Below are 230686 nucleotides of genomic sequence, written 5' to 3' on the forward strand. Positions count from 1 at the left end.
GAGCTTTATTTCACAAAATGCCTCCTCATGATTATTTGAGGAGGCTTTTGTTATTCCACAAACCTATTCATACAACTAGCTTCTAATTGCGATGATATCGACATTGGTGGGGAGACACAATCTTTAGTTTTATTACTCCCATCAGTCACAGGCTCAAAATATAGAGCTTTTGTGAATAATTATAGTACTTGAAATCATCGCAAAATCGCGCTAGTCAATAGAATTTTTGGGCTAACGATGCCGAACGTGAGTGCGTCTCCTTAGCGCAGCCTTTCGTAGAGAAGAGTTGGCGGGCTACGCCTACGCTTCGCACATTTAAAAGCATCATTCATTCTTGCTCAAAATCCAGTAAAAAAATTAATTTGCTACTCACTATTTCAGCAAACTTTCAGCATGATTACTAATTGACAAAAGTTATTTTTTTATCTTAACCTTTCACAAATGAGCCTACACTGACCTGACGGCACAGTGTAGGTAGTTAATATCATGTCAGATTAATTAAAACAAGTCTAAATCTGTCACAGCACCAATACTGCTAGAAGATACCAAAAAGGCATATTTCGCCAACACGCCTTTAGTGTAACGTGGAGTGGGAGGTTGCCAGTTGGCACGACGACGGGCCAATTCTTCCTCGGATATATTTAATTGCAATAAACGAGCGGGTGCATCAATAGTAATACTATCGCCTTCTTCTACAAGAGCGATCGCACCACCAACTGCGGCTTCTGGAGCAACATGACCAACCACCATGCCGTAAGTACCGCCAGAAAAACGCCCGTCGGTAATTAATCCCACTGCATCACCCAAACCAGCACCGATAATTGCTGAGGTTGGAGCCAACATTTCTCGCATCCCAGGGCCGCCCTTAGGCCCTTCGTAGCGGATGACTAAAATATCACCAGGTTGAATCTTCCCCGCCAGAATTGCATCTAAAGAGGCTTCTTCCGATTCAAATACCCGTGCAGGCCCAGTAATTACTGGCTTTTTCACCCCAGTAATTTTGGCGACAGCCCCTTCCATTGCCAGATTACCTCTAAGGATAGCTAAATGTCCTTGGGGATACATCGGGTTATTCCAAGGACGAATTATATCTTGGTTGGCAGATGGTTCTTCTGATATGTCTGCTAATATCTCTGCAATTGTTTGACCAGTAATAGTAATGCTATCCGCATGTAGTAAATTATGTACAAGTAGGATCTTCATTACTTGGGGAATACCACCAGCTTTGTGTAAATCTGTAGCTACATATTTACCACTTGGTTTTAAATCACACAAAACGGGAACACGGGCGCGGATAGTTTCAAAATCATCTAGAGTTAACTCTACATCAGCAGCGCGGGCGATCGCTAATAAATGCAACACTGCATTCGTCGAACCACCCACCGCCATAATCACAGAAATGGCATTCTCTATAGATTTGCGGGTGATAATTTGGCGGGGTAAGATTTGTTTGCGAATAGCTTCGACTAACACAAATGCCGATTTTTCCGCGCTGTCGGCTTTTTCGGCATCTTCCGCCGCCATTGTTGAGGAATAGGGCAAACTCATCCCCAGCGCTTCAAATGCTGAAGACATGGTGTTAGCCGTAAACATTCCCCCACAGGAACCAGCGCCAGGACAAGCCCGACTTTCAACTTCTAATAATTCCTTTTCATCAATTTTTCCAGCACTGTATTGACCAACAGCTTCAAAAGAACTGACAACAGTTAAATCACGTCCGTTGTAGTGACCGGGTTTTATTGTGCCACCGTAAACAAAGATAGCAGGAATATTCATCCGCGCGATCGCCAGCATTGCCCCTGGCATATTTTTATCACAACCGCCAATAGCCAGCACACCATCCATGCTTTGTCCAGTACAGGCAGTTTCAATAGAATCGGCAATGACTTCCCGCGACACTAGGGAATATTTCATCCCTTCAGTTCCCATCGAAATCCCGTCACTAATGGTAATCGTGCCGAACACTTGCGGCATCGCCCCAGCGGTTTTAATTCCAACCTCTGCCCTTTGCGCCAGTTGATTTATCCCCATATTACAGGGAGTGATCGTACTGTAACCATTGGCAATACCGACAATGGCTTTATTAAAATCTTCATCTTTAAAACCAACTGCACGCAGCATAGCTCGATTAGGCGATCGCTGTACCCCTTGCGTCACAATTTGACTTCTTAAGTTCTCCGACATCTTTTTTCCTTCCGTGGCATCATCGCAACAGTTGCGATTGTATTACCTGATTTTCTCATGCATACGCGGCGCGATCGAACAACATAAAAGAGAGAAGTAAGTTTAACTTACCTCTACTTGCGACTATTCAATGTCAGAATTCTGCCTCCTGGCTTATTTTCAAAGCAGGTCTATTAAATTAAAGGATAATGTCGCTTGCCACTAGTTGTGCTGCTCCTGCAAGCTGAATTTCAAACTCAGCTAACAGATCCCCATCAGTGCTACCTTGAAGAATACCTCCTGAATAACGGATCTGACCGATTGCAGAGAATGCACGACTCCCAATGAAAGTGAAGGCTTGGTTGCCCCCTATGGTGGAGTTAGCGTCAATGGTAGATAGATCGATTTGATCACCTGCAAAGATACCGTTTCCAACAAAGTCAGTGACCACATCCCGTAACAAACCAGGTTGACTCTCAGAAACGAATCGCACCAATTCCCAAAATCGATATTAAAGAAAAGGTAGCCATTGTTAGAGTGAGGAGCATTGTAGGCGATTTTGGCAGAAGTAGCAGTGTGGAGAATATCAGGGACGATCGCAGTCTACCACACCCCCAATGAAAGCGAAGGAATATCTAACACCTGTAGCCATCGTATAATAAAAATACTAAAAAGCTTTTGTCAACTTCTCAATCAGAAAAACGATGAATTCACAAGATAAAAACTGGGAAAATTTATTTGGATATATCACGACAGAAGGTAGTGCTTGGCACGGAATATGGACGATGTATTCTCTAGATAAAAAAGTTCTGAATTCATTTAAAGCTGTCAGAAAAGTTCAAGCTAATGAAGAGAAAACATTGATCACTCAAACTAATAAATACAGCTATTCTGATGAAACGGAATCAGAAAAAACCTGGCAGATTGAAAAGCAAACTTGTAGTCAACCTGATGGAGTCATGTACCCAACATTTTTATCGATGAGGGCAGTGTCCTTTGGTGAGGGTAAGAATGCCTGGGTATCAAAAAAACTGGAAGCTGGAAAAAAATTTGCCACAGAGTTATTGTTCCGATATCAAGATTGGCGAACTAGTGTAGCTAGTGTCCATGCTGAGAGTGGCAATTTAGAGAGAATTACGATAATTAACGAGCATCTAAATAGCTTTTCCAATAGACCAACCAAAGCCGAAATAGAAAACTTTTCTGGAAAGTGGAGCGGACAAAAAGAGTATATGAATAGTGATTTGCAAATATCGGCTTCAGCAGAAAATAAAGAGCTTGTGTTAGAGCCAACAGAACAAAAAAATAAGACGATATTTTTTCCAGATGATATTGCTGTTAATGTACCTGAAAAGGTGAATATTGGAGAAGAATTTGAGATAGTAGGTGGTAAACTGGTTACGAAAAATGAGTATAGAAGACTGACAGCTAAATATGATAATTCGGGAGCATTCACCATGTTGATTTCTGAAGTTTTTAGGTTACAAGAACAATAAAACCAAACAAGAGGCTTTTCCTTAACAGGAATTAGACATTTTTTGTGGTCAAAAAAGCCTCAAACCTATACACCCCAATTATTTAACCTTGATTTAGCTTTTTTCTTGATATATATGGGTTTGGCCGATTTTTTGGGGTTTGAGGTATATCCCTTACCCTAAATGAATTTGAGGCTTTTTTCTCGTTGTTTTTTGTCTAAGTCTCGCTAAGTATTTTTAACATTTCATGGACACATCGAAAACCACGATAGTGAGCCTTAAGATCAATAATGCCAGAGTCGGGATTAAGGAGACGAAAATCAGAAAGAAGATGATGGGACAAATTGATCATAAAAAATCAGAGATTAGCAGCATTAGTTACAGCAGTTTGGCTGGAATTCATAAAATTTTTACTACCCCAAAATTGTTTGGCATTACGAAAATTCAACTCGATTTGAAAGCGCAGTTTGTAGTAGTCGATTATTTTATTGAATGACAACTTCAGGTCGTTAGAAAATAGAACCACATGGCTGCGAACATTAGTTTTCAGATTAGTTTTGACTAGAATAACTACATTCAGAGCTTGGGCAAATTCTTTTTGCATAATAATCACTATAAAAGAGAGAGGCAAGCTTAGTTTACCTCTCCCCACGATTGTTCAATTATCAGAATTCTGCCTTCTGCCTTATTTTCAAGACAGGTTTATGAAATTAAAGGATAATGTCGCTTGCTACTAATTGTGGTGCTCCTATAAGCCGAACCTCAAAGTCAGCCGACGGATTTTTATCAGTGTTAGCTTGGAGAATACCTCCTGAATAACGGATCTGACCAGGTGCGGAGAATGCGCTAGCCCCAATGAAAGTGAAGGCTTGGTTGCCCCCGATAGTGGAGTTGGCGTCGATGGTATATAGATCGATTCGGTCACCTGCAAACTTACCGTTTCCATTAAAGTCAGTGATCAGATCCCGTCCAACAGGACGACTATCTGAAACTGAGCTGAACTTGAAAACATCGTTACCTGCTCCTCCAGTGAGAATATCAGTCCCGGCACCACCAGCGAGTGTGTCGTTGCCAGTACCGCCATTGAGGATATCGTTGTCACCACCACCGTTAAGGACATCGTTGCCATTACCGCCAACGAGGCTATCTCTGCCATTGCCGCCGTTAAGGACATCGTTACCATTACCACCGTCAAGAGTATTGTTGCCATTGCCACCGTTAAGGACATCGTTGCCATCACCGCCAATGAGCTTATCGTTGCCACTGCCGCCGTTAAGGACATCGTTGCCATTACCACCGTCAAGAGTATTGTTGCCACCGCCGCCGTTAAGGACATCGTTGCCATTACCGCCAATGAGCTTATCGTTGCCATTACCAGTGTTTATCACATCGTCGCCATTACTACCGTAAATGGTTTGGTTACCACTACCACCAGCGTTCACGATTTTGCCGCCGCCACTAGAAATCACGATACTGCCGGAGCCACTTTGGTTTCCACTACCACCGGTTATGATGCCACTAGAAATCACGATATTGCCGGAGCCACTATTCACAAAACCAGGTAAACCAGGTAAACCTACCATTAATGAGCTTCTCCTAAACTTAGAGAGTAAAAAAATTACCTCGTCACTTCCCCATCAAAAAACGGCGTTGCTGATTAAGAGTATGAATTTAGTTTCCTTCAAAAGCGCAAAGGAACCAGTTTCAAACATTAAACTTTTGAATTTCACACTTTTATTCAGCAACGCCGAGAAAACAAGATGGACAAATAACGAGTGGGAAGATATAACTGAACTAGACCTGATTGGAACAGGTCTTTGCTGTTAAGTCTGAAAACTTGAGAAGATTTGAGAAGCACTGGATGTCTTTATGATATTGGCATCAAAATTGTTGCCAAGAATCATGTTATATCCTTGTGCCTTATGTATTCATTGGTTCCAGTACTAGGCTGCTAAGGAACAAACAGACTTTCTCGTACGGAATTGCATACGTTTTAGGACGTTTTTTTTGTATTCAGAATATTACAAGACTATGATATAACGCTCAAGCGTACTTTTTTCTATCTATAAGAAAGAGTAATTAACCATAAAATTTTACTCTGTCCAGATTAAAATCTTAAACCCTTGATTTTGATAGAGTTTTTTAATCTCTATCGGAATAACAAGGTGATGATAGTAAGTAACTTGGCGGGAAAAAACTAAACCATGTAAAGGTATTTAAACGAGCAAATAAGCTGGATTCAAAGATACTTCAGAATTTTGATAAAACTTTACATAGTTTATTTTAATAGCACCAACCTACTTCCTCTGAGGGGTAGTTTGTTTTATTTATACAAAAAAGTGGCATTCATTTGTAAAGGCTGAATACCACTTTGTATTTTCTCAAAATTCCTGATGACAGAGATATTTTACCCAGGTAGAGTTATCCCAGTGACAGCGATCGCACCACCAATTGCACTGGCACAAAGGGAAGTGAAAGCTGTCCCAAATATCCACCAAGCAGCATTTGCAACGGTTTTTTTGCTTTCTTCAGCTTGCTTTTGGATCACTTTCAGGCGTTTTTGGGTTTCTTTCTGGATGCGTTCGGCTCGTTGCAGTACGCCATCCTGCGCCGCTTCTATTTGATCGATGATCCGGAGCAACTAGGGTGTCACGATCAAATTCACTGAGGCGATCGCACAGTGCTTCAAATCCAGCTTGTGGATCATCGAACACCTTAGCAAAGTCCTGCTTAATCCCTTCATAGTTAAGTTCTAAACGATCCAGCGAGTTGAGATAGTTGCGAACTTTGGCAAAAACCCCATCCACCACTGATTGCACCTTTTGCTGAATCTGCTGGAATTGTTCGACAATCGAGGTGCGAACCGACTCAATTTGATCTACAATTCGGTTAGCTTCCTCTTCTGAGATAATCTTCGCGTTGAGATAACAGCGCCACAATTGTCGAACGGTCAAATTTCGAGGCGCGATCACTTAAATTCCCAATTCCAGCGCGGGGAGAAGACAGCAGCAATTGCAAATCGCGTTTAATTGCTTCTGGGTTAAGTTCTTCTTTGTTGGTATTACGCAGATATTCTTCGAGATTGGCTTCAAAATCTAGAGCTACTTGAGTGGTACGTTTTGCTAAACGTCGTGGCGCTCTAACTATACTAGCAATCGCATCTTGGGCGCGATCAATGATTTGATTAACCTGTTATTGGCTTAAGTCTCCCCGCTGACTTAGGAGTTTAACCAAGGTTTCTCAATCAACCTGAGACAAGCGATCGCGTAATGCTAAAGCTCCGGCTTTGGGATCATCGAGTAATTTTTCCAAATCGTTCTTGATACCTTCTGGATTAAGTTCTTCCAAGTTGGTATTGCGGAGATATTCAGCGATCGCTTTTGTAGTTTTTTCGTACTGTTCTTTCGCCTGCTGCGGTGCTTGCAAAATACTATCTCAGACTGCTTCGAGCTGATTGAGAGTTTGGTTTACCTGTTCTTCGCTCAAATCTTGACGCTGACTGAGCAATTGTACGAGTGTATCGCGGTCAAATTGCGATAAGCGCGAAGTCAATTGGCTAATTCCGGCTTGCGGATCGTCTAGTAAGACTTTAAACTCACGTTTGATACCTTCGGGATTGAGTTCGTCTTTGTTAGTATTGCACAGATAGTCTTCAATTCTTTGGCGCAGTTCATCAGCTTTCGCTTTTGCTTGTTCTTGTACTTCTTTAGCACGATTCAAGATATGATCGCGGGTGCTTTCAATTTGACTAACAATATTATTAGCTTCCTCTTGGCTGATAATCTTGACGCTGCTGGAGCAATTGTACAAAAGTATCGCGGTCAAATTGTCCAAGGTGGCTACTTAAATCTTTAAAGCCAGCTTCTGGATCTTCCACCAACTTAGCAAAGTCTTGTTCAATACCTTCAGGGTTAAGTTATTCTTTCCCCGTCGAATGCAGATAATCTTCAATCCATCTGCGGAGATATTGCCCTTTTTCTCGCCCTTTTACCTGTTTTACAGTTTCTAAAACTTCCAGGCGATCGCTTTCCATTTGTTCAGCAATTTCTTTCACTCTAGCTTCACTAATATCACCTCGCTGCTTTAGCAAGTTGCTAAAATGTTCTTGATTGAGTTCTTCCAACTCCTGTCTCACAGTTGTCAGATCTGCATTCACGTCATAGATGACTTCTGTAAATTCATCTACTACGGTAATTCAGTTAAAATGCCAAGGAAACGAATTCAATATGTAGTCTTCATGGGTGAGGTAGAGTGCGAGACGGTAGGAAACAATGTTTATTGGTGTTAACTTAAGGTAAAAACCTGGGCTGGCAAGTATTCTCTAGTTTCCCTCACCCTCTATCAACATTGGGTAAGGCCAAAACTAAACCTCGAAATCAAGCAGATTTCACCTGAAGTTTAAACTGATATATAGCTGTGTATTTCTACTAAGGATTACATCTAATAGATAGTTTTTTGCAGAAATTGAGTTAATTTTGAAACTAAAATTATAGATAAATTTTTGACAAATAAAATAGTTAATTTCTAATTTTTATAAAACATAATTTATTTAACAACTATGAACTTTTACTAACCTACTTTAGATAAAAACACCTATATCTAATGATAGAGATAGAAATTCTTCCAAACGATTGATGAAAAATAAACATAAACATGTATAAATAATGGTGATTACAAGCTATAAATATAGTGCATAATTGAATTAATTTTTGCTGAGGAGAAAAAATAATGGTTGTAGGTGTACATAAACGTGGTGTTGGTGTATTTTCTAATCGTCGAGATGTTGAACATGCCCTACATGAATTGAAAAACACCGGCTTTGACATGGACAAAGTGTCTGTCATTACGCAGGATGGAGACAAAGAAGATATTGCTGGAGCTGATGTGCGCGATCGCGTCGGTGATAAATCTGACGAAGGCGCTAAAGTTGGGGCAGTTACAGGCACTGCTTTAGGCGGATTGACTGGCTTATTAGTTGGTCTTGGGACTTTGGCAATTCCTGGAGTGGGGCCAATTATGCTGGCTGGAGCCGCAGCAACCACCCTAGCTACCACCCTGACTGGAGCTGGTATTGGTGCAGTAGCTGGTGGTTTGCTTGGTGGATTGATTGGTTTAGGAATTCCCGAAGAACGAGCCAAAGTTTATGACGACCGCGTAAAGCGAGGACACTATTTAGTCATCCTAGATGGCACAGATACAGAAATTCTCAGAGCAGAAGCAATTCTACGTCAGCAGGGTGTGGAAGAGTTTGGTATTTACGATAATCCAGATGCTAAAAATGCAACCACTGGTTATGTGACTCCAACTCCTACTGGCACTGATTATGTGACTCCAACTCCTACTGCGGCTCATAGTGGTGTTGCTAGACGGGCAATTGGGGTGTTTTCTCATCGTCGAGATGCAGAAGCAGCACTTACAGAATTACGAGATGCAGGTTTTCCCTTAAATACAGTCTCTATCATTGCCAAGGATACAAACGGTCAAGAGATCGCTGGTGTAGATGTAGACAGAAACGTTGCTACAGGTAATAAAGCAGACGAGGGTGTAAAAACTGGAGCAGCTACAGGCGGTGTTCTAGGCGGTTTGACTGGCTTATTAGTTGGTCTTGGGACTTTAGCGATTCCTGGAATTGGGCCTGTGATTGCAGGTGGCGCAGTAGCAACAGCTTTGGCGACAACAGCGGCTGGGGGTGCGATCGGTGCAGCAGCTGGGGGTATTGTTGGCGGACTCGCTGGCTTAGGAATTCCTGAAGACAGGGCGCGAGTTTATGGCGATCGCTTCCAAAGAGGCGACTACTTAGTAATTATCGATGGTACCGAAGGTGAAATCCGCCAAGCTGAAGCGATTCTCAAACGTCGAGGTATTGAAGAATTTGCTATCTATGATGGCACTGATTTAAGCGCACATCGCCCAGGTTTTGACCGAGTGACGAATCAGAACACACCAGTTATTAATAGCGATCGCACCAATTACTCAACAGATCCTCTTAGAGATGATCCTGCCGTAGTCATTGTTGACCGTCGTGATGAAACACTCTAAGCTAAAGTAGTTCTTACTCACACTAATTCCACAAAATTGCAGGAGCAAGAAGTTGAAAAATTTGCTCCTGACTAAAAAACTTGCTTCTCACTTCTGCCGTAAATATCAACAAATTTTACTTTTCGATTCCGAATTCAACATATGCAAAAGCTAACTCCTTTGTTAATTAGTGGCCTTTTAGTTTTTGGTGTTGCTGCTTGTGATAACGCTTCTAAAACAAGTGAATCTGCACCCAATAATCCTAATGAAGCTCCCCAAACACCAAGTGCAAAAACAACACAAGCTGCTCAAGAAGATGCACAAAGTGATGTCCGCAGAAGACAACTAAATGAGGATATTCGTGCCCGCGAACAGCGCAATAATACCACTGGTGGGGATACACAAAGAGCTTCAGGTGACCTAAAAAGTGAAGTTCGCTCTAAGTTAGAGGCAAACATACCCAAAGGTCAACTAACAGTTGATGCCGCAGATAATGGGACTGTCACTATCGGAGGAACTGTGAACAATCAGAAGGAGTTGGCTAAAATTGAACCTTTAGCTAAACAAATTAAAGGCGTCAAAAGTGTAGTTGTTAAAGCAACTGTTGCCCCACCAAAAAAATAAGGTAACTAACAACAAATCCAACTGAGTAGGTAGGCAAAAATAAATTTAGATGCTCTTGCTCAGTCTTAGTGGTCAGTTATACTTATTACTAACCACTAAGAATTAACAACTGATAACCTTAATAATTATATTTATTGATGCTCAGTTTAGTTATACAAGCTTTTGTAGTCGCCGAAAATAAAAACTATGGAAACCGATCAACAGCAACGTGAATCTATCAATGCTTCCTTATCACAAGGTACGCTAGCACTTGAAGGTACAGATACTGCAAACTTGCCAAAATTACTACCAGCACCTGAACCTGAATCTCAATGGCAGCAAATTAGCAGACAAGTTTCTCACTTTTTAGAGCAACTGCCCCAATACTTAAGTGGCTTTTTTAAAGACTACAAGCAGCCTCTAATAACCGTTGCTTTAATTTTAGGAGCGATTGTTACAGCTAAGGTAGTATTAGCATTACTAAATGCAATCAATAATATTCCACTATTATCACCACTTTTTGAGTTAGTTGGAATTGGTTACGCCAGTTGGTTTATTTTCCGTTATCTACTGAAGGCTTCAAATCGGCAAGAATTAGCTGATGAGATTCAATTATTGAAGAACCAATTTGTGGGCGAATAAATTTCCCAACCATTAAACTAGCCTCAGCCCAGTAGTCAGTATTGTTTGCTAATTAAAGATATACAATCCAAAGGTTCACATTCCCGACTTATCTAAAAAGTCGGGAATTTTATAATTATCCTAATTTTGGATGAAAAACGTAGTCTGGGCATAATAATGTTCATTGGTGTCAGTGTCAACTTTCAGCCAAAACCCTTGTTTTACGTAATGAACGGAAATTATAAGTATTTAACCGGACTTAATATTAGTCTTTTGGATACACCAAAAGATAGAGGACATAACATTATATTTAATTCTAAATCACTTCTAAAGATAGTAGAGCTAAGATGAAAAACAGCCTAATCTAGTTTTTGAAGTTATTTAATACATTCTTTAACGAGGACATAATTTATGGCTAATCAAGAAGTTAACAAAGGTATAGATTCATCTGATAGAGCTGAAGTAGATACATATGATCGCGGGATTATCCCAGCCGAAACTGCTGCTCGAATGAAAAGAGAAGGAGATGAGTACAAAACATTCCCTACAGAAGAAAAAGAGGCAGATGCATCTACCGATGATCAAACTGATCCAGAAAGTATACGCACCACTGACGGCTATACCGTAGACAGAGAAGGTTTATCTAACAACTATGCAGTTGAACCAGAAATGTACTACGAAGTACCGGGTGATGCACGCCAACAAGCAGCAGAAGAAAAGGCAGCACGTGCTGAAGAACTTGCAGAAATTAGTCAAGACGATGAGGAAGGCAAGTTGACAGAAAAAGGTGATAGCCGAGGTAGAGGGCCAGGAATAATTTAATTAACAACTATGCTTTTGCTGGGTGCAATTACACGTAATAAGGCAAAATAGGTAGTTTGTAGAGACGCAATGATTGCGTCTCTACTTATATCGGGTGGCATTTTCCAAGGGGAATAAGTTACAATTTCGCCGTCCGGCATAATAGTATCTTCCAAGACAGCATCCTTGATAGCATCATCCACAATAGCTCCCCTGAGATTAGCAGCTTGGAAGTCAGTATTTTCCAAGATACTATCTCTAAGATCGGCTTCAGTAAGGTCGGCATCAAGCAAACCAGATTGATACAAATTAACCCCTCGCAAATTTGCTCTTCGGAGCTTGATCCCGACCAAATTCGATTGGCTCAAATCGGCATTAGTAAAGTTAATCTTACTCAGGTCGAGACCACTCAAGTTAACCCCAATCAAATTAACACCGCTAAAATCCCGCTCACCAGCAGCATAGCGCTGGAGCAATTCTTCAACATCCATAACTCAGGTACTACATACAATTCATTTTGGGAAGTATTGATGTGACGATGGGGTAGGTGAATCGTTAAATAATCAACGGCTCAAGTTCACGATTATGCCATTGCCTTTGATACCATTCGGCAACCAAAGGACGGACAATAAACTTAGGCTGTCCATCGCCTTTAACGTCAATACGTAAACCTGAGTAAGGTCGTCGCTTCTGAAAACCTTGACCGTTACGACCAATGAAGAGATGCGATCGCGCCACTAATCTCTTTTCATTTCCAAAATTCTCCATCAAATCTGATCCCTCAATCCGCTGGCGTCGCAAACTAAACCCGCTACCACCACAAATAATCCAGTGGATATGAGAATCAGCGTGTCCCGTATCCATTGTTTCCAGGTGTTCCAAGCAGTGTGCATGACCGTTTAATACCAAATCAACCAAAGGACGCCCCTGAGTTAGGGAACCTATTTCTTTAGCTACCGCATCCAGCACACCACGGAGGCGATCGCGAATTATTAGAGTTTGTGCTTGTTGCCACTTTGTCGCCTCAGTTACATAGGGAGGATGATGGAAATAAATCACCCTTCCCCGAACTTCAGAATTATTCCAAGATTCAATTAATCTTTGCTTAAGCCACTCTAGTTGTTCAGTATCAGTCAGCAGTATTTTATCAGTAGCTAGTTGCTTATCGATATCAACAATAATTTCTTCAATTTGCGACAGCTTGGCGTGCAAGTCATCTAATTGGTCGGCTTCAGTGGGGTTTTCTGGACGAAGCTTGGCTGAGGTTTCAACGATTTGCAGCTTTTCTTGCTCTAAATCTTCACGGCGTTTTTCTAAGACTTTGCGATCGGCGTCACCTTTTTTTGTTTTAGGTAGCGGTGGTGGATCGTTAAATGTATTAGAATCCAAGGCAAAGAAATCTATACCGCCATAGCGAAAAGTGTAGTAGCGATTGGGAAGGCGGGTAAAGTGCCCAGGTTCATAGCTAAGACAACGACCTGTATCTGTCTTGGCTGTGTAGTACTGATCTAAATGATGATTTAACTCTCCTGGAAGCTGAAATGCCTTAAGATAGTCCAGAAATGCCCGTGCGTAAGCGTCACCGGTTCCTGAGCCATGCAAGCCCACATCTAGGTCTAACCGCGATCGCAACAAGCCACGAATCGGTAATGTTGTTAGAGACGCCAAGCTCAATAAAATCGGCAAGTTATAGTAATCATGATTTCCTGGTACAGGTAAAATGGGCAGCTTAAAAATCATCTGGTCATAGGCAATCCGTCTGGGATGCTCTCCACCCAAGATAAACTCTCGGTAAGGCTGGATGAAGTTCTGGTGGTAGTATTCACTCGACCCCACTAAATAGATCACATCCCCCATGTGCAGCATAAAACGGGATTCGTTGTGATGGGGCAGCATCAGTTCAGCTACCTGTCGCTGGGGATTGTGTCCCCGGTGCTGGCCGGAACCACTATCACCTATAACTAAAAATGAAAACTCAGAATTGTCTGTTTGACCATCTTCCAACACCAGCCGAGTTTGGTCGATGTTCCGTTCCACAATTAACGGATCTTGCCACCGTACCCGCTGATTCATTTTACTAATTTTGTTAGCGATCGCTGGATCAGATACAAGTTTCAATGCAACCTACTCCTGAATTTTCAATTAGGAATCGGGCAAGAGTAATTTGTCACTTGTTATTTTCCCCTACCTCCCTTGCCTTCTCTGCCTCCCCTGCCCCCATCTCCCTCACTCCCCCGTTGTGTCTTTCATCTCAATAGTCAGGTTGGGGAGTCCCTCTAGTTTTTCGGTAGGCTCAACTTCTTCTACTAATGGCACAAAAATTCTCAAGCCTGCTGGAACACACTTAATTTCTACTGGTGTTGTGCCCACTATTTCACCATCTAGAACAACCTTTTGTGGTGGGTTAGTCGTAATTTTAAATTGTTTGGCTCGCAGGAAGCCAATATCATCCCGTTCTACGGCGTTACCTGTAGAGGCCGTTTGAAATAGATGGAATGTAGCGGCGATCGCTCCTGCCTTATTAACTGAAGCTACAATCGTTAAATCTAGTAGCCCATCATCATAAATCAGACCTGCTGGGCCCTGAGCTAAGACTGAAGTGGCAGGTGCAGCATTTGCGACTGTTACTGCACAGGCACTAGTTTTAATGATCTTGTCCTCAGTTTCAATTTCAACATCAAAGTTTTTTAAGTTTCTCAGTTGCTGAATTCCAGCCAAAACGTAGGCCATCATCCCAAAGCGATTTTTGGCGTCTCGGTCTGCCAATTCTACAGTTTCAGCCTCAAAGCCAATACCTGCTAAGAGTACCATTGGCTGATCGTTGCAATAGGCTACGTCTACACTGCGAGTTCCTCCCTGTAAAATTGTCTGACACGCAGCTGCGATCGTGTCAGGAATTCCTAAAGCTGTGGCAAAAGCGTTTGCTGTTCCTCGAGAAATGATCCCAAATGGAATCTCAGTACCCACTAAAGCCGCTGCCGCCGCTGAGAGAGTGCCATCTCCTCCTGAAGCAATAATTGCATCTACACCCCTCCCGACTGCTGCATAGGCCAGTTCGTCAGCGTCGATTTCTTCAGTTGTGAGATAAATATCTAGGTCAATATCTGGCTCTAATATTGTCCGAATCTCTGCTAGTTCTAAATCTGGGTCACCCTGACCCGCAACTGGATTGAAAATGAGGCAGGCGGAACGATTCATAAAATATAAAAGCTAAACTTTAGATTACTAAAATACCAAATTATTTCTAGCATTGTTGTGAAATTTCGACTTCCATCTGGCGGCTGGTTTAATTTTTTGTAAAAAGTTCAGAAGTATTCTACATTGGAACATACCAATGCTGATGCGTATTTTGGTATCTTTTGTTTATACTTAAACAATAAAAATTTTGCCATGGGTCAATTATTGCTAGTTTTGGCAAGTATTCTAACTCTCAGCAGTTTAAATACCCGCACTATGACAATAGCAGGCACAACGCCTGATTTACCAGAGATGCGTTTAGTTCAAAAGCTCAACTGCAATAATCCTCAAGCTCAAGCAGCAATTAATGAATGCACGAAGTTATTTTATCAGAATGCAGATAAAAAACTGAATCGAGTTTATCAACAATTGCTATCTACGTTAGAAAGCTCTAGGAAACAGAAATTGATTGCTGCACAGGTAGTATGGATCAAGTTTAGAGATACCAATTGTGAGTTTGAAAGAAGTAGATATGAGGGAGGAAGTATTGCCGCAACCATTTATTTTGGTTGTCTGGAAAATTCCACAAAATTGCGTACTCAACAATTACAGGAATATCTCAAAGCCAACCCTTAATTCGATAAAACTTGTTGATTTTTTTGATATTTACCAATTTTTCTGCATCCATTACGATGTGAGGTAAAATATGATAAAAAAGTGTTTCTATGACCGTAACTACAGCGAAGTGGACAATAGATGAATATCACCGCATGATTGCGGCAGGTATCCTAGATGATCGGCGCATGGAACTCCTAAAGGGAGAAATAGTAGAAATGTCACCAGAAGGAGAACTTCATGCCTACTTCAGCAGTGAAGCCGGGGAGTACCTGATTAAACTTTTAGGCAATCGCGCTACAGTTCGCCCCAGTAAACCGATTACACTTCCTAACTAACTCTGAACCTGAGCCTGATATTGCTGTTGTCAAAAGATTGGGACATGAATATTTAGAACATCATCCCTACCCTGAAAATATCTTCTGGTTGATCGAATATTCTGATTCTAGCTTAGATAAGGACTTACAAATAAAAACCAAAGTCTATGCTGAAGTAGATATTCCTGAATATTGGGTAGTTAATCTTAAAAAGCGACAAGTTGTAGTATTTCGAGATCCTCAAGATGGAGAGTATGCCTCAAAAATAACATTAACTACAGGTACAATTTACCCACAAGCATTTCCAGATTTGGCTATATCAGTAAGCTCAATTGTTAACATTTAGGAATAGAAACTAAAAAATCTATTAATCCGATTATTTACAGAGAATTTTAACAAGGCTTGCTCACTCTGCTTTCATCTTTAACCAGCCAAATACCTGTTCTACTGTCAGTTCTAAATCAATACCATCTAAAACAGGCAAGGTATCTTCTCTATGACAAAATTCTGGTTGTTGATGTGGTTTAAATACCAGAACTGAGCGGTCATCAGGATCAATCAACCATCCAAGCTGACAACCATATTTTAGGCAGTGCAAGATATTGCTTGTAACTCGATTGGAACTCTGATCTGGAGAGAGAATTTCAATTGTCCAGTTTGGAGCAATTAGCACATCATCTATAGGTTCTCCGTTATCGTCAAACTCAATTTGTTGCCAACGAATAACCGCCACATCTGGAACAATTGACCGACCACCAAAAGTACAACGTAACTCTGGAAAAGCATAAGCAATTTGCTTCTCTTCTGTAACTTCATTAATCCCATTAATCAACTTAGCCTGAAGTCGGGAGTGGCGGGTTGTCAGCATTGGTTTCTGGCTAATTTCACCATCAATATAAATACTTGCAGGCTTGGTTTCTGGTAACTTCAGAAACTCCTCTAGGGTTAGGGATGCAGATTTTGCAACACTCATGACTTCTGCTATTCCGAAAGTCCTGCATCTAGTTTATCAACCTTTGCCACTGGGTGGATGCAACAAGGCGATCGCCTATACATAGCACTAACTCAAAAGCACTCCACCAATAACTTCAAAGTACTGCTTTTGCAACAACCGCGCAGTAACTTGATGTTGAACACATTGATGTACTATCTCTAACGATAAATGCAATGACATGATGATGAAGTTGAGTGATGCCAGTAAGCTTTGAATGCCCTACCAAGATATTGCGACCATCCGCTACATTTGATTTATCGAGTCGCCCTTCATCAAACATCTAAAATTCTCGCTTGATTATTTGAAACAATAAGAAAAGCTCCTCTAAGCTTCTGCTGCATTCCTAATGAATCAATTGACCAAGCCAAAGCGTAACTCATATCGCCATTGATTTTTGGTACAGCTATTTGAAAGTGAGGATCACAAATTTTAAATCTGACTCCTTGCCAAACAGGCATAGCTCCAGGTACTGAATAGTTTCTAGAATACGAATTTGCAATAAATGCCATATCACCTATCTGTAAAGTTTGCTCTGAATTGAATCCAAAACCACCGCTGTTGAGAACTGTAAGCTGTTTATCAAAGAATAAACGCACTATGTAGAACATCGCTGGAGCTATAGATTCATTTGTTATAAGCGCATTCAAGATAATTGGCTTTGAGAATTCTTTATCTTCTTCAAATTCAATATCAACTGCATTACTTTCAAGGAAAAATTGAAGTGATAAGTCAGGAGCATCAGCACGATTCCCAATATCTCGAACTTCATACTCCTCCATTGGAATTGACTGATAGTTGAACCTCTTGTAGAAAATATGATCTTCTGCCATATGAGGGGCACGTTTACTTTGTGGAATACTTACTACATAGATAACACGCCCAGAGTTACTCTTCTTAAGCTCAATTTGTTTGATTTTGACATCATCAATACGACGTTGGATAGTTGAATTAATAACCTGTTCAAGCCATTCTCTTGTTATATCTTTGGGATCATAACCACTATCAATCCCTGTCGGAAGGTGATTAATCTCAATCACGCCATATACAATTACGCCCCCAGCCGAGTTTGCAAACGCTGAAACATCTTTACTCAAATCTTTTTTGCGATTAGGGTTGCGTTTATCTAAGGATTCACATCTTTTATAGTCTAGGGTAAGGCTTTCTTGCACCCCGGTTTGGATAAGTAATTCAATATCCTCTTCTTCCCAATCCCAAGCATCTTTCATACTAAATACTTTTGTAAGGATTAAAATTCACTTTAGCAGCCTGATTGCGCGAGCAGCCCAACTAAATAGCAAAACACCTACTTTTACCCCTGTATCTTTGGGACTTATTGATTGCTCATCAGTACGATCGCACCCGCATATGGAAATCTGGGGAAGTTCAGTTGATGAAGCAACTTGCAACCCAGGTTGCGATCGCCATCCAACACTCAGAACTTTACAAATAGCTCCAAACACTCAACGCTGAATTAGAACACCCCATTCAACAGCGGATTCAAGAATTCGTTTTTAATGTCAAAAGACGCATTGGCATTGTTGGCGGATGCATTGGCATTGTCATCGACGCATTGGCATTGTCAGCAGACGCGTTGGCATTATCAGCAGACACGTTGGCATTGTCAGCAAACGCATTAGCATTGTCAGCAGACGCCTTGGCATTGTCAACGGACGCATTGGCATTGGAGGGTATTACCAAATTTAATTCGCTACAAATATTAACGAAATGCTGTACCAAGTAGTAGTGTTGGAGATTTCTCAAACCAGCCTTTGGTAAAGAATTGTAATCCAAAATCCCAAATCTAAAACCCAAAATTGGTATGTGTCCCTGACTACGGTAGTCTAGATGAAAGTGAATTAATCGCTTACTGATATATTGTTTTATGACTTCAGTTGTTTCTAGTCCCCCACGCACTATTCGGATTGGTTCACGCAAAAGCCAACTTGCTCTGGTTCAAACCTACTGGGTACAAGAGCAACTAGAGAATTGCTTTCCTGATATCACTTTTGAAGTCCACACCATGTCTACCCAAGGCGATAAAATCTTGGATGTAGCATTAGCTAAGATTGGCGATAAAGGACTTTTTACTAAAGAACTTGAAGTCGGAATGCTCAATCAGGAGATTGACTTTGCGGTTCATTCCCTCAAGGATCTGCCAACTCACTTACCAGAAGGGCTAACACTGGCAGCAATTACTGAACGGGAAAATCCAGCAGATGCATTAGTGGTGCATGAAAAGCACAAAGATAAACAAATCGATACTTTACCTGAAGGTGCTGTAATTGGGACATCTTCGCTGCGGCGGTTAGCACAGTTACGCCACCATTTCCCCCACTTTACATTTAAAGATGTGCGGGGAAACTTGATTACACGGTTGGCAAAACTAGATGCAGGCGAATACGATGCCCTAATTTTGGCAACAGCAGGGTTAGAGAGATTAGGAATGGGCGATCGCGTTCATCAAATTCTCCCCGCAAATATCTCTCTCCACGCGGTAGGACAAGGAGCCTTGGGTATAGAATGCCGGACTGATGATAGTGAATTGCTATCTCTACTCAAAGCGATCGAACATCCCCAAACCCGCGATCGCTGTCTCGCCGAACGCTCTTTTTTACGTTCTTTAGAGGGCGGCTGTCAAGTACCTATTGGTGTAAATACAGAAATATCTGGTGAAAATTTGACCTTAACAGGGATAGTCGCCAGTGTAGATGGTCAAAAGTTCGTAAAAGATACCGTCACAGGCATTGCCAATAATGCCGAAGCGCTAGGTATAGAACTAGCAGAACAGTTACGGCAACAGGGAGCGCAAGAAATTTTGTCAGAAATTTTTGCGGTGATTCAACGCGGTTCCTAAGCAATTAGGCAAGCCGATGTGATTAGATAAGAATTGATCGCCGTTGCACTCTCATACGTGCCAGACGCGACATATCGCGTTGGTCGGGATCATAGAGTTAATTTGACAATCTCAGGGAAGCAAAAATTACCATGCGGATTCTATTTGTTGCAGCAGAGGCAGCACCCATTGCGAAAGTAGGAGGAATGGGTGATGTTGTCGGGGCATTACCCAAAGTCCTGAGAGAAATGGGGCATGATGTGCGGATATTCTTGCCTTACTACGGCTTCCTGCCAGACAAAATGGAAATTCCCTATGAACCCATCTGGTGGGGAGATGCCATGTTCCAGCACTTTGCAGTATACGAAAGTGTTCTGCCTGGTACTGATGTTCCTTTGTATTTATTCGGACATCCTGCCTTCATGCCCCGCCGTATTTATTCTGGAGATGATGAAGATTGGCGGTTCACTTTGTTTGCTAATGGTGCAGCCGAGTTTGCCTGGAATTACTGGAAGCCAGAAATTATCCATTGCCACGATTGGCACACGGGGATGATTCCCGTGTGGATGCACCAAGATCCTGATATCAACACGGTGTTTACCATTCATAATCTGGCTTATCAAGGGCCGTGGCGTTGGTATTTAGAGAGAATTACTTGGTGTCCCTGGTATATGCAAGGACACAACGTAATGGCAGCGGCGGTGCAATTTGCCGATAAGGTAAATACAGTTTCGCCCACCTATGCTGAACAAATTAAGACACCTACTTACGGTGAAACATTAGAAGGTTTGCTGTCCTTTATTAGTGGGAAATTATCTGGAATTATCAACGGTATTGATACTGAAGTTTATAATCCAGAAAATGACAAATATATTACTCACACCTTCACTGCTGATACTTTAGATAAACGCAAGGCCAACAAAATTGCTTTACAAGAAGAACTAGGGTTAGAAGTCAACTCCAAAGCCTTTTTTATTGGGATTGTGACGCGATTAGTAGAACAAAAAGGCATTGATTTGATATTACAAATCCTCGATCGCTTCCTATCTTATACAGATGCACAGTTTGTGCTGTTAGGGACAGGCGATCGCTACTATGAAACTCAGATGTGGCAATTAGCATCCCGCTTTCCCGGACGCATGGCAACTTACTTACTGTATAACGATGCTCTGTCTCGTCGCATCTACGCTGGCACCGACGCCTTCTTAATGCCTAGTCGTTTTGAACCTTGTGGTATCAGCCAAATGATGGCTTTGCGCTACGGTTCTGTACCCATTGTCCGCCGCACAGGTGGATTAGTTGACACCGTAACCCATCACGATCCTGAGAATGCCGCAGGCACCGGTTATTGCTTTGATCGCTATGAACCGCTAGACCTTTTCACCTGTATGATCCGGGCTTGGGAAGGCTTCCGTTTCAAACCACAATGGCAAGAACTACAAAAACGGGGCATGAGTGAAAATTTTAGTTGGCATCAATCTGCCAAGCAGTACGTAACGTTGTACAGGTCAATTTACGGTTTGCCAGAAGAAGAAGAGAAGACACCAGAACTAGAGTTAGTTTTAAACGAAGCAGTCACCAGTAGCAAGTCTTGAACCGCCAGTAGAGGCGTATATCTGTACGCCTCTACTCCCAACTCCTAATATCATGTCCACTTGATTATTTATTAAACCCGAAGAACTCCATCCCTTAATCCTACGTAAGTTTGACAAACCTCTCCCTGCTTTGAACTTTAGTTCAAGTCTGTCCCTCTCTGAGTCAGAGAAGTACAGGTTTTGTTTAGTAAAACCAGGCAGAAGTCTTTTGATTTTACTATTAGGCGGACGCTATCTGACCCGTCAAACTCACGTTAATGTTAATCCCTTAAAAGCTTACAAAGCTACGGTGTACAACACAAGTATCTTGACCTGCAATACCATTGCATCGGCTGACAATGCTATTGCATCAACTTACAATGCCATTGCATCGGCTGACAATACTATTGCATCAACTTACAATGCCAATGTATCGGCTGACAATGCCAAAACATCGACAATTATCTGGACTTGATAAACTCCTAACTTTTAACTCCTAATTATTGAATACTCGTCGCTTTCGCCTTAATTAACCAGTCACCATCGCGATCGCAAATTTCTCGACCAGACGAGTCTCCTAAGCGCTCTAACGCCAATAAACAAGCGTATTTCAAGTCCCAAATCGGTGTATTTAGGCAAGTTTTGAGTTCAGGAATTGCTCGTGAATCACCCAATTCACCAAGAGCGATCGCACAAGCCGCACGAGATTTCTGAAACTGGGGTTCGCGATTGTATAGGTTTTCTACTAACAAATCATAGGCGGGAGCATATTTCAGCCAGCCGAAAAGTTTCATCACATGATAATGAGCGCCATAATCGTTATATGCTTTGTCCGAATAAGTTGCTAAAAGCGCTGCTGGTGCTTCTTGTGGATAGATATCCAGTAAGGTTTTTGTCGCTAAATAGCAGCGTCCAAAATCAGTTTCGTAGAGTTCATTAATGACAAAATCTAGTACAGGGGTAAGGTCATACTCATGTACTAAATCAAGGTCGTTGGGATGATCGTAGAGTATTTGCTCTAGGTAAGGTTGAATTTCTGTGAAAGTAATTTCACCACTGGGGACGCCTGCATCCAAGAGCATCCGCAATCCTCGTAAGCGAAACACCAGAGATACAGGACAACGGGCAATTTCTGGGATGGCTTTGTAGTAGCGTGAATCAATCAGGTCTTGAATGCAACCGCGCCGTGCATTGACGCTGGAACTTTGCAACAGTGCTATCACCTCACTAATTTGGGAGTAGTCACCTGTGAAACGACAAACTGTAGCGATCGCTGCACTACGGGTAGGTTCATCCTCAGCTTGGGTAAATTTCCGAACTCGTTCTAAGGACGCCTGATAGTTAGCGTTAGCTAGGGTGTGAATAATTACTCGGTAGATTTGACCTGGTTTATCGAGTAGTTGCGCTACTTCTTCGAGGATTTCTGGATCTTTAGTGCCGATTTCCCCAATCGCCCACACAGTATTTTCAACAGTATAAATATCATCATCTTTAAGGCACTGCCGAATTACAGGTAAAGCTGATTCGACCTGCAATCGCCCCAGACTTTCCACAGCTTTGCGGCGGACAATCCGGTGGTCTAACTCATCAGGGTTACTGCTTTCAATCGCCCGTACCAAAGCTGCGATCGATTGCTCAGTGGGATAATTAATTAGATGGGAAACAGCAATATACTTATCAGAAGCGTCTTCGAGTTGTTCTAATGGTGTATCGATAATTGCGATCGCTTGTTCTTCTGTTAGCCCAAACATTTTAAAAAAACGTTTATCCATTGATCTATAAAATGGCTCTTGGATAATTGCTCAGAGGTCACTTTTACTATCGTACTAGGGACTGGGTACTGAGCATTGGGCATTGGATTACCAAATTTTTGAAGATTTACGTTAAAAAGCTTTACCAGTGGTAACGCGATCTGAGAAGATCGGAATATATGCATTTGTCAGCGATTAGTTTAGTTGCCTCTTGCCAATTGTTCAGTTGTATGTAACAGCTAAGTGCTGGTCTTTCGTGAGTAACCAAACACAAACGATAGTCGAACACTGATTACACATCATTATTTATATAAACACGGATTTAGGAAACAAAAGTTATGGATGAAACCTCAGAACTCACAACAACCGATAACGTAACCACTCAAGATGTTGCAGAAGTTATTGCAGAACTTGAGCAGTATCGGGAACGTCTAGTCCAAGAAACTATGGAAACCGCAAAACGGGCTAAGTTGATGAGAGTAAATGTTATGGCAAAACTAGAGCCTGAGCTTGCCAAGATTGATTCTGCCCTCCAGGAACTCCGTAATCAGCAAGCTGCCCTGAACCTCAGTAACTAGTAATCCATCTTGATAATTTAGCTATAAGTCATATGCTCAACTCCAAAACTCAATCCGGGGAGGATTCGTTAAATCTGTCTCAGGCAGAAACTGATGCTTTATTTGCAGCGGTGAGTGAGCAATTAGGCTTAAACACCTTCAACCCTGATGATCAAGACCTACTCAAGCAGATGATTGAGAGTATGGGAGACTCACGGGGGATGGTTAGGTTGAGTTTTGCAGAGGCATTGGGAAAAATCGGTAAACCAGCGACCCCTTTATTGATGGAAGCTGTAGCAAATCACCCAAACCCAGTTGTACGCAGAGCTAGCACCAAAACCCTGACACTGATCGCTGATCCGATCGCAATTCCAACCTTGGTCAAGGCTCTGTTAAATGATGAAGATACAGTGGTCAAAGCCTCGTCGGTAGGAGCGCTCGCCAAGATAGGTAAGCCTGCTGTGCCAGCATTACTAAAAATCTTAGCGTCAAGCGAGTATCCAGAAAGTGCCAAAGGATATGCAGTATGGGCGTTGGGATTTATTGGAGCAGAGGCGAAGGAATATTTATATCAAGAGATTAACTCTGACTCGGCTGAGGTTCGCGCTGCGGTGGTGGGAGCGATCGCTAAAATAGCTGAAGAAGGTACTGAAAAAGGAGCATTTAATATTTTAGTTAATGCCCTCATCGATCCATCAGCAATTGTGCGGTGTGAAGCAGCAGCAGCTTTGGGCAGCCTGACCTATCGACCAGCAATTCCTAACCTCGTTGAATTATTGCACCATCCCGATTGGGAAACTCGAAAAGCGGCAGCCCTGGCATTGATGAAAATTGGCGATCGCACTTCCTTAGAACCCCTGCAAGCCGCATTAACCAAGGAAGGGGAAGCGGGAGTTCAGGCAGTGTTCAAGTTGGCGATTTCTCAAATTGAGAGACAGTTAGAGGAAGATACTTGGGAATAGAGCGATGCACATTTACTATCACTAATTTTTGGACTGATTCCTCTAAAATTATTGCTAATTAATAGCATTAATCCGATGATCAGTTGCCAACTATGACTATTTCCCTGGCATTAAAAGATGATTTAGAACTGTAGACAGAAATTGTTGATTAGGGTTCCAACTTGAGATCACTCAGTTAAGTTTGCTGTTCTCCTTTCTGGCTCCATAGAAGATAGTCAGAGACAATATTTTAGTGAAAGTTACACATTGATTTATGGTAGTGGTGTGCAACGCTTATGGACAATAAAATTTCAAAAAAACGACAGAATTTTGGGATTGAACATCTAAATCTCTCCTGATTTGTAAGCAAGGTTTTTTCTAAGAACAGATGAAGCTATGAAGCCAGATTTAAGTTTTTTAGTCAAGGGCAATGATTGGTAGACTCTGCTTTATTTAGAAATCAACCCAGTATTGCAGTTAGTGGTAAGACAATTATCATCAAATGTCCTAATCAAGGCACTACAAAGCAAATTATTTGCAGAGCAAAGCAATTAAATTAATTAAATTGCAACTAGCACCCATTTTGGCAGAACAAAGTAACTTGCAGCGATCGCTAAACTGAAAACTTCAAGCATTAATTGAATTCATTAAGCTAGAGAAATTTTAGAGTCTTGTTAAAAAAATCCGCCGTTATCACTGGAGTTAGCACACATGTAGGGGTGAGCGATGTCTTCTCTTGTAGACACGCTACCGCGTAGCTAGCTTCCCAGTAGGGGTACGACAAGCCGCTTCTTTACCAGAGGCTACACCAACGCGTCTATGCACTCTGCAACACGGATTTGGAAAACTTTTTGGTACAACTGTATTTGGCTATCTTACCAGCAAATGCATGAAATGGGCAGAACAGCTATTTAAACTATTATATATTAATTCACTTTGTCCATAATATCTGATAATTACTTGCAATTGCTGAGTCATCTACTGTAAGATTTATTCTCAAATAGCTGATTAATAATCTCAATAAAAAAACAGCAAATAGCCGGTTTTTGAGAGTAATGCTCAGTGGGGATGTAGGTGTTAGGGTGTAGGGGTGAAAAATGGTATTGAAGCAAATATTAAAGATTATTTTGGTCACAAGCTCTATTTGGTTCGGCCTTACAATCAGTGCAACTGCTCAATAAGTACAAGATAAATCTGCGATCACTATACTACTGACAGATTCAGAGCCGCAATCAATTTCAAGAATTTATTTGACACCACATATTACGAAGGCGTACAGAACAGATTCCAAGTCTATCCTGGTGCGCCCTTTACAGTGCAGGGAACGATTTCTTGGCAATTCTGACCCCACTCTTCACAGCTGAATTTCCCTCTGGCTTGGCAAACAAAAATATTTTAAGGAACCTGCTATGAACTCTAAAAAACTACGCGACTTGGTATTTACCCTACACCGCTACATTGGTTTAGCAGTGGGACTGATTGCAATTATTGTCGGCTTAACCGGTACTTTATTAGTCTTCCAGTCCGAAATTAGCACCATTGATCAGCAGCGCCGAATTGGCACAATCACTCCTCAAGGTAAACCCCTGCCTGTTGAGATTGTTCTCAACACTGTTAAAAAAACCTATGCCGATCAACCAGACGCACTAGTGCAAAGGATTTACCTGCCTTCAAAACCAAATGAGCCGATGAATGTTATTCTCAAAACCAAACAAAAGGAATGGACAGAAAACTACGTTAACCCTTACACAGGAAAGATTCTTGGCAATAACTTGAAATCAACCTTCATCCAAAAGTTTTATGAAATCGTCTACCCACTCCACTATGAGCTTTTAAGCGGTAATATTGGCAATAAGTTTGTGGGCATTATTGGTTTACTGATGTCGTTTATGAGTATTACAGGTATTATCCTTTGGCCTGGTTGGCGCAAGTTAATATCTGGCTTCAAAATCAAGTGGAATGCTCATATCAAACGAGTGAACTTTGATGTTCACAAAGTTGCTGGTGTTATTGCAGCAGTATTTCTGATATTTACATTTTTCACGGGATTTTGCTGGAACTTCTCTGATGTAGCCAACCCGATGATCTACACACTCACCTTCTCCAAGCAACAAGCAGATCCTGTTTCTGTTGTCGTTGCTGGTAAGTCTCCACTCGGACTAAAAGAACAATTAAAAACGGCTCAAACTACTTTACCAGATGGAACACTCAAGAGGATTTATTTTCCAACTAAACCAGAAGAAGCTTTAACAGTTAGTTTTAAACTTCCCCAAGAAACTGACGACTATGGTCAAAGCAGTGTTTATCTTGACCAATATAGTGGTAAGGTTTTGCAAGTCGATAATTCTTTGAAGCAGTCATTGGGCGATCGCATCCTCAATTCTTTTAGTCCTCTACACTATGGTACATTTGGTGGCTTGCCTACTCGCATCTTTTACCTATTTGTTGGACTTGCACCGTTAATTTTATCTGTTACTGGCTTTGTCATGTGGTGGTATCGTTACAAAAGAAAAAATCGCCAACAGCAGACTATCGAAATGGTTAAGTTTTCAGCAAAGAATTAGATTCTCAATTAGCAATTTCACCATGTCCCCAATCTGTTTGATTTGGTGAAATTGAGCGATCGCGTTGCTCCCGTCAAAGCGCAACCTGTAATGTTTGATTTAACCAAAGTTGATCAGAGCAATTATGGCTGGAGTAAATTGAAAATAACTATCATTAATAGGTTGAAACTTTGAAGATAGCTTTTAATTAACTTAGTTGCTCAAGTGACAAAATACTGTATTTCAATTAGAAACCTATTATATTAATCTCAACAATTAACAGTTATTGGCTGCAATGTTTAGAGAAAGTGGTAAGTGGAGAGTAAGTGTAGGGGTGCCAGCATTTTTTACAAGAGAAATAACTGGCGGGCAGGAATTAATTTCAAAAATATTTTCAATGTGGACTACATTGAAAATACCTACAGCAGAGAACAAATCACTCCTGTCGCTCCTTTTACTGTTTTGGGGACATTTTTAATTGAATTTTGATTTTCCTGACTAGAAATCCATTACTTTAAGGTGACATCCAGTCTGTTCATTTAATATATCTGCCGATCCTTACCTTCTCTTATAATTAATCACCTGATCTAATCGGGGCAAGGCACTCACTGCTGACTCTCGAACATATGGATCGGCAGATTCATCATTAGTCAATGCCGTCAGCACTTCCACTCCCCGGATATCACCCATCGAACCGAGTGCATTGACAATCGCCACAGCCACCGCAACATTATCCGTTGTTTTCAGAGTTTCAGTTAAAATTTCAAAGGCAGGGGAACCAATCTCACCCAGAGCCATCACAGATGCAATATAAACAACACCATTTGGGTCATTGAGCGCTGTTTTTAATCCCTGTAAGCCCTCAGGTGGGAAGGGTACGTCTGGATGGTTGGCGGCAACTTGTGCCAGGGACTTAGCACAACTGCCGCGAATGGTCGCATTATCGCTGTTCAGTAATGACTCTACTAATGACGGTACAGCATCTGTCCCAATGGCACCTAGTGCCTTTACCGCAGCTCGACGGTAGGTTACATCTTCTTCATCCAAAATACTCATCAGCCGAGGAATAGTATTTTCATCACGGACATCAGCTAGTTCCCACATAGCTCGTTCCCGCAGATTGGGGTTGGGGTGTTTCAATTGTTCAAATAGAGAATCTATTGTCATAAAATAAAATTTTCCTGTTTAAATTCCCCAAGTTCAATCCTTGTCATTACTCACATTTTTGTAACATTATAAATAGTTGCCAAACCCATAGTTCGCCTAAAATTCAAATCTAGGAATGCATAGCAAACGTCAGTTAAAACTTACTCCAATTAGTCCGTTGAAACGGACTTGAGTTATTAGCTTTAGAATTTATTCCTAAGAAGGATAGCAATGAAGCCAGAGATTGAAAAGATGTGGGTAATGACAATGAGTTCAATACATGAGAATTAACTGAAATAAATGTTAACTGATAACTGTTCACTGTTAATCACAACTGAGGGACTCCGAGTCGATTACTCAACCTAATTTAGGCAAAGCAACAGACTAAGAGCCCCTAGTTCTAGAGTATGACAATTGCTCGTCTAAGTCTAGTCAATCCGTGTCACTATGACAGGGAGTTGATTACGTAGTCGAGGAGATTGCGGAACTCAACCAACGCTTGAGGAGACAAATCACGAGGAGCGCAAGCGCGATCGCGAGTGTAAGTCATTGCAGTAACGTAGGGAGCAGTAGGCAGATTCAAAGAGCGATATGTTTCACGAGCACCTGCAATACCCCATTCATCCAAAGGTCCAGTACCACCCACAACTAAGCTGTAGTTGATTAGGCGCAGGTAGTGCTTGATGTCGCGGAGGCACTTATCTTTCTTACCTTGCGTGTCGCCAGCTTCACCATCTTGGTTCAAGTAAGGATATTTCTTGAAGGCAGCATCATAACCTTCTTTAGCTACAGCATCGATCCCAGAAGCCAGCTTTTCAGCAGCTTCTAGACGAGCGTTAGCACGTTGAATACTACCTTGGACGGATTCTAGGTCAGAGGTGGATGGGAAACGACCTGCTGCATCAGCAGATGTAATAACTGTGGTGATAACTGATTTCATTATTTTTTATACTCCAAATGGGATTTGATCGGGTTTGAATTTCAGTTCGTTTGGCTAATAGCCGTTAGCCATAAGCTATTAGCTCAGAGCAGAAATAATGCGATCAAAGTAGCTAGCAGCTTCAGCAGCTAGAGCAGAGCAGTCGCCTTGAATTACTTCTTGCTTGCGGAACCTTTTACCAGCGTTAGCTTCAGTGTTGGTGTTGGTGATGTGAGCGACGCTGATAGCTTTCAGGAGCTGTACAGCACGTACAGAAGAGCCGGTGGGGACGCCTAAAGCTGTGTAGGTTTCTTTCAGCCCATTCAGAGCACGATCATCCAAAACAGAAGAATCACCAGCCAATAGCGCATAGGTCACGTAGCGCAGCATGATTTCGGCATCACGTAGGCAAGCAGCATGGCGACGAGTTGGGTACAGGTTACCACCAGCTTGAATTAAACCTTGGTTTTCACAGGCAATCCCAGCAATGGCATCAGAAACGGCGCAGCTAGAGTTGCTAGCGATCGCGTTTACAGCATCAAGGCGCTTGTTGCCATCAGAAATGAAAGACTTAAGGGCTGCTAAATCAGCACCACCTATAGGAGCAGTTTTGGCGTCTGCTGTAATTACAGCTTTAGAAAAAGCATCAAGAACCATGAGTTATCCTTAATATTCACAAATGGCGGATATTATTTCTGGCCTGTTCTCGATCAGATTAACTGCGAGTAGCCAATGAAAAACATAGGGGATCAATAGTACCCTAGTCTTTACTATGAGAGACAAAGTAATAATCTGTAATATTTACCTGTAATTTGGCTAGTCTGACAAAAAAATCAAATTTAGCCTAAATGGGCATTGGGCACTTGTACTGAGCTTGTCGCGTAGCCGACTTGTGCCGAGCGTACGCCTCCGGGGAAGCAAGCTACGCGCAGCGTCTCTAAGAGTTGCCGAGGTAAGGGCGTTGCCTCTCCTTGGCGCAGCCTCTCGTAGAGAAGAGTTGTATTGGGCAAAAAAATAAGACTTACGCGTTTCAATGGAACTCTGCCACTGCGTAAGTCTTAAGGAAAAAATCTTGTTTTTTACTTGATCAAGCTTGTTTTAGCAGATGTTTGACCAAATTATCTTTCACCATCATCTGCCGTAAAACTTCTAACAAAAATTCCTGAGCCTCTTGTTGATTCAAATTTTTTATCTGGTCTTTCAAATTTTGTAAGCGAAACTGTTGCTCTAAGGTTAATTCGACTGGTAAGTCCATGAGCCACTCCTCTGATTGACTGAATCGAAGGGTATTTGTTGTTACTGCTAGTGTGAACGCGTAGGCGTAGCCCATCGTCAACATCGCTTTCCACTATTTTAGCACTGAGATATTAAATTTTCTACTTTGTCAAGCTATATAAAATCATTATAATAAAAATTTACATTTTTTGAAAAACACATCTGCTTTTCCCTTTGTCAGGAGTTTATTGAAGCTGATCACTAATCGCTGTAATGTTTAGAATGTTTATATAGCAACAACTCTAAAAAGAAAGAACCCGTAAAACATCATCCGCAGGAGTAATAGGTAGGAGTCAGAAGATTGATAGACGCAATGGAATTTTTTCAGCTAAGTGCTGGTAAGTGGCGATCGCAACGTGCAACTCATCATCTAGCCTTCAAGCGCTCAGAGACGGGAGAATCGGATATACAGGTAGAAACTCTGGATGCCGATCATCCGGAAATCATAGAACTGTGCCAGTATCATCAGATTGACCCCAGCCTTTCAGTAGGAGGGTCGCGTGTACGTTGGCTAGGCACAATGGCTTGGGATAGAGAGGGTGAGGAAAACCATCAGGGGAAAACCATATTTGCGATCGTGCCTGATGGCGATAACCCAAGGGTTGGCAAATTACTCCGTGAAAGAGGCTACGCCGAAATTATGCCTGTAGTCGGTCTTTTTCACATGGATGATGAAGATGGACTAGTGTTGACAACCGAATACGAAACAATGAGTTCCATTGAGCGATTCTGGTTTGCCAGCCCAAATATGCGACTGCGAACTAGTACAGTCAAACGGTTTGGCGGCTTCAGCACTGCATCATTTTGTACCGAAACCCGCATTGAGACTTCTGTTGAGGTTTCCAGCACAGGAGAAGTAATAGAAAGACTTGGGCAGGATGTTCTGGAAAAAAGACAGTTTTATTCCGTTTTGGGCTGGTGAATTATCTCAAGCAGAGCGATGCTTTTACTCGTGGGCGAGATTATCTGCATCTGGTGCAGGGACTTGCCCTAGAACCGGGTATGGTGAATGTGTTTGATAACCTGCGCGATCGCATCCCCATTTACACTTGGATCGGCGAGAATATTAACACTGTTAACGCTCAGATCAACGCCTATCTAGAAGTTTGTCATGAGTGCTTTCATCCCCAAGAACGACGCCACATCCAAATTTTTGCAGTCCCTATAGCTCAATCCTTTGGCATAGACGGTCTGTGTAACATTCTCACAAACCCAATCACCATTTTGGTAGATGTTGGTCGAGTTGCACCTAGAGACTGGTTTGGTGTAGTCGTCCATGAATACGCCCATGCTCATCTAGGAGACTTTGGTCACAATCAGCAGTATGCTAGCATCCTATCTCATCTATGCTTAGGACTGGGATTGGAACCACCCTACTGGGAGGCAGGGATGGAAGCAACTTTGCGTAGCTGGCCTTACTGTAAGTCAACCATAGATCCCCTGGAATTTTGGATAGGTCGCTGAAGGGGGCAGGGGGAAATAACCAATGTCTATGCCCCATTAATTTTTTTTGTTAAATATTAAAAATTATTGCTTCAGATCCAAAAGGTGAAACTGAATCTTCTAATCTGAAATATGTGAATAAAGTTTTTAGTAATTTACGTAGTTCATTAAGCTGGAAGCCCCACTCCCTTTATTAATTAGCTATGGGTTGAATCTAGAGGGCTAATCGTTTTTCCTCCGAATACTGAAATCACTCTTAGTTAAGTTTCGTGAAATTTTATCATAACCTCAGATTCTGAGCCAACTACTCCCTTAATATATGATTTAAAGTTGTTAACTTTAATTAAGAATACGGAGGCCTAAGAGTGGCAATTCCTCTATTAACATATGACCCTTCAAGCCAAAACCAGCGTGTAGCTGCATATGAAGTACCGGGTGATGAACAGCCCAGGATTTTTACTACAGACAATATACTGTCCCCATCAGATTTAGGTGATCTGATTGAAGCAGCATATCGTCAACTTTTCTTTTATGCTTTTGCTGCCGATCGCGAAACATATTTAGAGTCCCAACTCCGTAATGGACAAATTACAGTGCGGGACTTTATTCGTGGGTTAGTGCTTTCCAATACCTTTAAGAAAAGCTTCTACGACCTCAACAATAATTATCGCTTTGTTGAGCAAGTAATCCAGCGGGTTCTAGGACGCGATCCATACAACGAACGGGAAAAAATCGCCTGGTCAATTGTAGTCGCTACCAAGGGTATTAGAGGCTTTATTGATGAAGTTCTGAATACTGAAGAGTACCTGAGCAATTTTGGATACTCCACAGTCCCCTATCAGCGCCGTCGGATACTGCCATCCCAGTCTGAAGGTGAGTTGCCATTCAACATCAAATCTCCGCGATACGAAGATTACCACCGTGCCAAACTGGGCTTCCCCCAAATCATTTGGCAGGTAGAAGTACGCAGATTTCTCCCACAAGAGCAAAAGGTCAAGGCTGGAGATCCATCTCTCTTCTTAGGTATGGCACAAAGTATCAATGCAACTGGCAATGCGCCACAAAGGATCTCGCCATACAACATCGATATCGAAAAGTCTGTACCTTATCGGCAACTATCAGGAATTAAATAACGATTTTTGGTCGGCGGCTGGCTAGTACATCCCTTTGATCATTTTATAGCGTGCATAAGTCCTGGGTTATGTAGGAGTTTCATTTAGGTATAACTAATGAAACAGACTCTATCCCATGTCTAATGCACGCTAGTCGTTTATTTAGATGCATGTCTTAGAGGTTGTTTGAAAAGTGTTTCGCTGTGACTTTAGGCACTTTACCTAACTTCCTTACCCAGTTGTGGCTTAGTAGATTTCAAACTAAGTAAAGTCAGATTTGAGTAGAATCAAATAGCACCAGGGGTTTATCATGCTGTGGCTGAATGGGAAAAATGGCTAAGGATCACATAGAAATTAGAAGGAAGAGGTATTTCAAGCTCAGTTCACAAATCGCTCAGTTGGATAATGCACAATTGCGTTCTCTGTTTGACAATAGTTAGTCGAATCAGTCAAGTACGGGTTGGGGGATGAATCACGCCATCGTCCTTGAGAAATCCAAGGTCTTTGTGAAGCGTGTTCCGGTTACAAACATCGAATTTGAAAACCTGTTCTCCACCAGAAACCTCTATGACCTGCCAACTTACTGTAATTACGGCTTCGGTTCCACTGGTTTTGGGGTCTTCCGGGAACTTGTAACCCATATCAAGACGACCAACTGGGTATTGTGCGGCGCAATTGCTAGCTTCCCACTGATGTATCATTATCGGATTATTCCCTTGTCCATGCGGGGTGCAGATGTGGATAAGTCGCGTCTAAAAGCTTATGTGGAGTACTGGGGCAATAGTACGAACGCCGGGAATTATCTGTTAGATAGAGCGAACGCCAAGTATGAGTTAGTTCTATTTCTAGAGTACATACCGCATGTTCTGGAAACATGGCTGCTCTTAAACCCCAACAAACTTCAGAAACCCCTGGATGACTTACGCACGACGATTACCTTTTTGAGGACGAAGGGAATCATCCACTTCGACGCACATTTTCGCAACATCCTCACCGACGGCAAGCAAATATATTTGACCGATTTCGGTTTGGTACTTGACAAGAGTTTTACGTTGACGAAAGATGAAGAATCTTTCTTTAAGCAGAACACATTTTACGACTATGGTGAAGTCCTGCGGAATCTTAGTCACCTGATTCGATCGCCGTATGATTTATGTTCGGAGAACGATAAACGCAGGATGATGGAAAAATATAGCATAAAAGAAGGCTTAAAACCTTATGAACTGAGGTCTATATTACTCAACAACATCGAGCAGATACATTCTGATGGGGTTATGAAGTTAGATAAGTTCTATGTTGCCAGCATCGTCAAATACCGCAGCATCATTGCACTGATGCAAGACTTCTTTGCTGATATGTGGGAAAATAAGAAGAAGGACACGAAACTTCGTCACGCAGAACTACGGCTGCTACTCAAAGAGACGGGGTTTCTTCCTAGTGTTGGAATCGACGGCGGACATGAGTGAAACATTAAGGTAATTGCACTTTCGTCAAGAGGGTGCTTTCCTCTAAGAAAAATTGTTAGTTAACGCCGTGTGCGACTTTCTCTCAGACCTAACCCCCAACCCCTTCCCTACAAGGGAAGGGGAGCAAAAATCAAAGCCTCTCTCCGTTTCGGGGAGAGGTTTGGAGAGGGGTTTCAAGAATAAGTCGCACATCGCGTTAGTTAAATGCTTGAGCGCTATACTTACGGTGAGCTACGCTAACGCACTTCAGAACAAAAACCCCGGCGTTAAGTACCGAGGTGAGGGCGAGGGCGATCGCTCCTCAAATCTCCTACAAAAGTGCGATCGCCTTTAAATAAAATAAGGTTAAGATGCAATTCGTCTTTTTAGCATCTCCAAAAGTTTTGTAAATTGGGTAGGAGGGGTAGCTGTCACCTCAATCATCTCGCCAGATAGGGGATGCTGTAATTTTAGTCGCCAGGCGTGGAGTGCTTGACCAGGCAAATTTACGCCCACTGAATGACCAGAACTATAAACTGGATCGCCGATAATCGGATGACCCATTTTGGCGCTATGGACACGAATTTGATGGGTGCGTCCGGTTTCTAGTTGGAAGTGAATTAATGTATAGTTACCGAGGCGTTCTAGTACTTGCCAATGAGTGACGGCGGATCGTCCACCTTGTTCAACACACATAATAGCCATTTTCTTGCGGTCTTGGGGATGGCGACCAATGGGCATGTCAATTGTGCCACTTTCAACTTTCGGCGCACCGTAAACCACGCCCAAGTATTCTCGCCGTGCAGTTTTTGCTTTGAGTTGTGCTTGTAGATGATGATGGGCAATATCTGTTTTAGCGATCGCGATCGCCCCCGTTGTATCCTTATCCAATCGATGGACGATTCCCGGACGTTGGACTCCGCCAATTCCTGGTAAATTGGGACAGTGAGCTAACAGAGCATTTACCAAAGTGCCATCTGGATGACCGGGCGCAGGATGGACAACTAAGCCTGCGGGTTTATTGAGAATAAGTAACTGATCGTCTTCGTAGAGGATATCTAAGGGGATATCTTCTGCTTTTAGTTCTAAAGGTTGCGCTTCTGGTATTTCGAGAGTGATGCGATCGCCTACCTTGACATTGATCTTCTTAGATGTGCAAACTTTGTCGTTAAGCTGGACGTTACCCTGTTCGATTAACTGTTGGATACGGGAACGGGATAAATCTGGTAATTCTTGGGAAAGGTAACGGTCAAGGCGATCGCTTTTAGTGTTGACACAGTGTATCGTACTCCTAAGGGGAAGCAAGCTAGGTAAAGCATCCTCTATATAAGAAGACAAGCGTTCGCTATTTTCTTGGATTTGTAAATTAAATTCGGTCACAATTGCTCTAAATTAATTCCCCATTATTTAAGTAAAGCGCGGAATGCTTTTAGTTGGGCTTCTGAACTTGGCTAAGTCGATTAATCCAGTAGAATTCAGGAGTCAGGAGTCAAACAGGCTTTATATCTGACTTTGATACCTAGTTTGTGGTACTGAACCAAGCTGAAATCTACTGGAAACTTTACACTCCCCTGTCTTGTATTTGTTCTTTTACCCATTGTCGAAACGTTCTAAGTGCTGAACTCGTTCCTGTGGTTCGCGCCATTTCCACAAACCGGGGAATGAGTTCCGTGATAGAAAAAGTAGGAAATGTGGGGCTGATGAGAGACTTTAGATATTGCTCACCTTGCAGCAAGCTAATTTCTAGGTTTTTGCTTTCATATCGCCAGATTTCAGGTACTCTCAACGCCTCATAGGCACTAATTTGAGTGTTTAGAGGTGACATCAATTTCAATCGCCAAATCAGGAGGAGGATCAACAGTTAAGTCGATCCTGTCTTTCCCAATCATTAGCTTATAGTTTTGAATATAAAAACAATCATCGGGTTCAATACCTGCACTTATATCTTTTCGCTTAAAGGTGGTTGAACCTAAAGACTCCCAATTGAGATCGAGTTCATCTAGCAAAGCTTTCACCAAGTCTGTGATGATTACCTTAGCTCGCTCATGTTCTGGTAATGGAGCCATAATTTCTAACGTTCCTTGGCTGTATGCTACTCGACTCCCACGATGCTCCCCTAACTCGTTGAGAATTGCTTCAAATACTTGCCAACTCACATCTTCCAGGATTATTCTTTGCCCTGGCGGAACTCGAATTTGTCTGAGTTGAAGAGTAACCATAGGATGTTAGTTGTTAAATAATTTAATTTTTACTCAAATTTGAGATGAGCGAAAAGGGAATTTTTTAGAATTGGATGTAACAAACACTCTAGCCAAAAAGCGATCGCTTTAATTTTCTCAAAACTTCCCACCACTCCATCCCGATATTCATCTCTTAACTGTAAATCCAACAATAACGCCATTTGCTCAACATACTCATCCATAACCCCTGACTTCTCATCTCTCCTCCTCAGTGTCCTCTGCACCTCTGCGGTAGCCTGCGGCAAGCCGAAGCGTCTACGTTAATTGTAAATCTATAACTTCTTGCGGCAACTCAAATAAACCATCTTCCCCAGCTTCAAAATCAATCGCCTGATACACAGCATCAATATTTAGCTCACCATAAACGTGAGGAAATAATTCGCCTATTTCAGCAGGTTCATAGCGAATTTCAGCTTGTACTTGATCAGAATCAATAAAAAGTAGTACCAATTCTTTTTGATTATCAAAAAATCTCTTGGCAACTTTGAGTATTTGCGTTGATTTTGAACAATGTATAAAACCTTCGCTAGAGAGCGAATCAGCCCGATATCTACCGATTATTTTTGCTTCTTCCCATTGTTGGTGTTTGGTAATGTGGAGGATAGTGTTCATGTTGCTTATCTCAAGGTGATTCTATCTCAATAGGTTCATCTGGATAAAATTCGAGACATACATTATTTTGCTTATGGCTATTAGGATATATAGATATCCTAATTTCTAATTTGCCTTTCTGCAAGTTTTTACCACTTTGAAGAAACTGACAATCTTTGACAGCATTTAGTTTAAATTCATTGACTGGAATGGACTCGTCACAGGCACGGATATTGTTAATAAATTACCAACTGAAGCATCCGAGATTTGAGTTTTGTAGTTGCAAAGTTCCTGACGCCAATTATTTATAACTTCTCGGATAACTAGCTCTCTTAATTTACTTACTTTAAAAGTATCTTTATCAAAAAAAATTACATCATCTCCACACTCTAAAGAAATAAATTTATTTTTTATATCAATGCCTCTACTGTCAACTCAGAGTCGGTAGTACTTACTTTTTCTTTTATCACCAACATGAGATTATAACGTAATATTATTGGTACCAATTTAGTAAAAATACTGAATCAAAACTATAGCAGTGGACAAAGCCGTTAGGACAAGTTGGCGTTAAACACCTTCAACAAGCGTACATTGTGAATTTATTTTTGTCCTAAGCTTTCTGTCCGTTGCTATATAAATAATATTAAGCGATCGCTCAAAAAATTATTCTTTAAAATCTCACGCATAGGCGCTGAGAAAAACTCTGCGTCTATAGGCCTTTGCCTGAGGTAATCATTCTAAACTGTTTCACATTTAAATTGCATATACTGGGCGGGCAAGATGCCCACCTCACAAGAGTTATGTTTAATTCGGTTATGCAAATTAGATGTTTTTTAGCTTATAAATTAGGTGGAATACAAACATCTGGCGCACACAAACCGATAAATTCTAGCGTTATCACCTCAAGAGTATTCAAATCTACGCGGCGGATGGTATGATTATTGGTATCGGCAATATATAAAAAAGAAGCGATCGCACTCAATCCCGAAGGTTCAAAAAAGCGGCTATTTTTACCTTGCCCATCTTGTAAACCCGCAGAACCATCTCCTAAAACTGTTTGACAATTCCCACTGGAACTAACTAATTTAATTTTATGGTTATAAGTATCTGCTATCCACAGATAATTCTCGGCATATTCCACTCCTAAACAGTGTTGTAGACGGACATCTTCACCCTGGCCATCTAGATCACCAAAACCAAATAAACCTCCACTACCGCAAACGGTTCGCACTTGGTACGGTTCTACAATTCCAACACCGCGAATTGAGCTAACTTCACTGTCAGCAATATATAATTCATTCCCATCGGTGCTGATCCCACTGGGTTGAGCAAAGGCAGATTCAGCAAGTGAACCATCAATGCAAGCTTCTGCACCAGTACCAGCATAAGTTTTAATGATGCTAATTTTTAAATCCATTTGCCAAATTTGATGCGGCCCAGCCATTGCAATAAACAAGGTATTTCCCACTTTCACTAAATCCCAAGGGGAATTCAGCGCGGTTTCTAAACCAGCACCGCCATGAGGACGAATATTGCGGCTTTGTTCTCCAGTTCCGGCGATAGTTTCGACTACTTGGCGCTTCAAGTCAACTCGCCGTAGGGTATGATTTTCTGTGTCAGTAACATAAAGAATTTGATTTTCTGCATCAAATACCATTCCCTGTGGTGCAAAAAACTGCGCTTCGTTAAAAGCACCATCAGTTAAGCCAGATTTTCCAGTACCAATTAAATGTAGAATTTCGCCGTCGAAGCTACTCATAACTAGGCGATGATGTCCAGAGTCAGCGATAAACAAACCCGCTTGGATAGCTAAAACTTTACCAGGAAAAGCTAGGGGTGTAATTAATGGTTGGCGCTGTTTTTCTAAAGTCAAGCTGATTTCTTGGAAATTAATTGTACCTTTGTCTTGGTGTTGCTGAATTAACTTTTGAATCAACTCGTCTAAAGTGTCACGATTTCCTTCCCCAAAAATCTGACCAATCACGTAACCTTCTGGATCAATAATTATTAAGGTAGGCCAAGCACGTACAGCATATTCTTCCCAAACTCGAAAATTGCTGTCAACTAAAACCGGATGTTCAATGTCGTAGCGTAGGATAGCTTGGCGGATGTTTTCTGTTTCTTTTTCGTTATCAAATTTGGCAGAATGAATACCGATAACGGTAAGGCTATCTTTATACTTTTGTTCTAAATATTTCAGGTTTGGCAGAATATGCAGACAATTGATGCAACAATATGTCCAAAAGTCTAAAATTATGACTCTACCCTTGAGTTGTTTGAGAGACAAGGCTTCATTGGTGTTAAGCCAAGAGTAATTATGTGGTAATTCTGGCGCCCTGACACGGGGAATCATCCTAATTTGTAATTCGTAATGACGCTCTCTACGAAATGACGCGCGAACGAATACTCGCTAACGTAATTCGTAAATAATACCATGTTCGGATAATTAGTTATGATTCCCACAGTCATTGCACCCCACCCCTTAATCCCTTAAAAACTTGGTTGCCACCGCCACCTCTGATCTGATACCGTCTATCCTAAACCTAGATACTTCACAATCAGAAAGTACCAATGGTGTACCATTAGCTGTGCCAGGATATCCAGATACAGCAATGCATTTATTGGATTAAGCAAGGCATTATCTGTAAGTACCCGTTTGCCATACAGGAACATTATAACCTGTATAAATTACCAAGTTTCCATCATCCTGAACTTGCAGACGACAATTATTATAACCCTTCCCATTTGTACTACTTGCCCAAAGAGCGGTTCCATTATAAGTATAATTGACTAAATTGCAGTCGGATTGCATGTAAGTGTAGGAAACTTTTTTGTTGAAAGTGTTTGATGTCCACAGAGGAGTTCTGTTATCATAAAGAACAAATTTTCCATCAGACTGCTGTAAAGCTCTATACCTCCTGTTAGGTGAAATCAAGTATTGATTAGGGAATAAGTATTCGCCTGAATAAAGGAAAGATGTACCAGTACCTGCTAGAGCCTTGTTTTGTTGAATAAGCAACGCTGCTTGTGATGAAATTGCAAATGCTGTTGTTAAACCTAGAATTTTTGAGAGTTTAAATAATTTCACAAAGCTATCTCCAATAAAGTTCTGTTGTCTATAATAGAGTGCTGAGGTGCGATAATTATTAGTAGTACAAAATAAAATATAGGGGTTCCCGACCAGGTAAGGTACGTTTTTAAAGCTGCTTATTTTCCTAGAAAAGATTTAGGTGTACTCAGTTGCTTCGGAAACGCTATATATATTTGTCATTGTAAATGAAGCAAAGCAAAATCAAGCAATTTCCTTGCGGTTTAGGATTACTTCTTTACCAGACGCTACCGCGATCGCTAGATTTCATTTCGTTTGCAATTACATAAGTAATTTTGTGTAACCACTTAGGAATAAAATCAGCCTTGATTAACATCACTTACACTGTTTGTTGCTGTTTAATAAATTAACTTTTAGAAAATTTACAATTTGAAAGGACTTGACAAACTAACTACTACGAAGCTGTCAGCTTGGGTGCAACTAGCGAAAACTCAAGCTGAACGAGGACGAGTTAACGATCGCATTCCGCAATTGGGTTTGGCTGATCTTAATTGGTTTGCAGTTGACATCTGCTGTGAATCGGGAAAAACTATCAGCTTTGGGGATACAGCTTGTGTGTTCCCTCTGATGAGCGTTATTAAGACATTTTCTCTACTTTATCTATTAGAACATTTAGGAGCAGAAACAGTTTTTGGGTGGGTTGGGGTTGAACCTTCGGATGCACCCTTCAATTCTTTAGAACAACTGATTGCCGATCACGGGCATCCCCGCAACCCGATGATTAATAGTGGGGCAATTACCCTATCTGATAAATTACCAGGAAAGGACGCTAGCGATTGCACTTTTTTATTTTGTCAATGGCTCAACCAATTAGCAGGTTGCCAACTAAGCTTAGATCAGGTAATGCTGGCTTCAGTGCGATTAACACGCTCAACAGCCAATCAAGCGATCGCAAACTATCTTGCCGAAACAGATCATCTAGAAAATCTGGAAACAGCACTTGACACCTACGAGGAAATATGCTGTATATCTGGGCGAGTTGAAGATTTAGCCCAATTAGGAAAACTCCTAGCTTTTGAAAATCGCTATATATCTGCACAGAACCGCCGAATTGTCAATGCTGTGATGTTAACTTGTGGACTGTACGAAACTTCTGCCCAGTTTGCTGTCAGGATTGGTCTACCAATGAAATCAGGGATTGGTGGTGGACTTATAGCAATAGTACCAGGTGAGGGAGCGATCGCTTGCTACAGTCCTGGGTTGGATAATACAGGTAATCCTGTAGCAGCGATCGCATTTGTTGAGATTTTAGCGCAAGAGTTACAGTTGAGTGTTTTTGGTTAAAAGTTTTACATGAATAGACCACAGTAGAGTATGCATTGCAATCACCACTACTAAAAACTGGGTTTCATGTTGAGAGTCCCTCTCCGAGTCGGAGAGGGACGGTTTTACGTAGTAAAACCTTCTTAGAGGTCTTTTGATTGAGCTAATTATACAGAGACTATATGAGCTGTCGAATTCACATTGATTCAGAGGTTGGCTTTACCGTTGGCTGTGGTTCTGGTGTTGGCGCAATTGTTTCCGGTGCTGGAGACTCAATAATCTCTGGCAGCGTCGGTGGCAAACTAGGAGATGGTGCAACTGGTACTTGTGGAGTGGGAACTTTGCCCGCCCGACGGTTAAAAAATCCGCCAAATCTAGGTTTTGTTGGCTGAGGTATAACTTTTTCGGGTAACGGCGTTGATTCAGGAGTTGGTGTTACCGTTGGCTGTGGTTCTGGTGTTGGTGCAATTGTTTCCGGTGCTGGAGACTCAATAATCTCTGGCAGCGTCGGTGGCAAACTAGGAGATGGTGCAACTGGTGCTTGTGAAGTGGGAACTTTGCCCGCCCGACGGTTAAAAAATCCGCCAAATCTAGGTTTTGTTGGCTGAGGTATAACTTTTTCAGGTAACGGCGTTGATTCAGGAGTTGGTGTTACCTCTGGCTGTGGTTCTGGTGGTGTCGGGAACAAGGTGGGAGATGGTGCAGCCGTTGGAACTTCTAATTTTGGTTGTTCTGGCTGTGTTTTGGATTCTTTTAGAATTTCAGTTTCCGGAATGGGCTGTTTTTCTACCTTCGGTTGTATTTGGGGTGTTTTTTCAACAGAAGGCGTGGGTGTAGGTTTAGGTACAAGTCTATAATTCTGGTCTACAATGGGGCGCACTTCATCTGCTGTAAGTTCCCCTCTGACAATTCTCGACAAAGTGTCTTTACCCTTTGGCTGGTAGTCAATCAGTCTGACTGTGGTATTAAAGGCATTTTTGAGAGAATTTCCCTGGTTATCGAGAAATTCCAGTTTTACCCAGTTTTTTCCTGGACGGAAGCCTTTAAGATAAACTGCTTGCCAGCGATCAAAAATAAAGCTTTCACCATTAATTGTGGAGCGGATGCGCCAATCACTGAATTCGTCGTTGGCGTTTTCCTTGCCAATGAGGTGCAGAGGAGCGTTAGTTAGGTAAAAGTCGAGTAAGATTGGTTCTGCTCCGTAGCTGCTTTGAGGACGGCTGTAAGTTAGCAACGGTAATTTCGGATCTGGGTTGTTGTCGTCGGTTTTTGTGAAGACGTGAAATGTTGTCTGGGCATAAGCGCCTTCATTCTTAAAGCTTTCATGCCAAGGACGGGAGGCAAAGACGCGCAGGGTATGAGTACCTGGAGACAAGTCTGACAAAACCAAGGGCTGATTCAGGTCGTAAACAGGTATATAAGGTTGGTTATCCAGAATTACGTGTAGATGGGGTCCCAGTTGTAATTGTGGGTCTTTAAATATTGGTAGATCTTTAACCTGAAAACTGGCTGTGACTTTGTTATCTTGGAAAACTTCATCAGTTTGTGGAGTAACAATTGTCACCTGTGGTTGATAAATTTCCAAAACTGTCCGCAATTCTTGGATAACAGATGGTGGGGAAACTTCCGAAAATTGCTTGGAAATTTGAGAAATCTGTGGAGAGTTTTCTCTATAGCCAGTAGATACTTCCTGGCTACCAACTTTCTCGCCACAACTAATCAAGCTTAATACCAACACCAATGTTATTATCCATCTGAAAATCAGGAACCTCTTAGGGAGGAGCTTCTTTAACACCCTTTTCTGCCACGAGTTCATGCGTTGCACCCAGTAATAGTCTTCGACAATTGACCATACCAATTTTAGATTTTAGATTTTAGATTTTAGATTATTTTGGTTCATGCCCTGTCCTAGTGGGTGGAACAAATCCATTCATTCGCTCGATAGCGTAGCGTTAGCGTTCGCGTTCGCGCAGCGTCTCGTAGAGAAGCGGTAGCGAATAGCGCAGCGTTAGCGATGTAGGAGCGTATAACTAGATAACGCCTACCAAAATTGGAAATCTAAAATCCTCAGAGCCAAATACCCGTACTTCGTCCTGCTATGTTGGCGGAGCGTCTCGTAGAGAAGACAGTGGTCAGGGTCAATCTAAAATCCAAAATCCAAAATCCAAAATCCAAAATCCAAAATCCAAAATTGATTGAGAGATTATTTTGGCTCAAACTGTCCATAGGGAACTATAGCCCAAAAGGTGAAATCTGCCTCACCTCCCATAAGTTTTTCTGTGGCTCTCAGGAAATTTTAAAATAAGCCATATTGCCTACAGCTCTTTACTTATAACAATCGAAACATGACACAAATATTTACGAGTAACAGCAGCAAAAGCTGGAACATCCTCTACATACAGCCAAACCCTAAATTTTACGAATTGTTATCCTTTGTAAATTAAATGGATAATCTATTGACTTTTGTACAACTAGTTTGAAGTTAAAAGCTTGCTCAGGCATGAATTCCAGCAATATTTCAGCAAGTTTGAATTATTGTTAAAATATCTCTAACAAAGTACAAGTGAAGACTCTATAATTCAACGAGAAACAACTATCCACATCGGGTCTTCATCGCGGCTTCAGTAAAATTCTGGAGTATGTGGTAATGGTTCATTTTGTGGTATTCATGATTCCTCATTCCTTATCAAGAGAGGAGGTCGAATGACAATAAGTCCTCCGGAGCGAGAGGAAAAAAAGGCAAGAGTAATCGTCGATAACGATCCAGTTCCAACCTCATTCGAGAGATGGGCGCAACCTGGACACTTTGACAAATCCTTAGCCAGAGGTCCCAAAACCACCACATGGATTTGGAACCTGCACGCACTCGCCCATGATTTTGATACACATACAAGCGATTTAGAAGACATATCCCGCAAGATATTCTCAGCCCACTTCGGCCACTTAGCCGTAGTGACAATTTGGTTGAGTGGGATGATTTTCCACGGCGCGAAGTTTTCTAACTACGAAGCTTGGTTAACCGACCCGTTAAACGTTAAGCCTAGTGCCCAGGTCGTTTGGCCCATTGTGGGACAAGACATTTTAAACGGTGATGTTGGCGGTGGTTTCCACGGTATTCAAATCACCTCCGGTTTGTTCCAAGTATGGCGTGGCTGGGGAATTACAAACTCCTTCCAGCTTTACTGCACTGCGATCGGTGGCTTGGTATTAGCAGGCTTATTCCTATTTGCCGGCTGGTTCCACTACCACAAGCGCGCTCCCAAACTGGAATGGTTCCAGAATGTGGAATCGATGCTGAATCACCACTTGCAAGTATTGCTGGGTTGTGGTTCCTTGGGATGGGCAGGTCACTTAATCCACGTGTCCGCACCGACCAACAAGCTTTTGGATGCAGGCGTTGCTCTCAAAGACATACCCTTGCCCCACGAGTTCATATTGAACAAAGACTTGTTGACCGAGTTGTATCCCAGCTTTGCTGCTGGTTTAGCACCTTTCTTCACCTTGAACTGGGGTCAGTATGCTGACTTCCTTACCTTCAAGGGCGGTCTGAACCCAGTAACTGGCGGCTTGTGGATGACAGATATTTCCCATCACCACTTAGCGATCGCAGTTCTGTTTATCGTTGCTGGTCATCAATACCGTACCAACTGGGGTATTGGTCACAGCATTAAAGAGATCCTAGAAAACCACAAAGGGCCTTTCACTGGTGAAGGTCACAAAGGTCTCTACGAAAACCTGACCACATCTTGGCACGCTCAGTTGGCTACTAACCTGGCCTTCTTGGGTTCTTTGACCATCATCATCGCGCATCACATGTACGCGATGCCCCCTTATCCATATTTGGCAACTGATTACGCTACGCAGTTGTGCATATTCACTCACCATATTTGGATCGGTGGCTTCTTAATCGTTGGTGGAGCGGCTCATGCTGCTATCTTTATGGTGCGGGATTACGATCCAGTTGTGAACCAAAACAACTTACTGGATCGGGTAATTCGTCACCGTGACGCGATTATTTCTCACTTGAACTGGGTGTGTATTTTCCTCGGCTTCCATAGTTTTGGACTTTACATCCACAACGACACAATGCGTGCATTGGGTCGTCCCCAAGACATGTTCTCTGATACGGGAATTCAGTTGCAGCCAGTATTTGCTCAGTGGATACAAAATATCCACACCTTGGCTCCTGGAACAACTGCACCCAATGCTCTAGAACCAGTTAGCTATGTGTTTGGCGGCGGTATTTTGGCTGTTGGCGGCAAAGTGGCAGCTGCACCCATTGCTTTGGGTACAGCGGACTTCTTAATTCACCACATTCACGCCTTCACCATTCACGTCACTGTCCTAATTCTGCTCAAAGGTGTGCTATATGCCCGTAGCTCTCGTCTGATTCCAGACAAAGCAAACCTGGGCTTCCGCTTCCCCTGCGACGGTCCTGGTCGTGGCGGTACCTGTCAAGTGTCTGGTTGGGATCACGTATTCCTCGGACTTTTCTGGATGTACAACTCCCTGTCGATTGTAATTTTCCACTTCAGCTGGAAGATGCAATCAGATGTCTGGGGAACCGTAGATGCAGATGGTGTGGTGACTCACATCACTGGTGATAACTTTACCCAAAGCGCCATCACCATCAACGGTTGGTTGCGTGACTTCTTGTGGGCACAAGCTACACAAGTCATCAATTCCTATGGCAGCGCGCTATCTGCCTATGGTCTACTCTTCTTAGGCGCTCACTTTGTCTGGGCATTCAGCTTGATGTTCCTGTTCAGTGGTCGCGGCTACTGGCAAGAATTAATTGAGTCCATAGTTTGGGCGCATAATAAACTGAAGGTAGCACCAGCAATTCAGCCTCGTGCTCTGAGTATTATTCAGGGTCGGGCTGTAGGGGTAGCTCACTACCTCTTGGGAGGGATTGCCACAACTTGGGCGTTCTTCCATGCACACATCCTTTCAGTAGGGTAGCAATCAGCTTCCTAAAAGTTAGGAGTTAGGGGTTAGGAATTAGGAGTGAGCCAGCACGATCTTGGGGGTTTCCCCCATAAGTGACTGCCGAACCCCGAAGGAGTTAAGAATAAAAATTTAAAACTCATAACTTTCAACTCATAACTCCTAACTATCTCAGCTGATACTTGATGGCTAAAGGTCAGAGGATTTATTAAACCTATGGCGACAAAATTTCCCAAATTTAGCCAGGATCTCGCACAGGACCCGACGACTCGTCGGATATGGTATGCGATCGCTACAGGCAACGACTTTGAAACCCATGATGGCATGACGGAAGAAAATCTTTACCAAAAGATTTTCGCAACTCACTTCGGTCACTTGGCAATCATCTTCCTGTGGGCATCGAGCCTCCTGTTCCATGTAGCCTGGCAAGGTAACTTTGAACAGTGGATTAAAGATCCCCTTCATATCCGTCCGATCGCCCACGCGATTTGGGACCCCCACTTTGGTAAACCAGCGATCGAAGCTTTTACCCAAGCTGGCGCTAGCAATCCGGTAAACATTACCTATTCTGGTCTCTACCATTGGTGGTATACCATCGGAATGCGGACGAACGGCGAACTGTACAACGGTTCAGTGTTCTTGCTGTTATTCGCAGCGATATTATTGTTCGCTGGTTGGCTGCACTTGCAACCCAAGTACCGTCCTAGCCTGGCATGGTTTAAGAGCGCTGAACATCGCCTAAACCACCACCTAGCAGGTTTGTTTGGTGTTAGTTCTTTGGCATGGGCTGGTCACTTAATTCACGTTGCTGTCCCCGAATCTCGCGGTCAGCACGTAGGTTGGGATAACTTCCTATCCACCCCACCCCACCCAGCCGGTTTGACACCATTCTTTACAGGCAACTGGGGTGTTTACTCTCAAAACCCTGACACTCCTGGACATATATTCGGGACATCGCAAGGTGCAGGGACTGCAATTCTGAGTTTCTTGGGTGGCTTCCATCCTCAGACAGAAGCTTTGTGGCTGACTGACATAGCTCACCACCACCTAGCGATCGCAGTTCTATTCATCGTTGCCGGTCACATGTACCGGACAAACTTTGGGATTGGTCACAGTCTCAAAGAAGCCTTGAATGCCAAGAATTTCTTTGGTATTCCTGTTGAAGGTCCGTTCAACCTACCTCACCAAGGTATCTACGACACCTACAACAACTCCCTGCACTTCCAGTTGGGGTGGCACTTAGCAGCGTTAGGTGTTGTTACTTCCCTGGTAGCGCAGCACATGTATTCCATGCCTTCCTACGCATTTATTGCAAAGGACTATACAACCCAGGCAGCGTTGTATACGCATCACCAGTATATTGCTGGATTCCTGATGCTTGGTGCTTTTGCCCACGGAGCAATATTCTGGGTACGTGATTACGACCCAGAGCAAAATAAGGGCAACGTCCTTGAGCGCGTGTTGAAGCACAAAGAAGCGATTATTTCCCACCTTAGCTGGGTATCCCTTTTCTTGGGCTTCCACACTCTTGGTCTGTACGTCCACAACGATGTAGTAGTTGCTTTCGGCACTCCTGAAAAGCAAATCTTGATTGAGCCAGTGTTTGCTCAATTCGTCCAAGCTGCTAACGGTAAAGTACTGTACGGTTTAGACACCTTGCTATCTAACCCAGATAGTATTGCTTACACAGCATGGCCCAACTACGCTAACGTCTGGTTACCAGGCTGGCTAGATGCGATCAATGCTGGTACAAACTCCCTGTTCTTAACAATTGGCCCTGGCGACTTCTTGGTACACCATGCGATCGCCTTAGGTCTGCACACCACCACCTTGATCTTGGTCAAAGGTGCTTTGGATGCCCGTGGTTCTAAGCTGATGCCCGATAAAAAGGACTTCGGCTATGCCTTCCCTTGCGACGGCCCCGGTCGTGGCGGTACTTGCGACATCTCAGCTTGGGATTCCTTCTACCTGGCTACATTCTGGATGCTCAACACCATTGGTTGGTTGACCTTCTACTGGCATTGGAAACATTTAGGTATTTGGCAAGGCAACGTAGCTCAGTTCAATGAGAACTCTACATATCTCATGGGCTGGTTCCGCGATTACCTCTGGGCTAACTCTGCTCAGTTGATTAACGGTTACAACCCTTACGGCGTGAATAACCTGTCTGTCTGGGCTTGGATGTTCCTGTTTGGACACTTAGTTTGGGCTACTGGCTTCATGTTCTTAATCTCCTGGAGAGGTTACTGGCAAGAGTTGATTGAAACCCTTGTTTGGGCACACGAACGCACTCCTCTGGCTAACCTAGTTCGCTGGAAAGACAAGCCCGTGGCTCTGTCAATTGTTCAAGCTCGTGTAGTTGGTCTAGCTCACTTCACTGTTGGCTACATCGTGACTTACGCAGCATTCTTGATTGCTTCTACTGCTGGTAAGTTCGGTTAATTCGGCTGCTAGTTTTGTAGGTAAGTAATAAAAATCCCCTGCCGCAATGGTGGGGGATTTTTATATCGATATATCAATACGGTTTTTTAACGAACCTTAGAGGCGCAGAGAGAAGAAGAAAATGCTTAACTGAACTGTAGGCTTATAAATAATCTCTGGAGGTGGGAGCAATAGATTTGATAGAATTACAGTAATTCGCCTAAATAAAGTTTTGTTAAAAAATACTATGTAAGTTTTGACCTGATTTATGGCCGGTATTACACAGTTTTGCAGTCTTTTTCAACTTATTTTTTCATCTAGCAAGAATCTTAGGTTATTGTAGTGGGGCATAAGTAATATGGCAGAACTGGAAATCCCAGAAAAATATAAGCCTGGGTTCAAACAACTTGTAACCGTAGACGTTAGAACTGTAGATGAATTAATTGATGCTTTGAAGCAAGCCCCCCCTTCACTACTTATCGAGGATTTGGCATCAATAGTAGCTTCACAGGTTCAAGCCTTAACTCTAGAAGAAGTAGAAGATTTGATAGAAGCATTAATTTCTCTTTACAATTTTCGAGATTCTTTTGACGCATCCACAAATAAGATTGTAAAAGGAATTAGTCAGGCTGTTCAGGATGATGAAGACCTTCCCAATCTTTCTGGAGGAGAAAAACAAGAATTTGAGCGACGATTAGCTGCTTTATTAGAATTTGACAGTGTTCTTAGTGTTACATCCAAAGCAATTGATGTGATGCATGACCATGAACGTATATTCAGACGCTCTCGTGTTCTTACCGATATGCGTCCTATCTTTGAAGTGGATTTAGAAAAAGGGCCAGCAGCTGTCGTAATAGTTCATATGCTGAAAATTGAGTATGCAGATTTAGATGGTACACATGAGTTTTTTGTAGCTTTGGATTCAATAGATTTAGAACAATTACGCCAACAGTTAGATAGAGCAGAAAAAAAAGGAAAATCTATCAAATTGATGCTAGGCAGAGCAAATATTCCATACTTGAATTATCTGAATGTAGAGTAAAGGTTATAAAAATGCAAGTTGCGTTAGAAAAGTGTAATTTTTGGGTTAAAAAAAACCAACATAATTTAAAGCGTTCTCAGCTTTATTCATCAAATAATCAAGCCAAGTTAAAAGCTCTATTTGACTGGAATTGTCCGGAAGATAAACGAAAAATACGTGATGAGAATAACTGTGACAATTTACTCTTCTTCAAAAGTGCTAAAGATCGTAAATGTGGATTGGAACGCTCTCGATATAGCTTTGTATCTAAACAGATAGAATTAGAAGTAACTTTTACAGCACTCGTTAACCAATGGCGTGAAGAAAATCGTGGTGTGTCATCTACTAACCAAATGTCAATGCATCCTGTATACCAACAGATTATAGGAATGGGTGAAGCTGCAATCCCACTCCTATTCAGAGAGCTAGAAAAGGAAACTGGACGCTGGTTCTGGGCATTAAAGTCTATTACAAGAGAAGATCCTGTGCCTCCAGAACATCGAGGAAACACGAAGGAGATGACTAAAATTTGGCTTGATTGGGGTAGACAGAGGGGCTATAAGTGGTAAGTAATAACGCTTGGGGTAGCTATGTAAAATCATTTATTGAACGTGATTATCCCAATCTAGTTACCCACGGATATAAGCTCACAAGTCCAGATACAACTGAGTACAACTGTGTTGCTTGGGCAGCAGAAAATGATCAAAATTGGTGGTGGCCAGATACTCAATATGAAGAGTATTGGCCTCCAGGTGTTCCTAGAGAGGAAACTCTTGAAACTTTCCAACAGGCATTTGCCACACTTGGCTATGAAATCTGTCAAAATGATGTGTTGGAAGAAGGATTTCAAAAAATAGCTATATATGTTAATTCAAATAAAATACCAAGACACGTTGCTAGACAACTACCTAATGGTCAATGGACAAGTAAGTTGGGTCAAGATGAAGATATAGAACATAATAATTTACAAGGTTTAACAGGACAGCCTGGGTATGGTGAAATTGCTTGCATTATGAAAATACTGTTGACTGCAAGATGACATAACACTACCAAGGTAAAATTTTAAATAAAAAGCTATTGTATAAAACAAGTAATCATTAATTTGCTAGAGGAGTTATCAGGTGTCCATTCCCGAAATTACTCAAAAGCTGTTAGATCAAAACGAGACAAAGGACTAAGCTTTGCCGATTTGGAAAAAATTCTCGGACGTGACGCGTTAACCAAAATACGTCCTAGTGGACATGATATTTGGATAAATTCCAAAAGGATAACCACGGTGCAATACCGCAAAATTTGTTAGAAATTGCTAATACTGAATCCAATAGCGCTTATTTACAACGCTGTAAAACAGCATAAATTAGACCCCATCTAGCACGTTTTCCTCAAGGATTCGCCGAGTTCTTCATCAAATTCTTAACTGATGAAGGTGATATGGTTTTAGATCCATTTACAGGTTCTAATACAACGGGCCTTGTTGCACAGACTCTGCAAAGCTGATAGATATCTTTTAAAATTAATGAAAATTATGTAATGGGAAGTCGTTATCGATTTAACCAATAACCAAATTAAGTGAAGAGTTAGGAGTCAGGAGTCAGGAGTTAAAATTTATAACTCGTAACTCATAACTCATAACTACTCACTCAAATTTCTCCATTCACCTGCATTTGATGAACTTGATCCGCAAGCTCTTGACGACCTTGATCATCTAGTTTGTCAATTGCTAACATCCCCATGAGAATAACTTCTTTCAGGGTTAAACGTGTAGAATGTGCCTGTTTTTGCACAATCTCCTTAATAATGGGACTGACACCAATTGCTGTACTCGCTCTTGCCACAGAAGAAAAGGAAACACTAATGATTCAGCCTAAATCTTAGCACTTCCAATGAAGTTATTTTCTAGAGTTAAAACTTAATTTAAATGTGTTTCAACTCATACTTCAAGGAGTAAACATAAATTTTAAATTACGTATTAGTATATAGAGAACAACGGTTCTAAGTGCAGGGCATTGTCATACTACTGGACAATTTATATCAAACCCTCAATCATGCCATCAAACGTAAGAGCCTACTTTTAGATGAAAATAAATTTAACTTTTGTTATTCCACCATAACGGGTATAGTGTCTAACAGTGCTAGAAATAACTCCAGAGTGATTCTAAAACTATTTGATTGAGGGTCTAACTTCTTTTTTAAGTGAGTTCTTTTTCTTCTCAGTATGGCAAACTTGATGCTTGCTGATTGAGGACATACCATCGTATGATATCAATATTCTCAACAGTTAAATTTTTGCCTATTCCTCTAGAATTTATACTAAGTTTTCAATCATCACATCAAAGATACGAGCGAATTTGGGAATGGCAGTAAAGTCAACTGTTGTCATTCCTGGACGACGGGTATAACTTCTAACTGCGCTGTAAATTCCCCTAGAACAGTCAGAAACTTCTTTTACTATCCATCCTTTCTATTCTGTCAGTTCTCGAATCTTTAATCTGACTAATTGCATATTTTATAATTGATACATTTGCACCACTCAATTTCATATGAGAAATTAAAAAGTGTAGATGTGTTCCCAAAGCGTCTCCAAGAGTTACGGCTTGTCGTAAAACATCGCCTCTTGCTCTAGGAAACTCTCATGCGATCGCCACAATTTACTGAAATCTGGAAACCTTAAATCAAATGCTTATTTATTATATTAGCAACATCAAAAGCAAAAACCTCTGACCTGAGATACTCAAAAATCACTTACTAATTGCCGAGTTTGCAAACACTTGCAATATTTGTGAAAACTGAGTTATCGAAAGTGGTCAACTGATGAAAACAGTACTTTCAGTAGAAGTATTCTCACAAATAAGACTTCTATACCATCGGCAAAACCGTACTTTAAAGAGATCGTGAATTATCAAATATAATCTTGTGAACACGCTTTACAGAACTATACAGTGTAAATAAGAATAATAACTTAACCGAAGTAAAATTTTCCTGAATACAGGCAACTAATGCTGTCATAGGGAAAAGCAGTGAGTAGAGGAGAGAAAAAGCGATGAGGGACCCTTATCTGTTGGCAGCAGGCTTGTTAACAGGATTAGCAATACCAGCATCGGCTCTTCCACATCTGTCAATTGTCCTCCCAGAAAGTTCTAGATTCCTGTGGGATTTAAAACAGGGTTCGCAGGCAATAGTCAGTACAAAAATTATCAAGAGCGTTGATCTCTCCTTACCAGAACTCAGCGGCCAAGCGTTCCAACCCCTAGAAAGTTCGCATTCGCAGCCAACAGTAGGTGAGAAAAACGTCCCTAGCGTACCAGAATTCAGCAGTCAGGGATTACCAGCCTCAACAGAGTCATCACTCGACCCCAGCGCCCAAGCAACTAGCCTCTTATTGACATCTGGGAATCAACTTTACTACCAAAGATTGGCGGCTCTGAAAACAGGTCAGATTTATACACGCGTAGATAGTGATAATTTGCAATCATTGTGGGAGTCGATCAAGAAACGTCAACTAACTTATGACGACTGGAAAAGTTTATTAGCTTTAGAAGCTAGAGCGATCGCTCAAGGTCAAGGTGCAAATCATCTAAGTATCTTAGTTGGTGATTCTTTGAGCATGTGGTTTCCTAAAGAAAAACTGCCTGCGGGGAAATTGTGGCTGAATCAAGGCATATCTGGAGATACTTCCAGTGGCGTTTTAAAAAGATTGGGGGCATTTTCGGCAACGCGGCCGGATGTGATTTACGTCATGGCTGGGATTAACGACTTACGAAAAGGCGCTAGTGATGACACAATTTTGCGTAATTATCGCCGAATTGTTCGTCGTTTACGACAGGCTCACCCACAAGCTCAAATCATTGTCCAATCAATTTTGCCTACTCGCCTACCAAAACTTTCCAATAGCCGCATTCGTCACATCAACATACAATTAACCCTAATTGCCAAACAAGAAGGCGCTAATTATTTAAATATCTATAGCTGGTTTACGGATATAGAAGGCAATTTGCGTCCAGAGTTGACCACAGATGGGTTGCATCTGTCTCAAGAGGGATATGATGTGTGGCGATTGGCACTACAGCAGATAGAATACAAGCTCACTCAGCACCAGAATTAAACGATCGCTCAATTCTGATGCCGATGCTTCTGGCGATCGCGATGTCTACGACGGGCTGCGCCTACGGAATTTTTAGATTTATGGAAGTTACTAATAGCGATTCCATCAATATACGTTCTGTAATTGAACACCAATTGGCAGCATTTGAAAAGGATGATGCCCAAGGCGCTTTTACCTTTGCTAGTCCGGCAATTCAGGCGCAATTCGGAACCCCAGAAAATTTTATCCAAATGGTCAAGACAAGTTACCCAGCATTATACCGTCCTCGTTCTGTCTTTTTTGAGAAGATAACAACCATCCAGCGAAACATAACTCAACCAGTGCTGCTACTTGCTCCTGATGGAGTTCCCTTGAGGGCTTTATATTTTATGGAAAAACAGCCGGATGATATCTGGAGGATTAACGGTTGCTTTCTTGTTTCTCTGGAAGGTAAATAAATATAAACTGGATGTCTATACAACTAAAATTCTATAGTTTAACGCCCAAAGCTTCCCGATTCAAAACCTGATTCAACTTACCACTGCGATACCCTTCTAAATCTAGGGTTACATAGATAAATCCAAAATCTTGAAATGCGGAAACTAATCTTTGTAAATCCGTAGTCAACACAAACTCTTTAATTTGTTCTGGTGGTAACTCAATGCGTGCTGTATCCCCTTCAGAACGCACACGCAAATTCTGCCAACCTAGCTTTTTTAAGAAAATTTCTCCTCTGCCGACTCGTTGTAACTTAGCTACAGTAATCTCTTCACCATAAGGAAAGCGGGAACTGAGGCAAGGTTGAGCAGGTTTATCCCACCAAGGTAAACCGAGTTGTTGCGAAAGTTGGCGAATTTCAACTTTGGTGAGACTAATTTCTGCTAAAGGCGATCGCGCCCCTCTTTCCTTAGCCGCTTGAATTCCTGGGCGATAATCATACAAATCATCGGCATTCACCCCATCCACTACATAGGGATAACCTAACTCTAAAGCTAAAGGTTTGAGAGTATCGTGCAACTCACTTTTGCAAAAATAACAGCGGTTAACCGGGTTAGAGGTGTAATTGGGATTTTCCATCTCATGAGTCTGGACGATTTTATGAGGAATCCCAATAGTTGCGGCTTGAATTTTGGCATCTTCCAACTCTTCTGGCAACAGCGAAGGAGAAACAGCCGTGACAGCCAAAGCGCGATCGCCCAACACATCATAAGCAATTTTGGCAACCAAAGTGCTATCAACGCCCCCAGAGTAGGCAATCAATGCCTGCTCCATTTCTTTAAATAAGGCTCTTAATTGCTCAAATTTTTCTGTCAGCATCATTTCCCAATCCTGCCAAAACCCTATAGCACCAAACAAATACCATTGTAGTATTTCCCTCTGCTCCCCTACTCCCCTGTTTCCCCTGTTATTGATGGTTTGCTGTACTTGGCCACCAGACTGGCTAAAAGTGGTAAATCAATCGGTTTAGAAATATAGTCATCTGCTCCAGCTGCGAAACTTGTTTCGCGATCACCTTTCATCGCCATTGCTGTTTGAACAATTACCGGAATCGTCCGATATTGCCGATTTTCTCGTAGTTGTTGCACCAAGTTAAGACCATTTCCATCTGCCAGATAAACATCCATTAAAATCACTGCTGGATCTAACTGGGTTAGAGCTTCCCACATCTCACTAGCATTCTTGGCCCAAGTCACCTGATATCCCAATTTACGTAGATAAATTTGCATCAAATGAGCGTTGGGTAAGTCATTTTCTACCAGCAAAATGTCTACACAGGAACTAGGGGTGAAAGGCAGAGGAGATGAGGAAAATTTTGCTTCCTCTACTTCCTTATCTCCCTTCACTCCCGCCTCTTGCTTAAGGGGAAATAAGAGGGTAAAACGGGAGCCATGATCTACTTCCGATTCCACTTTCACAGAACCACCCTGAATTTGGGCGAGTTTTCGAGTCACTGTTAAACCCAAACCAGTACCTTCAACACCATCAGCTACAGCCTTGGCAATTTGGAAATAGGGTTGAAACAGTAGAGCTTGGTCTTCTTGAGAAATGCCAGTGCCAGTATCCCAAACTGTAAAATGCACAAATTCACCTTTGGGAGCAACCTGTAAGCCAACACTTCCTTGACTGGTAAACTTTAGGGCATTGAAGAGTAAATTCAACAGCATTTGCTTGAGTCGTAAGGAGTCGGCTATTAAGGTTGTAATATCAGGATCAATTTCTAGGTACAGTCTCAAACCCTTATTAGCAGCTTTCTCTTTCACCAGCGCCAAAACATTGCTACACAACAGCGCCACATCTATTGTTTCCCAGTGCACATCCAGCTGATTTGCTTCAATTTTTGAGAGATCTAAAATATCATTAATTAGAGCTAGCAAGTGCTTGCCGCTAGACTGAATGATATTTAAATACTCTTGCTGGCGTTCTCTAGTTGGTTCGTACCCTGGGGCTAAAAGCAAGTTGCTAGACAGGATTATAGAACTAAGCGGTGTGCGAATTTCGTGACTAGTATTTGCCAGAAACTGATTTTTGAGTTGATTGGTGCGCTCCAATTCTTGATTAGAGCTACTTAACTGTTCATACCGTTGCTGCCAAAATAGGATGTGTCTAAGTTGTGCCAAGGCTGTAGTACAGTGGTTGGCAGATCTTGCCATCAATTGTGATCTGAGTTGAGCTTGTGATTCTATCAGCGACTCACGATCAGAGTTTAGGGGCGCTGCGGCGATAATTAGCCAGCCCATGACATTGCCAGAATCATCAGCTAACCGCCAAGCACTCGGTGGCTGTTGATTCTCAAGTTGCTGCAAATCTTCGAGTTCTATAACCTCTTGCAATCCCAACAGCAGCTTTTTTTCTGCTGTCAGCACTTCTAGAAATAAAGGTGGGGATGGAGAACAAGAAACATAGCAAACTGTGGCAACAGTTTGTTGTGGTTGAGATAGAGCGATGCCTACGGCACAATCTGTAAGCACCAGGTTACTGCTGTTCACGGCACTGTTAATCTCGTTGACCACAGTTTGGAGAATTTCTGCTTCTGCGGCTCCTGCCTGTGGGACTGTGTTACAAGCAGAAAGCAGGCAATCATTAAGGCAACTTTGCAACTGGTTCAAGCTGCTCTCCAGCCACAACTTGGCGCTAAGTTGCTCAATTGTTGTCAAAAGTTTTGGCGTTGCATCTATCTGTGAGTTCTGGTCTGGTAAGCTTGAATACTGCTGCATGGTCAACTAGACCGCTGAACAAGTTTAGCTTCGCATAAAAATCCGAACAGGATTCCCTGTATATTAGCGGACAATTGTTTATTTATTTATAAACCGTAACTTATGTTGTTATCAACCATAACTTATGATGTCTGGTTTAGCACCTAGACCAAAAAAATTATTATATGAATCACTGACCTAAAATTTTTTAAAGCAACTTAAGGCTTATGGATACACAATTCGCCCAACTAATTGTTAATGGGATTGCGGTAGGAAGCATTATTGCTTTAGCCGCAGTCGGACTCACTCTTACCTACGGAATTTTACGGTTATCTAACTTTGCTCATGGTGACTTTCTAACTTTAGGAGCCTATTTGACTTGGTTGATAAACACTATTGGAGTCAATATTTGGCTGTCGATGATCTTGGCGGCAGTGGGAACAGTAGCAGCAATGCTGTTATCGGAAAAGTTACTGTGGTCAAAGATGCGCTCTATCCGTGCTACTTCCACGACACTGATTATTATTTCTATCGGACTTGCCTTATTTCTTCGCAATGGGATTATTTTTATCTGGGGTGGCAAGAACCAAAATTATAATTTACCTGTTACCCCAGCTTTAGATATTTTGGGTTTAAAGGTACCGCAAAATCAATTATTGGTATTGGGGTTGGCGGTGCTAGCAATTTTGGCGCTACATTACCTGCTGCAAAATACCAAAATTGGTAAGGCGATGCGAGCAGTTGCCGACGATCTGGACTTAGCAAGAGTTTCAGGTATCAATGTTGACCGAGTAATTTTCTGGACTTGGCTAATTGCTGGCACTCTTACGTCATTGGGTGGCAGTATGTATGGGTTAATTACAGCCGTGCGCCCGAATATGGGATGGTTCTTAATTTTACCATTATTTGCCTCAGTAATACTTGGTGGGATTGGCAACCCCTATGGTGCGATCGCAGCAGCTTTTATCATTGGCATCGTCCAAGAAGTCAGCACCCCTTGGCTGGGTTCACAGTATAAACAAGGTGTAGCACTGTTGATCATGATTTTGGTGCTGCTCATTCGTCCCAAAGGTTTATTCAAAGGAACGATTTGAGCAGCACCACTCCACTTCTAACTATTGAATAATGCGGAAATAGTAGGCTGCAACTAAGAAATTGATAGCTAACAAGAATAGTGCCCAGCCTGTGCGATAGGCGTAGGGAGGTTTAGCTCCACTATCGGCAACTGGGGAATTGTTAGTTTTAGCAGTCATAATGCGGTTCTCCTAAATGTCAGGACTTTTTAAGAAATACCAAACTGGTGTACCAAATATCCAAATTCTTTAAGAATATTTGTGTGAAGTTGGGAATTGGGCATGGGAAGAGGCAGAGGAGCAGGGCGTAGGGGGCAAGGGGGAGAACTTCAAATTACCTCTTTCTCCTCTGCTCCCTGCTCCCTGCTCCCTGCTTCCCCTACTTCCCACTGCCTACTCCCTCCTCTCCAGCATGATAGGAACTGCGAACCAGAGGCCCAGAACGAACATGGTTGAATCCCATTTCCCATGCTAATCTGCCGAGTTGATCGAATTCCTCTGGAGTCCAATATTTTTGGACTGGCAGATGTTCTAGAGAAGGACGCATATACTGCCCGATAGTCAAGCGGTCGCATCCCACAGCCCTTAGATCAGCCATTGCTTCAACGATTTCATCGGCAGTTTCTCCATGTCCCAGCATCAAACCTGATTTGGTGGGAATTGTCGGATCGATTTCTTTAACCACAGCCAGTACCAAGAGCGAGCGATCGTACTTAGCTCCCCGGCGCACTGGCCCAGTTAACCGTTGCACTGTCTCAATATTGTGATTGAAACAAGCTGGTTTAGCTTTTACAATCATGGCTATCCGCTGGCGTTGACCTGACTTTCCAACACCAGCACCACCCCAAAAATCTGGGGTCAGCACTTCAATTTGAGTCTCTGGGTTCAATTGGCGGATAGTCACGATCGTTTTCACAAAGTGGACTGCACCCTGATCGGGCAAGTCATCACGAGCTACAGAAGTCAGCACCACATAACGCAATCCCAAAAGCTGCACCGCCTGTGCTACCTTTTGGGGTTCCTCTAAATCAAGAGGCATCGGTGCATGACCTTTATCTACTTGACAGAAAGCACAAGAGCGTGTGCAGGTAGGCCCCATTAGTAAGAAAGTTGCAGTTTTTTGGGCGTAGCACTCTCCTCGGTTGGGACAGCGTCCTTCTTCGCAAATCGTGTAAATTTGGCGCTGCTTAATAATGCGTTGTACGGTAGAGATTTCACTGGCTTTGCCAATAGGGCGACGTAACCAGCTAGGCATTGCCGTAATTTCAGACTTTAGTTCGGCTTGTTGTGACGAAATCATAGACATCTAAGCAAGATGCGGATATACAGTAATGGTTTGTCAATTAACAAATGATAGATAACAATAGACACGGGGAGCAGGAGACACGGGGACGCTCTTAATGAAGTCACCATGTCTTTATGCCACTATGTCTCCATGTCCTCATGTCCCTTATGCCCTAGATCAAAGCTAAAGCCTTAAATATCACCATGACATAAATTGAAAAGAGCGCAAGCAAAAGTTTTGCAAAACACCTCTAGCAATGTCATTTATACCGAAATATACTATCCCCCAATTGATAGAAATTTTGTATATAGTGAGAGGATTCTCAAGGACAATCGGCAAAACCGCTATTTACACTTAAAGTTTCTGTTAGAGCAAACAGTCGTGGCAAGCAACAAGATTTTAGTTATCGATGACACTACAGTTGTCAGGGTAAAAGTACGAGAAATGTTACCTCCGGGCAATTTTGAGGTACTGGAAGCAAAAGACGGTGTGGAAGGGCTAAATTTCATCCTTCAGGAAAAACTCAGCCTGATTATGCTGGATTTCCTGTTGCCTAAAATGAGTGGCTGGGAGGTTTTCCAGAAAGTTCAAGCCGATCCGGAGTTAAGGAAAATTCCTTTGGTGATCATGTCTGGTCGCAAGGAAGAGGTGACTGAAAAAATCACAGAACCCTTTGAATACTTTGAATTTTTGGGCAAGCCGTTTGATCAAAAGCAACTAATTAGCGCAATTAAGTTAGCTATGACCAAGGCGAAACAGCCGCGCCCAGAACTAGTCACCGTAGGAGCAGCGGTTGCTGTTAAAAATGGCACAGTTGCAGCACTAGAGGCTGCAACTGCAACGGTAACAACCCCTAGCGTCGCAAATACTGCGATCGCAACCCCTAGTGCTGCAAATACTGCAAAGCCTACGGCAGCAAGCAACGCAACTCCTAGTGCCGGAGGAGCCTCCGACGCCGAAATTAATGCGTTGAATGAGAAAATGGTCAAAATGCAAGCAGAAATTGATGGTTTGAAGAAACAGCTAACTCAGGTTGTGACTTTTATTAAACAAAAAATCAAGTAGCATTTGTGTTCATTATGATTCTCGCAGCCGAAAATACCTTGTCTTTAATAACGGGTGTGCGATTAAAAGCGGGTAAAAATAGTTAGTTCAAAAACACTTATGTTGACAAATCATTGTTGACAACAAAATTCAAAAACAGGAAAAAATAACTAGCGATTATCTGCACCTCTATAATTTTTGAATTTTGAATTTTAAATTCCCCGTTTGCACAGGTCTTCGCAAAAGAAGAGGTTGACAGTCCAGCAAAGCAGCCTAATACCCACTAAACCTGCCGCAGTTTGTTCTTAATCTTAAGAGAACGGCAGGCTTTTTTGTTATTTGGTCTACTACATACAAAATCTGCATCAAAACTTGATAGCTAGTCCAGAGATCGAAAGCAGCAAGAGCAAATATTTACCAGATAAATTTAGTAGCAATATACCGCCACAGTCAAAGACTGTAGCGGCATGATGAATCACAGAGCTAGATAAACTTAATTAGTGGTAGGTAAGTTGATATCTGGTACAGGTAGATCGATGCTTGGTAAGCTTGGGTCGAAGTGAGAAGACCAACATTTAGATCAAAGATATAGGCAATGTATTGAAACCTAGTACGCCCAATCCCAAATAAAATTCCTATTTCATGATAACGATAGTCTTCGCACGGGAATACTAAGCCATAGAAACAAGAATTAGAAGCATAGTTAACAATGTTAGTAGTATTAGATACATTATATCCGTTTCCTGGCTATCGCATCACTGAGCAAATCTACTCAGGCAGTAAAACCCTAGTTTATCGGGGCATTAGAGAACAAGACCAAAAATCAGTCGTTCTGAAATTGATGCGGAATGAATATCCTACGTTCGCGGAAATCGCCCAGTTCCGGAATCAATATATCATTACCAAAAACCTTGATCTTCCTGGCATAGTCAAAACCTATAGCTTAGAAAACTACCGTAACAGCTACGTCTTAGTCATGGAAGATTTTGGCGGTATTTCCCTCCAAGACTGGCGACTGGAGGACAAGGAGAAGGAGGAAAACTGGCTTTCCCTGAATGAGTTTTTCCACATTGCGATTAAAATTGCTTCTACGCTTGAAGGACTGTATGGCGATGCCTACGGCGGGCTACGCCAACGTATCATTCACAAAGACATCAAGCCTGCCAATATCCTAATAAACCCTACCACAGATGAAATAAAACTCATCGACTTTAGTATTGCCACCCTCCTGCCAAGAGAAATTCAATTTCTCACAAATCCCAATATCTTAGAAGGGACGCTAGCTTACATTTCCCCAGAACAAACTGGAAGAATGAACCGAGGTATCGACTACCGTACTGATTTTTATTCCCTCGGTGTTACCTTCTTTCAACTCCTCACCGGGCAATTACCCTTCAACACTAAAGATCCGATGGAGTTAGTTTACTCTCACATTGCCAAACAACCGCTAAAAGCCAGCCAGATCAACTCCGATATTCCGCCAACTTTGTCTAACATTATCAGCAAGCTGATGGCAAAAAATGCCGAAGACCGCTATCAGAGCGCTTTGGGGTTAAAGCATGACTTGGAAGTGTGCCAAAGCCAGTGGCAAGAAACAGGAAATATTGCACCCTTTGAACTAGGCGTCAGGGACATCTCAGACTGTTTTGTAATCCCCGAAAAACTTTATGGTCGCCAAAGTGAAGTTGAGACCCTACTCGCTGCTTTTGGGCGTGTGACAGAGGGGGCAACAGAAATGATATTAGTCGCGGGTTTCTCTGGGATTGGCAAAACTGCTGTGGTCAATGAAGTCCACAAACCTATTGTGCGGCAGCGTAGTTACTTCATCAAAGGAAAATTTGACCAGTTTCAACGTGACATTCCCTTGTCAGGATTGGTGCAAGCTTTTCGGGACTTAATCGGGCAACTGCTCTCGGAAACTGATGCCCAAATTCAACAATGGAAGACCAAAATTCTGCGAGAATTGGGTACACAAACTCAGGTGATTATTAATGTAATTCCTGAACTCGAACAGATTATTGGCAAGCAACCTCTGGTTACAGAACTCTCTGGCAGTGCTGTCCAAAATCGGTTCAATTTATTGTTTAAAAAATTCATCAAAATCTTCACCACAAAAGAACATCCCCTGGTTATTTTTCTGGATGATTTACAATGGGCAGATTCGGCATCTTTGAAATTAATTCAGTTATTAATCTGTGAAAGTACGTTATCTCATCTTTCAGAAGAGATAGAACAGATGCATGAAACTAAGGGGGGTTTATTATTACTTGGTTCCTATCGAGATAATGAAGTTTCCAAGGCACATCCGCTTTATTTGACACTACAGGAGATTGAAAAAGCAGGAGCAACCATTAATACAATTACCCTAGCACCCTTAAATCAGGGTGATTTAAATCATCTAATTACTGATACACTTCATTGCCCAGAAATAGTTGCTGTTCCTCTCACGCAGATGGTGTTTGCCAAAACTAAAGGCAACCCCTTCTTTTCCATTCAATTTCTCAAGTCTTTATCCGATGATGGGCTAATTGTATTAAACTTTAATGTTGGTTATTGGCAGTATGATATTTCAAAAGTCAAAGAATTAGCTCTCACAGATGATGTAGTGGAATTTATCGCACTGCAAATAGAAAAGTTGCCAATCAATACCCAGAAAGTCTTGAAGCTGGCTGCGTGTATTGGGAATCAATTTGACTTAAAGACTCTAGCGATCGTAAATGAAAAATCTGTAGTAGATACAGCATCAGATTTGTGGCAAGCATTACTTGATGGGTTAGTTTTACCACAGACTGAAAATTCTAATATCTTCTCACAAGTTAATACTAATCAAGAATTCATCGTTCATGGAATAGAATCTACACAATTCCCAATCTCTAATTTACAGTTACCTAAATATAAATTTGTCCATGACCGAGTGCAGCAAGCCGCTTATTCTTTGATTCCTGAACAACAGAAAAAACCAATTCACTTAAAAATTGGGCTACTGCTGTTGAGGAGTATCCCAGTTGCAGAACAAGAAGAAAAGATTTTTGAGCTTGTCAATCAGTTTAATATCGCAGTGGAATTCATCTCCCCTCAAGTTAAACGAGATGAACTGGCCCAAATGAATCTAATTGCTGGACGTAAAGCTTTAGCATCAACAGCTTATCCCGCTGCTGTTAAGTATTTAACTACGGGCATCCAATTGCTAGCAGGTAATAGCTGGGAGACGAAACATCATCTTACCCTGGCTTTATATGAGACTGCAACAGAGGCAGCATATCTAGCTGGCAACTTTGAACAGATGGAACAATTAGCAGAGGTGGTGTTGGCACGTGAAACATTACTGGAAAAAGTAAAAGTTTATGAAGTCAAAATTCAGGCTTATGGGGCACAGAACCAAGCACTGAAGGCTGTAAATACTGCCCTAACCTTTTTGAAACTTTTGGGAGTAGAGTTTCCTGAGTATCCAAGCCAGTCTGATATTCAGTTAGCAATGGCAGAATTAACATCAAATCTTAACGGCAGGCGTATTGAGGATTTAATTGACCTGCCTGAGATGACAGATTGCCAAGCTTTAGCATCTATGCGTATTCTATCGAGTGCACTTGGTCATGCTTATCAAGCTTTTCCTGTAATTTATCCCTTATTTGCTTTTAAACAGATTAATTTATCGCTTAAATACGGTAACACTTCCTTATCAGCCTATGCCTATGTAGCTTACGGGGTAATACTCTGCGGGGTAGTAGGAGATATTGAGTTTGGCTATCAATTTGGTAAATTGGCTGCAAGCTTGTTAACTCACTTTAATGCTAAAGAAGTCAAAGCTAAGGTCATAGAGGTATTTAATGCTGCTATCCGGCATTGGAAGGAGCATGCCAAGGAAAACTTAAAACCTTTGCTGGAAGCATACTCTACTGGACTAGAAACGGGAGATTTAGAATATGCGGCCTATGCTCTTAATGTTTATTCCTACTGTTCATATTTTCTCGGTAGAGAATTGAACGGACTAGAACGGGAGATGGCAATTTACAACAGTGCGATCGGTCAAATTAAGCAAGAAACAGTATTTAACTGGAGCGCGATTTATCGGCAGAGTGTCTTGAACTTGATAGGTACTGCAGAAAATCCACATCTTTTAATTGGTGAATCCTACGATGAAGAGAAAATGTTGCCGACTCACCTTGAAGCAAATGATGGTATGGGACTGTTATATTTGTATCTAACTAAACTGCATCTCTGTTGCCTATTTGAGAAATACTCCCAAGCGGTTGAAAATGCTAGTTTGGCAGAAAATTATTTGCATGGTGGGATAGGACAGTTAGTTTTTCCTATTTTCCATTTTTATGATTCACTAGCTAGACTGGCAGTTTATTCTGATGTCAAGGAATCTGATCAAAAACAAATCCTAAACAAGGTTGTTGTCAATCAGGAAAAGATGCAGCACTGGGCAAATCATGCCCCGATGAATTATTTGCATAAGTTTTATTTGGTTGAGGCAGAGCGGCATCGAGTTCTTGCTCAATATATTGAGGCAATAGATAATTATGATCGCGCGATCGCCTTTGCTAAAGAATATGAATATATCAACGAAGAAGCTCTTGCTAACGAACTTGCCGCTAAATTTTATCTAGAATGGGGCAAACAGAAGATTGCCCAAACCTACCTAACTGATGCCTACTATGGCTACATTCGCTGGGGAGCGATCGCCAAAGTTGACGATTTGACAAAACGCTATCCCCAATTACTCGCTCCCATATTTCAGCAAGAAAAACTGAGTATCTATTCCAGCGAGGAAAGCACTTCTTTCAATAACACATCTATATCATCTTTATCTACCCTAAGTAATCTACAAACTGTTGTTGGCTCGAAGACAAGTATTTCTGATTATCTGGATTTAGCCGCATTCATTAAAGCATCTCAAGCACTCTCTGGGGAAATCGAGCTTGAGCGACTACTTTCTACTTTGATGAAAGTTGTGATGGAGAATGCAGGAGCCTCTAAATGCGCTTTAATTTTGAGCGAAGATGATAACTTAGCATTAACTGTCATGGCGGTTTGTTCAAGTTCAAATTTTGAGCAGACCTACACTGAATTTCCATCAACTTCCCTAGAGTCAAGCTACGATGTTCCGATTACTTTGATTAACTACGTTAAACGCTCTAGAGAAATCTTGGTTATTGATGATACAATGGCTGTTTCTTTTTTAGCAGATGATAGCTATATTATCAATGAAGAGCCCAAGAGCATATTGTCTACACCTCTTATCAATCAAGGTAAATTGATTGGGATTCTTTACCTAGAAAATCGTCTGACGACAGGGGCATTTACACACGATCGCGTAGAAGTCCTCAAACTCCTCACCAGTCAAGCAGCAATATCCCTAGAGAATGCTATCCTCTACAAAAATTTGGCACAAGCTAAAGAAAGCTTGGAAGAATACAATCATACCCTAGAGGAAAAAGTCCAGGAAAGAACCCAGGAACTCAACGACAAAAATCACTGTTTACAACAAGCTCTACAGGAATTGCAACGGACTCAGATCCAATTGATTCAAAGTGAAAAAATGTCTTCTTTGGGACAAATGGTGGCGGGAATTGCTCATGAAATCAATAACCCCATTAACTTTATTCATGGCAATATTAATCATGCTAGTGAGTATGTCCAAAACTTGCTGGATTTGGTAGTTATTTATCAGCAGGAATATCCCCGTCCTTCGTTTTTAGTTGAGAAGAAAGCTGAGGAGATTGACATAAATTTCCTAGGAGAAGACTTGCCAAAAATTCTAGATTCAATGAAAGTGGGGAGTTCGCGTATTCGGAATATTGTTTTAGGCTTACGCAACTTTTCTCGCCTAGATGAATCTGAGATGAAGCCTGTAGATGTTCATGAGGGAATAGACAACACCTTAATGATTTTACAACACCGACTCAAAGACAAGAGCAATTTTCCGGAAATTGAAGTCATTAAAGAATACAAAAAATTACCGGAAGTTATTTGTTATGCTGGGCAACTCAATCAGGTGTTTATGAATATTTTGAGTAATGCGATCGATGCTTTAGAAGAGGCATTTGTCATTGGTCATCCATCATTGATAAATAACAAAGAACAAATAACAAAGGACATAGACGCGTCAACGGTTTCTCATAGGGTAGGACAAATTCACATCTTTACTGAACTAACAAATTCTAATACGGCGATAATTCGGATTGCCGATAATGGTTCTGGTATAACAAAAGCGGTGCAGCAGAAAATCTTTGACCCATTTTTTACTACCAAGTCAGTAGGAAGTGGCACTGGGTTGGGGTTGTCGATTAGCTATCAGATTATTGTGGACAAACACAAAGGTAGTTTAACCTGTGATTCTACGCCAGGAGAAGGAACTGAGTTTACTATCGAGATACCAATGCAACAGTTAGACGGCTAAATTAGGAATCTGTAAAGCCGAAATCTAAGAGCGCTAAAAACCCAGTTTTGTGAAAAACTGAGTTTTTAAGTACATACCACCATAAAAATGGGTAGTAAATCTATTTTTCGTAAATTGGGTTTTGCTCCGCTCTACCTAACCGATAATTCTAAAAACCTAATTTATTCCAAAAACTAGGTTTCTAATATTCATTTAAATAGCTCTCACAGATTACTAAAATACGGATGTACTTATCATATTCACTAGAGGCTTTTCACGCGCACGTCGTCCTGTAATTACCATCTTGACTCCATTAGCAGGCGCAAGTGCAAAACCTCGACGTTGAGGACGCTCTGGCCGCTTACCAGCTAGATCGAGTTGATAGCCTGACAAAACTTTTGCTAATACTAACTTCATTTCAAATATAGCCAAAGTCTCGCCAAGACAACGACGGACACCGCCACCAAAAGGTAGAAATTCATAGGGAGAAAATTGGCGTTTTAAAAAGCGCTCTGGTTGAAACTCCTTAGGTTGAGGATATAAATCCTCACGCTGATGAATGAGATAAATGTTGGGAAGTAGTACAGTCCCAGACTCTAAAGAATGTCCCAACAGTTTGGCAGGTTCTTGTACTACTCTGGGAAAACAGAATATGACAACAGGGTGAATTCGCAAGGTTTCGTTGCAGACAGCACTTAGATATGGCAGTCGGTAAATGCTCATTGGATCTGGAGAATCACCGAGGGTATCCAGTTCCTGAAGCAGTTTTTCACGGACTAGGGGCTTTTGATGAATCCAGTACAATCCCCAAGCCATTGCCGTTGCTGTAGTTTCATATCCGGCAAGTATCAAGAGCATCAACTGATCGCGCAATTCCTGCTCAGTCATCAGTTGACCGGTTTCATCCCGAGCTGATATCAGCAAGGAGAGGATATCAATGCGTTCTGGATCTGGTTGCTGTCGGCGTTCAGCGATTTCAGCGTAGAGCAATTGATCAATTGTCTGCCGGTCGCGCAGAAACTTTCCCCAAGGGCTCCAAGCTCCTAAATCCTGTTGCAAGAATGAAAAGAAAAATAAACTAGAAGTCAAAGGTGAGCGAAAAAGATCTAGCAACAACGGTAGTAGATGCTTAAGCTGTTGAAATCTTTCTCCCTTAGACAAACCAAAGACGGTCTGCAATATGACTTGTAGAGATATTTCCTGTGTTAAATTTCGAGCCAAGAAGGGCTTATTGAGTGGTAACTGATTAAAGACTTGTTCAGTCAGATCACAGATTTGTTGACCGTAAGCTTGCATCCGCTCTCCATGAAAGGATGGCATGACCAGTTGTCGTTGCCGTTTGTGGCGATCGCCCTCTAGTGTGAGAACTGAATAGTTTCCTATGAAAGGTTCTATAATTCTATTGAATGCACCAACGGCTGCAAACTTTTTTCTATCGTTGGTTAAAATTTCCTGGATTGCCTGGGGATGGTTTACAAAAACTACGGTATCTCCAAAACCAATTATCTTAGCAGTGAAAATGTCAGGATATTGCTGAGCTGCATTTTCCATATAGCTTACAGGGTCAATAACCCACTGGAGCTTTTGGAGAAAAGAGGAGGTTTTTAGAGGATTAGGTAGTTGCATTTAATGGAAAGGGGTAAGGAGATATCATGAGAAAACGGTTATACTGCTTCTTTATGTTATGGCATTAAAATCAAGGTTTTATAGTGAAGCTTCAAAACCTAAAAACCCAATCAATCTAATCAACATAGCTAACAAAAATCTGTATTTATTAGAACTGATGAAGAAGCAATAGAGCCAATGCAAATTTAATTTTTTACTTTTAAATCATCCTCTTTAATCAATATTTAGCTAGCTCCAGCATTTCTATAGTTTTATAGCGATCCGTGAAAGAATACCAATCGAGGTTGCCACGAATCCAAGCATGAATTCCTAATATATATTTTGCGAATTCAGCATCTACTTCTTCTCCAAAAGATGGAATATCTGCTTCCAAACTTATCAATTTTTGTATCTCATGATCATGCATTTGTGTAGCACGCTTAATTGCTTCTTCTAGAGGAATTTTATGCTGATAATGTAGTACAAATACTAAATTATGAACATGACCCGTTGCCAATTCCCTAGATAATGAGAAAATATCATTAGACCAGCCAAGAAGGTTATTTGCAATCTCATTAAGTTGTTTAAAAATATCCTGTTTTCGTAAAAAATCAGGAATTATCAACTGATCACAAAGTTCAATTAATGGCAAGGCAACATCTGCGCCTGCGCTTAACCTACGCATTGCAATATAAGTGTCAGTATCAGGTACAATCCCATATACACGGTTATTTGCTTCCTCAAAACAACCGTATAAGTAGTTCTCAAAGCTGCAGAGAAAATAATTTAACCATTTCACGCTTACTTTTTCAAGCATCCGCTGTCGTAAGTTACTTAAAGCGTGACTAAGAGGTATATCATGGCTCATAACTTCTGCCCCGTTCAATATTTCTAGAAATCTCTTGTGAATAGCTTTTAGAACTTCAGGTTTTTTTCCTAAATCTGATAAATCACATTGGTCATCCCAAATAAATAGCCAACTCAGCCAGTCATGTGCAATCTTCAGTTGTTCGATATTACTGTAAGGATAAACAGATGCAGTTAAGAAAAAGAATTTGGACTTGCAAAAACGCTTATAGGTTGATTCATTGGCCAGGAGATTGAAGTGAAGCACCCATTCAATAGCGTGCTCTTCTAGAATATCAACATACTTATTGATCTGGGATGGAAATGGACAGTATAAACCAGGGGAAAGTAATTGCTGCATAAAAAATGTATTAGTTCAAAGCAAAGAATATGAATTACAAGATAATAAAATTTATAGTAGATTTTTTAAAAATAAAAATTAACTATAAACCCAGATTGACTCCAGTATGCAAATAATCTTTATCTGCCTCTTGTGAGCAGGTAAATGTATAGAAGTATTTTATTTACAGTTAATTCATTGTTTATTATTTTTTTAAAGAATAATAACCGTAAATATCCTAGATTATAAATTTTTTATAAAAATACTTATGGTTGTATCAACACCTAATAAATACTGTTGACGAACTGAAAAAGTTAACTTATGGTATCAACAATATTGTTTTGGAATAGCGTTACTTTTATAAAAAGACAAGAGTAATAATGACTAATTTTAGAGCGATCGCCTTCATGAAAGAGGATATTCAACTCTAGTGAAAGTGAAGCTTGGTGGTTATTTCCATCCTGTAGCCATCGCCCCCGTGGTCACATACGGCAATTTAGTGTGAGAATGTTGCTGTTATCAGAGTTTTTGGGAACTATAGGATTGTCAGACTAAAAATTTATCAGTCAGTCTGCCAATAAAATAGATGTGACTTAGCTGCGATCGCAGGGCAAATAGTGAATAAGTAACAAGGAGTAAAATTAATTTAAATACATGAATTACAAGCCAGATATAAAACTGCTTTATGTACCAGAAGATAGTTTGGTTTTAGTAGTGGATGATACCACTACCAATTTAAAAATTGTCTTTGAAATATTAACTAATGCCGGACTTGAAGTTATTACAGAAAATGATGGGGAAAGGGCACTTAAGCAAGTTGAATCTAGACTACCTGATTTAATATTATTAGATGTAACGATGCCGGGAATAGATGGATTTGAAACCTGTAAAAGGCTGAAAGAAAATTTAGCTACTTGTGATATTCCAGTAATTTTTATGACGGCTCATTCAGATACGGATAGTAAGGTAAAGGGTCTAAATATAGGGGCAGTTGATTACATCACTAAACCCTTTAATCAAGAAGAATTATTAGCTAGAATTAAAACCCATCTTCAATTACGAAATCTCACAAAAACTTTAGAAAAACGAGTTGCAGAAAGGACAGCAGCGTTGTCTAGGGCATTAAAAGACCTACAAGAGTCTCAACTTCAGCTTGTACAGACAGAAAAAATGTCTGCCCTTGGTCAATTAGTAACAGGAATTGCTCATGAAATTAATAATCCAGTTGGTTTCATTCATGGCAATCTCGGACACGCTTCAGTGTATTTCCAAGACATGATTAACCTCATTGATCTCTATCAGCAGCATTATCCTAATCCGGTTCCAGAAATTCAAGAGGAAATTGCAGCGATAGATTTGAAGTATATGCTTTCTGATCTACCTAACTTAATTTCCTCAATGAAAGAGGGTGTTCAGCGCATTCGCAACATTAGTATCAGTCTGAGAACCTTTTCTCGAGCAGATAGCGATCACAAAGTTTATTGCAACATTCATGATGGCATTGACAGCACAATCATGATCCTAAAACACCGCTTAAAAGCATCCGAAGATCGACCCGATATTCAAGTAATTAGAGATTACGAGAATTTGCCAGAATTAGAATGCTTTATCGGACAACTAAATCAGGTATTTATGAATTTGTTAGCTAATGCTATTGATGCTTTGGAGGATTCTAATGTAGGACGCACCTATATTGAAATTGAAGCAAATCCCAATCAAGTTTTGATTCAGACTACTCTTACTGAAAATAAAAATCACATCTCGATTCGGATTAAAGATAATGGCGTGGGAATGTCGGCTAATGTCCAGCAAAAAATCTTTGACCATTTATTCACAACCAAACCTGTGGGTCAAGGTACAGGATTAGGATTATCAATTGCCCGTCAAATTGTTGTCGAAAAACATGGAGGAACTTTGGAGGTAAATTCAGCGCTAGGACAAGGTTCAGAGTTTATTATCAAGCTTCCCATTTAAAAATCATAGCAAATCACGTTCATCAATATAATAGGTAAATTTATGTTCAAAGCAGTAGTAGGTCACAGTAACGATCCAGATTCTCTATCAGCAATTGAAGAAGTTCTTCAGCAATGTACCAGTTCTCTTGCAGGGAATATACCAAAAGCTGGGATTCTTTTTGCTGCAATAGATTTTGAACATTCTCTGATTTTACAGCAAATTCATCAGGCTTTTCCGGGGATTGAGTTGATTGGTGGAACAACAGATGGAGAAATTTCTTCCGTCTTAGAGTTTCAGCAGGATTCAATCACCTTAATGTTGTTTTGCTCAGACGAAGTTGAAATTCATGCAGGAGTCGGACGCAAAGTTTCAAGCGATCCAATTACTGTAACTAAACAAGCTGTGGAGCAAGCTAAAGCAAAAAGTACTACAGCTCCAAGGCTATGCTTAACTCATCCAGAAAGTCTTACAACTAGTGGTATCTCTATATTGAATGGCTTAAAGCTAGCTCTTGGGCAACATGTACCAATATTTGGTGGTTTGGCAGCTGATCAGTCAAGATATCAAAACACATATCAATTTTTTAAAACAGAAGTATTAAGTGACTCTGTACCAATTCTGCTTTTTTCAGGCACAATATTGTTTTCCCACGGTGTTGCAAGTGGTTGGCATCCCATCGGTCAAATAAGCAAAGTGACTAAGGTAGATAAGAACATAGTCTATGAAATAGATGATAAGCCAGCTTTAGATTTTTATCATCATTATTTAGGTTTGCTTCCTCCTTCAATTGAATATCCACTAGCAGTGTTTGAGCAGAATGGAGACAATTTTTATATTAGAGCACCTATTGCTTACAATCAAGAATCTGGTAGCATTACCTTTTTTGGAGATATTCCCGAGCAAGCAGTTATTAAAATTGCAGAAGCGGGTTATGAAGATATTCTGGCAGCTTCTAAAACATCATTCATGAATGCCTTAGATAACTATCCAGGTGCAGAACCAAGTGCTATTTTGTTTTTTTCATGTGTAGCTCGTCGGCAAATACTTGGTACAAGAGCAAAAGAAGAGTACCAAAATATAAAACTTTGCCTTACTGACTATTTTCCTGCCTGTGGATTTTATTCTTATGGAGAGATTGCTCCTATAGATCGAATTAGCCAGATGCAATTTCATAATGAAACTTTTGTAACTTTAATTTTGGGGAGTCGATAAAAGCTGATGGAAATTGTGGATTATCAACAAGAAATTAAGGAACTAAAAAAAGCAAATAGAATTATCAAAAAGAAATTGGAACGTTCTGAATCAGACCGGGTCAAACTGGAAGATATAAATAAAAAAAAAGAATATTTACTCAGAAAAGTAATTGATGAATTAAAGGAATATCAAAACAATTTAGAAGAAAGAAGCCATGAACTAGAAATGATGCTTCTTAATCTTCAAATAATGCAGAATAAGATGTCTAGTTTGGGAGGTCTTGTCGCAGATGTAGCTCATGAAATTAATAACCCAGTTGGGTTTATAGCAGGTAATCTGACTCCAGCTCAAGAGTATATTGATAATTTGTTACATCTTATCGACCTCTATCAGCAAACCTATCCCAAAGCATCTGAGAAAATTCAAGAAACAATTGAAGTAATTGACTTGGAGTATGTGCGCGAGGATCTACCTAAACTCATTTCCTCAATGAAAGAAGGCACAGATCGCATTTCAAACATTAGCAACAGCTTGCGAATTTTCTCTAGAGCAGATACAGAACAAAAAGTTCTATTTAATCTTCATGAAGGTATTAACAGCACTCTTCTGATTCTCAAGCACCGTTTGAAAGCTAATAAGATTCGTCCTGCTATTGAATTAGTTCAAGGTTACGCAGAATTGCCTCTAGTAAAATGCTTCCCAGGACAATTGAATCAGGTATTTATGAATCTATTGGCAAATGCCATTGATGCTTTAGAGGAGTCTAATTCTGGACTGAGTTTTGATGAAATTAAGGCAAATCCCAATCAAATTACAATTCATACTGCCCTAATTGAAGATACAAATCATGCATTGATTCAGATTCAAGATAATGGTGTGGGAATATCAGCTGATATTCAGCAAAAAATGTTTGACCATTTATTCACAACAAAACCTGTGGGTCAAGGAACAGGATTAGGATTATCAATCGCCTATCAAATAATTGTCCAAAAGCATAGGGGAACTCTAGAAGTAAAATCTGTGTTAGGAGAAGGTTCTGAGTTTATAATTACCATTCCAATTTATTAAAGTAGCAAATATATCAATTATTAAAATTAATATTAAGAAAAATAAATGTTCAATGTGGTAGCAGGTAAAAATAATTCGTAATTGATAATGACGCCCTCTATGAGACGCGCAAGGGACGCATCGCCAACACCAATGGTAAACAGAACTTTGTAAGAGAATGATGCTACACGCTTTTATATCTCCATTCATGAATCAAGGGGCTTGTATTCTTGTAAATTCGGTGATAATGGGGACGTAAGCTAGAAGAGACTTTAGAAAATCGGGAACTGTCATAACAACAAGGTTTAGAATTTGTGATCACCATTCCCATGCATTAGAAATAAAAGCAAGCATTAAGTTCTCTGAAGAAAGAGATTAAGCAGTTACTTTAAAGGCCTTTTGGGGAACTCTAGAACTGTAGTTACAAGATTGTGTCCTCAAAATTTATGACTAATGCACTTAGCCACTCAATAGCAACGCTTAATCTTTCTTTAGAACGCGATATATTTTTACGTACATTAATCAGAGAACTATCTGGCACTTTGCAGGACGTAGTTGGCTTAGAAGAAGCTTCTGGATTTATTAGTGTAGTTGGTGAAAGGATGGGTAGGCAGCTCAACCAAAATTACAAATCTGCCCTGGAAGTCTCCAACCTTTCTCGTAAGCAGGTAGCTGATGTCTTGGTTGATTTAAAAAGACGAATCCAGGGGGATTTTTATGTGATTGAACAAAATGATGAAAAAATTGTCTTTGGCAATCGCGTCTGCCCATTTGGCGACAAAGTACTTAATCGCCCTGCCATGTGCATGATGACTTCAAACGTCTTTGGGACGATTGCAGCTAATAATCTCGGGTATGCGAAAGTAGAATTGCAAGAGACCATAGCAAAGGGTGCTCCTGGATGTAGAGTTATTGTTTACTTAAAAATTACAGAAGAGGCAGAAGATGCAGAAGGTCGAGAATACTTTAAGGGACTAGAATCTGTGTAAACCCTTTAGCACTAAACTAACCCCAGAATACAAGCTTGAGTGCAGATATGTAAAGTAGAGTCGAACTCTGAAATTGGAAGCCCCATGACTCCTGAACAATTTCTTGAATTTGCCAGAGTTTTACCAGAACCTTTGCTCCTAGTGAGTGGAGAGGGTCAGTTGTTGGCTACTAATAAACCAGTAGCAGAAATGTTGGGGTTACGCCGTCAGGAACTGCGGGGAAGAATGCTCTTTGAACTTGTAACTGAGTCTGCTAACGATGTTGTAAAGTACCTGCAAGCTTGTTCAAGTAGTAGGGCAATGGTTATTGGCTCCTTGACTTTACAAAAGAATGATGGACAAACGTTAATATGTCGTAGTCAAGGAGCCGTTATTCAACCTTGGTCTCCTGAATCTTCAGCTTTAATTCTCTTACGCTTGGAAAATAGAACTTTAGCCACCAGTAATTTCATTCTCTTGAACGAAAAAATCGATGAGTTAGCAAAAGAAGTTCAGAGACGTAAACAGGCAGAGGAAGCGCTTAAGAAAGCCAATCAAGAGTTAGAAATTCGGGTTGAGGAACGTACAACTACTTTACAAGAAACACTAAACGAACTGCAACTTACCCAAACTCAGCTTATCCAAGCTGAAAAAATGTCTAGTTTAGGTCAGATGGTCGCTGGTATTGCCCATGAAATTAATAACCCCGTGAGTTTTATTTATGGTAACCTTCACCACGCCCATAAATACACTCAGGATTTACTAAAATTGGTGCAAATCTATCAACATTTTTGTCCAAATACTCCTCTAGAAATTCAAGAGCAAGTAGAAGAAATAGACTTAGATTTTCTGATTCAAGATATAACTAAACTCTTCCAGTCAATGAAAGTGGGAACAGAACGCATTCAAGAAATTGTTAAATCACTACGTAACTTTTCCAGACTTGATGAAGCAGAACTTAAGCAAGTTAATATCCATGAAGGAATTGATAGTACTTTAATGATTTTGGATCATCGCCTGCAAGCCACACATGAGTACCCAGAAATCAAAGTAATTAAAAAATATAGCCAACTGCCGAATGTAACTTGCTACCCTGGTCAACTCAACCAAGTGTTTATGAATATTCTTGCTAATGCGATCGATGCACTGGAGGCGTCAGCGATTAATGGTCAGTTGTCAGTAGTAAATCCACAAACAACTGATAATCAAAAACTGACAAAGAATAATCCCCAAATTCAAATTAAAACTGAGGTAATTGATGAAAAATGGATAGCGGTTAGTATTGCTGATAATGGTTTGGGGATAAATGAACAAGTTTGCTCAAAGCTATTTGATCCGTTTTTCACCACTAAAAATGTGGGCAAAGGTACTGGACTAGGGCTATATATAAGCTATCAGATTATAGTTGAAAAACATAACGGAGAACTTAGCTGTTTTTCTGTTCCAGCAAAAGGTGCAGAATTTGTAATTAAGATACCTATTAACTCAAGATCATAAATGTCAGAGGCGTGTTAGTACTACGCAGTGTCAACACCAAAGGCAAGCAAGACTATTTTTCAATAACGTTATTGCAAGTTTTCTTTGAGTCCAATTCCTCTTGGATAATAATGTTATTGTCATCATCCAATTTTTCATCTTCATTTTTGACAATAATAAAAAGATATGATAAACGCCTGTCTGCTCAGTAGCAAACAGGCGTGTCTTTGAGTACAAAGTTTAGTTGAGACTCAGGTAATTAAATCTTAGCAGTAGAATCAACTGAGGGTTGAGACTGACTAACCGAATCTAACTTGGGCAAAAGCAGTAGATTTTGTGCTTTTACCCTACTGTTGATTGTTGCTTGCAAAATTGGGGTATGGGAGATGGAATTGTTAGCCAAGGTAAACAGTGGATTTGACAAAATTCCTGCTATGGTAGTGGCAATTAATGTTACCACCAACCCAACCTGCAAAGGTCTTAGCCCAGGCAAATCCCAACGCACTTGTGGATAATTCTTCACCGCATCAGACATTTCATGGGGTTCTTTGACTACCATCATCTTGACTACGCGAATGTAGTAGTAGATGGAGACGACGCTGGTAACTAAGCCCAGCAAAACTAACCAATAAAGTCCTGCTTGCCAACCAGCCCAGAATAAGTAAATCTTGCCGAAAAACCCAGCCAATGGTGGAATACCACCCAAGGAAAGCAGAGCGATACTCAACCCCAATGTTAGGAGTGGGTCTTTTTGGTATAAGCCAGAGTATTCGGCTATCTGGTCGGTTCCCGTCCGCAGTGAGAACAGGATGATGCAGGTAAAGCCGCATAGGTTCATGAACAGGTAAACCAGTAGGTAAAATATCATACTGGCGTACCCTGCCTGTGTACTAGCAATCAAGCCAATCATCACAAACCCAGCTTGGGCAATGGATGAATAGGCTAGCATCCGTTTCATGCTGGTTTGGGCTAGGGCGACTACGTTACCCAAGATCATACTGAGAACGGCCAGAGCGGTGAAGACAAACCTCCACTCATCAGCAACAAGGGGGAAGGCTGTTGTCAGCAAGCGGATGGCTAGGGCAAACCCAGCTGCTTTGGAACCGACAGATAAAAAGGCGATTACTGGGGTGGGAGCGCCTTCGTAAACGTCTGGTGTCCACTGGTGGAAGGGTGCAGCGGAGATTTTGAAACCAATACCTGCGATCGCAAAAACCAGGGCAATCACTAAACCTAAAGATTGACCGACTTTAGCTGTGGCAATGCCATTTGCGATCGCACTCAGTTCCGTTTGTCCTCCAGATAGTCCATACAGCAGTGATACACCGTACAAAAATATTGCCGTACTGGAAGCTCCAATTAACAAGTATTTCAGCGCCGCTTCATTGGAGCGCGGGTCACGCTTGGTATAACCTGTTAACAAGTAAGAGGATATACTCAGGGTTTCTAATGAGATGAAAATCATCACCAACTCACTAGCCCCAGATAAAAACATCGCTCCTAACGTAGCACTCAGCAAAATAGCGATGAATTCGGCTAAAGCGGTGCCGCTTTGTTCAACGTAGCGAATTGACATTAGTATAGTCGCAACCGCAGACAAAGCAATAATACCGCGAAAGACGATACTAAGGTCGTCACCAATGAAAGCACCAGTAAAGGAGATGGGATTTGGCGCATCCCATTGGAAGTATAGGGCGATGATCGAAGCAAATAAACCTGCGATCGCTAGATATCCAATCCAGCGTGCAGATGTACGCCCCAAAATCAAATCAACAATCAAAACCCCCAAGAGGGTGAGAATAACAATCCCCTCTGGCAAAATCGTTCCAGCGTTTAGCTGGGATGCAATATTAGCAAAATCCATGAGATGTATAGGTTTTGGCGATTAGACATTAAGGCTAACTCTGTTCACTCTAGCAAGTTTTCTAATTAAGAGACTAGCTCTTTTGTTCAAGAGTTTAACAGTTTGTGCATAGATCGCGAACGCACCAACTTTACTAGCTTACCAGCAACTTTCTCAGTATCTAGGAATTCACCTAAAAACTTTCCTATCTTGTTTTTTTAGGCGTGACCTTCAGCGAATATCTTGGTTAGATAAAATTAACGTCAGTTTGACAGATTATCTAGTACCCGCCTAATTTAGCTTCATAAAGAAACCTCTCCCTGCTTTTACTACGCAAAATCGTCCCTCTCCAACTCAGAGAGGGACAGACTTGAACGAAAATTCAAGGCAGCGAGAGGTTTGTCGAATTCATATTAAAATTAATAAGGGCACAGCATTGCTGTGCCCCTACAATAATTCATAACTCCTAACTTTATTAAAAATCGGCAGATGGCAGTTTGCCTTGTAGCGACTGAAATTTAGACTGAATACAGTTGGCACAATTGCAACCAAGTTGATCAATAATCGGATTAGATGTTTGAATCAACTTTGGTGTTGCTAAATCAGGAATTTGTTGTGTAGATGCTACCGTAATAATTTGTGTAGCAGATGCAGATTTCAGACTGGATGCGTGTGCTGGATTGACTACCAGCAGCATAAATGCCAGAAGCACAGGACAAGCAAGTAAAATCAGTTTGGCTATTTTCATAATTTACACAAACATACCTTTGCTGATACAGCATAGCCAATAAATTGCCCACCTTCAACTTCAAGTGCTGAGTATTGCTTAACTGCGCCCGAATCCTTGACCCCGCAAAACCTTTGACCATACAAGTAATTCCCCTTTCTCACCGCCTGCGGCCAGTAACTTGCCTTGGGGATGCCAAGCTAGGCTAGAAAAGCCTCCTGAGATACCTGTGATAATTTGGGATACTTCCTTGCCTTGGTTCCATAAACATAACCAGCCGTCAGCAGCAGCAGAAGCGAGAAGGAAGCTTTTAGGTGCAAAGGCGATCGCATTGATCACATCGACATGATTTGTTAATACTCGCGCTTCCCAACCTAAGGAATCATCCTCTAGCTTTTCCCAGACCACAATACCTTCAACGCTAGAAGATGCCAGTATTGGCGCACCGACTTTCGTAGTAGCTTCTGACCATGCCAATTGGCGAATTTTACCAGGGAAGCCACGCATCACCCAAGGGTCAGGGTTGTTCCATTCCAAAACGGTGACACTACGATCCATGTTGCCAGAAGCCAGGAATTTGCCATCAGGCGACCAAGCCATCGCTAAACTGACAGTAGTCGTATCCAAGATGTATGGTTCTTCATCCCAGTTTTGACTATACCAAATTTTGACTCCCTTATAACCACTAATGGCTAAGTACTGTCCGTCAATGCGCCAATCTATACCCAATACTGAAGAGTTGTCGAAATTCAGCGTCACGACAATTTCACGAGTATCTGCATCCCAGACTTGGACGTAACGCCCTAAACTAAAAGCCAGTTGGTTACTAGTGTAATTCCAAGCTAGCTTGTCAACCCATGCGGGGGCATTTTCTAACGTGGCGATTAATTCAGTATCGCGCCAAATTTTAACCTGTCCATCCTGTCCACCAACAGCTAAAAATGTCCCATCTGGGGAAAAGGCCAGACAGTCTACTGATTTACCGTTACCAGTTTGTAAGGTTGTGAGTTCGCCATCATTCCACAGAACTACTTCCCCGGCGGCGGAAGTTGCTGCTAAAGTTTTACCTTGTGGCGACCAAGCGATCGCAGTTACATAATCTGAAAGTGTCCCCGAATAGTGTTGTTCAAATTCCTTAGATTTGCTGGTTGTGGAGTTCATATTTTCTACAGGAGTTAGAAGTTAGGAGTTAGGAGTTTGAATTTTTAACTCATAACTCCTAACTCACTTTTTATACCAGACAGGCGAGAAAATCTTGCTTGAGTTGGTCTGCATCAAGATTGCGACCGATGAAGACTAGTTCATTTTTGGGAGTTTCACTTGGTTTCCAGGGGCGATCGGGTTTGCCATCAAATATCATATGCACTCCTTGAAACACAAATCGATTATCTTCTCCAGCAATATTTAAAATGCCTTTCATCCGAAAAATATCTGGGCCTTGGGTACGCAGTAACTCGGAAAGCCAAGTGTTTAATTTTTCTCCATCAACTGCACCTGCTTCTACTAAAGCCACAGAAAAGACGCTTTCATCGTGTACATGAGCATCTTCGCCTAAGAAATCTGGATCAATTTCTAATGCCCGGTCTAAATCAAAGGCTTTTACACCTAATAAAGCATCCATTCCTAGTTCAGAATTTTGGGTACGGTAGATTTTTGCGATCGCATTCATCGCCCGAATCCGTTTTTCTAATTCATCCAACTCTTCTGACGCTACTAAATCAGTTTTATTAAGTAAAATTACATCGGCAAAAGCAATCTGTTCTTGTGCTTCGTCTGCATCCCAGTGCTGCCAAATATGCTTGGCATCTACGACTGTCACCACTGCATCTAGAGACAGTTGGCTTTGCAAATCTTCATCAACAAAAAATGTCTGAATCACTGGTGCTGGATCGGCTAATCCAGTCGTTTCAATTACTAAATGGTCAAATTTATCGCGCCGCTTCATCAAATTGCCGATAATCCGAATTAAGTCACCGCGGACTGTACAACAGATACAGCCATTGTTCATTTCAAATATTTCTTCATCTGCATCGATAATCAATTGATTATCAATACCCACTTCCCCAAATTCATTGACGATCACAGCAACTTTTTTGCCATGTTCGTAGGTAAGGATGTGATTGAGTAGAGTCGTTTTACCTGCTCCCAAATAGCCTGTAAGAACAGTAACGGGAACTGAATTGTTGATTACGTCAGCCACCATACTCTAAATTCCCCTTGTCTCACTTTGTAGATAATCATTATCGCCTATGATAAATCTTTTTATATTTTTGTGCGAACTTGCTGTTATTTTGGGTTTCAGCAGAATAATTACATAATTTAATTCAAAAGCACTTTATTTTTGTGCAGCTGTAATAAGTAATAAATATTCGCAAGTTGGCGTAGCTTGGTAGGAATATTGCATATAACGACCCACTCCTTGGGAGATTCCTGGAGTCGCCAAAGAAGCATCTACAGACTTTTCAGAGGTTGCAGGTTAGCACCTTGACAATCCCATCAAAGCCATAATAATCATTATCATAAAGAGAAAAATTATACTTTCATGGATAAGTAAGATTTAATTTTCTGGGAAGAATAAAAAATCTTGAGCTGCTTCTAAAACAACTGCTGGGTATTCTTCATGCAGTCCCAGAGAACCAGGAACGACGACGCTTTTTACTCCTGGTAAGGCTGCCAAAGCGTTCATTTCTTCTCGTGATTTCGGAGGGCTGGATTCCCCAATTACTACCATGAGCGGTACAGTTAAAGACTGCACAAGTCCCAAAAAATCAGATTGTTTGTGTACAGCATCAAGATTACCAGTTACAAAAGCAGCAGATGCAAATCGCGCTCCTGGTTGTTGAGTCATGTGCCACTTCTTCTGAATGAAACTGGATGTAACTTTAGCCGCGTCAGTAAAGACATGACGGCGGTACATAAAACTTAAGAAAGATTGAGTAGTGTTGAGTTTGTAGAGAGCTTGACCAAGTATAGGCGATCGCACTAATTCTCTCACCATGCCAGCTATCTGCTGACTTGCTCCCATTGTCGGCAAAGGCCCACGCCAAGTAGGAGCTAACAACACAATTCGTGAGAAAGCAGTAGGTTGTTTCACAGCTAATTGTAAAACGTAACTAGCAGCATGACCTGCCGCCACCAAAGTAATGGGATTATTAAAAATAGCTTTGACAAAATCTTCCAGAAATTGCTGATATATTTCCGGTCGGTAATTCAAACTAGGGCGAGAAGATTGTCCAAATCCAGGCCAGTCTAAGGCTACAACTTGAAAATGGGGAGCTAGTAGCCTGGCGAGTTCGCCCATTTCCAAACGTGTCGAAACAGTACTGAAAGCTGGTAGTAGCAATAGCGGTGAACCTTTACCGAGGGTTTCATAAACAACGCGCAATTGCTGATTTTTCCAATTCCAGAGATATTCTTGAACTACCCCACCAAAACCAGTAGCAGCAGAGGTAGATAATAAATTTGTTGACATGAGAATAAACTTATTATTAAGAGTTAGGAGTAATTGAATTTTGGATTTTAGATTTTAGATTTTTCCTTCAATCCAAAATTCAAAATCTAAAATTGCCAGAGTTAGGAATTCAAAACTCTTAACTCTTGATATTTATTTGCAATTATCTGTTTAGTTAGGCAGGTCTAACTTAGATTCCAATGCTTTTTTTTGCATGGTTTTAAAAATGTTGTAAAACCCATTAGCACGGGAAGGTGTGAGACTAACGTTTAAACCTGTTGCTTGAATAAAATCTGGAGTAAGTTGGACAATCTCAGTTGGCGTTAGTCCATCCAATCCTTCAACCAAAAGCCCTACTAATCCTTTGGTTAACTGGGAATCGGAATCGCCCTGAAACACAACTTTACCGTCATCCAAGGCTGCTGTGATATAAACTTGTGACACGCAACCAGGGACTTTATTTTCGGGTAATTTTTCAGCTTCTGGGAACTCATTGAGCTTCTGAGCATACCAGATTAGCTGTTCGTAGCGTCGCTTCGGTTCGGAAGCGCGTTGAAAGCGCTGGACAATTTTAGCGAGCGCAGGTGGCAAAGAATCTAGAGTTGAGGACATAACAGAAGCTGCAAATGATCGGTATCACTTTGAGTGTAAATTATCTTGCTTGGCGATGCCTACGGCGGGCTGCGCCTACGCGCCTTCGGTTCACTTGGCAGTATGAAGCTTGCCATAACTGACTATATCTTATCAAATCTAAATAATTACTGCGATCGCATTCACATCAGTCAGATTTTTTAATCCGCCTAATCACAAAAACTTAATTTTTTTATAAGCAGGCTTTAACAGCAACTCTATAGAAGTTACTGTTGTATCAGTATAGACTTAATACTATTACGTAAGTATGGGGAATGAGTGAAATTTATGTGTCGTTTGATTTGACTATGTGATGCCTACGGTGGGCTGCGCCTCCGCACTTACAAAAATAGCTGCAAGTAGCTTTTAACTAGGCAGCTAGGTGATAATCAACAATTAAAAATTAAAAATCAAAAAAAAATTCTGATTTTTAATTTTTAATTTCTCTCCCTTAGGGATTAATTCGTAGTTTGTGCAGCTAGCATCTGCTTCAGCTTTTCTAATTCCGAAGCCCAACGAGGATCTGGACGAATAGCGTCTGAATCGGTGGTTGTGGTGCTGCTTTCACGAGAACCGCCGCCACCGCCGCCACGACGAGGCTTCTTAGAGCTTTTCTCTCGACGGCTACCTTCTCTACCTTCTCTATTAGGGCTAGGAGTGGGGGTACTACTAGCAGCAAGACTAACTGGTTTAGGAGCTTGCTCGTCGCCCTCTTCACCTTTTGTCCGAGGTAATGCCTTCTCTAGCTTAATGGCAGTGTCTTTGAACATCTGACCATTATACTTTTCGATGATTTCGTCAGCTTGTTCGTCATTGTTGACGGTAAGAAAACCGAAACCACGGCATTTGCCAGTTTTGCGGTCTTTAATTAATTTAGTAGTTACAGCATCACCTTCTGCTGCAAAAACTGCTTGCAGATCTTGACGATCTATTTCTTCTTTAGGCAAATTACCTATATATAGGCGAACGGACATGAACTATACCTCCAGAGTTGAATGAACATGGCAAGGCAAGAAAACAATCACTTGGCTTTGGCTTTTAAATAGATGCTATTGACCAAGACTGCCATCAACCATTTTTTTTGCTCGAAACTGTCAACCTATACAACAATACAGTTTTTCGTCGGGATCAAGCTTGTTTAATCCAAAGGCTCACACTATGGTGAGCTAATAACACCTTAATTATAAGAATTGTAAATTTAATAGCCTAGTGCCTGCTAAAGTACACGCTTTCTCCCATGCCCTTTTTCGCAGAATTAAATACCATTCCTTACATTACCACGGTATTTTCTACGTAGCTAGTTTAGCGCGTACATTTCCGACGTTAGTATTACTGTATCGTAACATAAAACACATTAAACACATTTTTTTATTCAATGGGGCATATTTTGAAACAAAAACCAGCCACTGGCTGGTTAATTTGCTGCTGTGTTGGCAGGATAAAAGGTATGGAGCGGGGAAAAAGCATCCGAATTTACAACTAAGCTGTAATGCTGAGTTATTGTCGATTGCTCTGGTTTGTGTAAATAAATGTAACACTTGTTAAGAAAACCTGCAACTTTTGTTTACATTCCAATTTGCTCAATACTTCTCTTCTTAGGCTGCGCCAAGGAGACGCTACGTGTAGCTTGCTTCCCCGCAGGGGTACGCTCAGTACAAGTGCCCAATGACTAACCAGTGAGAAAAACGTATGCACCCCAAGCCTGTGCTGCGACTGCCAAAAAAGTAGACCAAATGGGATGAGGGCTATGAATGGTTTTACCACTTTGAGTTTCTAGGGTTTGGATATCGATCCAAGGTGTTGCTCCTCGCCGGAACCAACCTGTGACGATAATTTGCCGACCGATCAAATCTTGGTGATTGACTGACTGTCCTAGCCAAGAAATGTGGTGTAACTTCACCAAGCCCGCGCTGGATTGGAGGATCAAATCTTGCGCTAGAGAGTTGCTAGTGCCTTGACGACCTAATAGTTTGCCTACAATCCGTACACTGATGCTGTCAATGGGTAAGGCAGAAGGGTCAGCTAACAGGTTGGGTAAGCAGTCGTCAGTTTGCACGGTGGCAGGTTTAATATCGGGGAAGAAAGAATTAATCCGCATCACTGTACCGATGCTAAAGCCAATCAGAAGGCAGCCTGTAATGAAAGACCAATCTTCATATATCCACTTTAGGTTTAAAAACTTGAGTGCGAATGCTAGTTGCCAGGTTAGCCAGACTAAAGCTGCAAACAGAACCCCTAGAGGAATTCCCAACCAGGGAGCGATTTGTAATAAGAAAGACTGATGCTTAACCTTTGATGGAACGCTTGCAAAATGTAGTTCGGTATCTAGATGCCAGTGACGCGCTATTTGGCAGAGGCGTTCAATGCGATCGCCCATTAAAGGATGACTATTATTAATCGTAAACCATCGGCGATAGGGATTGGCATTATCCCACTTCAAAAAGGATTCAAAAGATAAATTGCTGGCAATAGTACCTAAAGAGAGGCTCTGTTGGTGGCTGACTGGTGTTAGAAGATTTAAGCTTTCTAACTGCCAACTGGTATGTTCTTGTTTTTCGATATCAGCTGCAATGCCAATAGTAATTTTGAGTAAAGCGCGAATTAGCGCATTGGGATTACCAGTAATTTCAGCGGCGACGCGATCGCTATAATAAAGCCGTAACCGCGACAACCACAATGCAGTCCCAGTTAGCAAACACCAAACTCCATAAACGAGACTCGCTAGAATTGTCACTGGCCAGCGCCAAATTTTCCCTGATATTTTATCTGCCAACGCCGACACTTGCTGATATAGCTTATAAATTGGTAGTGTCACCAGCAGCAACAAAGACATCACAGCAAAATCCCAGTGAGCAATATGCCCTAGTTGTGTGGCGTAGATAGTGGCAATTTCATCATCTGCCAGTTGCTCTAATAGCCCTTGACTCACAACAATCCTGGCATTACGTGGTAAACTACCATAGGTCAGGATAATTGGTGCAGCCATTGGTAAAATCCGCAGTTTGGGTAACGGCCAGTGCCGTTGTTGGCAGCAACGTTGTAGCACCCGGACGGCTTCCCGACTATGGGTATTTAATACATCTTTAGGAAATTCTCGCTGACCATACAAGTTCGCCAGTAGCAGATCCAGCAACCAAGGTGATACTCCGATCAAAATCACCAATACTACTAGCAACAATTCAGTAGGGTCGCGGTATAAAAGCTGTAATGGTTCCAGATAAGGTAGTTTAACTAAAGTCTGGTTGATTAATCCCATTACTAACTTAAGGATTTCCCGCATTACCCAAAACAGGGCGATGAATGTTCCCGCTGACAGTAGCCGCAACGGAATTAATTTCGGTTTACGTAGTGGTTGCCATGCTCTGGCGCGTTGTGCTTGCCGCCAATAAATAACGCCAAATAATTTGGCTTGGGTGCGGGTAACGGAACCCATGAAACCGTTTAGGGGCGTGGCAGGTGGTGGTAATGGTGTCGCTACTGTAGCTTTGAGTCTAGCTAGTGGCACCATCGGCGGGGTTTCGTCGCTCTTGGTTTCTATTACTTGATCTTCTAGCTTTTCCTCTAATGTAGAAGTAACTGGGGTTGAATCTGGGGTTGAATTCTCAAAAGCAACAAATCCAGTTTCGACATTTTTTGATTCTTGATCAGGTTTTTTACGTTTTGTCAGGTGTTCGAGAGCGCGTGTTGCCCACTCTTGAACTTGCGGATTGCTACTCTCAATGAGATTCTGGGAAATAGCGATCGCTTTGGGAACTTCGCCAGTGCGAGCATAAGCCATCACTAAACCAACTTGGGCTTGTAAGCTAGCAGTCGCATTGCTTTGGCTGCTAGCAATAGGTTCTAGTTGAGCGATCGCTGTTTGGTAATTTCCCTGCTTGAGGGCAACTAAACCAGCCTCCAAAGACGGTTTGGCATGTGAAGGCATACAAATTCTGGCACTCCAATCTCTTCTAGGTGATCCACGTTTGTGCAAAAGCGCGAACCTCGGATGCCGTGGAACTCAACCGCGCCCAGTTAGAGCCACATCAAGTGAATTATTCCTCCACTGGTTGTTGACTAGAAAATACTGGAGCGATCGCGCTTAATTTTAACTCTGGATGGTCGCCCAATAACTGTTGGCAATTCCATTCATTGCGGAATAGCAACACTGGGCGTCCCATGCTGTCTTTAACTGTAGTGGTATTGAATATTCGTCCCACCTGTTCTAATGCTTCCCAACCACCCTCAACCCAACGGGCGACACTATAGGGCAATACCTCTAGTAGGGTTTCTACGCCATACTCATTTTGTAAGCGAAATTGCACCACCTCGAATTGCAACTGACCCACCGCCGCCAAAATAGGATCGCGTTTGGCTTCATCAGTTGAATACATAATTTGCACAGCACCTTCTTCTCGCAATTCCGCAACGCCTTTTTGGAATTGTTTAGACTTCGAGGGGTTGGGATTCCTGAGAGTCGCAAACAGTTCCGGCGAAAAATACGGAATTCCCTCATATTCAAGCTTTTGTCCCGTGTAAATTGTATCCCCGATCGCAAAAACACCAGGATTGTTCAAACCGATCACATCGCCAGGATAAGCCACATCAATGGATTCCCGCTCTTGAGCAAAGAGTTTTTGCGGGCGAGACAGACGGATGAGTTTACCAATGCGGGCGTGATTCACCATCATATCTTTTTCAAACTTACCAGTGCAGACCCGGATAAATGCGACGCGATCACGGTGCTTCGGGTCCATGTTCGCTTGCAGTTTGAAGACAAACCCCGAAAACTCCGGGTATGTAGGGGGAACTTCGCCAACACTGCTGTAGTGAGAACCGGGTTTGAGGGCATAATCGAGGAAGTACTTGAGGAATAACTCTACCCCAAAGTTAGTCATAGCGCTACCAAAAAACACAGGCGTCATTTTGCCTTCGTGTACCAACTGTAAATCTAGCTCTGGCCCAACACCTTCTAACAGTTCTAAATCATTTTTCAGTTGGTAGTAGAGTTCTTGTTCTAGCTGCTCTTCTATTCTCGGATCACCTAATTCCACTATTGTATCAAGGGCTTCTCGGCTGCCGTGGGCGCTACGTTCAAACAGGTGAATTTGTTGCTTGTGTCGGTCAAAAACACCTTTAAAGCGATCGCCCATACCAATCGGCCAGTTTACTGCATAGGTTTGCAATCCCAATTCTTGCTCAATTTCATCCAACAGTTCCAGAGGTTCTCTTCCTGGGCGATCAAGCTTGTTGACAAATGTAAAGATCGGAATACCCCGCAACTTACACACTTCAAACAATTTGCGGGTTTGGGGTTCCAAACCTTTTGCTGCATCAATCAGCATCACTGCATTATCAGCAGCGGCGAGGGTACGATAAGTATCTTCACTGAAGTCTTGGTGTCCAGGGGTATCTAATAAATTTATTTGACAGTCCTGGTATTCAAATTGCAACACTGTGGAGGTAATGGAAATGCCCCGTTGTTGCTCCATCGCCATCCAGTCAGAGGTAGCCTTACGCTGCGCCCGTCGCGCCTTAACCGCCCCAGCTTCATGAATTGCACCTCCGTATAGAAGTAGCTTTTCTGTTAGTGTAGTTTTACCCGCATCCGGGTGAGATATAATCGCAAAGTTGCGGCGAAGTTCAACCGCGTGAAGAAGTTCAGACTGAAGTTCAATTGACATAACTGTATTTGTTTGTAATTTAACTTAATTTTTCTCTACTCTGGCAAGTCTTTTAATCTTAAGACAACGATGCTCGTGATAGGGTCGTAATATAATCAACAATCTAACTAAATTAGGAGAAAGGAATGTACAACACAGACAAGCGAAAGCTTCTATCTGCCTTGTCTCATGGAGCGATTTTTTTCAGCACAACGTTGGTATCTGTAGGTATACCTATTGCCATATTGTTCGTATCTGATGATCCTGTTGTTAAAGAAAACGCCAAAGAATCCATCAATTTCCACTTTAATGTCTGGTTTTATGGAGCAATTCTGGCAGTGCTGTTTTTTCTATTCGGTTGGTTAGTGTTACCTCTATTATTGCTAGGGCCACTAGCCGGTCTGGGATATCTATTGCACTGGGGATTAACAATTTGGGCGCTCATCGGAGTTTTCAACAATCCTGATATACCCTTCCGCTATCCCTACATTTTCCGATTTATTTAGGACAAATTATGCTATTGGGTAATTGAAAATTACCAACTTCAGAAAAATGTTTTCCCCATTAGCGAATTTCTGTAATTGATTTGGTGGAATTTGCTATCTATGTTGTTTTTTTTCTAGTCCGTCGGATAGATGCAACCAAGCTGTAAAATACAAAATTGCCCCACAGCTTGATTAAGAGTAGGGCAAAGGACAGTTAAGCACTGTTTGTAGTCTGTCTGACGGCAGGAAAGTTTTAGCCTGCTTTTGTGACGCTTTGTTTTGTGTCCATTTGCGTTGTTTTTTGTTATAAAATTTTATGTTTCCTATACATCGCCCCCGTCGTCTGCGTACCCATCCCCAACTGCGCCGGATGGTTCGTGAAACTGTTTTGACAACAAGCGATTTAATCTACCCACTATTTGCCGTACCAGGTGAGGGAATCGCTAATGAAGTGAGATCGATGCCTGGAGTCTACCAACTTTCAGTAGATAAAATTGTCGAAGAGGCAAAAGAAGTTTACGACTTAGGAATTCCCTCGATTATTTTATTTGGTATTCCGGCTGATAAAGATGTTGATGCCACTGGTGCTTGGCATGATTGCGGTATCGTCCAAAAAGCAGCGACTGCGGTAAAAGCAGCAGTGCCAGATTTAATTGTAATTGCTGATACTTGTTTGTGTGAGTATACTAGCCACGGTCATTGTGGTTATCTGCAAGTTGGTGATTTAACAGGACGAGTTTTAAATGACCCAACTCTGGAATTGTTGAAAAAAACAGCGGTTTCCCAAGCGAAAGCCGGTGCCGATATCATCGCGCCTTCGGGAATGATGGATGGGTTTGTGCAGGCAATTCGTGTGGGTTTGGATGAAGCCGGATTTCAAGATACGCCGATTTTGTCTTATGCTGCTAAATATGCGTCGGGTTATTATGGCCCATTTCGGGATGCAGCAGACTCGACACCGCAATTTGGAGACAGAAGAACTTATCAAATGGACCCGGGTAACGCCAGGGAAGCAATTAAAGAGATTGAATTGGATATCGCTGAAGGTGCTGATATGCTCATGGTTAAGCCAGCTTTAGCATACATGGACATTATCTGGCGGGTGAAGGAAGCGACTAACTTACCAGTTGCAGCTTACAATGTTTCTGGTGAGTATGCGATGGTAAAAGCTGCGGCTCTCAATGGTTGGATTGATGAGGAGCGGGTGGTTATGGAAACTTTAACTGGGTTTAAACGGGCTGGCGCAGACTTGATTTTGACTTATCATGCCAAAGATGCGGCGCGATGGTTAAAGTAAGGTGGGCGATTGAAGGGTAAGAATTTAATAAATCTCACGCAAAGGCGCGAAGGCGCAAAGTTTTTCTCTGTGTTTTGGTGTCTGGGCGTGAGATTGTTGTGTTTTAGCTTGTACCAGTTTTTGTAACTAGGCTTTTTCCGTTGTGAAATTTTAAAATTTTTTTATACATTTATTCTACGTTTTATTACATAAATAAATAAGTGGCATTTGCCAGAGGGGGAGGCGATCGCTGATAAAACCTCTAAAATCTAAATTAAATAGCTTTGATATAGTTATGGCAATTACTCGCTCTATGCTTGGGGCGACTCGTTTAAAAAACCAATCTCTAACTAGTGCGATCGCTCACGGTATTTGCGACAGCAGCACGATAAAATTCTAAAACCATAATCGTACTAAAGGTCTAAATGGCAGAAACACTATTCTTCAACGCCTTACGGGAAGCCATTGATGAAGAAATGGCACGTGACGCCAGCGTATTCGTTCTCGGTGAAGATGTCGGACATTACGGTGGTTCCTATAAAGTTACCAAAGACCTGTACCAAAAATATGGTGAACTCCGCATTCTAGACACCCCCATTGCCGAAAATAGCTTTACCGGCATGGCAGTGGGAGCAGCGATGACTGGGTTGCGTCCCATAATCGAAGGCATGAATATGGGCTTTTTATTGCTGGCTTTCAACCAAATAGCCAACAACGCTGGGATGCTGCGCTATACTTCTGGCGGTAACTTTAAAATTCCGATGGTAATTCGCGGCCCTGGAGGTGTGGGACGGCAGCTAGGTGCAGAACATTCTCAGCGACTAGAAACCTACTTCCAAGCTGTACCAGGGTTGAAGATTGTTGCCTGCTCCACACCAAGAAACGCCAAAGGACTACTAAAATCAGCTATCCGCGATGATAACCCCGTATTGTTCTTTGAACACGTTCTGCTCTACAACTTGAAAGAAGATTTACCAGAAGAAGAATATTTACTACCCCTAGATAAAGCAGAAGTTGTACGTCCAGGAAAAGATGTCACAATTATCACTTATTCGCGGATGCGGCATCATGTGCTGCAAGCAGTAAAAACTTTGGAAAAGCAAGGTTATGATCCAGAAGTTATTGATTTAATCTCGCTCAAGCCATTAGATTTTGATACTATTGGGGCATCAGTACGTAAAACCCATAAAGTGATTGTTGTGGAAGAATCCATGCGAACTGCGGGTATCGGAGCAGAAGTCATCGCCTCAATTAATGATCGCTTATTTGATGAATTGGATGCGCCAGTACTGCGGCTTTCTTCCCAAGATATTCCCACACCTTACAACGGCAATCTGGAACGACTAACAATCATCCAACCAGAGCAAATAGTGGAAGCTGTGGAAAAAATGGTAGCATTGCGGGTTTAAAAGTTAGGAGTGAGGAGTCAAGAATTTTAAAGCATGAGTCTTAACTCCCAACTCTGCCAATTTTAGATTTTTTCTTCAATCCAAAATCCAAAATTCAAAATCTAAAATTGAATGACTCTCAACTCCTAACTCATAATTCATAACTCATAACTCCATAAAAGAGCGCTATTATAGCCTTTGTCAGTTGCGAGTTATGGTATGCAAAGACAGCGATCGCTATTAATCTTGATTTTAGTCCTGGTAATTGCCGCCATTGCGGTGATTACCACAATTTCGATTCCGTTAGGACTGGACTTGCGCGGAGGCTCACAGCTCACAATTCAAGTGAAAACAACACCGGAGATTAAGCAAATCACCGAACGCGAATTGGAAGCCGTAAAAAAAGTAGTTGAAGGTCGCATTAACGGTCTTGGCGTTTCTGAACCAGTGGTGCAAACTGTAGGAAACAACCAAATCCTAGTGCAGTTACCGGGAGTGAGCGATCCACAGCAAGCTGAACGGGTTCTAGGGGGTACAGCGCAGTTAGAATTTCGCACGCAAAAGCCTAATACAGAAACCCAAGTGTTTGCTTTTCAAACATCACGAGCTGAATTGAAAGCAAAGCAACAAGATTTGAGAAAGAGTAACGATCAGGCAGCAATTGTCAAAAATCAGCAAGAATTGCAGAAAAATAATCAAGCGATCGCTGAATTGTTTGAAAGCACAAACCCCCCACTCACAGGGAAATTCCTCAAAGATGCAGCAGGTGAACCCACTCAAGGCAACAATTGGAATGTTGCCATTCGCTTCGACCAAAAGGGTGGTGAACTGTTTGCCGAACTGACGAAAAAACTTGCCGGTACAGGACGCAGCATTGGCATTTTTCTAGACAATGAACTGATCAGCGCTCCGACAGTCGGGCCAGAATTTGCTGCTAGTGGTATTAGTGGTGGTAGTGCTGTAATTACAGGTAGGTTTACCCCACAAGAAGCTAACAACTTAGGTGTGCAGCTACGGGGGGGTGCTTTACCCGTACCAGTGCAAATCGTCGAAAACCGCACTGTTGGGGCAACTTTAGGTAAAGATAGTATTCAACGCAGTATTTACGCTGGTAGTGGCGGATTGCTGTTAGTATTGATTTTCATGTTAGTTTACTACCGACTACCAGGGTTAATTGCTGACTTTGCTTTGATTATCTATGCGCTATTGACCTATGCCACCTTCGCTTTGCTAGGCGTTACATTAACTCTCCCCGGTATTGCCGGGTTTATCCTCAGTATCGGCATGGCAGTTGATGCTAATGTATTGATTTTTGAGCGCACCCGTGAAGAACTACGCGCTGGTAAAACTTTATATCGTTCTGTAGAGGCAGGATTTTACCGAGCTTGGTCTAGCATTTTAGACAGTCATGTCACATCATTAATTTCTTGTGCAGCATTGTTTTTCTTAGGAGCAGGTTTAGTTAAAGGCTTTGCTTTAACATTGGCGCTAGGGTTAGGAGTGAATTTGTTTACTGCCATTACTTGTAGTCGCACACTGCTATTCCTATCATTGCAATTTCCCAACTTGCGTAAGCCAGAGTTGTTTTGTCCCAATCTCTCAACATCAATTAAGTCTGGGGCGGAGGTGCAGTCATGAAAATTAGTGTCGTCAAACAGCGGGGACTTTGGTGGGCAATTTCTGCCACCTTAATGAGCATTGGCATCGTGGCGATGGTGATTTCTTGGCAACAATTAGGCGCACCGCTACGCCCCAGTTTAGATTTTGTTGGTGGTACGCGACTACAATTTGAACGCGATTGTACACAACCAAACACCTGCACTCAACCGATTGAAACCTCTGACGTGAGGGAAGTAGTTGACGCTCAGAAGCTAAATAATAGTAGCATCCAAGTTGTTGGTAAAAACCAACAGGGAATATCCATTCGCACAAAGACATTAGATGTTGAGCAACGCACTCAGTTGCAAACAGCTTTGAGTGAAAAACTTGGAGCCTTTGACCCGAAAGCCACCCAAATTGACACCGTTGGCCCGACACTTGGTCGTCAACTATTTTCTCAAGGGTTATTAGCTCTGGTTGTCTCCTTCGCTGCGATCGTTATTTATTTGAGTGTGCGGTTCCAGCTGGACTATGCCGTAATCGCAATTATTGCCTTGTTCCATGATGTTTTGATTACACTGGGTGTTTTCTCCATCTTGGGATTAGTAGCAGGTATTGAAGTTGATAGCCTTTTCGTCGTTGCTATTTTGACTATTACTGGTTTCTCGGTAACAGATACCGTGGTCATCTACGATCGCATTCGGGAAATACTGAAACTACATCCTAACGATCACATTGACAAAGTTGTCGATGATGCAATCAATCAAACTTTAACGCGATCAATTAATACCACGTTTACAGTTTTGCTAACGTTATTTTCCCTATTCCTATTTGGCGGCGAGACTCTGAGAAACTTTTCTTTAGCTTTGATTATTGGCTTCACGATGGGCGCTTATTCAAGTATTTTCATTGCCGGTTCTCTTTTAGCTTGGTGGCGAGAGCGCAAGAGTCAATCCCAGGTGGGAAACACCGCTGAACCAATTGATACATCTGCCAGTTCCCAGGATAGTTAAACTTGTGTGTATTTCACAATTGGGTTAAAGCATTCTGAATTGCTCATCTATAGCTTGGCAATTTTATTCCCCTATGGATAAACCGGAAGAACCATTAACTACTGTCCCAGACTTTGAGAAATCTGACCCATCGTTTGCTCAACAAGTACAAAGGCTACATCAGCTGACAGTATATGGCAGGTGGCTATTTGTGGGCTGTTTGTGGCTCACAATTGCACCTGTTTCCCTGTGGGGTTTACGTGCAGAAATTTCTCTGTGGCAACAATATTTTACCTGGGTAGCGGTGCGATATGGACTCTTCTACCATCCACTGTCTACTTTCGGTTTAGCCTTTTGTCTGGGGATGACCGCTGCTGTTTTAGTTTGGCAAAGTCGGAATATTCTACTTGGACTACCACAGCAGGAAAAACAACGTTTAGAAAAACAAGTTTATCGGATACGTCAACAGGGAGCAACTCATCCTCTGTGGAAATGGGTTTGTCATTAATTTTTCTTTCTCGTTGCATATACATATACACGTACAGCAATTTCTAGCAAAATATCAATTAACCATACAAAGATATTGCCAAAAGTGGATGTCATACATGAACGAGTCTCAGATTCAATTTAGCGAACAGCTTTGCTGCGCCGGAGGCGATGGCAAGTCTGAAATTGACCTTTACCAACTCCAAGAACTGTTAAACGTTTCAGCTTTCTGGGCAAAAGGCCGCAGTATTGAAGATTTAGGTATAGCCATTGCCAATAGTGAGCCAGTAATTTCCGTCTGCCTTCGCGATCGACTCATTGGCTTTGCTAGGGCAACATCTGATGGCATCTATCGCGCCACGATTTGGGATGTTGTGATTCATCCAGAATATCAAAGTACTGGGCTGGGAAGCAAATTAGTGGAAACAGTTTTGAGTCATCCCCGCATGAGGTGGGTTGAGCGCGTTTACCTGATGACTACTCACCAGCAGGGTTTCTACGAAAAGATTGGTTTTCAACCCAACACCACCACTACGATGGTGTTACACAACTTAGCTAACCTTGCTTTCGTTCCTGCTACAGAAGATCAGCTTCAGGAATCACTAGGGGGATAGAGATTTGTAGTCTGGTAAGCTGCTGAGGTAGTTCCTTTGCAATGGTCGAGGTCAGGATTTCCAGCTTTCCCCCCATAACTTCCACTAAAGTCTGATTGATTAATAGCCTCATTCCTGGAGAAAGAGCAGCCTTCTTTTGCTCAATCTGGGTCAGATGATCTTCAGATTTGATCAAATCAATCGGCTCGCTCCAGGGTATGGCATGGGTTGGTATATCCAGCCAAATGTTTACAAAATTATTTGTAGCTAGGGTGCTAGTGGAAATACAGATACTGCCTTCCTCCATTTGAGTAATGGCAGTGTCTATTAAACTTATCAATATTTGGCGGAGCCAGAGGTAATCTGCCAAAACATAAATTTCTGGGTCGGCAGGTGACAATTGCAAGGGAAAATTGCGATTTGCCGCCAGCATATAAGTTAAGTTATGAACCTCTTCTAAAATTTCGGCTAACGGTCTGGGCTGAATATTTAATTTATTGGTACCGTGTTCAGTTCTAGCAACGCTGAGAATTTCATCCATCAGCTTAAGCAGTTTCAGCGTTCGCTCTTGAGCTTGGGCAATAAATTCTCGCTCTTCAGCTGGATCTTCACACAAATCCGACAAAATTAACTGATGTAAGCCAATCAGACCATTCAGAGGCGATCGCAATTCATGGCTAGTCCGTGCCAAAAAACCAGCTTTAAACTGGCTCATTTCCCTTGCCATTTGGTATGCCAGCTGCGTTTGCTGTAGTTGTTGCGATATTGGTGGCATATCCTGTTGATCTAATGGTGCTACTGGGGAGGAGCTAGATGAAACCTTTGACGAGCGCACAAATAACTGACGGAAAACCATACCTAGTGCTATTCCTACTCCTAGATATATCCAGTTGCTCCAATTCATAATCTGGCAATTATTAACTTGTTAATTGACTACAACAGCACAAACTAAAGTTCCAAATTTCTCTGTTGTTCAAATCAGGAAAACAATATTATAGCTAGCTATATCTGGTTATCAGTCGAAATCTCTAACTTTATCGCACCTTGCCGCAAAATTTGCCAATTTATTCCTGTCCATTTTGCAACAGTGGAAGGTATACCCACCCCTGGTATTTCACCCTCGTATTCTGTCGTTGCTAGAGTCAGAACCTTAGGAAACTGAGCCTCAATTTCTGTCATCGTTTGCAAAGGCGGCTGACCAGAAAAATTGGCACTAGTAGTAGCAAGAGGGCCTGTTTGTGCCAATATAGTTTGGGCGATCGCACTCTTTGGGACTCGGACGCCAATTGTTGTCGGATCAATAGGGTTGATAACTTTGGGCAGGCGATCGCTCGCTGGCAAAACTAACGTCAGCCCTCCTGGCCAATATTTATCTGCTAGCTCTTGCCAAACTTTATACTCGTTCTCACTACCTTTAACATACAGCCACAAATCTTCAGCACTAGCTGCCATCAAAATCAAAGGTTTGTCTTGACTGCGTTGCTTCGCTGCAAAAATTAATCCTGCTTTTTCTGGTATCGCTGCAAGTGCAGGAACTGTATCAGTAGGAAAACTCACCAAAAGGCCAGCACGTGCACCAGCTATTAAATTTGTTAGAGAAACTTGGGTCATTTTTACGAAGTTAGGAGTTAGAAGTGAAAAATTTCATAACTCATAACTCATCACTCCTAACTTTTATAGGCCAGGGCAAAGCGTTCAATTCCAGCTAAGTCCGGGTGAATTTGAATTTTACAATAGCTACCTTGATTTTGCAAAAGTTCTCGCACTGCATCCGCCTGTCCTGCCATCATCTCAATTAACCATACGCCACCCGATCGCAAATAACTAGGGGAGATTTCTATCAAATGGCGAATGCTATCTAAGCCATCAGCGCCACCATCCAGAGCTAGATGTGGTTCATGGTTAACTACTTCTGGTTGCAAAGTAGGTAAGGTGCTGGTGGGTATGTAAGGGGGGTTCGACACCATACCACTGAACTGACCTTTTAAGAATGCTAGTGGCTCCCACCAGAAACCTTGATAAAATTTAATCCGGTCAGCAAGACTCAAATTATCGGCGTTGGCTTGGGCGATCGCCAGAGCTTCTAAACTGTAATCAACTGCATGAATTGTAGCTTTTGGCAAGACATCTGCTAGTCCCAAAGCGATCGCTCCACTCCCAGTTCCCAAATCTGCCCAGTGTCCTGAAGTATTGCTAGCAGCTGCTAAAGCTAAATCAATTAAGCACTCTGTCTCTGGTCTGGGAATCAAAACCGCACTCGACACCGCAATATTAAACTGACGCCAAGGTGTAACTCCCGCAATATACTGCACTGGTAAGCGGTCATTTAATCGCCTCTGCCATAACTGGTCTAACTCTTCTAGCGGTAATTGCATCTGAATTTGCGGCCAGTTTTTGAAAGACTCCAAACGCAGTGCCAAGCGGTCTAACCCAGCTACCTCTTGGAGCAGCCAATCTACCTCCATTGGTGGGACATCAGTGGCGATTGCTGCTTTCAGAGCAGCGTTCCGCCACTGCCAAAGTTGTAAACCAGAAACTATCAGATGTTTCTCCCCTATGCCTCAACCTGGGAGTGCATATCCGTTATTTTTTCGCGGGCGCAGCAGCAGGTCTGGCAGCTGGTGATTGATTCGGCGCAAGCGATCGAATAAAATTGATGGACTCTCTTGATGGATACAGAACAATTTTATTTATACCAGGATCATTGCTGCTATTGAGAGCCTCCATAACACCGTACAAATCCACCACCTGAATTTCAGTGTTGTCTGCTTCCTTTGGCACGGCTTTTTTGAATTGGTCTAACAGAGCCACTGCTTGTTCTTTCTCAAAAAAGAAAGGGATGTACCGCTCATTGCTTTTGGGAACAGGAATAGTCAGATAGCTATTATCTTTCTTAAATTTGGGTACAAATAAAGGAATACCATTGAATTGCTCCGCTTTTTTACCATTTTGACTCAGCATACTTGTTGCTGAGGCTACTTGCTGTTGCGTCGGTACTAAAGTATAAATTACAGAGTCTGATTTCTTTTTGCTTTCTTGGACTATTTTATAGTAGTCTGCCAAGGACAAAGGTCTCACCTGTAGAGTGCCTGCCAACTGGGGGTTTTCTTTTTTGAGCCGATTGTCAAGGAATTTTTGAGCATCTTGCTTGCTAATAAAAAATCCCACTTGAGAGACAGGCTTGGATGCGTTGTTCCTCGAAAGAACTACGAATTCGCCTTTGGGATTGGTGAGCGTGAATACAGGTACTTCTTGAAGCTTTTTGACTACCTGATCTTGTGGCAACGCCAGCGCTTCTAGATTAGCTATTCCTGGTAGATTGCCTATTCCTGAGAGTCCCGCTAAAAATACACTGCCAGCTATACCCAATGTTGCGCCCAAGCGAATAAATGATTTCATGACTGCTCCTCGCATCAATAATCCAATTAAATTAAACAAATGGTTGGATTTGCACAGCACCAACTAGCTTTAGTTATATAGCAATCTATTTCAGTTGTAAAAAATTCTTTGTGCACGTTGAGGTTGAGTGTTAACCGTCAACGGTCAAAATCCAATATTCCGCAACTATTTAGGATTGCTATAGTATCGTTTTCACAAATTGACTGTGCTAACGTTGTGTTTTTATCGGTTTTGCTTCGCTATTCACCGCCAAATGCCGTAGATGCCTATTATATGTCTTCTCAAGCAGTGAAAAATCTCTCTATCTCTGGAACCTTGGAGATGATAAATGCCATTTTATCGGCTTTTTCTAATATCGGGTGACGCTGTTACTTAATCAATCGTTCCATCTGCGATTAGTTTAATATCTTCTCAAATCTATACAAAGCTCAGTATCAGGAATATCTTACTGCTTAAGGGCGAAATTCCCCTGTTAGGCTTCAACAGCCAACCCAACAGTAGAACAGGCAATTTATTCTTATCCGTAAAAATGTACAATTTAATTGCAGATCTTAGCAATAAAACTCTAGTTAATCTGCCTTAGCAGTTAAGTATATTACTTGAATCGGGATGACAGGATTTGAACCTGCGGCATCCTGCTCCCAAAGCAGGCGCGCTACCAAGCTGCGCTACATCCCGGTTAAACTTATCTACTTTTTGCGGTTTGGTTTTAACTTACCAATCAAAGCGATCGCGCTTTCACAAAAGTTATTAAGTTTATTATATCAGATAATATAGCTCATGCCTAATATCTTTTATTTTCTGTAAAGACGAGCTAGATTACATGCTTACACTGATAAAGGTTTTTCTGCCGACTTATTACAAGAGATATACTTGCTCGTCCATCGGCTAAACCTTGCCAAACCAAATCAAAATAATAGATTTTTACTACTATACCTGATTTTATTGTGCGAATCGGGTTTTATTTTGATTGAGCGTTAGTGAGGATACCAGAACATACCTTTGATGCCTTCCGGATCAGCCATAAACCCCATAGTTCGGTAGAAATCTACAACATGAGGGTCGGCGAAGAGAGTGACATTACTAATTTCTTCACTCCTAAGTTTTTTGAGAACGTATTTCATCAGTGCCTTGCCCAGTCCTTGACTTTGAAAGTCTGGGTGAACCACCACATCCCAAATAGTGGCATTAAACGCGTGATCTGAGGTAGCGCGGGCAAAACCAATGAGCCGCTTTTGGTTTCCTCTCACCTGCCACATTGAGGCGACAAGAAAACTATGCTCAATAGCTTTTTTCACTTTTCTTAGAGGACGACGCGACCAACCAACTGCATCACAGAGTTCTTCTAGCTCATACAGGTCAATATCTCGCTCCGTGCTGAAGACGATGCGAGCTTCCTTTGAAGAAGCTTCGCTAATGCTGCTGGGGTTGGAGTTGCCCGCAGCATCAACTGTATGCTCTTCAAAGGGGTTTGTCCTAGTTGTCGCTACAGATTCAGGAGTACTAAACCAAGTTTTCCAAAAACCCATGCCAACGTGGTTCGGGTAGTATAACTGAAATGGTTTCCACTCTCAGGAGTGTTGATTCACGTTTAACATAGCTACCCCCATTTACTACCCCTTACACTCAAATTTTTTCGTTTGTTTTCGGGATTTGCAATGGTAACAGCCAGTTAGAGCGTGTTTCACACCAATCATTTTCAACTTTAGCATTTTGTTGTAAAGGCTAGGAGAAATTCACCAAAAGGGTAAGGATATAAACAATTCAAAATTTACTCATTCAAAATTCAAAATGGAAAAACCTAATCCTGGCAATTGCTCGTATAGAGCTTAAATGCAAGTTAGCTTAGGAGTGAATTGTATACAAGGGATTACTTGGGAAAATTCTTCCCCAGTCCCCAACACCCAGCCCCCAACACCCAGCCCCCAGGTGACGAAAGCAAGCGAGTCTTACCCTTAACAATGGCTTCTGGTTTAAAATCTTCAACACTGGAACTCCTAAAGCGCTTTAACCGAGCGTTTCCCCAGTTTTATGAGCAATTCGTCAGCAGTGAGATTCAACTGCAAAATTTACGGCTAGCCTACCGTCTTTATAAAACTAGACGCGCTGTTATTGAGCTGAAACCGGAAGGTAGCAAAAGTGCCTTGCATTTTGCTTACCGCAACCAATCTTTTCTCCTCAGCGATATTTTTGGTGTACTAGCAGCTTATGGGTTGACTATCCACGGTCTGAGTCTATACGGTCAGATCCGTCCGCCAATGTTAGTTTTTATCAAACTGTTGGTGTCTCGTGGTAGTAAAGCCTTGACCGAGAAAACCGCAGAAAATGTCTGTCGCGCCATTCGTGAAGCTTTAGGAGGTCGGTTTGAGGTAGAAGAGATGCTGGCAGTGGAATTCAATCTTGACACTGGCCTAGAGCAGGTACAAACTGAGTTCTATGTCGATCCGGTCTTTCATCTCCCTGCCTTAGTGATTGAAGCCGATAATCAACCAGGATTATTCTACAAGGTGATGTATGCCATCTGGCAGGAAGATTTGCTAGTAGTCAATGCCAATTTATTGGTTTGGCGTGGACGTACACGGCTAATTCTCTACTTGTTGGGGCCGAATGAAAGCCTGATTCCAGAATATCTCGGTCACAAAATTGCCGAAGGGGTGCGACAGAGGTTGCTGGGGAAATGAAAAAAGTGAGGAGTTATGAGTTATGAGTTAAAAATTAACAATTCCTAACTCCTCACTCCTCACTCCTCACTTTCTTACTATTCCGTATTTAGTCGCACCCGCCCTTAGAGGTACGATATAAGTATGGCAACTATCGAAATCTTGGGCGTTCCACACGCATACGAGCTAACGGCTCCCACTTCCTGCCCCCATGCTTTAGTATTTATCCACGGTTGGCTCAATAGCCGTGGATATTGGCAACCTGTGATTTCCCGCCTATCAGATGATTTGCAGTGCCTGTCCTATGATTTGCGGGGTTTTGGTGAATCCCAGTCCCAGGTAAAAACCGATTTTAGTCGGGCACAAACGTCTCTGAGTCTTACGTCCATCTCCAGTAGTGCGGTTGGCTCACCAATCGATTCTCTTTATACTCCTGCTGCCTATGCTCATGATTTAGCAGTTCTTCTGAAACAGCTAAATATTACCAGTGCTTGGCTAATTGGTCACTCCTTGGGTGGGACGATCGCTCTTTGGGGAGCAGATCAAATACCTGAGTGTGTTAAGGGAGTTATCTGTATCAACGCTGGCGGTGGTATTTACCTGAAAGAAGCCTTTGAGCAGTTTCGCTCGGCGGGTCATAAATTCTTGCAAGTCCGTCCGCGTTGGCTGTCCCAAGTGCCTTTGATTGATTTGCTGTTTACTAGAGCCAGTGTGGCACGTCCTTTGGAGCGCTTTTGGGCACGTCAGCGGCTGATTGATTTCGTTGTAGCTGATCCAGAAGCAGCTCTGGGAACTCTGTTAGACTCCACAACCGAAGAAGAAATCAATCGTTTACCTGAGCTAGTATCCCAATTGAAGCAGCCAGTTTATTTTTTGGCTGGTGCCGAAGATAAGGTTATGGAACCCAAGTATGTACGCCATTTAGCTAGCTTTCACAGACTGTTCCAATATTGTGGTGACAATGTTTTGGAAATTCCTGATTGCGGACACCTGGCTATGTTGGAACAGCCGGATGCAGTGGCTGATCACATCCGGTCAATAGTCAAAAGTCAATAGTTATTGGGCATTGGTATATTTCCTCCTGTGCTCCCCCTGCTCCCCCTGCTCCCCCTGCTCCCCTGCCCCTCATGACTGTGGGTAGTACAACTTCATTACCTGGGTAAGTGCTAACCTAGACTCAACGCCCAGTGTCAGGGGAGATGTATGACCAGAGGATAGATGGTCAGCGGCGGCACAGCCGATCATGGCAGCGTTATCAGTACAGAATTTTAGAGGGGGGAATAGGACGCGTAGGTTATGTTCAACGGCGGCGGCTTGGAGGTTTTTTCTTAACCCGCTATTAGCTGCTACACCGCCACCAATGGCAATTGTGTCTAGACCATAGTCTAGGGCACAGGTGATCGCTCTTTTGGTCAGCGATCGCGCTACGGTTTCTTGAAAGCTAGCTGCTACATCTGCCACTGGTACTTGTCCACCATCTTTTTCTAACTGCTGCACTAAACGTAATACAGCCGTTTTTAACCCACTAAAACTGGAATCATAACGATGAAACCCCCCACCCGGTAGAGAAACTTTTCCTTCTGGTAGGGGAAAGGCTTGAGGATTGCCCTCTTGTGCCAGTTTATCAATCATTGGACCACCGGGATAACCCAGCTTTAACAATCGCGCCACTTTATCAAAGGCTTCACCTGCGGCATCATCACGGGTTTGTCCCAGTGTTTCGTATATACCACAATCTTTGACATAAATCAAGCTTGTATGTCCGCCAGAAATTAATAAACTCAAGAAAGGGGGATTTAAAGTTGGTTCGCTCAAATAAGTGGCGTAAATGTGACCTTCAAGGTGATGAACTCCCAAAAATGGTTTGTTGTGTACCATCGCTAGGGTTTTGGCAGCAGTTAACCCCACCAACAGCGCTCCTACCAGTCCTGGGGCACAAGTGGCAGCAATTGCGTCAATTTTCTCCCAGTCTAGTTGGGCTTGCTCTAGGGCTTGAGCGATCGCTTCATTGATTGTTTCTAAGTGCTGGCGAGACGCTACTTCTGGCACTACCCCGCCATACTGCTGATGGACTGGAATTTGCGAGGCTACGATACTACTGCAAACTTTACGATTGTTAACAATTGCGACGGCTGTTTCATCACAACTGGTTTCTATTGCTAAAACGGTTGCCATTGAGAGTGCTGAGTACTTAGTCTTGAGTAATAGAGACAAAATCTTGCTTCTTTACTACCCTACAACAATAATTCTTATACTCAGGACTCGTTACTCACTACTTAGGACTCGATACGAAACTTCTTTGAGAAGCTTTAACTTTTATTTACTTAAACTTTACTCGGTTCCCACCCAAGAGTATGATGACTTCCTAGTTATGCAAATAAACAACTGTACAAGCCGCTTCGTTTTGTACAAAGAACTTTTTGTTTTGTAATAAAAGGAAACAACTCTATGCGACGATTGTTTGCTTTGATTTTAGCGATTTGTCTTTGGTTCAACTTTGCCTCCCCAGCAAAAGCTTTAGGGGCTAATTTGACACCGTGCAGGGACAATCCCGCTTTTCAACAGCTAGCAGCTAATGCCCGTAATACCACTGCTGACCCCAATTCCGGGATAAAGCGATTTGAGCGTTATTCCCAAGAACTGTGTGGTCCTGAGGGTTACCCCCACTTGATTGTTGATGGTAGTCTAAATCATGCTGGTGACTTTTTGATCCCCAGCATTCTGTTTCTATATATTGCTGGTTGGATTGGTTGGGTAGGTCGTGCCTACCTGCAAGCGATCAAAAAGCAATCTGACACTGAACTAAAAGAAATTCAAATCGATCTTGGTTTGGCACTACCCATAATGGCGTCAGGCTTTACTTGGCCAGTAGCAGCAGTTCAAGAACTTCTCTCTGACAAATTAGCAGCCAAGGATACAGAAATCCCCATTTCCCCACGCTAAATCAGCTTAACTAATTCATTTGTTTTGGAGACTAAATTCATGGCAGACAAAGGCGACCAATCATCCTATTTGGTTAAATTTATTTCCACAGCGCCCGTGGCAGCTACGATATGGCTGACGATCACAGCAGGTATCTTGATTGAATTCAACCGCTTTTTTCCCGATCTACTTTTCCACCCACTCCCATAAGTGTTAAACGATTTTGGATTTTAAATTTACGATAGCCTAGCGTAAAGCCAACTCTTAGAGAGGCTGCACCAATGGCATGGCAACTCTTAGAGACGCTACGTGTAGCTTGCTTCCCTGTTCACGTTAGCGTCTCCGTTGGCGCAGCCTCTCCATCAGGAGAAGGAGAAGGGGTATGCTAAGAGCAACTGTGCGTAGCGTCTTTTAGATTGGTTCTGCCACGCCACTTGCTCTACTTGGGAAGACCCCTTGGCGCTAGCTTCTCCCTTTGGGAGAAGACCGCAGTGGCTTCACAAGGGACGGGGCATGAACCAAAAAATTCTTTTAATCCAAAATCCGTCTTGGAAAGTCTGAGCGCCGATTTCCGGCGCTCAGACTTTCCGCAAAATCCAAAATCTAAAATTGCTGGTCAAATGGGATTTAGGACAGTTGAATGAATGTCTTGTTTTTTTCCTAATATTGTGTAGTTGATGTATTCAGCTTAGTTAGGCAGAATTATTACCAAAATAGGCAGCAAAAATAGTTTTTTGAAACTCGTGATTCTGTTTACAGATCGCGAGTTTCACTGTTTTTAAACTAGCTAAATTAATTTTTCTAAACTTCTTAGCCAAAAGACATCTTTAGCTACAATTATTATTAATATAAAAATGCCACCCTTTTAATTTAGAGGCGAACATAAAACATGGCACAAGCAGTAGATGCATCAAAAAATCTTCCCAGCGATCCTAGAAATCGTGAAGTTGTTTTTCCGGCATTCCGCGATCCGCAGAAGGGCAATCTAGAAACCCCAGTAAATGCTTCTCCTTTGGTCAAGTGGTTCATTAATAACTTACCTGCCTATCGCCCAGGGCTTTCTCCTGCCAGACGCGGTTTGGAAGTTGGCATGGCTCATGGTTACTGGCTATTTGGTCCGTTTGCCAAATTGGGTCCACTGCGGGATACAGGTAATGCTAACTTAGCTGGGTTACTAGGAGGCATCGGTTTAGTTATTCTTCTTACCGCTTCCCTATCTCTGTATGCTAATAGCAATCCACCCAAAGCACTTCCTAGCGTTACCGTACCCAACCCTCCGGTAGATGCTTTTAACTCTAAAGAAAGCTGGAACAACTTCGCTAGTTCTTTCTTAATCGGTGGTATTGGTGGTGCAGTAGTCGCTTACTTTTTGACTAGTAATCTGGCACTAATTCAAGGTCTATTTGGTTAATTACTAGGAGTTAGGAGTTAGGAGTTTAAATTCATAACTTCTAACTCTTAACTCCTAACTTATTTAAACAAAACAGCTTCAATATCATTTAAAGCAGTTTCAAAATCGTCATTAACGATTTGAATATCAAATTCATCTGCGGCTTGAATTTCTTCTTGAGCGCGGAACAAACGACGGGCGATCGCTTCTTGGGAGTCTTGAGCGCGAGAGCGTATCCGTTTCTCCAATTCATCAAAAGAAGGCGGTAAAATAAAAATGCTGAGGGCACTGGGGAAGGAAGCACGAATTTGTCTTGCCCCTTCTAGCTCAATTTCCAGCACTACCAACTTACCAAAATGAATTTGGTAAAGTACAGCTTCACGGGGAGTGCCGTAATAGTTACCAGTAAATTCTGCCCATTCCAAAAATTCACCTTCAGCAACTAATTGTTCAAACTTACTGCGGCTGATAAAGTAATAATCTTTGCCATCGATTTCCCCTGGACGAGGAGAACGAGTCGTCACGGATACGGAATAATATAGTTCCGGATGACGTTGTAGGAGCGATCGCATTAAAGTGCCTTTACCGACCCCACTAGGGCCAGTTAAAACAATTAACTTGCCTAAATGTAAGCATTCTTCAGTAGTAGTACTCTGGATGGGTAAAACTGGTATCATCCTTTCAACCTGTGAATCAATCAATAGATATTATTCATTAGTCTTGTGTTCCTGGACAAGTCCAATAGTTACTAAAGAATTTGTAGCAAGAGTGACATAAAACTTGTCTAATTCACATGGTACTGCCGTTATAGTGCAAATATTAAGTGGGATTGTTAATCCAATGCTAGTCAATTATCTACTGTTTGATGATCGCGGGAAATCACAAAGCGATTCGCTACCGTTTCCGGCTGAATCGCTGACAGAATTATGTGGCTGGAATCAGTGATAATTACAGCTCTAGTCCGACGACCGTAAGTTGCATCAATCAGTTGACCTCTGTCCCGTGCATCGGTAATAATCCGCTTAATCGGGGCAGACTCTGGACTGACAATGGCAACTACTCGGTTGGCAGACACGATGTTACCAAAGCCGATGTTGATTAACTGAATGTCCATAAAAAAACTGACGCTAAACGCGGTTTGAGAAGCTGGAAATAAACTTATTCCCATGTTATCGTCAAAAAACGGGAGTCACAACGCTCAAATTCAAGCCAGCATTCGTTTTTAAATAATGTCTGCTTTTTTTTAGCTGTTTATCAGCTAAATTTCCTGAAAATATTCCTAAAGGCATAGACGTAATTCCACTGATATAAGCTAGTTGGGTGATGTAAATTTATTTTATTTTAAATAAGTATCTAACTCAGAAATTGATGCAGGGTAAAATCGATTGGAATCGCCTAGCTCCAACTGCGCTGGCTCAGTACAATGTCGGTACAGATGAATTGATATTCTTGGGTCATAGCGAAAATGTGACTTTTCGCGTTGACACTAGGGATGGTAAAAATTCTGCTACTTTTAAAGTACTCCGTATTCATCATCCGATCACTCAATTCCGTGATCGCATCTGGCAACAACAGGCCGTCATTGAGTCGGAACTCATGTGGCTGACTGCTTTGCATCAAGATACTAATTTGGTTGTGCCATACCCCTTGCAGAACCTCAGTGGCACTTTCATTACATCTGTAGCAATTGATGATACCAGTGCAACACTCAACTGTACGCTACTAAACTGGGTCAATGGTTCATCCCTCGACAGTGAACCTACACCGACGCAGGCTGGGCAAGTTGGGGAACTTATGGCTCAGTTGCACCAGCACACCAGCCTTTGGGAATTGCCTTCAGGCTTCACGCGACCAAAATACGACTGGGAGCAACTACACACCTCACTCATGGGGCTGCGATCGCTAGTAGATACTGGTACGATATCTGTTACTGATTTCGCTGTGCTTGAGAATGTGGTTCAGCGAATTAGTAATGTGATCACAGCACTAGAAAAAACACCCACTAATTGGGGGCTGATTCACGCAGACCTGAATGAAAATAATTACATCTTTTATACAGATGAGGCGCGGTCCATCGATTTTTCCTGTTGTGGTTTCGGCTACTACCTTTGTGACATTGCCCATACCCTGTTGCATCTGTTTCCCGAAAACCGTAGATCGTTCCTCAGTGGTTATCAAAGCGTGCGTCAACTGCCTGATGAGTATCAGAGGATCTTGGAGGCGTTCTTTCTCGGAGCAACCGTAAATAATTTTGCTTTTTTGGCGTCGCAGCCAAATGAACACGATTACTTGTTAGAAACTGTACCCTACGTTACTGAGAGATTATGTAGCAAATATCTTCAAGGCAAAGCATTTTTGTTCGAGTCATAGCTATTCTGCTTTGATATTAACGTCAGTTCGACGAAGTTCAATTTTGTCTTTCATATTCACAGTACGCATCCGTCGTACACTTCCAGCTTGACAATCGCGTAACCAAGTATTAACCGCTTGGGCAACAGTGCCGTTACTACTATCGCGTGGCGGAGATAGGGGCTGCTGTGCTGAATGGGAACCAATTTGAGAAAACATCATCACTAGACGCCAACCAGTTTTCGTTTTAGTCAACAACAGCCAGTGGAATTCCTGCAATTCTACCGCTTTCTTTCCTATGTACTGCCGCTCCAAGGTAGTAAAGAAAACTTGCTCAACTCCCGATGCAGAGTTTTTAAGCGCGTCTGCACTATATTCTTCAAGGTTAAGGGGCAGAGGAGTAAACTCAGGTCTTCCTGCCACTAGCATATAACTGTAAACATCACTGCTTCTACTGAGGCGGCGGGCACGTTGACTAACGCGATTGGTATAACTAGGTAAATCTTCCAGTAGCTGTATAGTAAATGTTTCTAAATTTTGCTCAGAACACAAAGACCTTGCCCCACTGTTGACATTTTCCCTTTCTGCTAGCGCAGAGGGTTTAGGGGTGAGGTTTGTCGAGAACGCTGGGTAAGCGAGGCTATTTGATCCTAAAACCCAGAAGCCACAAGCTAAAAGCCAACTATAATTTTTCTTCTTGAGCCGAGAGGCAAGATTATTCTTTCCCACACCCTGCACTCTATCCCCCAACTTGTCACTGACTCTTAGCTTCATGCCACTGTGGTTAACTCCTCAGAAATCCTCTTCCAGGCTAACTCAGGCTCAGTAGCAGTAGTGATGGGACGCCCAATCACTAGATAATCAGCACCAGCAATGATTGCTTGTCCTGGGGTGAGCGATCGCTTTTGATCATCTTTCTCTGCCCAAGTTGGTCTAACCCCCGGACAAACAAGCAAAAAGTCATCTCCACAAGTTTGCCGCAACTGTCCCACTTCTTGGGGCGAACAAACTGCCCCATCTAATCCCGCCTCTTGAGCCAGCAGTGCCATTTCTAGGGCGTATTCTGGTAATTCTAGGGGAATCTTTAAATCAAACGCCAGCTGTCTAGTAGAAATACTCGTTAACAAAGTAATCGCAATTAACTTAGGCGGTTTTACACCTGCTTGGGCAGCCCCTTCCTGTGCCGCATCTGTTGTAGCTTTCAGAGCATCTTTACCAGATGCAGCATGAATTGTCAATAAATCAACTCCGTAACTAGCTGCACTACGACAAGCACCAGCAACTGTATTAGGGATGTCGTGAAACTTTAAATCCAGGAAAATACGCTTTTGCCGGGACTTTAATACTTCCAGAATTTTTGGTCCAGTACTGGTAAATAATTCTAAGCCTACTTTCCACCAAACCACTTGTGGGAGTTGATCTACAAGAGCGATCGCACTTTCCACATCGGGCACATCCAAAGGCACAATAACTCGTTGTTCTGCGTTCATTTGCAGTTCCCTATTTCCCATTTAAGCCACTAAACGCACAAACTTATTTTTCCCAACTTGTAAAACCTTACCTTGTAACTCAGCAGGATCAGCAAAAGTTGTATCGACATCAGTAATGCGATCACCATCTAAGCGCACTCCACCCTCTTGAATTTTCCGCTTTCCTTCCCCCGTACTTTTGCACAAGCCAGTGACATTGAGAATATACGCTAACTTAGTAGGAAACTGCTGCACCTCAACTAGAGAAAATTCTGGAACTGCACCTTCCTTGCCGCCGCTTTGCGCTGCTTCTTTTGCATCTTGGGCTGCTGTTTCGCCGTGGTACTGTTTGACAATTTCCGATGCTAAGAGTGTTTGGCGATCGCGGGGATTTTCTGGGAGTTCGTCTAAAGGTAAATCCGTCAACAGTTCAAAATACTGCTCCAGCAGATGATCTGGAACTCCTTGTAACTTCTGATACTTTTGTCCCGGATGTTCCGACAACCCGATATAATTACCTAAAGACTTGGACATTTTTTGCACCCCATCCGTGCCAATCAAAATTGGCAGCAGCATCCCAAACTGGGGTTTTTGACCAAAATGGCGCTGCAAATCTCTGCCTACAGCAATGTTAAATTTCTGATCAGTCCCTCCCAATTCCACATCTGCCTCAACTGCAACCGAATCAAAACCTTGCATTAACGGGTACAGGAACTCATGGATAAAAATCGGATTCTCTTTTTTATAGCGATCGGCAAATCCCTCCTTAGCCAACATCTGCCCCACCGTCATTGTCGAGAGTAACTCCAAAATTTTCTCTAAGTTTAGTCCAGAGAGCCATTCGGAGTTATAACGCACCTCTAACCTTCCTGGTGTGTCAAAATCCAAGATAGGACGTACTTGGTCAAGATAAGTTTGAGCATTTTGCGCTACCTCTGCTTCTGTAAGCTGACGACGCACTTCAGATTTACCAGTTGGATCGCCAATGCGTGCTGTAAAATCGCCAATAATCAGAACTGCTATATGACCTGCATCTTGAAACGCTCGCAGTTTCCGTACTGGTATGCTATGACCGAGATGAATATCAGTACCCGTCGGATCAATCCCCAATTTTATCCTCAGAGGTTGGTTTGTAGTTACCAAGCGCTTTTCTAGACTTTCGCTGTTAACATCAACTGGTTGTGGGAAAACTTCTACTACACCACGACGCAGCCAAGCAAAATCTTGCGTCATACTATAAAATCCACTGTTAGCTATGTTTTGCACATTAGAAGTTAAGTTGGTTATAAACACTTGCAATTTATCCGCTTTCTCATCTGCCAAACTACTATAATTGCAAAAAATTAACCGCCTTGCTTCGCCCAATCAATTACAGTTAAATTTACAAGTGAGGAAGTGAAATCGCCGTGTCGTCGTCTAGGACTTTTGAAGATAAACAGCCACAGCGTCGGGCTTCATCAGGTTTTGAGTTTTTGAAAGGAGTCGGTCAGGTAACTGGCGGTACTCTCCTCTCAATCACCATGCTGGCAAGTTCCATTGTAGCCGGAGGACTGGTTGGTTTAGCGATTAGTTTCCGTAATTTGCCAGATGTGAGACAGCTACGTAACTTCTTTCCCTCAGAAACGACTTACATCTATGACGTTAAGGGTAAACTCTTAGCCAGTGTCCACGGAGAAGCCAACCGAGAAGTAGTTCCCTTAGATCGGATTTCCCCGAATCTGAAACGGGCGGTATTGGCAAGTGAAGATAGCCACTTTTACGATCACCATGGTATTAACCCCGTCGGCGTTGGGCGTGCTGTTGTAGTTAACTGGGCAGCAGGTGGAGTCCGAGAGGGTGGCTCTACTGTCACCATGCAATTGGTAAAAAACCTATTTTTGTCTCACAAGCGTGCCTTTACCCGGAAGTTAGCTGAGGGAGTGCTGGCAATTCGGTTAGAGCAAATTCTCAATAAAGACCAAATTTTAGAAATGTACCTCAATCAAGTTTATTGGGGTCATAACAATTATGGTGTACAAACGGCGGCCCGCAGTTACTTTAATAAGTCAGCAGAATATTTAAGCTTGGGTGAGTCAGCAATGATGGCGGGTTTGATCCAAGCACCAGAAGAATTCAGCCCGTTTGTGAGCATGAAGCTGGCAAAACAGAAACAAAAAGAAGTGCTGGGACGGATGCTGGAATTAAACTGGATCAACCAGTCAGAGTATGACAATGCCCTCAAGCAAGAAATCAAACTTGGTAAAATCAAATCCTTTCAAGGTAGTGCCCTACCTTATGTAACCAATACCGTAGCGCAGGAGTTGGCTAAGAAGTTTGGGCGTGAAGCACTACTCAAAGGCGGGATGCGGGTGCAAACTACAGTTGATGCCGATTTCCAAATGATGGCAGAAGAAACTGTCACGAAGTGGCATAAAACACTTCTGGGGCAGGGATTATCTAAGAATCAAATGGCCCTGGTGGCAATTGATCCGCGCACACATTTTATCAAAGCACTGGTGGGTGGTATAGATCCTAAAACCAGTGAATTCAATCGTGCAACTCAAGCTCAACGCCAGCCAGGTTCTTCTTTTAAACCGTTTGTATATTATACTGCTTTCTCTACTGGGAAGTATGGGCCAGACTCAACGGTGGTGGATTCTCCAGTCAGCTATCGAGATGGTAACGGTTGGTACTTTCCCAGAAATTATGATGGCACTTTTAGGGGAGCGATGCCAATCCGCACAGCTATAGCCCAATCGCGCAACATTCCCGTGATTAAGGTTGGTAAGGCTGTAGGGATGAATAGAGTGATCGAAACTTGCCGTACCTTGGGGATTATGAGTCCAATGGAACCTGTGAGTTCCTTGCCACTTGGCGCAATTGGTGTCACCCCTCTGGAAATGGCTAGTGCCTATGCTACCTTTGCTAATTATGGCTGGCAATCTTCACCAACTGTAATTGCCCGTGTTACCGATAGTAGTGGTAACGTGCTGTTAGACAATACCCCTAAACCGCAGCTAGTTCTCGATCCTTGGGCCTCAGCAGCAATTATAGATGTGATGCGATCGGTAATTACTGAAGGTACAGGTAAAGGTGCTGCTATCGGTCGCCCAGCCGCAGGGAAGACGGGAACAACATCATCAGAAAAGGATATTTGGTTTGTGGGGACTGTGCCGCAGTTAACAACTGCTGTCTGGGTAGGGAGAGATGACAACAAACAATTAGCTGACCATGCGACAGGTGGTGTTATGGTTGCTCCCATTTGGAAAGATTTTATGGAGAAGGCACTTAAGAACGTACCAGTAGAAAACTTCAAGCCACCTTCGCAGTTTTCTCGCCCCAAGTCAAATTAAAGTTAGGAGTGATAAGTTATGAGTTATGAGTTATGAGTTTATTGATAACTTTTAACTCCCAACTCCTAACTTTTGTTAGGGCTGTTTTTCTAGCTCGGCTTTCATCCGTTCTAAAGTGAGGTGCATTTGGTCAAACATTTGTTGCGGGGTGACACCGAACTGACCTAATTGCGTTTTCAGTTGTTCTACTGTCATTTGTGCCATGAAATCTTCTGATAGCTCGAAGCGCTTCATAAAGATGCGATACCGATCCATCATGGTTTCCATCTGCTCAATAAACAGCTTTTTGCCATCACGGTCAAATTTGCCGTAACCGTTGCCAAGCTTGATTAGCGCTTGATAATCCTCAAACAGCTGTTTTGCTTCTTGCTGAACTATCTCAGAATCGAAGAATCCCATATTGCTTATATTAAACTGAGTGCCCAGACTCAGTAGCTTAATAGTTTTACTTCTATTTTTATTTTAGTCTAGGTGAGTAATCTAGTCACGAAGCTTCGGTTTTAGTACGGTTTGTTACCGAAATTTCAACACTTGACTTGAGAACCTTTCCCCTGCGTAAACCGACTTAATAAAGCCGCAATACTCACAGCTTTAGCTATTGATTTAGGATTAATGTTTTCACCCGGTTGAATTTTCAGTCCAGGAGCGTATTTCAAAGCTAATGAATTTTCCGGGTTAAGTTTTAATGCTTGACGGATGTAAACCCTAGCCATCCCGATAAATTTCTGTTGGAGATGTACCAAACCTAATAAGGCATAATAGTCGCTGTTATTTGGCTCTAACTTGATGGCATCGCGCAGTTCTTGCACAGCTAGCGTCCATTTGGTTAGCCTGACGTACTCAATAGCTCGCTGGTAGTGACGTTGAGCGTAGTTTGTCAAAACTGGTTTGACATTAGTTTTTTCATTTAATGTCAATTCAACTGGCTTGACTTCTACCTCAGGGATGATGCGAACAGCTTTTTGTGGCAAAAACAGGTCAGGTTTATGCAACTCTAAGTAAACTAAATTCAGTATACTAATTTGTTGTGTAACTTGATAAAACTGATGTAGTGATCTGTATTGAGCTTCTGCATAGCAGGCGATCGCTTCTTCGTAAAACAATTCTGATTGGGGTGGAGACATTTTTATAATTTTCTCAGCTATGGCACTTTCAGAAGACAAAGCTTGCTGCTGTAACACTCTTGTGTCCGATTGCAGCATAGCTATGGCAAGAAAGCGCTTGTCTCGATGTTTGAGTTGTTCATAAGCTGGATTGATTAAATGGCTGAATATTGCCGTTGCTAATTTTTCGTCTGGATTGCCGTTTTTAGTATTGCGATCGGGATGTAGCAGCTTCGCTATAGTGTGATAGCGTTTAAAAATCTGACGATCATCAGCACTCACAGAAATTCCTAGCACAGCGTAAGGATCACAAAGCTGTTTAAGCCATTTTGGTGGTAGGAAGGTCTGTGACATCGTAGTAATATAAGGCCTTAAAAACTCAAATTTAGCATCAAAGCTCAATGCACAATCATGTGAAACCTACTCAAATTTACTTAAAGAGTTAGTGTCCTATAGAAGTATTTGCAGACTTTACCTTTGAAGGTAAAACTAGAATAAAGCGTCTTCAGATTGTAAAAAGGCGATCGCTTTTTGTTGATTACTGGCGAGAAAGCTTATAATCCTGGCTTCCTAATAGGTAGATAGTGGCTATTAGTAGGGCTAATATTCCCACCCTAGTCTGAGAGGATGTTTTAAAAGTGGTGGCTGATGTATCAAAAACATGTGAGATTTCAAGCGTGTTATGCGAGGATTTTATAGAAACAATATTTCAACCAGAGGCTGAAAATAAATTTTGTACTGCGGTGCTACATCTGATTAATTAGAGAACATTAAGATAAACGTCAGATCCTTTAAGTAGGTGATAACCTAATATTCACTGAATTGTTAAAACAAGCATCTACTGAATTAAAAAATAAAACTTTATGAAGTTAATCTTATACCTTCTATATCTTCTTAATAAGTAATAGAGATTTTAGCTAATTAATAATTCTGATACCACAAGCGTTTCATTGATTGGGAATGGGTGGTTTATTTCCGCCGGACTGTACTAGCTACTGAATCTAGCTTTTGCACATAGTTCCTCTTAGCACTGTGATTTGGCAGCAGTTCGACATACCCATTACCATAAATCGAAGTTGTCTTACGATTTAGTTGACTAGAATAGATTCATATAATTGCTGGTAAGTAAAAATTCTGTAATGCTTAATTTATCAAGGTACTTTGCTACTATGGCTGTCTTATTGTCGGAACTGTGGTATTGGTAGATTTATTAGAAATATGTTGACTAAGCGCAAAAGCCGAAGTGTTGCCGCTGTTTTAGCTTTTTCTGGCACGCTGACAATTTCAGGATTACATAAATTCTATCTGGGACAGCCGCTGTGGGGTGTTTTGTATGTGTTGCTTTCCTGGACGCCTATCCCCAAGGTAGCTAGTGCGATTGAGGGAGTTTGGTATTTAGCTCAAGATGAAGAAGCTTTTGATCGTAATTTTAATCTAGGCAAGTCAGCAGCAAGGAACTCCCAACGGGTGAGTAATCAGGTAGGAGCGATCGCTGACGCCTTGCGTGAATTAGATGCTCTGCGCCAGGATGGACTAATCTCAGAGTATGAATTTGAGCAAAAGCGCCGCCAATTGCTAGACCAGATTTCTTGAGGTAAGCGACAATCATGAATAACTGGCTACCTTTGAACCCCAGGCTACAAAAACTCCGGGCCAAACTCCTCAACGATCCCTACTATCGCCTCCAATCTGGGGAAGAAATTCAGATAGCAGCAAAATTAGGTATTCGCATTGATGCTAATCAAGCCACTGTAGATGATTGGTTACGCCTACCAGGTTTGTCAATTCACCAAGCACGATCGCTTGTGGAACTTTCGCGTTCGGGTGTGAAATTTTACTGTATTGAAGATATCGCTGCGGCTTTGGGTATGCCAGCACCGCGGCTAGAGCCATTAACGCCTCTGCTGAATTTTATTTATTATGACCACGAATCTCTAGAAAATCCGACCCATTTAGTTAATCCGAATACAGCAACAGTTGAAAAGTTAGCACAAATTCCATTTATAGATTTGTCTCTGGCGCAAGCAGTGGTTCAAAATCGGCAATCAGTCGGGCCTTACCGTAACCTGGCTGATTTTGGGCGGCGGTTGGAGCTACCTGGTGATGCGATCACCCAACTGATGTATTATTTAAGATTTTAAGTTAAAAGTTAGAAGCTTTAAATTAAAGTAACTCCTAACTTTGCCAATTTTAGATTTTGGGTTGCACTTTTGGTGCGCTTCCAGCGCAACTTGGAAAATGGAATTGAAGGAAAAATCTAAAATCTAAAATCCAAAATTGATTAAATGAACCCAATGCGGTCGAGAGGCCAAAAGCGAAACGTTGCCCGACCGATGATATTTTTTCTGGGTAAAAAGCCCCAATAGCGAGAGTCATTACTATCGTTACGGTTATCGCCCATGACAAAAAATTCGTCTTCTGGAACTTTCACTGGTCGATATGGCTGATTTGGAGGTTCAGCGATGTAGTCTTCTGCTAAGGGTTGACCATTGAGGTAGACTTTACCAGATGCAACACTAATTACTTCACCAGACTTGCCAATAACTCGCTTGATGAAGGCTTGGTCTTTAGGATATCCTCGACGTTGTAGTTCTGCGGGTGGCTGAAAAACAATAATATCCCCAGTTATGGGAGGGTGAAAATGGTAGGAGATTTTTTCAACTACTAAGCGATCGCCAGTATGTAAGGTGGGCAACATCGAATCAGAAGGTATATAGCGGGGTTCGGCAATAAAAGTCCGGATCAGGAATGCCAAACACAATGCGATCGCAATTAAAATCAGATTTTCTTGCCAACTACGCCATACTTTTAACGACGCACGCTCTTTTTTTACATCGCTTTCGTGAGGAATCATAAAAGTTTCTAGCCAGTTTCAGAGGTGGAACAAATACCTTGATTATTTTGACTCAAAAGGTATAGTAATAGGCAAGCTGGTTTCTGTACGAATCCATACAGATATTAAATAATACAGTTATTGCATCTATCAAAGATAAGCAAAAGTACTGTAAATAAACTATGACCCATCTCAGGCAATATAAGCTGATAATTAGGATTCCTAAATAGGTAATTAAAAATCTTAATTCTAATTGCTGTAATTATAAGGCAAGTTATTAGATGATTTTCAGTTTTGCTTACTCCTGCTAAAAAAGCTAGTGGCTGACTGGTAGAGCGATATAGTCAGTCAGTTTTTTCTGGGAGCCGAAAATTGGTCGTTGAGTGGCAAAACAGTTTACCGAATGTCTGACAATATCTGCTTCACTTTACCGAAAAAAGGCAGAGGGCAGTCTTGCTGGAGGCTGAGTTGAAAGAAAATATATTTTAAGCTGTATTATTAAGTAATATTACATAAAGATAACTCAGATTTTAATGTATTTTTAAATACAAAATCCTCAGATTATCCAGTGTCATTAGTCAAAAATATTACATTTAAATGGATAAGTTAATGGTTCAATAGATAGGCACCATAATATTGCAATTTTAACAACTTACCTATATGTGTGCGATTAAATCCCGTAATTACACGGTGACGGTAAATATTAAATTGTACTATTAATAAGATATAAATCTCTTTAATTATCGAGAAAAACATTAACAGACAGAAAGCTACTAGCAATTTAGGCTAAAGTATCAGTATCAAAAATAGAACTAAACTACCGATAAAATTATTTTTGCTGAAGGAATCAAAAGTATCTAGACTAACGAATAAGTGCCCCTTGGCAATGAGAAACTATATTGAATCAATTTTCGTCTGTCTGTTTCATAGAAAGTACAAGGCAACATTCTGTCAGTTAAAAATTTAACTTTTTCTTAAAAAGGAACCAATGGCAGCAGGCAGTAGAATATATCTTATCAAGAATAGAACTAATAGTTTATTATACAGTCCATTGAAAGATACTCCGTCTCTTGTAAGTAGTTTTGTATGTTAATAAAATAATTAACTAAGTTGTAAATTATACAACTTTTCTGTTAGAAAGTCTTGCTATAAAAACTTCAGCCCGTGAAAAGTGGAAATTGTAGGCGCAACAGCTTGGCTCATCTTATTTGCAAAGCTATAAAACTTGAAAGCATAATCCTGCCTTAGCGGTGAAGTGAAAGACAGTAACTAATTCAGAATTCCTATTAAGAGGATTTTGGGGTGTGGTTAATTATCTGATTGTTCTCCTTTTTAGAGTTAGCGGTAAGAATGTGGAAGTGCAGACCTTGGCGTTGATGAGTGGGTTGACATTAAACAATACCAAGTATTGTATAAGTGTTCGTCCAAATTTAGAGCGTCTAGACTTCAGTTAAAGCCGTATAGTATGTCTTCTCGATTGTGAATTTCTGTTAGTCCCAATTCCAATTTTCAGAATTACCATAAACCAACTGGTCTCTAAGATATCTAAAAAATCTGCTATAACGTACCGTCATAACTGTGGTTGATGGTTCGATCTTTGAAGGAGCTATGAGGTGGAAAACAATAAGTCGTTTCTGTGGCCAGAAGGAATATTAATTGCGCTGCTTACCTTATGTGGTGTTTTTAGCCTTGCTTTCATGATGCTTCTAAGACCAAATACTTCGGAGGCTCAGAGTAAACAAAGTATAAATGTCAAGGATGTAGCTGCAAACGTAGGAACTCAGCAGCGCATTGAGAAATTAAAGGCGGCTATGCTTACAAGTTGGCAGCAAGAAGCACAAGTTAGGGGACTAGCCTATCCTATACCATTAAGCTCTCAAGGGGCAATAATTAATGCTGCAAAACTTACTCAAGGTGAGAAAGTGATTGCTCTCACCTTTGATGATGGCCCTTGGCCTCAGACCACAGAGCAAGTACTAGATATCCTGAAATCAAATAATATCAAAGGAACGTTTTTTGTCGTCGGGCAGAATCTAAAAAATTATCCAGAGTTAGGAAGGCAGATTGTTGCTCAAGGTCACATCATTGCCAATCATACTTGGCATCACTGGTATCACTTTTTCAATCCCCAAGCAGCTGCTTTTGAAATAGATCGCACAGAAGACTTAATTTATCAAGTTACAGGTGTTAAAACAAATCTCTTTCGACCGCCTGGTGGTATCCTGCACAATGGATTAGCTGCTTATGCTAAAGGCCAAAAATATGCTGTGGTGATGTGGTCAGCTGACTCCACAGACTACAAGCAGCCAGCTGTGCCAAAGTTGATCAATAACGTGATTAAAGATTCAAAACCTGGTGGGATTGTGCTAATGCATGATGGTGGTGGGAACCGTTCTAAAACTATACAAGCTTTACCAGAAATTATTAGCCACTTTAGAAAGCAAGGCTATCGCTTTGTTACTATTCCAGAACTTTTAGAAATGCAAGATACAGACCAAAAGTTACTTGCTAAGAAAAAGTAATAATTATTAATTATGGGTAATTGGTCAATAGTAATTAGCTAAAAACTAAAATTCATCACTATAAATAATTTAGATTATATGGGAATCAGACGATCTAAGATTATCAATACTTCTCGGAATATTATCTGTCTATCATAGCTTTCAGCTTTGAGGATGTACCTCATAGCCGCCGGAAGTGCTGTATAAATTACTGAACTATAATGGAGCGTTTTTCTGTCATTTTTATTGTAGAAGTATTCCTTTTTAGATTATTATTTTGGAATGCTCAACGGAGCTATTACAGGAGTGTTTTTAATTAAAATTATCAAGCACAACAATAGCTCAATATAGCGGTTGTCGGTTGAATGAGGTAGAAAAACCCTACCCCCACCCCCCTCCCCGCAAGCGAGGAGGGGACTATGATGTACCTCATCTGATTATGTCTAATGACTAGTTACTAAACTGAACTCAGTTGTTTTTTCTGGATTAGCTTCTGGACTATCAGCTTCCGAAAGCGGGACTAACTGCCAGAATTGTGGCAAGAATTCTTGCCAGTGTTGCAGAATCTTCTTCGCCTTTGGTGAACCAGTTCGTTCTGCATGAGTTTTAATTAACTCTTGCAGCTGCTTTGCGCCTGCTTCTGTAATCACTCGCTGGATTTTGAAAATTTCTGGGTTGACTAACTCACGAAATGAATCGTCTTCATCTAAGAAGTATGCTAGTCCACCAGTCATTCCAGCAGCTACGTTACGTCCTACCTTGCCGAGAACGACAATCACACCACCAGTCATGTATTCGCAGCAGTGATCGCCAGCGCCTTCAATCACTGCTACGCCTTTGGAATTTCTCACAGCAAAGCGCTCTCCTGCTAGGCCGTTGGCAAATAACATGCCACCAGTAGCACCATAGAGACAAGTATTGCCAACGATCACGTTTTGTGATGCGTTATAGGTAGCATCCGTTGGAGGTTTGATGATGATTTCACCACCATGCATCCCTTTACCTACGTAGTCGTTAGCCTCTCCTTCCAGGCTCAAAATTATACCAGGGAGGTTGAACGCACCAAAGCTTTGCCCAACACTGCCTGTGAAATTGAGATTAATTTGTCCTTCAAAGCCGCTGTCACCGTATTGAGAAGCGATCGCTCCCGCTAATCTTGTGCCTACTGTTCTGTCAGTATTGACAATAGGGTAAGTCTTGGTGACAGTAGACTGGTTGCGAATAGCAGCTTGAATGTCTGGATCAGCAAGCAATTTGTCATCCAAAACCACGCCGTTGCTGTGGACTTCTTCATGCAGCAACCAGCTACGATTGTCTCTGGTATCTGGCAACTGAAGTAAACAGTCCAGGTTCAGTGATTGCGTTTTGGTGAGTTTTGCCTCTGGGCGGAGTTTCAACAAATCTGCACGTCCAATGATTTCTGACAAAGAACGGTAACCTAGTCGTGCTAGCAGACTACGCACTTCTTCGGCGATGAAGTAAAAGAAGTTGACAACCTGTTCCGGCATTCCGGTAAACCGCTTGCGGAGTTCTTCTTTCTGAGTAGCAACACCCACAGGGCAGGTGTTCATGTGGCAAACTCGCGCCATGATACAGCCTTCAGCAATCATGGCGATGGAGCCGAAACCGAATTCTTCACCGCCCATCAATGCACCTATTACCACATCCCAGCCACTTTTGAGACCGCCATCTACGCGTAAAATCACGCGATCGCGCAAGCTATTTTCCATTAAGACGCGATGCACTTCGCTTAAGCCCAGTTCCCACGGTGAACCAGCATGTTTAATCGAACTTAGTGGCGATGCACCCGTACCACCATCATGGCCAGAAATCTGGATGATATCAGCGTTTGCTTTGGCTACACCAGCAGCGATCGTCCCAATGCCAACTTCTGCAACTAGCTTCACTGATACCTTTGCTTTGGGATTAATTTGGTGCAGATCAAAAATCAGTTGTGCTAGGTCTTCAATAGAATAGATATCGTGGTGCGGTGGTGGCGAAATCAGGGTCACACCTGGCTTGGAGCGTCTTAACATCGCAATGTATTGGCTCACCTTGGGCCCTGGTAGTTGTCCACCTTCCCCAGGCTTGGCACCTTGGGCAATTTTGATTTCAATTTGTTTGGCGTTGACTAAGTATCCTGGTGTAACACCAAAGCGTCCCGATGCAATTTGCTTAATGGCACTATAGGCTTTATCACCATTTTGCAATCCTTTTAAATGAGGTAGGGTTGGCGAGTGACCAGACTCGTCTACATCATCTAGAACTGTATAGCGCACTGGGTCTTCGCCGCCTTCCCCAGAATTTGATTTACCACCAATGCGGTTCATGGCGATCGCTAAAGTTTCATGGGCTTCTCTTGACAAAGCGCCTAAAGACATGCCACCAGTGCAGAAGCGCTTGACAATTTCAGTTACCGATTCCACTTCTTCTAGAGGAATCGGCGTACAATTGCCTTGGAAATCCAGCAAGTCCCGTAAGGCTGTTACTGGTCTACTTTGGAGGTGCTTTTTGTAAACTTCGTAGTGGTCGTAGTTTTTGTCATCTACAGCTTTATGCAGCGCCTTGACCATTTCGGGGCTATTCATGTGGTACTCGCCACCAGGACGATACTGCACAAAGCCCAGGTTTTCTAACTTCTTGGTCGTCAGTTCCGGGAAAGCCTTGCGATGGAAAGAAAGCACTTCATCTGCGAGTTCGCTAACACTCAAACCACCGATGCGGGAAGTCGTACCCCGAAATCCTAGTTCTATTAAATCCCCACCGATGCCAATAGCTTCAAAGATTTGGGCTGCTTGATAGCTGGAGAGCAGAGAAATTCCCATCTTGGAGAGAATTTTTAGCAAACCTGACTCTACCGCTTTGCGATAGTTTCCTAAAGCTTGTTCTACGGTGAGGGTAGGAATTTTCTCCATAGCCATTAACTTTTGGGTTTTGGGATCAATGCACCAATCACGCACCGTGTCCAAAGCCATATACGGGCAAACTGCACCAGCACCGTAGCCAATCAGACATGCAAAATGATGAGTACTCCAGCATTGGGCTGTATTGACAATCAGGGATGTTTTCATTCGCAACCCTTCACGAATCAGGTGGTGATGCACGGCACCCACTGCTAACAGGGGAGGAATGTAAGTATATTCTGTACTGATCCCTTCATTGTCCTCCTTATTAGGAGTTGCTGGGATCTGGTCGCTTAATATTAAAATCTTTGCACCTGCCCGGACTGATTCAGCTGCTTGTGCTTGTAAAGACTGGACTGCGGCTTTCAATCCTTCGGGGCCAGTGGCGATCGCAAATAGGGTTGATAACTCGGCTGTGGCAAATCCTGACAGCTTAATCGCCTCTAATTCAGCATCCGTTAACACTGGTGATTCCAGCTTCAATCTTTGAGCATATTCTGGCTTTGGTTCTAATAAGTTACCCCGTTCACCGAGTTCGACTTTCAAAGACATCACTAGCTTTTCCCGTAGGGGATCGATCGCTGGGTTCGTCACTTGAGCAAAGCGTTGTTTGAAATAGTCATAAAGCAGGTGGGGCTTTTGTGACAGCACTGCTAAAGGAATATCATCCCCCATGCAGAAAGTCGGCTCGGAACCTGCGATCGCCATTGGATGAATCACCATTTCTACATCTTCTGTGGTGTAGCCAAAGGCAGTTTGAAGCTGAAGCAAGGTTTGTTTGTCAATTTTGTCAGTTGTAGTATGCCCATTACCATTTTCAGCAGCCAGATGTCCATTCCCATTCCCATTCATATCTGACGACTGATTACTGACAATTTGTTTGAGTTCTTGACGGTACTGTTGCAGCCATTCACTATATGGATGCTGCTTGGCGATTCGCTGCTTAATCTCCCAATTCTTCAGCACTTCATGGTTTTCTAAATCTACGGCAATCATTTGCCCTGGTCCAAGTCTACCTTTCTCGACAATGTTGGCTTCTGGAAAGTCCACTACACCAGCTTCAGAAGCGACGACAATATAGTCATCTTTGGTAATCAGGTAGCGAGCTGGTCTTAAGCCATTACGATCTAGTGTTGCACCAACTTTTTTGCCATCGCTGAATACTAAAAGTGCTGGCCCGTCCCACGCTTCTTGCAGACCACTATAATATTCGTAAAAATCGACAATTTCTGGAGAGTCACGTAAAGAAGGCTGATTTTGGTAAGCCTCTGGAACCATAATCATTAAAGCTTCCAAGGGACTGCGTCCAGAACACACCAGCAATTCCAGTACGTTGTCTAGGGTAGCTGAGTCACTGTTATTAATATGAACTAATGGCTTGAGTTCGTTGATGCGATCGCCCCATACAGGATGATTCAGGCTAGCTTCTCGTGCCATCATCCAGTTGATGTTACCCAACAAAGTATTGATTTCGCCATTGTGACCCAAAAGCCGCATTGGTTGAGCTAGGGGCCACTTGGGCATCGTGTTGGTACTAAAGCGGCGATGATAGACAGCAAAGGCACTTTTGTAAAACGGATTTTTTAAATCTTGATAAAATTCTCCCAATACAGCGGAACGCACCATGCCTTTGTAGACAATTGTGCGATTTGACAAGGAGCAGATATAAAATTCTTCTGAGATGTTGTTTGTAGCTTTACTAATTCGGCGGCGGGTAATATACAACTGTCGTTCCAATTCATCGCCACTTTTGTCAACAGAAGCTAGTAAAACTTGTTCAATCTGGGGTTGATTTTCTCTTGCTTGTACACCGAGTAAATCAGGTTGCACTGGCACTACTCGCCAACCCAGTACAATCAATTTTTCTTCAGCAGCTACTTGCTCAACTGTCGTCCTCGCTTTTTGTGCTGCTTCTTGGTCTTGTGGTAGAAAGATCATCCCCACAGCTATATTATTGGTGGATGAAAATTCCTTCCCTATTTGGGCAAAGTCTTGTTGGAACAACTCCCAAGGGATAGCTGTCAACACTCCTGCACCATCACCAGAGTCTTGATCAGCGCTACAACCTCCCCGGTGTTCTAAACAGGTTAAAGCAGCTAAGGCTTTTCCGACAATTTCGTGGCTGGTATGATTCTGGCGATGAGCAATAAAACCGACACCACAGGCATCTCGTTCTTCTACTAACCACTTTTGTCCCTGATAGGTATCTCTTGAGATTATATCCGCTGTGATTTTCTGGTCTTGATTCATCGGTTTATTATTCATACCCTGTTACCCTGTTCCTGAAGTATTGAGTTACCAATTTTGCTACTACTTATCGGAAAAATTTCTAAATTCAACGATGGAGAAATATATAAGCACCGAAATTTAGGGAAAAAAAATTTTAACTTCGGTTTTACTTTATTAGTTCACCCGTGTTAAAATTGTTGCGTGTTTTTATGTATTTATCCGGGGTTAGACAAGTTAACTCCGCCAAGACATTATTTTTGCCCTGACAGTTTCTTTTTTATATTGTGAAGCTAAGTATTTTCTCAATCCCCTTTTTCCAGATGCACGCTAGCTACTCATAGAGCCTATTTCGGCTCACCTGAACAAAATTAAAACTGAACGCTGTCCTATGTTTTAAAGCCAAACTCATCCTGAATCGGCAATAAATTCAGCGTATTACAATATATACCCATTTGACAATTCCCAAATATTGTTGTTGTCTAGAGTTTTGCTGCTTACCAGTTGCCACATGTCTTTCTATTAACTAGACCTTACTGAAGGAGCAATAGTAGCAACGTTCAGTCAGGATTGAACATCTTAATCCAGTTTTGATAACCAAAACTACCGTGTATAGTGTGGTTGGAATTAGTGCCAGTTAAAACACTTGGTTGCAGTGGCTTTAGCGTCTAAAGTGATTGTTTTTGTCTAAAAGAGATAACAAGCCAATATATAGATTACCATGTTTTTTAAAAAATAAACTCATGGTTTCTTTATATTTCCAAATAATTAGTTAGTTTATACCTTGGGTGATAGTTTTCAAAAGTACCTAGTAAATTATGGTAAAAATGCCGAATTGTTGCCAATCAGTAATTAGTGTTCGCAGATTTTTCCGGGCTACTGTGTCACCAATACTTTTGACAGCACTGTGCTTAACTACTACCTGTGCTACCAACGCCCAGGAGTCCCCAAAAAGCACCAAATTAACGCCCAGGTTAACCTCACAATCACCTGCACCTCCTTTACTAGGTGTAGCATCCTCTGGTAATCAAATTTCCCTCAATGGGCGTAGTTTACCAGGAAGTTGGTTGCAGCGACCTGGAAAATCTGGTCAGATCACAACTCATCTCAGTGACGGGGCATTCAGGCAATTAATTGGAGTTAATTTCTTAAACAGTAGTAATTCAGGTAGGCAACCAGTACAGTGGTTTTCGTCGGTGACAACGCCACTGGTTTTAGCCACCAGGTTACTAGGAGCATATCGCTATTTGGATATTACTAATTTTGCTCAAACATCTGGATGGCAAATCCAAGCCAATGGCAACACCTTGATAATTGCTACCCCAAAAGCGCAAGTGACAAATATTGTTCAGAGTCAGCAATCTTCAGACGCGAGTGTTAATCCTTTGCAACAGGTTCGCATTCTTGTCGATTTAGATCGTCCAACTCCCTGGCAAGTTACCCAAGGGTCAACTGTTAAAAAAATTCAACCTCCATCTTCTGATCCAGACACATTAACCCCCAAATCCACTGCACCGCCAAATCGAGAGTGGACAGTTACTCTGGATGGAATAGCCGATCCCGTTTTGATAGAACGCTATACCCCCCAGCTACAAGCACCAACAGCAGCACCACCAATATTGCTGCCAAACCTGCTCAAACAATTATCACCAGCTACACCAACACAACCAACACAACCAATACTACCAGCACCAGCCCCAGCCCCTGAACCACTAATTCAACAAGTGGAGGTGATGAAAAACCAAACCATTATTTCTCTAAGCGTTCCCTTTGGTTTATCGCCTCAAGTTAGTACTGTAGCTAACCCCAATCGCCTGATTATCGATATTCGAGCCGATGCTTTAGAAGAACGAGATATTACTTGGGCCCCAGGATTGCGCTGGCGACAACATTATGTCAACTTAGGCACAGAACGCTTTCCGGTGGTCTGGTTAGAAGTTAATCCCCAGAAATTTGGGCTAACGTTGAAACCCATGTGGGCTAGCCCTGATGGGCTTGCAGGTACTGCACCCTTAATTCAAACAGCACAACGTTACTTAGCAGTAGCTGGAATTAACGGTGGTTATTTTAACCGCAATAACAAATTGCCATTGGGTGCAATTCGTCGGGATAGTCAGTGGTTATCAGGCCCCATTCTTAACCGGGGTGCGATCGCTTGGAATGATTCTGGCCAATTTTACTTCGGTCGTCTCACTTTAGAAGAAACTTTAATCACGGCAAATGACCAGCGCCTACCAATTCTGTTTCTTAACAGCGGCTACGTCCAGAGTGGCATTGCTCGTTACACCCCAGCTTGGGGATCAACTTACACGCCCTTGACGGATAACGAAATTATCCTTGTGGTACAGAAAGACCAAATTATTCAACAGTTACCAGGCGGCAAAGTTGGTGGGACGGCGGTTCCGATTCCTCAAGATGGCTACCTCCTAACCTTACGCGCCAACGCTGCTAGTACTGCTTCACAGTTACCTATTGGAAGCGCAGTAAGTATTTTCAGCGCCACTGCTCCGGCTGATTTTAGTCGTTATCCCTACATTATCGGAGCTGGTCCGCTATTAGTCCAAAATCGTCAAATTGTCCTTGATGCTAAAGGCGAAAAATTCAGCAATGCCTTTATTGCCGAAAAGGCTATTCGTAGCGGTATTTGCACAACAGCAACAGGCACACTGATGATTACTGCTATACATAATCGGATCGGCGGTTATGGCCCTAATTTGGCAGAACATGCCCAATTGATGCAACTCATGGGCTGTGTGGATGCCCTAAATTTGGATGGCGGTAGTTCTACCAGCCTTTACTTAGGAGGGCAACTACTTGATCGCTCCCCTAGTACCGCTGCTCGTGTTCATAATGGAATTGGTATTTTCCTGAAACCACAAGAATGAGGGAGTAGGGAATAGGAATGGAAAAGTCTCTTAATCACCAATACCTAATGCCCCATCTTTTTTAAAGTTTAGAACAAGCCATCATTTTGCTTGATGAAGACTTCGTGTAGACATCATAATTTTAGTAGTGATTATTTACACCATAAGGTTTGATTTTGCTATGTTTATCAAAGTGCGACAAAATTGCTGATTTTCAAGGTTGCAAGATAGCGCCAAATTTTTGATCAATAGTTAAGAGTACCAACGGTTTGTTATGTCTCCAAATGAGGTAACTATGGCTCGATATCAAGAAACTACACAGACTGAACCTCTACACCTACCTCCAGCTATCACTTCCAGAGGCGTTGCTGCAACTGAGTTACGTCCTTGGGGTGCTTTTACAGTTTTGGAAGAAGGGCGCGGATATAAAATCAAGCGCATCGAAGTTAAGCCTGGACACCGCCTCAGTCTACAAATGCACCACCACCGCAGTGAGCATTGGATTGTCGTTTCTGGTACAGCTAGGGTAGTTTGTGGTGAGAAAGAAGTACTACTGAGCAATAATGAGTCAACCTATGTACCCCAATGTACATCTCATCGTTTAGAGAATCCTGGCGTAATCCCCTTGGTGTTGATTGAAGTGCAAAATGGCGAATACTTGGGAGAAGATGATATTATTCGCTACCAAGATGACTATGCCCGTACCAAGGATTAAAAATAAAAGAAAGCTATTAAAGCTCTAATCCCAAAACTGAATACATTTTTGTGCAAACTGTCTTTGGTAAACACTGCACCCCAGAAGTCCCTACCTAGTTAAGGTGGGGACTGAAGCATGTTAGTGCTATAAATGTAGTAATAGCGATCGCGCTCATGAATTTAGTGATTTGGCACAAGGAGATAGCGACAGTCAACCCATCTGTAAAATGAAGGTGGGGTATTCAATTGCAAAAAATGAGTTCTATGATTCATCTGAGTCAAGCAGCCGTGAGTGAGATTGGGCGAATCAAGTCCAAGCAGCAACCAAATGTCTTGTTTAGATTGGCAGTAAAACCAGGTGGTTGCTCCGGGTTATTTTATGATCTGTCCTTCGATAAAGCAATAAAAGTTGGCGACCAGGTTTTCGACTTGGATGAGATTCAAGTAGTTATAGATAAAGCAAGCTTAAATTACCTCAACGGTTTGAGGGTGGATTATTCAGAAGACTTAATGGGTGGTGGTTTTCGCTTCCATAACCCCCAGGCAAGCGCTACCTGTGGCTGTGGCAATTCCTTCTCCTTGAGTCATTAGTGATTGGCCATTGGTCAAAAAACAAATGACCAATCACTAAGGAAAAATAACAATTGACATAAAACCGTAAAAAACGATATAATCAGGATTTGTTAAAACTTAGACCATAAGCAGCTTTACGCGCTGTAACTCATGCCAACAATACAGCAGCTAATACGTAACGAGCGCGAACAAGCGCGTCAGAAAACCAAATCCCCAGCTCTGAAACAATGTCCCCAACGTCGGGGAGTTTGTACCAGAGTATACACGACCACACCAAAAAAGCCTAACTCAGCTCTACGCAAAGTAGCAAGAGTCAGACTTACCTCTGGATTTGAAGTCACAGCTTACATTCCAGGTATTGGTCACAACTTACAAGAACACTCAGTTGTGATGATTCGTGGCGGTCGGGTTAAGGATCTACCAGGCGTGAGATACCACATTATCCGTGGCACCCTAGATACAGCCGGAGTCAAAGACCGCAAGCAAGGCCGTTCCAAGTATGGAACCAAGCGTCCCAAAGAAGTGAAAAAATAGAATTAGGCGATTAATCGCATCCAACACGATTAATCGTCTACCTAAAAAGCGCCCAAGGACAAAAAACGATCAGCATCTGTGTTCTAACAGCAGTTATAAAGGCTGCTAAAATCCAAAAAATCAAGCAAGCTACACCCTACACTAAGCGAGCAAGTGTAGAAGTTCTGAGGATAAGGCTGTAACCGACAGCATAATTCTCATCTGGACATTAAGGTTTATAGTTTTGTCGCCTTGAGAATTTAGTTGCAGGTAGCAAGTCAATGAATTTTAGATTTTAGATTTGCGATAGCGTAGCGTTAGCGAGTTATCGAGCGTCTTTTGGATTGGTCGAACCCACGAGGGGATGAGGCTTACAGACTCTTGATTTTTGATTTGTTCTGTCCGCAAGGGTAGGGGCATATAAGGAAAACTTTTAATCCAAAATCCGTCTTGGAAAGTTATAATCGCCGGTTTACGGCGCTCAGACTTTCCGCAAAATCCAAAATTGGCAGTCAATAGGTCAGCCTTGCTGCAACGGTCGAAAAAAATTGGGGAAGTCTGAGGGTTGGGTTCGACCGCTTTTAGTTTCCAGTGTCTGATAGCATATAATTTCGTTGCCAATTCCGAATTAAAGGTGAAGTATGTCTCGTCGTGGTGTTATTCAAAGGCGCCCAGTTCCGTCTGACTCCGTATATAACAGTCGCCTTGTGAGCATGATTATCAGGCGAATCATGCGTCATGGCAAGAAATCACTTGCCGCACGCATTGTTTATGATGCATTGAAAACTATTGAGGAACGCACTGGTAGCGCTGCCTTAGAAACCTTTGAAAGAGCAGTGCGAAATGCCACGCCTCTAGTAGAAGTAAAAGCTCGACGAGTTGGTGGAGCAACCTATCAAGTACCAATGGAAGTGCGTTCCGAACGGGGCACTACCCTAGCACTGCGTTGGTTAGTGCAATATTCCCGGTCTAGACCAGGCCGGACAATGGCAAGCAAACTGGCAAATGAGTTAATGGATGCTGCCAACGAAACTGGAAATGCCATTCGTAAACGGGAAGAAACGCACCGGATGGCGGAAGCTAACAAAGCCTTTGCACATTATCGTTACTAAGTAGAAAAGCGATATATCGCCCTCCCAAAGCGGTATATCGTAGATTTACAAAAAAAAGGCGGTTTTCCCTAAAAGTATAGAATCTTAACAAAGAGTAATATACAAGATATCATGAGGCAAAAACTATAGGAGGCAGCTGTGGCACGCACGATCCCGCTAGACAAAGTACGCAACATTGGTATTGCGGCGCATATAGATGCGGGCAAAACAACAACAACAGAGAGAATATTATTTTACTCTGGGATAATTCATAAAATTGGCGAAGTTCATGAAGGAACTGCCGTCACAGACTGGATGGAGCAGGAGCGGGAGCGGGGAATTACCATTACTGCTGCTGCTATCAGTACCAGTTGGAAAGATCATCAAATTAACATTATCGATACTCCGGGTCACGTAGACTTCACAATTGAAGTTGAGCGTTCCATGCGCGTATTGGATGGGGTAATCGCAGTATTTTGTTCTGTGGGCGGCGTGCAACCGCAGTCTGAGACAGTGTGGCGTCAAGCAGAACGCTACAAAGTTCCTCGGATAGCCTTTATCAACAAAATGGATCGCACCGGAGCGAACTTTTATAAAGTTCACGAGCAAATTCGCGATCGCCTGCGAGCGAATGCGATCGCCATTCAACTACCAATTGGTAGTGAAAACGACTTCCAAGGTATTGTTGACCTGGTACGGCAACGTGCGTATATTTACGCCAATGACCAAGGAACCGATATTCAGGAAACCGATATCCCGGAAGAATTGCAAGCCCAGGTAGACGAATTCCGCACCAAGCTAATAGAAGCCGCGGCAGAAACTGATGATGCTCTGATGACTAAGTACTTCGACGGAGAAGAACTTACAGAACAGGAAGTTCGGACTGCCCTACGTAAAGGGACAATTGCGGGGACAATCGTACCAGTACTTTGTGGCTCGGCATTCAAAAACAAAGGCGTGCAGTTGATGCTGGATGCCGTTGTCGATTACTTGCCAGCCCCAAGTGAAGTACCGCCAATTCAAGGCTTGCTGCCAAATGGCGATACTGTTGAGCGGCGGGCTGATGACAGCGAACCCCTAGCGGCTCTGGCATTCAAGATTATGGCTGACCCTTATGGTCGCTTGACATTTGTTCGCGTTTATTCTGGTGTCCTGAAAAAGGGCAGCTACGTCCTCAACGCTAGTAAGAATAAAAAAGAACGGATTTCCCGCTTAGTTCTAATGAAAGCAGATGACCGACAAGATGTCGATGAACTGCGAGCGGGTGATTTGGGAGCAGCTCTTGGATTGAAAGACACCTTGACAGGTGACACGCTCTGTGATGATGGATCGCCAGTAATTCTGGAATCCCTATTCATTCCTGAACCTGTGATCTCGGTAGCGGTTGAACCCAAAACCAAGAACGACATGGATAAACTATCCAAAGCTCTGCAATCTCTCTCAGAAGAAGACCCCACCTTCCGTGTCCGCGTCGATCCCGAAACAAACCAAACCGTGATCGCGGGGATGGGAGAGCTACACCTAGAAATTCTAGTAGACCGGATGTTACGAGAATTCAAAGTGGAAGCGAATGTAGGTGCGCCGCAAGTAGCTTACCGGGAAACAATTCGCAAAGCTGTGAGCAAAATTGAGGGCAAATTCATCCGCCAAAGTGGTGGTAAAGGTCAATACGGTCACGTTGTGATCAATTTGGAGCCTGGAGAACCCGGTACTGGCTTTGAATTCGTCTCCAAAATTGCCGGTGGTACAGTACCTAAAGAATATGTTGGCCCCGCAGAACAAGGAATGAAAGAAAGCTGCGAATCCGGTGTTCTAGCTGGATATCCGTTGATTGACGTCAAAGCGACGCTAATTGATGGGTCATACCACGATGTAGACTCTTCGGAAATGGCTTTCAAAATCGCTGGCTCAATGGCGATGAAAGAGGCTGTGCTGAAAGCTTCACCTGTCCTCTTAGAGCCTATGATGAAAGTTGAAGTTGAAGTTCCTGAAGACTATATCGGGAACGTCATTGGCGATCTCATCTCCCGCCGAGGGCAGATTGAAAGCCAAAGCACTGAACAGGGACTTGCTAAGGTCGCATCCAAAGTTCCACTGGCGACCATGTTTGGCTACGCCACTGATATTCGGTCGAAGACGCAAGGTCGGGGTATCTTCACGATGGAGTTCAGCCACTACGAAGAGGTGCCTCGCAGCGTAGCTGAAACTATCATTGCCAAAAGCAAAGGGAACGCTTAGTTAAAATAAGGAAATGAGCATTCATGGCACGCGCAAAGTTTGAAAGGAATAAACCCCACATAAATATCGGTACCATTGGCCACGTTGACCACGGTAAAACCACGTTAACAGCAGCCATCACTATGACCTTGGCGGCTATGGGTCAAGCTATAGCGAAGGGCTACGATCAAATCGATAACGCGCCAGAAGAAAAGGCACGGGGTATTACCATCAATACCGCCCACGTTGAGTATGAAACTGCTAGTCGGCACTATGCTCACGTAGACTGCCCTGGACACGCTGACTATGTGAAGAACATGATCACCGGCGCTGCTCAGATGGATGGTGGCATCCTCGTAGTTGCTGCTACCGATGGTCCAATGCCCCAAACCCGCGAACATATCCTGCTGGCAAAACAGGTGGGCGTTCCCAGTCTGGTTGTCTTCTTGAACAAAGAAGACTTGATGGATGACCCAGAACTCTTGGAACTAGTAGAACTAGAACTTAGAGAACTGCTTTCCAGCTACGATTTTCCTGGTGATGATATTCCGATCATCAAAGGATCTGGTCTGCAAGCTCTGGAAGCAATGACCAAGAATCCCAAGACCCAACGGGGTGAAAATCCTTGGGTAGATAAAATCTACGAATTAATGGACGCTGTAGATTCTTTCATCCCCACCCCTGAGCGGGATGTTGATAAGCCCTTCCTGATGGCTGTAGAAGACGTGTTCTCGATCACAGGTCGTGGGACTGTCGCCACCGGTCGGATTGAACGGGGTATAGTCAAAGTCGGCGATAACGTTGAACTGGTGGGTATCAGAGATACTCGCGCCACTACCGTAACTGGTATTGAAATGTTCAAGAAAAGTCTTGACCAAGGTATGGCTGGGGATAACGCAGGTGTACTCCTCCGGGGTATCCAGAAGGCTGATATTGAAAGGGGTATGGTCATCGCTAAACCCGGTTCAATTAAACCTCACATGCAATTTGAAGGTGAAGTGTACGTCCTAACGGAAAAAGAAGGTGGTCGGAAGACACCATTTTTCTCCGGCTACCGCCCCCAGTTCTACGTGCGGACAACGGATGTAACAGGTACCATCAAAGCTTTCACTTCCGATGATGGTAGTGAAGCGGAAATGGTGATGCCAGGCGATCGCATTAAAATGACAGTAGAATTGATCAACGCGATCGCTATTGAACAAGGAATGCGCTTCGCTATCCGCGAAGGTGGTCGCACCATCGGTGCTGGTGTCGTCTCCAAAATTTTGAAATAGCACCTTTTTACTGATAACAAAGGAGCAGAGATGGTATAATACCTCTCTGCTCTTTTATCTTCCCTCTATAAATAAGGTAATAGGTTACAGGGGACAGGTGATAGTTTTCTGTAACCTATAACTTGTAACCTTTACCCTGTAACTACTCCCCTAATTACGCAGAACCTGGACAATTAAAGATGGCAACTCTACAGCAGCAGAAGATTAGAATTCGCTTACAGGCTTTTGACCGACGCCTATTAGATACATCTTGCGAGAAGATTGTAGATACAGCTAACCGCACCAACGCTACAGCCATAGGGCCAATTCCTTTACCAACAAAACGCCGGATCTACTGTGTGCTGCGATCGCCTCACGTAGATAAAGATTCACGGGAACACTTTGAAACCCGAACTCATCGCCGGATTATTGACATTTACCAGCCCTCTTCTAAGACTATTGATGCCCTGATGAAATTGGATCTACCATCGGGTGTAGATATTGAAGTCAAACTTTAATTAGTCATTAGTCATTAGTACTCAGACAAATGACAAAGCATGAATGACACTAGTATTAATTTTTACATTGCCCTGAAGAAATATATCTCAGGGCTTTTATTTAGCTAGGAAACAAATGATAGAATGTAGACAAAGTACGGGAAAAGCAGAGAAAAATAAATTTTAAAGATTAAGTTTATCCAAGGTAACAATGACATCATCTTCTAAAATTGCAGTTCGCGAACTACCTCTGTTCCCGTTACCCGAAGTAGTTCTGTTTCCTAGCAGACCATTGCCCCTGCACATCTTTGAATTTCGCTACCGAATCATGATGAACACGATTTTGGAGAGCGATCGCAGGTTCGGTGTTTTGATGGTCGATCCAGTCAAAGGTACAATTGCAAACACTGGGTGCTGTGCGGAAATTGTTCATCACCAACGGCTGCCAGATGATCGGATCAAGATGTTGACTTTAGGGCAGCAAAGATTTCGCGTATTAGAGTATGTTCGTGAAAAGCCATACCGCGTTGGCTTAGTTGAGTGGATTGAAGACCAACCACCAACTAAAGATTTGCGACCTTTGTCAACTGAAGTAGAACAACTGCTTCGAGATGTTGTGCGTCTATCAGCTAAATTAACCGAACAAAATATCGAACTGCCAGAAGATTTGCCTGACCTACCAACAGAGCTATCTTATTGGGTAGCCAGTAATCTTTATGGTGTCGCCGCAGAGCAGCAGTTATTACTAGAAATGCAAGATACTGCAACTCGTTTAGAGCGAGAGGCAGAAATTTTAACCTCTACTCGAAATCACTTGGCAGCTCGCGCTGTTCTTAAAGACACATTTAATCAAAAGTGAGGAGTTAGGAGTTAGGAAGAAATAACAAAAAATAAAAGATTGACAACTTATAATTTATATTGCCTAACTGATAACTGATAATTCTTAACTCCTCACTCCTAACTTTTCAAGTAAGAGTGCTGATCGGCAAAACATTGTAAGTACCAAGAATTTTTAAAATCTCTGTGTGGATACTTAATTCTGCTAAAGCAGATTGCATTTGTGCTTCCTTGGCATCCGCTTCTAAATCCATGAAAAACAAGTATTCACCTAGCGATCGCTTCGTTGGACGAGATTCAATCCGGCTAAGGTTAATCCCTAACTGAGCAAATATATGCAAAGGTTTGACCAATGCTCCGGGTGTGTTGGCAGGCATACTAAAAGCCAGCGATGTGTGACTGGCACGTGTTGTTGATGCCTGGTATCCAGCCTCCGCTTCACCCTGAGTTACTACCCAAAAACGAGTAAAGTTTTCTGGATTGTCGTTGATATTACTGGCAAGTATGGGCAGGTTGTAGAGTTGAGCTGCTCTACTAGATGCGATCGCTGCTGTTGTTGTCTCTTCCTCCAATCGCTGTAGTGCTTCGGTTGTAGAATTGCTGGGAATAATCTGTACGGTGGGGAGAAACCGCTCTAACCATCCCTGACATTGTGCCAAAGCTTGCGGGTGAGAGTAAACAGTTTTAATTTTATCTAAGCTAGACGCGCAAGAAATTAACATATGGACAATGGGTAATACCAAAGCCAACTGAATTCGCAAACTGTCCAACTGCCATAGTGTATCCATTGTTGTAGTCACACTCCCTTCAATAGAATTTTCTGCTGGCACAACAGCCAAGTGAGTTTGACCATCAGCAACGGCGTGCAGTGATTGGGAGATAGTGGGATAAGGACTTAACATAGCTTTAACTCCCATACTTTTAGTCAACCAGTTGACATAAAGAACAGCTGCTTGTTCTGTGTAAGTGCCGGGAGGCCCTAAATGTGCGATCAATATAGTCATGTGTTTATTAGTTATCTGTTCAATTTATAGATGATATCGTGAGCAAACCCAGCCTTTCTTTATTGACCGAGAATATTGCTTTAATTTGATTCATTTAATTACGTATCAGTCTTTTAGGTAGTGTAATTATACAGTTTATAACTGTACAAAAGTGTGGGTGCTTGACTAAGTAGAGCAAATGTACTAGCTTGATTTAAGTAGTTGTTTCAGTGAGAAATAAAAAATTATGAAGTTCTCCTATACAATTATCTATGTAAAGGATGTTGCCCAATCGGTCGCTTTTTAAGAAAAGGCGTTCGGACTAAAACAGCAGTTTATTCACCAGAGCAAACAATACGCCGAGATGGAAACGGGTGGAACAACTCTCGCTTTCGCCTCAAATGAACTTGCAAAATCTAACCTCGCCCAAGGATTCCAAGAAAACAGTCTGTTAAATCTACCTGCTGGCATTGAGGTTGGTTTTGTAACAGACGATATAGCAGCAGCTTTGTCATGTGCCATAGAAGCTGGTGCTGTGGTTGTTGTAGATGCCAAAGTTAAGCCTTGGGGACAAACAGTGGCTTATGTCCGTGATTTGGATGGAATTCTTGTTGAAATTGCTAGTCCAATGTAATCTAAATTAAAAAGAATAAACATAATAAATTAATTAATAATAGAAGTATCAAACAATTACTTCCTTCAATTCATGGCTACCAAGTTTACTGCCTCCCAATCAGTAGAAATTGCTGTTCCAGAGCAGCCTATTCCTATTCAGCACTACTTGCGTCAGCCTCAACGTCTGGTTAAGGCTTTGGTTGACAATAGCCGGATTCAGCAGGTTTCTGAGGAGGTATTTCGCTTAAAAATGCGTCCACTGACTTTTATGTCACTAAGTATTCAACCTACTGTAGACATGAGAGTCTGGGCAGAATCAAATGGAGTAATTTATTTGCGATCGCTAGGCTGTGAAATCCTGGGTTTCGAGTATATTAACCAGCGCTTTGCTCTCAATTTAAAAGGATATTTGTCTCCCAAAGAGTTTAGCACTGGCACTCGCCTCCAAGGAAGAGCTGATTTAGAAGTGTTGGTGGATTTTCCTTTGCCATTTTCCTTCACTCCTAAGCCGATTTTAGAAGCTACAGGCAATGGTTTACTCAAAAGCGTGCTGTTGTCGGTCAAGCAACGGTTATTAAATCAACTTTTGGCGGATTATCGCCACTGGGTGATCTCACAAATAAAAGATAGAGGACTTGACGGTGACAGTACTGAATTGCCAATCCTGAATGCTGAGTAATTATTTAATCACTCAACAACGCCAGTTGCTTCAAGTCGGCAGAGCCGCCCAACGCACTGGCTCCTCAGACGTTTGATTTGGCAAGGACGAAAAGACTGACGATGTAGGGGCGAGGGCCCGTATTGTTGCAGAGCCAGCAAATGCCGCTGGCTACCATAACCCTTGTTACACTCCAAGTTGTACATCGGGTATTTTAATGCTAGACGCAGTACCAGGTCGTCACGCCAAACCTTGGCAACAATACTAGCAGAGGCAATAGCGAGCGATCGCTCGTCCCCTTTGACTATTGTTTGTTGTGGCAGTAGCAAGTCTTTGATTGACTGATTGCCATCAATCAGGCACAGTGCAGGCTCTACCTTTAACTTCAGCACAGCCCGCTTCATTGCTAACAGCGTCGCTTGCAAAATATTTATCTTGTCAATTTCGGCAGTAGAAGCAAACCCAATTTTCCAGTCTATAGCCAACCCACAAATTTGCTGCGCTAGTTGAGTTCTCCTAAAACTAGACAACTTTTTACTGTCTTTAATTTTAGCTGCCATCAGTATTGGCAAAGCATGATCTGGTAGGATCACTGCTGCCGCTACCACAGGACCAAATAGAGCACCTCGCCCTACTTCATCCACACCTGCAACCAACCCTGGAATCCCTGACAAGATAGAAAACTCCAGCCAACTGGATTTTTCCAAGGGTGCTGGCGACGTTTCTACCATAAAGCAAATTAATTATCCTCGATTGCGGAGGAACGACGGCGGCGGCGACGGCTGGCAGTGGCGCTGCTATTGGCTTCAGTTTCATCTGCGATCTCGTTTGTGGCAGAGGCTTTCGCAGACAAGCGTCCCGAAGGGTTCGCAGTCAACTCCGATGGTTCAGGTGTCTCTTCTATCAAAGATTTTTGTTCTGGCTCAATAACTTTTGGTGTCGGTATCTTGGTTGCAGTTATTTCAGGTATTGCTTTTTGGGCAATAGCGGTTATTTCAGATATTGCTTTTTGGGCATTAGTTGATTCTGAGGTTGATTCAGTTGGGGTTGTTGGCAGTTGACCAGGCTGAATCACATTAATAATCACAGACTTGGTATTTTTAACTTCTTGCTCTAACTTCACCAAGGGAGATATTCCCATCAAGGCAAACATATCCTGTTCCTGGAGGCTCATTTCTACAGTTTTAATCTCCGGTGGTTCTACCACTGGTTTAACTGGCTCTGCCTTGGTAATTTTAGTCCGCTCTACTCTTTCAATCCAACCTGGTTTACCAATAGTAGGTGAGGGGATCTCTGGTACAACTCCTAATTCTGGTTCCACATCAAGGTCTAAGTCTGGCTCGTTGACAAAAGCCAGGGGATTAGCAATAACCCGAGCTTCATCTTTCCCGTTTAACCCATTGATGCCAATTCGACTGCGGCGAGTGCGGGTGCGACGCTTATTATCATTAAGTTCTTGATAACTAGGATGATTGATCAGATTTAGGTTACTCGATTCCGAGTCGCTGTCAAATGCTTCCCCAAATCCATCATAGGTTTCTCGTGGTTCCGGGATGCGGGCAGATGGCTGACGTGGTTCTCGGTGAGGCAAGGATACAAAACGCTCACGTTCTGGTGTCTCTGGTGGTATTGGCAATCGGTTTTCCAGTTCTCCAGGCAGACGCACGATATGTCCTAAACCACCACAGGTGGGGCAAGTTTCACCAAACAATTCGTAAATGTTTTGACCTTGACGCTTGCGGGTCAGTTCTACTAAACCCAGTTCGGTAAGTTGGGCAATCTGGGGACGAGCTTTGTCTGCTTTGAGTGCCTTGTTAAAGTGTTCGAGAACTTGCAGTTGGTCACGTCGCGATTCCATATCAATAAAATCAACGACGATCACCCCGGCAATATTCCGCAGACGCAACTGGCGAGCAATTTCTGTTGCAGCTTCGCAGTTTGTCCACAAAACTGTTTCTCTAGCTGTTGCCGATCGCGTAAAGGAGCCTGAGTTAACATCGATTACGGTTAATGCCTCAGTCGGCTCAATGATGACGTAGCCTCCAGAAGGTAGGTCTACTCTCGGTTTGAGGGCTTCTCGAATCGCGGCACTGATGCGGAAGTACTCTAAAATTGGGGAGCGATCTCGATGATGGTCAATCAATAATCCCTGCGGTGTTTGACCTCCACTCCAGTTCTGCAAGTACTGCTTTACACGCTTCAAACCAGTACTAGAATCCACGACAATCCGATTTACATCCGCACCGTACATATCTCGCAATACGCGCTGGATAAAGTCATCGTCCCGGTTGAGCAGTGCTGGAGCCCGGGTGGAATGCGCTTCCTGCTGGATTGCCTCCCATTGCTTTTGCAGCACCTCCAAATCTTCCATAATCGCTTCTTCTGGTTTGCCTTCGGCTTCTGTACGCACAAGCAAACCCATTCCCGCCGGTTTGACCAAAATCGCCAGCGCCCGCAAGCGGTTGCGCTCACTTTCACTTTTAATTCGTCGGGATAAATTTACGCCTCTACCATAGGGCATCAGTACTACGTAGCGTCCGGGTAAGGTTATATTCCCCGTAAGCCTGGGCCCTTTTGTCCCCGTTGGCTCTTTCATTACTTGCACCAAAACTTTCTGCTGTGGTGCTAATAGTTCTGTAATTGCCGCTGCGGTACGCTTTAGCTTTAATGGCCCTAAGTCGGTGACGTGAATAAAACCGTTGCGCTCTGGGTCGCCAATATTGACAAAAGCTGCATCTATCCCAGGCAATACGTTTTCTACTACGCCTAAGTAGATATCACCTATTTGATGATGACCCGTAGCAACAACGAGTTCCTGTATTTGATCTTCAGAAAAAACCGCAGCAATTTGGTGCTGCTCCGCGATGATAATTTGTTTTGGCATTCAATTTCCTCAAAAACTGGCAGCACCAATAGGTCTGGAGGTTTGTCATACCTTTGTTGTCCCTACAACCCTTAAAAGGTGCTACTGGTAATAAAAATCACAAAATTGGGCTTCTTAGTTAAATAGCTATTGGCGCTCTTAAGAGCGTTTACCCTGCTGCGTATTGTTTCAGCAATTAAATCAACCGTCCGTAGTTGATTCGTGATCCAATACGCTCAATCAAGATTCTGAGTTGAAAGTTCTAAATTCTGAGTTAGCTTTTAACCCAGGACGCTTGATCTGAGAGTAACTTACTGAAGTCGTTAAGAAAAAGAAACTATTTCTATTTTCCATTCCCCGGATTTATCCTTAAGGTTATACTCAGCAACGCCAGATGCTACCCTGCCTTCAGCCGCGCTTTGTACATCTGTGAACGTCTGCAAATCGGCTTAACCGATGCTAGTCGTTTACCCTACGGTGACACCAAGGGCAAACAACTCTAGAAGAGTAACGTACTGGCTCTTGGACACTACTGTAGATTAGACATTCAGCAGTTGTGTGAACTACCTCGCTGTATAGACAAACGGGGCTTCCCAATTCATCAGGAATAGCCTCCAGAACTCCGTAGTTCTATTGGTCTGACATTCCCTCCAAGGGCAGAAGTCTTGGTTCCCAAGACCTAAATCTTTTCCTTGCAACATAGACCTATCAGCTTGGTTTTTGCTTATGGCATTGATGGTGAAAAACGCGGTCTTGAGGGTTTCCCTCTCCTAAGGGAGACGCTACGCGAACAAAGAGCGATTTTGAACCCGGAGGGTCAAGGCACTAACTATAATACCCGAAAAATTGGTGATTCTGACGCTCGTACCGAGCTAACTCAACGCTTACATACATAAGCGTATTTGTTTTTGCTGATGCATTTAATCAATACGCTAACTGCTTTCATCATCACCTGCTCCCCCTCCCCACCCTACTAAGAGTTGAGGGTGGGGACTTTTACAATCCGTAAAAAAGCATGGATTTAGAGAAGCTAACCGAGCTTGCTGTTAGTTACTGATTCACAAGGTAGCTATAGAGAGAGTGTACGTTCTTTAATCTGCCTTTTGTTTATCTGGGATAAAATCTTAGAAGTTGCACTCTAATATGTATGCTTTCGCTCCCTGAATACCAGGGTAGTGAACCAGCTAATTCAATGCAGCGCCAGAAAATTTCTCTTCACCCCATTCTAACGCAACCTTGCTAAAAATCAATTTCTCCGATGTGCTATGTTATGACAACTACTAGCAAGCTGCCCTACAGGGATTATACCCCTAAAATTAGCCGATTGCGGTGGATGTGCAGGAGTCGAAATTCTACACTAGCCACTGCCTCTAGCATAAACAGCATTTGTTCGGGACGCAACAGCAAACCGTCTTGGCGATAGCTACCTAGATAACGGATTACAGATGATATAGATTCTGCAATCCTATTGTGGGTTTCTACTAATTCCAGTTCAAATAAGCGATCGCGCAGATTTATTAACTGGCTCTTACCTGACTTAGTTGTGTGCTTGTACCAAAGTTCCTCTTTTGCTTTGATTGTATCAATCCAGTCTTGCCATTGTATAAGTGTTACTTCTTCAAGTGCTGCTACAGTAATCAAATACTCTGCGGACTCTAGCAGTTGGGTAGCGGCACTAGCTTTTAAATCTATCTGCTCCACATTATATATAGGTATGTCTGTGGGCATTTCACGAGCCAACTGTTCTCCAAAAGCTTCAACTGCCACTGGCACAGTTAACTCAAAATCGGCAATTTCACCGCTGCTAGTCGCCCCTAGAGCCAAAGCAGTTGCTAGACAAATCCGCGGCATTGGATGAAACCCACCAGAGAAAACGATTGGCAAGCCTGCTCGCCGCACAACTCGGTCAAATATACGGATTAAATCCAGGTGACTCACCAAAGCCATATTACCCTGTTTCCCAAACCAAACTCGCAGTCTTTGTGCCTTAGTTGTGTTGGGGACAAATTCGCCAGCAAATTTTGGGATAGCAGGTGGTTTAATTACAACGTTATGCCCAAAGTCGGTGCCACAGACGCCACAGTGAGAACAACCTTCAAAAGAGCAGTCAGGTACAATTGCGGCTTCTAGGGCGCGTTGCAAGTCTTCTTTGAGCCACTTTTTATCAATCCCGGTATCGATATGATCCCAAGGGAGGGGAATATCGAGGGAGTTAGGAGAGACGCGATTAATCGCGTCTGTACTGGGGAGAGACGCGATTAATCGCGTCTGTACAGGAGTTAGGAATTGGGTATTTTTCGCATCTGGTGATCTCTTCTGCTCTTGTACATGAAATAAATTCCATTCGCCATTTTCTACTTGGCGGTATTTCCAATCTAAACCGGCTTGGGCGATTGCAGACCCCCAAGCACTAAAAGCCTGATCTAAATTTTCATACCAGGAATCCATACCTGCACCTAATTCCCAGGCACGGCGCACTACTTTGCCCAAAGTGCGATTGCCTCGTCCCACAAAATCCTCCATTGCCGAAATGCGGACATCGGTAAAATTTACCTTCACTCCCTTTATCCGGCGGAATTCTTGCCACAACAGGTTTTGTTTACGCTTAAATTCAGTGGTAGAGACTGAGTGCCACTGGAATGGTGTATGGGGCTTGGGTGTAAAGTTAGAAATTGTCAGGTTAAAGTTTAGGGGTTTTCTGCCCTTACCCCGACATTCTTGCTGTAACCAACTTACTGTTTCCACAATGCCCAAAACGTCAGCATCCGTCTCACCTGGCAAGCCAATCATAAAATACAACTTAATTTTATCCCAGCCTTGCTCCCAAGCGGTTTTCACCCCCCGCAACAGTTCTTCATTTGTCAAACCCTTATTGACGATATCTCGCATCCGCTGAGTTCCAGCTTCTGGAGCAAAGGTCAGTCCACCTTGCCGCGTACCTCCAAGGATGTTGGCAATATTTTCATCAAATCTGTCTACCCGTTGGCTTGGTAGAGTCAGAGAAATATTTTCATTTTTTAGCCGATTTTTGATTTCCATCCCTACTGCTGGTAGGGACAAATAATCAGAACAACTCAGAGATAGGAGGGAAAACTCATTGTAACCAGTTGCCCGCATTCCCTGTTCAATTGCTTCTACAACCTTATCAGGTTCTACATCCCGTGCTGGTCGAGTCAGCATTCCTGGTTGACAGAAGCGACAGCCACGAGTGCAGCCACGCCGAATCTCAATAGTCAAGCGGTCATGCACCGTTTCGACGTAGGGAACTAACCCAATGGAATATGCTGGTATAGGAGTTGCAACCCGTCGCAGAATTCGTTTTGGCACGTCTCGGCGACGAGGATGAACTGAGCCATCCTCTGCCATATCGTAAAACTGAGGGACATATACGCCTGGTATCTGTGCCAAATCTAGTAACAGATGTTCCCGACTTAAGAGTGCTTGTTTGCCTTCTTCCAACACCAAACCAATTTCTGGCAGCAGTTCCTCTCCATCTCCAAGGGCGAAAAAGTCGAAGAAGTCGGCATAAGGCTCAGGATTCGATGTCGCTGTTTGCCCACCAGCAAAAATCAACGGAAATGGAAACTGGGTATCGGTAAATTCTCCCCTGCCCCCCTGCCTCTCTCGCCACGTCAAGGGAATTCCAGCCAAATCCAACATTTCTAGGATATTAGTTGCACCCAGTTCGTAACTGAGGCTAAAGCCTAAAATGTCGAATTCTGTGAGCGATCGCTTTGACTCTACTGCAAACAATGGCGTATTAGTTTCGCGTAGTTTGGCTGCCAGGTCTTGTCCTGGTAGGTAGGCGCGATCGCACAATTGACGCGGTTGGGCATTCAAGATGTTATAGAGGATGATGTGCCCTAAATTGGATGCACCGACTTCATATACTTCTGGGTAGGTTAATACCCAGCGTATTGCTGTCGTATCCCAAGGTTTGTGTACAGCTAAACGCTCGTTACCCAGGTAACGCGCTGGTTTTAAAATATCCGATGTTATTAATTTTTCAACTGCAACAGCCACTGTGCTATCTTCTAGCTACCTTAATTACAGCTACTCAACCCCAACCTTAGCATTGAATTAGGTCTTTTAACATAGTTTCTCGTTGCAACTTACAACTCCTTTACATAAAGTCCACTTCTTACCCAAACCTTTGTGCTTTTAGATAAAGTTATGTTGCAGCCAACTCGGTCTCATCCTCCAATATTTCAAACACCCGATCGAGTTGTGTTAGTTCAAAAATAATTCTAATTGACGGAGTAACAGCACAAAGTTGGAAACCCCGTTCTAAACTAAGAGCCAGCTTGTGTGTAGATAACAATGCCATCAATCCCGCGCTGTCTAACGATTCTACTCCTGCTAGGTCTACTACCAAGATGGAAATACCATTTTGTGCTAATGCTGTGGTCATATCTCGTTCAAATTCCAAGGTGTTTGCAGCATTCAAACAGCCTTGGGGGCGAATAACTGCAATCTTGGGATAATTAAGCACTGCTTGCATAGTTACATCCTATTGAGAATTGTCGAAGCGTCAAGCTAAGGCTTATTTGAACATAAACTCTTTTTTGCTGCATCGACCATATGTCTTAGGTCTCTTTGCTGAATCTTTATTGCTTTAGTATCTCTGTTTGAAGATTGTCATAATTCCAGTTGAAATTGTGTTTATGTATACTTTTTTTTTATTCCAATTCAAAAACAATCAACATAGACAGCCCTAGAACAGACAAATCATCAGTAACTATGCTGAGAGAACTTGCTTAGTCTATAACTAAAGCTTAATTTACCTAAGTCTTAACGGTAAGTTAAATCTCCCACTTTAGCGTTGCTGATGGCATACAACAGAGTCATAGCGAATTATCTATTTAACTAACTTAATAGTGATATAGATCACTATTAAGTTAGTATTTGGCTCACTCTTTATACCTAGATATATCTGGGATAATTAGTATGATATACACTTGGGTTATTACTTATGAGAACTCAGTACGCTATTCGTAAATTGGTAGAAAAAGCTCTTGACATTAAAAAACTAACTCCTGAGATAGAAAATGAAATAAATTCAGAATTGACGGAACTGGGTTACATTTCTGACGTTGATTACGAAGCCCTAGAATTATTAATGGCAGAGATGGATGCTGGTCGAATTCAGTTGGTTCCTAGTTTGGGATATTCCTAATTGCTTAGGCATAGAGGTTTGTTGCCTATATCGAATGAATTTGATTAAGACTGAAGCAATAAAACTTTAAAATAGGTAAAACAAGTTTTAGTAAAGGCAGAGCTTTTAGATTGACCTTAGCAATCAAGTCACTTGAAAAGTCAATTAATGCAAGGATAATGGAAAAATAGAATTATTCTCGCGTTCTAATTTGGGGGCAACTCTATCAGACGCGTAAGGGACAAACATGCATTAAATAATAGAACGCAAGTCTGATTCAATTCTATTTTCTAAAATTTAAACATCGTAAATTCGATAAGTTAGTTTTGTTGTTGGTAATGCTGTCGGTATTAAAGGCTTGACACAGGTAAAAACTAACGTTGATTCTAGGGTGTTTAAGGCAATTCAAGCATGTGCGATCGCAGCTTATTCTACGATCACTGAAGCAGAACTCCAAGCCATAATGTCGGCTTACCAAAATCGCCGTGACATGATCGTGAATGGACTGCGATCTCTAGGTTGGCCAATTCAGCCTCCGAAAGCTACTGTTTACGCCTGGACACCTGTTCCTCCAGAATATTCCTCAGTAGAATTTGTAAGGTTGCTACTTGACAATGTGGCATTATTGTGGTATTAGCAGTGGTTATGGTGCAATTGCTTTAACTATCTGTGATCAACGGTTGCAAGAAGGAATCCAACGCATGAAAGATACTGGTATTCGCTATTGCCTATACCTGAGGATGCGGCGACGCAAAGACTAATGCCCAATCCCCAATCCCTGTTGATATGCTTGCCACAGTTGGTGAATAAACTGATTGAGTTGCTGCTTGGCTGCTGAGTCAGGTTCAGTTTTTGGTTCTTTTGCTAAAACTTGGCTCAACAAGCTAATTACTTCTGTGTCTAATGCTGGCCGAAATAAATTGGCAGGCCAAAGCAGGTCAGACGCATCTCGCAAATCGGTAATTAGCGGCGATTCTTGAATCAAAGTAACCATTAATAAAGGACGCACCCAGCACAACTGGCGGGAAACTACAAATTGAATGACTTCTGCATACAGATTCCTGTCGCCATGCTCTAAAGACACAATTTGTCCTGGTTGAAGAAAATCTAGGCTAATGTCCATGATTATGCAGTTTGAGCAGGGGCAAAGATTATCTGGCAACTTTCTTAATCTTAAAAGTGAAAATGCGCTACGTTTAAGGAAAGCTTCTGTAAGATTAGGGTAGCACTCTTAGGGCAGCTATGTCTTAGACATCTGCTTCACTTGTGGCTACGCAAAACTAATAGGATCAATCCCTGCCAGCAAAGGGTTTTCCTAGCATAGTATCTGAGCAGAAATACTATAGAATAGGTGAAGGACTGTTAAGCGATCGCTACACAGATACTTTGTTGTAGTGAATCAACAAGAAAAGAGCAAAGAGCCGTGTCAGTTGAAACTATTGAAAAGCCTTCCACAACCCGTAAACTTGCGCCTCGGTATCGCGTTTTGCTTCATAACGACGACTACAACTCAATGGAGCATGTTGTACAGTCGCTAATAGCTACTGTACCAAGCCTTACCCAACCCCAAGCTGTGAGCATCATGATGGAAGCCCATACTAACGGGCTAGCTTTAGTCATTACTTGCGCCCTGGAACACGCTGAGTTCTATTGCGAAACATTGATAAGTCACGGTTTAAGTAGCACGATTGAACCTGATGAATAGTCATTGGTCAACAGCCAAGAGTCATAATCTGGAGTATTGACTCCTGATTATTGACCTATTTAGGATGAAAAAAAACCTTGTCCGTCTAGCTGAACGCCCTGCCCCTATTAGGCTGGGTTCTTTTATTTTGACTTTATTACTGCTATGGTTGCCATTGGCTGCACCAATATACTTACTAGTGCATGATTCAAACTTAGAAAGTATATTGACATTGGTATTATTATATGCGGTATTTATTTTTCTGCTGAGATTATGGGGTAAGTATGTCTACCAGCAGCCCCAAATTCTACGGCATTATGGCTTAGGATTCACGCGACAAAACGGTGTGGATTTAGTGCGTGGCTTGGCTATGGGGATAATTAATATTCTGATACTTTTTGGGGTAGAAAGTTTGTTGGGTTGGTTGGTGTGGCAACAACCGAAAGTTTTTTTGCTGAAAGTGATTTCAGAGGGTTTACTTGTTGGGCTGGGCATCGGTTTTGCTGAGGAACTGTTATTCCGAGGCTGGTTGCTAGACGAATTACAACGAGATTACAGTCCGCGTGTGGCACTGTGGACAGATGCAACCGCGTTTGCGACATTGCACTTTATTAAACCCTTGGAGGCAATTATTCATACACTGCCGCAATTTCCAGCTTTAGTACTGCTGGGGTTAACGCAAGTATGGGGAAAGCGTTGGCGACGGGGACGCTTGGGTTTACCAATTGGTTTACATGGTGGTTTAGTCTGGGGCTACTACATTATTAATGTTGGGAAATTAGTAAAATATTCTGGTCAAGTTCCTGATTGGGTAACTGGTGTGAATAATAATCCCCTACAAGGAGTGATGGGGGTGTTGTTAATGAGTGTACTAGCTTTTTGGATGCGGGGGCGAACAGTGAAAAATAAAAATGGGTAATGAACTTGTAGAAAAATAAAATATCGGCTAAAAAGTAACTACATTAATATTCCATTTAGGCAAAGTGTCAGAATGTAGCCAAAAGGTTTATAGAGATTCAACATCAAACAAATATTTATGGTTAGAAATAATGGATTGTACTCATCTGGAATATATCAAAAATGTCAATGATGATAAAGATTGGGCGTATGAAAGCTATCCTGTTGGAGCTTACTTTCAGTTAAACTTTAAAGAGAGTAAGGGTACAGGTGTAGATAATCACGCGTTTAACTTACCAAAAGGATCTCTTATCATCCTTTCTCAAAAACCGCATGGGTACGACGAGCGATACTTGACGCACGTAGTTGAACTGGTTAATGAGGGAAGTGAAGATAAATCTCAATGGGAAACAAGTACATGGGGTATTTTCCGATGGGTTAAGGTTCATTGGATTGCTGATTTCACAGATGTCAGCTGTATTCCTCTTGATCAGAAGGAAATGAGAGCCAATTGGAGTTTTCAGAACACTAAAGCCAAATTGTTGTCTAGTCCAAAGTTGATGGAGCAGTGGGGTAGTATTGATGCATTAAGAGCGCACTTAGGAGAAGTCTTTAATTAAACGATGACGCAATTTAACACCATTAAACAGCAGCAAGCGCAAAGAATATTAGAACTATTTGCCATCGCCCGTCAACGATATTTAGATGCAGGAGGAAATCCTCGACGCGCCCCAAAGGGACTCAAGGGAGATGATTATATGACAGATCAGGAAAGGCAAGAAGCGTTAGTATTAAAAAGGCAAATTTTCCCACAAGAATACATAGATAACTTTTTGCACCAGTGTCAAAATAGTGAGTCAGTTTCTTCCCAAAATTATTGAAGTTAGGTAGTTCATAATCCAGATGACTGCGATTCACCTTGCGCGATCGCACCTACGCCACATTTTTGACTGAGATAATTCCCTCACCACACCACTGGATGAGTAGCCATCTGTCAGAATCTTTATCCAGTGCTGGCTTGAGACGGAAATTAAAAACCTCTTGCCATACCTCTACTCCATACTGGGATACAAAATTTGCCTCCAATTCTTTGAACTGTTCCCATTGCCGATTTGCGATCGCGGTTAACATGGGAATGATTGCCGTGATTGAGACTTGTGCGGCGACTGGTGTCATTCTGGGTAGTCCTCAAAAATACAAATAATCGGCATAGGTGGTTTTTTGGTGTTGATGATTTTAACCAACCGTTTACCCTTGCTTCTGGCAAGCGCTTTCACAGGCTAACTCTGTTTCTGCTGCTGACCAATCCCTTGGATCTGTTACCGGGTCAAACTCCTCTTCATCTGAGTTGTTTGATTGGCTTTCGTCGGTCATGCTTTGATTCGTTAATAGGGACTGCAACTAGGTACAGTTCGACTCACAAATTTTCACCTGCTGAAACTGCAAGCACTAACAGATAGTAAAATCTTAAGTAATTGACATGATATTGTAAAGCAACACACTGCGGCGAAATAATTATAATTTTAAGGAGATTGCTTGATGCCAGACTCGTGCCATGTTTACCTCTTACGAGATGGGCAACATCAAGTCCTAACTATTCCTGATGAATTTACTCTATCCAGCACAGAAGTTTTGTTACGCAAAGAAGGTAATCGATTAATCATCGAATCCATTTCTTCCGGTTCTCTACTTTCACTGCTCGCCACTTTAGAAAATATTACAGAAAATTTTTCTGATATAGACGAAGGATTACTGCCACTCGATGATATTGTGCTTTAATCCTGCCCAATGACCTATCAATACCTGCTAGACATCAACATCATTTCAGATTTGGTAAGACATCCTCAAGGTTTGGTATTTCAGCGACTCGCAGCCGTATAGGAAAACTGCATTTGTACCAGCATTATTGTGGTGTGCGAACTGCAATTTGGTGCATCTAAAAGTGGCTCTCTCCGTCTTCTTCATCAACTAGAAAGCATCCTTGAAGTATTACCTATTTTATCGCTGTCGCCTCCCGTGGATCAACACTATGCGGTAATTCGTACACATCTAGAGCAAACAGGAAGACCCATTCGCCCTAATGACTTACTGATTGCTGCCCATACCCTAGCCCTTAACCTGACGCTTGTTACAGCAAATATCCGCGAATTTGAGCGCGTACCTGGTCTAAGTGTAGAAAATTGGCTAGTTTAAGGGCATACATTGGGGCGGTCTAGTATATTATTCATTGCAGTTTGTATAATTAACCCCTATTCAAAATGTAGCCTCCACAACTGTCCCCACCACACATGCTTTATTCAAATTAACGCCGCTCAAATTCGCACCTTCTAACTCCGCACACAATAAATTCGCCCCCGTCAAATTCGCCCCCGCCAAATTCGCCCCCCGCAAGTCAGCTTCTTCCAGGTTTGCTTCACTCAACAACGTCCCTTGCAAATCAGCGCGACTCAAATCTGCACCCTTGAGATTTGCTCCAGTCAGGTTTGCACCGCGCAAGTCAGCACCGCGCAAGTCCACACCTTGCAAGTTCACATTCATCAAATTGGCACCACTTAAGAAAGCACCCGCCAATGATACATCACTGAGTCTCGCTCCCATCAAGTTAGCGCCGCGTAAATTACTACCCCGCAAGTCAGCACCTGTTAAATCTGCTTGCATCAGGTTTGCTCCCATCAAACTCGCTCGCAAGTCAGTTTCTTGGAGGTTTGCTCCCATCAAATTTGCCCCCTCCAAATGCCCACCTTCGAGTTTGGAAGCAGCGAAATTAGTGCCGACAAGGGTAGCACCAGCAAGATTAATCCGGCTTAAATCCAGTCGGGAGAGTTCCTCGTCTTCTAAATTTGCCCCTGGAAGTTGTTTGAGTTTTCCTAATTTAATGGCTTCAATATTCATGTAAAGTAACTACCAATCTCCTCACTTATCTTGCTATGGCTATCCCATTGGGAATCAAGTATCCAGATGCCGGCGCTGACTTTGGGTGTGATTACAGGTAAGTCTAGTCCCTGTTGTAAACCCATAACTAACAAAGCTAGGGTATCTACAAGTTTAGGGTCAAAGCGGGTAGATTGTTGCTGTCTGCACTCATCTAAAGCTTGAGTAAATATCTGTTCCTGGCTTTGATTTGACAATTTTCGCTGATTGATTCGCCATTGAAAGTCTGCCAATAATGCCAAAATTCTCGACTCTAGGGGAATTTCATCTCCAGCTAAACCTGCTGGTTCCCCTGTGCCATTCCACCACTCGGTTTGGTGAGTGATAATTTGGGCAACTGCTCGTAGTCGTGGCATGGTTCGCAATACTTGCGCCCCCGGTACTAAGGGACAAGTTAAGGGAGAACTGGGCGCATCTTCTTGGTAGCGTGTGGATATACCGCCAGTGAGAACGCTTTCTGCTTTCTGTAATGGATCTATGCGATGCAACAAACTCGCCAGTCGCAACCGTTTAATTTGCCATGCAGGAAGATCCAAAAGCTGGGCGATCGCTTCAGCAAGAACTACTACTTCCGCAGCTGCCATTGGATTGTTGACATCTGCCATATCCATCAGTTGCGCCATTCGCAAAAAGGCTTGGATTTCGTTAGAAACCAAGTTCCGATCTAGCGTTTGTTTCTGAAGCGCTGTTGGTATGGATAAATTATCTTGCCCAGTCTGGAGATAATCTACTACACGGGAGACAACTGCACCTAAATTTTGGGATCTGGCCATTGACGGTACAATTTGTTGTTTATCGGCTGTGAGTTTTTCCGCCAGTTCTGGGTTGTATTTTCTGATGTGAGCGATCGCTATTTCTGCTGTGTCTTGCACTAACTCCGGCTCAAATGTCCACAAGCCATAGAATTTACGCTCTAAGTCTGATGTCGGTACTCCAGCGCTGCCATAATCAGCCTCTGATAATTCTTGACAAATCACCATCGCTGTGTATTTAGGCGATAAAATAATTAAGTGCCACTCTTGCGCCACTGGATCAGTTGGATCTAATGCTACTAAGTCTACATTGGGTAAGAGGCTAGTAGGATGTTCAGCAAAGCCGGATTCAGCAGCAGCCATGATGGCAATTTCGCGGCTACGCTGGGCGATGTCTGCATATCGTTGAGCTTCTTGTAGATACCATTTACCCTGTTGGAAGGCTGTGATAACTAGGGGTGTACCGTCGTCGGTTAAGATATGGTCTTCTAGAGCGTGGCACAGGGCAACTAGGGTATTTTTGTAGTAAACACCGAATCGAATTGGCCTGGTGGTATGGCGATGGGCTATTTCTAGCTGTTGTAAGATTGAACCTTCTAACATGGGATTTGATAAAAATAACCGCAGAGGCACAGAGAAGCCAGTGTGTTGGGCGGGTTTCCCGACTTGTACCCCTCCGGGGAAGCAAGCTACGCTTTTAGCGTTCCCGCAGGGTAGCAACTGGCGCGACACAGAGAAAGAGAGGGGGAGAAATTCAGAATTCGTATTTTCTAGGATACATTCGCTAACTGTTTTTCTTTCGTTTCTAATGGTGCAGAAAGTGCTGCTTCTAAGTCGGCACAACCCAGCTTTTCTTCTAAAATTTTCATGACTTCGCGTCCGAAATCGTTAGGGTTTTGTTGCCAAGCTTGCAAGCAGACTTCTCCAAAGAATGAACCAAGGGGTTCAGGATTCCAAAGGAGTTTTTTGGCTGTCCAAGGCATCAAACTCATTGGATCATACTCTGGTTTGAGGATGCCTTCTTTGAAAGCGTATTCTTCTAAATGGGTATGGGGTTGTAGTCCTATAAAGAAAATGGCAGGTTCGACTTTATCAACACCAAAAATCCGTTCTAGTTCACGGTGGTAGGCGATGGTTTGGCGGATGGTTTCGGGACGTTCGTCAATAACGTTAAAGGAGTAGTTAACGGAAACTAAGTCGTTAAAACCAGCTGCTTTTAAATCGCGGCAGTTTTGCAAGACGTTTCGTAGGTTATACCCCATCCGCATTTTCCGCACGAGTTCTTGAGAACCACTGGTAATGCCTATTTCAAAGTAGTTCATCCCGGTTTTCGCCATCAAGTCGCACAACTGGGGTGTCAAATTGTCGGCTCTAATGTAAGCTGCCCAGTGGATGTCTGTCATACCAGAATCGACGATTTTTTGCAATAGTTCTATGGCATCGTCGATAAATTTTTTCGCTGGGATGAATTGGGCATCGGTAAACCAGAAGTTGCGAATGCCGCGATTATACAATTGGCGCATCTCCGCAACTACTTCATCTGCTGGGTTGATGCGTACTTGTTTGCCTTCGACAACAGTGTAGACGCAATAACAACAGTTGTGAGGACAACCACGCTTAGTTTGTACACCTATATAAAAATCTTGCTCTTGCAGATAATAGTTAAATTCCGGCCAGATGCTTTCGATATAGTCGTAGTTACAGGCTGTTTTTTCTAATGGGGTGGGTTGTTCGTGAATTAGTCGTTTGCGTGGTTGAGTTTCTCCTGCAACGTAACAGCGTTCATCTCGAAAATCTCTGCCACTTAAAAGTTTTTCCAGTAGGGTTTCCCCTTCACCCACAGAAATAATTGTCCCTTGGGGTAAGTTTTTACCTAGCTGTTCATAAAATACACTGACTGCACCACCACCTACAACTACACGGGCATGAGAATTATATTTTTGGGCACGCTTTAAACCGCGTTTGATTAAACCCTGATTACGCCATAACTCTACATAGTAAGCAGTGAAGATTCGTAAACCGCCCAATCCGCCACGTAGTTTCAAAAGAGGATTTTTAGCATAGTAAAATTCAAAAGCGTTTTGCAGTGGGTTGCCACCACGTCCACCAACTGGAGCATAAATTTGAATATCCCGCCAAGAAAATACTAACAGTGTCGGTTTAAATTCATCAATACAGCGATCCAAGGCAAAAGTGTAATCTAAAGGTGGCACTGTTCCCAAATCAAAAATGCGCTGTTCGATATTAGGAAACTGTTTGTGGACGTGATCGCTTAGGTAGACAACCCCAATGGGAAAGATAGGGTTACAAGGAAGGCGAACGTAAAGAATTCGATTTTCCATCATGGGTGTTTTGACTTCCATCTTGCCAATCTTTGGGGAAAGCGAGATAAATTCCAGTTTTAGGGCGTGTTTTTGTTTTGGCTGCTCTTAATCTCTTGCAATATTGCTTGACATTGAAGCCAATTATTGATACATGAAAGTTTTATTCACAGATGTAGGAATCAATAAAATTGCTTTCCATACCAAACGCATGGTATCAACAGAGGCTTTATGAAGACATTTTTCATATAGCTTTACGATAACATTGAGTTTATTCATTAAGCGATGATCCCAGGCATTTAATCCTGGGATAGGTGAAACACAAAAATTCACTCCTGAACTAGGCTCAAGCTAAGGGGATCTTCGTCATATCTACCCTGTAATTATCTGCCCTAAAGAAGTTAAAGCTTTTTTGCCAGAGATTAAAAACTCGAAGATGTTCACATAGTGTAAAATTGTAGACAAGCGTAAATATTTACAAGATTTTTATAACCTACGATATATCTTTAGGTAGAAATTATCTCCAAAGAGTTGAGTTGGTAGTCGGAGCTACAGCAACTGGGGATCAGGCAATGCTAGGCTTGGCTAGTGTAATGTAAAATTGTGGCGTAAAGCTCCTCAGCAGTTATGGCTCAAATATTAGATCCTCTACCACCTGAGCAATCGGGAAAAATTCTCTGCTGCTACATTAATGCCACGAGCAAAATACAGGTAGCTCGCATCTCCAATATTCCTAACTGGTATTTTGAAAGGGTTGTTTTCCCTGGACAACGTTTAGTGTTTGAAACTCCGCGAAAAGGTCGAATGGAGATTCATACAGGGATGATGGCAAGTGCAATTTTATCAGATAAAATTCCATGCGAGCGCTTGATGCTCGACGAATCCAGCACTGATGAGTTTGATACAGACTCATCAGATGGAAAAGACCCTATTAATACCAAACCAATGGTGCAGCAAATTAATACAAAAATCGAAGATACTACAAAACCTTTACAAGTGGCTGGTTTAGCTTCTGTTGATTAAAAAAAATAATTTGGCTCAATTTGAGGGTTGCTGAATTCAGCAGCCTTTTTTGTTTATTATTTATTGTTCTATCGGGTATCGGGCATTAGGGCAGAGAAGAAATACTTACTACACTCCCCCTCTGCTCCCCAACTCTCAACTACAATCATTCTTATGAATCTGCCTTCATTTCTTTGGTTGTGGAAAATAGCCGCCTGGTCAATGGGGTTGTCCCTCCTAGCATATCTGATGTTAGCAGTCACTGGCGTTTGGATGTTTCGGGCGAGAACTTCGCAGCAATTCCCTTTTTTTACCCCATTTTTGGGTGGAAATAGAGAGGTGCGATCGCTCCACTATACAATGGGCATAAGCATGGTAAGTTTAGTGCTACTATTGCTGGCGATCGGTATTGTTGGTACTTTCGGTCACTTTGGTTCCTTGGGTCACTCATCACACTTGGTCGCTGGATTGATAGTGGTAGCATTAGTTTTACTGTCTGCTTTCAGTGCCATGCAAATTAGTAGCAGACGGCCTTGGGCTAGACCTTTACACATCGGCGTAAATATTATTTTGTTTTTAGGATTTGCCTGGGTATCCCTTACTGGTTGGATTGTAGTGCAAAAATATTTACCGTGAAGGATAATTTGCAATTTCAAAATGGCATAGCTTCCGTGCGACAGGCGAGCTAGGACATAGACCTACCCTACAATGAAGAAAAACATTGTAATTGAGCCGTGACAGCAAACTCAGCCAATATCTCAGCTTCTGTTTTTCGTCTGTCTCCTTTGATTCGGATAACGCTGCTGAGTCTATATATAGCACTCACAGTTCCATTACCCTTCTTATCGCAGGTAACAGCTGCACCCGTACCCCCAGGATTATTGTGGATAGGGATTAGCATCGGCTTAGTTGCCTTGTACGCGGTATTGACTGAACAAGTAATGGTAGATGACCAAGGAATTCAGGTTACTTACCCCGCCTGGGTGCCTCGCTTTTTTCGTAAAGGCTGGTTATTACCTTGGTCAGAGGTGAAAGAGTTAAAACCCCGCACTACTGGTCAAGGAGGGCTGGTTTATTATTTCCTCAGCCAGGATGGGAAAGCTTATTTATTACCAATGCGTGTAGCCGGATTTGCCCGTTTCGTCCAAATTGTGCAAGCAAAGACAGGCATTGACACCAGAGATGTTCGCCCTTTAGCACAGCCGTGGATGTACTTGATTTTACTGGGATTTACGCTTCTGCTATTATTGGTCGATGGCTGGGCGATCGCTACAGCTTTAACTACTGCACAATTAACTTAAAATTGGGCATGGGGCACTTGTACTGAGCGTTCGCGTAGCGTCTCGTAGAGAAGCCGAAGTATTGGTTATTTCTCTCTCATCTTCCCCATCTCCCCACTCCCTACTCCCCACTCCCCTTGAATACAGCAAAAGCCACACTCAGGCTAGAGCAAGTTAATCTGTTTACAAAGCTGAAAACCCAACTTCCCGATAATCAGCAGGGATACCCCATATTACAGGATATTTCTTTGGAGGTATTTCAGGGCGATCGCATTGCCATTGTAGGCCCAGTTGGCGCTGGTAAAACTTCGTTACTACACCTCCTCAACCGCCTAATTGAACCCACGAATGGTAAACTCTATCTAGAAAATCAAGAATATCACCAAATTCCCGTCATCCAGCTACGCCAGATGCTTGTACTTGTATTGCAAGAATCTAAGCTGTTGGGGATGACAGTTCAGCAAGCTTTGGCTTATCCTTTAGTTTTGCGTGGTTTGCCCAAACAGACAATTCAGCAACGAGTCAGTCACTGGATAGAACAAATGCACATTCCCAGTGAATGGTTGGGGCGAACAGAGGTACAACTTTCTGCTGGACAACGACAACTAATAGCGATCACTCGTGCCTTAGTCATCCAGCCTAAAATATTATTATTAGACGAGCCAACCTCTGCTCTAGATGCTGGTACAGCTTCTCATCTAATGCAAGTCTTAACCCAGTTGAGTCAAACTCATCAAACCACGATTCTGATGGTAAATCACCGACTGGAACTAGCCCAGATGTTTTGCACTCGGTTATTACACCTGCAACAAGGTCATTTATTCGCAAATCAAAGAGTCTCTGAGATAAACTGGGTTGAATTACGAGAAAGCCTAATTAAAGCAAAAGCTCAAGACGATTTTGGATTTTAAATTTTGGATGAGTCAGGAAACAGGAATCAGAAGTCGTTTTCTTGCTCCCCCTCACCCCAATGCCCTATTTGCCCTGTTTGGCCCATTTACACTTGACTACTACTAAGTGTTGAACGTTGATTACTAAATCTCTCTCTAGCTAACTTTGTTGTTTGTGACTGTGAAATATTGATATTCAAAATTTCCATGTTAAAACGGTATCCTACATTGCGGATAGTTTGAATCAAGTTGGGTTGCCGGGGATCGAGTTCAACCTTTTTCCGCAGCGACAAAACGTGAGTATCAATGGTACGAGGGTTATCGATAGCGTCAGGCCAAGCACGACGCAGCAATTCCGACCTACTCAGAGGCACTCCCCCAGCTTGTGCCAAAACGTACAGCAAACTGAATTCTTGGGGCGTTAAGTCGATGAACTCCCCTTGGAAGCGAACACGGCGCTGAACTAAATCGATTTGCAAAGTGCCATAATCCAGATAAGCTGGTGCAGTAGGTGTACGCTTCCGGCGAATCAGTGCCTCTACCCGTGCCAAAAACTCTTGCATCCCAAAAGGTTTGCTTAGGTAATCATCTGCACCCGCCTTTAAACCTGCGACAATATCAGCTTCACTATTACGGGCAGATAGCATTAAGATTAGAGGCTGCTGCTGACGATGCAACCAACGACAAAACTCAATGCCATCACCATCAGGCAGGTCTGCATCCAAGACTACCAGTGTTGGTTGATGGCTTAAAAATACTTCCCTTGCTTGATAAATGCTGGCAGCTTGATGCACACGGTATTCCAGTTGTTGCAAGTGCCAACCCAACAACGACCTCAGATGGGGATTCCCCTCAATGATTTCTATACAAACCGAACCCACGGTGGCAAGATCCCTTAGCGTCGATGCCTTTCAAAGTAACAAGCCCATCTCTAAGGTTTTGTAGCCTTTGTTACTTCAATTGCTATTAGCTTTACATTTCCTCATAAAAAGCGTGGCAATATCTTTAATTTATGCCTTGCCAAAAGGCGATTAGAAATATTATTAAATTTTTATTAAGTTTATAGAAAGTGTTGTTAGACTTATTAAAAGTTCTTTTAACTTAACATTCTGCTTTCAGCTGGGTGTAATGTGGCAAATATTTATAACCCAACCAGCTAACCGTTACTACAACAGCTTTTTAACCTGATGGTGAAAGGAGGTTTTTTTCGCAAAAATTAGTGCCTACATTCACGAACATAACACCAATACAATTGGGCTGTTGAGTGTGAAAATCAGAAAAATAACTTAGCAGATAACTAGAATCGATGTTTTCTGGAATAGGATTAAAGTAGCTTGTAGCTGCTATGAGGGTACTGCCCAAAGTAGATGTGTTGACTTTGAGTTGATGCCAAAGTGAAATTACACTTCACATTTGAGCGTGAATCATTTACAATTCTCATTCCAAAGAGATTAATACAGCAGTTATGCTCCAAGACACACAAACCATCCGCTATTACCAAAGACTCACCGACGCCTTCGTCGAGTTATGGAATCGCGGTTATCGCACGGATGATATGCGGATGTATTTGGATGGATATCTAGCCGCACTGCGACATGGCAACATCATTGAACCTTTTCTGATTCATCGCTTAGAAGAGGAAGCCAGCCGCTACTTGTACGATGGATCAAATTTTGCAGTGCCGCAACCACAGCCACTACCTGATTACTACTAAGTACCATTTACCTGTCCATTGATAGTAACCGTTAATTACCGCAGATAATTATAGCATATTATCTGTATTCGTCAATGGGTTCCCGTGGTGTGAAATTTTGGAGATATTGTATTGAGAAAACGCATCCCCTCAGCCCTATATTGGTCTTGCCAATTCGACTGAGGGGATCTTTGACTAAACCTGAAATCAATTCCAAGACAGGTCAGCCCCTTTGGGGAAGTCAAAAGTCAAAAGTCAAAAGTCAAAAGTATTCATTAGAACCCCATAAATAAATTTAGGAGCTTGAGTCAACTGACGTAGTATTTCTTGTACTACGTATCTCGAAATACATTTTTTTATTTTCCATAAATAAATTTAGGGGCTTGTACCTTTTTCTTTCTGGTCAAGTATTTTTGTCAAAAACCTATTAAAAAAGCCTTGAAACGGGAGAGAAATAGTATCTCCCCTTTCAAGGACATTAAAAACGGCATATTGCCTTGATTGCGAAGCGCAAATTCAGCAGCATACCCTCTGGTTTGCGTAAAGAGATATTACGAGGCTAGTGCTACTTCTACCTTTTCCTGCAATTCACCTTTTTGGTACAGTTCAATCAAGATGTCAGAACCGCCAAGGAATTCACCATTGATATACACTTGGGGAATTGTCGGCCAGCTAGAGTATTCTTTAATTCCTTGACGAATTTCAGAGTCTGATAGAACATCAACTGTCTCGAAGGGAACTCCCAAGGTATTGAGAATCTGCACAACGTTGTTGGAGAAACCACATTGGGGCATTAACTTGTTTCCCTTCATGAAAACTAAAATCTTGTTCTGTTGTAGCAAGCTATCAATTTTCTCTTTGAGTTCTGGCGTCATGGTATTTGTGTTTCCTATGTTGCATTCAACGATGACGAGTGAGAAGTTAAATTTATAACTCCTAACTCCTAATTCCTAACTCTATGTTTACGAAGCTGGTGTTGCTTGCCAAGCTTCGGGAGTATATGTTTTTACTGCCAAGGCATGAATCGCTTCAGTTGACATAGCTTGCCCCAAGGCACCATAAACTAACTGGTGCTGTTGCACGAGTCCCTTACCTGCAAAGTGCGATGAAACTACTGTTACCTGATAGTGGTCACCGCCACCAGTCAAGTCTTGCACCTGAACCTGGGCGTCTGGCAGTTCCGCCTTGATCATTGCCTCAACCTGCTGCGGACTAATCATCGCTATTCCTGAAAAACTTACTTTTCTATTATTAACAGATATAGAACAATTGCCTGTGCCAACTTAAAGTTTTAGCACAGTTGGGGATAAACTGCCTCTGAGGTCGATTTTTGAGAACGCTGGGTCAAAGCTAGGGCAGATAATCCTATCCTAGCACTGGCACGTTCCAAGGTGCTGTTCAGGGAGATGGGGGAGATGAGGAAAAACAGGCAACGCCAATTTAATTTATTTTTTTGGGGATGAGGAAGATGAATTAGCACCTTCTCTAGGATAAGGAGAATCTACAAAACCTAATTCAAACAACTGCTTATAAGCTTTCTTGCCTAAATCCCGTGTCGGATTTTGACTCTTAATTATTTGAATCAACAACGGCACAGCTAATTCTGGCTGATTTTGTGCCCGATGTACCAATGCTAGCTGAAAGGTCGCCTCATCTCGCTTTTGGGCTGTTACTAGAGCTTTTTGACGCTGAGAATCAGAAACTCTATTGTCAATTCCCGAAAAACTAGAATTTAACTCTTGATAAAAATTAGATAGCTGATTATAAACCTGACGTGCTTCTTGGAGTTTCTTAGCAGCTAAGGGGTAGTTTTGAGCAGAAACGGCTTTTTCTGCATCTTTCACGAGGCGATCGCCCCCTTCAATGCTCAAAAGGCTGCTATTTTGGGTTATGGGGTGAAGGGTATTGGGATCGTTGGGGTCAATGGGTTGTGGTTGGCTGGTAGTGCCTGGTGACTGTGATACCTGAGCATTCACAGGTGATAGCAGGCTGAGGACTGCTATAACTGATAAAACAGTACGGTGCATCAAGGTAACAGCGGCAGCAGTGTTCATGGGATCAATTAGTGCGACAACTATATAAAAAAGTTATGGAAACTTCGGGTATCTTAACTCTGTTTTGGTCTTGGACAAAGCAAGACACATCCTAAGTATCTCTGATTTAGGACTGAAAATTGGTTTAATAGAGTTCCCATTACCCTTGTATAGTAACTAACTTAAATCGTCATGATCTGCGATACTTACGGTGGACTGCCTCAATGCATTAATTCCTCTGATTTTCCAATCATCGGTTTACTAGCCAGTAGCTTGGGAGTAGTTTCACAAGGCGGTGGCCAAAAGTTGATTTGAGAAAAGGATTTAGACTGCTTCACCATCTGTCTGACTACCGACTTTCCTCTCCAATGATTATCTCAGGTTAACTGGGATATTTGGCAGGAGAATCTTCCCAAAGCACTGCTTGAACTATTCGCGTAGGCGTAGCCCGCCATAGGCATCGCACCAAACCACTTAAACATGACGATGTTCCCAGTCCGCGCTTCCCAAAATTTTGTTTTTACCAGTCATGTTGACAAAATCAAGTAAAATCCAAAAACTTTCATTTAATTGTCTGACCAAATAGTGAGAATATTTATCATCAACCAACTCACTATGCAGACAATTATTAGTTATTTGCTCAAAAAAATGCCAATTTGGCTGAATATCCCCTCAATAGAGGGTAATCTATATATGTAGGCATCCTCAAAGGTTGCAAAATACCACTAATCTTTTGTGACTTATTCAGGATGTATATAGCAGTTAGAAATTAGTGCCAAATCTTGAAAACGTCCAATTTCTGAATTATATACTGTTAATGGTCAATGGTTAGGAGCCAGTTTTGGGAGTTTTGACTAGATTAAGAATTAGTAATTTCTGCAAATGCGTGATTAGTAATTTTTGTTTCTTGATGGCTTAATTGTTGCAGTGCTTTTGCTAAATCAGCCGTCATGCTTTTGGCATCTTGTTTTATACAGCCACTCATGTAATCCGCTACTTTGATTGGGGAGCCAATGTGAATACTCACATCTGTACCCCAATTTGGATAAGGTTGGCTGTAATTAATGCCTATGGGTATGATTTTCACTCCCAGCCCGGAATAACTAGATTCAGCACTCAAAGCAAGACGAGCAATTCCAGGCTTCAACTGGTGAACTTGGCCATCACGAAAAATGTTACCTTCTGGAAAGATGACCAGGGTTTTTTCCTGCTGAAGTAGCTCAACTCCATGTCGCAGCGTGCGGATTGACGGATGCTTAGAATTTACAGGAAACCCCCCCAAACGTCGGACAAACCAGCCTTGGAAACCTTGGCATTCGTCAATAGTCACCATGAACCGCAGGTCTTGTTCTCTCAGACAATCAGCGGTAGCGTAGGGTACGAGCAATGCATCCCAACGCGCCCGATGAGTAGGTGCGAGGATCACAGGTCCAGTTGTGGGGATATTTTTTTGTCCGGTTATGCTAATTTGCCTAAAGAATAATGGTAATAGGCAGTGACGCCCGAATAAATATGCCAGAGGACTTAACCAAGGAGAAACCCTTGAGGTAGTACCAGCCACCTCAAAATTTGCTGGCGTGCGCTGACAGGTATCGGATGAAGAGTAAAATTCCATGATGACGGATGCAGTCGATTGACAGGTAAAAATTTAACGAAAAGCCTGATTAGTTACACCGTAGATTCTCTTGCGTGAGTTATGTCGTACTAGATGGACAGTTTTACCTCTGTCCGTAGTTTACCCTATGCCGCCTAGTGGCAAACCAAGCCTGTAATTGCTGACGACAAGCTGACTCTAGAATGCCTCCAATTACCTGGAGACGGTGATTAGAAGCACTGCTATCGGGTATGTTAATAACTGTACGAATTGCGCCAGTTTTTGTATCGTCTACTCCATATACAAGTAGTCCTATACGTGCTTGCACAATAGCACCTGCACACATCGGGCAAGGTTCGAGAGTTACGTAGAGGGTGCATTCATTAAGATGCCAATTTTGTAAATTTGTTGCAGCTGTCTTAAGAGCGAGAATTTCCGCATGAGCGGTAGGATCTTTGTCGCGCTCTTTTCTGTTTTCTCCTTCTGCCAGCAGTTTGCCAGTTGGATCAATGATAACAGCACCTACAGGGATTTCACCTGCATTACCTGCTGCTTTTGCTAATTCTAGAGCATAATTCATCCATTGTTGATGTATAAGATATTCTGTATACTTAGTTAGCATATTCTGATCAATCCGCTAGGTGCAACTTAATATTCTGACTTCACTTCCATTCCTCTCTCCGTTGGCGTCAGCCTGCCGATACAGTTATTCAGAATGATAATCATTGTTAGGGGGGTGGGAGAGATGCCGTTGGCATCTCTCCCACCCCAAGTTGTAGTAAATTTAATGATGATTTGATTTTGGGATGTTTAAGGTGTCAATACAACTAACGGATTCATTGAAAAACTTGTTGAGGGAAACTGCCAAGCAATTAAAAGGTGCGCTCAAGCGTAAATTTATGGCACAAACAGTTACGGCATGTAGAATTCGTACAGAATTATTTGCAAAAGGTACTTCAATAGGCCCTAATGATTTCCAAATAGCTGCGATCGCTTTGACACATAACTTGACGTTAGTTACGCACAACACAAGAGAATTTAGTCGCGTCAGTGGACTAATAATTGATGATTGGGAGTAAGAACAAACACAACATGGAGCGTAGTCATCGCTTCCTCAATTGATTCTCCCAAGACTGTCGAAAGCTTTGCTGATACTGACTAGTGAAACTATAGATGTATACTGAATTTGGTACTGAACTATACTTGCCATTAGAGCCAGAATCAACTTTGCACTTGATTTTTAGCCGACAATGTACAGTACAAATAAAATAAAATTAAATGCCAATTACAACACCAACACGTAGGGCAATCCGTTTATACTTTTTTGCATCATAGGGCATACCTGTGTGCATAACTTGGGAATTATCCCAAAATAAAATATCTCCAGGTTGCCAAATATGGGTATAAACTGGCGTACAGGAAAGAATTCCCTGAAACAAATCCTTCCAATATTGTTTAGCTAATTCCGGCTTATCTTCTAACCCCTGAAGAATCGAAGTATCTGAACCTAAATATAATCCTTTTCGCCCAGTTACTTTGTGAGTAGAGACAATGGGATGTAATTTTCTGGGAATCTCCTCTCCTGGTTGTGGGGAGATAGGTGACAGGTGATACATCCAGAGTTGTTCTAATTGCTGCCGATGTTGGCGATCTAGATTGTGATAAGCTTTCACCATGTCGAGATATTCAGTGGTGTGAGGCTGTCTATCCATTGCTTTTGCAGGGATTTCCACGCCATAAAGCATCACCACGTAAAGGCTATTCATATCCAATCCCTCCGTTTTTGGGAGGTGGTCTTTGTCGTGATGCCATTGCCAAGCAATTTTGCCCACAATATCCTGAGAAAGCCCCTTGGGATTCCCTAAAATGGCAACTCCAGGACTTTGTAAGTCTGGATCAATTTCAGGGTCTAGGGATTTGGGGCGACGACCAAGAGTTGTATCACCGAAGGTCTGAATGGCAAAGTCTTTCAACTGGGATGCCGTCAGTTTTTGCTTTCTGACAACAATAACCCCATGTTCCCAAAGAGATTGCTTCAATTCCTCAACTTGTTGGTCTGTTATAGATGCAAGATTACAATCTCGTAGAACTTCCTTGCCCAGTCTTGAATGCTGCTGTACGGTCAACAATTTATTTATCCTAAGTAAATACCATCATATGATACTATTCACCTCAATCTTTGTGCTTTACGCAAAAAACGAATCAGCTGTATATTTTATTTCTTGGAAGTCCCTTACGTGAAAATTCAAAATCCAAAGTTGCCCAACATAGCATCACCAAGGCAACTATTGGGGGTTAATTCTATTGCTAAATCGCGGCTTGGACTAAAAGGGGATCTAATTGACTTTGTGTGTCTAACTGATAGAGGTCATCGCAGCCGCCAATGTGCTGGTTATTGATAAAAATTTGCGGTACACTACGGCGTCCGTTAGCGCGTTCTGCCATTTTAGCTCTGGCTGCTTCGTCGCCGTCGATTTTATATTCAGTAAAATTTACACCTTTCCACCACAGCAGCATTTTGGCACGAATGCAGTAAGGACAAGTTTGCCATGTGTAAAGTTCGACGTTGGCTTTGACTCGCTCTGGATGGCGATTTAAGAGGGGATTAAGAAAGTCCAGCATAATTTTCTTAAGCAAGATTTTAACTATGTCTCTAGCCTAGATCATTACTGGCATTGCCTACCGCATTGGGGCTGGAACCCACTTTTGGAAACTCTCTAAATGATTCCAGTAAGACAAATATCCAGTCAATGCCCAAATTAGAGCCGCTACTATCAGCACAGCGATGCCAATTAACCGCCAGGTTCGGTTAGTTTTCCAATAAAGAGTTGGCGCAGCAAAAATACCAGCTAATCCAGTTAAAATAAAGCCGATTCCTGACAAAAGCGGTTGCTTTGTCAAATTCAAGTTGAGGATGCGGATACCCACTACGATCGCAACTACACCAGCAAAAAAGCCGTAAATTGCTATTGTCAATAAATCCCAACCTTGAGCAAGAGCGATTGCCGCCGCAACAAATAAGATTCCAAATAAGACACTTGTTTCACCGTAGGCAATGTTATAGCTACCAGTAATTGGCCAGGTGAAGCTCATGTGTAAACCAGTTGTTAGTGCGATCGCACCTGTAATTCCAAACCCTGGAATCCACTGTCTTTGATTAGAACTATCTATACCACGATACACATAGTCAGCCAGTAGAAATAACCCAGCTACCATATTAATTAACATTAACGTGATGTAGTCGATAAACACGATTAACCTCTTGATGTTTTTCTGAGTTGATATAAACTACCTCAAGTTACATTGTGACATTTATAAAATATTTAAAACCACAGATAAATGCAGATTAATACCGAAATAAAGCGTAGCAAAACTTAACTATTTACCACTAGTATCCACCCCTTGGTAGACTGTAGCCGACGTTCCACTTCATAGTTAATGAAAGTCATAGTAAGTCCATACTTTGACGTTCCTGGTCCAGCAAAATTCCTTTGGAGAGGTCACTTTATTGACCACCCTGATGTTGCACAAAGAGGTAATCAGATTCGTTTGGGGCTGGAGAAGGCGGAATGTGAGATAGTGTTTGGCTCGCAGCCAGAACTTCACGAATCAATGCTGCGTAAATCAATCCTAGCGATACAAGACCTCGCGTATGTTAACTATCTTGAGAGTGCTTGGAAACACTGGTCAAGAATGCAGAACGCCAGTACCGAGATTTTTCCAAACATTTCCCCAAACCGCCATATGGCTCAGTTCAACGAAAGTCCTGTCGCTCTGGCAGGATGGTACATTGCTGATGGCGCAGCACCAATCGGAGAATACACATGGCGAAACGCTTTAGGAAGTGTAGCTGCGCTTATTGAAGCAACGTCTGATATCAAAGCAGGAAAGTTGGCTGTCTATGCCTTGTGTAGACCCAGTGGGCATCATGCTTGCCGGGATATGGCAATGGGTATGTGCTTCTTAAATAATGCCGCGATCGCCACCCAAGAGCTTCGCACAAAGTTTTCCCGAATCGCAATTCTTGACATTGACATGCATCACGGTAATGGTACGCAGGAGATTTTTTACCAGCGTGGTGATGTTTTAACAATTTCGATTCACGGCAATCCCACTAACTTTTATCCTTTTTATACAGGTTTTGAAAACGAACGTGGCAGCGGCGATGGAGAAGAATGTAACTTGAACATTCCCCTACCTGCTGGAACCAATGAGGCTTCTTATCTACAAGCCTTGGAGAGAGCCGCAGCTGTAGTGTCGTCATTCCAGGTAGAAGCCTTGGTCGTAGCAACTGGCTTTGATACCTTTAAATCAGACCCACTGGGTTGCTTTGCTCTCGAATCTACCTCTTACTATGAAATAGGAAGAAAGATTAAATTACTCGGTCTGCCGACTCTTTTTGTACAAGAGGGTGGATACTTCGTTGAAGCCCTAAGTGAAAACGTTCGACAATTAGTCACAGGTTTTAAAAGTGTTTAAAATTACGATTACCGTAAATAAACATACTTATTTCTCTCAAATATCTAAAGTTCAATTATGGCAAATATTTTAGGTATTTATCCTCATAAGCGTCAGACTCAAACAATACTGACATCTCTAGAAATTATTGACACTATTATCAATAAGCTGAAAGTTGACACATCGTGAACATTTGTAATCGGAATTTGGTAACCGCCCTTTGGTAGACTTAAAGACTGAAATAGCTAGATAAAACGACGTAAATTCAAGCAGCTGAGAGGGTAGACTCTGTGGAAAATACACTTGGGTTAGAGATTATTGAAGTAGTAGAGCAAGCTGCGATCGCTTCCTCGAAATGGATGGGCAAAGGCGAAAAAAACATTGCTGACCAGGTAGCAGTGGAAGCTATGCGGGAACGGATGAATAAAATTTATATGCGGGGTCGCATTGTGATTGGGGAAGGCGAACGCGACGACGCGCCGATGCTATACATCGGGGAAGAAGTTGGTATCTGTACCCAACCAAATGCCAGTAGTTTGTGTAACCCTGATGAATTAATCGAAATTGACATCGCCGTTGACCCCTGTGAAGGTACGAACTTGGTAGCATATGGACAACCTGGTTCGATGGCTGTCTTGGCAATTTCTGAGAAGGGTGGATTATTTGCTGCTCCTGATTTTTACATGAAGAAGTTAGCAGCACCTCCCGCAGCTAAGGGCAAGGTAGATATCAACAAGTCAGCAACAGAAAACCTGAAGATTCTTTCTGAGTGTCTAGATCGGGGTATTGATGAACTTGTTGTAGTAGTAATGAAACGCGAACGTCACAATGATTTAATTAAAGAAATCCGTGAGGCTGGAGCGAGAGTCGCCCTAATTTCAGATGGTGATGTGGGTGCAGCTATAAGCTGTGGTTTTGCTGGAACTAATATCCACGCGCTGATGGGTATCGGTGCTGCTCCTGAAGGTGTAATCTCGGCAGCAGCAATGCGTGCTTTGGGTGGACACTTCCAAGGTCAACTGATTTACGATCCAGCAGTAGTAAAAACAGGTCTGATTGGAGAAAGCAGAGAAGCTAACCTTGATCGTTTAAAATCTATGAATATCAATGACGCCGATAAGGTCTATGATGCTCATGAATTGGCATCTGGTAAAACTGTTCTGTTCGCTGCTAGCGGCATTACCAGTGGTAATCTCATGCAAGGTGTGCGTTTCTTTAAGGGCGGGGCAAGAACTCAAAGCTTGGTAATTTCCAACCAGTCGAAAACTGCTCGATTTGTTGATACAATTCACATGTTTGGTGAACCCAAGACTCTCCAACTGAACTAATTTTTAGGGAATGGGGAATGGTAAAAGTAGGGGCAAAGCATTTGGAAAGAAATCTTTCTATAAAACTGAAAAATAGTCACCCAAATGCTTCATCCTTACAGTAGTTAGTAGTTAGTAGTTAGTGATTATTTGTTGTTTGTTGCTGGGAAAAACTACCAACCAATAAACAAAAATCCCCCATTCCCGATTCTCACTCAATACCCGATTGCCAACTACCAACTAGTAACTACGATTTAGCAAATGAATATAGCAGTGGTGGGGTTAAGCCATAAAACAGCCCCAGTCGAAGTCCGTGAAAAACTGAGCATTCCAGAACCACAAATTGAAAGTGCGATCGCTCATCTGACCAGCTATCCTCATATTGACGAAGTTGCAATTCTTAGCACTTGTAACCGTCTAGAAATCTACATTGTTACCAGTGAAATAGACCAAGGTATCCGAGAAATAACTCAGTTTCTTGCGGAATACAGTAAATTGCCCGTGCTTTCTCTGCGACAACACCTGTTTATGCTGCTGCATGATGATGCAGTGATGCATGTTATGCGGGTAGCAGGTGGTTTAGATAGTCTCGTACTCGGAGAAGGTCAAATTCTGGCTCAGGTGAAAATTACTCACAAACTGGGACAGCAATATAACGGTATAAAAACCATTTTAAATCGATTATTTAAACAAGCGTTAACAGCTGGTAAGCGGGTTCGTACTGAAACTAGCATTGGTACTGGCGCTGTCTCTATCAGTTCGGCCGCTGTAGAGTTAGCGCAGATAAAAGTAGCAAATTTAGCTGCTTGTCGAGTGGTAATTCTGGGTGCTGGTAAAATGTCGCGGTTACTGGTACAACACCTACTTTCTAAAGGTGCTGTGCAAATTAGTATTGTAAATCGCTCTCGTGAACGTGCTCAAGAATTAGCAAAGCTGTTCCCTCAACAACTTATCCAAACTCATCCGCTATCGGAAATGATGACCGTAATTGCCGATAGTGATTTAGTATTTACAAGTACTTCTGCAATAGAACCAATACTTGACCGTGCCAAGTTAGAAATAGTTTTAGAAGTTCAGCGCTCTCTGATGTTATTTGATATTTCTGTGCCGCGTAATGTTCATGCGGATGTAAATGAATTGGAAAATGTGCAGGCGTTTAATGTGGATGATTTGAAGGCAGTAGTAGCACAAAACTACGAAAGCCGTCGCAAGATTGCACAGGAAGCCGAGCGACTTTTAGAAGAAGAAGTGGAAGCCTTTGATATTTGGTGGCGCTCTCTTGAAACTGTTACCACTATTAGCTGTCTGCGAAATAAAGTTGAAACCATCCGCGAACAAGAGTTAGAAAAAGCTTTGTCAAGATTAGGTTCGGAATTCGCTGAAAAACACCAAGAGGTGATTGAAGCATTAACACGGGGAATTGTCAATAAAATTTTACATGACCCGATGGTACAGTTGCGATCGCAGCAAGATGTTGAAGCTAGACGGCACTGTATGCAAACTCTGCAAATGCTGTTCAACCTGGATGCAGGGAAGCAGTTTAGTTAAACTGAACAACAAGATCCCCGACTTTGAAAAGTCTGGGATCTGAGCTTTTTAATTAGATATACTTCTAATTAGATAGATGTCTAATTAGAAATTAGTTATGCAACCAGAGCAATTTAACATCTTACTGCGCTTTTTCAAGGCATTAGCGGATGATAGCCGTTTGAAGATTGTAGGTATTTTGGCGAACCAAGAGTGCAGCGTCGAAGAATTAGCAGTGCTACTGCAACTCAAGGAACCGACGGTATCCCATCATTTAGCGAAACTTAAGGAGCTAAATTTGGTGACAATGCGCCCCGAAGGTAATAGCCGTCTATATCAATTGGATAGCGAGGCTTTGCAAAGCATTAGTAAAGAAATTTTTACACCTGAGAAAATAGTATCTTTGATTGAGGATGTGGATACTGAGGCTTGGGAAAGCAAAGTATTAAAAAACTATTTCGAGGGCGATCGCCTCAAAGAAATTCCTGCTAGTCGCAAAAAGCGCCTAGTAATTCTCAAGTGGTTAGCAAACCAGTTTGACGTAGGAGTCAACTACCCTGAACGCTTGGTAAATGACATTCTCAAACGCTACCATCCTGATTGCGCCACCCTACGACGAGAGTTGATTGCTTCTCAGTTAATGCAGCGAGAGAATGGGATTTATTGGCGTACAACATAAGATAGGACTTACGCCAGAACTCTGTGAAACTCTTATTTCTCTGCGTCTTCTGCGTCCTCTGCGGTTCAATTTTCCGTTACCTGTGCGTAATATCATGTCCGCCAAATTACCCATAAGAAAAGAACCCCACCCCCAACCCCTCCCCGCCGGCGGGGAGGGGAGCTAAAGCGCAGCTTTAGCGGGGTGGGGTTCCGGGTATTATGCTTAATTGCCCGGACATCATATAAGTCCTGATAGATATGAAAGTTGTGTATTAGATTTCAGTGATCAGGAGAGGATAGATGTTAGTGGATGGATGCCTTGGTTGCAGTGTCCTGGCTGGAAAAGTACAAGCGCCTGGTGGGGTTATTTATGAAGATAATTACTGGGTTTTAGAACATACTTTGAGTCCTGTTTTGTTGCCAGGATATTTAATTATCAAACTCAAACGACATTGTGAATATTTAGCGGAACTTACATCAGAAGAAGCGAATGCTTTAGGTAGAATTATTCAAACCACCTGTTCAGCACTTTCACAAGTAGTTAAACCAGCTAAAATTCATGTTTGTTCGTGGGGGGAACAAGTCAAGCACATCTACTTCCACGTTATTCCTCGTTCATCAGCTATGCCTGTAGGAAATCTCGAACTGTTAATTTATCTACGAATAAAAAAGTTACTTAATCAGTTAGGTTTAGGCAAGTGGGTAAGCAACACAGAAGCAGCAGAAATTAGCCAAGAACTTAAATAAATACTTTTAGAGGTTTAAAAATAGATGAGATTTATCTATGGTAATATAATCAAAAAATTTTAGCCGCACAATAACCACAGAATCATAGGTTGTATCTTTATGCAGTTAGAAACACAAAAATTCTATTACACACCTGAAGAGTATTTAGAAATTGAAGAAAAGGCGGAATATAAAAGTGAATATCGTGATGGAGAAATTGTACCGATGACGGGTGGCACTACAAATCATAATAAAATTGCTTTGAATTTAGCTGCATCCTTAAAAATTGCTTTAAGGCGTAAAAATTATGATGTTTATATTGGTGATGTGCGTTTGTGGATACCCCGTTATCGACAGCATACGTATCCCGATGTGATGGTGATTGAGGGACAACCTATTTATACAGGAACTAGCACAACAACGGTTATGAATCCGATGTTAATTGCTGAAGTTTTATCTAAATCGACTAAAAATTATGACCAAGGTGATAAGTTTCTTTATTATCGCTCTATTCCAGAATTCAAGGAATATATTTTAATTGACCAATATCAGTATCATGTGATGCAGTATGTAAAAACTGCGGAAAGTCAATGGTTATTTACTGAACTCGAACATGAATCTGCAATTTTATCATTGCAAACGGTTGATTTTCAAATCGAATTGCGCGACCTTTACGAGCAAGTCAATTTTGTAGAAAATAACGAAGATTAGAAAAAATAAAATTTAAAACTATACTATTATTTTCTTAAGTTATTCAAGAAATTTGTGTTTCTTCCTCGGTAAAGATTGGAGGCCACAATTCAGTAATGGGCAATTCCCAACCGGGAAAAAGTTCTGGTATCGTTAAAGTATCGCCATTTTCTAAAACTGTAGGTTCGCCTATAGAGCGATAAATTGTAACTGTCTCTTCATCAGGGTCAATCAGAATGCCGACGATCGCTCCTAGTTCTATAAATTTTAGAATCTTAGCTGCTATAAGTTTAATTTTATCGCTCTGAGATTTAATTTCTACTACCAAGTCAGGGACAAGTTCTCCAAAGTAACGAGGACTTTGGAGAAGTCGGGAAGCGCGAACAAAGGAAACATCGGGTGCTTTGAGGTTTGTATCTGGCATAATGAAACCGCCAGCAGAATCAAACACTCTTCCCCAGCGACGAGGATTTATCCAAGCAAAGAGAAAGGCAATCAAACGACTACTGATTTCGCTGGATACAATATTTGACGGGCCTATAATTGAAATTTTCCCATTTTCGAGTTCCAGCTGGTAATCTAAACCTGCTTCAGTAAAAGCGGTTTGGACTCGCTCTAAATCTCTGACTGTCATCATTGACATAAAAAGCTTTTTCCACTGAGATATATAACTCGATTTTAACAAGAGCCAAATTTCCAAAGATTTGACACCGTGTGCGACTTTCTCTCAAACCAAAGCCACAACCCGTTCCCTACCAGCGAATCAGGGCAAGAATAAAAGCCTCTCTCTGTGGGAGAGCTTTGGAACAGAAGGCCAATTGCAGTCTATTTTCCCAAATAAGCTTCTAAAACTTTGGGATTAGTTTGAATTTCTGCGGGTGTACCGTCGGCTAAATTCTGTCCTTCGGCAAGTACCCAAACGCGATCGCACAAGGACATAATCACATCCATATTATGTTCAATAATCAAAAAGGTCATTCCGTCTTCGCGGTTCCAAGTGATAATGCGATCGCAAATATCATCAATCAGTCTCGGATTTACCCCAGCAGCTGGTTCATCCAACAAAATTAACTTGGGATTAGTCATTAGCGCCCGTCCCATTTCCAGCAGCTTACGTTGTCCACCAGATAAGCCACCAGCATAATCATGTGCTTTTTTTGCCAAGCCCACTGATTCTAATAGGAACATTGCTCGCTCTTGGAGTTGCTTTTCTTCCTTAGCAACAAGGTGCGGCTGCAATTGCACTTGCCAAAAATTTTCACCCGTTTGTTTTTGCGCCGCCAGCAGCATATTTTCTAACACCGACAACCGTGAGAGAGTCCGTGCAACCTGAAAAGTGCGGATTACTCCCTGCTGGGCGATTTGATATGGTTGTAAGTTGTGAATAGGTTCGCCGTCAAAAATCACTCGTCCCTGATCTGGGCGAATAAAGTTTGAGAGTAAGTTAAATAAAGTAGTTTTACCAGCACCGTTGGGGCCAATCAAGCCCGTAATGCTGCCTTTAGCAACTTCGATTTTCGCCTCATTAACTGCTTTGACACCACCAAAGCTTTTAGAAAGTCCAGTGGCTACCAGTAAGGGAAGTGGTAATGACTGGTTATTTAGCAAGAGTGAGTTCCTCCTTTTTCCCTAAGATACCTTGAGGACGCCAAATCATCAGTACCATCAAAATTAGTCCAATTACCATGATCCGAAATGCACCCAAACGCGCTTCATCAAGGGAAACGATTCTGGGTAAGACTTCCCGCGTTAACGCATCATAAGCAAAGAAAATTACCGCACCTAAAATTGTGCCAACATTATTCCCAGAACCACCTAAAATCACGATGATCCAAGTGTCAAAGGTGATCTGCGGTTGAAAATTATCAGGATAAATGGCGCCCAGTTGCCAAGCGAAGAAAGCACCAGCGACTCCCGCGATCGCACCTCCAAGCATGAGAGATTGTAATTTATACCAAAAGACATTTTTTCCCAGCGCCTTGGGAATTTCTTCATCTTCGCGGATGGCTTTGAGAATTCTACCCCAAGGCGATCGCACCAAAATTTCTAACCGCCAGTATACAAATGCTAAAATCAACAGCAGCACCAGCATTAAACCTGCTTTTGGGTTGTAATTATACAGTCCGATCACCCCAGAAATATAAATCGCTCCTGCCAAAACTGCTAACACAATTCCCACACCCAAGCGCGACGCAAATTCTTGCTTACTAGTCATTCTTTGGCCTAAATCAGTAGTTCGAGACATCTGGGTGATCCGAATCCACCGCCATAACGTAAGAAAAGTTACAGCAGCCAGCAGCGTCAACAGCCCAATCATCACAAATCTGACAAACAAATTCGGCTCTGTGGATAGAGGTATGCGATAACTTTGGACACCAAATGCCCCGGAAATCCAGGTGTCACCCACAGGTAATTCCTGGTTATTCACCACCAAACGAATTAGTTCGCCCGTACCGATAGTGACAATTGCTAGATAATCTTCCCGCAAGCGTAGAGTTGCAAAACCAATTATTAAACCCAGCAAGGCGGCGACAATTGCCCCAGCTACTGCTGATATCAGTAAGGGGACGCCCTTTAAGCTTAACAATACGGTTGTATATGCTCCAAGGGTCATGAAAGCAATATGACCAAAGTTAATTAACCCGGTAAAGCCCCACTGCAAATTGAGTCCTAGTGCGAATAAGGCGAAAAGTGCTGTAGAAATTGCTAAGAAAATGAGATAGTCAGCCATGTTAAGTAGTTAGCAGTTAGGAGTCATTCAATTTTGGATTTTAGATTTTAGATTTTTTCTTCAATCCAAAATTCAAAATCTAAAATTGACAGAGTTAGGAGTTAGGAGTCAGGAGTTAAGCTCAGAGGGGAGTTTGGCTCCCCCAACCCTTGTAGCGTTGGAGGCTGGGGCAATACGGTTCAGTTAAGCTGCACAGTCCTTTAAAGATCCCCCTTAGTCTCCCTTAAAAAGGCCCTTAAAAAGGGGAAATAGAGCCATTTTTAGCCCCCCTTTTTAAGGGGGTTGAGGGGATCGAGTCTTATCCAAACCGTATTGGGGGCTGGGGGGTTAAGTTTTTGATTACTGAATCGCTCCTCTAGGGAATAAATTTTAGCGTAGCTTGAGCGGAGCTAATTTTTTGGGAATACTATTTATTGTTGGTGTTTCCAGAAAGGAATAATTAACGTATGAATTTGCTGCGGCTTAGAATGCATCACTTAATCGAACAGTTAGCCGATGACGATTTGCAAGACATTTGGAACATTCTCGAAGCTTTACATTATGACTTTTATATGCTGAAAGCTATACAACAAGTCAAGCGATCGCAGCAACCGTGGGATATCTTAACCCAAGAAGAAGCAGTAAGACTGTTAATGTTTTTCTGATTCAGCAGCGTTTTTAGTATTGCTGAGTGCTGAGGCTTAAACTTATCGCTAAGTCCTGAGTAGTAACCCATAGTTAAAGTTAAGGGATTAGTTAGGAAGAAATTTGTTTATTATGTTTATTATTTAGAGCTAAAGCCAGAGGATTTAGATCCATATGCTGAATTGTAAGTCTTAGTACTGCTTCTTGACTGGGCACTTTCAACTCAGCACTCTTTTGGTGTCCCTGAAGTTTTGATTAAGGTAACGCCTAGTGAGTCTGGAAATGCGCTACGCAAGGTCTTTTTTGCTAGACCTAAAGAATTTAGAACCTGCTGCCTACGAGCGGGTGCATGATTTTGTCTTTATTGAGTTAGCCCAAAAGTGGCAACTGAGTGATTTAAGAGAACTACGGCAGCTTGATGGTGAAGGCATTTTTCACCGCTTTACCCTAGATAATTATCTGATTGGTATAGAAATCAGGGGTGAAATTGTGAAATTTCTGCGTGTCATCCCTATGCCAGATGTTTAAGGAGAGGAGTCAAGCGAACACTTAAAACTGTAAACTGTATAAGGCTAGGCAGGGATCGCTATAACCTTACATTAAACTGGTTTTGAAAAACACTTTATTTGAGATTTCCCTATGGATGCTAGGGCACTTTGGCAACGATACCAAAACTGGTTATATTTCCACGAGGGATTGGGACTGTACTTAGACGTGAGTCGAATCGGGTTCGATGATGCCTTCGTGGATTCTTTGCGTCCGAAGTTTGACAAGGCATTTGCGGATATGGCTCAACTCGAGAAGGGTGCGATCGCAAATCCTGACGAGAAGCGCATGGTTGGACACTACTGGCTGCGAAATCCTGATTTAGCGCCAGCTCCAGAACTTACACAAGAAATTGTCCAAACCCTAGAACAAATCGAAGCCTTTGCGGAAAAAGTCCAAACAGGCGCTATTCATCCCCCCAGAGCAAGCCGCTTCACGGATATTATCTCCATTGGAATTGGTGGTTCTGCTCTCGGTCCCCAATTCGTCGCTGAAGCCCTCGCTTCTGATTTCCCGCCCCTGAAACTTCACTTTATCGATAACAACGATCCGGCAGGTATCGATAGCGTTATCAATCATCTGCGAAATAGCCTCGCCAGCACTTTAGTATTGGTGATCTCTAAATCTGGGGGAACACCGGAACCTCGCAACGGCATGATTGAAGTTAAAAAAGCCTATGCCGGACACAATTTAGAATTTGCTCAATATGCGGTAGCAATTACCAGCGTTGATAGCAACCTCGATAAACTGGCCAAAGACGAAGGTTGGTTGGCCAGATTTCCCATGTATGACTGGGTAGGAGGACGTACCTCAGAAATGTCTGCTGTGGGGCTTGTACCAGCGGCATTACAAGGGATTGATGTTCGCGCCATGCTAGATGGCGCAAAAGAAATGGATGACGCTACCCGCGTCCCAGATGTGAAAAATAACCCAGCAGCCTTACTTGCTTTGTCTTGGTACTTTGCAGGCAATGGAAAAGGTGAAAAAGATATGGTTGTCCTACCTTACAAGGACAGCTTATTTTTATTCAGCCGCTATTTGCAACAGCTGGTAATGGAATCCTTGGGCAAGGAAAAAGACTTAGACGGCAACGTTGTCCATCAAGGCATCGCCGTTTATGGTAACAAAGGCTCAACCGATCAACACGCTTACGTTCAGCAGTTACGTGAGGGTGTGGCGAATTTCTTTGCTACCTTCATCGAAGTATTAGAAGATCGTCAGGGCCCATCCACTGAAATAGATCCAGGAGTTACATCAGGCGATTATCTTTCCGGTTTTCTCCAAGGAACCCGACAAGCGCTTTATGAAAATCACCGCGATTCGATTACAGTCACCATTCCCCAGGTTAACCCCCGAACTGTTGGGGCATTAATTGCTTTGTATGAGCGTGCTGTTGGTTTATATGCTAGTTTGGTCAACGTCAACGCCTACCATCAACCAGGTGTAGAAGCTGGCAAAAAAGCTGCCGCCACCATTATCGACTTGCAAACACGAGTCGTAGCAGTCTTACAAAAAGAAAAAACTCCCATTTCTCTTGACGAACTCGCCAACAAAGCAGGCGCATCAGATCAAGTTGAGGCAATTTACAAGATTTTGCGTCATATCTATGCCAATCAGCGAGGTGTGGTTTTGCAAGGTGATCTTCACAAACCCGATAGTTTGACCGTTTCTGCTAGCTGATAGCTCTAGTCCTAATATCACATTTTGTCCAGAATTGTTGTATCAGCAACAATTTTTTATTGTGAAGCATCCTAGATAGAAGATATATCTTCCGTCTAGGATGCTTCACTTTTGGTTAATAGGTAAATCGCAGAGAAAGTAAAAGCGATCGCTCGTTATTGCTTCCCATAAAATAAAGTTAAGGCAGCATCAATAAGTAGGATTAATGCTATGACTGAATCAACTGCAAAACAACCTGCACGTCGCGGTAGAATTTTTCCAGAACGCACTTTATCACCAGAAGAACTTGCTAGACGCAAAGCTGAAGATGAAGTATTTTATCGGCGTTGTCGGGCAATTTTTGAGCATGTGCGTCCCAATTTGATTAAGGAACACTATGGCTGGTATATTGCTGTGGAGCCAGATAGTGGTGATTACTTCATTGATGTAGATAAAATGCAAGCTCATAAAAAATCCCTTGAAAAATACCCAAATAGTAGACATTGTGTATTCTGCCTAAATGAGACGGGAACAACTGGCACAATATGATTGAGGGTAACTTTGGGGATAGTGGGCAACTTTTTTGTGAAATTGATTTGATTACATCTGATGGATTAAATTTGCCTGTGGATGCCATGTTAGATACTGGTTTCACAGACTTTCTAGCTATTAATAAACAAGATTTAGAGTGTCTTGATTAGGCTTACATCGGTGAAGAACCTTTGCGAACTGCTAAGGGAGAATCAAGATTTGATATTTATTTAGGTAGGGTGATATTAAACGAACATGAGTATGAAATTAATGTTTATGTAGGTGATGAAATTACGGAAGTATTGTTAGGTTCAGAGTGGCTAAAAATTCTGCCGTTGGTGGTAAATTATCAGGCTAGTATATTAACTTTAGGCTAAGTACGTTCACACTTCAGTTATTTTGAAACGAACCGCTGAGGCGCAGAGAACGCAGAGGGAAGAAAAGAGATATATCATATTATCTTTAGTTAATAGGTAAATCGCGGAGAAAGTAAAAGCGATCACCTTTCCAATCACTGCTTTTTATTCGTCCTAAATAGCCTGTTAAAGGTGAAGAAACTTCAATCAAAATTTCGTGCATTTCTGCGGTTTTAATTGGCTGTGGCGGATGTGAGCCAAAATACGCACCATGTAGAGCTTCAACACCAGCAGATTCTATACCTGAGTTTTGTAGATAATTTTTGACAAGTTGGATAATGTGCGATCGCAACTTTATAGATTGTTCCACTTTATCGATATAAGTATTAAGTTTATCTTCAGCTAAACCAAAAGGAGCTTGTTGCAAAAACTCTTTTAGTTCTAACAAATTGATAGAATTTTTATAGTGTACTTGCAGTTTAACTAGCTTTTGCAGTGTTTCAGGGCTAATAACATTCATTTGATTTTCGGTAGCTGTTCTTAAGGCGTAAAAATTTAGTTCTCCAGCGGCTACAACTAATTTAATTGAATTTTCATACTGAACTTTACCAAGATGGTTCATACCTATTTTTAGTAACTGTGCAGGTGTACCATCAGTAACTTTCTCAGTTTTAGTTGCTTTGCACTCTCCTACTATTGGATAAGGTTGTTCAGCGTAAAAATCCATACCTCCTGCGCCACCAGTAGCATCTGGATTCAAACCTGAACCTGTAAAGCCTAGTTTTAGTAATCCTCTACGAACTAATTTTTCAAATGTATGTCCGTCGCTAGAGTTCCCAACTTCAGCAATTTTCTGAATCCAAGGTAAGTCTAAATCTAATGGATTTGTTGGTTGATTGCTACTCCAACCCAAAAATACTTTGATATCGTCGTCTAATAGTTTAGCTGCTGGCTGGCTAATGGTTAGGGGTGCGATCGCACTCTGCAATTCTTCTAATTCTGGATACAGGGGGGGTTCTAGTTTTTCTAATTGGCGTTTGCGTTGGGCGAAAGTGCGATCGTTTAAAATCGGCTTAGGTTTAATAACTATTGTAGGCTGTGATAAAGGGATAAATTGGCTTGTAGCAGTTATGCTGACTTCAATTGGTTCATCTAATTCATAAACCCGTAGGTATGCCAGAAAAATATAATGATGTTGTAATAGAATTTCCTTTAGTGCTTCAATACTCCAAACTGTAGATTTTGACAAGACATCTAAAGGTTGGGTATCATCCAGTATTTGACAGAATTCGCACTTAGCCCATACTTTAATTAAAATTATTTCAGAATTAACCTTTGTCACGTTATTTTGAGCAAATTGCTGTAAATTTGCATTGTAATAACGCTCAAGTGGTGATGGTATAGTTGAGCCATTAGTCGGATATAGGGCAAATTGTCGCCCCGGATCAATAAACATCCGGGGTATTGTTGCGATCGTTCGTCCTTGTATTAAAGCTTCAACTTCTTGAACTGGTAGACATATAGCTTGGTCAATTAAGACTGATTCACTCATATTTAATCCACTGCCACAGCTAATTCATTAATCTCAGCAAGTTTAGATGATTCAGAGTAGTCACTTACATCTGAAAGTTCTGCATCGCTTTCAAGAACATCTTCAGGTACTTGGTATGATGGATCACTCAAAATTTCTTTTAGTAGAGTGTTACTAGCTCCTAGCTGATGTACAGCACCCTTGTCAGTAATAAAATTAAAAATTTCCTCCTCGGTAAAGCCATAGTCTATTTCACGCTTTTTATAGACAGATCGAATAGCTAATAGCGGTCTAATCTCCTCTTCTTTAAGTTCTGCAAATTCGCCTCCTTGCGCTATGAGTGGTTCGATATAAGTCTTATACAAATGAGAACTAATATTCTTATCCTTGGATTTAGAGCGAACTAAACAACCACGAGTCAGACCAAAGGTTTTGTAATCTATTAATCTTCTCAATCCTGCTCCTAAAGCTCTGCCACCTGCATACTGGAGAACAGCAACACCAATACTTACATTTTTCTCGTCTTCTTTACCAATAATCTTGAGATTAAGGTAATCGTCTTTACCTCCTCCTTGTTTTACTTTTTGTGTAACCTGCTCAATTTTTACTCGCTCTACTGTTTTATTTACTAATGTTTTGAAGCCAAATAAAATAGCATCAGCCAGGAAATAGTTATCATCTAAATAATTGCTAATATCTTGAAGAAGCTCTTTTCTGAAAGCTTGTTCAACTGGATCTTCTTTTTGAATTACAGGAGGATATCCTCCTGTAATTGGAATATCAGTAGGTTTACAATTATCTCGACACCATTGTAAAATTTTTCTAACTGGTGGCTTCTCTTCACTACTCAGGTCTCTCAGTTGAGTTTCAGTAAATGGATAAAGTCGATGAGGTGGTACTAAATTTATGGCGCTATAGAATTCTGTTAACCACAAAGCAACTAGCTCAACAATTGAATCCTCATTCATATACTTTAAATCGATAGGATTTCCATAAGCAGAAACTTTGCTATGAACACCAGCAGGTAGTTGCTTAATTTTATTAATCCATATAGCAGGCATCATTACCGTTAGAATTACGCCTTTACTCAAATTTTCAAACAATTCTTTAACCAAACCAGCAATAACCTGTGATTTTGTAAAACCAGCATTGTTGATTTCAATAGATTCTAATTCATCAAAACAAATTACTAGTTGATAATAGTCACTAATAATATCCAAAATTTGCTGAATTACATCAAACGATTGACCATTAATACTAGGTAGACAAAGTTCATTAGCTTTATATTGAGCAAGTTCATCACCAGATAACCATTTGACCACATAAAGGGCTTCAGAATCAGCCAGTGTCCACAGAATAGCTCGGATGATATCAGGATTTTTAAGATTCGGTTTAGTCTTACGGAATTCCTCTGTTAGCTGATTAACTAAAGTTCGGTTTTTACTTAATTCATTTCGACTAAGTTTTTGTACTAAATCTTTAGATAACAAAGTTTGAGCGTGAGGATGAATAGACTTGACAGCTTGATTAGCTATTGCTGAGGCAAGTTCTTGCCACTGCGTTACTCCTTGGCTACCAATTTTCCCTAGACTATCTCCCAAGGTACGCTGGAATCCGTGCTTAATATTATTTAAATCACTAAATTCAGTGGCGTAAATAAATAAAGCACCACCCTCACTCTGAAGACGATGGCGAATACGGCTGATAATATGTGTTTTACCAGTGCCCGATTCGGCTGTGATAGCAATTGAAGTTCTTTGGTACTGACCAGTACGAATTTGGTTTATTGCTTGAAACACAGCATCGGAAGCATGAGCATTGAGAGTTGTCACATCAGGAAATTCTTTACCCCAAACTTCTTGGCTCCCTACATATGGAGGCAGTGCAAAGGGGTTGTGATTTTGTAAAGCTGCGTTAATATCCTCAATAGAGGAAATGGGAGAACTAGTCATAGTGGTTTGTGTGCAAGAAGAAACAACAGGATTTAGATTAATTTGCAGAACTGAGGCGCTTAGCGTAATAGCGTAATCCACTCAATTTAGTTGTGATTGAGTCTTCAGCTTTATCAGGAGTGATATCTGTCATCTCTCCGCCTATTAACTGAACAATGTCGTTCTTCTGCATTTCCAACAGCCATTCATTAAAATCTTCACGACTGATCTGATCGCCAATCTCTCTCCTAATTCTGTAAATTGGCACTAAATCATCTAAGTTGTAGTTTTGGTTCAACTTGTCGTAAACTTCCAACGCCACTGGCTTAAACTCGTCGTAAGATGTGATCGCACTTTTCCCATTAACTAGTACATCTGCACCAACTACCGCAACATCTATCTGATTAATCCACTTCACCAACGCATTCGCCGCCCAAGTTCCGACAATCGTCCCTTCAAACTTAAAATCGCCACTTCTCAAATCTTCACCCAATACCTCTAAACCCTTGCCAGATGTCAGAGAATATCCCTTTTTTGAAATAGCGATCGCACCTTGATTCTGTAATTCCTCGAATATGCTTTGATAATCTGCTACCTTCTGACTTTTTGATACAATTCGTTTGGTAAATTGACCTTTCTTAACTTCCTGCTGTGTTCCTCCCAAATCCCATAAAGCCAAAAGGAGACGAGTTCTAGTTTGGGCTGTGTTTTGTGATATCATATTGAGTGTATTTATTGACAATACTTATCGTAGCTGCTGTATCTTTTTAATTTATTTATCCCGAAAAAATAACCGAGAAATTGCTGAATATTTCGACGTTTTAGCTAAATTGATTAATAAAAAATCAACAAGATATTTCCTTAGGATGAATGCAGTTTCTCTCAAAGGCAGGATGTATTACTTGAGAAAATAGATCATCATGACAGAGAAACGCTGTAGCTAGTGCAGTTGTAAATTAAGTGGTATATGTGTTTTCACTTTCCTTGCGAAATAACAGGAACTCCAACTTTCTTTGCTTTTGCAACAGCACGGCTTTTAGCAAATACAGGTGATGATGAAATCCAATGAACACAATATATAAAGAACGTAAAGTAGTTTCGCGTCTATTTGCAGTGCTGCTTTCAGCATTGCTAACAGTACCCTTGTTGAGTAGTTGCGGAGGCGGTTCCCGAAATGCTTCAACACCACCACCTGTTGATGATAGTGTTGGTAGAACAGTGAGCGATCGCAATCTAAAAAACCAACCTGAAGCTAAGAAGGGATTGGGTACGGGGCAAAAAGTGGCACTTTTGGCAGGAGCTGCGGCACTTTACTACATGTACAACCAACATAAGAATGCTTCAAAAGAAGGAGTGCAAGGTAAGTACTATCTTTCCAAGAACGGGCGTGTATACTACCGCGATGCTGAACATCGCGCTCACTGGGTAACTCCACCGTCAGAAGGAATTCGAGTGCCGGAATCTGACGCGCAACAGTATCGGCAATTCCAAGGTTATAATGGGAGTTCTTCAGGTCGCGATCTAAGTGGCATAACTTCATCCTCAGCTCCGGCACTTTAGATCAGCGAAGCGTGTGTAAATCTAAAGCGGGTTTCCTGGAGGATAACGCCGAGCGCGCACGTCGGAAACACGAACTTAAATCAGGAGACAGATCATGGTAGATGACTTTTTGCGAAAGGCGAAGGATTTCCTTTTGGGGTCAAACAGCGATCAAGCTGAAGATGCTCAATACCGCGATCGCAATGTACGTCCAGCCAGCGAAGACCCCTACGGCGACCCCGCAGATCCGGCATCTTACGGCAATGTGACTCCAGCCAGTCAAGACCCTTATGGCGACCCCGCAGATATCGCGTCTTACGGCAACGTCCGCCCAGCGAGTGAAGACCCTTACGGCGACCCCGCAGACCAAGGGGACTTTGGTGACGTCCGCCCAGCGAGTGAAGACCCTTACGGCGACCCCGCAGATCAAGATTCCCGCCGTTAACGCGGAACTAATATTGTAATGTTGGTTTTCATAGGGTGAGAAATTTTGGAATAACTAACAAATAAGGCAGCAGGATTTGAACCTACTGCCTTTTGTTTTTGCTGCTATTTCAAGTTGGCAGGTTTTGTTTGTGTAGCCCCAAACCTCAGCCTTTATGATTACCCATATTTGCCAAATCAGGCGCTTTGCTGTCATCCCGCAGGGGAATCAAATTCCCCAGATAATATCTAAAGTCCTTTAAAGAAGACTAAGCAAAGATTTCAGTCCACTTTAAGTGGACAGTTTTAAGTGGACAGTAGCTCTGAGCTGCTGTACTTCAGTACAGGGCGGGATATGGGTAAGTCTAAAGACTTCATTTTGAAGACATTTTATTATTTAAACTCTTCGAGTTGATCCACACGTAACCAAATATTAGGTGTTGGCACTTTCCCAAACTTAATCAGAGCGTAATCACCTTTGACATCTACAATTTCGCCCTTGGTTTCAAACAAATAAGAAGGAAAGCGAGTATCACTGGCTTTTGCTTCCAGACTGTTTTCCAGTTTTTCGCGGATAGCGCGAACCATATCTCCTTTTTTGATTGCCATGAATTCCCCTCTCAAATTTGTAACTTGTTTCATCTGCATTTTAAGAGAGTTTCGAGTTAGAAGTAAAAACTCCAAACTCCAAACTCCAAACTCCTAATTCCAAACTCTGTCAATTTTAGATTTTGAATTTTGGATTGAAGAAAAAATCTAAAATCTAAAATCTAAAATCTAAAATCTAAAATCTAAAATCCAAAATTGAATGACTCCAAACTCCTAACTCCTAACTCCCCGTAGTGTTTGACACTGTAGGCAAAAGTGACTAGAACGCCCAGCTAACCTAATCCGTTCAATTGCTGTGCCACAAACTCGACAGGGTTCTCCAGCGCGGTTATAAACCCAGGCAACACCACTATAGTTGCCATTGACACCCTTAACACTCAAGAAATTACTAAAAGTCGTACCACCAGCCTCAATACTGGTTTCTAACACTTGAATTATGGCTGTTCGCAAACGCTCAATTTGCTTCAGCTGCAAATCTATACACAAGGTTTCAGGTAAAATTCCACTCTTAAACAGAGATTCATCAGCATAAATATTACCCAATCCCGCCACCACAGACTGATCCAGTAGCGCAGTCTTAATTGGACGGCGGCGGTTTTGGAGTTTAAGAGCTAAATACTCGACGGTGAATTCGGGTGAAAATGGGTCTGCTGCCAGTTTTGCCAAACCAGTCATAATACTTTCTACAGCAATACCAGGCGGAACCCACCAAATTTTACCGAAGGTACGCTGATCAACAAAGCGTAATTCCTGGTGTTCCCCAAAGAATAATCTCACCCGTGTGTGCTTATGTAATGGTTCATCTCGATGCAGCCATAGTAGTTGACCGGTCATTCGCAGATGAACCCCTAGCCAACTGGTTGATGAAGGGGAAGATGAGGATGAAGGAGCGAGTTCGGCGAGGAGATATTTACCGCGACGATGCCAAGTGGCGATCGCATTCTCTTTAATTCCATCAACAAACTCACCGACAGAAAACGGGTAGGCAATGGTGCGATCGAGCAACACATCTCCACCCGTAATTTCTTGGTTCAGGGTCAATTGATTTAGACCCTTTCGGACTGTTTCAACTTCAGGCAGTTCAGGCATTTAAGCTGATTAAGCAGGCAATTTTGATGTACTTGGGGGTTCAATAAAGAAGAGATGGGGCAGTAACTTACACACCCATAGGTGGCTCGTATTACTACCAAAAAGGAACCGTAAATACCCGCAGGACGGCTTCTCGTAGATTAGGGTAGGCTAGGATCAAGAATGAATGAACTGAAATTTTCAGACTTCATACTTCAGACTTAAGACTACCCTTCATCATCGCATCAAACAACCCCCTTGTAACTTTGCTGTTATTTTTTAGGTGGTTTAGCCTTTGGTGCTTCAACCTCCACTAATTCATCTTGGGCAAAGTTGTTGGTATTGATACCAGAGTAATTTACCTTTTCAAAGCGGACAATTACAGGGTATTTGATGCCGCTTTGGTCAATGGAAGCCACAGTTCCTAGATCCTGAAACCAGTAGGATTCAGGGCGGAGAATACGTACTTTAGAACCACGTTGAACCATGATTATTTTCCCTTTTAGTTATCAATCGCCAATCTAGAGGGCTAATTGATTTCACTCTACAACCTGAAGGTCGCACCAAGAGTCTTTGTTAAGTTATTTGTCTGAATTGGGCATTGGGCATGGAGAAGACACAAGGGAAAGGGGGGAGTAAATTCCCCCTTGTCTCCCCCTCATCCTTCCACTCCCCATCCCTCTAGCACATCCCAAATTGAAAATTGTATTAGACACTACTTGACACGGTACACGTTATAGCGTACCTTCGTTCGCAAACAGTCTTTTTGCACAAACTTATGTTTTACTCAATACGAACACACTTCCCTCGTTACCTCTGCCGATCCGCAGATCGTTATCTATATAAGTGATATCTAACCAGCCTTGCTGTTTATCACTGTTTATTGCAACATCAATCCCGGGAAATTTTCTACCTGCTTCAATTTGTTGGATAAAAGTTACCAAAGAATTGTATTGTATTAAACGTTGTAAGCCGATAATAGAGCGCTCAAATTTAACTTGGACACGCCGATCTGAAACTGGCTCAAATTTAGCAGCAACGCTGACTAATCCTTCCAAATAAGGTAGGCCATAAATCTCAGCTATGTTGTAAACACTGGTAGTCTCTACCCGAATACACTGATAGATTTGACCCAGTTTGCATAAAGGTAGACGATCTAAATTTAAAAGAGCCTTGCTAGTGGTGTATAGTAATCGCCAATTGCCATCTAGCAAATTGTTAGCTTCCACCGGATGTGGTGTAGGATTAAAGTCTTCTAAGTTGGCGATCGCTGCTAAGATAGCCTGTTTCTGTGATTGGGTCGCCAGTAGACCGCGATTTGTCGGTGCGATCGCATTTATAAGAGCCGCTTTTTCCATCATCGCCTGTCACCTCAAAAATCACTCAGTTTCCTTCAGCATAAACAAGATATTCATGACCTATGTGTAGAGCCATAAAAGTTACTAATAATCGCTTGACTAAGCCATATGCCTATTAAATAAAAAATTTCTATCGGAATGCGGATTTATCAAATAAAGGGTTGAAAAGATAACTAAATTAATCCGTGTCAAGTGATAGACTCTAAATGTCAACTTACGTATACCTTTTCTTGTCCTCCTCGATATGTTGAACTCTCCATTACGTGAAGACCCCCGTAACCAACGAGCCGATGTTATCCCCTTAAAGCCAGAGTCCTCTTTGTTGGACTGGTTGCAAACCAATAATCGGCTCATAACGCGTGACGTTCACGAACCGGATTTTCAAGATGACGAAGAAGAAATAGACTCCCTAATGGGTGTAGAAGATGGAATTGGCTACGACCTTGATGATGATGATGACAATATAGGAATCGCCGAGGATTAGCCTTTTCAGGCTAGGGACTTGGTAGTATCCCTAGTTCCTGATATTCAGTTTTATAAGTGTGGAGTGAAGGGAAACTTCTGTGGACGCTAAATTATCTCCTGAGCAAGGATTAAATATTTCTGGAATCGCTCTAGCCTCTTTATTAGCCGTAGGGCTAGCTACAACAGCATTTTTCTTGGATTCGATGGCCAATCGGCTACCTTGGCAAAGTATGTCGTTAACCCTGCCACTAGTGTTGTGTGCGCTGGGTTCAGGTGCTGTCGGCTATTGGGTAATCCCCCTACTTCAAGCCCTCAAAACTGGACAAATAATCCGCGAAGATGGGCCCCAAGCCCATCTAAAAAAGGCAGGCACCCCAACAATGGGCGGTATATTTTTTATACCTGTAGGTGTGATAATTGCCTGCATATTGTCTAACTTTGCTACAGACGTGCTTGCAGTTTCGGCATTGACAATCAGCTACGGATTAATTGGCTGGCTCGATGATTGGCAAATTCTGCGCCGTAAATCAAATAAAGGTATATCTCCCGGAACGAAACTGGCTTTGCAAGTGGGTTTTGCAGCAGTGTTTTGTCTATGGCTGATGTTTAATCAACCTTCTAATATTACAAATATTGCTTTGCCTTGGGTGAGCTTCACACTACCATTAGGATTCCTATTTTGGCCTTTAGCAGGTTTTGTGTTAGTTGCAGAAAGTAATGCGACTAATTTAACAGATGGTATTGATGGCTTGGCAGCGGGAACAGTTGCGATCGCACTTTTGGCATTAGGTGCCTTGATTGCACCTACAGCACCTGGGTTGATGGTTTTCTGTGCTGCTTTAAGTGGTGGGTGCTTAGGTTTCTTAGCCCATAATCGTAACCCAGCCCGCGTTTTCATGGGAGATACTGGTTCTTTAGCACTGGGAGGGGCTTTAGCTGCTGTAGCACTATTGACAAACACCTTAGTAGCCCTGTTCATTCTCAGTGGTATCTTCTTCGTAGAAACTCTTTCAGTGATGGCACAGGTAAGTTATTACAAAGCCACGAAAGGCCCTGATGGCAAAGGCAAGCGCCTTTTCAAAATGGCACCCTTGCACCATCATTTAGAACTGACTGGCTGGTCAGAATTGCAAGTGGTTGGAGTATTTTATGTCATCGCTGCTATATTGGCTATCATCTGCTTGGCGTAAGCGCAGCCCGCCGCAGGCATCGCTCCATTTTGAATCAGTTGAAAAACTGCTGGAATACAAAATGACAACTCCCATATCTTCAGGGAGTTATTTTTTTATACAGTCAATTTATGAGTTTCTGATTTCTATGCTGGAAATGACGCTTGATGCTAATTAAAGGGCTGCTCATTTCACCGCTTATGGTTTTTTGAATTATGAATTATAAATTATAAATTATTAATTATAGGTATTTACATACTCCATAACCCGATTCTTCCCGGTTCGCTTTGCTTCAAGCATCGCTTGATTTGCCCGATTCAGAAAATCCTTAACCGTAATCCCTGGTTCTGATACAGCTATTCCAAAAGAAGCGGTGATGCTTTCGAGGATCTGATCGCCGTCCTTCAATTGCATTTGTTCAACATCTAGCCTCAGTTGTTCTACTCGCTTCCTGAGCGTTTCCAGGGTCATATTAGGCATCACAATTACAAATTCTTCACCACCCCATCTGCAAGCAATGTCAAAAGTGCGAATAGATTTTAACAGCAGCTTTGCTAATCCCTGGAGAACAATGTTGGCAGTCAAATGCCCATAGCGCGAATTGTAAGATTTGAAGTTATCGATATCAAGGAAAATAACACTAAGAGATTGTCCCAACCGTTCAGCTTCCACTAGCCTCTGTTCCGTTATGGTTTGCATATAGTTTTGATTGAATAGTTGGGTCATCCCATCCCGCAAGTTATCATAGGTTAGACGTTGTTTTATCGATAGATTATTCAGTGCAAAGCCTAAGGTTCTAGCAATAATCTCAGTAATTTGTTGATCTTCTGGACTGATTTCTTCAAGCGCATAGATGTATAAAATCCCAACTACTTCGCCTTCTCCAAACAATGGAACACACAAATGTGCGCCGCTAACAGGCTGTATTAAGTGGCTGCACATTAGTCCTAAGTTACGAAGCGATAAAAAGTTGGATTTCCCTCTCCGCAATGCCCAACACTCAGATTGGGAAAATATTTCTTTACTGGTTCTTTCACTTCCCCAAAAACTATTCATCTGAACATAATTCTTGGAATTAGCAATTATATAGATACAACCACTCATATTAGGAAACAGCTTGGAACAGGTTAAAGCGACCACTTGATACACCTCATCTTCAGACTGGCAGGAATAAAGCATATCCGCCATATCTGAGAGATATATAAGTTCTCGTTTTTTTGCCTCTAATTCCAGTGTTTTTTCTTCTAACTGCCGATTTAGGTCAGTGAATAATCGCTGTGCTTCTATGGATTCTGTAATATCGATACTGATCCCACCGATGCGGCAAGCGCCCGTTGCGTAATCGCTAAACGGAAACTTAAACGATAGCCAGTAGCACGGCTGCTCATTACCAGGTATCTTTACCTCTTCAATCAGCTTCAAGGGGCGTAGAGTCTTCAAAACGACTTGATCGTTTTCCATTACCTGCTGCGCCTCTTCTGGAACTGGCAAGAATTCACTATTCGTTTTCCCCAACCATTCTTGTGGATATACTGAAAATCTAGACTGTATTTCCTGGTTGTAGTAGAGCATTCTAGATTGCTCATCTTTAATATAGGCTGCAAACGGCCCTTGATCGAGGAATAGCCGTTGTATCTGCTGGCTGCGTTGAAGTTCGCACATGTCTTCTTGATATCTGGCGATTGCCTTTACAATTTCATAAGCGGTTGGTATCAGACTGAGTAAGGTAGACAAGGAAATAAATGCCATTAGATCAAGTATGGCTAAGTGCAACAGGAACACTGCTTGATGTGGCTCAAAGACTGCCAAAAGGTGATGAAATCCGCAAAATAGTACGAATCCACCTGATAATAAAAAGGCTAGCCAAAACTTAGAAGGGATAGTTGCCTTAGTTTTGGCAAAGCAAACCCCTATTAATGTAGAGATGCCAAAGTATGAAAATGCAGTGATGCCGTGAGCAATTATGCAATTCCAGTAAATAAACTCCATCACTAACCCGATATCAACATCTTATTTGTTTAACTATAATTATCTCTGGGTAGCTTGAAGATCCATGTGTACAAAGGATGATATTAGTGCGTCATCCGTCTGAACGGCTGCTCATTTCACCCCCTTACAAATCTGACTTATTAAGTGAGTAAGTTCAGGCACAATCAGTTTTTCCATCGCCAAGCGCACAGCATTACTGGAACCAGGAAGCGAGAAGATTAATTTATCTTGATAAATACCAGCAACAGCGCGAGAAGCGATCGCCCGCGAAGCAATTTCTTGATAACTTAAAAAACGAAATAACTCACCAAATCCCGGTAAGGTTTTCTCCAGTAACTTCTCAATTGCATCGTAGGTGGTATCTCTTGGTGCAATACCTGTACCACCATTGAAAATCACAGCATCCAAATTTGAGCTTTTACCCAGATTTTCTATCTGCTCTTGAATTTGTGTTGGTTCATCTTTGATAATCGTGTAGGCTCCTACAGCATGGTTAGCATCAAGGAGTAACTGCTGAATTAGCTGGCCACTTTTGTCTGTTTCCACAGTGCGTGTATCGCTGACGGTAACCACAGCACAAGTTACTGTAATTTTAGGCGAGTCTGGGTGGGGTTGTGACGTCATGGTGAAGTTGTTAAACTGCTACATAAAGTTATTAGTCCCTAGTTTTTGGTTTTTAAGAAATAACTAATGACTAAGGACTAATTACAGCTTAAGCTTTGCTCAGTCCCAGATCGTTTTCTTCAGCATACCGCTCCATGAAACGCATAAAGCGATCCCATTCTTGGGCAGATTTCATCACGTAAAGTGCTTCTAATGCTTCTGGTTTCCCGTTGACAAATTTAGCCTTAACTTCACGGGTAATTATCTCGCCTTCTTCGTCAATCAAGTACATCCCAGTAACATCTTCGGTGCTATTTTGATCTAAAATCTTCGGATTCGTAAAAATAAACGTCGCTGTACCACTCTCACCACTGCGCGATCGCGTCAAGCGCACCTCTGGAATTGCTTCTTCGTCAAGACCTCTAGAAAACTGGATTTTCGCCATGATGAATGAATTTAAACTTTTGTGATGGTTAATTTAATATTCTCTCATCAATTAGAACACCACCGTCTAGAGGCTACTGTTATTTATTCTCACCGTTTATATACTTAAAATGCTTCTTTTTCAAGTATCAAAGTTACGGTGCCATCGTTTTCAATTGTAACTTGCATCATTGCACCAAATTGACCTGTTTCCACTTGTAAACCGCTAGCTCTTAACTTGGTAACAAAACGATTATACAAATCTTCTGCTGATTGGGGAGCGGCTGAACGGTCAAAAGAAGGACGGCGACCTTTGCGGCAGTCCCCGTAAAGCGTAAACTGACTGACTACTAACAAATCGCCGCTAATTTCTTGTACAGATTTTTGCCAACGGTTGTCTCCTTCCTCGTCAGGAAACAGCCGCAATTCCAAGCACTTACGCACCATCCAGTCGATTTCAACATCAGTATCGGTATTGGCTATACCTACGAGCAAATTTAGCCCCCACGCAATTTTGCCGACAATTTCACCGTTAACTGCAACTTGAGATGATTTAACTCGCTGGATGATAACGCGCATAAGAATTAAAAGTTGACAGCAAATATAGAATAGACCTTTTATTGAGTGTCTTTTTCTTTTTGGACAGAAATAGTCGTATCTTGGCTAATCTGATCATCTGGTATCTAATTTAGCAACTCTCCTGGCTGAACTTTATAGGTGGCGCAAATTTTTTCTAATACGTTTCCAGTCGGGATATAAGTTTGGTCATTACACAAGCGATAGGCTGTGTCTCTGCCAACACCAGTTTCTTGCCAGAAGCGATATCTACTTATTTCTCTCTTACTCAGGACTTACGCACAGGTAAAGGAAAATCGTAGACGCATACTCCTACGGAGAAGCAAGCTACGCGTAGCATCTGTCTGCGACACGCTGCGCGAACGTAGAGAAGCGGCTTGCCGCAGGCTACCACAGAGTTCGCAGAGAAGCCAGTGCGCCCTTCTCTTAAGGGGAGACGCCAAGGGCGGTAGCGAGCCTGCGAGCGTCTGCGGTTAAGAGACTTGTCCCTTGCGCGTCTCCCCGCAGGAGTTGCAACTGGCGTGACACGGAGAAATAAGAGTTTCAGAGAGTTCTTACGTAAGTCCTATTACTTATGAATTGTTTGATTGTATTCAACACTGGCATTTTTTCATCATCGCACAGTGGCTTTAGGCATTCCTCCATCATCACCTGATAAAATCTCTTAATGTTCGATAACGTTTGTAAGTTCCTTGCTGAAACTTTCTCCAGTGACTTTGCCACTTGGCTGTTAGGAGAATCTATCACCCTGACTGAGTTAAGCCCTTCTGAACTTTCTCTGGAACCAATCCGCGCTGATGCGCTGATATTGCTCCAATCCAATGAAGTTGTGCTGCATTTGGAGTTCCAAACCCAACCGAAAGCTGATATTCCTTTTCAGATGATTGACTATCGGTTGCGAGTGTATCGCCGCTTTAAAAGTAAGCGAATGCGCCAGGTAGTAATTTATCTGCAACAAACAAATTCAGAATTTGTGCAGCAAACCACATTTACTTTGGAAGAAACCTTTCATAGGTTCGAGGTAATTCACCTTTGGGAGCAACCAACAAGTGTATTTTTGGAGCATCCAGGATTATTACCATTTGCGGTGTTAAGTCAGACAAATAACCGCACTGCTACGTTACAACAAGTTGCTCAGGAAATTTCAGAAATTACTGACCAACGTATCCAGAACAATATTGCAGCCTCAGCCTTCATTCTGGCTGGGCTAGTATTAGAGAAAGAGATAATTCAACAATTGCTGCGGAGGGAGCTTATGCAAGAGTCAGTAACTTATCAAGCTATCCTTGCTGAAGGTTTAGCCGAAGGTCGAGCTGAAGGTCGAGCTGAAGGTCGAGCTGAAGGTCGAGCTGAAGAAGTGCAGCGTGTAGCAACGAATTTGCTCAAAGAGGGAATCTCAGTGGAAATAGTGGCGAAAGTGACGGGGTTATCTGTGGAGCAGGTACAGCAGTTGGTAAGCGAAGAAGCTGGTAATGCAGGGGAGTGAGGAAGCGATGTCTACGACGGGCTACGCCTACGCTATTCTCTCATTTTCATTGCTCAAAATCGATGGCGGAGCCATTAGGAATGCATTCCCAGGTTTCACCTGGGAACGAGTATACAATTTTAACTCCTCACTCCTGTACAGACGCGATTAATCGCGTCTGTACTCCTCACTCCTAACTTTTATTTGCCAAAGCCTTTACCGCGAGAGGTTGAAGGTAGACAAATGCAGTTTTCGAGTTGAGTAATTAAAGCCTCACGATCCAAATTTTGACCAATCAGCACTAGCTGGTTTTTCAATTGACCTTGCCATTCATCATCATCTAAGGTGAAGCGTTTACCGCAAAGGTGGAAAATATGACGCTTCGGGCTTTCATCAAACCACATAATCCCCTTCGCTCGGAAGATATTTGAGGGTAGCTGGTTATCTAAGAAATACTGAAACTTCCTAATAGAAAAAGGCTTGTCACTTTGGAAAGATATGGAAGTAAAACCATCATTTTCTAAATGATCAGAATGATGGTGATGATCGTGGTGGTCATGGTGGTCACGGTGGTCATGATGGTCATGACCGCATGTTGAGTGATCATGATCATCATGAGCATGATGGTCATGGTCGTGATGCTCGTGGTCATCCACCACTGTGTCAAAATATTTATCAGACTCAAACAGACCAACACTCAGAATTAAAGGAAGTGGCACTTGCGATCGCGTGGAGCGGATAATTCTCGCTCCTTCCTTAACTTCGTTAATTTTTCCTTCTAACTCATTCAAAGTGCCTTCATCAACCAAATCAGTCTTGTTCAGCACAATTACATCGCCATAGGCAATCTGGCTGTATGCCGCCTCAGAGTTAAATAAATCTAGGCTGTAGTTTGCCGCGTCTACTAGGGTAATAATCGAATCCAAGCGGGTTAAATCCCGCAATTCTGTGCCCAAGAATGTTAAAGCTACTGGTAGCGGATCTGCCAATCCAGTTGTTTCCACTACTAGATAATCTAGATTTTCTTGGCGTTCTAAAACTTTGTAAACTGCATCTACCAAATCATTATTAATAGTGCAGCAAATACAACCATTATTTAGCTCCACCATGTTCTCACCAGTGGAAACTATTAGCTCGTTGTCGATGCCAATTTCGCCAAATTCATTCACGAGAACAGCGGTTTTCAAACCCTGTTGGTTGTTGAGGATATGATTAAGTAAAGTCGTCTTGCCACTACCGAGAAAACCCGTAATAATTGTTACTGGCATTCCTTGTTTGGGCGTATCCATTGCCGAAGATTCGGGTGTAACTGCTGATTGCATAGCGCTGTTATCAAGTCAAAAAATAGTAATGTAGCGCAGATAGTCCAGAAAACACTAGCGCCGCAAGGCGGAAGTCAAAAGTCAAAAGTCAAAAGTCAAAAACCCTTGATTTCTGGGCTTTCGAGATTTTGTCCAATAGTATGCTGATTCCCACCGTAACGTACTAGCATAGGGATGCTGGACTGTCATCCCAGCTGCTTTACCCTATTATTACGTATCTCCTTATTTCAGCATTACTCTGTTATGACCCTAACCCTTTACAATACCCTCACCCGTCGTCAAGAACCGTTTGAAACAGTCGAACCAGGCAAGGTTAAGATGTATTACTGCGGCGTGACGGTGTACGACTACTGCCATTTAGGTCATGCCAGAGCTTGCATAGTTTGGGACGTAGTGCGCCGATACCTCCAGTTTATCGGCTATCAAGTGCGATATATCCAAAATTTTACTGATATTGATGACAAGATTCTGAATCGAGCCTGTGTTGAGCATTCCTCAATGGAAGCTATAGCCGATCGCTTTATCAAAGCATATTTTGAGGATATGACGCGATTGGGAATCAAAGAAGCTGATGAGTATCCCCGCGCTACTCACACGATGAATGGCATTTTGCGGTTAATTCATGAATTGGAAAATAAGGGCTTTGCCTACCCTGCTGACGGCGATGTGTATTATCCAGTACGACAGTTTTCTGAGTATGGCAAGCTTTCTGGACGCAAGTTAGAAGATATGCAAGCCGGGAAAAGCGATCGCGTCAACGTAGAAGATCCAGAATACCAGAAAAAGAAAGACCCCTTTGATTTTGTTTTATGGAAAGCTGCAAAACCGGGAGAACCTGCTTGGGAATCACCTTGGGGCGCAGGTCGTCCTGGGTGGCATATAGAATGCTCGGCAATGGTGCGCGATCGCTTGGGTGATACCATAGATATTCATACTGGTGGTACTGACTTAATTTTTCCCCACCACGAAAACGAAATTGCCCAATCTGAGGCCGTGACAGGAAAACCTCTAGCACGTTACTGGTTACATAACGGCATGGTGAAGGTAGATGGTGAAAAAATGTCCAAATCTTTGGGCAATTTTATCACTATTCGAGAATTGCTGGATCGAGGAGTTGACCCGATGGCAGTACGGTTGTTCGTGCTGACCGCTCAATATCGCACACCAATTGATTTTACCGATGAAGCGATCGCCGCAGCAACCAACGGTTGGCACACCATTAAAGAAAGTTTACTCTTCGGCTACCAATACGGCAAAAAACTAGGCTGGGAATTGGAAACTAGCTCACTACTCCCTGAAACTGTTGAACATTTCCAAGAAACTGTGAATAATGACTTTAATTTTCCTGGTGGGTTAACAGTGCTGTTTGAATTAGCCAAAGAAGTGCGTCGTGAGAAAAACATTCTTGTGCATGGAGGGAAAACTGAAACATCACCACAGGAGTTACAGCGTCAATGGCAAACTCTTGTCATATTGGCTGGAGTCTTGGGTTTAGAAGCAAATATAGAAACACAACCTGACACGAGTAATGGTTTAGGTGATGCGGAAATTGAAGCGCGAATTCAGCAAAGGCAACAAGCACGTATTGCCAAAAATTTTGCTGAAAGCGATCGCATTCGTGACGAACTTCAAGCAGAAGGTATTACGCTAATTGATAGTCGTGATGGCACACGCTGGCACCGAAATTAGAACGTACTGGGAACTGGGGGCTAGGAATTGAATTCTTCCAAATGCCCCATGCCCCATGCCAATGCCCAATTCCCAATTTCCAATTCCCAATTCCTTAAATTATGTGGTCTGAACTCAAAAAAGCGATCGCTAGTTTCGATATTCCCGCTGATTGGATCGGTATTAGAGCCGTCAAGGAGACTTCTACTACCCGTTTAGTCCGTGACGCCTTACCTCAGTTAAATGGCAAATCCTTCACTGTCGGAGCCATGCTGGAAGTTTTGGTCAATGGCTGTCTTGGTTATGCAGCTACTAACTCCCTGGAACTGTCTTCCCTACAAGCCGCTGCTCAAACAGCCTATAAACAGGCACTAGCAGCGAGTGAATGGTGGATACATCCCTTCAGTCAAAGTGAGCGCCCTAAAGTCGTTGGTGAATATAAATCTCCATTTCTTGAGCCATTGGATGCTCTGAGTCCGGGAGAAATCAACGATTTACTAATTCGCATTTGCCAAACGCTGAAAGTTGACGACAAGATTGTGCAAACCATAGCCAGTGCCAGTACCACTGAGAGAGAATCTTGGTTTATTAGCAGCAACGGCTCAGAAGTCTATCAAAAAATACTATCTATAGGCACTAATTACGGAGCCACTGCCCAAGATGGGGCGATTGTACAGCAGCGCAGCAACAACGGTTCGCAAGCAAACTGTTATCAAGGCGGACTTGAACTATTAAAACAAGAAGATTTATGGCATCGGGTGCGGCAAATTGGCGAACAAGCAGTAGAACTCTTGACAGCAGAAGAATGCCCAACTACCCGTACCAATTTAGTTTTAGCCCCAGACCAAATGATGCTGCAAATCCATGAAAGTGTCGGGCATCCCCTAGAAATTGACCGAATTTTGGGAGATGAGCGTAACTATGCTGGGGGCAGCTTCGTTAATAAAAGTGATTTTGGCAACCTAGTATATGGTTCGCCGCTGATGAACATTACCTTTGATCCCACTGTGCCTGGTGAATTTGCCAGCTATGGCTTTGATGATACGGGTGCTGTAGCGACGCGGGAGTATTTAGTTAAAGAAGGTGTACTCCAACGGGGCTTAGGTAGTCTAGAGAGTCAAGTAAGAGCAGGTGTAGCAGGAGTTGCCTGTGCCCGTGCTTCCTCATGGAATCGACCAGCGATCGATCGCATGGCAAACTTAAATTTAGAGCCTTTAAACGCTAGCTTTGAAGACATTATTGGCGGGATAGAACACGGCGTTTATATGGAATCCAACCGCTCTTGGTCAATCGACGATCGCCGCTACAAATTTCAATTTGGTTGCGAGTACGCTAAATTAATTGAAAACGGTAAACTCACTAAAACCCTCCGTAATCCTAACTATCGCGCCACAACACCAGAGTTTTGGCACAGCTTAATCCAAGTAGGAAATGCTGACAACTGGCAAATGTATGGTACTCCTTATTGTGGTAAAGGAGAACCAAATCAGGCTATTTGGGTAGGACATGGTTCACCTGTTTGCGTATTTGCTAATGTAGAAGTTTTTGGTGGAGGAAGCTAAAAGAGTGCAAATTTAGAGACGCGATTAATCGCGTCTGTACAAGAGTTAGGAGTTAGAAGTTTTGAATTAAAAAATTCTTCAACTTTTAATTTATAATTCATCACTTATCACTCATCACTCCTAACTTTCTCTCCTCCCTATTCACTATTAATATTTAATATCCATGAAAATTGAGGAATTATCTGCGTTAGAAATCAGCTTTAATCAAGTGATTGAAACTCTGCTGAACAAAAAAGCAGAAAATGAACAATTCACTGTAAAATTAAGCAGTGAAAGAAGTCAATTTACTCGTTTCAATCATGCGAAAGTACGACAAACTGGTTGTGTTGCTGATGGTTGGATCGAACTAACTTTGATGGCAGATCAGCGCAGCAGTGTTCGACAGTTTCCCTTTACTGGAAATTGGGACGTAGATTGGCAGTTAGCATATACTGCTTTGCAAGAACTACGTAACGAAATTATTTTATTACCTATCGATCTATATCTAGTTTTACCATCAGGAACTAATACCAGCCGAGAAATACACTCTGGTAATTTATTGGCAGGGGAAGCAGTAGTACCAACTGTATTAGAAGCAGTTGCTGAATTAGATTTTACAGGTATATATGCAGGGGGAATAGTAATTAAAGCTTATGGTGATTCCAGTGGTCAGAAACACTGGTTTGCTACTGATTATTTTACTTTAGATTATTCTCTATTCTCTACATCGGAACAAGCAGTTAAGGGGACATTTGCAGGGAGTGATTGGGATGCATCTGCTTATATAGCCAAAATCAGCGAAGCCAAAAAGCAACTAGAACTGCTTTCTCGCCCAGCTAAAGAATTGCCACGCGGACAGTACAAAACTTATTTTGCACCTGCTGCTGTTGCAGATTTATTAATGATGCTTTCTTGGGGATCTGTGAGCGAAGCTGATATCCAACAAGGAAACAGCGCTTTAGCTGCTCTATGGCGTCAAGAAAAACAACTTTCGACCGCATTTAGTTTGAAAGAAAACTTTCAACGGGGATTAGTACCGCGATTTAATGAATTGGGAGAAATAGCAGCGGCGGAGTTACTTATAATAGATAAAGGGGATTTAGTAAACACTCTGGTGAATTCTCGGACTGCTAAGGAATATCAAAAAACTACCAATGGCGCTAATGCTTCAGAGACTTTACGAGCGCCAGAAGTGAGTCCAGGAAATTTGGTATTTGAGCAAATTTTTCCGAGTTTAGATACTGGCTTATATGTATCGAATTTGCATTACTTGAATTGGAGCGATCGCCAAACTGGTAGAATTACAGGTATGACCCGTTATGCTTGTTTTTGGGTAGAAAACGGAGAAATTATTGCCCCCATTGAAAACTTACGTTTTGATGAAAGTCTCTATCGCTTTTGGGGAGAAAACTTAATAGATTTAACCACTTTTCAGGAGTTTATTCCGGAAGTAGGTACATACGAAAGTCGCCAGCTTGGAGGTAGTTTAGTTCCCGGTATGCTAGTGGAAGATTTTACATATACTTTGTAATGAATTCATGCAAATTTCTTGTGTAAATGCAAAATTTTGTATCTCTATTAGGAATACCAACCTCATGTTTTTATAACTTGTTGAATTTCAATTTCCAGTAATTGAAAGGCAGACAAAGCTCTTAATGGTGAAAAGTCATCAATTAGTTCAGCTAATCGGTGTACACGTTCGTTAACCGAGAATTGCTTTAGCCGCCGACCTGTCAACTCACTAGCTTCGCACAGAAGTCCATAGAGAATATCTTTTGGATTAGGCAGTTGTTCAAGTCTACGGATATCTGGCAGTTGTAATGGCTGACGCCCACGAGGATTCCCTGCCGCCTTCCGTAGTGCTGCTTCGTCAAATAACAGCCATGCCTCCTGCATACGTACCGGAATCACACAAACATGAGGTGGCACTATTACTGGTTTTTTAACTGCTTCTTCTAGCGCTTCTAAGATTTCCGTTATACGTTTTTCGCGTGGTTCTCTTTCTGCATCTCGGTGGATAAACAAGAGATCACAAGGATAGAGTTCTAAGCTGTTGATAATCCGTGGTAATAACTTTTTTGGTGGTTTGGGTAAGCGTCGCAAATCCGCCCAATTAGACTGGATAGCACAGTCAACCTGATGCGCCCGTAATAACCAAGTGAGGATAGGCATCAGTGCTTTATCTGAGCTGCCGTCTGACAGCAAAGTGTAGCAAAGTTCTTTCATGCCTATTCAAGATGAAAACCGGGAATTAGTGGTTGAAGGTCAGTTCTATCCACAACTCGACGTTTTTTAGGTTGTGTTGGTTTTGATTGCTGGAGATTTCCTACTTTTCCATTACTATCAGGCTCTGATTCACCAAGTACCACCGGATTCAAGTAAGCAAGTAATTTGTTTTTGGGTACAACATTCATGCCTTCTAGGTCTTTCTGTCGCCAAGTCTCAGGTAGACAAGCAAACGATACTCGCTTAAATCGCTTCCCTGAATCTACTGTTTCCTTTAATTCAGCAACCAATAGGCTATCGTCAGGTACTTGCATAACTACTGAAGGTGAGTGAGTGTTGATGATTACTTGACGAAGGGGGTTATCTATCCCAATAGGTTCATCAACATCAGTAGCAATGTCTTGAAGTAGTTGGAGTATTTTGGGAATACGCTCTGGATGAATACCGTTTTCCGGTTCTTCTAAACACAAAAGACCTTGTGCGTGAGGGTCTAATTCTAGAACTGCTAATGCCAAAAAGCGCAGGGTTCCATCTGATAGCGCCCTTGCTGGATGTGATGTACTGTCTTTGCCAGTAACTATTAGCGTCAAAATTTCGCGTCGTTCATCTCGGTCAATTCCTACTTCATCCACATCGTCAATCAGTTCTGCCAGGCGATTCGCAACTTGGCTGTAAACCTGTGCTTCCGCCTCATCATCTGAGAGTCCATTTATGGGATGATTTTTGTTGATCCGTGCCAACTGATAGAGTGTTGCAGCTAAGTGAGAACCATCCATGTCTAATTTTGTGGGCGATGTAAATTCGTCTGGCTGCCGTAGTGCTGAAGGTTCTAACTGAAGTAGCCGCCAGGATTGCATTTCTCTTCGCGCCAGCAGCACCGTTGGACTTTCCGCTGCATTAGCCACAGATAGCACGGTTCGGGGAAGATTCATGGCTAGCCGAGACAAGGGTTTTCCATTCCTCCCGTCTTGATGTAGCTTAATTACTGTCTTTCCTTTGTCGTCTCCGGTTGAAATGAATGGTGAAGTTCGTCGCCCCTTAACTGCTGATTTACGCCACTCCACACTGTGAGGAAACAATAAGTTTTTCTTGGCATCACCAAGATTGATGTGAACTAACTCCTCTTTAATGATTTCTAGGGAACCTAAAGACCGCAAGCCATCATCTGATCTGTAAGCGAGGATGATAGAGTAGCGAAGAAAAGTAATACTAGCTTCCGCCTTTTGCCCTAGATCGTCTACACCCTCTTCTGGTACAATCATCTCGGCATCAAAGGACATTTCATCTGTATACTCATCACCAACGCGGTGAAACAGACTACGTACATCAGCTGTTCGACCTCCTTCATCTCGCACAGATAAGGCAGCTTCAATTAGTTGAATATCCGCGATCGCACTTAAAAATCTAATAGCATCAAATAAGTTAGATTTCCCCACCCCATTAGCCCCAGCTACACAGGTAAATGGCCCGAAGCGGACATCAACATCAACGAGGTTCTTAAAACCAGAAACTTTCAACCTAGTTAGCATAATATTCCTCTGTTGGCAGAAAACATTGCAAATTTGCCAAGCAGACGTGGCTCACAAACAGAGTAGACCTTCTGCTTCTAGTTTGACTGTACAACCTGAGAAATTTTGGGTCTGGTTGGATAAAACCTAGTTATATCCTGATACTTGCGACTAGCTCAATCAGCTGTCACGCCTCTAATAAAGCATCTTTTGTGCAAACGGGGTGTGTACATTGCATCTGTATGAGAATAAATGTATCAAACCATCTTTCTACAACTCCGTCAGCCCAAACTGGTAAATGCTGGGACTACAGTTTATTTTTTCTTGCCAGGAGGTGAATTACGCTGGGTGAGGTTATCAATTTGCAATTGTTGCCGTCCGTTGGTGATAACTCGTAACATCTGCTTGAGATCCTGCTCAATATTTTCCAGGACGCCATCGGCATATGCATCAGCACCATCTTCAATTTCTTGAGCCTGAGCGATCGCAGTTTGTCGTATTTGCTCTAACTCTTGCTGACAAGCATACCGCTTGCGGTCAATCTCGGCGAGGGTTTCTTTCATTATCGCCTCACACTCTTGTTGCACTTGTTGCCGCAGTTGTTCAGCTTCTTGTTCTGCCTGTTGAATAATATCGCTTTCTGCTAAAATTTGCGCTCTTTTTGCTTGCGCAGCCTCAACAATTTGCTGCCCATACTCTTCCGCTTCCAGCAGAATTGCTTCCTTTTGTTCCAGAATCACTGCTGCTTCTTGAAAAAGTGATGGTAAAGCAAGCCGGATGTAATCAAGCTGATCCAGCAGCTTTTCTTCATCTATGAGTGTGCGTCCCGTCAGCGGAATCCTGAGACTAGAGAGAACCATTTCCTCTAGGCGGTTGAGTTCCTGCTGAATATCTACGCTTCCCTCTCCACCGAGATACTCTTGAGGGGGGGGATTGCTTCCGTTGAGATTGGGGTCAACATTGGAGAGTTGTGATTGTAGCATTGGTATATATCTAGGGCAATGTGTGGGGGAACGAGATGATCGATAGAGCCACCAAACCTTGCAATCTCTTTTACCACACTACTACTTAAAAAACTATACTCATTTGAGGTTGCGAGAAAAACTGTTTCTATTTGGGTAGAAAGAGTTTTATTGGTGTGAGCCATTTGCAGTTCCACTTCAAAATCTGACACAGCCCGTAAACCCCGCAACAAAACTTGTGCTTGTCGCATTTGGGCATAGTTGACTGTAAGACCATCAAAGCTGTCTACTTCTACATTAGGTAGATGTTGTGTAGAATGACGGATCTGATCTAACCGTTGCTCCACACTAAAAAGTGGCATTTTATTGGGGTTCCGCAGTACAGCAACGATCACCCGCTCAAACAGCCGACTACCGCGCCCAATGAGGTCAAGGTGTCCCAAGGTGATGGGGTCGAAGCTACCAGGATAAATTGCAATCACAATTTTAGATATATCAAAGTTATTTAGGTGATTATATCGAAACCGTTTTGTGTAACTTATTCAAATTTACCATCTTGCGCTCTGAGTAAGGATATTAAACTCAATTGTTTTAGTGGCATAAGTTATGCTCAACTAGGCGTTAGGAATTAGACTCCTAAATATGGATACTGGATTTTTACTTACGTCCCTACAATGTTGTGGAGATTCAAGTGTAGTTCCAGTATTCCAGACATAATAAACTCCGTACTTAACAAAGTGCGGGGGTAGTTAACGAATTCTAGGTAATTTTTCATGGCACTGGATTTTTCCATCTTGCCCTTGGCGTTTCAATTTACTTCTCCAGGACCGATTCTGGTGAAATTAGGGCCATTAGCTATCCGCTGGTATGGCTTATTGATTGCCACAGCAGTGTTAATTGGCGTCATCCTTTCCCAGGATTTGGCAAAGCGCCGTAATATTAATCCGGAGCTGCTAGGCGATTTGTTTTTTTGGTTGTTGATTGGGGCAATTCCTGGCGCACGGCTATATTACGTTTTCTTTGAGTGGTCAAAATATGCCCCAACTCCAGGAAAAATCTTTGCGATCTGGGAAGGAGGTATTGCCATTCACGGAGCGATTCTTGGTGGCGTTTTGGCTGCGTTAATCTTTGCCAAAATCAAGCAGGTTTCTTTCTGGCAACTGGCAGATTTAGTAGCGCCTTCGCTGATTTTAGGGCAGGCGATCGGACGTTGGGGCAATTTCTTTAATTCTGAGGCTTTTGGCGATCCTACTGATTTACCTTGGAAGCTGTATATTCCACCAGACCATCGTCCTCTAGAGTATGCTAGTTTCGATTACTTTCATCCCACCTTCCTGTACGAATCTCTGTGGGATTTAATGGTGTTTGCGCTATTAATAACCTTATTTTTCCGGTCTTTATCCGGTAAGCCACGCCTGAAAGTAGGCACGCTGTTTCTAGTTTACTGGCCAGCCTATAGCTTAGGACGCTTGTGGATCGAAGGTTTTCGCACTGATAGCTTAATGCTGGGGCCGTTAAAAATGGCACAAGTTGTCAGTAGTCTAGGAATTTTATTGGGATTAGTTGGATTAGCTTGGCTTTACTTACTCAAACGCCCTTTACCCGATGTAGTTCCTATTTCTAAGGGAAATGGGGAGAGTGGAAGATGAGGAAGCAGGGGAGAAAGAATAACTAATGCCTAATACTCAATGCCTAAAAAATAAAAAATGCCCCAGAGTATTCTCTAGGGCTTAACCAGGGTGCATCTACCATTACTCTCTACTAGGCAAAGAGGGTGAATCCGGAAAGATACTGAGAAAATAACAAAAAAGTTTTTTGAGGGATTGCCGTGTGTTCTTTTAAAAGTGAATATACAGAAAACCTGAGCTATAAAAAAACACTATATGCCATAGAACCATCTGTGTACATTGTCGGAGCAGGCCCTGGAGATCCGGATTTATTAACGGTGAAGGCGCAAAGACTGCTAGCTGTTGCTGATGTGATTTTATTTGCTGATTCTTTAGTACCTGAAGAGATTTTAGAACTTTGCCGAAAAGATGCGGAGATAATTAGGACTGCGAATCAGACTTTAGAAGAGATTTTGCCGATTATGATCGATCGGGTGCGATCGCAGCGCAAATCTCTAGTCCGTCTCCATTCTGGCGATCCTAGTCTCTACAGCGCCATCCACGAGCAAATGCACCTCCTAAGAGAGGCAGATATTCCTTTTGAAGTTATACCAGGTATCAGCGCCTTTCAAGCCGCTGCTGCCAAACTCAAAGTAGAACTGACTGTCCCTGGTTTAGTCCAAACCATCATTTTGACCCGCATCAGTGGACGTACTGAAGTCCCCGCCACCGAAGAATTAGCCTCTCTGGCGGCACATCAGGCTAGCCTCTGCTTATATCTCAGTGCGCGTCACGTCGAAAATGCTCAAGCTAAACTACTCGAACATTACCCAGCCGAAACCCCGATTGCAATTTGCTTTCGCATCGGCTGGCCCGATGAAAAAATCAGGGTTGTCCCTCTTAATGAAATGGCAGAATGTACTGATCAAGAAAAACTAATTCGCACTACACTTTATATAATCAGCCCAGCCCTCTCGACAGCAACAGGGCGATCGCGTTTATACCATCCCGAACATAGTCATCTATTTCGCTCGTCTCATCACTAAATGCTAGGGCATTGGGCATGGAGAAGAGACAAGGGAGAGGGGGGAGACAAGGGAGATACTTATTCAATAATTCCCCCTTGTCCCCCTTGTCCCCCACTTCCCCTCTCCTCCCCTGCTCCCTCTGCTTTCCCACTCCCCATCTCCCTAATCTTTATACTCTGTACTTCTGCGTTTCGATAAACTTAACAATGTGAATAAAATCCCAAATCCCAATTCGGTACTATGCCATTAATTAAAGTGCAAACTTCTGCATCTGCTCCTCAAAAAGCTGAAATTGAATCAATGCTTTTAAACCTATCAGCCAAGTTAGCGAAACATTTGGGAAAACCAGAATCCTATGTAATGACTGCTTTTGAACCGGGAATCCCCATGACCTTTGCAGGGAATACAGACCCGGTTTGCTACATTGAAATTAAGAGTGTTGGCACGATGAAGCCAGACCAAACCGCAGCAATGAGTCAAGACTTTTGCCAGCAGATTAACCAAACTCTAAATGTGCCTAAAAATCGCATTTACATCGAGTTTGCAGACGCCAAGGGGGCAATGTGGGGCTGGAACGGCACAACCTTTGGTTAATTCCCCGTCTTCTTTGATCAAGATTAACTTGATCTGGCAGGTGTAGGATAGAGATCCTACATCAATTCGTGATTTTTTTATGTCTGCTACGCCTCTTGTATCTCAGGTTGACTTACACAACCCAGAAAAATCAGAATTAATCCCTCCCCTTCTAGGTGCTTCTCTGGCAGAGTTAAGCACTTGGGTGCAGCAGCAGGGACAACCTGCTTACAGAGGAAAGCAACTCCATGAATGGATCTATGACAAAGGGGTGCGATCGCTATCTGATATTTCTGTCTTCTCCAAGCAATGGCGCAAAGAAGTCGCAGAAATCCCGATTGGGCGCTCAATTTTACATTACCGCTCTGTAGCACCCGATGGCACAGTCAAATATCTTTTGCGATTAGCAGACGATCAAATTATTGAAACTGTTGGCATCCCCACCTTCGCAGAAAGGGGAGAAGGTCCAAAAGCCCGTCTGACAGTTTGCGTCTCTACTCAGGTGGGTTGCCCAATGGCGTGTGATTTTTGCGCTACTGGTAAGGGAGGCTACAAGCGTAACCTAGCACGCCACGAAATTATCGATCAGGTGTTGACTGTGCAAGAAGATTTTCAGCAACGGGTTAGCAATGTCGTGTTTATGGGATTAGGTGAACCGTTGTTGAATACTGAAAATGTCTTAGCAGCCCTGAAATCCCTGAATCAAGATGTTGGTATCGGACAGCGATCGCTTACAGTTTCTACTGTTGGTATTCGCGATCGCATCCGTCAGTTCGCGCAAAACAATTTGCAAATTACTCTGGCTGTGAGTCTCCACGCACCTAACCAAGCACTGCGAGAAAAACTCATCCCCAGCGCCCGCGCCTATCCTCTAGAAGATTTGCTGGCTGAATGTCGAGAATATGTAGAAATCACTGGACGCCGCGTTACCTTTGAATATGTTCTCCTTGCTGGTGTCAACGATTTACCAGAACATGCATTACAACTGGCGAAATGTATGCGAGGATTTCAAAGTCATGTAAATTTGATTCCCTATAACCCTATTCAAGAAGTAGACTACAAACGCCCCAACCGCGATCGTATTCAAGCATTTGTCAACGTCCTTAAGCAGCAAAATATTGCTGTTACCGTCCGTTATTCCCGTGGTTTAGAAGCTGATGCTGCTTGTGGACAACTCAGAGCAAGTAAGAATTAAACCTCTTGCAGTCAATTTTATGAATTAGGACTTAGGCACACTCTACGAATTCTCGGCGCTCTTAGCATCTTGGCGGTTCGATAAATTAAGCTTTTTGGCAATTTTTGTGTAAGTCCTAATGAATGAATTAGGACTAGTACAGCGCGGCAGAAATAAACAACCCATTTCAAATCAACGAAACGTTTACGCTGTATTTCTTTTGACTTTTGACTTTTGACTTTTGACTTCCGCCTTGCGGTACTAGTCCTGAACCTGAGAAATTATCTCTATTTATCTATGGTGTAAAACCGCCTGAAATCCTTTTTTTAACTTACTTGCCGTAGGTAAGTGGATTACGGAAATCCGGCAAACCATGTCAAAAATTTAAATGTATAATTTAATTAAGATGAATATCTAAAAAAGGATATTTTTATGCAAAATCAAGATAATGCACTGGATATAACCTTGATTTAGGAAGCTATTCTCAATGCACTGATATTTAGAGAACGTTATGGACTGGAGACGCCGAAGGAATCGCGCAAGCCCATAACGGTGAATAAAACATTAGCTTTAGTTAGCTATTTCAAGCCCCTGCATTTATGTATAGGGTAATTATGAATTATTTTGCCATTTTAAGGGTTTAGCGATCGCTCAACCCAACCTATAACAATTGAGGAAATAACTGTATGTTGAATCGCTTATTAACGGTTAAAGCATGGCTACTATTGATTGTGCTTGCAAAAGCTTTATCGATGAATTCTCCTGCATCTGCACAAATAATTCAGACGAATCCTCAACAAACCGAGTCCTTTCAAGAAAGAATGAGACAACAACAAGAGCAGCAAAATCAGCAAACACAACAGCAATTTAAGGAAACATGGCTACGGCAAAACCTTCAAGATCCACGACTACAGCAACAACAACAGATAGTACAACAGCAAGACTTTACAAGACAACAGCAACAACTGATCCGCCAGCAACAATTAAGACTACAACATGAAGAAACAAGACTACAACAGCAAGAATTTACACAACAGCAACAACTGAGAATACAACAGCAACAACTCAGACAAAATCAACAAATTAGAGAACAGCAAGGATTCAGATTACAACAACAGAGACTACAGCAACAATTCAGACAACAGAAGAACAATCTGTAAAGTCTTCAAAATTTCTGATAAATAACCTTATTATTAAAAATTAAAGATAACATTCTCCAATTTTTAATTTTTATGATCTAGCGGTGTGCGTAAATGCCAGGAGCATAAGCCTCAATGACTTTGCCAGTGCGAGTGCAACTAATCATTAAATAGTCACAACTTGGGCATTGTGTCCGAGTTAATTGACTATCAGAAATATAATAGCGCTCCGCGTGACTGCCACAATTTGGGCAGTAAATCTTTTGTACTTTCTGCATTTTAAAACCCCTGGTTGTAATTATTTTTTATTTGGTAAAGCTAGAAGTTAAACCTACAAAAATTATGGTTCGAGCCAACTCAACAAACTGCTGTAATATTGGTTGATTATTTTAAACAAAATTTCCGGTTAGAAAACTTTTCGATATCTTGATCTATTATCCTCTAATCTAGGTGATCTTACCCTCCTACTTTAGATACATAAATTATTTTTTAATTAAATGCTGCTTAGAGATTTACTGATCCCTATAATTAATGCCTTGAGAGAACCTTATTTATAGTCATTTCAGACAAATACAAAAAAAGCGGTTCTTGTATTCAAAAATAAAAACTTAGAAAATACTGTATCTTTAGTTACAAAATCATTGTTTTAAGATTTGGTTAATATTTGCCAACAAGATTTATAAGATTAAATTCTTTTACCAGAATTTAATCCAAAGTAGCGAACTTCTAAAGCGACAGCTTTTTTCGCTCGGCTCAGAACTTCAAGAGCCGCTGGAAATTCTCTTGGGGTATAATTTCTGCACTACTGCTAAAGGAAGTTATAAGTGCAACCTACCAAGGGATGAAATTGTCGATCAGGTCTTGACTTGATTGTGCAAGAAGATTTTTAGCAACGGGTTAGCAATTGCTATTTCAAGGATAATCATAGAGCCAATGACTTGATTACTGGAGTCAATCCAAAATCCAAAATTGCTTGACCCATATCAAGATGGATGAAAATAATCGTAAATTTCTTGAGCCAAACGCGGCCCAATTCCTGCTACTTCAGCTAGTTGTGTAGTTGTTGCTTGCCGAATATAATCGACTGAGCGAAAATGTCCTAGTAGCTGCTTTTGTCGATGATGTCCTAAGCCAGGAATTTCATCTAAACGCGATCGCTTCAATTTATCACTGCGTTGCTGACGATGGAAACTCACTGCAAATCGATGCGCTTCATCCCGCAACCGCCGCAATAACTGTACCCCCGGTTGTTCTGCATCAGTTATCAAGGGTTTAGATTCTCCCGGTAAAAAAATCTCTTCTCGCTGCTTTGCTAAACTCACAACTCGCAAGTCTTCTAATAAATTCATCTCTTGCAAGACGGCGACAACCGATGATAACTGACCTTTACCACCATCGATCATGATTAAATCAGGCCAGTCGGGATTACCCAAACGTGACAACTGTGGATCGTCGCCATACTTACGGAACCGCCGTTGAATAACTTCAGCAAGACTGGCAAAATCATCTGAATGTCCTGCTGTCACCGTGGGATTTTTAATTTTGTAGTGGCGATAGTGCTGTTTGGCAGGTAATCCGTCGATAAACACAACTTGCGAAGCTACAGCATTTGACCCTTGAATATGGGAAATGTCATAACCTTCGATCCGGTGGGGTACATCTGGTAAATCAAGAATGGCTGCTAAATCTTGCATTGCTTGGTGATTGCGATCGCCAAATTTCTGCATTCTTTGCAATTCATACTGGGCATTTCGCTCTACCATCTCAATTAATTCTGCCTTAGTTTGCCGCAAAGGAGTCAAAATCGTCACTTTTTTCCCCTTGCGTTGAGTTAAGACATCCGCCAATATCTCGCTATCTGGTAACTCATGCTGCACCAAAATCTCTATAGGTATTTCCACTGAGTCAGCAGTTTGGTAATGTTCTTCTAAAGCTCTTTGTAAAATAGCGCCCGGTTCTGCGTGAGCATCTGCCACAAAAGCCAAACGTCCTACCAATTGCCCAGCCCGAATCTGGAATAATTGAATGCAGGCGTGCTGTTCGTCGGCTGCCAGTGCGATCGCATCCCGCGAAACTGTATCATCTGGTAAAGAAACTTTTTGGTCGGCTGTCAGCGACTTTAACCCAGAAATTTGATCGCGAATCCGCGCCGCTGACTCAAAATTCAAGTTTTCAGCGGCTGCGTTCATCTGTTGGGTCAAAATATCAATCAGTTCCTGAGTTCGACCTTGAAAGACCATCGCCACCTTTTGGACAATTTTGCGATATTCTTCTGGTGGCATCATCTGTTGACATACACCCGGACAACGCCCTAAATCATAATTTAAGCAAGGACGGTCTTTGAAAAGTGGTTGAGGTCGTTGTCGCTGTGGGAAGATGCGCTTGCACAGGCGGACAATTTCTCGCAATAAACCAGCATCCGTATAAGGCCCATAAAATTTATCCTTTTCTTTGCCAAATTGGCGTTTACGGGTGATAAAAATTCGAGGATAATCTTCTGACCAAGTAATGCAGAGATAGGGATATTTTTTATCATCTTTGAGCAGCACGTTGAAGTATGGCTGGTGCTGCTTGATCAAATTGGCTTCTAGAGCTAGCGCTTCGGCTTCAGTATCAGTGACGATGAATTCAATTTCTGTCACCAACTTGACCATCGTGGCGATGCGTTCACTCTTGTTATAGCCATCCCGGAAATAGGAACGGACACGCGATCGCAACTTACGTGATTTACCTATATATATAATGCGATCGCTCCTGTCCCGCATGAAATAAACCCCCGGTTCCGGTGGAATTTCGGCTAGACGGTTTTCCAGTCGTTCTGGTTCTTTAAGCAGTGGTAATATTTGAGTAGATATTGTCACAACCAAATTTAGCTAATCTTTCTCTATTTTAAGAAAAATTATTTTTTCGTGCCGATTTAACAGAGTATTTATCAAGTAAATGTAAAGTAGCTTTCATTAACTGCCTACACCAGAACACATGAAAGAGGAACTGGAACTAGGAATCACAGGCAAAGAATAATAACTCCTAACTCAACATGGGCTAAACGCCCCGCTACCGCTAACAGCACTCAGCACTCAGCACTCAGCACTCAGCACTCAGTACTCAGCACTTTCAAGTCAGGTAGGCTTTTAGTCCGCACAGAGAAAAGTCTGAGAGTCGGTTTGCGATTTAGACGCTTGCTAGAAAACTTGCTGCAAGCATCAGTACTTTGGAGCAGACGAGAGTTTGTCTAGGCGCGACCTTAGAGGATGTTTGAAAAGTATTGGACAAATAGAATTCGCTACTATACAAATGTACTCCTTCTCTACGTTCGCGCAGCGTGTCGCAGACAGACGCTGCGCGAACGGAGAAGCAAGCTACGCATAGCGTCCCGTAGGGAAGTCCGCCTATGCGGACTAATGGAAAATTAAGGGCTTTAACCCATGTCCCTTGCGCGTTCTGTAGGGAAGGTGGGTAAAGTCTCGTGTAGCCGCGACTTCTAGTCGCCAGGGCTAGCAATAAATTAGACTTTTCAAACAACCTCTTAGTCATCGGCTGTTACTATCAGAATAAAAACTTTGCTTTTTGAATACTATAATTAAGATTTTTAAACCGATAATACTTTATTTTTCTAAACTTTATATTTCACCTAAAAATATTTTATTACTTGATGTTGATAAGTTTATATTTGATTTTTTTATCCTAAACAATCTATTTATATATTGCTTGTATAAATGTCAGATATATAATTGATTAATCAACAAAATTTTGGCTTTTTATTAATTTTATAAGATTAAGCGAATTAACGGATTTAGTAATTTAAATTTACGATTATGATTGAGAATATAGCTACTATAATGATTTTAGACAAGAGCTAAATTATGAATTCACAAGACTTTGAAGTTCAGTACCGTGAGGCTATGGCTGAAACTCTCAATGAACTGCAAACAGCAGTTTTGTTGTTAGCACAAGTCCAACATAAAATTTCACAAATTGGCAGTTCTGTACAAAATATTAGTGAGCGCGTGGAAGAGTTCATTGCTAACCAAAAAGCAGAATAAATGCACGCCTAGCAGAAAAGTTTATCTGTGACAAAAAGTAAAATCTTCTTCAATTGTGAGGATGAGATCCTTGAGTTTCAAAGGTTTGACAAAATAGTGACGTGCGCCCAAACTTAGAGCTCGTTCTTGATCTGCTTTAAAAGCAAAGGCTGAAACCACAATGATCGGTATTTTTGACAAATCAGGTTTTTGCTGGACTTGTTTTAAGAGCGAATAACCGTCAATATCTGGCAATTTCAAGTCTAATAACATTAAATCTGGCTCGAATTTCTCTATAGTTGAGAAAAAAGCAGAACCTTCTGATAAGCTTTCGACATCGTACCCACAGTAAGTTAGATAGTCACTCAATAATATCCTATTGAGATAATGGTCTTCAACTAGCAAAATTCGTCTAACCTTGTGTGACCGCAATGGCTGATCTATATTGAGTAATTGTGCTGTCATTGCTACCTGTTATCTGATTATCTTAAGTAAAAGCCAACACTTATTACCGTAAACTAAAACGGTAGTGCATTTAAATGGTGAAATGAATAGAAACTTGACTTATCTAATCAAAGATATTAATAAATTAACTTTACTGGACTACGAGACTTAATTAATATTATAATTTATGATATTTTTAATTAAAAGAAAATGTTATTTTTACGAAATTTTTATATTTAATAGTATTAAAAAAACTGCTACCTTTAAAAATTGAATTGTCTTAGTTTTCCGAGTAAAACTACTTAAGTAATACTGGAATTAACTGTAAGGTAATTGCCTTTACTAAAACAGGTTTCATCTGGAGGTGAGGATAAGTAATACCATTCCACGAAATCCTGTTATAAATACGTTGCTAGGGGCATACAGATGTAGACCCTTACAACCGATTCATTTGTTGCAAATATTTTTATAAATAGTATAACCTAGAAGATTAAATCATCTTATAGTTTGAAGGAAGTATTTATAAAAAAAGGGAGCTAACGGCTCCCTGACTTCTTTGTAGTTTTGAATTGCAATCTTAAATAGGTGCTGTTTTTAATTTGCGTTGCGTAGCAAACACACTAGCAACACCAAGCAGACCTAATATTATTGATGGTTCTGGCACATGCTTTGGAGGAGTGATGTATCCAGGTGTGTGCCAAGTGTAATACGCACTGTAGGATATGCCGTCATCAGAGGCTGTAATTCCAGATGCAGTGGGGTTAAAGCTGTAAGCGTAGGAAGTTTTACCATCAGTAACTACCTTGGCAATTTCACTAGCTCCGATTTCACCTTGGTAGGTGTTTAATGCAGCTTGGAAGTTGAGGAGGTCTTTGAATGATGACAGTTGAGCTATTTGAGTTGCCAGCGTTGCCTTCTTAGAAGCAGGGGTTAGAGGCGAGTTCAGCGTTAGTTGAAGTGTTGAAATCTTAGTTTGAACTTCTAAAGCGCTTGGTAGGCTTGTTTTTACTGTAAATAGTGAATTTACTCCTCCAGTCCACGCTTCGTTAAGCTTAGTAGAAAGTGTATCTGAGAGTTTGGTCTTTACATCTAAGTGACCAACCAAACTCAGTTCCACACCGCCATTTTGACCGAACTGGAAGCTACCAATGTTAGGGTCTCCCATCCCCAATGAAGGAAAATAACCCGCTACTAATGATTGTGTACTGGCTGAAAAACCACTCCACACTGACTTGAATGGCTGATAAGTACTTAACAAATCACCCAGCCATTGCGAACCAAAACTATTCCAGTCATTAGCAGTAACACTGCTAACGGTAGCACTGTAGTTTCCTTCTGTGGCGGTAAAACCAACGTTAGAAGTGGGGTTTTCGGTACTATACCAAAGCTCAACGTTAGAGCTGGAGTTGTTATCTGTCAAAGCTTTGATGGCAGCGTTAGTACCACCTTGTGCATTCCCTTTAATGAAGGTACCATTTGAGCCACCAGTGTAAGTGTTAATTTCTCCTGTATTATTGAAACTAAAAGATGTAGCGTGTGCTGGAGCAGTAGCAAGAGCGCTCACACCAATAGCCATTGAGGCACCAATTACAAATTTCTGAAAAGTTATCTTCATTTTTTTCAAGTCTCTGTCAGTTTGAAAGTTAAGTTTTAAACTACTGCCGTTTTTAGGCTTGGGCTGTCTTGACTACAGGCTTTTTGACAATACGGCTGCTCGAAAGCACGATCTATATTGTTAGCCAGCCATCTTTGGTAGCTGAGCGTACAAACCCAGTTTAAGAAACGGGCAGACCTAATTGGGTAAAGTTCCTGCTGATTATCAATAAAAAGATGACTAATGTTTCGATATTTTTATACGTTTAATTACATATTTTTATTAAAATCTATAGGTATAAAAATCACATAATACTATTTTTAAATTCGGTATAATACGGTGATTAGTAGGAATGCACAGTTGTCATAGGTGTCAACTTAAGCCCAAACCCCTTTAATACCTCGTTTCCAGGCTCTGGCTGGAAATGCTCCTCATTGGGCTGCTGCCGAAGTCAACAGGCGGCATCCCCCATTAGGCATTCCTGCTCAGAGACTTCTTTTCGAGACAATCTCTAAAAGCTTCTTTTAGACTGGCTTTCATTTTAAGTTGACACAAATGCACATTTGTGCATCCATACCGCATGTTCCATCCGTAGACCTTGCTGCCAAAAATCCTTGGCGTTCAACTTGAGAAGAAATTCAATGAAGGAAGTGGGCAATTCTTTCCACAGCAGTTTCTAACAAAGGTGGCTCATGCACCAAGGCAAAACGGACATACCCTTCTCCAGATTTGCCAAAGCCAGAACCTGGGGAAGCGGCTACACCAGTTTGTTTGACTAGCTGGGTACAAAATTCGATGGAGTTTTGACTCCAAGCTGAGGGCAACTTTGCCCAGATGTACATTGTGGCTTTGGGAGTAGGAACATTCCAGCCAATGCGGTGTAAAGCAGTAATAAAAGCATCACGGCGCTGCTGGAAAGTAGCGATAGCAGATTTTACCCCAACTTGAGGGCCAGTTAGGGCAGCGATCGCACCATTCAAAATCCCCCGATACTGATTAAAATCAACCGCAGCTTTTATCTGGCGTAAGGCGTTAATTAACTGGGCATTACCGATGGCATAGCCAATGCGGAAGCCGCCCATATTGTAGGACTTGGAAAGGGTGAAAAATTCAATCGAGACGCTTTTGTCTGGATCAGCTTGCAAAATTGAAGGGACTAGGGATTTTGGATTTTGGATTTTGGATTTTGGATTGGGAGAAGAATCTGCCCAGTCACCAGTTTCCTCAAATACCAAATCTACGTAGGGGAAATCATGAACCAGGGCGAGATTGTATTGCTGACAAAAGGCGACAGCTTCTTGGAAGAATGATATTGGAGCGATCGCAGCTGTGGGATTGTGAGGATAACTTAATACCATCATCCGCGACTGGGCCAAGACTGGGGCAGGAATATCAGCAAACACTGGTAAAAAACCGTTTTCTGCCCGTAGTGGCATCGGGTAAATTTGACCACTGGCTAGATAAACTCCTCCAGCATGGGAGGGGTAACCTGGATCAAGCAACAGAGCAAAATCTCCCGGATTGAGCAATGCTAGGGGTAAATGGGCTGTGCCTTCTTGAGAACCAATCAGAGGTAGTACCTCAGTTTGGGGATCAACTTTGATGCCAAATTTTTGTTCGTACCAGTTGGCTGCGGCTTCACGAAACCCAAAGGTACCGTTAAACAACAGATAGCCGTGAGTACTGCGATCGTGGAGAGACTGGGCGATCGCCTCAATGACATGTGCCTCAGCTGGTAAATCCGAAGACCCCAAGGACAAATCAATTACTTGTTGTCCAGCTGCCAAAGCAACTGCCTTGGCTCTGTCCATATCAGCAAATACATTAGATTGCAGAGGTTGTAAACGCTTTGCAAATTGCATGTTAGTCATTTGTCCTTTGTACCCGTCTCTTGCGCGTTTCCCTTAGGAGAAGTTCTGATGGTTGGAAGCCTCGGCTCAGACTTCTCTGTTTGTCTTTAGTAATTAGTCATTAGCAAATGACTAATTACTATTTAAGTGCGTATCTAAGAGTTCGAGTAATTTATCTTTGCCGATGACTCCCTCAGTGGATATCAAAACTTCGTTGCCTTGAAATAATCTGAGGGCGGGTACACCTTCCACTTGGTACTGCTTAACAGTGAGTGGGTTGGGGTCAATTTCCATTTTAACGACTTTGAGGCGATCGCTATATTTGGTAGCAGCTGAGTTAATCAGGGGCGACATCAATTGACAAGGCCCACACCAGGAAGCCCAAAAGTAAACTAATACAGGCTGCTCGGCTTTTAACACTTCGGTTTCAAACTCAGCATCAGTTATGGTGATTACAGCCTTACTCATTGCAGTCTCCATCAGGTGGCGATCAAAGTTGGCACATATAATACTTTATCCCAAAGTTGTCAATAGTCCATAATCAATAATTCATAATTATTAGGACTCTTAACTACGAATTTTAGATTTTAGATTTTAGATTTTTTGGTTCATGCCCTGCCCCAGACTTCTTCCCACAAGGCTTTTGTGGACGGAACAAATCCAAAATCCTCAATTTCAAATCCGACGCTCGTGACGTTCTTGCTAGCTTGCTTCTTTGCAAGAAGGAGTACACGGACTCGCTTTAAGCATACCCTTTCTCCTTCTCCTGACGGAGAGGCTGCGCCAACGGAGACGCTAACGCGAACGGGGAAGCAAGCTACACGCGTAGCGTCTGGTAGAGAAGCCATGCCGTTGGCGCAGCCTCTGGTAGAGTTGGCTTTACACTTCTCTACCAGACGTCATGCCGTTGGCGAACGCGAACAGCGTCTCGCAAGACTTGCCTCTCGAACGCGAACAGCGTCTCCCCTTGGAAGAAGAGAAGGCTTTACGCAGCGCTATCAAGCCTCGTACCTGGACTTTGCCCCGCTACGTTCGCAAAACGTCTCGCAGACAAGACAGTGGTCTATTTCAATCCGAAGTCCAAAATCCAAAATTGGTTGACTAATGACGTAAAATCCCACAGCCAACAGGCGTGGGACTGGCTCAAATAATTTTTTTGGCAATTTTATAGTTGATCCAATTGCTTGCGTAAAGAATCCAACTCAGCATCAACCACCTCATTAGACTTAGGAGCAGTGGTTTGTTGTTGCGGTGGCAGTTGGGGTTGACTTTGTGGAGTAGCGGGTGGTAATATCTGCGCTTTCAAAGCTGCCAATTCATCATCAACATCACTACCACCTTCCAACTGGGCAAATTGGGTTTCTAAATCTGCACCTGCTAATTCTCCTTGTGCTTGGGCTCGGGCTTCTTGCATCAAGACTTTTTCTTCCATCCGCTCGAAGGCAGACATTGCACTGCTGGTATTCATCCCACGCACCATGCCTTGGAGTTGCTCTTGGGCTTTGGCAGTGGTGATTCTAGCTCTGAGCATTTCTTTCTTGGTTTTAGCCTCAGAAATCTTGCTTTCCAGCTGGATTAAGTTGCGCTTGAGGGTTTCAACTTGAGTGCTTTGAGTATCTAAACTAGCTTTGAGGGCAGCACTGGTGTCAGTATAAGTCTTCTTGCGCTCTAGAGCTTGTCGTGCTAGATTTTCATCACCTTTTTGCAGCGCCAGTTGGGCATTGCGTTGCCACTTATTGATTTCATTTTGGGCATCATTGTACTGTTTCTCACTGCGTTTTTGGGCGGCGATCGTCTGGGCTACTCCCTGACGCAGCTGAACCAAGTCTTCCTGCATTTCCAGGATGGCTTGTTCTAGCATTTTTTCGGGGTCTTCAGCTTTGTTAACCAAATCGTTGAGGTTAGAACTAACTACTCGCTTAATGCGATCGAATAATCCCATAACTTTGTTTTTCCTTGGTGGTTTACGCTTTTTTTTTGGACAGTTAGCTTTTTTACTTTTTAATCGCTACCTATTTCAATGTAATCTTTCCGGTTTGAATCAGTACCTTCTGACAACTCTTAATTTTTAAGATATCTCCAAACTGGGGTAATTAGCCGAACTTCAACTAAGAGGCAAGGGGCAGGGAGCTCTTAGCTGGGGGCTCTTAGCTGGGGGAAATCACCTTTTCAAGAGTCCTGAGTTTTTGGTAACTGCTGTTGGGGAGGCTGCGCTGTGTTCTGGCTTTCCTCACTAAGTAGACTGTTGGGCTGTATGTTTTCTGCCTGGTTTAAAACCTGCACCTTCATCGCTGCCAATTCGGCATCCACATTATTATTAGATTCCAAAGAAGTAAATTGTGTTTCCAAGTCCTCGCTACTGAGTTGAGCGATTGCTTCTGATTTAGCTTCTATCTGCAAAACTTTTTCTTCCATGCGCTCAAAGGCACTCAGACTGCTGGTGGCAGAAACTGTGCCAAGCATTTCCTGGAGGCGATAAGACGCTTCGGCAGAACGAGCGCGAGCAATATACATATCTTTTTTTGTTTTCGCCTCGGCAATTTTTAACTCTAGCGATCGCATATCCTTTTTTAGCCTAGCTACTATATCGTTTTGCTGCTCTATTTGGGCAAAGAGGGCTGTAGTGGTTTCTTTATAGGCTTGGCGCTTAGTCAAAGCTTCGCGTGCTAGAGGTTCGTTGCCTTGTTGCAGCGCCAATTGGGCGCGGCGATACCATTCTTCTGTTTGAGAGTTGGCAGCCCCTGCCTGTCGTTCAGTGCGTTTCTGGGTAGCGATCGCTTGTGCTACACCCTGCCGCAACTGCACCAGATTTTCCTGCATTTCCAAGACAGCCTGCTCCAGAATCTTTTCTGGATCTTCTGCACTACCAATCAAACTATTGAGATTAGCGCGAATCACCCGCAGGATACGCTTGATTAATTCCATGTCGGCTCTCCATTCACGAAATTCAGTGCTGAGTAATGAGTTTTGATAATTACTCATCACCGCATATGTGGATGCCACATCCCAACTAACTTAGTGCTGAGTATTAAGACTCCTGACTTTACCAACAGGATGCCAAAAGTGGTAGATACGGCAACACGGATAATTAAAATGTCCTCGTGTCCCCGTGTCCTCTTCACGCAAGACTCAGCACTCATAATTCAGGACTGTTATCTCATGGTATCGTAGATTTTTGCAACTCATGGGTGCTGAACCCGTGCCTTAATTCCTCTGGACTGTAACAGTTGCATCTGTTGTTTTACTTGCTCTTTAGTCTTAAAAGCACCCAGATAAATCAATTCTTTGTTGGATGATAAATAAGCATCAGGAATTACTTGCCGGGCTGAGGCAAAAGCCGCGCCTTTATTATCTATCACTATATGATAGAACCCATCTGTTCCTGGTTTGATTTCTGCATTTGGCTTTGGTGAGGTTGCGATTGGCTTGGGCGAGGTTTTTGCCGTTGAAGTGGCAGGCGAGGGCTTTTGCGTCGGTACTGGTGCTAAGTCCAGCGGATTTGTCGGTTTTAGGGCTGTGTTGGGGGCAGGTAACGCCCCTTGAGGATTTACGAGATTTTGGGGAACGACTGGATTAGGCACTACTGCGACGGTTGGTTGGACTTTGGGTTTTAAGCCAACTACATCATTGGGGTCTCTCACCTCAGGAAACTCTTGGGCAGCTAGATTGGGATACTTGGGTATAGAACTACTTGGTGGCTGGATCTCAGGTTGGACATTACTTCCAACTTCCTCAGTATTTTCTAGTGCGGGAGACGAGTTCCTGTTAAACAACTTGCCTAAATTCCATTGTGAGAAGCTTTTGGGATTGAACACTACATAACCCAAGGTAAGACTCGCTACCAATAGCAGTAACATTGAGCCGATACCCAAAGGTGATAGCAGACTGTCGCTAGAATTGCTTGACTTCTTGGTTTCTGCTTGTTCTTCTGTCAGACTTCGCAGCAGTGCTTCACTAGATTCTAAATAGTCATCTGGGTGCTTAGGGGTATCATCTAGCTGCAAGAGATTTTCGCTCTTAGTATCTTTAACGACTGCTGGCACGATACTGCTACTAAAGTTGGGCGGGGGTGGTGGAAGTTGAGTTTGTGTTTTAGCTGAATCGGAGGTGGAGGTCACATTAAGATTATTTAGTTCCTCGGTTTTTGCCGTAGCTGGCACTGGGTTGATCTCAGGATTCACAGCTACAGAAGATGCGGGTGCTACGTCAATTTTTGCCGTAGCTGGCGCTGGTGGGGTTCCCTGATGATTCATAGGTATAGATGGAGGCGGCACATTGGTTTTAATTTCCGTTACTGATGACTGAGTTGTGCTGGATGTTGTAGGAATAGCAGTCAACGGCTGGGATTGACTGCTCATGTAACTTGCAACACGGGACTGGTTCGATGACACCAAACCAGTTCGTGTGCGTCGGTATCGAGCTAACTCTTGATCTAGCGGCACTTCTAAACTCGCTAGTGCTGCTGCTAGTGCTGGTTTCAACCCAGGTGTTTTAGACGATTGAGTACTAGAATCGTTCAGGGGGTTTTGAGTCATTGCCTCTGTCCATCAAATGTAGACTGCTGGAATTAACTTTAGATATATTTGTGACAATAGTAGCGGAAATTATTTAAATAAATAGACTTGGGTATTGGGCATTGGGCACTTCTACTGAGCTTGTCCTGAGTATTCGCGTAGCGTCTCCTTGGCGTAGCCTCTCGTAGAGAAGAGTTGCCGTAAAGCCTTCAGCATAGCTACGCTTAGGGAGCAGCTTAACGAAGAAAAGTATTAGGTATTGGAGGCTAGAAAAGAGAGATTTTGAGGCTTTGTTGTGAAGGATAGTTCATGGGGTCTATCTTGGAAATACAGTATGGGGGGTGAGAGGTAACAGGGAGGCAGAGGAGAGAGAAAACTCCTAATTCCTAATTCCTAACTCCTAACTCAGCACGAGCTAAACATAGCTATCCGCTAACAGCACTCAGCATTTTTAACGATGTCTTTGAAATCAATTAATGATATATTAGGCGTTCTGGAAAAGCAGGCTAAATGGCAAGAGCAACCATTTCAACGCCTGCTCAAGTTTTGGCCAGAAGTTGTTGGATCAGTAGTTGCCGCACATACTAGACCGTTGTCGATTCAGCGCGATGTTTTGTGGGTAGCAACTTCTAGTGCTGCTTGGGCACAAAACCTGACTTTTGGTCGCTCGTCTCTGCTTTTAAAGTTGAATCAAAAGTTGCCAACGCCTTTAGTTGATATTCGCTTCTCTACTGCTGGCTGGCAGAATCCATCTGTGGAGAGAAAAGAGCAACAAACAGTTACGCCAGATGAGCATCCCAGTTACCTTGGTGATGAGATTAGCCGCCCTGATGTTACATCCATCAAGGATGTAAATGCTGCTTTTGGGCATTGGACTAAGATTATGCGATCGCGATCGCATGGCTTACCCCTTTGTCCCCAGTGTCAATCTCCCACCCCACCCGGCGAACTCCAGCGCTGGACAGTCTGTTCTGTCTGTGCTGCTAAACAGTTTTAAAGGCAGTCAGTCCTGACCTGAATTAAAAGCAAAATAGTTTAACGATTATTCGTTGAGCAGAATTTATCCTGAGGTAACTTACTGCTACCCCATAAAATAGTTCTAATTCTTGAGCAGAAAGATATTTTACTACTCAAGTATGCCGAATGTGGTATATCAAGCAGATTATTTCTCTTAAATTCTATGCTTTCACCTATCTTAAGGAGGAATTTAAAAGGCTGGATAAATCAAAAGCTTTAGTTTTAGTCTTGATCCCTAATAATTTTTAGCTAAAATCTATGGGTAACCACTCTAAGAATTATTTAAATATATAACAAAATTATAAAAATATTCTGAAGTTTATTTTTTCCTTGGGATCGCTGAAACCCAGATAAAATAATGACTTTTTGGCTCTTATCCGTATTTATATATAGATGCAAAATAGAAGAATGAAATTCAGCCTGAAACAACCCTAAAGATGAATCCAAATGAAACCCATTAAATTTTTAGCATCTGCCTGTAAATATTGCCGTCATTACCAGCCAGAGGGTCGCCGTGGCGGAATGTGCCAGCTGTTGGGAGCACCTGTTCAAGCGACTTGGAAGGCTTGCTCTTTGGCGCTTCCACCTTTTGCACCTTCTTGGGAAACCTTGGAAGATGCTTGGAGTTTGCCAGATGCAGCCCCAGTTTTAACATCTTCTCAATCTCTAGCCTCAGATTTAGACAATGTTGCTCTTGTGCCTGTTGAGGAGGTAACTGCCTCTATATCTGAACAGGTAAAAACTAAAGAAGTGGTTATTTAGTCATTCATTATTGCTGAACTTAGTTTGTAGTCTACTTAAAATAAGATTTGTTTTTAAGATTTTTAGTGTAGTAAAAGTTGATATATACAAAAATCGCACCTTACTAAAGGCTGCGATTTTTGCAACTCTAAGGTAACCAAGGAAAAGAGCGGAAATCTGGTGGACGCTTTTCGAGAAAGGCTTGTTTGCCCTCAGACCCTTCTTCTGTCATGTAATAGAGTAGGGTAGCATTGCCAGCAAGTTCTTGTAAACCTGCTTGTCCGTCACAATCAGCGTTGAACGCGGCTTTGAGACACCGAATTGCGATCGGACTTTTTTCTAAAATCTCTTGTGCCCATTGAATACCTTCCGCTTCTAGTTGTTCCATTGGGACGACGCAATTAATTAAGCCCATTTCTAAAGCTTGTTGGGCATCATATTGGCGGCAGAGAAACCAAATTTCTCTGGCTTTTTTTTGTCCCACAATGCGGGCGAGATAGCTGGCTCCAAAACCACCGTCAAAACTGCCGACTTTGGGGCCAGTCTGTCCGAAAATGGCGTTATCGGCGGCGATGGTAAGGTCACAAATCAAGTGTAGGACATGTCCACCACCGATCGCATATCCCGCTACTAGAGCAATCACCACTTTCGGCATGGAACGAATCAGGCGTTGTAAGTCCAGCACATTCAAGCGGGGGATGCCAGTTTCGTCCACATAACCTGCATGTCCCCGCACACTTTGATCACCACCCGAACAGAAAGCATATTTGCCATCAGTGTGTGGGCCATATCCAGTAAATAGGACAACACCTATAGTAGTATCTTCACGAGCATCACAGAAAGCGTCGTACAGTTCAAAGACAGTTTTAGGACGGAAGGCATTGCGTTTGTGGGGGCGGTTGATGGTGATTTTAGCAATGCCATCATTTTTGTGATACAGAATATCTTCGTAGGTTTTGGCAGTTTGCCAGTTAATTTGCATTGGTATGGAGTGCGCTGTTGTGCTTGAGAATTTTATCGCGCTCTTGGGGACAAGCGATACCTGCGGTGGGCTACGCCGACGCTAAAATTGGTGTCTCAAGCCTTTACAATCTGGTAATTGTCTAGGTGTTGAGGAATAAAATGCGACGTGACACCATCTTCTACAAATTATTTAAGCAATTTCCCGGTTTGCTATTTGAATTAGTAGATGAACCACGCCCAGAAGCGGAAAACTACCAGTTTGAATCAGTTGAAGTCAAAGAAACCGCATTTCGGATTGATGGAGTGTTTTTACCTCCGGCTAATGCAGTTTCCAAAACCGTCTTTTTTGCAGAAGTCCAGTTTCAGAAGAACGAAGACTTATATCACCGCTTCTTTAGCGAATTGTTCTTGTTTCTCTACCGCCACTCTATCTGTTACGATGACTGGTTTGGAGTAATAATTTTTGGTTCTCGCAGCCTGGAACCCTCTTCCTCTTCGATTCACCGCGCTTTGTTAGAAAGTGGTCAAGTCAGGCAGGTTTATCTGGATGAGTTGGGGGATTTGCGACAACAACCTTTAGGATTGGGTTTGATGTTGCTGACAAATGTTACTTCTGAAACGGAAGCAGTGGAAGGGGCGCGGTTTTTGCTGGAGCAAGCACGGCAACAATCGGAGCAAGTGATAATTGATTTAGTTACGACGATTATTGTCTACAAGTTTTTTACCCTAAGTCGAGAGGAGATTCAAGCGATGTTGGGACTGAATTTGGAAGAACCACGGGCTATTCTGGAAGCAAAGGAAGAAGGACGAGAGGAAGGAAAAGTTGAAGGAAAGCTTGAAGGAAAGCTTGAAGGAAAGATTGAAGGAAAGGTTGAAGGAGAAAGAACGATCGTTTTACGACTATTAAATCGGCGTGTGGGTAATATTCCTGATGCGCTTCTGTCCCAGATTCAAGGGTTATCGGTGGAACAGTTGGAAGCTTTAGGTGATGCTTTGCTGGATTTCTCCACTCTTGCTGATTTGTCAGGGTGGTTACAAGGTCAACCAAGAGGGTAAATTTCACGCACAGGAGAAAGGCGATCGCACTCCGTAAAATAATTATGGCTACAAATAAAGTTTCCCGAACTGAAGAAGCATTTGCACACACACGGGTATATCAGAAGCAGTGTAAGAAGAAGTGCGATCGCTCCTCCTCCGACTGTTAAAACGACTTTTTGGTGAAATTGCTGAGGAACGTTGGAAGCGTTAGCTTTGGCGTTGTTGGAATTTTGTGCGATCGCGGACTTAGAAAGGTGGTTGCAAGTCAACCAAAATGATCTTGAATTGGAAGTAATGCTATTTGAAAGGCTGCTTGGCATTTATTAACTAGATTTTTGCTGTTGACACTCGACCACAATCACCATTAGGTATAAAATAAGCAACCGTGCAGAAAGTTACGTTAAGGCTAATTTTCCTGAAAACAGAACTTAGTCATTATCTTTTGAACAGCCCGAAATCTTAATTATTTAGTTAAATGTCCATGCATATTACTCAGCGTCAAGAGCAATTTGGTAACGCTTACATTGGTGCTGTTGCAGCAGTAGCAGGTTATACCCTTTATCCACTACCCGTAGATGATGACAGCATTGACTTGGGTATTGCAGCCAAAGGTGCTATTGGAACTATTCGCTCCCCCCATTTAGAATTACAGCTAAAAGCCCCTTTTAAGAGGAATGTAGTTGGTGCTACGAGTATGAGTTATCCCTTAAAGAAAAAAAACTATGACGATTTAAGATATACTAATGTCTATGTTCCACGCATTTTAGTTGTTGTTGTCTTGGCTGACGATCTAAATAGTTGGTTGTATCAGTGCGAAGAAGAATTAGTTATTAAACATTGTGCTTACTGGACATCACTGCGAGGTGAAAAAGAATTACCTATTGGTCAAGAAACTAAGTCAGTGCGTTTATCAAAAGATAAAATATTTAATGTAGAAACTCTACAAAAATTGATGGATATAATCTCAAATGGAGGTAATCCATGAAAGCGACTATACGAGATATTGACGTTCTTAAATCCATAAATCCACTAGAAGTTGCTAGCTATTTGGAAACTCAAGGTTGGAAAGAACAAAGCCAAATAAATGATATTGCATCTGTTTGGACATTAGAACTAGGTCAAGCAGACAATGTTGAAATATTATTACCTCTGAATCCTGAATTTCGAGATTTTTCTGCTCGGATGAGCGAAGTTTTACAAAATCTTGAAATTGTAGAAAATCGTTCTCAGTTAGAAATAATAACTAATCTTAAGACTCCACTAGCAGAAATTATACAAATTTCAGTTAATCATTCAGAAATTATAAATGGGAGCATTCCTATATATCAAGGAGTTCAATTATTTGAATCAGCTAAAAAGCTCATGTGGTCTGCTGCTTCATCTGCTGTACAACCTAAACCTTACTTTAAAGGAGGTTCATTTAGTGAAGTAACTGACTATATGCAACAATTACGTTTAGGACATACCAAAGAAGGCAGCTATGTTTTAACCATTATTTCTCCATTAAAAGTTGACAGTTATCAATCTTCAGATTGCTTTGAAAGAAAAGTGACTATAACTCTATTTCAAGCTTTAAATATTATTAGTTTAGCTCACGAGCAAAAACTCTCGGAAAGAGAAAATGTTTTAAATGAAGCGATAGAGGAAGGAGTAAGTGCTAATCTATGTGATGCATTATCACAGATGATAAATAATGATAGTAACCCCAACTTGAGTTTTAATTTAACTTGTTCAAAAGCACTAACTTATCCATCTAATATCCCTTTAGAAATAAAATTAAATAAACAAGTTCTGTCTGTGATTACAGAAGTAAAAGATAAACTAAAATCTCGCAAAAATACTTTGGGTAGAAACCAAAAAAGTATCCTAATAGATACTAAAGTATTGCCTTTATTTTCTAAACAAGAACTATTGCGCTCAACAATTCAAGGTTTAGTAATTAAGCTTGAATGGTTTGGTGGAAAGGAAAAAGCAAAAGTTACTATCATAACTAATATAGAACAGGAAGAGAGAGAGGTTATTATTGAAGTTAATCGTAAAGAGTATCAAATTGCATTTCAAGCTAATTTAGATCAGCTACCAATAATATGTACTGGTCACTTAATTGAAGAAAATGAATTATTAATTTTGAGAGAAATAGGAAATTTTTCTCTATCTCGAAAGAATGTTTAAATCCACTGAACATCAAGAGTTTGTCACTACTTTGTCAGCGCTTATAACACTTATGGCAAAGAAGTTTTAAGTTTAATCCCACAAGCATTTCACTTAATAAGATAGTTAAATTACAATATCTGCGGCAAACTTCCGCAAATTATCCTGTCGCCACTTAGCATCAGCTTTGCGATTTGTCTGCAACTCGAAAACTCGAATTCCCTTAGTTGGGAGCGGGTTTAATCTTTCCTGCAACTGTTGCCAACAAGTAATTAGTTCATGCTCGACATTGTAAGTAGCACATAACTTAGCAAAATCAATATCCTGGGGAGTACCGAAAAACTCTTCAAATGGTGGGTCGAACTTGGCAATGGGTAACATTTCAAAAATCCCACCGCCATTGTTGTTAATTAACACAATCGTCAGATGTCCGACAAACTTATTGCGGATTAAAAAACCATTGGTGTCATGCAACAGAGCTAAATCTCCCGTTAACATCACACTACTTTGCTGGCGATGGGCAATTCCTAAAGCGGTGGATAATGTGCCATCGATGCCATTTGCACCCCGGTTAAAGTGCGATCGCACTCCTAAATTATTCGGTTTCCAGAAATATTCCACATCCCGCACAGGCATACTATTGGCAATAAACAGAGGCGTTCCGGGCAGTAAAATCTGAGAAATTAACCAAGCTGCTTTACTCTCAATTATTTCATCTATTTTCCCCATCGTCTGGTCAACAACTAACCTGACTTTAGCTTCCGCATCACACCATTTATGCACATAGTCTGAGGAAAAAGATAAATTTATCTCCTCTGCTTTTATATCTTCTACAGATATCCGTAAATGCGTCGTTCTCCCGTGCAAAGGGTCGAGGTTTTGGTCACTGGGGTCAATTATCCAGCGTCGTGATTGGGTTGTATCTATCCAGTTACGCAGTTCTTTACTAGTAGGCATTTCACCTACCTGAATCACCATTTCGGGCGCTAACTGCTTTGCTAGTTGCTGATTTCGCAAAATCAGGTCGTATGTGGAAATCAAATAGGGGTTGAGTTCGGCATAATTTCTCACTGGGGAGAGTCCCTCAGCTAGCACAGGCCATTTGAGAGTTTGGGAAAGTTGCGCGATCGCTCTACAATATTCCTGTGGTTGCTGCGGTTGGGCAACACCTGCGATAATAATGCCGCGATCGCATTCCTTCCATTGTTGGGGAATCGAGAATCGGGAATCAGGAATTGCAAATGAGGTGGTGTTTACTATTCCTGCAAAAAAGTCTTCTGGTTGAAACTGTGATTGCAAATAACTCAAGTCAGTTCCATCAGGAACAGGCGCTAAGGGATCGCGAAAGGGAATATTCAAATGTACTGGCCCCTTCGTAGGAGTTTGCGCCCTTTCCCAGCTATGAATTACCATTTGTCGCAGGTAAGCTAGCATTCCCAGATCAGCGGAGGGTAAGGCTAACTCTGTTTGCCAATTTGGGTAGTTTCCGTATAATCTCAATTGATCTACAGTTTGCCCAGAGTGACAATCTCGCAATTCTGCCGGTCTATCGGTGGTTAATACTAACAGTGGTACGCGACTATATGAGGCTTCAATTACTGCTGAATAAAAATTTGCTCCTGCTGTACCAGAGGTGCAAACTAGTACCATAGGGCGTCCGGTTGCTTGAGCTTGTCCCAAAGCAAAAAAGGCGGCGGAACGTTCATCGAGAATGGAAATCGCTTCAATCTCAGGTGCTTGTTGAGCAAAGGCGACTGCTAAAGGTGTAGAACGTGAACCAGGACAAATGATCGCACAAGTCAATCCCAATCGCTTTAGTGTCTCTGTTAAAATATAAGCCCAAAGTTGATTAACATTCCTATAAGCGATCGGCATTAAATTAAACATAGCTATAAAACAATCTTAAATTTTAGATTTTGTCTAGGGAAATTCAATTTAAAATCCATCTGGGAAAGTTGAGCAAACAGAAGACTGAGGGAGGGAAGCCGAACCTCGGAACTTCCAAAGCAGCTTCACCTAAAGGTGGGTTGCAAGCCTGACAATTCAGGTCATCTAGAAAAGCCAAGGCGAAACCTAACCCCTCAACCCTACAAGGGTTGGGGGGAGAATTCAAAGCCTCTTTGCTTTTAGGGGAAAGGTTTGGAGAGAGGTTTTCCAGATCCCGTGAAAAGCTGGGTTGCAAGCCAACCCTCACAAATGCGGTGATGGAACTCTCCAAGCAAACTTGCTCCACTTTCTACAAAATGCACAATTTGCTCTCAAACTTTTATGGACTGCATTCATTTAACGGGAATTCGCTGCTATGGCTATACTGGGTATCTGCCAGAAGAAAAAGTGCTAGGACAATGGTTTGAGGTGGATGTAAGGTTATGGTTGGATATCTCCACAGCAGCCAAGACTGACGCCATCGAAGACACTTTAGATTATCGCAGCGTCATTAGCTTGATACAACATCTGGTAAAAACGTCTAAATTTGCTTTGATAGAGAAATTGGTAACAACGATCGCAGATTCTATTCTCCAAGAATGCGATCGTGTAACACAAGTCCAAGTCACTCTGAGCAAACCTGCCGCACCTATTCCAGACTTTAGTGGCAAAATTAGCATTGAATTGACTAAAAGTAAGTCAAATATTTAAAGCACAAAACGTGTTTTTTCTGAATATCTATAAGCGAGCAAAGATAGGGGGTTTACGTGGAGCGTGAAAGTATCTGACAAAGAGAATCTTTATTGCCATTGCCCCCAGCACCTGCTCGTTCTCAAAAAGCTAAAAAATTACGTTATCTGCTGATGAGCATTTAACTTGCATATTTTCAGTTCACAGGATTTATGATTAAGTATTAGCCAGAAGCGTTGAATAGTTTTAAGTAACACCATTTAACTCACAATTCAAAATTTCAGATAGTTTCAGACGATAATTTAGACTCCGGCTGAGACAAAAACTATTTGTAGATAAAGCGGTATTAAACTCTTTAATTCTAGATAATGATTAATTTTTAGTAGTAATTTAGTCAATGAATCTTATTATATTATATACAACACACTAGATGATTTTTTTCAACTTATATGAAACTAGTACGCTACGGCGTAAATAGAGCAATCATTTAAAATCACTAAAAAGCCCATTCCATAATACTTTTGACTTTTGACCCTTCTCTACGAGAGGCTGCGCCAACGCTTAAGGCGTAGCCTCTGGTAGAGAAAGAAGCTTATGCCGCAGGCTTTACGACTGCACTCAGGGTTAAGGCTGAACGAAGCCTTGACTTTTGAATGAGTGACTTCCGCCTTGCGCTACAGGATGCTCTAATTTGTGAAATTTTATTCTTGATTAATTTTTACATGAATAATATAGTTATTATTTATACTTTTTCAGCAAAATTATTGCGTATTTTTGAAAATCAGTTTTTGATTACTGGTGATTCATGTGCAATGCTAATAACACGATATTAGCTGCATGAGCTAATCAGAATTAGCTTTGCCAAACACAGAAATTATCGGAGGTTAATAACATGCTATTTGATCATTAGTCAGTATTTATATAAAGTAAGAACACAGGGAGTTAGAGATTTTTTATGATAAGATAATGACTTTTAGATCGAGTTGACACTGACAACAAAAATCTGAACCTTAGCAAATAGGTTACTATAACATGTTCGCCCGCAAAATCCTAGTTGTTGAGGATGAAAAAATCCTAGCCTCAAATATTAGAAAAAGTTTACAAAAACTAGGTTATTCCGTTTCAGAAATAACTCAGTCTGGTGAAGAGGTAATAAAAAAGGTAGCAGAAACTAATCCACATTTAGTATTAATTGATATCTGCCTAGCTGGGGAAATTGACGGTGTACATGTAGCGGATATTATCCAGAATAACTTCCATGTGCCTGTAGTATATCTAACAGATCGTTCGGAATATAAAACATTAGATAAAAATCAGCTAAGTGAGCCTTTTAGTTACATAGTCAAACCATTTATTGAAAGTGATTTACATTTTACAATTGAAATGGCTCTCTATAAACATCAGAGCAAAAAGATATTATACGAAGAAAAACAGAGGCTGGCGGCAATTATTAACAGTATGGGCTGTGCAGTAATTGTGACATATGCAAATGGTAGTATTCAAATGATGAATCCCATAGCAGAA

General features: G+C 42.2%; 216 protein-coding genes, 1 tRNA gene and 8 pseudogenes (1 of these 225 cut by a window edge). 114 read left to right on the plus strand and 111 right to left on the minus strand.

Annotated elements, in window-relative coordinates:
* Positions 1 to 498 precede the first annotated feature (498 nt).
* Together ilvD and V7K48_RS04160 are read right to left on the minus strand one after the other, a co-directional pair.
* Positions 499 to 2184: a dihydroxy-acid dehydratase gene (gene ilvD / locus V7K48_RS04155; RefSeq protein WP_335069873.1), complete on the minus strand. Its 1686-nt coding sequence runs from the start codon at positions 2182 to 2184 to the stop codon at positions 499 to 501.
* Between the two features lie 178 nt (positions 2185 to 2362).
* Positions 2363 to 2656 (minus strand): hypothetical protein, encoded by a 294-nt coding sequence (locus V7K48_RS04160; protein WP_335069875.1) that lies wholly within the window; start codon positions 2654 to 2656, stop codon positions 2363 to 2365.
* A gap of 211 nt (positions 2657 to 2867) precedes the next feature.
* Between V7K48_RS04160 and V7K48_RS04165 the strand changes: the two genes are divergently transcribed.
* Entirely contained in the window at positions 2868 to 3659 is a 792-nt protein-coding gene (locus tag V7K48_RS04165; RefSeq protein ID WP_335069877.1) for a DUF3598 family protein, read from the plus strand.
* Positions 3660 to 3861: 202 nt separating this feature from the next.
* Here the strand turns inward: V7K48_RS04165 and V7K48_RS04170 are convergent.
* The 3 genes and pseudogenes from V7K48_RS04170 to V7K48_RS04180 all read right to left on the minus strand — a co-directional run.
* A pseudogene (locus tag V7K48_RS04170) lies at positions 3862 to 4245 on the minus strand (transposase); the annotation flags it as partial.
* Positions 4246 to 4348: 103 nt separating this feature from the next.
* Positions 4349 to 5221 carry a calcium-binding protein gene (locus V7K48_RS04175; protein WP_335069879.1) on the minus strand — a complete coding sequence of 291 codons (873 nt, stop codon included), beginning with the start codon at positions 5219 to 5221 and terminating at the stop codon, positions 4349 to 4351.
* A gap of 824 nt (positions 5222 to 6045) precedes the next feature.
* A pseudogene (locus V7K48_RS04180) lies at positions 6046 to 7875 on the minus strand (MFS transporter); the annotation flags it as partial.
* 491 nt (positions 7876 to 8366) lie between these two features.
* On the opposite strand from V7K48_RS04180, the gene V7K48_RS04185 reads away from it, so the two are divergent.
* The 4 genes from V7K48_RS04185 (at position 8367) to V7K48_RS04200 (ending at position 11702) form a co-directional block, all read left to right on the plus strand.
* Positions 8367 to 9677 carry a histidine kinase gene (locus V7K48_RS04185; protein WP_335069881.1) on the plus strand — a complete coding sequence of 437 codons (1311 nt, stop codon included), beginning with the start codon at positions 8367 to 8369 and terminating at the stop codon, positions 9675 to 9677.
* A gap of 141 nt (positions 9678 to 9818) precedes the next feature.
* Positions 9819 to 10280 carry a BON domain-containing protein gene (locus tag V7K48_RS04190; protein ID WP_335069883.1) on the plus strand — a complete coding sequence of 154 codons (462 nt, stop codon included), beginning with the start codon at positions 9819 to 9821 and terminating at the stop codon, positions 10278 to 10280.
* Between the two features lie 186 nt (positions 10281 to 10466).
* Entirely contained in the window at positions 10467 to 10901 is a 435-nt protein-coding gene (locus V7K48_RS04195; protein ID WP_335069885.1) for a CAAD domain-containing protein, read from the plus strand.
* Positions 10902 to 11291: 390 nt separating this feature from the next.
* On the plus strand, positions 11292 to 11702 hold the full coding sequence (locus tag V7K48_RS04200; protein ID WP_335069887.1) for a hypothetical protein: 411 nt from the start codon (positions 11292 to 11294) through the stop codon (positions 11700 to 11702).
* On the opposite strand, the gene V7K48_RS04205 is transcribed toward V7K48_RS04200, so the two are convergent.
* The 3 genes from V7K48_RS04205 to V7K48_RS04215 form a co-directional block, all read right to left on the minus strand.
* Positions 11699 to 12172 carry a pentapeptide repeat-containing protein gene (locus tag V7K48_RS04205; RefSeq protein ID WP_335069889.1) on the minus strand — a complete coding sequence of 158 codons (474 nt, stop codon included), beginning with the start codon at positions 12170 to 12172 and terminating at the stop codon, positions 11699 to 11701. The two genes, V7K48_RS04200 and V7K48_RS04205, sit on opposite strands and share 4 nt — an antisense overlap.
* A 64-nt stretch (positions 12173 to 12236) precedes the next feature.
* The gene (locus V7K48_RS04210) at positions 12237 to 13799 is read right to left on the minus strand and encodes a metallophosphoesterase family protein (RefSeq protein ID WP_335069891.1); all 1563 of its coding nucleotides are present in this window, start codon (positions 13797 to 13799) and stop codon (positions 12237 to 12239) included.
* 108 nt (positions 13800 to 13907) lie between these two features.
* A complete protein-coding gene (locus tag V7K48_RS04215) occupies positions 13908 to 14879 on the minus strand; it encodes a YegS/Rv2252/BmrU family lipid kinase (protein ID WP_335069893.1) in 972 nt (323 codons plus the stop codon).
* 192 nt (positions 14880 to 15071) lie between these two features.
* Between V7K48_RS04215 and V7K48_RS04220 the strand changes: the two genes are divergently transcribed.
* Positions 15072 to 15494: a lysozyme inhibitor LprI family protein gene (locus V7K48_RS04220; RefSeq protein WP_335069895.1), complete on the plus strand. Its 423-nt coding sequence runs from the start codon at positions 15072 to 15074 to the stop codon at positions 15492 to 15494.
* Positions 15495 to 15583: 89 nt separating this feature from the next.
* A pseudogene (locus V7K48_RS04225) lies at positions 15584 to 16136 on the plus strand (Uma2 family endonuclease).
* A gap of 60 nt (positions 16137 to 16196) precedes the next feature.
* Here the strand turns inward: V7K48_RS04225 and V7K48_RS04230 are convergent.
* The gene (locus tag V7K48_RS04230; protein WP_335069897.1) at positions 16197 to 16763 is read right to left on the minus strand and encodes a Uma2 family endonuclease; all 567 of its coding nucleotides are present in this window, start codon (positions 16761 to 16763) and stop codon (positions 16197 to 16199) included.
* Between the two features lie 293 nt (positions 16764 to 17056).
* Positions 17057 to 18010 (minus strand): AlbA family DNA-binding domain-containing protein, encoded by a 954-nt coding sequence (locus tag V7K48_RS04235; RefSeq protein WP_335069899.1) that lies wholly within the window; start codon positions 18008 to 18010, stop codon positions 17057 to 17059.
* A gap of 107 nt (positions 18011 to 18117) precedes the next feature.
* Between V7K48_RS04235 and V7K48_RS04240 the strand changes: the two genes are divergently transcribed.
* Positions 18118 to 18234, plus strand: a complete 117-nt coding sequence (locus tag V7K48_RS04240; protein ID WP_335069901.1) for a GAF domain-containing protein — start codon at positions 18118 to 18120, stop codon at positions 18232 to 18234.
* A gap of 47 nt (positions 18235 to 18281) precedes the next feature.
* Here the strand turns inward: V7K48_RS04240 and V7K48_RS04245 are convergent, their stop codons facing one another.
* Positions 18282 to 18596, minus strand: coding sequence for a hypothetical protein (locus V7K48_RS04245; RefSeq protein ID WP_335069903.1), 315 nt, complete (start codon positions 18594 to 18596; stop codon positions 18282 to 18284).
* 70 nt (positions 18597 to 18666) lie between these two features.
* On the opposite strand from V7K48_RS04245, the gene hemC reads away from it, so the two are divergent.
* The 3 genes from hemC to V7K48_RS04260 all read left to right on the plus strand — a co-directional run bounded on the left by hemC (position 18667) and on the right by V7K48_RS04260 (position 21666).
* Positions 18667 to 19638 (plus strand): hydroxymethylbilane synthase, encoded by a 972-nt coding sequence (hemC, locus tag V7K48_RS04250; RefSeq protein ID WP_335069905.1) that lies wholly within the window; start codon positions 18667 to 18669, stop codon positions 19636 to 19638.
* A gap of 131 nt (positions 19639 to 19769) precedes the next feature.
* On the plus strand, positions 19770 to 21212 hold the full coding sequence (gene glgA, locus V7K48_RS04255; RefSeq protein ID WP_335069907.1) for a glycogen synthase GlgA: 1443 nt from the start codon (positions 19770 to 19772) through the stop codon (positions 21210 to 21212).
* Between the two features lie 208 nt (positions 21213 to 21420).
* A complete protein-coding gene (locus tag V7K48_RS04260) occupies positions 21421 to 21666 on the plus strand; it encodes a hypothetical protein (protein WP_335069909.1) in 246 nt (81 codons plus the stop codon).
* A gap of 25 nt (positions 21667 to 21691) precedes the next feature.
* Here V7K48_RS04260 and V7K48_RS04265 read toward each other — a convergent pair whose 3' ends face one another.
* Positions 21692 to 22963, minus strand: coding sequence for a HEAT repeat domain-containing protein (locus V7K48_RS04265; protein ID WP_335069911.1), 1272 nt, complete (start codon positions 22961 to 22963; stop codon positions 21692 to 21694).
* Between the two features lie 317 nt (positions 22964 to 23280).
* Here V7K48_RS04265 and V7K48_RS04270 point away from each other — a divergent pair, with 317 nt between their 5' ends.
* The 3 genes from V7K48_RS04270 to V7K48_RS04280 all read left to right on the plus strand — a co-directional run bounded on the left by V7K48_RS04270 (position 23281) and on the right by V7K48_RS04280 (position 27004).
* On the plus strand, positions 23281 to 23520 hold the full coding sequence (locus tag V7K48_RS04270; RefSeq protein ID WP_335069913.1) for a hypothetical protein: 240 nt from the start codon (positions 23281 to 23283) through the stop codon (positions 23518 to 23520).
* A 32-nt stretch (positions 23521 to 23552) separates the two neighbouring features.
* Complete coding sequence (locus tag V7K48_RS04275) at positions 23553 to 24461, plus strand: HEAT repeat domain-containing protein (protein WP_335069915.1); 909 nt, start codon at positions 23553 to 23555, stop codon at positions 24459 to 24461.
* 1388 nt (positions 24462 to 25849) lie between these two features.
* The gene (locus V7K48_RS04280) at positions 25850 to 27004 is read left to right on the plus strand and encodes a PepSY-associated TM helix domain-containing protein (protein WP_335069917.1); all 1155 of its coding nucleotides are present in this window, start codon (positions 25850 to 25852) and stop codon (positions 27002 to 27004) included.
* A gap of 537 nt (positions 27005 to 27541) precedes the next feature.
* Here the strand turns inward: V7K48_RS04280 and V7K48_RS04285 are convergent.
* The 4 genes from V7K48_RS04285 to V7K48_RS04300 all read right to left on the minus strand — a co-directional run bounded on the left by V7K48_RS04285 (position 27542) and on the right by V7K48_RS04300 (position 30303).
* Positions 27542 to 28150: a HEAT repeat domain-containing protein gene (locus V7K48_RS04285; protein ID WP_335069919.1), complete on the minus strand. Its 609-nt coding sequence runs from the start codon at positions 28148 to 28150 to the stop codon at positions 27542 to 27544.
* Positions 28151 to 28574: 424 nt separating this feature from the next.
* The gene (locus V7K48_RS04290; RefSeq protein WP_335069921.1) at positions 28575 to 29069 is read right to left on the minus strand and encodes a bleomycin hydrolase; all 495 of its coding nucleotides are present in this window, start codon (positions 29067 to 29069) and stop codon (positions 28575 to 28577) included.
* Positions 29070 to 29147: 78 nt separating this feature from the next.
* Positions 29148 to 29705, minus strand: a complete 558-nt coding sequence (locus V7K48_RS04295; RefSeq protein WP_335069923.1) for a bleomycin hydrolase — start codon at positions 29703 to 29705, stop codon at positions 29148 to 29150.
* Positions 29706 to 30135: 430 nt separating this feature from the next.
* Entirely contained in the window at positions 30136 to 30303 is a 168-nt protein-coding gene (locus V7K48_RS04300; RefSeq protein WP_335069925.1) for an NblA/ycf18 family protein, read from the minus strand.
* A 324-nt stretch (positions 30304 to 30627) separates the two neighbouring features.
* Here V7K48_RS04300 and V7K48_RS04305 point away from each other — a divergent pair, with 324 nt between their 5' ends.
* The 3 genes from V7K48_RS04305 (at position 30628) to V7K48_RS04315 (ending at position 32899) form a co-directional block, all read left to right on the plus strand.
* Entirely contained in the window at positions 30628 to 31245 is a 618-nt protein-coding gene (locus V7K48_RS04305; protein WP_335070243.1) for a phycobiliprotein lyase, read from the plus strand.
* Positions 31242 to 31787 (plus strand): hypothetical protein, encoded by a 546-nt coding sequence (locus V7K48_RS04310; RefSeq protein WP_335069927.1) that lies wholly within the window; start codon positions 31242 to 31244, stop codon positions 31785 to 31787. Before V7K48_RS04305 ends, V7K48_RS04310 begins: the two co-directional genes overlap by 4 nt.
* Positions 31788 to 32131: 344 nt before the next feature.
* Complete coding sequence (locus V7K48_RS04315) at positions 32132 to 32899, plus strand: phycobilisome rod-core linker polypeptide (RefSeq protein ID WP_335069929.1); 768 nt, start codon at positions 32132 to 32134, stop codon at positions 32897 to 32899.
* Between the two features lie 428 nt (positions 32900 to 33327).
* On the opposite strand, the gene V7K48_RS04320 is transcribed toward V7K48_RS04315, so the two are convergent.
* Positions 33328 to 33579 carry a hypothetical protein gene (locus tag V7K48_RS04320; protein ID WP_335069930.1) on the minus strand — a complete coding sequence of 84 codons (252 nt, stop codon included), beginning with the start codon at positions 33577 to 33579 and terminating at the stop codon, positions 33328 to 33330.
* Between V7K48_RS04320 and V7K48_RS04325 the strand changes: the two genes are divergently transcribed.
* Positions 33571 to 34344: a hypothetical protein gene (locus V7K48_RS04325; RefSeq protein ID WP_335069932.1), complete on the plus strand. Its 774-nt coding sequence runs from the start codon at positions 33571 to 33573 to the stop codon at positions 34342 to 34344. The two genes, V7K48_RS04320 and V7K48_RS04325, sit on opposite strands and share 9 nt — an antisense overlap.
* A 345-nt stretch (positions 34345 to 34689) precedes the next feature.
* Here the strand turns inward: V7K48_RS04325 and V7K48_RS04330 are convergent, their stop codons facing one another.
* From V7K48_RS04330 to V7K48_RS04355, 7 genes and pseudogenes are all read right to left on the minus strand, one after another.
* The gene (locus V7K48_RS04330) at positions 34690 to 35607 is read right to left on the minus strand and encodes an RluA family pseudouridine synthase (RefSeq protein ID WP_335070245.1); all 918 of its coding nucleotides are present in this window, start codon (positions 35605 to 35607) and stop codon (positions 34690 to 34692) included.
* Between the two features lie 277 nt (positions 35608 to 35884).
* Positions 35885 to 36542, minus strand: a pseudogene (locus tag V7K48_RS04335) (Uma2 family endonuclease).
* 29 nt (positions 36543 to 36571) lie between these two features.
* Entirely contained in the window at positions 36572 to 36745 is a 174-nt protein-coding gene (locus tag V7K48_RS04340) for a DUF4089 domain-containing protein (protein ID WP_335069934.1), read from the minus strand.
* A 73-nt stretch (positions 36746 to 36818) separates the two neighbouring features.
* Positions 36819 to 37175 (minus strand): DUF952 domain-containing protein, encoded by a 357-nt coding sequence (locus V7K48_RS04345; protein WP_335069936.1) that lies wholly within the window; start codon positions 37173 to 37175, stop codon positions 36819 to 36821.
* A 10-nt stretch (positions 37176 to 37185) separates the two neighbouring features.
* Positions 37186 to 37395, minus strand: a complete 210-nt coding sequence (locus V7K48_RS34865) for a KGK domain-containing protein (RefSeq protein WP_442949407.1) — start codon at positions 37393 to 37395, stop codon at positions 37186 to 37188.
* Between the two features lie 597 nt (positions 37396 to 37992).
* Positions 37993 to 39507 carry a thioredoxin-like domain-containing protein gene (locus V7K48_RS04350; protein ID WP_335069938.1) on the minus strand — a complete coding sequence of 505 codons (1515 nt, stop codon included), beginning with the start codon at positions 39505 to 39507 and terminating at the stop codon, positions 37993 to 37995.
* A 285-nt stretch (positions 39508 to 39792) separates the two neighbouring features.
* Positions 39793 to 40242, minus strand: a complete 450-nt coding sequence (locus V7K48_RS04355; RefSeq protein ID WP_335069939.1) for a hypothetical protein — start codon at positions 40240 to 40242, stop codon at positions 39793 to 39795.
* A 390-nt stretch (positions 40243 to 40632) separates the two neighbouring features.
* Between V7K48_RS04355 and glsA the strand changes: the two genes are divergently transcribed.
* On the plus strand, positions 40633 to 41547 hold the full coding sequence (gene glsA / locus V7K48_RS04360; protein WP_335069941.1) for a glutaminase A: 915 nt from the start codon (positions 40633 to 40635) through the stop codon (positions 41545 to 41547).
* Positions 41548 to 41722: 175 nt separating this feature from the next.
* Here the strand turns inward: glsA and V7K48_RS04365 are convergent, their stop codons facing one another.
* Positions 41723 to 43342, minus strand: a complete 1620-nt coding sequence (locus V7K48_RS04365; protein ID WP_335070247.1) for a hypothetical protein — start codon at positions 43340 to 43342, stop codon at positions 41723 to 41725.
* 887 nt (positions 43343 to 44229) lie between these two features.
* Here V7K48_RS04365 and psaA point away from each other — a divergent pair.
* From psaA to V7K48_RS04395, 6 genes and pseudogenes are all read left to right on the plus strand, one after another.
* Entirely contained in the window at positions 44230 to 46488 is a 2259-nt protein-coding gene (psaA, locus tag V7K48_RS04370; protein WP_335069943.1) for a photosystem I core protein PsaA, read from the plus strand.
* Positions 46489 to 46689: 201 nt separating this feature from the next.
* Positions 46690 to 48915, plus strand: coding sequence for a photosystem I core protein PsaB (gene psaB, locus V7K48_RS04375; RefSeq protein WP_335069945.1), 2226 nt, complete (start codon positions 46690 to 46692; stop codon positions 48913 to 48915).
* 337 nt (positions 48916 to 49252) lie between these two features.
* Entirely contained in the window at positions 49253 to 49936 is a 684-nt protein-coding gene (locus tag V7K48_RS04380; RefSeq protein WP_335069948.1) for a hypothetical protein, read from the plus strand.
* A gap of 11 nt (positions 49937 to 49947) precedes the next feature.
* Positions 49948 to 50484, plus strand: a complete 537-nt coding sequence (locus V7K48_RS04385) for a hypothetical protein (protein WP_335069950.1) — start codon at positions 49948 to 49950, stop codon at positions 50482 to 50484.
* Positions 50478 to 50954 (plus strand): DUF7689 domain-containing protein, encoded by a 477-nt coding sequence (locus tag V7K48_RS04390; protein ID WP_335069952.1) that lies wholly within the window; start codon positions 50478 to 50480, stop codon positions 50952 to 50954. The genes V7K48_RS04385 and V7K48_RS04390 overlap by 7 nt, the downstream gene beginning before the upstream one ends.
* 183 nt (positions 50955 to 51137) lie before the next feature.
* A pseudogene (locus V7K48_RS04395) lies at positions 51138 to 51409 on the plus strand (DNA methyltransferase); the annotation flags it as partial.
* A 146-nt stretch (positions 51410 to 51555) separates the two neighbouring features.
* Here V7K48_RS04395 and V7K48_RS04400 read toward each other — a convergent pair.
* Positions 51556 to 51750 carry a hypothetical protein gene (locus tag V7K48_RS04400; protein WP_073640193.1) on the minus strand — a complete coding sequence of 65 codons (195 nt, stop codon included), beginning with the start codon at positions 51748 to 51750 and terminating at the stop codon, positions 51556 to 51558.
* Positions 51751 to 52955: 1205 nt separating this feature from the next.
* Here V7K48_RS04400 and V7K48_RS04405 point away from each other — a divergent pair.
* Both V7K48_RS04405 and V7K48_RS04410 read left to right on the plus strand, forming a co-directional pair.
* Positions 52956 to 54017 (plus strand): SGNH/GDSL hydrolase family protein, encoded by a 1062-nt coding sequence (locus V7K48_RS04405; RefSeq protein WP_335069954.1) that lies wholly within the window; start codon positions 52956 to 52958, stop codon positions 54015 to 54017.
* Entirely contained in the window at positions 53963 to 54454 is a 492-nt protein-coding gene (locus tag V7K48_RS04410) for a DUF4864 domain-containing protein (protein ID WP_442949404.1), read from the plus strand. Before V7K48_RS04405 ends, V7K48_RS04410 begins: the two co-directional genes overlap by 55 nt.
* A gap of 31 nt (positions 54455 to 54485) precedes the next feature.
* Here V7K48_RS04410 and larE read toward each other — a convergent pair whose 3' ends face one another.
* Together larE and hrmK are read right to left on the minus strand one after the other, a co-directional pair.
* Positions 54486 to 55316: an ATP-dependent sacrificial sulfur transferase LarE gene (gene larE, locus V7K48_RS04415; RefSeq protein ID WP_335069956.1), complete on the minus strand. Its 831-nt coding sequence runs from the start codon at positions 55314 to 55316 to the stop codon at positions 54486 to 54488.
* 65 nt (positions 55317 to 55381) lie between these two features.
* On the minus strand, positions 55382 to 57211 hold the full coding sequence (gene hrmK, locus V7K48_RS04420; RefSeq protein ID WP_335069958.1) for a hybrid histidine kinase/response regulator HrmK: 1830 nt from the start codon (positions 57209 to 57211) through the stop codon (positions 55382 to 55384).
* A 206-nt stretch (positions 57212 to 57417) separates the two neighbouring features.
* On the opposite strand from hrmK, the gene V7K48_RS04425 reads away from it, so the two are divergent.
* Positions 57418 to 58284, plus strand: coding sequence for a branched-chain amino acid ABC transporter permease (locus V7K48_RS04425; protein ID WP_335069960.1), 867 nt, complete (start codon positions 57418 to 57420; stop codon positions 58282 to 58284).
* Positions 58285 to 58305: 21 nt separating this feature from the next.
* Here the strand turns inward: V7K48_RS04425 and V7K48_RS04430 are convergent, their stop codons facing one another.
* Both V7K48_RS04430 and lipA read right to left on the minus strand, forming a co-directional pair.
* Positions 58306 to 58443, minus strand: coding sequence for a photosystem I protein PsaX (locus tag V7K48_RS04430; RefSeq protein WP_335069962.1), 138 nt, complete (start codon positions 58441 to 58443; stop codon positions 58306 to 58308).
* Positions 58444 to 58642: 199 nt separating this feature from the next.
* Complete coding sequence (lipA, locus tag V7K48_RS04435; protein WP_335070251.1) at positions 58643 to 59563, minus strand: lipoyl synthase; 921 nt, start codon at positions 59561 to 59563, stop codon at positions 58643 to 58645.
* Positions 59564 to 59929: 366 nt separating this feature from the next.
* On the opposite strand from lipA, the gene V7K48_RS04440 reads away from it, so the two are divergent.
* Entirely contained in the window at positions 59930 to 60613 is a 684-nt protein-coding gene (locus V7K48_RS04440) for a response regulator (protein WP_335070253.1), read from the plus strand.
* A gap of 688 nt (positions 60614 to 61301) precedes the next feature.
* Positions 61302 to 66998 (plus strand): AAA family ATPase, encoded by a 5697-nt coding sequence (locus V7K48_RS04445; RefSeq protein ID WP_335069964.1) that lies wholly within the window; start codon positions 61302 to 61304, stop codon positions 66996 to 66998.
* A gap of 213 nt (positions 66999 to 67211) precedes the next feature.
* On the opposite strand, the gene V7K48_RS04450 is transcribed toward V7K48_RS04445, so the two are convergent.
* Positions 67212 to 68603, minus strand: coding sequence for a cytochrome P450 (locus tag V7K48_RS04450; RefSeq protein ID WP_335069966.1), 1392 nt, complete (start codon positions 68601 to 68603; stop codon positions 67212 to 67214).
* Between the two features lie 217 nt (positions 68604 to 68820).
* Positions 68821 to 69789, minus strand: a complete 969-nt coding sequence (locus tag V7K48_RS04455; protein ID WP_335069968.1) for a terpene synthase family protein — start codon at positions 69787 to 69789, stop codon at positions 68821 to 68823.
* 633 nt (positions 69790 to 70422) lie between these two features.
* Here V7K48_RS04455 and V7K48_RS04460 point away from each other — a divergent pair.
* The 5 genes from V7K48_RS04460 to V7K48_RS04480 all read left to right on the plus strand — a co-directional run bounded on the left by V7K48_RS04460 (position 70423) and on the right by V7K48_RS04480 (position 76430).
* Positions 70423 to 71742 carry a hybrid sensor histidine kinase/response regulator gene (locus V7K48_RS04460; protein WP_335069970.1) on the plus strand — a complete coding sequence of 440 codons (1320 nt, stop codon included), beginning with the start codon at positions 70423 to 70425 and terminating at the stop codon, positions 71740 to 71742.
* Between the two features lie 42 nt (positions 71743 to 71784).
* Entirely contained in the window at positions 71785 to 72936 is a 1152-nt protein-coding gene (locus V7K48_RS04465) for an FIST signal transduction protein (protein WP_335069973.1), read from the plus strand.
* Positions 72937 to 72942: 6 nt separating this feature from the next.
* Complete coding sequence (locus tag V7K48_RS04470) at positions 72943 to 73986, plus strand: sensor histidine kinase (protein WP_335069975.1); 1044 nt, start codon at positions 72943 to 72945, stop codon at positions 73984 to 73986.
* Between the two features lie 425 nt (positions 73987 to 74411).
* Positions 74412 to 74954 carry a methanogen output domain 1-containing protein gene (locus V7K48_RS04475; RefSeq protein ID WP_335070255.1) on the plus strand — a complete coding sequence of 181 codons (543 nt, stop codon included), beginning with the start codon at positions 74412 to 74414 and terminating at the stop codon, positions 74952 to 74954.
* Between the two features lie 84 nt (positions 74955 to 75038).
* Positions 75039 to 76430, plus strand: a complete 1392-nt coding sequence (locus V7K48_RS04480; protein ID WP_335069978.1) for an ATP-binding protein — start codon at positions 75039 to 75041, stop codon at positions 76428 to 76430.
* Between the two features lie 238 nt (positions 76431 to 76668).
* Here the strand turns inward: V7K48_RS04480 and V7K48_RS04485 are convergent, their stop codons facing one another.
* The 6 genes from V7K48_RS04485 to V7K48_RS04510 form a co-directional block, all read right to left on the minus strand.
* A complete protein-coding gene (locus tag V7K48_RS04485; RefSeq protein ID WP_335069980.1) occupies positions 76669 to 78273 on the minus strand; it encodes an NAD(P)H-quinone oxidoreductase subunit N in 1605 nt (534 codons plus the stop codon).
* Between the two features lie 454 nt (positions 78274 to 78727).
* A complete protein-coding gene (locus V7K48_RS04490; protein WP_335069982.1) occupies positions 78728 to 79000 on the minus strand; it encodes a hypothetical protein in 273 nt (90 codons plus the stop codon).
* A gap of 78 nt (positions 79001 to 79078) precedes the next feature.
* Positions 79079 to 80140 carry a WD40 repeat domain-containing protein gene (locus V7K48_RS04495; protein WP_335069984.1) on the minus strand — a complete coding sequence of 354 codons (1062 nt, stop codon included), beginning with the start codon at positions 80138 to 80140 and terminating at the stop codon, positions 79079 to 79081.
* A 70-nt stretch (positions 80141 to 80210) separates the two neighbouring features.
* Entirely contained in the window at positions 80211 to 81182 is a 972-nt protein-coding gene (locus tag V7K48_RS04500; protein ID WP_335069986.1) for a CobW family GTP-binding protein, read from the minus strand.
* Between the two features lie 354 nt (positions 81183 to 81536).
* Positions 81537 to 82451: an alpha/beta fold hydrolase gene (locus V7K48_RS04505; protein ID WP_335069988.1), complete on the minus strand. Its 915-nt coding sequence runs from the start codon at positions 82449 to 82451 to the stop codon at positions 81537 to 81539.
* A gap of 150 nt (positions 82452 to 82601) precedes the next feature.
* Positions 82602 to 83042 (minus strand): SufE family protein, encoded by a 441-nt coding sequence (locus tag V7K48_RS04510; RefSeq protein WP_334970428.1) that lies wholly within the window; start codon positions 83040 to 83042, stop codon positions 82602 to 82604.
* 45 nt (positions 83043 to 83087) lie between these two features.
* Here V7K48_RS04510 and V7K48_RS04515 point away from each other — a divergent pair, with 45 nt between their 5' ends.
* Complete coding sequence (locus tag V7K48_RS04515; RefSeq protein WP_335069990.1) at positions 83088 to 83225, plus strand: hypothetical protein; 138 nt, start codon at positions 83088 to 83090, stop codon at positions 83223 to 83225.
* Positions 83226 to 83518: 293 nt separating this feature from the next.
* Here the strand turns inward: V7K48_RS04515 and V7K48_RS04520 are convergent, their stop codons facing one another.
* The 3 genes from V7K48_RS04520 to prfC form a co-directional block, all read right to left on the minus strand.
* Positions 83519 to 84034: an RNA recognition motif domain-containing protein gene (locus V7K48_RS04520; protein WP_334970431.1), complete on the minus strand. Its 516-nt coding sequence runs from the start codon at positions 84032 to 84034 to the stop codon at positions 83519 to 83521.
* Between the two features lie 695 nt (positions 84035 to 84729).
* Positions 84730 to 86985: a zinc metalloprotease HtpX gene (locus V7K48_RS04525; RefSeq protein ID WP_335069992.1), complete on the minus strand. Its 2256-nt coding sequence runs from the start codon at positions 86983 to 86985 to the stop codon at positions 84730 to 84732.
* Positions 86986 to 87094: 109 nt separating this feature from the next.
* On the minus strand, positions 87095 to 88723 hold the full coding sequence (gene prfC, locus V7K48_RS04530) for a peptide chain release factor 3 (RefSeq protein ID WP_335069994.1): 1629 nt from the start codon (positions 88721 to 88723) through the stop codon (positions 87095 to 87097).
* A 125-nt stretch (positions 88724 to 88848) separates the two neighbouring features.
* Between prfC and V7K48_RS04535 the strand changes: the two genes are divergently transcribed.
* From V7K48_RS04535 to V7K48_RS04565, 7 genes are all read left to right on the plus strand, one after another.
* Entirely contained in the window at positions 88849 to 89208 is a 360-nt protein-coding gene (locus V7K48_RS04535; protein WP_335069996.1) for a DUF4870 domain-containing protein, read from the plus strand.
* Positions 89209 to 89503: 295 nt separating this feature from the next.
* The gene (hemB, locus tag V7K48_RS04540) at positions 89504 to 90484 is read left to right on the plus strand and encodes a porphobilinogen synthase (protein WP_335069998.1); all 981 of its coding nucleotides are present in this window, start codon (positions 89504 to 89506) and stop codon (positions 90482 to 90484) included.
* Between the two features lie 404 nt (positions 90485 to 90888).
* A complete protein-coding gene (locus V7K48_RS04545; RefSeq protein ID WP_334970445.1) occupies positions 90889 to 91872 on the plus strand; it encodes an alpha-ketoacid dehydrogenase subunit beta in 984 nt (327 codons plus the stop codon).
* Positions 91873 to 92070: 198 nt separating this feature from the next.
* Positions 92071 to 93489 carry a protein translocase subunit SecD gene (secD, locus tag V7K48_RS04550; RefSeq protein ID WP_335070257.1) on the plus strand — a complete coding sequence of 473 codons (1419 nt, stop codon included), beginning with the start codon at positions 92071 to 92073 and terminating at the stop codon, positions 93487 to 93489.
* Positions 93486 to 94463 (plus strand): protein translocase subunit SecF, encoded by a 978-nt coding sequence (gene secF, locus V7K48_RS04555; RefSeq protein ID WP_335070000.1) that lies wholly within the window; start codon positions 93486 to 93488, stop codon positions 94461 to 94463. The genes secD and secF overlap by 4 nt, the downstream gene beginning before the upstream one ends.
* Positions 94464 to 94536: 73 nt before the next feature.
* A complete protein-coding gene (locus V7K48_RS04560; RefSeq protein WP_335070002.1) occupies positions 94537 to 94950 on the plus strand; it encodes a hypothetical protein in 414 nt (137 codons plus the stop codon).
* 97 nt (positions 94951 to 95047) lie between these two features.
* On the plus strand, positions 95048 to 95542 hold the full coding sequence (locus tag V7K48_RS04565) for a GNAT family N-acetyltransferase (RefSeq protein ID WP_335070005.1): 495 nt from the start codon (positions 95048 to 95050) through the stop codon (positions 95540 to 95542).
* Here V7K48_RS04565 and V7K48_RS04570 read toward each other — a convergent pair.
* The 6 genes from V7K48_RS04570 to V7K48_RS04595 form a co-directional block, all read right to left on the minus strand.
* Complete coding sequence (locus V7K48_RS04570) at positions 95505 to 96425, minus strand: sensor histidine kinase (protein ID WP_335070007.1); 921 nt, start codon at positions 96423 to 96425, stop codon at positions 95505 to 95507. The two genes, V7K48_RS04565 and V7K48_RS04570, sit on opposite strands and share 38 nt — an antisense overlap.
* A gap of 98 nt (positions 96426 to 96523) precedes the next feature.
* The gene (locus tag V7K48_RS04575) at positions 96524 to 97132 is read right to left on the minus strand and encodes an L-threonylcarbamoyladenylate synthase (RefSeq protein ID WP_335070009.1); all 609 of its coding nucleotides are present in this window, start codon (positions 97130 to 97132) and stop codon (positions 96524 to 96526) included.
* A gap of 56 nt (positions 97133 to 97188) precedes the next feature.
* Positions 97189 to 98079: a peptide chain release factor N(5)-glutamine methyltransferase gene (prmC, locus tag V7K48_RS04580; RefSeq protein ID WP_335070259.1), complete on the minus strand. Its 891-nt coding sequence runs from the start codon at positions 98077 to 98079 to the stop codon at positions 97189 to 97191.
* A gap of 25 nt (positions 98080 to 98104) precedes the next feature.
* A complete protein-coding gene (locus V7K48_RS04585; RefSeq protein ID WP_335070011.1) occupies positions 98105 to 98920 on the minus strand; it encodes a Tic22 family protein in 816 nt (271 codons plus the stop codon).
* A 604-nt stretch (positions 98921 to 99524) separates the two neighbouring features.
* A tRNA-Pro gene (locus V7K48_RS04590) sits at positions 99525 to 99598 on the minus strand.
* Positions 99599 to 99897: 299 nt separating this feature from the next.
* Positions 99898 to 100449, minus strand: a complete 552-nt coding sequence (locus V7K48_RS04595; RefSeq protein ID WP_335070013.1) for a GNAT family N-acetyltransferase — start codon at positions 100447 to 100449, stop codon at positions 99898 to 99900.
* A 432-nt stretch (positions 100450 to 100881) separates the two neighbouring features.
* On the opposite strand from V7K48_RS04595, the gene V7K48_RS04600 reads away from it, so the two are divergent.
* On the plus strand, positions 100882 to 101601 hold the full coding sequence (locus V7K48_RS04600; protein WP_012410214.1) for a hypothetical protein: 720 nt from the start codon (positions 100882 to 100884) through the stop codon (positions 101599 to 101601).
* 123 nt (positions 101602 to 101724) lie between these two features.
* Positions 101725 to 102636 carry an alpha/beta fold hydrolase gene (locus V7K48_RS04605; RefSeq protein ID WP_335070015.1) on the plus strand — a complete coding sequence of 304 codons (912 nt, stop codon included), beginning with the start codon at positions 101725 to 101727 and terminating at the stop codon, positions 102634 to 102636.
* A gap of 69 nt (positions 102637 to 102705) precedes the next feature.
* On the opposite strand, the gene tsaD is transcribed toward V7K48_RS04605, so the two are convergent.
* Complete coding sequence (gene tsaD, locus V7K48_RS04610) at positions 102706 to 103755, minus strand: tRNA (adenosine(37)-N6)-threonylcarbamoyltransferase complex transferase subunit TsaD (RefSeq protein ID WP_335070017.1); 1050 nt, start codon at positions 103753 to 103755, stop codon at positions 102706 to 102708.
* 273 nt (positions 103756 to 104028) lie between these two features.
* Here tsaD and V7K48_RS04615 point away from each other — a divergent pair, with 273 nt between their 5' ends.
* From V7K48_RS04615 to V7K48_RS04625, 3 genes are all read left to right on the plus strand, one after another.
* Positions 104029 to 104523, plus strand: a complete 495-nt coding sequence (locus V7K48_RS04615; RefSeq protein ID WP_335070020.1) for a Photosystem I reaction center subunit III — start codon at positions 104029 to 104031, stop codon at positions 104521 to 104523.
* Positions 104524 to 104562: 39 nt separating this feature from the next.
* Positions 104563 to 104712, plus strand: coding sequence for a photosystem I reaction center subunit IX (psaJ, locus tag V7K48_RS04620; RefSeq protein ID WP_281485063.1), 150 nt, complete (start codon positions 104563 to 104565; stop codon positions 104710 to 104712).
* 679 nt (positions 104713 to 105391) lie between these two features.
* The gene (locus V7K48_RS04625; RefSeq protein WP_335070022.1) at positions 105392 to 105913 is read left to right on the plus strand and encodes a photosystem I reaction center protein subunit XI; all 522 of its coding nucleotides are present in this window, start codon (positions 105392 to 105394) and stop codon (positions 105911 to 105913) included.
* Between the two features lie 59 nt (positions 105914 to 105972).
* Here V7K48_RS04625 and gmk read toward each other — a convergent pair whose 3' ends face one another.
* Positions 105973 to 106569, minus strand: a complete 597-nt coding sequence (gene gmk / locus V7K48_RS04630) for a guanylate kinase (protein ID WP_335070024.1) — start codon at positions 106567 to 106569, stop codon at positions 105973 to 105975.
* Positions 106570 to 106739: 170 nt separating this feature from the next.
* Complete coding sequence (remA, locus tag V7K48_RS04635; protein ID WP_334971332.1) at positions 106740 to 107006, minus strand: extracellular matrix/biofilm regulator RemA; 267 nt, start codon at positions 107004 to 107006, stop codon at positions 106740 to 106742.
* Positions 107007 to 107260: 254 nt separating this feature from the next.
* Here remA and V7K48_RS04640 point away from each other — a divergent pair, with 254 nt between their 5' ends.
* Complete coding sequence (locus tag V7K48_RS04640; protein WP_335070026.1) at positions 107261 to 108262, plus strand: phosphotransferase enzyme family protein; 1002 nt, start codon at positions 107261 to 107263, stop codon at positions 108260 to 108262.
* Here the strand turns inward: V7K48_RS04640 and V7K48_RS04645 are convergent, their stop codons facing one another.
* Genes V7K48_RS04645 through tyrS form a run of 3 tightly spaced genes read right to left on the minus strand, consistent with a single transcriptional unit; the run spans position 108263 to position 110943 of the window.
* Complete coding sequence (locus V7K48_RS04645) at positions 108263 to 109015, minus strand: hypothetical protein (protein ID WP_335070028.1); 753 nt, start codon at positions 109013 to 109015, stop codon at positions 108263 to 108265.
* On the minus strand, positions 109012 to 109731 hold the full coding sequence (gene pyrF / locus V7K48_RS04650) for an orotidine-5'-phosphate decarboxylase (protein ID WP_335070031.1): 720 nt from the start codon (positions 109729 to 109731) through the stop codon (positions 109012 to 109014). The genes V7K48_RS04645 and pyrF overlap by 4 nt, the downstream gene beginning before the upstream one ends.
* Before the next feature lie 21 nt (positions 109732 to 109752).
* A complete protein-coding gene (gene tyrS, locus V7K48_RS04655; RefSeq protein ID WP_335070033.1) occupies positions 109753 to 110943 on the minus strand; it encodes a tyrosine--tRNA ligase in 1191 nt (396 codons plus the stop codon).
* 173 nt (positions 110944 to 111116) lie between these two features.
* On the opposite strand from tyrS, the gene V7K48_RS04660 reads away from it, so the two are divergent.
* Positions 111117 to 113042 carry a transglycosylase domain-containing protein gene (locus V7K48_RS04660; protein WP_334971340.1) on the plus strand — a complete coding sequence of 642 codons (1926 nt, stop codon included), beginning with the start codon at positions 111117 to 111119 and terminating at the stop codon, positions 113040 to 113042.
* 75 nt (positions 113043 to 113117) lie between these two features.
* Here the strand turns inward: V7K48_RS04660 and V7K48_RS04665 are convergent, their stop codons facing one another.
* Together V7K48_RS04665 and V7K48_RS04670 are read right to left on the minus strand one after the other, a co-directional pair.
* Positions 113118 to 113441 carry a DUF1825 family protein gene (locus V7K48_RS04665; RefSeq protein ID WP_292762021.1) on the minus strand — a complete coding sequence of 108 codons (324 nt, stop codon included), beginning with the start codon at positions 113439 to 113441 and terminating at the stop codon, positions 113118 to 113120.
* Positions 113442 to 113566: 125 nt separating this feature from the next.
* Complete coding sequence (locus V7K48_RS04670; protein WP_335070035.1) at positions 113567 to 114499, minus strand: J domain-containing protein; 933 nt, start codon at positions 114497 to 114499, stop codon at positions 113567 to 113569.
* A gap of 864 nt (positions 114500 to 115363) precedes the next feature.
* On the opposite strand from V7K48_RS04670, the gene V7K48_RS04675 reads away from it, so the two are divergent.
* Complete coding sequence (locus V7K48_RS04675) at positions 115364 to 115738, plus strand: NINE protein (RefSeq protein WP_335070037.1); 375 nt, start codon at positions 115364 to 115366, stop codon at positions 115736 to 115738.
* A 14-nt stretch (positions 115739 to 115752) separates the two neighbouring features.
* Positions 115753 to 116286, plus strand: a complete 534-nt coding sequence (locus tag V7K48_RS04680) for a ComEA family DNA-binding protein (protein ID WP_335070038.1) — start codon at positions 115753 to 115755, stop codon at positions 116284 to 116286.
* Positions 116287 to 116426: 140 nt separating this feature from the next.
* Here V7K48_RS04680 and lepB read toward each other — a convergent pair whose 3' ends face one another.
* Positions 116427 to 116999: a signal peptidase I gene (gene lepB / locus V7K48_RS04685; protein ID WP_335070040.1), complete on the minus strand. Its 573-nt coding sequence runs from the start codon at positions 116997 to 116999 to the stop codon at positions 116427 to 116429.
* 1592 nt (positions 117000 to 118591) lie between these two features.
* Between lepB and V7K48_RS04690 the strand changes: the two genes are divergently transcribed.
* A complete protein-coding gene (locus V7K48_RS04690) occupies positions 118592 to 119500 on the plus strand; it encodes a polysaccharide deacetylase family protein (protein WP_335070042.1) in 909 nt (302 codons plus the stop codon).
* A gap of 422 nt (positions 119501 to 119922) precedes the next feature.
* Here V7K48_RS04690 and gltB read toward each other — a convergent pair whose 3' ends face one another.
* Entirely contained in the window at positions 119923 to 124647 is a 4725-nt protein-coding gene (gene gltB / locus V7K48_RS04695; RefSeq protein WP_335070044.1) for a glutamate synthase large subunit, read from the minus strand.
* A gap of 788 nt (positions 124648 to 125435) precedes the next feature.
* On the opposite strand from gltB, the gene V7K48_RS04700 reads away from it, so the two are divergent.
* From V7K48_RS04700 to V7K48_RS04740, 9 genes are all read left to right on the plus strand, one after another.
* Positions 125436 to 127493 carry a phosphodiester glycosidase family protein gene (locus V7K48_RS04700; protein WP_335070046.1) on the plus strand — a complete coding sequence of 686 codons (2058 nt, stop codon included), beginning with the start codon at positions 125436 to 125438 and terminating at the stop codon, positions 127491 to 127493.
* A 274-nt stretch (positions 127494 to 127767) separates the two neighbouring features.
* The gene (locus V7K48_RS04705) at positions 127768 to 128187 is read left to right on the plus strand and encodes a cupin domain-containing protein (protein WP_335070048.1); all 420 of its coding nucleotides are present in this window, start codon (positions 127768 to 127770) and stop codon (positions 128185 to 128187) included.
* Between the two features lie 245 nt (positions 128188 to 128432).
* Positions 128433 to 128759 (plus strand): HesB/IscA family protein, encoded by a 327-nt coding sequence (locus tag V7K48_RS04710; protein WP_335070261.1) that lies wholly within the window; start codon positions 128433 to 128435, stop codon positions 128757 to 128759.
* A 132-nt stretch (positions 128760 to 128891) separates the two neighbouring features.
* A complete protein-coding gene (rpsL, locus tag V7K48_RS04715; RefSeq protein ID WP_099066763.1) occupies positions 128892 to 129275 on the plus strand; it encodes a 30S ribosomal protein S12 in 384 nt (127 codons plus the stop codon).
* 620 nt (positions 129276 to 129895) lie between these two features.
* Positions 129896 to 130366, plus strand: coding sequence for a 30S ribosomal protein S7 (gene rpsG / locus V7K48_RS04720; RefSeq protein WP_229465239.1), 471 nt, complete (start codon positions 129896 to 129898; stop codon positions 130364 to 130366).
* A gap of 138 nt (positions 130367 to 130504) precedes the next feature.
* Positions 130505 to 132583 (plus strand): elongation factor G, encoded by a 2079-nt coding sequence (gene fusA / locus V7K48_RS04725; RefSeq protein ID WP_335070050.1) that lies wholly within the window; start codon positions 130505 to 130507, stop codon positions 132581 to 132583.
* A 23-nt stretch (positions 132584 to 132606) separates the two neighbouring features.
* Complete coding sequence (gene tuf / locus V7K48_RS04730; protein ID WP_335070052.1) at positions 132607 to 133836, plus strand: elongation factor Tu; 1230 nt, start codon at positions 132607 to 132609, stop codon at positions 133834 to 133836.
* Between the two features lie 179 nt (positions 133837 to 134015).
* Positions 134016 to 134333, plus strand: coding sequence for a 30S ribosomal protein S10 (gene rpsJ, locus V7K48_RS04735; protein ID WP_008232935.1), 318 nt, complete (start codon positions 134016 to 134018; stop codon positions 134331 to 134333).
* A gap of 190 nt (positions 134334 to 134523) precedes the next feature.
* Positions 134524 to 135171, plus strand: a complete 648-nt coding sequence (locus V7K48_RS04740) for an LON peptidase substrate-binding domain-containing protein (RefSeq protein WP_335070054.1) — start codon at positions 134524 to 134526, stop codon at positions 135169 to 135171.
* A gap of 106 nt (positions 135172 to 135277) precedes the next feature.
* Here V7K48_RS04740 and pheA read toward each other — a convergent pair whose 3' ends face one another.
* A complete protein-coding gene (pheA, locus tag V7K48_RS04745) occupies positions 135278 to 136153 on the minus strand; it encodes a prephenate dehydratase (RefSeq protein WP_335070056.1) in 876 nt (291 codons plus the stop codon).
* A gap of 301 nt (positions 136154 to 136454) precedes the next feature.
* Here pheA and V7K48_RS04750 point away from each other — a divergent pair.
* A pseudogene (locus tag V7K48_RS04750) lies at positions 136455 to 136766 on the plus strand (VOC family protein); the annotation flags it as partial.
* Positions 136767 to 136838: 72 nt separating this feature from the next.
* Positions 136839 to 137426, plus strand: coding sequence for a DUF1997 domain-containing protein (locus V7K48_RS04755; protein ID WP_335070058.1), 588 nt, complete (start codon positions 136839 to 136841; stop codon positions 137424 to 137426).
* 8 nt (positions 137427 to 137434) lie between these two features.
* Here V7K48_RS04755 and V7K48_RS04760 read toward each other — a convergent pair whose 3' ends face one another.
* Together V7K48_RS04760 and V7K48_RS04765 are read right to left on the minus strand one after the other, a co-directional pair.
* Positions 137435 to 138136 (minus strand): ribonuclease HII, encoded by a 702-nt coding sequence (locus tag V7K48_RS04760; protein WP_335070060.1) that lies wholly within the window; start codon positions 138134 to 138136, stop codon positions 137435 to 137437.
* A gap of 8 nt (positions 138137 to 138144) precedes the next feature.
* Positions 138145 to 140289, minus strand: coding sequence for an Rne/Rng family ribonuclease (locus V7K48_RS04765; RefSeq protein ID WP_335070062.1), 2145 nt, complete (start codon positions 140287 to 140289; stop codon positions 138145 to 138147).
* Between the two features lie 671 nt (positions 140290 to 140960).
* On the opposite strand from V7K48_RS04765, the gene V7K48_RS04770 reads away from it, so the two are divergent.
* A complete protein-coding gene (locus tag V7K48_RS04770) occupies positions 140961 to 141164 on the plus strand; it encodes a hypothetical protein (RefSeq protein WP_335070064.1) in 204 nt (67 codons plus the stop codon).
* Positions 141165 to 141570: 406 nt separating this feature from the next.
* Here the strand turns inward: V7K48_RS04770 and V7K48_RS04775 are convergent, their stop codons facing one another.
* Together V7K48_RS04775 and V7K48_RS04780 are read right to left on the minus strand one after the other, a co-directional pair.
* Positions 141571 to 144291 (minus strand): TIGR03960 family B12-binding radical SAM protein, encoded by a 2721-nt coding sequence (locus V7K48_RS04775; protein ID WP_335070066.1) that lies wholly within the window; start codon positions 144289 to 144291, stop codon positions 141571 to 141573.
* Positions 144292 to 144439: 148 nt separating this feature from the next.
* On the minus strand, positions 144440 to 144769 hold the full coding sequence (locus V7K48_RS04780) for an STAS domain-containing protein (protein WP_335070068.1): 330 nt from the start codon (positions 144767 to 144769) through the stop codon (positions 144440 to 144442).
* A 471-nt stretch (positions 144770 to 145240) separates the two neighbouring features.
* On the opposite strand from V7K48_RS04780, the gene V7K48_RS04785 reads away from it, so the two are divergent.
* The 3 genes from V7K48_RS04785 (at position 145241) to V7K48_RS34875 (ending at position 146184) form a co-directional block, all read left to right on the plus strand.
* Positions 145241 to 145444, plus strand: coding sequence for a hypothetical protein (locus tag V7K48_RS04785; protein ID WP_334736947.1), 204 nt, complete (start codon positions 145241 to 145243; stop codon positions 145442 to 145444).
* A gap of 337 nt (positions 145445 to 145781) precedes the next feature.
* On the plus strand, positions 145782 to 146060 hold the full coding sequence (locus tag V7K48_RS34870; protein ID WP_442949405.1) for an aminotransferase class I/II-fold pyridoxal phosphate-dependent enzyme: 279 nt from the start codon (positions 145782 to 145784) through the stop codon (positions 146058 to 146060).
* Positions 146038 to 146184 (plus strand): hypothetical protein, encoded by a 147-nt coding sequence (locus tag V7K48_RS34875; protein WP_442949406.1) that lies wholly within the window; start codon positions 146038 to 146040, stop codon positions 146182 to 146184. Before V7K48_RS34870 ends, V7K48_RS34875 begins: the two co-directional genes overlap by 23 nt.
* Here the strand turns inward: V7K48_RS34875 and V7K48_RS04795 are convergent.
* A complete protein-coding gene (locus V7K48_RS04795; protein WP_334693344.1) occupies positions 146181 to 146546 on the minus strand; it encodes a hypothetical protein in 366 nt (121 codons plus the stop codon). The genes V7K48_RS34875 and V7K48_RS04795 overlap by 4 nt on opposite strands.
* Positions 146547 to 146846: 300 nt before the next feature.
* On the opposite strand from V7K48_RS04795, the gene clpS reads away from it, so the two are divergent.
* The 4 genes from clpS (at position 146847) to V7K48_RS04815 (ending at position 148885) form a co-directional block, all read left to right on the plus strand.
* Positions 146847 to 147128 carry an ATP-dependent Clp protease adapter ClpS gene (gene clpS / locus V7K48_RS04800; protein ID WP_104907504.1) on the plus strand — a complete coding sequence of 94 codons (282 nt, stop codon included), beginning with the start codon at positions 146847 to 146849 and terminating at the stop codon, positions 147126 to 147128.
* Positions 147129 to 147192: 64 nt separating this feature from the next.
* Positions 147193 to 148026: a CPBP family intramembrane glutamic endopeptidase gene (locus tag V7K48_RS04805; protein WP_335070070.1), complete on the plus strand. Its 834-nt coding sequence runs from the start codon at positions 147193 to 147195 to the stop codon at positions 148024 to 148026.
* Between the two features lie 64 nt (positions 148027 to 148090).
* Positions 148091 to 148624 carry a hypothetical protein gene (locus V7K48_RS04810; protein ID WP_335070072.1) on the plus strand — a complete coding sequence of 178 codons (534 nt, stop codon included), beginning with the start codon at positions 148091 to 148093 and terminating at the stop codon, positions 148622 to 148624.
* Positions 148625 to 148627: 3 nt separating this feature from the next.
* On the plus strand, positions 148628 to 148885 hold the full coding sequence (locus V7K48_RS04815; protein ID WP_335070074.1) for a hypothetical protein: 258 nt from the start codon (positions 148628 to 148630) through the stop codon (positions 148883 to 148885).
* Positions 148886 to 148937: 52 nt separating this feature from the next.
* On the opposite strand, the gene V7K48_RS04820 is transcribed toward V7K48_RS04815, so the two are convergent.
* Both V7K48_RS04820 and V7K48_RS04825 read right to left on the minus strand, forming a co-directional pair.
* Complete coding sequence (locus V7K48_RS04820) at positions 148938 to 149180, minus strand: hypothetical protein (protein WP_229492475.1); 243 nt, start codon at positions 149178 to 149180, stop codon at positions 148938 to 148940.
* Between the two features lie 72 nt (positions 149181 to 149252).
* Positions 149253 to 149378: a hypothetical protein gene (locus tag V7K48_RS04825; RefSeq protein ID WP_335070076.1), complete on the minus strand. Its 126-nt coding sequence runs from the start codon at positions 149376 to 149378 to the stop codon at positions 149253 to 149255.
* Positions 149379 to 149543: 165 nt separating this feature from the next.
* Here V7K48_RS04825 and V7K48_RS04830 point away from each other — a divergent pair, with 165 nt between their 5' ends.
* Together V7K48_RS04830 and V7K48_RS04835 are read left to right on the plus strand one after the other, a co-directional pair.
* A complete protein-coding gene (locus V7K48_RS04830; RefSeq protein WP_335070078.1) occupies positions 149544 to 149783 on the plus strand; it encodes an AbrB/MazE/SpoVT family DNA-binding domain-containing protein in 240 nt (79 codons plus the stop codon).
* A gap of 111 nt (positions 149784 to 149894) precedes the next feature.
* Positions 149895 to 150197, plus strand: a complete 303-nt coding sequence (locus V7K48_RS04835) for a type II toxin-antitoxin system VapC family toxin (RefSeq protein WP_335070263.1) — start codon at positions 149895 to 149897, stop codon at positions 150195 to 150197.
* A gap of 60 nt (positions 150198 to 150257) precedes the next feature.
* Here the strand turns inward: V7K48_RS04835 and V7K48_RS04840 are convergent, their stop codons facing one another.
* The 3 genes from V7K48_RS04840 to V7K48_RS04850 form a co-directional block, all read right to left on the minus strand.
* Positions 150258 to 150896: a pentapeptide repeat-containing protein gene (locus V7K48_RS04840; RefSeq protein ID WP_335070080.1), complete on the minus strand. Its 639-nt coding sequence runs from the start codon at positions 150894 to 150896 to the stop codon at positions 150258 to 150260.
* Positions 150893 to 152290 carry a DICT sensory domain-containing protein gene (locus V7K48_RS04845; protein WP_335070082.1) on the minus strand — a complete coding sequence of 466 codons (1398 nt, stop codon included), beginning with the start codon at positions 152288 to 152290 and terminating at the stop codon, positions 150893 to 150895. Before V7K48_RS04845 ends, V7K48_RS04840 begins: the two co-directional genes overlap by 4 nt.
* 167 nt (positions 152291 to 152457) lie before the next feature.
* Entirely contained in the window at positions 152458 to 154050 is a 1593-nt protein-coding gene (locus tag V7K48_RS04850) for a photosystem II high light acclimation radical SAM protein (RefSeq protein ID WP_335070084.1), read from the minus strand.
* Positions 154051 to 154635: 585 nt separating this feature from the next.
* On the opposite strand from V7K48_RS04850, the gene V7K48_RS04855 reads away from it, so the two are divergent.
* The 4 genes from V7K48_RS04855 (at position 154636) to V7K48_RS04870 (ending at position 157201) form a co-directional block, all read left to right on the plus strand.
* The gene (locus tag V7K48_RS04855; protein ID WP_335070086.1) at positions 154636 to 155031 is read left to right on the plus strand and encodes a DUF1830 domain-containing protein; all 396 of its coding nucleotides are present in this window, start codon (positions 154636 to 154638) and stop codon (positions 155029 to 155031) included.
* A 153-nt stretch (positions 155032 to 155184) separates the two neighbouring features.
* On the plus strand, positions 155185 to 155646 hold the full coding sequence (locus tag V7K48_RS04860) for a DUF4079 domain-containing protein (RefSeq protein WP_335070088.1): 462 nt from the start codon (positions 155185 to 155187) through the stop codon (positions 155644 to 155646).
* 98 nt (positions 155647 to 155744) lie between these two features.
* The gene (locus V7K48_RS04865) at positions 155745 to 156311 is read left to right on the plus strand and encodes a hypothetical protein (protein WP_335070090.1); all 567 of its coding nucleotides are present in this window, start codon (positions 155745 to 155747) and stop codon (positions 156309 to 156311) included.
* 116 nt (positions 156312 to 156427) lie between these two features.
* A complete protein-coding gene (locus V7K48_RS04870) occupies positions 156428 to 157201 on the plus strand; it encodes an ABC transporter ATP-binding protein (protein WP_335070092.1) in 774 nt (257 codons plus the stop codon).
* Positions 157202 to 157287: 86 nt separating this feature from the next.
* Here the strand turns inward: V7K48_RS04870 and V7K48_RS04875 are convergent, their stop codons facing one another.
* Positions 157288 to 158061, minus strand: a complete 774-nt coding sequence (locus tag V7K48_RS04875; protein WP_335070094.1) for a response regulator transcription factor — start codon at positions 158059 to 158061, stop codon at positions 157288 to 157290.
* A gap of 584 nt (positions 158062 to 158645) precedes the next feature.
* On the opposite strand from V7K48_RS04875, the gene V7K48_RS04880 reads away from it, so the two are divergent.
* Entirely contained in the window at positions 158646 to 158894 is a 249-nt protein-coding gene (locus V7K48_RS04880) for a DUF6761 family protein (protein ID WP_335070096.1), read from the plus strand.
* 530 nt (positions 158895 to 159424) lie between these two features.
* Here the strand turns inward: V7K48_RS04880 and grxD are convergent.
* The 3 genes from grxD to V7K48_RS04895 all read right to left on the minus strand — a co-directional run bounded on the left by grxD (position 159425) and on the right by V7K48_RS04895 (position 160927).
* Positions 159425 to 159748: a Grx4 family monothiol glutaredoxin gene (gene grxD, locus V7K48_RS04885; protein WP_334971402.1), complete on the minus strand. Its 324-nt coding sequence runs from the start codon at positions 159746 to 159748 to the stop codon at positions 159425 to 159427.
* An 87-nt stretch (positions 159749 to 159835) separates the two neighbouring features.
* Positions 159836 to 160093, minus strand: coding sequence for a BolA family protein (locus V7K48_RS04890; RefSeq protein WP_094332828.1), 258 nt, complete (start codon positions 160091 to 160093; stop codon positions 159836 to 159838).
* Positions 160094 to 160318: 225 nt separating this feature from the next.
* Positions 160319 to 160927, minus strand: coding sequence for a hypothetical protein (locus V7K48_RS04895; RefSeq protein ID WP_335070098.1), 609 nt, complete (start codon positions 160925 to 160927; stop codon positions 160319 to 160321).
* A gap of 171 nt (positions 160928 to 161098) precedes the next feature.
* Here V7K48_RS04895 and V7K48_RS04900 point away from each other — a divergent pair, with 171 nt between their 5' ends.
* Entirely contained in the window at positions 161099 to 161221 is a 123-nt protein-coding gene (locus tag V7K48_RS04900; protein WP_335070101.1) for a hypothetical protein, read from the plus strand.
* Between the two features lie 544 nt (positions 161222 to 161765).
* On the opposite strand, the gene V7K48_RS04905 is transcribed toward V7K48_RS04900, so the two are convergent.
* Together V7K48_RS04905 and tadA are read right to left on the minus strand one after the other, a co-directional pair.
* Positions 161766 to 162521 carry a lysophospholipid acyltransferase family protein gene (locus tag V7K48_RS04905; protein WP_335070103.1) on the minus strand — a complete coding sequence of 252 codons (756 nt, stop codon included), beginning with the start codon at positions 162519 to 162521 and terminating at the stop codon, positions 161766 to 161768.
* Between the two features lie 103 nt (positions 162522 to 162624).
* Positions 162625 to 163122 carry a tRNA adenosine(34) deaminase TadA gene (gene tadA / locus V7K48_RS04910; RefSeq protein ID WP_335070105.1) on the minus strand — a complete coding sequence of 166 codons (498 nt, stop codon included), beginning with the start codon at positions 163120 to 163122 and terminating at the stop codon, positions 162625 to 162627.
* A 301-nt stretch (positions 163123 to 163423) separates the two neighbouring features.
* Between tadA and V7K48_RS04915 the strand changes: the two are divergent.
* Positions 163424 to 163579, plus strand: a pseudogene (locus tag V7K48_RS04915) (PIN domain-containing protein); the annotation flags it as partial.
* A 195-nt stretch (positions 163580 to 163774) separates the two neighbouring features.
* Here V7K48_RS04915 and V7K48_RS04920 read toward each other — a convergent pair.
* The 3 genes from V7K48_RS04920 to V7K48_RS04930 all read right to left on the minus strand — a co-directional run bounded on the left by V7K48_RS04920 (position 163775) and on the right by V7K48_RS04930 (position 165752).
* Positions 163775 to 164629, minus strand: a complete 855-nt coding sequence (locus tag V7K48_RS04920) for a TauD/TfdA dioxygenase family protein (RefSeq protein WP_335070107.1) — start codon at positions 164627 to 164629, stop codon at positions 163775 to 163777.
* A gap of 178 nt (positions 164630 to 164807) precedes the next feature.
* Positions 164808 to 165122 carry a glutaredoxin 3 gene (gene grxC, locus V7K48_RS04925; RefSeq protein WP_335070109.1) on the minus strand — a complete coding sequence of 105 codons (315 nt, stop codon included), beginning with the start codon at positions 165120 to 165122 and terminating at the stop codon, positions 164808 to 164810.
* Positions 165123 to 165179: 57 nt separating this feature from the next.
* Positions 165180 to 165752, minus strand: a complete 573-nt coding sequence (locus V7K48_RS04930; RefSeq protein ID WP_335070111.1) for a DUF981 family protein — start codon at positions 165750 to 165752, stop codon at positions 165180 to 165182.
* A 186-nt stretch (positions 165753 to 165938) separates the two neighbouring features.
* Here V7K48_RS04930 and V7K48_RS04935 point away from each other — a divergent pair, with 186 nt between their 5' ends.
* From V7K48_RS04935 to V7K48_RS04960, 6 genes are all read left to right on the plus strand, one after another.
* Complete coding sequence (locus V7K48_RS04935; RefSeq protein ID WP_335070112.1) at positions 165939 to 166979, plus strand: histone deacetylase family protein; 1041 nt, start codon at positions 165939 to 165941, stop codon at positions 166977 to 166979.
* Between the two features lie 269 nt (positions 166980 to 167248).
* Positions 167249 to 168286 (plus strand): class II fructose-bisphosphatase, encoded by a 1038-nt coding sequence (glpX, locus tag V7K48_RS04940; protein WP_335070114.1) that lies wholly within the window; start codon positions 167249 to 167251, stop codon positions 168284 to 168286.
* A 240-nt stretch (positions 168287 to 168526) separates the two neighbouring features.
* A complete protein-coding gene (locus V7K48_RS04945; protein WP_335070116.1) occupies positions 168527 to 169813 on the plus strand; it encodes a glutamyl-tRNA reductase in 1287 nt (428 codons plus the stop codon).
* Positions 169814 to 169910: 97 nt separating this feature from the next.
* Positions 169911 to 170471 carry a DUF2087 domain-containing protein gene (locus V7K48_RS04950; protein WP_335070117.1) on the plus strand — a complete coding sequence of 187 codons (561 nt, stop codon included), beginning with the start codon at positions 169911 to 169913 and terminating at the stop codon, positions 170469 to 170471.
* Positions 170472 to 170752: 281 nt separating this feature from the next.
* Entirely contained in the window at positions 170753 to 171199 is a 447-nt protein-coding gene (locus tag V7K48_RS04955) for an HIT family protein (RefSeq protein WP_335070119.1), read from the plus strand.
* 99 nt (positions 171200 to 171298) lie between these two features.
* Positions 171299 to 171889 (plus strand): Uma2 family endonuclease, encoded by a 591-nt coding sequence (locus tag V7K48_RS04960; RefSeq protein ID WP_335070120.1) that lies wholly within the window; start codon positions 171299 to 171301, stop codon positions 171887 to 171889.
* A gap of 43 nt (positions 171890 to 171932) precedes the next feature.
* Here the strand turns inward: V7K48_RS04960 and V7K48_RS04965 are convergent, their stop codons facing one another.
* The 3 genes from V7K48_RS04965 to V7K48_RS04975 all read right to left on the minus strand — a co-directional run bounded on the left by V7K48_RS04965 (position 171933) and on the right by V7K48_RS04975 (position 174599).
* A complete protein-coding gene (locus V7K48_RS04965) occupies positions 171933 to 172511 on the minus strand; it encodes a Uma2 family endonuclease (protein ID WP_335070122.1) in 579 nt (192 codons plus the stop codon).
* A gap of 182 nt (positions 172512 to 172693) precedes the next feature.
* Positions 172694 to 173476: an ABC transporter ATP-binding protein gene (locus V7K48_RS04970; RefSeq protein ID WP_335070124.1), complete on the minus strand. Its 783-nt coding sequence runs from the start codon at positions 173474 to 173476 to the stop codon at positions 172694 to 172696.
* The gene (locus tag V7K48_RS04975; protein ID WP_335070126.1) at positions 173466 to 174599 is read right to left on the minus strand and encodes a branched-chain amino acid ABC transporter permease; all 1134 of its coding nucleotides are present in this window, start codon (positions 174597 to 174599) and stop codon (positions 173466 to 173468) included. The genes V7K48_RS04970 and V7K48_RS04975 overlap by 11 nt, the downstream gene beginning before the upstream one ends.
* A gap of 446 nt (positions 174600 to 175045) precedes the next feature.
* On the opposite strand from V7K48_RS04975, the gene V7K48_RS04980 reads away from it, so the two are divergent.
* From V7K48_RS04980 to V7K48_RS05000, 5 genes and pseudogenes are all read left to right on the plus strand, one after another.
* Positions 175046 to 175243 (plus strand): hypothetical protein, encoded by a 198-nt coding sequence (locus V7K48_RS04980; protein ID WP_335070128.1) that lies wholly within the window; start codon positions 175046 to 175048, stop codon positions 175241 to 175243.
* Between the two features lie 262 nt (positions 175244 to 175505).
* Positions 175506 to 175751 carry a cytotoxic translational repressor of toxin-antitoxin stability system gene (locus V7K48_RS04985; RefSeq protein ID WP_335070265.1) on the plus strand — a complete coding sequence of 82 codons (246 nt, stop codon included), beginning with the start codon at positions 175506 to 175508 and terminating at the stop codon, positions 175749 to 175751.
* 111 nt (positions 175752 to 175862) lie between these two features.
* A complete protein-coding gene (locus V7K48_RS04990) occupies positions 175863 to 177449 on the plus strand; it encodes a glucose-6-phosphate isomerase (protein ID WP_335070130.1) in 1587 nt (528 codons plus the stop codon).
* A gap of 210 nt (positions 177450 to 177659) precedes the next feature.
* Entirely contained in the window at positions 177660 to 177977 is a 318-nt protein-coding gene (locus tag V7K48_RS04995) for a hypothetical protein (protein ID WP_335070132.1), read from the plus strand.
* Positions 177974 to 178336, plus strand: a pseudogene (locus V7K48_RS05000) (aspartyl protease). Before V7K48_RS04995 ends, V7K48_RS05000 begins: the two are co-directional and overlap by 4 nt.
* 85 nt (positions 178337 to 178421) lie before the next feature.
* Here the strand turns inward: V7K48_RS05000 and V7K48_RS05005 are convergent.
* The 3 genes from V7K48_RS05005 to V7K48_RS05015 all read right to left on the minus strand — a co-directional run bounded on the left by V7K48_RS05005 (position 178422) and on the right by V7K48_RS05015 (position 182498).
* On the minus strand, positions 178422 to 179867 hold the full coding sequence (locus V7K48_RS05005) for a DUF1802 family protein (protein WP_335070134.1): 1446 nt from the start codon (positions 179865 to 179867) through the stop codon (positions 178422 to 178424).
* A 2-nt stretch (positions 179868 to 179869) separates the two neighbouring features.
* Complete coding sequence (locus V7K48_RS05010; protein WP_335070136.1) at positions 179870 to 181678, minus strand: ATP-binding protein; 1809 nt, start codon at positions 181676 to 181678, stop codon at positions 179870 to 179872.
* Between the two features lie 157 nt (positions 181679 to 181835).
* Positions 181836 to 182498, minus strand: a complete 663-nt coding sequence (locus tag V7K48_RS05015) for a hypothetical protein (RefSeq protein ID WP_335070138.1) — start codon at positions 182496 to 182498, stop codon at positions 181836 to 181838.
* A 344-nt stretch (positions 182499 to 182842) separates the two neighbouring features.
* On the opposite strand from V7K48_RS05015, the gene V7K48_RS05020 reads away from it, so the two are divergent.
* Together V7K48_RS05020 and V7K48_RS05025 are read left to right on the plus strand one after the other, a co-directional pair.
* A complete protein-coding gene (locus V7K48_RS05020) occupies positions 182843 to 183337 on the plus strand; it encodes a hypothetical protein (protein ID WP_335070140.1) in 495 nt (164 codons plus the stop codon).
* Positions 183338 to 183431: 94 nt separating this feature from the next.
* Entirely contained in the window at positions 183432 to 183761 is a 330-nt protein-coding gene (locus tag V7K48_RS05025; protein ID WP_335070142.1) for a translation initiation factor, read from the plus strand.
* Between the two features lie 371 nt (positions 183762 to 184132).
* Here V7K48_RS05025 and V7K48_RS05030 read toward each other — a convergent pair whose 3' ends face one another.
* The 4 genes from V7K48_RS05030 to V7K48_RS05045 all read right to left on the minus strand — a co-directional run bounded on the left by V7K48_RS05030 (position 184133) and on the right by V7K48_RS05045 (position 186777).
* The gene (locus V7K48_RS05030; RefSeq protein ID WP_298918180.1) at positions 184133 to 184348 is read right to left on the minus strand and encodes an NAD(P)H-quinone oxidoreductase subunit O; all 216 of its coding nucleotides are present in this window, start codon (positions 184346 to 184348) and stop codon (positions 184133 to 184135) included.
* Positions 184349 to 184561: 213 nt separating this feature from the next.
* Complete coding sequence (locus tag V7K48_RS05035; protein ID WP_335070144.1) at positions 184562 to 185437, minus strand: DNA-formamidopyrimidine glycosylase; 876 nt, start codon at positions 185435 to 185437, stop codon at positions 184562 to 184564.
* 251 nt (positions 185438 to 185688) lie between these two features.
* On the minus strand, positions 185689 to 185904 hold the full coding sequence (locus V7K48_RS05040) for a photosystem I reaction center subunit IV (protein WP_069073932.1): 216 nt from the start codon (positions 185902 to 185904) through the stop codon (positions 185689 to 185691).
* Positions 185905 to 186192: 288 nt separating this feature from the next.
* Positions 186193 to 186777, minus strand: a complete 585-nt coding sequence (locus tag V7K48_RS05045; protein ID WP_334971450.1) for a PAP/fibrillin family protein — start codon at positions 186775 to 186777, stop codon at positions 186193 to 186195.
* Between the two features lie 241 nt (positions 186778 to 187018).
* Here V7K48_RS05045 and V7K48_RS05050 point away from each other — a divergent pair, with 241 nt between their 5' ends.
* Both V7K48_RS05050 and mraY read left to right on the plus strand, forming a co-directional pair.
* Positions 187019 to 187258 carry a DUF3134 domain-containing protein gene (locus V7K48_RS05050; protein WP_335070146.1) on the plus strand — a complete coding sequence of 80 codons (240 nt, stop codon included), beginning with the start codon at positions 187019 to 187021 and terminating at the stop codon, positions 187256 to 187258.
* 79 nt (positions 187259 to 187337) lie between these two features.
* Positions 187338 to 188429, plus strand: coding sequence for a phospho-N-acetylmuramoyl-pentapeptide-transferase (gene mraY, locus V7K48_RS05055; protein WP_335070148.1), 1092 nt, complete (start codon positions 187338 to 187340; stop codon positions 188427 to 188429).
* A gap of 216 nt (positions 188430 to 188645) precedes the next feature.
* Here the strand turns inward: mraY and V7K48_RS05060 are convergent, their stop codons facing one another.
* The 5 genes from V7K48_RS05060 to V7K48_RS05080 form a co-directional block, all read right to left on the minus strand.
* Positions 188646 to 190397 (minus strand): diguanylate cyclase, encoded by a 1752-nt coding sequence (locus tag V7K48_RS05060; protein ID WP_335070151.1) that lies wholly within the window; start codon positions 190395 to 190397, stop codon positions 188646 to 188648.
* Positions 190398 to 190508: 111 nt separating this feature from the next.
* Complete coding sequence (locus tag V7K48_RS05065; protein WP_335070153.1) at positions 190509 to 191021, minus strand: MogA/MoaB family molybdenum cofactor biosynthesis protein; 513 nt, start codon at positions 191019 to 191021, stop codon at positions 190509 to 190511.
* Positions 191022 to 191109: 88 nt separating this feature from the next.
* Complete coding sequence (gene psb28 / locus V7K48_RS05070) at positions 191110 to 191445, minus strand: photosystem II reaction center protein Psb28 (RefSeq protein ID WP_335070155.1); 336 nt, start codon at positions 191443 to 191445, stop codon at positions 191110 to 191112.
* A gap of 104 nt (positions 191446 to 191549) precedes the next feature.
* Complete coding sequence (gene dtd, locus V7K48_RS05075) at positions 191550 to 192002, minus strand: D-aminoacyl-tRNA deacylase (RefSeq protein ID WP_335070158.1); 453 nt, start codon at positions 192000 to 192002, stop codon at positions 191550 to 191552.
* Positions 192003 to 192106: 104 nt separating this feature from the next.
* Complete coding sequence (locus tag V7K48_RS05080) at positions 192107 to 192271, minus strand: helix-turn-helix domain-containing protein (protein WP_335070267.1); 165 nt, start codon at positions 192269 to 192271, stop codon at positions 192107 to 192109.
* A gap of 395 nt (positions 192272 to 192666) precedes the next feature.
* Here V7K48_RS05080 and V7K48_RS05085 point away from each other — a divergent pair, with 395 nt between their 5' ends.
* Positions 192667 to 193485: an Rpn family recombination-promoting nuclease/putative transposase gene (locus V7K48_RS05085; protein ID WP_335070160.1), complete on the plus strand. Its 819-nt coding sequence runs from the start codon at positions 192667 to 192669 to the stop codon at positions 193483 to 193485.
* Positions 193486 to 193664: 179 nt separating this feature from the next.
* On the opposite strand, the gene V7K48_RS05090 is transcribed toward V7K48_RS05085, so the two are convergent.
* The gene (locus tag V7K48_RS05090; RefSeq protein ID WP_335070162.1) at positions 193665 to 194786 is read right to left on the minus strand and encodes a CobW family GTP-binding protein; all 1122 of its coding nucleotides are present in this window, start codon (positions 194784 to 194786) and stop codon (positions 193665 to 193667) included.
* Positions 194787 to 195029: 243 nt separating this feature from the next.
* Here V7K48_RS05090 and cysS point away from each other — a divergent pair, with 243 nt between their 5' ends.
* The 3 genes from cysS (at position 195030) to V7K48_RS05105 (ending at position 199526) form a co-directional block, all read left to right on the plus strand.
* Positions 195030 to 196475 carry a cysteine--tRNA ligase gene (cysS, locus tag V7K48_RS05095; RefSeq protein WP_335070164.1) on the plus strand — a complete coding sequence of 482 codons (1446 nt, stop codon included), beginning with the start codon at positions 195030 to 195032 and terminating at the stop codon, positions 196473 to 196475.
* 101 nt (positions 196476 to 196576) lie between these two features.
* On the plus strand, positions 196577 to 198016 hold the full coding sequence (locus V7K48_RS05100) for a TldD/PmbA family protein (protein ID WP_335070166.1): 1440 nt from the start codon (positions 196577 to 196579) through the stop codon (positions 198014 to 198016).
* Between the two features lie 163 nt (positions 198017 to 198179).
* The gene (locus tag V7K48_RS05105) at positions 198180 to 199526 is read left to right on the plus strand and encodes a TldD/PmbA family protein (protein ID WP_335070168.1); all 1347 of its coding nucleotides are present in this window, start codon (positions 198180 to 198182) and stop codon (positions 199524 to 199526) included.
* 62 nt (positions 199527 to 199588) lie between these two features.
* On the opposite strand, the gene V7K48_RS05110 is transcribed toward V7K48_RS05105, so the two are convergent.
* From V7K48_RS05110 to coaD, 4 genes are all read right to left on the minus strand, one after another.
* A complete protein-coding gene (locus V7K48_RS05110; RefSeq protein ID WP_335070170.1) occupies positions 199589 to 200221 on the minus strand; it encodes a hypothetical protein in 633 nt (210 codons plus the stop codon).
* A 2-nt stretch (positions 200222 to 200223) separates the two neighbouring features.
* Complete coding sequence (locus V7K48_RS05115) at positions 200224 to 201750, minus strand: AAA family ATPase (RefSeq protein ID WP_335070172.1); 1527 nt, start codon at positions 201748 to 201750, stop codon at positions 200224 to 200226.
* Positions 201751 to 202043: 293 nt separating this feature from the next.
* Positions 202044 to 202712 (minus strand): DivIVA domain-containing protein, encoded by a 669-nt coding sequence (locus tag V7K48_RS05120; RefSeq protein WP_335070174.1) that lies wholly within the window; start codon positions 202710 to 202712, stop codon positions 202044 to 202046.
* The gene (gene coaD / locus V7K48_RS05125; protein ID WP_335070176.1) at positions 202622 to 203173 is read right to left on the minus strand and encodes a pantetheine-phosphate adenylyltransferase; all 552 of its coding nucleotides are present in this window, start codon (positions 203171 to 203173) and stop codon (positions 202622 to 202624) included. Before coaD ends, V7K48_RS05120 begins: the two co-directional genes overlap by 91 nt.
* A 291-nt stretch (positions 203174 to 203464) precedes the next feature.
* Between coaD and lgt the strand changes: the two genes are divergently transcribed.
* The 5 genes from lgt to V7K48_RS05150 all read left to right on the plus strand — a co-directional run bounded on the left by lgt (position 203465) and on the right by V7K48_RS05150 (position 208233).
* A complete protein-coding gene (lgt, locus tag V7K48_RS05130) occupies positions 203465 to 204340 on the plus strand; it encodes a prolipoprotein diacylglyceryl transferase (RefSeq protein WP_335070178.1) in 876 nt (291 codons plus the stop codon).
* A gap of 212 nt (positions 204341 to 204552) precedes the next feature.
* Positions 204553 to 205344, plus strand: coding sequence for a precorrin-4 C(11)-methyltransferase (gene cobM, locus V7K48_RS05135; protein ID WP_335070269.1), 792 nt, complete (start codon positions 204553 to 204555; stop codon positions 205342 to 205344).
* Positions 205345 to 205566: 222 nt separating this feature from the next.
* Positions 205567 to 205920, plus strand: a complete 354-nt coding sequence (locus V7K48_RS05140; RefSeq protein WP_298905176.1) for a phenylpyruvate tautomerase MIF-related protein — start codon at positions 205567 to 205569, stop codon at positions 205918 to 205920.
* A gap of 79 nt (positions 205921 to 205999) precedes the next feature.
* A complete protein-coding gene (gene rlmN / locus V7K48_RS05145) occupies positions 206000 to 207094 on the plus strand; it encodes a 23S rRNA (adenine(2503)-C(2))-methyltransferase RlmN (protein WP_335070180.1) in 1095 nt (364 codons plus the stop codon).
* 665 nt (positions 207095 to 207759) lie between these two features.
* Entirely contained in the window at positions 207760 to 208233 is a 474-nt protein-coding gene (locus V7K48_RS05150) for a hypothetical protein (RefSeq protein WP_335070182.1), read from the plus strand.
* 77 nt (positions 208234 to 208310) lie between these two features.
* Here V7K48_RS05150 and V7K48_RS05155 read toward each other — a convergent pair whose 3' ends face one another.
* Positions 208311 to 208490 carry a replication restart DNA helicase PriA gene (locus tag V7K48_RS05155; RefSeq protein ID WP_335070184.1) on the minus strand — a complete coding sequence of 60 codons (180 nt, stop codon included), beginning with the start codon at positions 208488 to 208490 and terminating at the stop codon, positions 208311 to 208313.
* A 705-nt stretch (positions 208491 to 209195) separates the two neighbouring features.
* A complete protein-coding gene (gene uvrC / locus V7K48_RS05160) occupies positions 209196 to 211073 on the minus strand; it encodes an excinuclease ABC subunit UvrC (RefSeq protein WP_335070186.1) in 1878 nt (625 codons plus the stop codon).
* A gap of 1002 nt (positions 211074 to 212075) precedes the next feature.
* Here uvrC and V7K48_RS05165 point away from each other — a divergent pair.
* Positions 212076 to 212255, plus strand: coding sequence for a hypothetical protein (locus tag V7K48_RS05165; RefSeq protein ID WP_335070188.1), 180 nt, complete (start codon positions 212076 to 212078; stop codon positions 212253 to 212255).
* 21 nt (positions 212256 to 212276) lie between these two features.
* Here the strand turns inward: V7K48_RS05165 and V7K48_RS05170 are convergent, their stop codons facing one another.
* From V7K48_RS05170 to V7K48_RS05185, 4 genes are all read right to left on the minus strand, one after another.
* Positions 212277 to 212699: a response regulator gene (locus V7K48_RS05170; RefSeq protein WP_335070190.1), complete on the minus strand. Its 423-nt coding sequence runs from the start codon at positions 212697 to 212699 to the stop codon at positions 212277 to 212279.
* Positions 212700 to 213255: 556 nt separating this feature from the next.
* Positions 213256 to 214293 carry an NF038130 family PEP-CTERM protein gene (locus V7K48_RS05175; RefSeq protein WP_335070192.1) on the minus strand — a complete coding sequence of 346 codons (1038 nt, stop codon included), beginning with the start codon at positions 214291 to 214293 and terminating at the stop codon, positions 213256 to 213258.
* Positions 214294 to 214910: 617 nt separating this feature from the next.
* A complete protein-coding gene (locus V7K48_RS05180) occupies positions 214911 to 216143 on the minus strand; it encodes an LL-diaminopimelate aminotransferase (RefSeq protein ID WP_335070194.1) in 1233 nt (410 codons plus the stop codon).
* Between the two features lie 111 nt (positions 216144 to 216254).
* Complete coding sequence (locus tag V7K48_RS05185) at positions 216255 to 216590, minus strand: thioredoxin family protein (RefSeq protein WP_335070196.1); 336 nt, start codon at positions 216588 to 216590, stop codon at positions 216255 to 216257.
* A gap of 433 nt (positions 216591 to 217023) precedes the next feature.
* Here V7K48_RS05185 and V7K48_RS05190 point away from each other — a divergent pair, with 433 nt between their 5' ends.
* Positions 217024 to 217227 (plus strand): hypothetical protein, encoded by a 204-nt coding sequence (locus V7K48_RS05190; RefSeq protein ID WP_335070198.1) that lies wholly within the window; start codon positions 217024 to 217026, stop codon positions 217225 to 217227.
* A 60-nt stretch (positions 217228 to 217287) separates the two neighbouring features.
* On the opposite strand, the gene V7K48_RS05195 is transcribed toward V7K48_RS05190, so the two are convergent.
* From V7K48_RS05195 to V7K48_RS05210, 4 genes are all read right to left on the minus strand, one after another.
* The gene (locus V7K48_RS05195; RefSeq protein WP_335070200.1) at positions 217288 to 218064 is read right to left on the minus strand and encodes a PspA/IM30 family protein; all 777 of its coding nucleotides are present in this window, start codon (positions 218062 to 218064) and stop codon (positions 217288 to 217290) included.
* Between the two features lie 227 nt (positions 218065 to 218291).
* Positions 218292 to 219047, minus strand: a complete 756-nt coding sequence (locus tag V7K48_RS05200) for a PspA/IM30 family protein (RefSeq protein WP_335070271.1) — start codon at positions 219045 to 219047, stop codon at positions 218292 to 218294.
* A 56-nt stretch (positions 219048 to 219103) separates the two neighbouring features.
* A complete protein-coding gene (locus tag V7K48_RS05205) occupies positions 219104 to 219262 on the minus strand; it encodes a hypothetical protein (RefSeq protein ID WP_335070202.1) in 159 nt (52 codons plus the stop codon).
* Positions 219263 to 219304: 42 nt separating this feature from the next.
* Positions 219305 to 220657, minus strand: coding sequence for a hypothetical protein (locus V7K48_RS05210; protein ID WP_335070204.1), 1353 nt, complete (start codon positions 220655 to 220657; stop codon positions 219305 to 219307).
* Positions 220658 to 221093: 436 nt separating this feature from the next.
* Here V7K48_RS05210 and V7K48_RS05215 point away from each other — a divergent pair, with 436 nt between their 5' ends.
* Together V7K48_RS05215 and V7K48_RS05220 are read left to right on the plus strand one after the other, a co-directional pair.
* Positions 221094 to 221633, plus strand: a complete 540-nt coding sequence (locus tag V7K48_RS05215; RefSeq protein WP_335070206.1) for a DUF721 domain-containing protein — start codon at positions 221094 to 221096, stop codon at positions 221631 to 221633.
* A gap of 467 nt (positions 221634 to 222100) precedes the next feature.
* Positions 222101 to 222415: a hypothetical protein gene (locus V7K48_RS05220; RefSeq protein ID WP_335070208.1), complete on the plus strand. Its 315-nt coding sequence runs from the start codon at positions 222101 to 222103 to the stop codon at positions 222413 to 222415.
* Positions 222416 to 222542: 127 nt separating this feature from the next.
* On the opposite strand, the gene menB is transcribed toward V7K48_RS05220, so the two are convergent.
* Positions 222543 to 223376: a 1,4-dihydroxy-2-naphthoyl-CoA synthase gene (gene menB, locus V7K48_RS05225; RefSeq protein ID WP_335070209.1), complete on the minus strand. Its 834-nt coding sequence runs from the start codon at positions 223374 to 223376 to the stop codon at positions 222543 to 222545.
* Positions 223377 to 223516: 140 nt separating this feature from the next.
* On the opposite strand from menB, the gene V7K48_RS05230 reads away from it, so the two are divergent.
* The gene (locus tag V7K48_RS05230; RefSeq protein ID WP_335070211.1) at positions 223517 to 224413 is read left to right on the plus strand and encodes an Rpn family recombination-promoting nuclease/putative transposase; all 897 of its coding nucleotides are present in this window, start codon (positions 223517 to 223519) and stop codon (positions 224411 to 224413) included.
* Here V7K48_RS05230 and V7K48_RS05235 read toward each other — a convergent pair.
* Positions 224398 to 224664, minus strand: a complete 267-nt coding sequence (locus V7K48_RS05235; RefSeq protein WP_335070213.1) for a hypothetical protein — start codon at positions 224662 to 224664, stop codon at positions 224398 to 224400. The genes V7K48_RS05230 and V7K48_RS05235 overlap by 16 nt on opposite strands.
* A 212-nt stretch (positions 224665 to 224876) precedes the next feature.
* Here V7K48_RS05235 and V7K48_RS05240 point away from each other — a divergent pair, with 212 nt between their 5' ends.
* Both V7K48_RS05240 and V7K48_RS05245 read left to right on the plus strand, forming a co-directional pair.
* Entirely contained in the window at positions 224877 to 225380 is a 504-nt protein-coding gene (locus V7K48_RS05240) for a DUF4365 domain-containing protein (protein ID WP_335070215.1), read from the plus strand.
* The gene (locus tag V7K48_RS05245) at positions 225377 to 226567 is read left to right on the plus strand and encodes a hypothetical protein (protein WP_335070217.1); all 1191 of its coding nucleotides are present in this window, start codon (positions 225377 to 225379) and stop codon (positions 226565 to 226567) included. The genes V7K48_RS05240 and V7K48_RS05245 overlap by 4 nt, the downstream gene beginning before the upstream one ends.
* A gap of 105 nt (positions 226568 to 226672) precedes the next feature.
* On the opposite strand, the gene menD is transcribed toward V7K48_RS05245, so the two are convergent.
* Together menD and V7K48_RS05255 are read right to left on the minus strand one after the other, a co-directional pair.
* Positions 226673 to 228433 (minus strand): 2-succinyl-5-enolpyruvyl-6-hydroxy-3-cyclohexene-1-carboxylic-acid synthase, encoded by a 1761-nt coding sequence (gene menD / locus V7K48_RS05250; RefSeq protein ID WP_335070219.1) that lies wholly within the window; start codon positions 228431 to 228433, stop codon positions 226673 to 226675.
* A gap of 43 nt (positions 228434 to 228476) precedes the next feature.
* Complete coding sequence (locus V7K48_RS05255) at positions 228477 to 228779, minus strand: hypothetical protein (RefSeq protein WP_335070221.1); 303 nt, start codon at positions 228777 to 228779, stop codon at positions 228477 to 228479.
* 35 nt (positions 228780 to 228814) lie between these two features.
* On the opposite strand from V7K48_RS05255, the gene folB reads away from it, so the two are divergent.
* Together folB and V7K48_RS05265 are read left to right on the plus strand one after the other, a co-directional pair.
* Positions 228815 to 229183: a dihydroneopterin aldolase gene (gene folB, locus V7K48_RS05260; RefSeq protein WP_335070223.1), complete on the plus strand. Its 369-nt coding sequence runs from the start codon at positions 228815 to 228817 to the stop codon at positions 229181 to 229183.
* A 1011-nt stretch (positions 229184 to 230194) separates the two neighbouring features.
* Positions 230195 to 230686 carry the 5' portion of a GGDEF domain-containing response regulator gene (locus V7K48_RS05265; RefSeq protein ID WP_335070225.1) on the plus strand. Its footprint extends 792 nt past the window's final position, so only the first 492 of its 1284 coding nucleotides appear in the window; it begins with the start codon at positions 230195 to 230197; its stop codon lies beyond the right edge, outside the window.

It is taken from the genome of Nostoc sp. (assembly GCF_036919615.1).
Classification (GTDB): domain Bacteria; phylum Cyanobacteriota; class Cyanobacteriia; order Cyanobacteriales; family Nostocaceae; genus Nostoc.

Bases quoted from the DNA above. Each gene is read 5' to 3' on its own strand.
- ilvD (WP_335069873.1), bottom strand. From the start codon at position 2,184: ATGTCGGAGAACTTAAGAAGTCAAATTGTGACGCAAGGGGTACAGCGA.
- V7K48_RS04165 (WP_335069877.1), top strand. From the start codon at position 2,868: ATGAATTCACAAGATAAAAACTGGGAAAATTTATTTGGATATATCACG.
- V7K48_RS04175 (WP_335069879.1), bottom strand. From the start codon at position 5,221: ATGGTAGGTTTACCTGGTTTACCTGGTTTTGTGAATAGTGGCTCCGGC.
- V7K48_RS04185 (WP_335069881.1), top strand. From the start codon at position 8,367: ATGGTTGTAGGTGTACATAAACGTGGTGTTGGTGTATTTTCTAATCGT.
- V7K48_RS04190 (WP_335069883.1), top strand. From the start codon at position 9,819: ATGCAAAAGCTAACTCCTTTGTTAATTAGTGGCCTTTTAGTTTTTGGT.
- V7K48_RS04195 (WP_335069885.1), top strand. From the start codon at position 10,467: ATGGAAACCGATCAACAGCAACGTGAATCTATCAATGCTTCCTTATCA.
- V7K48_RS04200 (WP_335069887.1), top strand. From the start codon at position 11,292: ATGGCTAATCAAGAAGTTAACAAAGGTATAGATTCATCTGATAGAGCT.
- V7K48_RS04205 (WP_335069889.1), bottom strand. From the start codon at position 12,172: ATGGATGTTGAAGAATTGCTCCAGCGCTATGCTGCTGGTGAGCGGGAT.
- V7K48_RS04215 (WP_335069893.1), bottom strand. From the start codon at position 14,879: ATGAATCGTTCCGCCTGCCTCATTTTCAATCCAGTTGCGGGTCAGGGT.
- V7K48_RS04220 (WP_335069895.1), top strand. From the start codon at position 15,072: ATGGGTCAATTATTGCTAGTTTTGGCAAGTATTCTAACTCTCAGCAGT.
- V7K48_RS04230 (WP_335069897.1), bottom strand. From the start codon at position 16,763: ATGAGTGTTGCAAAATCTGCATCCCTAACCCTAGAGGAGTTTCTGAAG.
- V7K48_RS04235 (WP_335069899.1), bottom strand. From the start codon at position 18,010: ATGAAAGATGCTTGGGATTGGGAAGAAGAGGATATTGAATTACTTATC.
- hemC (WP_335069905.1), top strand. From the start codon at position 18,667: ATGACTTCAGTTGTTTCTAGTCCCCCACGCACTATTCGGATTGGTTCA.
- glgA (WP_335069907.1), top strand. From the start codon at position 19,770: ATGCGGATTCTATTTGTTGCAGCAGAGGCAGCACCCATTGCGAAAGTA.
- V7K48_RS04265 (WP_335069911.1), bottom strand. From the start codon at position 22,963: ATGGATAAACGTTTTTTTAAAATGTTTGGGCTAACAGAAGAACAAGCG.
- V7K48_RS04270 (WP_335069913.1), top strand. From the start codon at position 23,281: ATGGATGAAACCTCAGAACTCACAACAACCGATAACGTAACCACTCAA.
- V7K48_RS04275 (WP_335069915.1), top strand. From the start codon at position 23,553: ATGCTCAACTCCAAAACTCAATCCGGGGAGGATTCGTTAAATCTGTCT.
- V7K48_RS04280 (WP_335069917.1), top strand. From the start codon at position 25,850: ATGAACTCTAAAAAACTACGCGACTTGGTATTTACCCTACACCGCTAC.
- V7K48_RS04285 (WP_335069919.1), bottom strand. From the start codon at position 28,150: ATGACAATAGATTCTCTATTTGAACAATTGAAACACCCCAACCCCAAT.
- V7K48_RS04290 (WP_335069921.1), bottom strand. From the start codon at position 29,069: ATGAAATCAGTTATCACCACAGTTATTACATCTGCTGATGCAGCAGGT.
- V7K48_RS04295 (WP_335069923.1), bottom strand. From the start codon at position 29,705: ATGGTTCTTGATGCTTTTTCTAAAGCTGTAATTACAGCAGACGCCAAA.
- V7K48_RS04300 (WP_335069925.1), bottom strand. From the start codon at position 30,303: ATGGACTTACCAGTCGAATTAACCTTAGAGCAACAGTTTCGCTTACAA.
- V7K48_RS04325 (WP_335069932.1), top strand. From the start codon at position 33,571: ATGTATCATTATCGGATTATTCCCTTGTCCATGCGGGGTGCAGATGTG.
- V7K48_RS04320 (WP_335069930.1), bottom strand. From the start codon at position 33,579: ATGATACATCAGTGGGAAGCTAGCAATTGCGCCGCACAATACCCAGTT.
- V7K48_RS04340 (WP_335069934.1), bottom strand. From the start codon at position 36,745: ATGGATGAGTATGTTGAGCAAATGGCGTTATTGTTGGATTTACAGTTA.
- V7K48_RS04345 (WP_335069936.1), bottom strand. From the start codon at position 37,175: ATGAACACTATCCTCCACATTACCAAACACCAACAATGGGAAGAAGCA.
- V7K48_RS04350 (WP_335069938.1), bottom strand. From the start codon at position 39,507: ATGATTCCCCGTGTCAGGGCGCCAGAATTACCACATAATTACTCTTGG.
- V7K48_RS04365 (WP_335070247.1), bottom strand. From the start codon at position 43,342: ATGAACTCGTGGCAGAAAAGGGTGTTAAAGAAGCTCCTCCCTAAGAGG.
- psaA (WP_335069943.1), top strand. From the start codon at position 44,230: ATGACAATAAGTCCTCCGGAGCGAGAGGAAAAAAAGGCAAGAGTAATC.
- psaB (WP_335069945.1), top strand. From the start codon at position 46,690: ATGGCGACAAAATTTCCCAAATTTAGCCAGGATCTCGCACAGGACCCG.
- V7K48_RS04380 (WP_335069948.1), top strand. From the start codon at position 49,253: ATGGCAGAACTGGAAATCCCAGAAAAATATAAGCCTGGGTTCAAACAA.
- V7K48_RS04385 (WP_335069950.1), top strand. From the start codon at position 49,948: ATGCAAGTTGCGTTAGAAAAGTGTAATTTTTGGGTTAAAAAAAACCAA.
- V7K48_RS04405 (WP_335069954.1), top strand. From the start codon at position 52,956: ATGAGGGACCCTTATCTGTTGGCAGCAGGCTTGTTAACAGGATTAGCA.
- larE (WP_335069956.1), bottom strand. From the start codon at position 55,316: ATGATGCTGACAGAAAAATTTGAGCAATTAAGAGCCTTATTTAAAGAA.
- hrmK (WP_335069958.1), bottom strand. From the start codon at position 57,211: ATGCAGCAGTATTCAAGCTTACCAGACCAGAACTCACAGATAGATGCA.
- V7K48_RS04425 (WP_335069960.1), top strand. From the start codon at position 57,418: ATGGATACACAATTCGCCCAACTAATTGTTAATGGGATTGCGGTAGGA.
- V7K48_RS04430 (WP_335069962.1), bottom strand. From the start codon at position 58,443: ATGACTGCTAAAACTAACAATTCCCCAGTTGCCGATAGTGGAGCTAAA.
- lipA (WP_335070251.1), bottom strand. From the start codon at position 59,563: ATGATTTCGTCACAACAAGCCGAACTAAAGTCTGAAATTACGGCAATG.
- V7K48_RS04445 (WP_335069964.1), top strand. From the start codon at position 61,302: ATGTTAGTAGTATTAGATACATTATATCCGTTTCCTGGCTATCGCATC.
- V7K48_RS04450 (WP_335069966.1), bottom strand. From the start codon at position 68,603: ATGCAACTACCTAATCCTCTAAAAACCTCCTCTTTTCTCCAAAAGCTC.
- V7K48_RS04455 (WP_335069968.1), bottom strand. From the start codon at position 69,789: ATGCAGCAATTACTTTCCCCTGGTTTATACTGTCCATTTCCATCCCAG.
- V7K48_RS04460 (WP_335069970.1), top strand. From the start codon at position 70,423: ATGAATTACAAGCCAGATATAAAACTGCTTTATGTACCAGAAGATAGT.
- V7K48_RS04465 (WP_335069973.1), top strand. From the start codon at position 71,785: ATGTTCAAAGCAGTAGTAGGTCACAGTAACGATCCAGATTCTCTATCA.
- V7K48_RS04470 (WP_335069975.1), top strand. From the start codon at position 72,943: ATGGAAATTGTGGATTATCAACAAGAAATTAAGGAACTAAAAAAAGCA.
- V7K48_RS04475 (WP_335070255.1), top strand. From the start codon at position 74,412: ATGACTAATGCACTTAGCCACTCAATAGCAACGCTTAATCTTTCTTTA.
- V7K48_RS04480 (WP_335069978.1), top strand. From the start codon at position 75,039: ATGACTCCTGAACAATTTCTTGAATTTGCCAGAGTTTTACCAGAACCT.
- V7K48_RS04485 (WP_335069980.1), bottom strand. From the start codon at position 78,273: ATGGATTTTGCTAATATTGCATCCCAGCTAAACGCTGGAACGATTTTG.
- V7K48_RS04490 (WP_335069982.1), bottom strand. From the start codon at position 79,000: ATGAAAATAGCCAAACTGATTTTACTTGCTTGTCCTGTGCTTCTGGCA.
- V7K48_RS04495 (WP_335069984.1), bottom strand. From the start codon at position 80,140: ATGAACTCCACAACCAGCAAATCTAAGGAATTTGAACAACACTATTCG.
- V7K48_RS04500 (WP_335069986.1), bottom strand. From the start codon at position 81,182: ATGGTGGCTGACGTAATCAACAATTCAGTTCCCGTTACTGTTCTTACA.
- V7K48_RS04505 (WP_335069988.1), bottom strand. From the start codon at position 82,451: ATGTCAACAAATTTATTATCTACCTCTGCTGCTACTGGTTTTGGTGGG.
- V7K48_RS04510 (WP_334970428.1), bottom strand. From the start codon at position 83,042: ATGTCCTCAACTCTAGATTCTTTGCCACCTGCGCTCGCTAAAATTGTC.
- V7K48_RS04520 (WP_334970431.1), bottom strand. From the start codon at position 84,034: ATGTCCGTTCGCCTATATATAGGTAATTTGCCTAAAGAAGAAATAGAT.
- V7K48_RS04525 (WP_335069992.1), bottom strand. From the start codon at position 86,985: ATGCCTTCACATGCCAAACCGTCTTTGGAGGCTGGTTTAGTTGCCCTC.
- prfC (WP_335069994.1), bottom strand. From the start codon at position 88,723: ATGTCAATTGAACTTCAGTCTGAACTTCTTCACGCGGTTGAACTTCGC.
- V7K48_RS04535 (WP_335069996.1), top strand. From the start codon at position 88,849: ATGTACAACACAGACAAGCGAAAGCTTCTATCTGCCTTGTCTCATGGA.
- hemB (WP_335069998.1), top strand. From the start codon at position 89,504: ATGTTTCCTATACATCGCCCCCGTCGTCTGCGTACCCATCCCCAACTG.
- V7K48_RS04545 (WP_334970445.1), top strand. From the start codon at position 90,889: ATGGCAGAAACACTATTCTTCAACGCCTTACGGGAAGCCATTGATGAA.
- secD (WP_335070257.1), top strand. From the start codon at position 92,071: ATGCAAAGACAGCGATCGCTATTAATCTTGATTTTAGTCCTGGTAATT.
- secF (WP_335070000.1), top strand. From the start codon at position 93,486: ATGAAAATTAGTGTCGTCAAACAGCGGGGACTTTGGTGGGCAATTTCT.
- V7K48_RS04560 (WP_335070002.1), top strand. From the start codon at position 94,537: ATGGATAAACCGGAAGAACCATTAACTACTGTCCCAGACTTTGAGAAA.
- V7K48_RS04565 (WP_335070005.1), top strand. From the start codon at position 95,048: ATGAACGAGTCTCAGATTCAATTTAGCGAACAGCTTTGCTGCGCCGGA.
- V7K48_RS04570 (WP_335070007.1), bottom strand. From the start codon at position 96,425: ATGAATTGGAGCAACTGGATATATCTAGGAGTAGGAATAGCACTAGGT.
- V7K48_RS04575 (WP_335070009.1), bottom strand. From the start codon at position 97,132: ATGACCCAAGTTTCTCTAACAAATTTAATAGCTGGTGCACGTGCTGGC.
- V7K48_RS04585 (WP_335070011.1), bottom strand. From the start codon at position 98,920: ATGAAATCATTTATTCGCTTGGGCGCAACATTGGGTATAGCTGGCAGT.
- V7K48_RS04595 (WP_335070013.1), bottom strand. From the start codon at position 100,449: ATGGGTTTTTGGAAAACTTGGTTTAGTACTCCTGAATCTGTAGCGACA.
- V7K48_RS04600 (WP_012410214.1), top strand. From the start codon at position 100,882: ATGGCTTCTGGTTTAAAATCTTCAACACTGGAACTCCTAAAGCGCTTT.
- V7K48_RS04605 (WP_335070015.1), top strand. From the start codon at position 101,725: ATGGCAACTATCGAAATCTTGGGCGTTCCACACGCATACGAGCTAACG.
- tsaD (WP_335070017.1), bottom strand. From the start codon at position 103,755: ATGGCAACCGTTTTAGCAATAGAAACCAGTTGTGATGAAACAGCCGTC.
- V7K48_RS04615 (WP_335070020.1), top strand. From the start codon at position 104,029: ATGCGACGATTGTTTGCTTTGATTTTAGCGATTTGTCTTTGGTTCAAC.
- psaJ (WP_281485063.1), top strand. From the start codon at position 104,563: ATGGCAGACAAAGGCGACCAATCATCCTATTTGGTTAAATTTATTTCC.
- V7K48_RS04625 (WP_335070022.1), top strand. From the start codon at position 105,392: ATGGCACAAGCAGTAGATGCATCAAAAAATCTTCCCAGCGATCCTAGA.
- gmk (WP_335070024.1), bottom strand. From the start codon at position 106,569: ATGATACCAGTTTTACCCATCCAGAGTACTACTACTGAAGAATGCTTA.
- remA (WP_334971332.1), bottom strand. From the start codon at position 107,006: ATGGACATTCAGTTAATCAACATCGGCTTTGGTAACATCGTGTCTGCC.
- V7K48_RS04640 (WP_335070026.1), top strand. From the start codon at position 107,261: ATGCAGGGTAAAATCGATTGGAATCGCCTAGCTCCAACTGCGCTGGCT.
- V7K48_RS04645 (WP_335070028.1), bottom strand. From the start codon at position 109,015: ATGAAGCTAAGAGTCAGTGACAAGTTGGGGGATAGAGTGCAGGGTGTG.
- pyrF (WP_335070031.1), bottom strand. From the start codon at position 109,731: ATGAACGCAGAACAACGAGTTATTGTGCCTTTGGATGTGCCCGATGTG.
- tyrS (WP_335070033.1), bottom strand. From the start codon at position 110,943: ATGACGCAAGATTTTGCTTGGCTGCGTCGTGGTGTAGTAGAAGTTTTC.
- V7K48_RS04665 (WP_292762021.1), bottom strand. From the start codon at position 113,441: ATGGGATTCTTCGATTCTGAGATAGTTCAGCAAGAAGCAAAACAGCTG.
- V7K48_RS04670 (WP_335070035.1), bottom strand. From the start codon at position 114,499: ATGTCACAGACCTTCCTACCACCAAAATGGCTTAAACAGCTTTGTGAT.
- V7K48_RS04675 (WP_335070037.1), top strand. From the start codon at position 115,364: ATGTTGACTAAGCGCAAAAGCCGAAGTGTTGCCGCTGTTTTAGCTTTT.
- V7K48_RS04680 (WP_335070038.1), top strand. From the start codon at position 115,753: ATGAATAACTGGCTACCTTTGAACCCCAGGCTACAAAAACTCCGGGCC.
- lepB (WP_335070040.1), bottom strand. From the start codon at position 116,999: ATGATTCCTCACGAAAGCGATGTAAAAAAAGAGCGTGCGTCGTTAAAA.
- gltB (WP_335070044.1), bottom strand. From the start codon at position 124,647: ATGAATAATAAACCGATGAATCAAGACCAGAAAATCACAGCGGATATA.
- V7K48_RS04700 (WP_335070046.1), top strand. From the start codon at position 125,436: ATGCCGAATTGTTGCCAATCAGTAATTAGTGTTCGCAGATTTTTCCGG.
- V7K48_RS04705 (WP_335070048.1), top strand. From the start codon at position 127,768: ATGGCTCGATATCAAGAAACTACACAGACTGAACCTCTACACCTACCT.
- V7K48_RS04710 (WP_335070261.1), top strand. From the start codon at position 128,433: ATGATTCATCTGAGTCAAGCAGCCGTGAGTGAGATTGGGCGAATCAAG.
- rpsL (WP_099066763.1), top strand. From the start codon at position 128,892: ATGCCAACAATACAGCAGCTAATACGTAACGAGCGCGAACAAGCGCGT.
- rpsG (WP_229465239.1), top strand. From the start codon at position 129,896: ATGTCTCGTCGTGGTGTTATTCAAAGGCGCCCAGTTCCGTCTGACTCC.
- tuf (WP_335070052.1), top strand. From the start codon at position 132,607: ATGGCACGCGCAAAGTTTGAAAGGAATAAACCCCACATAAATATCGGT.
- rpsJ (WP_008232935.1), top strand. From the start codon at position 134,016: ATGGCAACTCTACAGCAGCAGAAGATTAGAATTCGCTTACAGGCTTTT.
- V7K48_RS04740 (WP_335070054.1), top strand. From the start codon at position 134,524: ATGACATCATCTTCTAAAATTGCAGTTCGCGAACTACCTCTGTTCCCG.
- pheA (WP_335070056.1), bottom strand. From the start codon at position 136,153: ATGACTATATTGATCGCACATTTAGGGCCTCCCGGCACTTACACAGAA.
- V7K48_RS04755 (WP_335070058.1), top strand. From the start codon at position 136,839: ATGGCTACCAAGTTTACTGCCTCCCAATCAGTAGAAATTGCTGTTCCA.
- V7K48_RS04760 (WP_335070060.1), bottom strand. From the start codon at position 138,136: ATGGTAGAAACGTCGCCAGCACCCTTGGAAAAATCCAGTTGGCTGGAG.
- V7K48_RS04765 (WP_335070062.1), bottom strand. From the start codon at position 140,289: ATGCCAAAACAAATTATCATCGCGGAGCAGCACCAAATTGCTGCGGTT.
- V7K48_RS04780 (WP_335070068.1), bottom strand. From the start codon at position 144,769: ATGCAAGCAGTGCTTAATTATCCCAAGATTGCAGTTATTCGCCCCCAA.
- V7K48_RS04785 (WP_334736947.1), top strand. From the start codon at position 145,241: ATGAGAACTCAGTACGCTATTCGTAAATTGGTAGAAAAAGCTCTTGAC.
- V7K48_RS34875 (WP_442949406.1), top strand. From the start codon at position 146,038: ATGTGGCATTATTGTGGTATTAGCAGTGGTTATGGTGCAATTGCTTTA.
- V7K48_RS04795 (WP_334693344.1), bottom strand. From the start codon at position 146,546: ATGGACATTAGCCTAGATTTTCTTCAACCAGGACAAATTGTGTCTTTA.
- V7K48_RS04805 (WP_335070070.1), top strand. From the start codon at position 147,193: ATGAAAAAAAACCTTGTCCGTCTAGCTGAACGCCCTGCCCCTATTAGG.
- V7K48_RS04815 (WP_335070074.1), top strand. From the start codon at position 148,628: ATGACGCAATTTAACACCATTAAACAGCAGCAAGCGCAAAGAATATTA.
- V7K48_RS04820 (WP_229492475.1), bottom strand. From the start codon at position 149,180: ATGACACCAGTCGCCGCACAAGTCTCAATCACGGCAATCATTCCCATG.
- V7K48_RS04825 (WP_335070076.1), bottom strand. From the start codon at position 149,378: ATGACCGACGAAAGCCAATCAAACAACTCAGATGAAGAGGAGTTTGAC.
- V7K48_RS04830 (WP_335070078.1), top strand. From the start codon at position 149,544: ATGCCAGACTCGTGCCATGTTTACCTCTTACGAGATGGGCAACATCAA.
- V7K48_RS04840 (WP_335070080.1), bottom strand. From the start codon at position 150,896: ATGAATATTGAAGCCATTAAATTAGGAAAACTCAAACAACTTCCAGGG.
- V7K48_RS04845 (WP_335070082.1), bottom strand. From the start codon at position 152,290: ATGTTAGAAGGTTCAATCTTACAACAGCTAGAAATAGCCCATCGCCAT.
- V7K48_RS04850 (WP_335070084.1), bottom strand. From the start codon at position 154,050: ATGGAAGTCAAAACACCCATGATGGAAAATCGAATTCTTTACGTTCGC.
- V7K48_RS04855 (WP_335070086.1), top strand. From the start codon at position 154,636: ATGGCTCAAATATTAGATCCTCTACCACCTGAGCAATCGGGAAAAATT.
- V7K48_RS04860 (WP_335070088.1), top strand. From the start codon at position 155,185: ATGAATCTGCCTTCATTTCTTTGGTTGTGGAAAATAGCCGCCTGGTCA.
- V7K48_RS04880 (WP_335070096.1), top strand. From the start codon at position 158,646: ATGCTCCAAGACACACAAACCATCCGCTATTACCAAAGACTCACCGAC.
- grxD (WP_334971402.1), bottom strand. From the start codon at position 159,748: ATGACGCCAGAACTCAAAGAGAAAATTGATAGCTTGCTACAACAGAAC.
- V7K48_RS04890 (WP_094332828.1), bottom strand. From the start codon at position 160,093: ATGATTAGTCCGCAGCAGGTTGAGGCAATGATCAAGGCGGAACTGCCA.
- V7K48_RS04895 (WP_335070098.1), bottom strand. From the start codon at position 160,927: ATGAACACTGCTGCCGCTGTTACCTTGATGCACCGTACTGTTTTATCA.
- V7K48_RS04900 (WP_335070101.1), top strand. From the start codon at position 161,099: ATGATCTGCGATACTTACGGTGGACTGCCTCAATGCATTAATTCCTCT.
- V7K48_RS04905 (WP_335070103.1), bottom strand. From the start codon at position 162,521: ATGGAATTTTACTCTTCATCCGATACCTGTCAGCGCACGCCAGCAAAT.
- tadA (WP_335070105.1), bottom strand. From the start codon at position 163,122: ATGCTAACTAAGTATACAGAATATCTTATACATCAACAATGGATGAAT.
- grxC (WP_335070109.1), bottom strand. From the start codon at position 165,122: ATGCTGGACTTTCTTAATCCCCTCTTAAATCGCCATCCAGAGCGAGTC.
- V7K48_RS04935 (WP_335070112.1), top strand. From the start codon at position 165,939: ATGAAAGTCATAGTAAGTCCATACTTTGACGTTCCTGGTCCAGCAAAA.
- V7K48_RS04945 (WP_335070116.1), top strand. From the start codon at position 168,527: ATGAATATAGCAGTGGTGGGGTTAAGCCATAAAACAGCCCCAGTCGAA.
- V7K48_RS04950 (WP_335070117.1), top strand. From the start codon at position 169,911: ATGCAACCAGAGCAATTTAACATCTTACTGCGCTTTTTCAAGGCATTA.
- V7K48_RS04955 (WP_335070119.1), top strand. From the start codon at position 170,753: ATGTTAGTGGATGGATGCCTTGGTTGCAGTGTCCTGGCTGGAAAAGTA.
- V7K48_RS04960 (WP_335070120.1), top strand. From the start codon at position 171,299: ATGCAGTTAGAAACACAAAAATTCTATTACACACCTGAAGAGTATTTA.
- V7K48_RS04965 (WP_335070122.1), bottom strand. From the start codon at position 172,511: ATGTCAATGATGACAGTCAGAGATTTAGAGCGAGTCCAAACCGCTTTT.
- V7K48_RS04975 (WP_335070126.1), bottom strand. From the start codon at position 174,599: ATGGCTGACTATCTCATTTTCTTAGCAATTTCTACAGCACTTTTCGCC.
- V7K48_RS04980 (WP_335070128.1), top strand. From the start codon at position 175,046: ATGAATTTGCTGCGGCTTAGAATGCATCACTTAATCGAACAGTTAGCC.
- V7K48_RS04985 (WP_335070265.1), top strand. From the start codon at position 175,506: ATGCGCTACGCAAGGTCTTTTTTGCTAGACCTAAAGAATTTAGAACCT.
- V7K48_RS04990 (WP_335070130.1), top strand. From the start codon at position 175,863: ATGGATGCTAGGGCACTTTGGCAACGATACCAAAACTGGTTATATTTC.
- V7K48_RS04995 (WP_335070132.1), top strand. From the start codon at position 177,660: ATGACTGAATCAACTGCAAAACAACCTGCACGTCGCGGTAGAATTTTT.
- V7K48_RS05005 (WP_335070134.1), bottom strand. From the start codon at position 179,867: ATGAGTGAATCAGTCTTAATTGACCAAGCTATATGTCTACCAGTTCAA.
- V7K48_RS05015 (WP_335070138.1), bottom strand. From the start codon at position 182,498: ATGATATCACAAAACACAGCCCAAACTAGAACTCGTCTCCTTTTGGCT.
- V7K48_RS05020 (WP_335070140.1), top strand. From the start codon at position 182,843: ATGAACACAATATATAAAGAACGTAAAGTAGTTTCGCGTCTATTTGCA.
- V7K48_RS05025 (WP_335070142.1), top strand. From the start codon at position 183,432: ATGGTAGATGACTTTTTGCGAAAGGCGAAGGATTTCCTTTTGGGGTCA.
- V7K48_RS05030 (WP_298918180.1), bottom strand. From the start codon at position 184,348: ATGGCAATCAAAAAAGGAGATATGGTTCGCGCTATCCGCGAAAAACTG.
- V7K48_RS05035 (WP_335070144.1), bottom strand. From the start codon at position 185,437: ATGCCTGAACTGCCTGAAGTTGAAACAGTCCGAAAGGGTCTAAATCAA.
- V7K48_RS05040 (WP_069073932.1), bottom strand. From the start codon at position 185,904: ATGGTTCAACGTGGTTCTAAAGTACGTATTCTCCGCCCTGAATCCTAC.
- V7K48_RS05045 (WP_334971450.1), bottom strand. From the start codon at position 186,777: ATGATGGAAAAAGCGGCTCTTATAAATGCGATCGCACCGACAAATCGC.
- V7K48_RS05050 (WP_335070146.1), top strand. From the start codon at position 187,019: ATGTTGAACTCTCCATTACGTGAAGACCCCCGTAACCAACGAGCCGAT.
- V7K48_RS05060 (WP_335070151.1), bottom strand. From the start codon at position 190,397: ATGGAGTTTATTTACTGGAATTGCATAATTGCTCACGGCATCACTGCA.
- V7K48_RS05065 (WP_335070153.1), bottom strand. From the start codon at position 191,021: ATGACGTCACAACCCCACCCAGACTCGCCTAAAATTACAGTAACTTGT.
- psb28 (WP_335070155.1), bottom strand. From the start codon at position 191,445: ATGGCGAAAATCCAGTTTTCTAGAGGTCTTGACGAAGAAGCAATTCCA.
- dtd (WP_335070158.1), bottom strand. From the start codon at position 192,002: ATGCGCGTTATCATCCAGCGAGTTAAATCATCTCAAGTTGCAGTTAAC.
- V7K48_RS05085 (WP_335070160.1), top strand. From the start codon at position 192,667: ATGTTCGATAACGTTTGTAAGTTCCTTGCTGAAACTTTCTCCAGTGAC.
- V7K48_RS05090 (WP_335070162.1), bottom strand. From the start codon at position 194,786: ATGCAATCAGCAGTTACACCCGAATCTTCGGCAATGGATACGCCCAAA.
- cysS (WP_335070164.1), top strand. From the start codon at position 195,030: ATGACCCTAACCCTTTACAATACCCTCACCCGTCGTCAAGAACCGTTT.
- V7K48_RS05100 (WP_335070166.1), top strand. From the start codon at position 196,577: ATGTGGTCTGAACTCAAAAAAGCGATCGCTAGTTTCGATATTCCCGCT.
- V7K48_RS05105 (WP_335070168.1), top strand. From the start codon at position 198,180: ATGAAAATTGAGGAATTATCTGCGTTAGAAATCAGCTTTAATCAAGTG.
- V7K48_RS05110 (WP_335070170.1), bottom strand. From the start codon at position 200,221: ATGAAAGAACTTTGCTACACTTTGCTGTCAGACGGCAGCTCAGATAAA.
- V7K48_RS05115 (WP_335070172.1), bottom strand. From the start codon at position 201,750: ATGCTAACTAGGTTGAAAGTTTCTGGTTTTAAGAACCTCGTTGATGTT.
- V7K48_RS05120 (WP_335070174.1), bottom strand. From the start codon at position 202,712: ATGCTACAATCACAACTCTCCAATGTTGACCCCAATCTCAACGGAAGC.
- lgt (WP_335070178.1), top strand. From the start codon at position 203,465: ATGGCACTGGATTTTTCCATCTTGCCCTTGGCGTTTCAATTTACTTCT.
- V7K48_RS05140 (WP_298905176.1), top strand. From the start codon at position 205,567: ATGCCATTAATTAAAGTGCAAACTTCTGCATCTGCTCCTCAAAAAGCT.
- rlmN (WP_335070180.1), top strand. From the start codon at position 206,000: ATGTCTGCTACGCCTCTTGTATCTCAGGTTGACTTACACAACCCAGAA.
- V7K48_RS05150 (WP_335070182.1), top strand. From the start codon at position 207,760: ATGTTGAATCGCTTATTAACGGTTAAAGCATGGCTACTATTGATTGTG.
- V7K48_RS05155 (WP_335070184.1), bottom strand. From the start codon at position 208,490: ATGCAGAAAGTACAAAAGATTTACTGCCCAAATTGTGGCAGTCACGCG.
- V7K48_RS05165 (WP_335070188.1), top strand. From the start codon at position 212,076: ATGAATTCACAAGACTTTGAAGTTCAGTACCGTGAGGCTATGGCTGAA.
- V7K48_RS05170 (WP_335070190.1), bottom strand. From the start codon at position 212,699: ATGACAGCACAATTACTCAATATAGATCAGCCATTGCGGTCACACAAG.
- V7K48_RS05175 (WP_335070192.1), bottom strand. From the start codon at position 214,293: ATGAAGATAACTTTTCAGAAATTTGTAATTGGTGCCTCAATGGCTATT.
- V7K48_RS05180 (WP_335070194.1), bottom strand. From the start codon at position 216,143: ATGACTAACATGCAATTTGCAAAGCGTTTACAACCTCTGCAATCTAAT.
- V7K48_RS05185 (WP_335070196.1), bottom strand. From the start codon at position 216,590: ATGAGTAAGGCTGTAATCACCATAACTGATGCTGAGTTTGAAACCGAA.
- V7K48_RS05190 (WP_335070198.1), top strand. From the start codon at position 217,024: ATGCCGTTGGCGAACGCGAACAGCGTCTCGCAAGACTTGCCTCTCGAA.
- V7K48_RS05195 (WP_335070200.1), bottom strand. From the start codon at position 218,064: ATGGGATTATTCGATCGCATTAAGCGAGTAGTTAGTTCTAACCTCAAC.
- V7K48_RS05200 (WP_335070271.1), bottom strand. From the start codon at position 219,047: ATGGAATTAATCAAGCGTATCCTGCGGGTGATTCGCGCTAATCTCAAT.
- V7K48_RS05205 (WP_335070202.1), bottom strand. From the start codon at position 219,262: ATGAGTGCTGAGTCTTGCGTGAAGAGGACACGGGGACACGAGGACATT.
- V7K48_RS05210 (WP_335070204.1), bottom strand. From the start codon at position 220,657: ATGACTCAAAACCCCCTGAACGATTCTAGTACTCAATCGTCTAAAACA.
- V7K48_RS05215 (WP_335070206.1), top strand. From the start codon at position 221,094: ATGTCTTTGAAATCAATTAATGATATATTAGGCGTTCTGGAAAAGCAG.
- V7K48_RS05220 (WP_335070208.1), top strand. From the start codon at position 222,101: ATGAAACCCATTAAATTTTTAGCATCTGCCTGTAAATATTGCCGTCAT.
- menB (WP_335070209.1), bottom strand. From the start codon at position 223,376: ATGCAAATTAACTGGCAAACTGCCAAAACCTACGAAGATATTCTGTAT.
- V7K48_RS05230 (WP_335070211.1), top strand. From the start codon at position 223,517: ATGCGACGTGACACCATCTTCTACAAATTATTTAAGCAATTTCCCGGT.
- V7K48_RS05240 (WP_335070215.1), top strand. From the start codon at position 224,877: ATGCATATTACTCAGCGTCAAGAGCAATTTGGTAACGCTTACATTGGT.
- V7K48_RS05245 (WP_335070217.1), top strand. From the start codon at position 225,377: ATGAAAGCGACTATACGAGATATTGACGTTCTTAAATCCATAAATCCA.
- menD (WP_335070219.1), bottom strand. From the start codon at position 228,433: ATGTTTAATTTAATGCCGATCGCTTATAGGAATGTTAATCAACTTTGG.
- folB (WP_335070223.1), top strand. From the start codon at position 228,815: ATGGACTGCATTCATTTAACGGGAATTCGCTGCTATGGCTATACTGGG.